The sequence below is a fragment of the Paraburkholderia fynbosensis genome (genome assembly GCF_902859935.1).
GTDB lineage: Bacteria > Pseudomonadota > Gammaproteobacteria > Burkholderiales > Burkholderiaceae > Paraburkholderia > Paraburkholderia fynbosensis.
Genome location: NZ_CADIKI010000001.1, coordinates 229,732 through 460,417, shown reverse-complemented (window position 1 = coordinate 460,417; position 230,686 = coordinate 229,732). Strand labels below are relative to the sequence as shown.

The following is a 230,686-nucleotide window of genomic DNA, read 5'->3' as shown; positions in this document are numbered from 1 at the left end:
CAACGTCGCGCTGCGCGTGAAGGAAACCGGCGACGAAACCACCTTCGAAGTGGCGGGCCGCGGTGAACTGCACCTGACCATTCTCGTTGAAAACATGCGTCGCGAAGGCTACGAGCTGGCCGTGTCGCGTCCGCGCGTGGTGATGCAGGAAATCGACGGCGTGAAGCACGAGCCGTACGAAAACCTGACCGTCGACATGGAAGACGGCCACCAGGGCGGCGTGATGGAAGAGTTGGGTCGCCGCAAGGGTGAAATGCTCGACATGGCGTCGGACGGCCGCGGCCGTACGCGTCTCGAGTACCGTATTTCGGCGCGTGGCCTGATCGGCTTCCAGTCGGAGTTCCTGACGCTCACGCGCGGCACGGGCCTGATGAGCCACACGTTCGACTCGTACCAGCCGGTCAAGGAAGGCGCGGTGGGCGAGCGCCGCAACGGCGTGCTGATTTCGCAGGACGACGGCGCGGCAGTCGCGTACGCACTGTGGAAGCTGCAGGATCGCGGCCGTATGTTCGTGTCGCCGGGCGAGCCGTTGTATGAAGGCATGATCATCGGCATCCACAGCCGCGACAACGACCTGGTCGTGAACCCGATCAAGGGCAAGCAGTTGACCAACGTGCGTTCGTCGGGTACCGACGAAGCAGTGCGCCTCGTGCCGCCGATCCAGATGTCGCTGGAATACGCGGTCGAATTCATCGACGACGACGAACTGGTCGAAGTCACGCCGCAATCGATCCGACTGCGCAAGCGCTATCTGAAGGAACACGAGCGCCGTAGCGCAAGCCGCAAGGGCGCGGTGGACTAAACAGGCCTCGGCCTGTGCCGGTTCGCAGCGATTCTTTGCTGCGCGGCGTTGAAGACGAAAGCCACCTTCGGGTGGCTTTCGTCATTTTCGCGCTTGGGAACAAGGCGTGTTGCATGCGGTTGTTGCAGCTCATCGACTATTCGTCCCCGTTTCCGCAGAACACTATTGCGCGCTGCGAAATGAGTCCTGCGATCGGTCGTGAAAGCCCGCCGCGGCGGGCTTGGGCGACAATCCGTCTGCTATCTGCGCCATTCGTTCTGTGATATGCTCCCCGGGTGCAAAGTTTTAGGTCCTTCCAAGCAAGACTTGATTCGCGCAATCCGCTAAACGGTCAGGCCGTGTCGCGGAAGGTTCTGTAACCCGCTATTTCTCGAGAAACTCGAAGAAAGGTGAGCGTAAAAATGATGAAGCAATTCCAGTCGAACTCTTATCTGTTCGGCGGCAATGCTCCGTACGTAGAAGAAATGTACGAAGCGTATCTCGATAATCCGGCGTCAGTGCCCGAGAACTGGCGCAGCTATTTCGACGCGTTGCAGAACGTTCCTGCATCGGATGGCAGCAATGCCAACGACGTGGCCCATGGCCCGATCGTCGAATCGTTTGCTCAACGGGCCAAGGCCAATGCCTTCATCCCTCGCACGGCTGCTGGCGGCGAAGATCTCGCAACCGCCCGCAAGCAGGTTTATGTACAGTCCCTCATCGGCGCATATCGCTTCCTCGGCTCGCAATGGGCCAATCTCGATCCTCTGAAGCGCCGCGAACGTCCCGCTATTCCCGAACTTGAACCCGCGTTCTACGACTTCACCGAAGCCGACATGGACCAGGAGTTCAGCGCAACGAATCTGTATTTCGGATTCGAGCGTGCGTCGCTGCGCGAGATCGTCAAGGCATTGCGCGATACGTACTGCGGCACGATCGGCGCCGAGTACATGTACATCAGCGATCCGGAACAGAAGCGCTGGTGGAAGGAGAAGCTCGAGTCGATCCGTTCGACACCGAACTTCACCAAAGAAAAGAAGAAGCACATCCTGAATCGCCTGACGGCCGCTGAAGGCCTCGAGCGGTTCCTGCACACGAAGTATGTCGGCCAGAAGCGCTTCTCGCTCGAAGGCGGCGAAAGCTTCATCGCGTCGATGGACGAAGTCGTGCGTCACGGCGGCGCCAACGGCGTTCAGGAAATCGTCATCGGCATGGCTCACCGTGGCCGTCTGAACGTGCTGGTCAATACGCTCGGCAAGATGCCGGCCGACCTGTTTGCCGAATTCGAAGGCAAGCACGTCGACGACCTGCCGGCCGGCGACGTGAAGTACCACAAGGGTTTCTCGTCGGACGTTTCGACCGAAGGCGGGCCGGTTCACCTGTCGCTCGCGTTCAACCCGTCGCATCTCGAAATCGTCAACCCGGTGGTCGAAGGTTCGGCGAAGGCCCGTATGGACCGTCGCGGTGACGACAGCGGGCTGCAAGTGCTGCCGGTGCAGATCCACGGCGACGCGGCTTTCGCGGGCCAAGGCGTCGTGATGGAAACGCTGAACCTCGCGCAAACGCGCGGTTACGGCACGCACGGCACGCTGCACATCGTCATCAACAACCAGATCGGCTTCACGACGTCGGACCCGCGCGACTCGCGCTCCACGTTGTACTGCTCGGACGTCGTCAAGATGATCGAAGCGCCGGTGCTGCACGTGAACGGCGACGATCCTGAAGCGGTCGTTCTGGCGACGCAACTGGCGATCGACTTCCGGATGCAGTTCCACAAGGACGTCGTCGTCGACATCGTCTGCTTCCGCAAGCTGGGTCACAACGAGCAGGACACGCCGGCGGTCACGCAGCCGCTGATGTACAAGACGATTGCGAAGCACCCGGGCACGCGCGCGCTGTACGCTGAAAAGCTGGTGCAACAGGGCGTGATCACCGCGGAAGAAGGCGACGAGTTCGTCAAGGCTTACCGCAAGGCGATGGACGAAGGCCATCACACCATCGACCCGGTGCTCTCGAACTACAAGAGCAAGTACGCGGTCGACTGGGTGCCGTTCCTGAACCGCAAGTGGACCGATGCAGCCGACACGGCCGTGCCGCTCGCCGAACTGAAGCGCCTCGCTGAGCGCGTCACCACGATCCCGGAAAACTTCAAGGTTCACCCGCTGGTCGAGCGCGTCATCAACGACCGTCGCGCGATGGGCCGTGGCGAAGCGAAGCTCGACTGGGGCATGGGCGAACACCTGGCATTCGCGTCGCTGGTCGCATCGGGCTATGCAGTGCGGCTGACCGGTCAGGACTCGGGCCGCGGCACGTTCACGCACCGTCACGCGGTGCTGCACGATCAGAACCGCGAACGTTGGAATGACGGTACCTATGTGCCGCTGCAGAACATCGCCGAAGGTCAGGCGAAGTTCACGGTGATCGACTCGGTGCTGTCCGAAGAAGCGGTGCTGGGCTTCGAATACGGCTACTCGACCGCTGAACCGAATACGTTCGTCGCATGGGAGGCGCAGTTCGGCGACTTCGTGAACGGCGCGCAAGTCGTGATCGACCAGTTCATCTCGTCGGGCGAAGTGAAGTGGGGCCGCGTGTCGGGTCTCACGATGCTGCTGCCGCACGGCTACGAAGGCCAGGGTCCGGAGCACTCGTCGGCGCGTATCGAGCGTTTCCTGCAACTGTGCGCAGACCACAACATGCAGGTCGTTCAGCCGACCACGCCGGCGCAGATTTTCCACCTGCTGCGCCGTCAGATGATCCGCCTGTTCCGCAAGCCGCTGATCGTCGCGACGCCGAAGTCGCTGCTGCGTCACAAGGAAGCCGTGTCGGATCTGTCGGAACTGGCGAAGGGTTCGTTCCAGCCGGTGCTCGGCGAAACCGACGAGACCATCGACGCGAAGAAGGTCAAGCGCGTGATCGTCTGCTCGGGCCGCGTGTACTACGACCTGCTCGCGCATCGCCGCGAATCGAAGTCGAACGACGCCGCGATCGTCCGTATCGAACAGCTCTATCCGTTCGCGCATAAGCAGTTCGAAGCGGAAATCAAGAAGTACGACAACGCGACCGAAGTGGTCTGGGTGCAGGACGAGCCGCAGAATCAGGGCCCGTGGTTCTACATCGAGCACCACCTGAAGGAAGGCATGAAGGAAGGGCAGAAGCTGGCGTACAGCGGCCGTCCGGCTTCGGCCTCGCCGGCAGTCGGCTACTACGCGAAGCACTACGAGCAGCAGAAGGCGCTGGTGGAAGGTGCTTTCGGCCGCCTCAAGAGCGCGTCGATCGCTAAATAAGAGAACAGACGAACCGGGAAGGCGCGCTGCGCTTTCCCGTACCGCGTCTGGTGATCCAGTGAAGGTTCATCCGCGGTCATGGTTCGCAGGCGGTCGTCGTTCCCCGCGCCGTCACCCGATACGTATTCAGGATATTCATAATGGCTATTGTTGAAGTCAAGGTTCCCCAGCTTTCCGAGTCGGTCTCGGAAGCCACGATGCTGCAGTGGAAGAAGAAGCCCGGCGAGGCTGTTGCTGTCGACGAAATTCTCATCGAAATCGAGACCGACAAGGTCGTGCTCGAAGTGCCGGCACCCTCGGCCGGCGTGCTCGCGCAAATCATCTCGAACGACGGCGACATTGTCGTCGCCGATCAGGTGATCGCGAAGATCGACACGGAAGGCACCGCAAGCGCCGCAGCTGTCGAAGCAGAAGTCAAACCGGCTCCGGTTGCCGCTGCGGCCGCCGCACCGGCGCCGGCTGCGCAAGCCGCTGCCGCCGCGGGTTCGAACACCGCTGCTTCGCCGGCTGCCGGTAAGCTGATGGCGGAGAAGGGCCTGTCGTCGGGCGACGTCGCCGGCACCGGCCGCGATGGCCGCATCACCAAGGGCGACGTGTTGACTGCGGGCGCCCCGGCTGCCAAGGCAGCACCCGCACCGGCTGCCGCACCGAAGGCTGCGAAGCCGTCGCTGCCGGACGTCAAGGCGCCGGCATCGGGCGACCAGTGGCTGAAGGACCGCCCGGAACAACGCGTGCCGATGTCGCGTCTGCGCGCGCGTATCGCCGAGCGTCTGCTCGAGTCGCAGCAAACCAACGCCATCCTGACCACGTTCAACGAAGTGAACATGGCACCGGTGATGGACCTGCGCAACAAGTACAAGGACAAGTTCGAGAAGGAACATGGCGTGAAGCTCGGCTTCATGTCGTTCTTCGTGAAGGCGGCGGTTCACGCGCTGAAGAAGTTCCCGCTGGTGAACGCGTCGATCGACGGTAACGACATCGTCTATCACGGCTACTTCGACATCGGTATCGCTGTCGGATCGCCGCGTGGTCTGGTGGTGCCGATCCTGCGCAACGCGGATCAACTGAGCCTTGCCGACATCGAGAAGAAGATCGCCGAATTCGGCCAGAAGGCCAAGGACGGCAAGCTGTCGATCGAAGAAATGACCGGCGGTACGTTCTCGATCTCGAACGGCGGTGTGTTCGGCTCGATGCTGTCGACCCCGATCATCAACCCGCCGCAATCCGCCATTCTGGGCGTGCACGCGACGAAGGAACGCGCTGTGGTCGAAAACGGCCAGATCGTGATCCGCCCGATGAACTACCTGGCGCTGTCGTACGACCACCGCATCATCGACGGCCGCGAAGCGGTGCTGTCGCTGGTCGCGATGAAGGACGCGCTGGAAGATCCGGCCCGCCTGCTGCTCGACCTGTAATCGCCGTCCCGGCGTTGCCGGCTTGTTCGCCTGGGTTGATATCGGGCAAGCCGGCGCCATCTGAGCAGTACGTCTTTAGCATTCCGCAGTACAGGAACGGCACGCGCCACGAAACGTGGCCGCGCGCCGTTCCGTTATCGAAAGGATTGTCATGTCCAAAGAATTTGACGTCGTCGTGATCGGCGCAGGCCCTGGCGGTTATATCGCCGCCATCCGCGCAGCGCAGCTCGGCAAGACCGTCGCATGTATCGAAAAGTGGAAGAACCCGGCTGGCGCGTTGAAGCTCGGCGGCACTTGCCTGAACGTGGGTTGCATTCCGTCGAAGGCGCTGCTTGCGTCGTCGGAAGAGTTTGAAAACGCATCGCATCACCTCGCGGACCACGGCATTTCCGTGGAAAACGTCAAGGTCGATATCTCGAAGATGATGGCCCGCAAGGACGGCATCGTCGAGAAGATGACCAAGGGCATCGAATTCCTGTTCCGCAAGAACAAGATCACGTGGCTCAAGGGCCACGGCAAGTTCACCGGCAAGACGGACGCCGGTGTGCAGATCGAAGTGAGCGGCGAAGGCGAAACCGAAGTGGTCACGGCGAAGAACGTGATCATCGCGACGGGTTCGAAGGCGCGCCATCTGCCGAACATTCCGGTCGACAACAAGATCGTCTCCGACAACGAAGGCGCACTGGCTTTCGACACGGCTCCCAAGAAGCTGGCCGTGATCGGCGCCGGCGTGATCGGTCTGGAACTGGGTTCGGTGTGGCGCCGTCTGGGCGCGGAAGTGACCGTGCTCGAAGCGCTGCCGGAATTCCTCGGCGCGGCTGACCAGGCGCTCGCGAAAGAAGCGGCCAAGCAGTTCAAGAAGCAGGGTCTCGACATCCAGGTCGGCGTGAAGGTCGGCGAAGTGACGACGACCGACAAGAGCGTGTCGATCGCCTACACGGACAAGGACGGCAACGCGAAGACGCTCGAAGCGGACCGCCTGATCGTGTCGATCGGCCGCGTGCCGAACACCGACAACCTCGGTCTCGAAGCGATCGGCCTGAAGGCCAACGAGCGCGGCTTCATCGACGTCGACGACCACTGCGCGACGGCGGTGCCGAACGTGTACGCGATCGGCGACGTGGTGCGTGGTCCGATGCTCGCGCACAAGGCCGAAGATGAAGGCGTGCTGGTCGCCGAGATCATCGACGGTCAGAAGCCGCACATCGACTACAACTGCATTCCGTGGGTGATCTACACCGAACCGGAAATCGCGTGGGTCGGCAAGACGGAGCAGCAACTGAAGGCGGAAGGCCGCGAAGTCAAGACGGGCCAGTTCCCGTTCATGGCGAACGGCCGCGCACTGGGCATCAACAAGGCGGATGGTTTCGTCAAGATGATCGCCGATGCGAAGACCGACGAACTGCTCGGCGTGCACATCATCTCGGCAAACGCATCGGACCTGATCGCGGAAGCCGTGGTGGCGATGGAATTCAAGGCGGCGTCGGAAGATCTCGGCCGCATTTGCCATCCGCACCCGTCGCTGTCGGAAGTCATGCGCGAAGCGGCGCTGGCCGTCGACAAGCGCGCGCTGAACATGTAATCACGCGCACGCCTGACTGAACGCACTCTGGCATCACCACAAAGGCGGGCGGGTTCAATCCCTCCCGCCTTTCTTTTTGCAGCAACACCATGAACGTCACCGAATACTACGAAAAAGAACTGCAGACGCGCGGATATCAATCGGACCCGGCGCAACGCGCGGCGGTCGACCGGCTGCAGCGGTGTTATGAAGAGTGGGTCGAGTACAAATCGCGCCGCTCGAATGCGTTCAAGAAACTGATCAATCGTCCTGACCTGCCGCGCGGCGTGTACATGTGGGGCGGCGTCGGGCGTGGCAAGAGCTTCCTGATGGACAGCTTCTACATGATCGTGCCGCTGCATCGCAAAACACGTCTGCATTTCCACGAGTTCATGCGCGAAGTGCATCGCGAGCTGGAAGATCTGAAGGGCATGGCCGATCCGCTCGACGAACTCGCGCGCCGGATCGCCAAGCGCTACCGCCTGATCTGCTTCGACGAATTCCACGTGTCGGACATCGCCGACGCGATGATCCTGTACCGTCTGCTCGACAAGCTGTTCGAGAACGGCGTGCAGTTCGTGATGACGTCCAACTACGATCCGGACACGCTGTATCCGGACGGCCTGCATCGCGATCGCATGCTGCCGGCCATCGAGCTGATCAAGGAAAAACTCGACGTGATCAACGTCGATGCGGGTATCGACTATAGGCAGCGCACGCTGGCGCAGGTGGAGGTGTATCACTCGCCGCTCGGCGCCACTGCCGACAAGGCGTTGCGCGACGCGTTCGCGCGCCTCGCCGCGGTGCCCGACGAAAGCCCGCTTCTGCACATCGAGAAGCGCGAGTTGAAGGCGTTGCGCCGCGCGGACGGCGTCGTGTGGTTCGACTTCTCGACGCTATGCGGCGGCCCGCGCTCGCAGAACGATTACCTCGAACTGGCGAGCCGCTTTCACGCGGTGATCCTCTCCGGCGTACCGCAGATGTCAGCGCGCATGGCCTCGGAAGCACGCCGCTTCACGTGGCTGATCGACGTGTTTTACGACCACAAGGTCAAGCTGTTGATGTCGGCGGCGGTGCCGCCCGAGCAACTGTATGTCGATGGCCCGATGGCCAACGAATTCACGCGCACGGTGTCGCGGATTGTCGAGATGCAGTCGAAGGAGTACCTTGATACACCGAGACGGATCGTCGATACGTCGCTGACCTGAGTTGATCCTGGCCGGGCGGTCGCGCGAAGCAGGGGGGCGGTCAAGTTAAGGCGTGAGCAATATAAATCGGCCTGCTCACACGTTGTGTTTTCAAGATTCAGATTGATCCGATGTTGCCCGTGCGAGCAATTGGTTATCTTTTGTTGCTGGTCTGATAAAGGAGAAGCCATGAATCCGCACCACGATATCACTGATGAAGAATGGCAACGTGTCGCGCCGTTGCTGCCGGAACTGCGTCCGCGCTCAGAGTTGCGTGGACGGCCGCTTGCCAATACCCGCTCCGTGCTCAACGGGGTACTGTGGGTCATGTACAGCGGCGCGACCTGGTCGGCCATGCCGCGCCGCTACCCTTCGTATCAAACGTGTCATCGCCGCTTCAAGATCTGGTACGAATCCGGCGTGCTCAAGCGCGTGACGGATCAACTGCTCGGCACGGCGAGCGAAGAACTCTGCAATCTGATGGAATCGCGTATGCGCAGGCACGTGAGCGCGGCAGACAAGCACGCCGTAGGGGCCGACGCGGCTGCCGTAGCTGCCGCCGCGCCGGCCGTGTACAACCCGGCGCGAGGCAACCCGCTGCCGTCGTCGCCGTTCGCCTACACATCGCCTTTCAAACATGCCGCATGACGGCTTCCACCGGTTCCACGCAATAGAAAGAAACGGCCGCGCGATGGCACTCGCCGGCCGCTTCTTTTGCCCGCTTCTTTTGCATTCAGCCAGACGAGCGTACGAGCCAAAGTTCATCTAGCTGAAAACTCGGGCCAATTCTCCAAAACCCGGCACCCTATTGCTGACGAACCCATGTTTGGGAGCGGCCCAGCAGCGCCACGCCAATATAGCCGCGCACCACTAGTTTGTTGCCACCATCTTCCAGGTGCATCTTGCACTTGTAGAGCTTGCCGTTTTCCGGGTCGAGAATCTGTCCGTGGTCCCAGCCGTCGCCGTCCTTCTTCATGTCGCTAATGATGGTCATGCCGAGAATCGGTTGATCCTTGCGCGCGTCGGTACATGCCGTGCAGCGGCGGTCGGGCTGATCGTTCGCATTGAGACCTTTGATCACCTTGCCGCTCAACTGACCGCTGCCATCGTCGGTGATCTGCACGAGCGCTTTAGGCTGCCCGGTGTGATCGTCGATGGTCTTCCACGTGCCCACCGCCGTGTCGGTCTGCGCCATGGCCGTTGCGGCCCCGGCAAGCAGCAGCACACTGGCGAGCGCAGCGTGTCTGGCCATGCGAAGCGCGATGGCGCGAGCGCGTGGAGCGAATTGCGTCATTGTTTCCTCCTTGATAAAAGACGGCGCGATCATGGTCGCGCGGCGTTATTGGCATCTCGGGCGGTTTCGGGTGATGTCTGCCGTAATGCGTCGTCATGCCTCTCAGGTCTGACTTCGACCCGGGCGGCGATCGGCAACTCGAGGCCTGCCTGCTGGCAGGTCGCCGGCCGCATCGTCCGCGCAGAATACGTGAAAGCGGGCGCGCCGTTTGATAGGGGAGCCTCTAAACAGCGCGCGCCGCTTGCGCGGAGCGTCAATTCAACTGGTAGGAGGAGGTCGCGTTGATGCGCGGGCGGTGCGAGGCGCTTTCGACCGGCGCGTCGCCGACCGCCTTCGCCACCGACAGATCGAGGCTGTAGTACTTCGCGTCCGAAATGCGCAAGCCGAACGCAATCGACGAGAGCTTCGGCGGCGACGGTATGTCCGCGCGCAGATAGACGCGCGCCATATCGAACGAAATGTACGGCGCGAAGGTGCGCAGATAGGTGAAGCCGAGCGCGAACGCGAGATTGACTTCGAACATGGCGCCCCAGCCCGAATCGCCCGATGCTTCGCCCCGTTGATAACCTTGCGCGAACCGCTGCGCGCAGAACGAGATCTGCTCCGGGGTCGGCAGCGAAACGGCGCTGGACTGCCCGATGACCGGCACCGCTTGCCGATTTTCAGCGGCCATTCGTTGGTCTGCGAGAAGCCCGCCCGGTCTTCACGCAATTGATCGACGCCGGATTGGTGACGCTCGCGCCGGGCACGTTCGAGTCGCCCGATTTCGACGCGCCCAGAACGTCGAAGGGCTTCGACACGCTGATGCTGGCCTGGCGCATCTGCCCCTCTTACACGCGGTCAGCCGGTGCCGGCGCAGAGTGCGGCCGAGTCGTTGGTGGACCGCAGCAAATGGAATTTGGCGGAACGCAACCGCGTGCTGGCTTCCCTCGATGCGAACAGTCGCCGCCGCCAGGACACGGCGCCCTACCTGGGTATCAGCCGCAAGGTTCTGTGGGAGAAGATGCGCAAGTACCAAATTTTTGAGCAAGAGCCCGAAACGCGCAAAAGTGGGTAATAATCAGACGTTGCACTAAAACAAAAACTGTTCAAGCAGGAAATACATGGACCGAAAGTCGAAGGTACGGCAGATTGCCCTCGCCGCATTCATCGCATGGGGAGCCGCGCAAGGGGCTCAGGCTCAGGCTCAGGCAGTTGAGACCAATGGTGGGAGCGCTGCTGTCGTTCCCGAGCCGGACACGACCACCGCGTTACCGGCCACTGTGCCGGGCGGACAGGCGGAGACCACAGCACTGACCCCGGACGAAAACCGGCAGTCCGCTGCAGGCAATGTGGCAGAATTGCAGCAGATGATCCATGGGTCGGAACTCAGCGAATTGCGCACCACCTACAACGGCAGTTATGGCGCGAGCATGCTGTTTTACGGCAAGGAGATGACGTACTACATCGCGCTGTTCCAGCAGAAAAATTTCTGGCGCGTGATCAAGACACAGGACGCCGCGCGTGCCGACATGATTTACAAGGATTTCGTGCGTCAGACGGTGCAACTGTCGGACGTCGAGATTCGCCGCACACAACTCGAGGCGCAGAAGGCGTTCACGCAGCGGATGATCGCGTTGTCGCAAGACCGTGCGAGCCGCTTGCAGGCCGACCTCGAGATCGCGCGCCAGCAACAGAGCATCGTCGCGACGCAGCAGGAACAGAAGCGTGCCGAAACCACCGCGCTCGCTCAGCAGAAGCTTGCCGCGCAAGACCAGTTGCGCGCCGCGCAGCGCCAGGTGCGCGAGCTTCAGCGTCAACTGGAGAGCGGGCTGCCTTCGCATTGAGGATCGTCGGATGGGAAGGGCGGGGTGGTGATGAAGCGCCGCCTGACTCACCGGCGGGGGCGCTGACTTCGCGGTATTGATGCGGTGGGGTATTTGTCACCTGTCAGCGCCTCTTGGCGTCCTTTCCTGGTCATGCTCACGGTGTTCGTTGCACGCGCGGCGTCTGACCTTCTGAAGTAGGCGTTCCCTACGCTATCTTTGGCGAGCTTGCTGCGCGCCTCACACCTTCCTCTCCGATCATCACCGGCTTCTAATGCCGCCTCTTGCCCGTTTCCGGCGGCACCGCCTCGACCGGCGCGTGATGCGGATCTGTCAAATCGACGGCAATCGGGTCGCTCGCCGGAAAGCTTTCCTCCAGCGCTTCATCAAGACGGCGATCGGCCGACTGAGCCGACTGTGGCGTTTCCATCGGCTGAGAAATCACCTGTGATGCAATATGCTTCTTGCTGGTCATGACATGCTCCGTTGGAATAGAGTCAACTATTCAGCATAGCGCAAGCATGCACTCGACACAGAGCAGCATGGGCGTATAAACATCATTTGAAACCGCCCGGCATCGATTCGTTTTCCGCGTGTCGCCAGACAGACACCGAAGCGGCAAAACAGCAGCATCAGCCGGCCGCATGGGCCGCCATGGCAGGCATGCATCATACGAACCGGCAGCGCCCCGCTCAAGAGGGAGCAGACAGGCTCAGCCAACCACAAGGCAGCGAACGAACATGGACGGGAAAAACCTTTGCGCGCGCGGCGCCTGAGCGCCTCACGCGTCGTGGAAGCGGAGCTGGACCATCTGGATTGGGCAACGAAACAACCGGCGCTGCGCATGCTGGACGCTGTGTACTGGCGCCGTCGCGTGCGGGCGGTCAAATGCAGACTCGAGCTGACGGTGGAGCGGGTGATGCAACTGGAAAAGATTTTGCAGCGGCTCGGCTAGCTGACGTCGTAGCCGAGCGCCGCGGCGGCGGTTTATTCGTTGCCGCCGTTGTTGCCGCCGACATTGCCGGAGCTGCCGCTGCCGCCATGATTGCCGCCGCCGTGGTTGCCGCCGTCGCCACCCGTGCCGAACAGACGCCGGCGGCGTGTCACGACCACCGGAGCGTCGGCGTTGCCGCTGTTGCGATCGGACGAAGGGCGATCCGACGATGCGCCGTACGACTCGCGCGGTTCACGTGGCTCCCGATGATCGCGGGGCTCACGCGAGCCATGCGGGCCGCGCGTGGTGTGTTCGCCATGCGAGGGACGCCCCGCGCGCGGCGCCGGACGCGTGCCGGTGTCGAGCTGGATTGTCGAGATCGCGCGCTTGTAGATGCCTTGCAGGCCGACAGGCGTGCGCAGCATCACCAGGTACTGATCGAACGACTCGATGCACCCGGTCAGCCGAATGCCGTTGACAAGGTAAATCTCGACGCGCTTTCGTTCTTTGCGCGCAGCGTTCATGAAGTCGTTTTGCGGGTGCGATTCTGCGGAAGCCATGGACAATTCAGGTTAGAAAGACGGTGGTTCGCCGCAATTCTACCCTGTGTGGGGGCAGAACGCGCTGGGTGGGCGAGCTGTGTCCACTATAACGGCTTGTGCGTGCGGAAGCATGCGATAACTATTGACTGTAACGTTGAGTTACGAATCCGCTGAGCAATGGCGGAAAAAGAGGGGTGGACCGCGCCCACGGGGAATAAATCATGGGGCGCGTGCGTTTAGTTCATACATGGCAGCGTTGCATTCCGCGCGCGGCCGGCCGGCTTCCGGCAACCTTTAAAGCCGGACGCTCCTCAGGAGACTCACCATGAAGGCATCCCGCATTGTGTCCGCGTTCCTCGTGTTGCTGGCGCTGGCATTCGGTTCGCTCGCGACGAGCGGCTGCACCTCCGCGACCGACAGCAGCGCGTCGGGCAGCAGCGGCAACAGCAGCGGCGGCGGCTACTGAGCTTCGTCGCCGGGTGAATTTCGAAGCGGAAGTGATCGCGTGGCTCCCGCAGTTGCGCCGCTATGCGCGCGCGCTGACGGGCGACCGCGCCTGGGCCGACGATCTCGTTCAGGATACGGCGGAGCGAGCGCTTGCGCGCTGGTCGGCGTTCCGGCCCAACAGCAACTTGCGCGCATGGCTGCTGACCATCCTGCGGCATCTTTATATCGATCAGTTGCGCGGCCGCCGCGAAATCGCCGTCGACGACGAAAGCGCGCCGTGGCGCAATCTCGAAGCGCCGCAAGGCGAGGTCGACGGTCTGGTGCTGCGCGATCTGCAGCGCGCGCTGTATTGCCTGCCGGTCGAGCAGCGCGAAGTGCTGCTGCTGGTTTGCGTCGAAGAGCTGTCTTATCAGGAGGCGTCGAGCGCGCTCGGCGTGCCGATCGGCACGGTGATGTCGCGGCTCTCGCGCGCGCGTGAGCACCTGCGCGTGCTGTTGACGGAAGGTCCGGCTGAAGGGGCGGACAAGGGTCCGGCACGCAAGACCGTGCCGTTCAAAGTGGTGAGAAATCCGTCATGAATAACGACGACTACGATTCCGGCCTGCCCGAAGGGCTCGATCTGCGAGCGCTGTCGGCGTTAGTCGACGGCGAATTGCCGGGCGCGCAGCGCGCCGAGATCGAGGCGCAGCTGGAGCGGCATCCGCAGGCCGCCGCGCGGGTGGCCGCGTGGCGCGCGCAGAAAGCCGCGTTGCGCGCGCTGTGCGGGGCGCCGCAGCGCAGCGGCCCCAGCGAACCGCAGGCGCGCCATGAGCGGCATGAGCGCACCGGGCTTGCCGACGCCGACGAGCCTGCCTTCATCGTGGTGCGCCGCACGTCGCCGTGGTGGCAACGCGTGGGCATCGCGGCATGCTGGCTCGCGGCCGGCGCGGGGCTCGCGCTCGCGTTGGGACCGCTTGCGCCGCGCCTGACGGGCGGCGCGTGGGGCGGCCTGGGCGGGCAGCCGCCGAGCTTCGCGCAGCGTGCCGACATCGCGTACGCGGTGTACACGCCGGAGCGGCGTCATCCGGTGGAAGTCGCCGCGAGCGAAGAGGAGCATCTGATCAGCTGGCTGTCCAAACGGCTGAACCGGCCGCTGGCGGTGCCGTCGTTGCAGGAGTACGGTTACTCGCTAGTGGGCGGTCGATTGTTGCCCGGCGAAGCGGGCCCGGCCGCGCAGTTCATGTACGAGAACGGCAGCGGCGCGCGCCTCACGCTATACGTGACCGGCACCGCGCGCGACGAAACCGCGTTCCGCCTGTTGCGCGACGGCAACCGCCGCACCTTCTACTGGATCAATGACGGCATGGGCTATGCGTTGTCCGGGCAGATCGCGGAAGGCAAGCTGCGCTCGATTGCGATCGACGTGTGCAGCGCGCTCGGCGGCAAGCCGGAGGCCTGGCAGTAGCGGCCGGCACGACCGACTGCGAGAAGCGGGCGAGCGCACAACCGGCCCGCCCGCGAAAAAGACCAACCCCCGCGTCCCTCATCCGCTGGAGAAAACGCTTTGCCGCCGACTCTGCCACCGAACGTTTCCGCCGCGCAGTTCGATCGCGCGCTGGCCGGCTGGCGTGCAATCGTCGGCGATGCGCGGGTGGTGACGTCCGCAGCGGGGCTCGCCGCGTATCTCGATCCCTTCGCGCCCGGCGAGCGCGCGGCGTTCTCGGCGAGCGCCGCGCTGCTGCCCGCTTCGGTCGACGAGATTCGCGCGGTGCTGCGCATCGCCAATCAATATCGCATTCCGTTGTGGACAGTTTCGACCGGCCGCAACTTCGCCTACGGCGGCGCGGCGCCGCGTCTCGCGGGATCGGTCGTGCTCGATCTGCAGCGCCTGAACCGCATCGTCGAAGTGAACGAGACGCTCGCGTACGCGCTGGTCGAGCCGGGCGTGAGCTACTTCGATCTGTATGCGCATCTGCGCGACAAAGGCTACAGGCTGTGGGTCGACCCGCCCGCGGCCGGTTGGGGCAGCGTGGTCGGCAATACGCTCGAGCGCGGCTTCGGCTACACCGATTACGGCGACCACGCCGCGACGCAGTGTGGCATGGAAGTGGTGCTCGCCAACGGCGACGTGCTGCGCACCGGCATGGGTGGGATCGACATCGGCACAGCATGGCAGCTGTACCAGCCGGGTTACGGACCCTCGTTCGATGCAATGTTCATGCAGTCGAACTACGGCATCGTCACCAAGCTCGGGGTCTGGCTGATGCCCGCGCCGCCCGCGTATCTGCTCGGCGAAATCCAGTTTCGTCGGGAGGCCGATCTCGAAGCGATCGTGGAGATTCTGCGGCCCTTGCGGCTCGATGAAACGATCCGCAACCACGTGGTGATCGAAGGCGGCTTGCGCCGCGCGGCGAGTTTGTCGGCGCGCGCGCAGTGGTACGAAGGCGAGGGCGCGATGCCCGAGAGCGCGGTGGCCGCGATGCTCGACAAGCTGAACGTCGGCCGCTGGAATCTGCATTTCGCGCTGTACGGCACGCCCGAGCTGATCGATGCGCGCTATGCCATCGTGCAGCGCGCCTTCGCGCGCGTGCCGCAGGCGAAGTTCTTTGCCGCGCGTTATGCGGGCGACGCGCAGCCCACCGGCGGCGGCGAGCGCAACCTCGCGGGCATTCCCGCGATGACCGCCTTCCGCATGCTCGACTGGCGCGGCGGCGCGGGCGCGCACGTGGACTTTGCGCCGGTGTGTCCGGCGACCGGGCGCGACGCGTTGCGTCAATATACGATGGTCAAGGCGCGCGCCGCGGAATACGGCTTCGATTACTACGGCGGCTTCACAGCGGGCGTTCGGCATCTGCATCACATCTTCGCGGCGATCTTCGACCGCGACGACGCGAACCAGGTCGAGCAGGCCGGCGCGCTGCTGCGCTCGCTGATGAGCGATACGCGGGCGGCGGGCTATGGCCAGTACCGCGCGCATCTCGCGTACATGGATTTCGCCGCGGCCCAATACAGCTTTAACGATGGCGCGCTGCTGCGGCTGTCGGAAACGATCAAGGACGCGCTCGACCCGAACGGCATTCTCGCGCCGGGCAAGCAGGGCATCTGGCCGCAAGCATGGCGCGGGCGGCGCGGCTATACCTGACCGAGGGCGAGCGCATCTGCGCGAGCCGCCATACACACAGCGGCTGGACTCCGATATGGACCGACGCACTTTCATGATGACCGGCGCATGGTTGTCGAGCATGGCAGGCGGCGCATGGCCGTGGCTCGCGAGCGCGGCTGCGCAAAGCGGCACGCTGGCGATCGTCGACTCGACGCTCGCTTGCGGCCCGTTGTTCGCGCGATACGCGGCGCACATGAAGCTGCCGCTTTTCGACACCGGCGAGGACATCGGCGCGCTCTGGTACACGACGCTCGCGCCGCTTCTCGAGCAGAATCCGATGGGCGCGCGGCGCGCGTTGATCGGCGTGACACGCGCCTGCGACTACTTCGTGCTCAAGGAACTCGCCATCCGATCAGCGCATCTGGCCGAACCCGGTCACGCGCAGCGCGGCGGAGCGGCCACGCGGCACGCGCACGTCGCGTTCGCATTCACGCCGCGCAGCGCGCGCCGAAGTGGCACTTAGAACTTGTACGCCTTGTTCTTCGGATCGAAAGTCGCGTCGTCGAAGCTCTTCGGTGTGATCGTTTCGAAGACGATCCGCTCGAACAGGTTGCCGTCGTTGTCGTAGGACTCGACGGTGCGGAAGTACGGATGCCGAAGGTCGAGCCCGAGCGTTTCCTTCTTTGCGTAGAACTGCGGCTGGCCGGTGGGCGTTTCGAACGTGAAGGCCACCACGCGCACGCCGTCGAGCGTTTTGACTTCCACCTGGGTCGAGCGCGGCAAGCCGGCCTCGATGTATTTCTTGCCTTCGGCCAGGTATTGGCCGGCGATGTACTCGGTGCCGAGATCGCGCAACCGATGGTTCGATTGCGAGCGCGCGAGCGCGCCGTCCAGCGAGGTCCACAGCGGCATCACGTTCATGATGCCGCCGAGGTGCCCGTACATTTCGTCGCTGCGTTTGGACTCGTCGTAAAGTATTTCCTGACCAGCATGGGCGCCGTCGGGCAGCCACTTCGCGTAGATCCGCAGCGGGTCGCGCGTGAGCCGCACGAGCATGTGATCGGGCTTGTCGGGCCACTGGCCGCGAATGCGTTCCGAGCGCGACATGGTGAACTCGTACGACGGGTAGCCGTTCGGCCCTTCCTTGATATAGCGCGGCAGCGCGAGCGGATCGAGCGATTGGAACAGCGCGACCAGTTGCGCATCGTCGAGCTTCTCCAGCGCACCGCTCCGCTGGGCGGCGCGCAGCCATTTGACCTGCTGATCCAGCGTGAGCTTGCCGACCTGCGACGACGGCGTGGCAGGCGCCTTGACGGCGCTGGCGATATCGAGCGGGGGCGGCGTGTCGTCGTTCTGCGCGAACGCTGCCGGCGCCGGGGCGAGCACCGCAGCGAGCGTGACGGCCGCAATCGCCGCGCGTGTCACAAACTTGCGCGACTGCACCGCACACGAAGACGCGGCGCTGCACCGCGCAAGCGTCGCCATCCTCCCGAGGCGCGTGAAGGCCGAAGGGCGGCATGAGCGTGCGGGCAGGCGGTGCGTCATGAATCTCTCCGTAATGTCGCGCGAGGCTCACGCAAGGCCCGCGCGAGGCCACCCAAGCGCGCGCCGGTCGCGCGAAAGCGCATTGCCTGTCAGGCAGGCGTTTGCTTCGCGAGTTCCTCATCGCGCAGCGCGCGACGCAGAATCTTGCCGACGTTGGTTTGCGGCAGCTCGTCGCGGAATTCGACCAGCTTCGGCACCTTGTAGCCGGTCAGATTCTTGCGGCAATGCGCGATCACCTGTTCGGCGGTCAGCGACGGATTGCGCCTGACGACGAACACCTTCACCCGTTCACCCTGCGCCGCGTCGGGCACGCCGATTGCGGCCACATCGCGCACATCCGGAAGCGCGGCGATCACGTCTTCGACTTCGTTCGGATAGACGTTGAAGCCGGACACCAGGATCATGTCCTTCTTGCGGTCGATCAGACGGATGAAGCCGCGCGAGTCCATCACCCCGATGTCGCCGGTGGCGAGCCAGCCGTCGTCGTCGATCGCCCTGGCGGTTTCTTCGGGGCGGTTCCAGTAGCCTTTCATCACCTGCGGTCCCTTCACGCACAGCTCGCCCGCTTCGCCGATGCTGGCCCAGCTGCCGTCGTCCTTTCTGAAGCGCACGTGCGTGGACGGCGCGGGCAAGCCGATCGAGCCTTCGAAGTCGCGCATGTTGTTCAGATCGACCGGATTCATCGTCACGATCGGCGAGCACTCGGTGAGCCCGTAGCCTTCGATGATCGGTTTGCCGGTCACGGCCTTGAAGCGGTCGGCCACCGCTTTTTGCGTGGCCATGCCGCCCGCCATCGCGAGCTTGAGGTTCGAGAAGTCGCGCTTGCGGAATTCTTCGTTGTCGAGGAACGCGTTGTAGAGCGTGTTGACGGCGGTCATGCCCGTGAATGTCTCGTGACGGATGATCATCATCACGCGCTTCATGTCGCGCGGATTGGCGATCAGGATGTTGCGCCCGCCGAGTCCCATGAAAATCAGCGCATTCACGGTCAGCGAGTAGATGTGATAGAGCGGCAGCAGCGTGAGCACCGTTTCGATGGCGCCGTTCAACTGATGCTCGGACCACGCCTTCGCCTGCAACAGATTGGCGATCATATTCCTGTGCGTGAGCATCGCGCCTTTCGCGACCCCGGTGGTGCCGCCGGTGTACTGCAGGAACGCGATGTCCTCGTGCGTGGCGCGCACCGGCGTCAACGGCCGCGAGTAGCCGCTCGAGAGCGCATCGAGCAGCGGCACCGCCTGCGGCAGGCGGTATGCGGGCACCATCTTCTTCACGTGCCGCAACATGAAGTTGAGCAGACGCCCCTTCAGATTCAGGCCGTCGGCGAGCAGGTCGCCGAGACCCGTCACGATCACGTTCTTCACCTTGGTGCCGGGCAGCGCGTCTTCGACGGTCTTCGCGAAGTTCTCGAACACGATGATGGTTTGCGCGCCACTGTCCTTCAGCTGATGCGCGAGTTCGCGCACCGTGTAGAGCGGATTCACGTTGACCACCACCGCGCCGGCCTTCAGCACGCCGAACAACGACACCGGGTACTGGAACGTGTTCGGCAGCATGATCGCGACGCGCTCGCCGGGCTTCACGCCGATACTTTGCAGATACGCGGCGAACGCGGTGGCCTTGCGGCCCAGTTCGCCGTACGTCAGATTCGCGCCGACGCTTACGTACGCGACCCGCTCGCGGAACCGCGCGATGCATTCGTCGAAGAACTGCACGAGCGACGCATATTGCGTGACGTCGATGTCGTGCGGCACTTCCGCCGGATAGGACGCGTACCAGATGCCGTCGGTGTTGGGCGCGGCGTGCGCGGCGGCGTTCGGCGTCACATCCGGCGTGTGCGCGGCCGATGCCGATGCGGATGCTTCGCCCGCGGCGTGCGCCGCTGCCGCGGGCCCGGCGGCGGACGGAAGAGCGGCTTGAGTAGGCTGGGTCATGGGTCGTCTCCTGAAGCCGTAGCTTCATCTGTTTGTGTGCTGGTTTCGTGGCCAGTCATCGAAGCAAGCTAAACACGCGGTCGGCAGCGAGTGAAGCGGAATGCGCCGTAAATCAATGCAGAAACGTCCGCATGGTTCAGCGTTCGAGAATCGCGACCACCCCTTGGCCGCCCGCCGCGCAGATCGAGATCAGCCCGCGCGCGGTGCCGGCCGGTTTGTCGAGCTGCGCAAGCAGCTTCGCGAGGCCGGCGACGATGCGCCCGCCCGTCGCCGCGAACGGATGACCGGTGGCGAGCGAGCTGCCGTTCACGTTCAGTTTCGTCCGGTCGAGCGCGCCGAGCGGGCCGGTGAGGCCCAACTGCGTGCGGCAATACTCGTCATCCTGCCACGCCGCGAGCGTGCATAACACCTGCGCGGCGAAAGCTTCGTGGATTTCGTAGAAATCGAAGTCCTGCAGCGTGAGACCCGCGCGCGCCAGCATGCGCGGCACCGCATAGACGGGCGCCATCAGCAGGCCTTCTTTATTGTCGAAAAAATCGACGGCAGCCGTCTCCGACCAGCTCAGATACGCGAGTACCGGCAGCCCGCGGCGAGCCGCCCAGTCCTCGCTCGCGAGCAGCACGGCGGAGGCGCCGTCGGTGAGCGGTGTCGAGTTGCCGGCGGTCAGCGTGCCGGCGTCGCGATCGAACGCGGGCTTCATGCTCGCGAGCTTTTCGAGCGTCAGATCGGCGCGCAGGTTGTTGTCGCGCGCGAGGCCGCGGTACGGCGTCATGAGATCGTTGACGAAGCCGCACGCGTACGCTTCGCCGAGCTTGCGATGGCTCTCGTAGGCAAGCACGTCCTGCGCTTCGCGCGAAATGTTCCAGCGTTTGGCCATCAGTTCGCAGTGCTCGCCCATCGACAGTCCCGTGCGTGGCTCGCCGTTGCGCGGCAGCAGCGGCTTGAAGAACATGCCGGGGCGCAACTTCGCCAACGCGCCTACGCGCTGGCCTGCGCTCCTGCCGCGGTTCGCTTCGAGCAGGATCTTGCGCATTTTTTCGTTGACGCCGATCGGCGCATCGGACGTCGTGTCGACGCCGCCCGCGATGCCCGCGTCGATCTGCCCGAGCGCGATCTTGTTGGCGACGAGAATCGCCGCTTCGAGGCCGGTGCCGCAAGCCTGCTGCACGTCGTAAGCGGGCGTTTCCTTCGCGAGTGTCGTGGACAGCACCGCTTCGCGCGTCAGATTGAAGTCGCGCGAATGCTTGATCACCGCGCCCGCCACGACTTCGCCCAGACGCTCACCGTGCAGTTCGTAGCGGTCGATCAGCCCTTGCAGCGTGAAGGTCAGCATGTCCTGATTCGACGCGGTCGCGTACGCGGTATTCGAGCGGGCAAACGGAATCCGGTTGCCCCCGACGATGGCGACGCGGCGCACGGCGGCTAGCGGGTTGGACATGCTCGGCTCCTTCGGGTCGTGTTCTGGTTATCGAGTAATGCGAACGGTGCTGCCGATGTCGGCGTGAAGCCGAGCGGCGATCGCGACCTCCTGATACAACAACGAATGTCGGCGACTTAAATTCCACTGCGCGTCCGCGCAAAAACAGGCTCGTGCATCATTGCAGCCGCCACTGCATACGGCCGCGCAAATGCGGCTTTTCTCCGGCAATGTCGCGCACCTCGATATCGCGTTCGATCAGCGACGGCGACGCGCTCCACAACGATGCTTCTCCGGGCAGCAGCAGCGGCAGCTTGAATTCGGCGCTGAGCGTGGCTTCGGCGAGCGGCTTCGGTGGTTGCAGCGCGGAGGCGGCGCGCGCGAGCGTCCACATCCCGTGCGCGATCGCGCGCGGAAAGCCGAACGCCTTCGCCGACAGCGCGGTGAGGTGGATCGGGTTGTAGTCGCCGGACACGCTCGCGTAGTCGCGGCCCAGTTGCGGCGCGAGCTGCCAGCGCGACACGCGTTGCAGCGCCTGCGGGCCGAATTCGAGCGGATCGAGCGGATTGCCGCTCGCCGGCACCGCGCGTTTCAGATAGACGCTGTCGCCGTCCCACACAGCTTCGCCGCGCCGGTACATGCGGGTGTGCAGCACGAACGCCTGACCCTTGTCGTGACGCAGCAGCGCGCCGAATTCCACCTCGACGCGCAGGAGGTCCTTGTACGTGAGCGGGCGGCGCAGCCGCACGTGGTTGGCCAGATGCACGATCCCGAGCGCGGGCCACGGAAACGCCGGATCGGTCAGCATCAGCAGGTGCAGCGGAAACGCGAGCAGATGCGGATAGGTGAGCGGCACGCCATGCTCGGGAATGAAGCCGCACACGCGCGCATAACGCCAGACCGGCCCCGGATCGAGCACGACGGCGGGGCGCACGAGGCGCAGCGGCGGCAATTGCGGGGCGTGCGTTGAGCGCCTACGCTTGACGATGCCCGACAACGCGCGCGCATAGAGCTTCGCCGGCGCGGGCAAGGTGTCGACGACGACGGTTTTGGGCCGCACCGCATCAGGCCGCGTGGCGCCCGAGTTAAAACCGTCTCCGAACGGGTCGCCCGGTTCACGCATGGTCACGCTCCAATCAGGCTTTGTCCGCACACGCGCACGATCTGTCCAGTGACGCCGGCCGACCCCGGATGCGCGAGCCAAGCGATGGTCTGCGCGACGTCGACCGGCTGGCCGCCCTGGCTCAGCGAGTTCATGCGGCGGCCCGCTTCGCGGATCGTCCACGGAATCTTCGCGGTCATCTGTGTTTCGATGAAGCCGGGCGCGACCGCGTTGATCGTGATGCCGCGCGCACGCAGTCGCGGCGCCATGCTTTGCACCCGGCCGATCACGCCCGCCTTCGAGGTCGCGTAATTGGTCTGGCCGGAATTGCCCGCAATTCCGCTGATCGACGACACGCCGACGATCCGGCCGCCGTCGCGCAGGATGCCGGCGGCGAGCAGTGCGTCGTCGATGCGTTCCTGCGCGCCCAGATTGATGTCGATGACGCTTTGCCACGTCGCCTCGGTCATCTTCGCGATGGTCTTGTCCTTGGTGATGCCGGCGTTGTGCACGACGATGTCGACGCCCTGTTCGTCGAGCGCGGCGGCGATCTGAGCGGCGGCTTCCGGCGCGGCGATGTCGAACGCGAGGGCGGTGCCGTTCAACTGGCGCAGGGTCGCGTCGAGCGCATCGCGCGCCGACGGGATGTCGATGCCGATCACGTGCGCGCCTTCTGCCGCGAGCACGCTCGCAATCGACGCGCCGATGCCGCGCGCGGCACCGGTCACGACCGCGCGCCGGCCCGCGAGCGGCTGCGACCAGTCGAAGGCGGGCACGGTCGAGGCGCTTGCGGCGTCGGCTGGGCGGCCTGGAGCGCCTGCGTCGATGCGCACGACCTGGCCCGATACGTAGGCCGAACGCGGCGACAGCAAAAAGCGCAGCGTCGCTTCGGCGCTCCCCTCGGCGCCTTGCGCGACATACACGAGATTCGCCGTGATGCCGCGCCGGGCCTCCTTGCCGAGCGAACGCGTGAGGCCTTCCAGCGCGCGCTGCGCGGTCCACTGACGCGGGCTCTCGCAGGTTTCCGGCGGCCGCCCGAGCACGACGATCCGTGCGCACTTGCCGAGCGAGCGCAGCGTGTCGTGGAAGAACCCGTGCAGCGGCGCCAGATGACTGCTGTCTTCGATACCGCTCGCGTCGAACAGCAGCGCGGCGAGCTTGCCTTGAGCGCCGGCTTCGGCGGATTCGAAGCGCCCGGTCATGAGGCCATGGCGATGCGCGAGCGGCACCCACAGGCCGGCGCTTTCATGCGCAACGCTCGTCACGCCGATGCTCGCGACCAGGTTCGCGAGCGCGTCGAGCAGCCGTGGCTCACGGCCCGCGCCGATGGCGACCAGACCGTCGAACTCGGGCCGGTCCGCGCGATAGCGGCGCAGCACCTCGGGCTTCGGCAAGCCGAGCGAGCGCGCGAGGCGCGCGCCGAACGGCGAGTTGACGAACTTCAGATACGAGTCGTTCATGTTTTTTGTTGCTCCGCTGGAGGCGCCCCCGGGAAGTCCCCCGAGGGTATGCCCCGACGACCGAAGGAAGCCCCTGTGGCATCGGACCTGTGTCAGTGTGCACTGAGTTGGGCGTATCCGGTGGGGCTTCCCACGATGTTTTTCACGCGCCAGGGCTTGCATTCGGGCACTCAGGCCGCGTGTTCAAGCGCCTTGTCGAGCGTCTCCTTGCGTTTTTGCAAATTGGCGAGCATGTCGAAGTCGGCCGGGAAGTCGTCGACCTTCACGACCTGCGCGCCATAGTGGGCGTAGTCGTCGAGCACGCGCCGCTCGTCGGCGTCGATCAGCCCTTGCTGCCCGGCCGCCTCGGTCCAGGCCGCGAGGTGCGCGAGGCTTTGCGGCATCGGTGCGAGCAGGCCTTGCTTGACTGCGTCGCGCAGCTTCTGGTCGATTTGCGTGAAGCGCGGGTTCAGCTCGAACGCCAGCTCGCCGTAGCCGAGCGCGTCGACGTCCGGATGCGGCACGTACGAGTCGGACACGAGCCGCTCGCGCGCTGCGCCCGGCGTTTGCATCAGTTCGGCGATTTCGCCGCCAAGCCGGTCCGACGGCTCGCGATACGGCAGGCCGAAGGGGAACGCGAGCACCCGCACGAGGCCCGCGGCGAAGCGGTTCGGGTAGTTCGCGAGCACGCCGTCGAGCGCCTGCTGCGCCTTGTACAGCGAATCCTCGACACCCCAGCGCACCAGCGGCAGATCGTCCTGCTGACGGCCTTCGTCTTCGAAACGCTTGAGCGTGGCGGAGATCAGGTACAGCTGCGAGAGCACGTCGCCGAGTCTCCCGGAGAGGCGCTCACGGCGTTTCAGATCGCCGCCGAGCACGAACATCGAGACATCGGCGAGCAGCGCGAAGGCGGTCGAGATGCGGGTGGCCGCGCGGTAATACCCGTGCAGGGGCGCGTGAGCGGCACGCGGCTTGACGATGAACGCGCCGCCGGTGACGCCGTACACGAAGCTGCGCACCACGTTCGACAGCGTGAAGCTGAGGTGGCCGAAGAACGCCGTGTCGAAATCGCGCAGCGCCTTCGGGTGATCCGTTTCGCGCGTCGCGGCCATTTCCTTCAGCACGTACGGATGACAGCGGATCGCACCCTGGCCGAAGATGATCAGGCAGCGCGTGAGAATGTTCGCGCCTTCCACGGTGATCGAGATCGGCACCTGCTGATAGGCGCGCGCGAGAAAGTTCGACGGCCCCATGCAGATGCCCTTGCCGGCGACGACATCCATGCCGTCGTTGATGACCATGCGGGCGCGCTCGGTGATGTGATACTTGGCGATCGCCGAAATCACCGATGGCTTTTCGCCGAGGTCCACCGCCTGCGCGGACAGGCGGCGCGCGGCGTCCATCACGTACAGGTTGCCGCCCATGCGGCCGAGCGCTTCCTGCACGCCTTCGAACTTGCCGACGGCGGTGCGGAACTGGCGGCGAACCGCGGCATACGCGCCGGTGCCGCGCACGGCGATCTTCGCCATCCCGACATTCGACGACGGCAGCGAAATCGCGCGGCCCGCCGCGAGACATTCCATCAGCATGCGCCAGCCGTTGCCGACCTGCGCGCGTCCGCCTATCACCCAGTCGAGCGGAATGAACACGTCGCGGCCGGAGTTCGGGCCGTTCTGGAACACCGCGTTCAACGGCCAATGACGCCGGCCGATGTTCACGCCGGGATGAGCGGTCGGAATCAGTGCGCAGGTAATGCCGGGTTCTTCGGCGCCGCCAAGCAGGCGGTCGGGATCGAGCGCACGGAACGCGAGACCGAGCACGGTCGCGATCGGCCCGAGCGTGATGTAGCGCTTGTCCCACGTGAGGCGAAAGCCCAGCGTTTCGCGGCCTTCGAACACGCCCTTGCAGACGATGCCGACATCCGGAATCGCGGCGGCGTCGGAGCCCGCATAAGGACTCGTCAACGCGAAGCAGGGGATTTCTTCGCCGCGCGCGAGGCGCGGCAGGTAGTGGTTTTTCTGCTCTTCGGTGCCGTAGTGCATCAGCAGTTCAGCTGGGCCGAGCGAGTTCGGCACCATCACCGACACGGCCGCGGCCGAGCAGCGTGTGGCAAGCTTCATGATGACCTGCGAATGCGCGTACGCGGAGAACTGCTTGCCGCCGTATTGCTTCGGAATGATCATGCCGAGAAAGCCGCGCTCCTTGATGAACTGCCAGGTTTTCGGCGACAGGTCCTGCCAGACCATCGTGGTTTCCCAGTCGTTCGCGAGGTCGCACAACTGCTCGCATTCAACGTCGAGGAACGCTTGCTCTTCGGCCGTGAGCTTGGCCGGGCCGTAGCCGAGCAGCGTGTCCCAATGCGGGCGTCCCGAGAACAGTTCGGCGTCCCACCAGACCGTGCCGGCTTCGATCGCGTCGCGCTCGGTCGGCGACATCTCCGGCAGGATCTTGCGGAACACGCCGAGCACCGGCTTGGTCAGCCACGCGCGGCGCAGCGGCTTGAGCGCGAGCGCGAGAGCAGGGAGGACGAACACGATCGCGAAGAGCGTCGTGAGAGCGGGACCCGCCGCCCCGCTAAGGTGCGCGGCCGCCACCCAGACGATCATGACGGCCAGCCACCATGCGGCGCGCGCCTGAAAGTAGACGAGCGCGAGAGCGGCGATGACGAGCACCAGGATGAACCACGGCATGACGTTACCTCCTGTTTCGATGGTGTGGGCGAACGCGTCCACGAGGCGCGGACGGCTCGCGTTTCTGTTGGTCTTGCGCGTCTTCTATGTGTTCTACGCCTCCCACGTGCGGCGGCGCGGTGGCTTCGCCGTGCGTCCGGGTGTTTTCGAGTTCTTATCGTGTCGTCAGCGAATGGCGTTCCTGACGCTGCCGCTGTTGCTATCCGCCTGGCTGTCTGCGTTCTGTTGCCGGTTCTAACGCGGGGCGTCGTTCAGAAGCGGGGCCTCGATGCGCTGTTCGTATCTGCTGGATTCATTGTGTCCGGCTGCTTGATGCGCCGATGGGTTACCGACTGCTTGCCGCGCATCTGTTGTGTGTTATCGCGGATTCGATGCCGGCTTGCCGGATCTCGGCTGCTGCTTTGAAAATTCGGCATGCCTGCTTTTTCTGCGTGGCGCTCACGCCTTGGTGCAACGTGCTCTACCCGTCGCTCGCTCGCAGGCGGCTTCACGCAGGCGGCCCGACGGCGCCGTCTGTATCGCCGCGTGCTTCAGCTTCATGCGGTGCCGTCGTCTTTCCCTGGTGCGCGATGCGTCATTTCGCGCGTAAATAAAAAAGGCCGTTCCGATGCAAATCGGAACGGCCTCGTATTGCTCGTATCGATCATGTGGATCGACTTACCGCTGGTTTGGCCGTGCTCGCATTGCGTGACGCGTATTTCCCGCCGCGGAGGTTCGCACCGCCTTTGCGGCTATTTGTGCCTGAGAACGCCGCGGCAAAATAGCGGTTTGGTTCGGACGCTTAAAGCTGTCCTGCAACGTGGCCCGGCGTGGCGCCCCCGGTAATCTCCTTGGCCGACTGCGTCATGTCGATGCCGCGGCGCTCGCGGCTGAACGGAATCAACACGGCAATCACGACGGCGACAATGCCGATCACCACCGCCATCACGAGCGCGTAGTTGTTGCCCATCTGCTCGGCAAGCTTCGCCTGCAGCGGGCCGTTCACCGATGCGATCAGATTGCCGAGCTGATACACGAGACCGGGAAAGGTCGCGCGAATTTCATCGGGTGAGATTTCGTTCAGGTGCACCGGAATCACACCCCATGCGCCTTGCACCGAGATCTGCATCAGGAACGCGCCGGCCGCGAGCAGCACCGGCGTGCTCGAGAAAGCCCACAGCGGCAGCACCGGCAACGCAATCAGCGCGGCGATGAAGATCGCGCGCTTGCGGCCGATCTTTTCCGAGGCCCAGCCGAAGAACAGGCCGCCGATGATTGCGCCGACGTTCAGCACGATCGTGATCCACGACACTGTGTGTGCGTCAAACTGATGCTGAACGCGCAGGAAGGTCGGATACAGATCCTGTGAGCCGTGCGAGAAGAAGTTGAACGCGGTCATCAGCACGATCGCGTAAATGGACAGCCCGACGTTCTGCTTGAGCGTGGCGACCAGACCGGGCCGTGTTTTCTTTTCGAGCGTTTTGAACGCCGGCGATTCCGGCACGTGCGCGCGCACGTAGAGCACGAGCAGCGCGGGCAGCACGCCGACGAAGAACATGCCGCGCCAGCCGATGTATTGATAGAACACGCCGAACACGATCGACGCGAGCAGGTAGCCGCTCGGATAGCCCGCCTGCAGCAGACCCGAGACAATGCCGCGCGACTTGGGCGGCACGGTTTCCATCGTCAATGCGCCGCCGACGCCCCATTCGCCGCCCATCGCGATGCCGAACAGCGCGCGCAGCACCAGCAGCGTCATCAGGTTCGGCGACAGGCCGGACAGCAATTCCAGCAGCGAGAAACACGCGATGTTGAGCATCAGCGTGGGACGGCGGCCGTATTTGTCGGCGAGCCAGCCGAAAATCAATGCGCCGACCGGCCGCATCATCAGGGTCAACATAATCGCGACGGCCACTGCCGGAATCGTTGTATTGAATTCCGACGCGATATCTTTCAAAACAAACACCATTAGAAAGAAATCGAATGCGTCTAGCGTCCAGCCGAGATAGGCGGCGATCGTGACGTTTCTCTGTTCCCGAGTCCAACTCATTGATTGTGCTCCCTCAGTCTCCAATAACCCGTGTTTCACGACGGGTGGCTCTAGCCCCGTGCGCCCCATGCACTAAGCGCTTGCGGCGAGTGTACGCCGACTGTTAAACGCTCGCATGGTTGAAGCGGATTTTATCCGTATTAATACCTGGTGGGAAATCCTTGCTGAATCCATAATGCATGCATAGTGTCGGGTTAACGTAATTATTGTATTGAGAGCGTCGGATGCAATGTTTGTTTTTTGTAATGTGAGCTTGAGCGGGTTAGTTTCCATTCGCGTAATTCGGTGCGGCGTTTTCTAACCGGAAGGGTGCTCGCCGGATTCAGTTTGGCGAGGCCGAAGCGCGCGGGTATAACTGCGGCTCGCGGCTTCGCGGCGCGAAAACAAGCAGACCAATGAAGGACGGGACATGCGGCATTCGCCTATATGCGCGTTCCGCATTAATGAATCCGAAAAATCAATTTGATTCATGTTGCGGCGCGGAATAACATGGCCGCCGTCCCTTCCATTCCCCGAGTCCGCGCGTCATGTCAGTCAAATCCATCGCTTGCAGCCCCGTGCGCCACGAACGCAGTCTGTTTGCGGCGGTCGCCGCCGTCACGCTGCTCACCGGCGTGGGCGCGGGTCTGAGCGGCATGCTGCTCGCATTGCTGTTGCACGGCATTCAGCACCTTGCCTACGGATACAGCGTCGACCACCTGATCAGCGCGGAGAGTTTTCTACAAGGTGTGACGGGCGCGTCGCCCGAGCGTCGCGTGCTGGTCCTGACAATTTGTGGACTGGTGGCGGGGCTCGGCTGGTGGGCGCTGTATCGTCTCGGCCGGCCGCTCGTGAGCATTCGCCAAGCCGTTAAATCCGGCGATCCGCAGATGCCTTTGACGAGCACGACGGTCCACGCGCTGCTGCAGATCATCACCGTGGCGCTGGGTTCGCCGCTCGGCCGCGAGGTCGCGCCGCGCGAGATCGGTTCGGCGCTGGCGGGATGGCTGTCGCGCCGCGCGGGTCTGCCGGTCGCGCAGAGCCGGATCATGGTGGCCTGCGGCGCGGGCGCCGGGCTTGCCGCGGTCTATAACGTGCCGCTCGGCGGCGCGGTGTTCGTGCTCGAAGTCTTGCTGGGCACTTTCGGATGGCCGGCGTTGGTGCCGGCCATCGTGACCGCGTCGATCGCGGCGCGCGTCGCTCAGCTGGGGCTGGGCAATGAGCATCAATACCTCGTCCCGGCGATGTCGGTGAGCGCGCCGCTGGTCGCGTGGGCCATCGTATGCGGACCGGTCTTCGGCGCAACGGCGTGGTGTTTTACGGAGTTGATGAAGCGCTCGCGCGCCGCTGCGCCGAAGGACTGGCGCCTGCCGGTGCTGTCGCTGTTGAACTTCGCGATCATCGGCGTGCTGGCGATGCATTTCCCGCAATTGCTCGGCAATGGCAAAGGCACGGCGGGCCTCGCATTCGACGGGGGCCTGACGATCAGTCTCGCCGCGATGCTGCTGGTGCTGAAGGTCGTGATCACTGCCAGCAGTTTGCGCGCGGGCGCCGAGGGCGGCTTGCTGACGCCGGGCCTTGCCAATGGCGCATTGCTCGCGATCGTGCTGGGTGGATTGTGGAGCGTGTTCTGGCCGGGGGCTTCGCTGGGCGCATTCGCGGTGGTCGGCGCGACCGCGTTTCTCGCTGCTTCGATGCAGATGCCGATTACCGCGGTGGTGCTGGTCTTCGAATTTACTCGCGTGAGCCAGGACTTTTTGATTCCTGTTCTGTTGGCAGTGGCCGGCTCGCTACTGGCTTTTCAGGCTTGCGTGAAATGGGTGCCTGCGTTGCAGCCTGGTTTCGGTTTCGACTGGAGTGGTGCGAGCGAGGTGCGCTAAGGTGAATGCCGCGCTTGCGGCATCGCGGTGCCGTCGCGAGAAGAAAGGCGAGAAGGGCGAAGGGTGGCGACTGCCGAGGCGACGATAAAAGCCACACAAAGGCTTGACGGGGTGTTTCGTTTCACTTGAAGGTGGGTGGTGCTCAGGAGAGAACTCAAATAGAACGAGTGAGCCCTGAAAATCGCAAGAAAATTACTGTCGATCGCAGCGGCATACGCGCTTGTATCCGCAAAAAACTAAGAACTCCGCGGCGCATTATCGCTTCCATGGAACGATTTCCGATATCTTGCTTCGGACGACGCCACCCGCAGTTTCCCGAAGACTGAATCGCTAAGCGAGCGAGTAGCCTTATCGAAGTTAGGTCGCGGCGGCTTTCGGCCTCCAGGTAGTGCGATCTGAGTCTCCGCCACGTTGCTCGTAATAGGCCTGACTGCTCCGAGAAGCTGTAGCGAGCGTCCGGATGATGCTGGGTCATGAAAGTCAGGGGTAGCGAAATCGGAGACGGCTATGCCATCAATCGTGCACGCGTCGGCTTCACATGGATCGCAGGCGTCGACCAGATACTCGAATGGTCCCGTGCCACGCGGTGTACGACGAGGGCGACAAGTCAGCTTGACGCGCGACCAATTCTGGCAAGGCTTTTTCGCACATCGCAAGCTTAAAGCCACTCGCAATTATCTCCACGATCTCTATGAACCCTGTATGACGGCAGATCGTCGTTTGGCGTTCCCTATGGAGGAACGGCTTTCCTAATAAGCAACACCCCTTAGGTAAAAACCCGTATAATGGGTCCCATGGGGTGCCTTGGTGCGCCAACCGCCAACCACGAACCGCTACTGAAATCTCATATGAAATCGCTCATCCGTATGGCCTTCGCAGTTGCCCTTATCGCTCCGGCGCTATCGCATGCTGCCGAGTCGCTCACGCACGCGCAGGTACGCGCGGAATTAATTCAACTGGAAGAAGCAGGCTACAACCCTGCCGATGACAACGACTACCCGCACAACCTGAAGCACGCCCAGACTATCGTGGCGCAACAGAACGAAGCTCGCACCGCGTACGGTTCGGATGCTGCCGGTGTGTCGCAATCCAGCAACAAGACGCAATCGGGCGAAAAGTGAAAAAGCTGCCCTGAATCAGGGCAGCTTTTTTATTTCAGGAATGCGAACTCGAGCCCAGAAACAGGTGGTTAAAGAGGTCATTCCATTTATTGCGCTCGGCGGCTGACATCGCAGGATCGACAGGCGTTATCTGGCTGGTCTGAAAAGGTGACGGGATATTCCGATGCGTCGGAACATAGTCCATGTTCGCCAGAATCTTTTGCGCGTCCATCGAGAGCATGTAATCGTAGAGCAACATGCCCGCGGCCGGATGCGGTGCATGTTTGAACAGAGCAATGCCATTCGCTCGCGCTACCGCGGGCTGCAACAGGAACCAGTCGATAGGAGCATTTTTTCGCTTCGCCTGCATAGGCATATAGTTGTACGTCTCAAGCGCAAGCGGTACTTCGCCTGATGCAACCATATTGTTCAGCAATGAGTTACCGTTGCGGACAGACACACCATTAGTGGCAATCAATTCCTTGAAGAAGGCGATGCCTTTTTCGGTACTCATCTGCTGACAAATGGTTGCAAACCAATCGGAGCTTTTCGACTCGAGGCCGAGTTTGCCCTTCCATTTTGGCAATAGCAGATCGTTAAAGGAGGAGGGCAGTTCTTCTTTCTTTATGGCATTCGTATTGTAAGACTGAACCCAGACAGACAGCATGGTAGACGCCCACATGCGATGTTCCGGCACCGATCCTGGAATCAGGTCTGCGAACATGGGCGATGCGACAGGCTGTAACAGGTTCTCTTGTCGCAGATTATCGAGGAATGAAGAGCCAACATGCACGTTATCGGGCATATAACGACCGGCTCGCGCTTCTGAAACGGCGCGTTGCACGACTTGCTCATCCCCAGCGCGCCAGATGTTGACCTTGACGCTGTATTTTTTCTCAAACGGACTGAATAACGGTTCGAGATCCGATTTCGCGATCGTGGTGTAAAAATTCACTTGCCCTTCTTTTGTCGCTGCGGCGAGAATCCGGGCTGCGCGATCCGATCCGGTATAGTCGGCCAGTGCAAGATTCGGCGAAATTGCCTCGGCCGATCTGGCATGGACCGGCACCAATGCCGCGCTCGACGCGAGGCCCAAACTGGCTTTCAATATGGTACGTCGGGTAATCATCCTGTCTCCATGCTTGAAATAAGACGCCCCGAATGTGGCAGATTCAGGACTGTAGTTTGCGTATGCGCGTATATCACCAATTCAAACAAATTATGCTCGGTCATGCGCCAGATTTGATAAACGTATCCGATGAATTTCTGCGTACGCCTGATCGAAGATGGACGCGGAAACGCCAGCAATGATCGTTTGCGTGCATCGCCATCCGGATGCCCACTGCGGCATGACTTTCCACCTACCGAAAGTCAGAAACGACGTATTTCGATTGCTTTAATCATTCGCCCATTTCCTCAAGTCCTCCTGTCTGACAACGCAAATTCCTTCCCCCATGTTGGAAACGGTCCCGCGTCAAGTTGCACTTCACAACTCCCACTATGTGTAAATTAGTAATTTCCCCATGACCGCGTATAATGTTTGTAGACTGATCTGAGAAATCCGACGTTCACACCTCAGAGGTAGGACCATGAAACTCCTGTTCAATGCTTTTTGCGCTGCTTTCATCCTCGTTCCAATGGTGTCGCATGCAGCCGACTCCATCACGCGCGCCCAGGTGATCACGGAACTCGAACAACTCGAAGCGGCGGGCTACAACCCCGGTGTGGCTGACGACAGCTATCCGGAGAATCTGGAGCAAGCGAAGGCGGTCCTCGAACGGCAAAAGAACGAGCAGAGCTGACCATGTAGGAAGCGGTTACGCTATTGGTTTGAGTGACGCCGCGCGGCTTGGTCATACGAAACACCGACGTCGTACCATGGCGTTTGTACATCGCCATCACCGCGCTATTGGACCGATATTGACCACGACAGGCGCGCATGCCGGTCTATTCATGAAGCGCAGCAATCGCGGCCAGAATCAGGGCGGCCAGTGAGAGGAGTCGCACAGGCAGCAGCACACCTTCGTCATGCAGCGCTTCTATTTCAATTCGCCGATTGGCGATTAAGTCTGTGCTATAGCGCTTCACGCGAGATTGCTGATAGGGGGCAGGTAGAGCACATCTAGTTTCATATAGTTCGTATGTCGAATTAGTTTTGTTGTGTGAAAGCGCGAGATTCTGAGCCTCAAACACAACCTGGACATCGAGCCATGTCCACTCATACATGCGGGCATGGCAAGACGCAAAATCAGCAACGAAATGGGCGATACTTGTACCGTTGATTCCGGAATTTGCGCCGTCGCCGCAAAGGTGGTCGCCAGCTTTTAGCGGTCGACAGTGCAGCGTGGAACGGCATTCTGTATCTCTTGCACGCACCTGCTCCTTGGGAACACCTGCCACAGAAACCCAGTTTCGGTAGGGACCTGACATGCTGGGCGTCAGCAAATCAGGCTGAGGCGCTCGCCACGAGTGCGGCACGCTTCGGGTCACGTTGTTCCGGATACACGTATGGCCCGAGACGCATGATCGAGACCACGGCGATCGAAACAAAGCCCGAAAACGTCCAGAGGGCGATCCGGTAGGAGTGTGTGAGGTCGAACGATAGCCCGGATGCGAAGATCATGATACCGGCACCCCATCCCCACGCCATCCACATCGCCCCGCTGACGCGGCCAAACAGGCGCAGGTCAAAGTAGCGGCTTACGATGAACGTAATGATGTCTGCTTCCGCGCCGATCGAAATGCCGATCAGCCCCGCAGCAATCATTGCGGTGTAAGAGGTTGCACCCGATGCGAGAATGAGCACACCGATAAGCGTCAGCGCGAACGACATCGCAGCACAATACGGTGCGTGAACGCGATCCATCAACCAGCCAGCGAACAGACGGCCCACCGCTGATGTAGAACCGGCGATCGACAGCATCGTTGCAGCAGCCGTTACCGTCTCGCCTCGATCGGTCATCATCGGTACAAACTGCGAAAGCAACGCAAGCAGCACACCGGACACACAGAAGATCGAAAGTCCCAGCAGACGGAACGTACGATCGTTGAAAAAAAGTGCCCAGAGCGATGGTAGTTCGCTTCTCGCTTCACGCGTTTTACGCACGAGCTCTTCGTCGACGCCTGGCGGCATTTTGACGAGAAAGTAGAGTGCGGGAACGGAAAAAACGGCCATCGACGCAGCGACGCCAAAATAACCGGCACGCCATCCGAAGTGCATCAGCAGGTAACCCGCATAGTGCGGCATGAACATCGCGCCCACTGCCGTACCGCCGACCATCAAACCCAGCGCAAGACCGCGCTGACGATCGAAGCGGGCACAGATTACCTTCGCATAGGGCAGCGCGTTCGTGCTCGGCGCGAACAGACCGACCGCAAGGAATGCCAGTGCGAATACCCATGGAGACGCAGGCAACACGCCCACAAGCGCTGTGGACGCCGCAAACAGGATCAGAAATAGCAGAGTAGGACGACGCACACCCATTTTGTCGATGAGCGATCCGAGAAGGATCGTTCCCGGTCCCATCGAAAACTCGAAGACAGTCAAGCCGAGCGAAACCTGTGCGCGGCTCCAGTGATTCTCCGCAGCGATCGCCTTGATAAACATGCCGAACATGAATGCCGACAACACACCTGCACCGACGGAAAGACAGACCGCACCGCCGAATACCGTCCACCATCGATTAATATCGCGTTTCAAAATATTCTCCTTGCTACGCGCCGAGTGCAGAAAGCAGATCGTCCAGATAACCGGCGTTCGTCGAAAGAACCATCATCGTACTGTAAGGACGCAGCGTCTCGGCCGTGCTGCCAGATTTCTTCTCGGAGGGGCTGATCACGACGGACACGGTGACACCATTCATGCGATATGTCTTCGCTGCGACCGCAACCGCTTGAGCATCGTCACCTTCACGGCCCGAAATCACGACGGTATCAGGCGTACCCAGCCACCCGTTTAGCGCATCAGGGTTTGGGCCGGCGTCCGCATCCGGGCACTGCAAAAGTGCGGCGAATTCGCTCGCCATCGAAAATTCCACATTGGCATAGGCGCGGCACGTTGCGACTTCTGGATCGTTATCCGTCAGCGCGATCACGCGAACGCGCCGCGGCGAGGAATTCGGAGTCTGAATTCTGTAACGCACTTCGGATGGGGTGTGGTAATCAGGCATAGCTTACTTCCGCGGATTGATCTCATGTGAATTGCACCGTTGACACCTTCGCCCTGCAAGGGGCAAGGCGAAGTCCGTTTCATCGACAGCGAATGTGTGCGTACCCATTTGCGTAACGTTGTGACGGTTCGCGGCGACAACATAGGACAAACCCTGTTGTTCTGCACCCTGGATCACAACCGCCTGATCCGTAACTGCACCGCCTCACAGATAAGCCCATTCGATGCCGTTGCCCGGAGGCACGGCAAGTTAGCGGATCGATCGAACGTCTGGAATTCCGTGCGAGACGGTCCAACTGCAACCGCAGCCTTGAAGGTGCCTGGCTGAAGAGTTCCGTTCATCAGATTTTGTTAAAAAGGCGGGGTTCGCTCTTGATGCGAACCCTCGCGCCGCTGCTTAGAATCGATGTCGCAGCAGGAGTTTTACTGCGATCTGGGTCGGTGTGGTCGAGGCACCGAGAGATCCGATTGTGGCGACCGCCGCCTTGCCGGTCGAATCGATACCTGTAGCGTGCTGCCAGATCCCGCTAAGCTGGATATCAGTGGCCTTGGAAAGGAAGTAATCTGGACCGAAATTGACCTGGCTGTAGTGTGCCGCCCTGCCGGGCGCACGCACTGTCGTATAGTCGTAGGCAGCAGCGACCATCAACGTCGGCACGATGCGATAACGAATGTTGCCTTCATAGCTGCTGAGCGTAGCCGACCCGGTGTTAGGAGTCGTAGAGGTCCTCAGCATGTCACTGAAGACCGTGCGTGTGTAGACTAAACTGACCTGACCGCCAGTGCCGAACCGGTAGCCAATACCTGCCCCGAAAATCGCCTGGTTATTTGCGGACTGAAAGCCACTGAATGAAGGCGATTTGCCCGGTGACTTGAAAGTCCGATCAGTGGGGCCTACCGCGCTATCGTAGACCGACACAGCAGGGTCGTTGATATTCTCGTACGCAATCGCGCCGAGGATAGGACCCGAATCGTAGCTCATAGCCAGTTGGTAGCGGCGATTCGTGGCAAAGTTACCCGGCGCCCCGCCCGGCGCGAACACCCCATCGAATTTGAAACCCGCGAACATAGGCGAGATATAGCGAATCGAATTGTCCCACCGGAAATTCGCGTTCAGGTTATCGAAATCGCCCTGGTGGCTCCCGACCCACGCCCAGATGCCCGTTGCTGCCAGGCGCTCGCCTATATCATCATGCATCGCGTCGTATTGTCGGCCCATCGTGAGGCGGCCATACTGCGTTTGCAGCCCCATCCATGCGGATCGACCGAAGAGGCGTCCACCTTGCGAAAGCGTGCCCGCCGATGCGTCGAACCCGTTCTCCAGATCGAATATCGCCTTCATGCCGCCGCCAAGGTCCTCGGTGCCACGCAGACCCCAACGACTACCGTTGGTTTGGCCTTTGACCATCCCGATGACCGAGCCGCCACTCTGATTGTTGATGTAGTTGATCCCTTCGTTGATGATGCCGTATAGCGTCACGGAGCTTTGAGCGTGTGCAACGCTGGCGAGGGCAGGGAAAATTATCAGCGGAAGTAATTTTGTTTTCATGTGTCTCCAATCCTGACTTTAAATGACAACCGATCTATATCCGGCTGTTCCTTGCATGCAAACACGCCGCAGTCTGTCGAACAAATCGCACAACTAATAAAGAAATGCTATTTGTACCGGCACCGGAATGACTACGGCACTGCATTCGATATGTAACGAGGCGTTGACCGGATGCCGGTCTGGACTCCAAAGCGCTAACGTGTCGCCTCAAAAGAACTGCGGTATTTTGAGGCGAGGATCAGACAGGCGGCGACACTTCCCGCCCGGCATTCTTTATTACGTGCCGTTGAACACGGTATCGAACAACGCCTGGCTTTTCGCCTGGTTGTCGATGATGTCCTTGTTCGAAATGATTTGCATCGCCACGTCCGGCAGCTTGCGCTTGACCGTCGTGTTCGTCACAGCCATATCGTGTGCCGCGTACATGACCTGACCATCGGTGAGGAGGAAGTCATAGAACAGGATCGCTGCATTCGGATGCCTGAGCATGTGCGCGACGCCAACGCCGTTCGGCTGGGTGATAGCCGGTCCGATCGAAAACCAGTCGATAGGTGCACCGGCTTCCTTCATGGACTGGACCTTGTAGTTGTAGATGCCGAAAGCCATCGGCACGTCGCCCGAGGCGACAAGATTCGCTATGAGCGTATGGCCGCGACGCACCGACACGCCGTTTTTGGCAACGATCTGCTTGAACAGGTCGATACCCGGTTGACCGCCGAGATTGTGCACCGTTTCGGCGAACCATGGCAGCGAGTCCTGGCCTTCTACGCCGAGCTTGCCTTTCCACTTCGGATCGAGCAGCTCCTTGTAGGTCTTAGGAAGATCGGCCTTTTTGATCAGATTCGTGTTGTACGCGACGGTGAACACGTTCAGGCGCGTCGCGGTCCACGCGTTGTTGTCCTGAATTGCGGCGGGAATCAGCGATTTCAGAACCGGCGAGCTGACCGGCTGCAACAGCTTCTCGCGATACATCGCTTCAAGCTGCGGGCCGTTGGTTTCGAACACGTCGGCTTCGTGGCGGCCGGCACGCCCTTCCGAAATGGCGCGTTGCAGAATGCCGGAAGCGCTTGCGCGCCAAACAGTCACGTGTACGCCGTATTTCTGCTCGAACGCCCTGATGACCGGATCGAAATCATCAGGCGGCAGGGACGAGTACACCGTCAGTTTGCCTTCCTCCTTGGCCCCCGCGATCAGTTTTTGCATGCGATCTGCGCCGCTGTATTGTGCGACAGGCTCGCTCGAGACATAACCAGCCGCGAAAGCTGGACTAGAACCCATGAACGTCAGCGTCGCACTGAGCAGTCCGGCGGTTGCTGCAAGGCGGAAAATCTTGTTCATCACCTCTCTCCGAAGTGTTTGTTATAGCCGGGCACGTCAAATGACATACCCAGCCTTTCAGCCGTGCGGATTTAACCGTTCAACGGCAGAGATTCACCAATCGGGTTGGCGAGCCCCGGCAGCGTTTCCAGCTCCTTCGCGTACGCGCCATCCATCTGCATGGCGAGCCCGATCTTTTCCAGTTCCGACGAGAACGTCGAACGGATGACCGGACTTTCGTCCGCGTAGTCGATCTGGCAGCCGCCAATGCGACGCGAAATCCACGCCTTTGGCACGCCTTGCGAATTGCGCTGCGATACGACTTCGTGTTTGAGGGCGAGGTAACGTGACGGATTTGGGTTCGTGTTGAAGTGCTGGTGAAACTCGCCGTTGGCCGGCGTGATCAGCGAACCGGCTTGCCAGTCGTAACGCTTCGGTTCTTCGCCTTCACGCCACATCATCGAGTAGCCCGAACCGCTCATGATGATGACGTGCGCGCCAGGACCGTGCGAGTGCGCTTTCTTGTACGTCGAGGTAGGGAACTGTGAAATGTGGCTGTTCTGCGAACCGCGCGCCATGTTGAAGCGGATATGACCGCCGCCGGCACCACGTTCAGCGGCGCTGACCAGCGGCAGGTTTACCGCGTCAGCGACGAAATTCGTGTCCATCAGCAGACCCTTCTGTTCGCCGCCGTTAGCGAAATAGTCGGGCTCGCCGTTGAAACGGTTCTTGAAATCGTACGCGGTGCCGAAAATGAAATCGATGTCTTCGAGCGCGTTGATCGTAGGAGGGCCGTTCGTGACCGCGACGAAACGTGCGGCGTCCTTGCCAGACGTGTTGTAGTGCGTGTGCCAGCAGTTCAGCGGGATGGCGAAGAGGGCACCGGCTTGCCACTCGAATGTGACTTCCGCGCCTGCTTCGTTGCTAACAGTCGTCGATCCCCGGCCGCTCAGGACATAGATCATTTCTTCGAACAACTGCCGCTGCGGTGCGAGCGATTTGCCCGGCGGGATTTCACAGACGTAGCAGTCGTTCGACGTGCGCGACGCTTCGTGATTGATGTAGACGCCCTTGCCGCCACGACGCGCCCAATCCTTCAGATCGACCGTACGCAGGTCCTGGATGTAGTGACCGTCGATGATGTCCAGCCCTTGCTGGGCGATCCAGCGCGTATACGCCGTTTCCTTCTCGGTAGCGAATTTCTTCGCCATGTCCTCGGAAACAACTGCGTTCTTGCTCATTTACTTCTCCATTCAATGCTTGTTTCGTACACCCAAAGATAGCCCGCTGACCTGCGAGCTAACTGATTCAGGCATTCCTCAGACGGTTGCCGCGTTCTTCAGGTACTCGCGAATCTTCTCGGCCGTGAGCGTCAAGGTCGGATCGTATTCCGGCGCGTCTTCGAGTTGCTGCAGATCGTTGAGGCCGCTCTTCCAGAAAATGCGGTTGATCGCAGAAATCAGGCGCACGGGGCGATCCGGATCTGCGTTGAAGTGCTGGTGTGCGGTACCGGGCGGAATGTAGATCACGTCGCCAGCCTCCCAGTCGAAGCGCTTGACTTCCCCGACCGGCTTCCACGCGTACTGATCGACGATTTCGACATCGTAGTCCTGGTGCAGGTCATAGCCGCGACCTTCGAGCACGTACAGGCACTCTTCTGCCAGGTGCCGGTGCTTACCCGACTTGCTGCCCGGCGGAATGATCTGCATGTAGGCGTCGACCGTCTCCATGCGCGTGTTCATGCCTTCGTTCAGCAGGTGCTTGAGCAGGCCTTGACGAGACATTTCCCACGGCATGTTCTCGGGTCGCACGATCTTTGCGCGCTTGGCGTTACGCTCCGAGGCCTGTTCAGCGTTTTCCAGCAGGTCCTTGTAAAGCGCGCGATTTTCTTCGCCTGCAAGCCAGTTTCCGGATTCGGTCCATGCCATGATTAGTAGCCTCCTTCCGGATGATTGAAATCAGTTTCTTCCATACGTGCGACGAACCCAGCACCGGTCGGCGACGGCTCGTCAGGCCGAGGCTCGACGGTCTTTTGGAACAGCATGTTCATGAACATGAACATCGGCTTCGTCTTGATGACGAGCGCACGTGCAGGCTTGTCCAGGCTGCGGTTGAAGTGCTGGTGCACGCAATTGTTGTGCACAATCGCGATGTCGCCGGCTTCCCAGTCGTAGCGGATGCCGTCGTGCACTTCGTAACCGATGCCGTCGAGGATGTAGAACGCCGCTTCGTTCACATGGCCATGCTTCTGCGAATGACCGCCCGGCGCATATTCTTCGAGATGGATGTGGAACGTCTGCGTGATTCCGTTCTTCGGCTGCACATAGTGGCGGCTGAAGGTCTGGGGTCCCTTGCTGAACTTGACTTCTTTACCTTTACGTACGCGCGGAACGGAACGCAGACGCTCCAGTTCTGTATTCAGGTTGTACGCGCCTTCGATGCCACGCACGAATACACGGTTCTTCACATTACCGGCGGCGCTGTGATGCGACTCTTCAGCGCGCTGATCTTCCTCATACATCGCGTTCGTGTCGATGTTTGTTTCAGCCATAGTGCCTCCTTGTTGATACAGCGAATTTACTGAGGGTTCAACGCGATACAGCGGGCTGGATCAATCGTGACCCAAATCTTCGCGCCAACCGGCTCGCGATGCGACGGATGCGCACGGGCGAGCAAAATCTGTTCACCGACTTTGACCTGCAAATCAAGCGTTTCGCCAAGGAATACTTTGGAATAGACGGTACCCTCGAACACATTGTTGTGCTCGATCGTCGGTTTGCTATCGAAGATTTCCAGGTTCTCCGGGCGCAACGACACTACCGCTTTTGCACCAACGTTCATGCCCTCACTGTGGTCCACCGTGATCGGACCGATGGCCGAATCAATGGTCAACTTCTGACCATCCGTGTTTCGGACAGTGCCATCGACAAAGCTCGTCGTGCCGATGAAATCCGCCACAAACCGGTTGGCCGGCTGTTCGTAGATGTCGCGAGGGCGCGCCTTCTGGACGATGTGGCCGTCCTTCATGATGGCGATTTCGTGCGACATCGCGAGCGCTTCTTCCTGGTCGTGCGTCACGTAGATCGTCGTGACTTTCAGCTCACGTTGCAGACGCTTGAGTTCGAAACGCATCTTGTCGCGCAGCTTTGCGTCGAGATTCGACAGCGGCTCATCGAGCAATAGCAGTTTCGGCTCCATCACGATCGCGCGGGCGAGTGCCAGGCGCTGCTGTTGACCGCCGGACATCTTGGTTGCATCACGGTCTGCTGCATGATCGAGGCCGACTGCGGTGAGCGCGCGCATTACCTTGTCGGCAATCTGCTGCTTCGTGAATTTCTTCGTGCCGACTTCAAGCGGAAAGCTGCAATTCTTGAACACGGTCATGTGCGGCCAGATGGCGTACGACTGAAATACCATGCCAAACTGACGTTTGTTCGGCGGCACGAAGGTCTTGCGATCAGCATCGAAGACGGTCACGCCATTCGCCGTGATTTTGCCGCCGTCGGGTTTTTCAAGACCCGCGATCGAGCGCAGGGTAGTGGATTTACCGCAACCGCTCGGGCCGAGCAGCGTGAATAGTTTGCCTTCAGGAACCTCGAAACTCACATTTTCAATGCCCGCGACTTTCACGCCCTGACTGTCGAGATACACGGTGTTCAGATTCTGAATATTCAGCATTGTCGTCTCAATAATTTCTGGAATGGCGAATTCAGACCGCTTTCACGCCGAATTTGCTGCCCACCCACTGCGCGAACGATACGAGCGCGAGCAGACCAATCACGAACATGACGCTCAATGCCGACAGTTCGACGTATTGCCCGTTTTGCCATAGTTCCCACACCACGACGGAAATCGTTTCGCTACCGGGGCTGTACAGCAGGATCGAAGCGGACAGTTCACGGATCGATACGATGAACACGTAAATCCAGCCGCCCATCAAACCCGGCTTGATCAGCGGCAAAACGATACGAAAGAACGTCGTGCCCCAGCCAGAACCACACATTTCCGCCGATTCTTCCAGTTCCTTTGACAGCTGAACCATCGAGGTTTGTGTATAACGCATCCCGTAGGGCATGAATCGTGTGACGTATGCGATCAGGAGAATCCACAACGTGCCGTAGATTCCGATGTTCACATTCAGGAAGAAGATCATGAATGCCAGACCCAGCACCAGACCCGGAAACACCATCGGAAGCGACGCAAGGTTATCAAGCAGCCAACGGCCCCGAATCTTCGTTTTGATCACGATCCAGCACACGATTGCGGAAAGCAGCATCACACCCGTTGCGCACGAAAACCCGAGAAGCAAACTGTTACCGACGGCTTCCTTGAGCTCCGGATAGCGGAAGATGTAGCGGTACGAATCAAGCGTCAGATGACGCAAAGCTTCCATGGACGGCGGCGCATAAAACTTCTGGAAAGATGACCACAGCAGTACAAGCAGAGGCAGCACCACAATCACAAGCGCATACAGCACAAAGATTGCCGCAGTGAGATAGCGCCATGGTCCGAGGTCGATTGCGCGTGCACGAAACGCTTTGCCGGTGACCGTCGTGAATCTGCCGCCTTTGGCAAGCAAGCGGCTCTGGATAAAGATACCGACCGAAGTGATGAGCAGCAGGATGGTTGAATACGAAGCGGCCAGTCCAGTCGGCGTCGGATATTGCTGCAATGCTTCGTAAATCGATGACGTGAGCACCTGAATTTTTACCGGCAGGCCGATCAGCGCAGGCACCTCGAACGATTCGACGGCCCGCACGAAGAGGATCAGCACCGTCGAGACGATTGCAGGCACTGCAAGGCGAAATGTGATGCTGAACGTCGTCCTGAGCACGCCTGCGCCGCTCATGATGGCGGACTCTTCGAGCGACGGGTCCATGCCACGAAACGCTGCCGACATCAGCAGGAAAGCCATGGGGGAATATTGCAATCCGTCGATCCAGATCATTCCGCCCATGCTGTAGATGTTGAACGGCGGATGCGAGAGACCAAACCAGTGCATCAGCGAAACGTTCAGCACGCCGATTTTGGGGCTGGCAAGCAGAATCCAGGCAATCGTGAAGAGGATCGCCGGATTGATGAGCGGAACGACCGTCACGACCGAAAAGAATTGGCGTAAAGGTGTATTGGTACGCTCGTTGATCCAGGCAAGACCCGAACCGATAACGAACGAAACGAGTGCGGCACCAATGGCGAATTCCACCGAATTGGCGAAAGCCGACCAGGAGTCGGCGCTACCGAATGCAATCCGATAATTGTCGAGGGTAAATACCGAAGGCGTATCTGCACCCTGCGGCGTCATGAAACTCTGCCAAAGCAGGAAGCAAAGCGGGATCAGCGCCAGTACCGCGACGATGAGAATTGCGGTGCCGACCACCAGCCATTTTGAATCGTGCCGCTTCCAGAATCGGGGCGGCGTATTGGTGACATCAAGTTGAAGCTCCACCAACTCTCTCCTCACGTAACTTCATTTCGTGTGTTCCTTTATACAGAACGGCGTTTCTATATGCAGGTCAGCAGACGTATTGGGCGCGCCTGGTTCATTTTTGTCAAGGCATAGAGGGGGCGGGTTAGCCCTAGGATGGACAGTTTTATTGGCTCCGGTCGCTTTCATTCTTGTGCAACCAAAGAGAGACGGCAGTATTTCAAAGGGAGCGATTCTTATATGTGGATGACCGTTCCATTTTTGAACTACTATCGTTGCTTGAGCTACGGTATGATCGCTGCACATACGCAATACAAACCGGAGACGCCTGATGCCGAACGATGCAACCGTTCATTCGCTTGACGATCACCTATACGGTTACGATCCCGACCATGAGCACGGTGACGATGCTGATCATGATCACGACCACGATTTTCCAGAGTCCGAAACGAATCAGGAAGCCGTGTGGCTGCTCGATAACGTCGTTCTCAACAGCGTAGGCATCGACATCGGTTCGTCGGGTACGCAGCTTGTCTTCTCGCGCATCCACATGCGGCGCATCGCTGAGGAGCTCTCAAGCCGTTACATCATCGTGGGGCGCGAGCCGATCTACCAGAGCCCGATTTCGCTCACACCGTATCTGAGCGAAACGCAGATGGATACTCAAGGGCTCGAACGCATCGTTGCTGCGGCCTACAAGGAAGCCAATCTCGGTCCGGACGACATCGATACGGGTGCGGTGATCCTGACCGGTGAAGCGCTACGTCGCGAGAACAGTGAAGGCATTGCAGATATGCTCGCGGAACAGGGCGGCGAATTCGTCTGCGCGACTGCCGGGCATCACATGGAAGCAATGCTGGCCGTGTATGGTTCGGGCGCAGCAAAATATTCGCATGAGCATAAAAAGCGCGTGCTCAATGTCGATATCGGCGGCGGCACGACCAAGCTGGGTCTGGTGGATTGCGGCAACGTGATCGGCACGGCTGCAGTTCACCTGGGTGGCCGTTTAATCGTGACTGACCAGGGAGGGCGCATCACGCGCCTCGACCCGGCAGGCAAGGAACACGCACGGGCAGCAGGATTCGCTTGGGAAATCGGCAGCCAGACGACGCGCGAGCAGCTCGAACAGGTTGCCGACTGGATGGCACAGACGCTTGTACGTGTACTGAGCGAGCGCTTCACCGCGGACGATCTGAATTCACTGTTCCTGACCGATCCGATTGCTGATTTGGGCAAGCTGGATGGTCTAATCTTCTCGGGCGGTGTGGGCGAATATGTGTATGAGCGCGAATCGCGCGACTTCCTCGACCTCGGGAAATTTTTCGGGTCTGCGGTGCGTCGACGCTTGCTCGCAAATCAAGTGGCCTGGCCGCTGCTGCCTGCCATCGAGTGCATTCGCGCGACCGTTCTCGGCGCTTCCGAATACAGCATCCAGTTGAGCGGTAACACCACTTTCATTTCGAATCCGCGCAATCTGCTGCCGCGCAAGAATATGCAGGTCGTGCCGATCGAAGAACGCATGCCCGAAGTGATCGACCGGGCTGCGGTCGTTGAGTCGCTGCGCAAGAGCTTTCAGCGCTACGACCTGAAAGAGGGTGAGCAGGACGTGGCAATCGTGGTGCGCTGGGCGGGGCCGCCGGAATATTCGCGTCTGGCTGCACTCGCGCGCGGGCTGATTGACGGAAATCCGTTGACCATCGCTGCCGGCAAGCCGCTATACGTCATTGCTGATGGTGACATCGCCAATTCGCTCGGCAACTTGCTGCGCGAAACACTGGACGGAAATGACCTTTTCGTGATCGATGGCGTTTCGCTGCGAGGGCTCGATTACGTCGATCTGGGCCGCATCCGTATGCCGTCACGCACCGTTCCTGTCACGGTCAAATCGCTGGTGTTCAGCGAAGACCCGAGCCTGCACGGTAAATCCGATACGTCCGAATGGCATACGCACGAGGATGGCACCGTACATCGTCATCATCACCACGTAACCGCAGGCAAGCATCAACATCACGATCATGCACACGCACACGGCCATCACCATCATCACGATCATGACCATAGTCACGGTGCTGATCACGGGCATCACCACCATGCGGATCACACGCATGGCCACTCGAGCAGCCAAGACTAACTGCTAAAGCTACAAACGCCGTCACACGTGCAAATGCTCGTGCGGCGGCGCACTCTCTTTCATCAGCGGCATCAGATGCAGATTGCTATTGCGCACGCCACGCTGTGACGCAAGCGACCATGCGAACTGCTGAATCGTATCCACTTCGCCACGTAGCACGAGCGCTTCCAGGCAATTGTCGTGGTCGAGATAGATGCGACTACTGCTAACGATCAGTGCGTGCTGTTCGTGATACGCATCCGACAGGCGCTGCGCGAGTTCGCGTACGCCGTGCTCGAACACTATCGTCAACGTGCCGACACATTGCGCGTGAGCGTCAGCCAACAATTCCTTTGAACGATGGGCGCGCAGGATGTCACGCAGCGCCTCTGAGCGGCTGCTGTAGGCGCGCCGCTTCATCGTGTCATCAAGCGTCGCGAGCAGGAAATCGTCAATCGTAATCGTGATGCGTTGCATGTCGCCTATCCGTTTCGCGGGAATTGCGTCTTGACACCACCATAGCATAGCCCTCATTATTCCCTCAATGCGTTCCATATAAAGATTTAACGTTCTCCTATATGGAATGAAAGGCATGGTCGATAGTGTGAGGAAATTCTAAATAAGTATGAGCGATGCGGGATCTGCGCATGGCGATCTTTCGGTGGAGACATGAATGATTCAATTCCTGAAGTTCCTGTTCAACGATGCCGGCCCGAATATTCGAGGCCGTATTGCTGCGATGTACGCGCTCCTGGCCGTGTTCAATATCGGGGCATGGGCGTGGGCGTTCATCACGTTTCACGGCCAGCCGGTGCTGCTCGGTACCGCCTTTCTTGCCTACAGCTTTGGTCTGCGTCACGCGGTTGACGCCGACCATATCGCCGCCATTGACAACGCGACGCGCAAGCTTATGCAGGAGGGGCAGCGGCCGGTGACGGTGGGTTTCATGTTCTCGCTGGGTCATTCGACCATCGTGATCGCTGCAACCGCTGCGATTGCAGCTACCGCCTTAACGTTGCAACATCGCTTCGAGGCGTTTCAGCAAATCGGCGGTGTGATCGGCACGCTGGTATCGGCCGGTTTCCTGTTCGTGATCGCCGCAATCAATCTCATCGTGCTGAAATCTGTGGTCGCTACGTTCAAGCGCGTGCGCCGCGGCGAGCGTTACGATGAGGAGGGCTTCAATCTGCTGCTTGCCAATCGCGGCCTGCTCGCGCGCATTTTCAAACCGATGTTCCGATTGATCACGCGCAGCTGGCATATGTACCCGCTCGGGGTGTTATTCGGACTCGGCTTTGATACGGCATCCGAAATCGGCTTGCTCGGTGTTTCGGCTACTCAGGCGTCACACGGCGTGCCTGTCTGGTCGATCATGGTATTTCCCGCACTGTTCACGGCAGGAATGTCGCTCGTTGATGCGACCGACAGCATCCTCATGCTGGGCGCGTACGGCTGGGCGTTCATGAAGCCGATCCGCAAGCTCTACTACAACATGACCATTACGTTGGTGTCGGCGGTTGTCGCAATCGGCGTTGGTGGGGTAGAAGCACTCGGGCTGATCGCAGACAAGTTGCATCTGAACGGCGCGTTCTGGGATGAAATCGGTGCGATCGGAGATAACTTCGGGATGGTTGGCTATGCGATTATCGGATTGTGCGCGTTCATCTGGCTGGCCTCTACAATCGTGTACAAGTGGCGGCGTTTCGATGAAGTAGAAGTGTAATCGCGATGGCGAAACGGAACGATAAGTGCCTTCCTCGTGGAGTCGCCCGTTTTGGCCTGATGGTAGTACTTGCCGCGTTCGATTCGAACGCGCTGGCTCAAAGCAGCGTGTCCCTGTACGGCGAAATCGATGCTAGCGCCGTTTGGGCAAACAATGTCCATGGCGGGCATCAATTTCAGTTGGCATCAGGTCTGATCGATGGCAGTTTCTGGGGCATGCAAGGTTCTGAAGACTTGGGCGGCGGTAGTCACGCAACCTTTCGTCTCGAGCGTGGTTTCAGCGTCGCAACAGGCACTGATCAGAACGACCATCCGTATTACGTAGGCCTCGCGAATGACAAATATGGAGCGCTAACGCTTGGGCACCAATACGATTCTATCCACGACTACCTGGCGCCGTTCACGCTGACCGGAGGCAATGGCGGCACGGCGTTCGCGCATCCATTCGACAATGACAACGCGAATAATTCGTGGCTCGCGCGCAACTCAATCAAATACACCAGTTCATCGTTTGACGGGCTGAGTGTTGGTGGGATGTATGCGTTCTCGAATGCAGCGGGGCAGTTTGCCGACAATCGGGCCTACAGCATTGGGGCGAATTACGGCAACGGCGATTTCAGCGCAGGTGCGGCGTGGCTACATACGGACGGGCGGGGCAGCACGGAAGGCGGCGCTTACGATGCAGTAACGTTGCCGGGCACGACTCGCAATACGTTCGATGCTTCAGTTCAGACACAAAACACGTTCGGTATCGGTGCGAGCCAGGTGTTTGGTCCGTTCACATTGGCGGCATCCTGGACGCGCTCGATTTATGGCGGTATAACCGACACGGAAACGGGTCTGCCTGCTCGAGCTGTCGCCTTCGATAACTACGAAATTAATGGGACGTGGCAAGCGGGCGCTTCGCTGTCGCTTAGCGGTATGTACACGTACACGAAGGGTACGTACGCGCATTGGAATCAGGGCGCAGTGCAAGCCGGTTACACGCTCACGAAGCGCACTGATACCTACATTGAAGCAATCTATCAGTGTGCTTCGGCTGGAGCACCCGCCGTTATCAATTCGATCATGGCTTCGAGCAGGAGCAGTCAATTGTTGTTCGCGGCGGGCATTCGCCATCGCTTCTGAAATCTCAAACGCAGAAGCGGGCAGCAGCCGCTGCCCGTTTCGCTCTATCAGAGCGGCACGTAGAACGCGGCCACGAAAACTAGCGCTACGGCTGACATCAGAATGTACGGATTGAGCTTGGTGAAGTAGATGACGCCAGCGGCAGTAGCCGTTGTTGCCCATGCGAGCGCAGTCGCGTGCATGGATTGCATCACGGCGACAGCCCCGGCGAAAATCAGACCAACCGCGACAGGTGCCAGCCCGCGCTCGATGGCGCGACGCCAACGCGTTCCTTCGCTCTTGTGCCAGAACAACGTCACGGTCACGAATACCGTTGACGACGGGATGTACATAGCGAGCGTCGCAACGATCGCGCCTACAAAGCCTTCCAGATGCCAGCCGATCAGCGCGGAAATGAGGGTAGTCGGCCCAGGGGATACTCGGGAGATCGCAAACAGGTCCGCGAATTCCTGACCCGAAAGCCAGTGGTAGACCGACACACTTTGAATCTGGATATCGGCAATGATGGTCTGGCCGCCGCCGAACGACAATGCGGAAAGCGGCGCGAACAGAAAAATAATTCTCAGCAGGACGTTATCCATTTAGTTTTCCATAGCAGCGCAAAGGATACTGAGTGGAGCGAGTACGAGCACGACAGGCACGGTAGGCCAATGCAGCACCCCGACCGCGACAAACGCGATGATGGCAAACACGTAGCGGAGCAGCTTGCGCTCGATGCGCACCGCAACCTTGGCGCCCATCGAGAACGTCGCACCAACACCGGCAGCGGCAATGCCGAGCAGCAGGAAGTGCGTGAGCGGATAGCCCGAGAGATGCGTATAGATCACTGCCAAGACGAGCACGACGACAAGGGCAGGCGAAATCATGCCGAGCGCGCCAATAAGCGCGCCGAGTGGCCCACGCAGACGCTGGCCGACATACAGCGAGACATTGACCGGATTTGCACCGGGCATGACTTGCGAGAGGGTCATACCAGCGACGAAGGCATCGTTATCCAGCCATTTGCGTTCCTCCACGACGGCGCGATAGGACCATGCGGCAGTGCTACCGCCGAACGACATCACGCTGATGCGCACGAAGGTTGTGAATATGTCCCATAACGCAATTTTTTGAGCTGCAGGCGTGGCAGTAGATTCTTCGATGGTGGACATGGCACGAAGTGGACAAGGGTTAAAGTATGTTCCATATGAGGGAACCGCGTTCTGATATGATCTGTATATTTAGCACGCTGTTCAGATGCCGGGCAATCAGGTTTTACGCGATGTATGCGCTCGTTGTGCTACGCAAGATAAAAAAAGCGCTGTGCCTGCCGGGACACAGCGCCTTGAGGGTATATGTACTTTTTCGTCCACTTTTTTGCGACTTATACAAAAAAACACTTTGGGTTCAATGAGTCGAAGATCTCTCAAGTCGCCAAAGTCGCTGTCGTTGCGAGCTTGCTACGAGAGGCTTCTCACGCCGTTACCGCCAGATTTTGCACGGGTCGAACGAGTACCCCCGTAACAGCGCGTATTGTTCGAAAAGATGTATAGAGAGTACGGAGCAATTGCGGCGCCATCGGTGGAGCGTCGAGCATACGCATGCATGGTTCGCCGGTTTCGGCGCCGCGCCGATCGGAATGCCGATCTCGCCTCACGCGTTTTACGCACAAGCTCTTCGTCGACGCCTGTCGGCATTTTGACGAGGAAGTAGAGCGCAGGAACGGAAAAAACGGCTATCGACGCAGCGACGCCAAAATAACCGGCACGTCATCCGAAGTGCGAATATCCATGGAGACGCCGGTAACACGCCCACGAGTGCTGTGGACGCCGCAAACAGGATCAGAAATAGCAGAGTAGGACGCACCGCGGCGGGCCTTCGCGCTGCAAGGTGCGCAGGGCGAAGTCCGTTTCATCGAGAGCGAATGGGTGCGTACTCATCTGCGTAACGTTGTGACGGTTCGTGGAACAGTTGCCGCTCCGCGCGATGCACAGTCAATCACGGGGGTATTCGCGCTCTTCGTTCATTTTCTGGCGAGAGCGGCGCGTCACGCCGTTATCGCCAGATCCTGCATGAATCGAATTAGTACCGCATGTCCTAATTGGCTAGCTCAAGGGTGATAGCCAAGAGTTGCAGAAATGCCATCAGCGGCGGCGATCAAATGCGGCACTGCCGCTCGCAGCGCCTTCTTCGTGAGACGTTGTGCAGGTCCGCCGAAACCGATCGCCGCGACCACATTGCCCGTAGTGTCACGCACGGGCGCAGCAATGCCGCGCATGCCTACTTCCGATTCCTCATCATCGATCGCATAGCCGTCGCGACGCACTTCCTCAAGCGCTTTCCGAAACACTTGCGTATCCGTGTTCGTCTTGGGTGTTTGCGCAACGAGTCCCTGCCTGATCGCGCGTGAAACGACATCCGGCGTGCTGAACGCGAGGAGTACGTGCCCTTCTGCTGTATAGCAGGCAGATTTGCGCACACCGATATACGAGCGCATGCGGATCGCCTGTTCGCTTTCAAGGTTGAACATGTAGACGACGCTCGTATCATCCAGAATCGCAAGGTGTACGGTTTCGTCTGTCTGTTTGCGCAACACGTGCAAGAACGGCAGCGCCTGTTTTGTCACGTCGAAACGTCGGCGCACGAGGCCGCCAAGGGTGAACAATTGGACGCCGAGGCGATAACGGCCGTTATCCGGGTTCTGTTCCAGCATTCCCTCAGCGAGCAACGCAGCGCACAGGCGATGCACTGTGCTCTTTGCGAGGCTCATGCGCTTTGACAGTACGCTAATGCCCAGTTCGGGCTCCTCTTCCGAAAACAATTTGAGTAGTCGCAACGCCGCCGTCACCGACGACAGCCTGCGCGGCCCATCCTGTTCCGCTTCATTGTTCAGCATGGTTTTTGCGTCCAATTTACCAATCCTCGTTAAATCTAGCGCTCCATAGTCACGGACCGCAATCTTCTATTTATAAGCGCAACCGGATGTATTCCGCCAGCGTTCTCTCTCAATACATGCGGACTAACCCTAGCCCCTTTGCGTTTGCCTTGACTTTTGCATCGGATAAAAGGGAAACTCATTCCGTTCCATTATAACATATACAGTTCCACATATAGGAACATTTTTTGTTGGCGCGGCAGTTAAGGGTAGCATCACTTGTGTCGAATCCCAAAACCGATGTAGTGCACCCGATAGCCACGAAGATCCAGTAAAGGAGACAGGCAGTGAAAGGCATCAGGATTGTGGGCGCGGCGCTGGCCATGTGTTTCATGCTGAACTCGGCCGCAGCGGTCGCTACAGGCTTGCAGACCGTTCACGTGGGTATTGCGGATGCAAGCAGTGATGTCGTGTTCTTCATTGCCGACAAGAAGGGCTACTTCCGGGCCGAAGGCATCGACGCGAAATTCATTCCGTTCGACTCCGGCGCGAAAATGGTTGCGCCGCTCGGTTCCGGGCAACTGGAGGTCGCGGGCGGTTCTCCGTCCGCAGGGCTCTACAACGCCGTGATGCGTGGCATCGGTATCAAGATCGTCGCGGACAAGGGATCGACGCCGCCGGGCTATGGTTATCAGCCGTTGCTCGTGCGCACGGATCTCGTCAAGAGTGGTCGTTACAAGACGCTCGCAGACCTGAGGGGCATGAAGATTGCCGGTAGCGCGACCGGCAGCGCTTCTACGTCCACGATGAACGAAGCGCTCAAAAAAGCAGGCCTTAAACCGAGTGATGTCGAGCGCGTCTATCTCGGCTTTCCGCAGCACGTGATGGCACTCCAAAACAAGGCCGTGGACGCATCTCTGACAACTGAGCCTTCCGCCACTCAGGCGGTTCGCAGTGGCGCGGCAATCCGTGTGATGGGCGATGATCAGATTTACCCGAATCATCAGCTTGCCGTCCTGCTCTATTCGGACACATTCATCCACGATCATCCGGACACCGCCAAGGCGTTCATGCGCGCATATCTGCGCGCGGCGCGCGATTACAACGATGCGCTCAAGGACGGGAAGATCGCGGGCGCGAACGCGGAGGAGGTGATTTCGATCCTGACTCAGTACACGTCAATCAAGGATGCCTCGCTCTATCGCAACATTGTTCCTCAAGGCACGAATCCCGATGGCAAGCTCAACGTCGCGAGTCTTGAAAATGACCTGTCGTACTTCAAGAGTCACGGCGACGTGAAAGGTAGCGTCACGGTTTCCGAACTCGTCGATCCGTCTTTTGCGCAAGCGGCAGACGCAGCGCTTGGCCCGTACCAGCGGCGTACGAAATGACAGGAAAGTGTTTTATGGCAACGATTGATTCAGGCACGATGCAAGACGTGTCCGTGAAGATCCGGCTCAGTAATCTCACGAAATCGTTCCAGACGGGAGGCGGCACGGTGACGGCGCTCGACAATGTTTCGCTCGACATCCCCACCGGCTGTTTTTTCATGATCGTTGGGCCATCCGGTTGCGGCAAAACTACGCTGCTGCGTATCCTTGCGAATCTCGAATCTCCTACGAGCGGAACCGTCGAAATCACGTCGCCGGCGCAGAATCGGCCCGGGAATTCGATGGTTTTTCAAGGCGATTCGCTGTTTCCGTGGATGACGGTGTTTAACAATGCAGCTTATGGACTGACGCTTCGCGGTGTGCCAAAGGCGCAAATTCGCGAGACGGTTGACTACTACCTTGATCGCACAGGCCTGACCCGGTTTGCGAAGGCCTATCCTCATCAACTCTCGGGCGGTATGCGACAACGCGTTTCCATCGTCCGTGCGTTCGCAAACGATCCAGACATCCTTTTGATGGATGAGCCGTTCTCGGCGCTCGATGAACAGAACAAGGTTCTGTTGCAGGAGGAATTGCTTCGCATCTGGGATGAAACGCGCAAGACGGTGCTGTTCATCACACACAGCGTTGACGAAGCGGCGACGTTAGGCGATCGCATCATGATCATGACAGCGCAGCCTGGTCGTGCCAAACGCATCATTGACGTTCCGTTCCAGCGTCCACGCTCGGTGCTCGAACTGCGTGCCCAACCGGAATACGGCGAATTTGTTTATTCAATCTGGGCAGAATTGCGCGAGGAAGTCGAGCGCGTGCGTTCGCGCGACCTTGGTGAGAGAGCATGAGTACTATATTGAGCACTACGCCGTCGAAACGACGCAAAATAAGTAAGGGGCAACGTGATCGAATGATCAGCATTGCATCGCCCATTTTGTTACTGCTGCTATGGCAGGCCGCAGCGCAGATGGGTCTCATTGACGTACGCTTCTTCCCTGCGCCCGCGCAGATCTTCACCACCTTTATCGCGCTCGTCAAGGACGGCTCGCTATGGGAGAACACCTCGGCGACGCTTTTGCGTCTCTTGTGGGGTGGATTGATTGGCGGCATTCCTGCACTAATGCTAGGTGTTGCAACCGGTCTTTCTAAGCCGCTGCGCGCCGTATTCGAGCCTCTGATTGCTGCAACCTATCCGGTTCCGAAGAGCGCGATTTTTCCCCTTTTGATGCTGATTTGCGGTCTCGGTGAAGCGTCGAAAATAGCGATGGTCGCTATTGGCGTCTTTTATCCGCTGCTCATCAATACGACTACGGGCGTGCTCGAAATCAACAAGATCTATCTGGACGTGGGCCGCAATTTTCGCGCGAATCCGTGGCAGGTATTTCGTACTATCGCACTGCCCGGTGCCGTGCCGCATATCATGAGCGGTATCAAGCTGGGTTTCGGGCTCGGCCTGATGCTGATCGCCATTGCCGAAATGATCGGCTCGAAGAGCGGTCTTGGCTACATGATCTGGAATGCCTGGGAATTGCTCTCGGTCGAACAGATGTATGTCGGCCTGATTGTTATTGCCATCCTTGGCTACGGCATCTCGCTGCTGCTGAACGAAATTGAACGCAAGCTGATTCCATGGAAGTGAACATGATGAGTGGGTATATGCAGCAGAAAAAAGAGCTCGTCGACGCAATCCTGATGCTCGAACGCGCCGAAGTGATCGACTTCAACGGTCACTTTAGCTGGCGTTTTCCAGGTCAGGACCACATGCTGATCAATTCTGGCGCATCGGTGCGTAGCGCGCTTACCGTGGATGACATCGTGACGATCGATTTCGACGGCAATCTGATTGAAGGCGATGTAGCCCCGCCGATGGAATTCCACATTCACTCGGAAATCTATCGTAAACGTCCTGACGTCAATTCGGTCGTGCATACGCACCCTACCTGGTCCACCCTCTTCAGCATGACAGGTAATGCGGTGAAACCGGTGATCATGCAGGCGTCAGTGCTCGGTGAGATTCAACGGTTCCCGAAGACTGTTTCGATCAACACAAGGCCTCTCGGTGAAGAACTGGCGGAATGTCTCGGCGCGCACCGCGTCGCAATGCTCAAATCGCACGGCGCGGTGATTGCGGCCGAAGGTATTCTTGAAGCGTTCGTGCTCGCGTTTTATCTCGAAGAGAATGCGCATCGTCAGTACCTTGCACAACAAATCGGCGAGCCGATGGTTCTGTCGCCGGAACAGATCGAAACGATCAGTCGTAACCTGTGGAAACCGAAATTGCTGCAAAAAGTGTGGGCCTATCATGCTGGGAAGATCCGCGCATAGCTGCATCCGGCGCCAAACATCCATCGCGAGCGCATACCAATCTATGTGATGACGGGCTTTCTCGGCAGCGGTAAGTCTGTGCTGCTCGCACGCCGGATGAAGGAAGTACCCTTTTCGAACGCGGCGTAATAGTGCAATTCGTATTCCGCGACAGGTTCGCGCAGATTGCGAGGCGACATCAGCTATGGCAGCTGCGAAAAGCGGTCTGACCTTGATCGTGAAGAGAAAGCAGAGGTCTTAACTAACAAGCTATCGCACGCAGCGAGGGAAGCACGCGCCAGGCATCTTTTGAATATGCCTGGCGCATCCATTTCATTCGCCGTCCGTTTCGATCACAACCACGCCATCTTCAACGTGCGTCTTGTACGTCTTGAGGGGAATCATGCATGGCGGCGCGACAACTTCACCGGTCTTGATATTAAACGAACCGTTGTGAAAATCGCATTCCACTGTCTCGCCATCGATATAGCCTTCTGACAACGAGCCCGGACCATGCGTGCAGGTGTCATTCGTTACGAAATATTCGCCCTGGAGGTTGAATACGGCGAGCGTCAGGCCGTTCTTTTCGACCTTGATCGCTTTTCCTTCAGCTACGTCTGCTGCATGGCAGAGGTGAGCAAATGCGCAAGCGTGACTCATAGGGAATCTCCATCGTTGACATGTTGTGGGCCCAATGATAACTTTGTTCTCGTGTTAAGAACAGCGTTCGCTATATAGGAACAGGCGGTCAGAGGATCGCAAACGCCACTAAACTGCGTCGCGCGACAACAGCGACCTTGAGGGACATACCATGTTGAGAAAAGAACAAAACGATCTCGTCACACAAACCGGTCCCGGAACGCCGATGGGCGAACTGTTCCGTCGTTACTGGCTCCCGGCGCTTCTGTCGGAAGAACTGGCGGAAGCTGGCGGCGAACCGGTTCGCCTGCAACTGCTCTCGGAACGCATGCTTGCGTTCCGGGATTCAGAAGGCAAGCTGGGCCTGATCGATGAATTCTGCGCACATCGTGGCGTGTCACTATGGTTCGGCCGTAATGAGGAAGGCGGCATTCGCTGCCCGTACCACGGCTGGAAATACGACGTGACCGGTCGGTGTACCGAGGTGCCATCCGAAGCGAAGGAAAGCGGCTACGCGGAAAGAATCAAGCTGAAATCGTATCCGCTCGTTGAACAGGGCGGCGTCATTTGGGTCTACATGGGCCCGGCCGATCAGCAGCCGCCTCTGCCCGCATGGGAATTCTCGACCGTGCCGACATCCCAGTCGTTCATGAGCAAACGGGTTCAGGAATGTAACTGGTTGCAGGCACTCGAAGGAGGCATCGATTCGAGTCACGTTTCGTTCCTGCACAGCGGCAGCCTCGATTCCGATCCGCTGTTCAAGGGTGCGAAGGGCAACCAGTACAACTTGAGCGACCTCGCTCCGGTGTTTGAGGTTCTCGAAGCGCCGGGCGGTCTGGCAATCGGCGTGCGACGCAATGCGGAGAACGATCAGTATTACTGGCGTATCACACCTTGGGTCATGCCTTGCTTCACGATGGTTCCTCCGCGCGGCGATCACCCGGTGCACGGCCACTTCTGGGTGCCGATCGATGATCACAACTGCTGGGCTTGGAGCTTCGATTACCATCCCACGCGCGATTTGACGCAAGGCGAAGTGCAGGCAATGAAGGACGGCAAGGGCATCCACGTGCGCTATGTGCCGGGCAGCAACTATGTTCCCGAGCAGAACAAGACGAACAACTATCTGATGGATCGAGCAGCACAGAGAGCAGGCACGACGTATAGCGGTGTCGAAGGCATCGCCATGCAGGATGCCTCCCTTCAGGAAAGCATGGGGCCGATCCAGGATCGTACGAGAGAGAACCTGGTTGGTACCGACAACGGCATCATCATGATGCGCAGCCGGATCATGAAGGCTGCGCGTGCACTCGCCGAAAACGGCACGCTGCCACCTGGCCGTGATCCGGAGTCGCAGATGGTTCGCTCGGTCGCCATTCTGCTGAAGCGTGAAACGCCATTCAGCGAAGGCGCACGCGATGCGATGATCGCGGAAGAAGGCAAGAAGCACCAAACGATCTGAGCATGCAGCCAGGCTGTTCAAATGGATATTCGTGCGATCCGTACGAATCTGGCGGTGACGGCGTGAGAAGCCGCTTGTAGCAAGACTTCGCGGCCCTCACAGTCGTTGCCGACTTAACAGATCTTCAGCTCATTGAAATAAAAGTGATTCTTCGTGCAAGCCGCCGGAAATGGGCGAAAAGTAGGGATGCCCCGACATGAATGAGACTCTTGTGAATAGCCAGAAACATCGCATCACGCTCGCCGGCACCGCTCAGTCGTTCGAATGTGATAACGATGACGTGCTGTTGCGATCGGCACTTCGTAACAACATCGCATTTCCCTACGAGTGCAACGCAGGTGCATGCGGTAATTGCAAATTCGAACTGATCCAAGGTGGCGTTGAGGTCAAATGGCCTGAGGCGCCTGGTTGGACAGCAAAGGATCGAGAGCGCCGTCGTTATCTAGGCTGTCAGAGCATGCCGCGAGGCGATTGCACGATCAAGATGCATTCGAATCAGCGCTACGCGCCCATACACGAACCGAAGCGCGTAACGGGTACGCTCACATCGCGTCGCCCCGTTACGCACGATATCGGTGAATTCCGTTTCGAGCTCTCGGATGGCATGCGATTTGAACCCGGACAATACGCACTACTGGCGCTCCCCGGTGTTAGCGGTCAGCGAGCCTATTCGATGAGCAATATCGTTCAAGGCTCGGATGCAAAGGTGCTCGATTTCCAGGTGCGTCGTGTACCGAATGGTGAGGGCAGTCATGCGCTGTTCGACAAACTGGCGGCGGGCGAGCAGATCGAGATCGATGGCCCCTACGGTATGGCTTATCTGCGTCGGGACGTAAAGCGTGACATTCTGTGTCTCGCCGGCGGTTCGGGCCTTGCCCCGATGATTTCGATCGCACGCGGCGTTGCCGCAGACCGGGAAATGCAGGGCGTCAACGTGCACTTCTTATACGGTGGCCGTACACCGCGCGATGTGTGCGGACGGGACATGCTCGAAGCGCTCGAGAATTTCGGCAAGCGTTTTCATTTTAACGCGGCCGTTTCGGATGCGCGTGGTGATCAATGGGACGGTCACACTGGCTATGTGCACGAACTGGCCGAGTCGATGTTCGGTGACGGCCTGCGCGACATGGAAATCTATTTTGCTGGTCCTCCTGCGATGGGCCAGGCTATTCAGAAGATGCTGCTGGGCCGCGAGGTATCGTTCGAACAGGTGCACTTCGACCAGTTCTATTGATATTTCTTCACTCATTAAAGGAGACAGTGTGAGCAAGTTGCAGCTTTCAGTGGCGGTCGGCCCATATGACCGTATGCGCCCGCTGGTCGATGGTGAGGTACAAATCGAGGGCGTCGATCCGACGTTCCTGTTGCAGGAACCGGAAGAGATCTTTTTTCGCGCGCTGCGTCATGCGGATTACGACATCTGTGAACTGTCGCTGAGCAGCTATTCGGTCAAGACCGCCGCGGGTACGTCGGCTTACGTTGCCATTCCGGTATTTCCGTCCCGAGCGTTCCGCCACACGTCGGTGTATGTGAACGTGAACGCGGGTATCAAGAAACCGGAAGATCTGAAGGGCAAACGCATCGGCGTACCCGAATACCAGTTGACGGCAAACGTGTGGGTGCGCCTGTTCCTCGAAGAGGAGTACGGCATCAAGGCATCGGATGTCACGTGGGTGCGCGGCGGTTACGAAGACCCGACACGCGTCGAAAAAGTCAGCCTGAATCTGCCAAAAGACGTGGAACTGGTGAATGCACCCCAAGGCGAAACGATTTCCGGCATGCTCGAAGCCGGCGAAATCGATGCGCTGATCGGCCCGCGCGCACCGTCGTGTTTCGATCGCGGCTCCCCGAACGTGAAGTATCTGTTCGATGATCCGCAGGCAGAAGCGGTGGCCTGGTATCGCAAAACGAAGCTGTTCCCGATCATGCACACGCTCGGCATCCGGCGCACGCTCGTTGAACAGCATCCGTGGCTGCCGATGTCGGTGATGAAGGCCTTCGAGAAATCTAAAGCGATCGCACTGCGCCGTCTGACCGATACCTCGGCTACGAAGGTGACACTGCCGTTTATCGAGACTCAGCTTCGTGCCACTCGTGAATTGATGGGCGACGATTTCTGGTCATACGGTTTCGCCGCGAATCAACATACCCTCAACCGATTCCTGACGCAGCATTACGCGGAAGGACTGTCGAGCCGCCTGCTGAAAGCGGCGGATCTCTTCCATCCGGCGAGCCTCGAAAGCTTCAGCATTTAGTCGGTTATCAAGAAAGCCGGGGAGATCCCCGGCGTTTTTGTTTTCGATCGAGCAAAACTATCACCATGCAACAGATAGCAATAGAGCAGCGGGGTGCTGAAACAAGAGAAGCTGGGCTGACAGGCCCCATTATTTCTGTTTCATGGTCAATGGCGTTGCTTTGAGAGAAATTGATGAACGCAAAAGATTTTACACACACACCCGCAACGGCAGACATCGAAGTACCGGTGCGGAAAAGTGACACTAGCGTGATCTGGTCAGATGCACGGCTGCTAGGTTTCAGCCCGATGGATGATGTACACGAAGAATTCTACGAGGTAGTACTACGGCTCGTGACCTGTACCGATACAAATGCCCTGGCCGCGATCGAGGCATTTGAGCAACACGCTGTCAGCCATTTCGAGCAGGAAGACGAATGGATGCGCACGACGAATTTCCCGCCGCGAGATTGCCACATCGAAGAGCATGCTGCTGTTCTGAAATCGGTGTGCGACGTCAAGGCGGCAGTCGAAGCGGGGCAGATCAACGCGGAGGCTGTGCACGATTTTGGTATGCATCTGTTTGGCTGGTTTCCCGGCCATGCCGACTACCTGGATTCCGCGTTGGCAGCGTGGATGACGAAACAGACAATGGGTGGAAAGCCTGTTGTGCTGCGACGGACTAAATAGCCCGCTCGGTCGAAGAAATGAAACGGACGGCGTAGCGATTGACTGATATGAAGAGCGGACACCGCAATCATGCGTTGCATGCGCAACCGGTGCTGATCCGCCATGGGAATTGGAGTGGAATGGGCAGGTCGTTGGGACAATTCGGTGATGGCAAGATTCTTCCTGAACCTTGGGCAAGCGGCGAAGCTCCATTACTCGGTCCGAAACGTCGGTCGGATAGGGGCTGCGTTTGATCATCTCACTGCCTGACAGGTTTGATGGGAAGTTCCAAGCACGCTCTTGGTGGTGAAGTCTCGGCGCAAAGAGAAGCGCGTCGCGCGGGCGAGCAATGTGATTGTTGGTCGGTGAGCCTGAAACAAGATGGAGAATGTAATGGAAAGTGTAGGGCGATCGTTGAGAGCAATGGTTCACGATTGGTTGTCGCCAGACCCTGAGCGAGCGTTCAGAGTCAGCCACTATGGACGATCCAGGGTTGGGCGCTACGTTTGCGTCGTTGCAAACAATGGAGCCGGCTCGAAGGAGTTGTTCTTCTATCGTCACCGAGATGGGAAATGGTGTGTTTTTCCGCCCGAGCCTGAAAGGCCGGCTATGCTGGTCAGGAGATGATGCGGATATAGAAGCAAACTGCACCAATTTGCTGGCGGAAGTGTGACCCGGCTCTGTATGGTGTCGATCAGCGTACGTGTCGTACGAAGGGCGATGGCCAAACCGAGTCGTGACGACATCTCGTAGCCACAATCCAACTGTCTTCGCCGCTGCCAAGACGGCGGTTGATGCCCTTTGGGCGTTGCCGGCCGCCGCGCAATGCCGGGCGTCTTTGCCGTCTGTAGACGAACAGTCTCGGGCTGCGGCGTCCCCACACGTTCATCATGATCCTGCTGGCCACGCCGCTTGCGATCATCAAGACCTCTATCGGCGTCCTGCCTTCGATCCAGATTCCCGTGGCCAGCGTGATCTGGAACTGCGCGGGCATGCCAGCTCGTTTCTGCGTAGCCGTGCACGACGGCTTGAACCGGAAGCGGAATCACCGTGACGCTGGCGTCCTCGCGTGCCTTGACTAGCAGAAGACTCGGGTTACAAGCCCGTGGAGAGGCTCCATCTTAGGTCAATTGACACTTTAGACCCGAAAAGACAGCACCAAACAACATTGTCACTGTTGCTCCGTCCCCGTCACGAAGGCTTGGACATTGGCGTGGAGTAGGAAAAGCTAACAGCCCTGATTTTCCACTCCGTGTTTCATTGACGCTGCGAGTCCTAAGTGATATGGTTGAATCTATATACAGAACAACGTTCCGTATAAGAGAACGCGCACTATTCGATACAGATTCGCGATTCAACTTGCAGGACCTGTGATGCTGGGAAATATCGGGAAGCCCGATCCTCTATCGCTGTCCCACGCGGACCGCATTCGTGAAGCAGTGCGCGCGAACTTTGAACTCGGGACCGAGATAGTGATCATGGTTTCGGAGGTCGAGTGTCAGTCGCCCGGGTGTCCTCCGCTGGAGACCGTGGTTGCGTTCTGGACCGACGAGGGCCGCCATCGCTTTAAGGTCTTTAAACCGATGTCGGAATTCGAGGACGACGACTTGCCTTGGAAATGGTTGAGGCGCTCGCTAACCGTCCCTGAAGATTATGTTGATGGTTGTTGCTAACCGCCGTTGATAGGAGACTTTTTGAATGGCAACTCTGAAGACATGCATCCAGACCCTTGGGCATACTGAGGCCCTGAAAACCGGTAAGGTTGACAGTGGTCCATGGCGGCTGGAATTCGAAGAAGTGCCGGCAATCATCCAGGCGTTTCGACGGATGGTTCGTGGTACTGAGTTCGATGTCTCCGAGATGGCTATTACGACCTATCTGTGTGCGCGGGCACACGGTAAGCTGCTTACGGCGCTTCCTGTTTTTATCGTTCGCGCGTTTCACCATGGCGGCATCCTGGTGAATCGCAATCTCGACATCGAGCACCCGCGCCAGCTGGAAGGCCGCAAGGTCGGTGTCAATCGTGGCTATACGGTTACGGCGGGTGTGTGGGCCCGTGCGGTGCTTCAACATCAATACGGTGTGGACCTTTCGAAGATCACTTGGGTTCTCTCGGGCGATGAGCACGTGGCAGAGTACAAGGCACCGAGCAATGTAGTGCCCGTGGAGGCGGGTCAAAAGGTCGAAGATCTGTTGATCTCGGGTGAAGTGGCGGCGGCCGTGGGTCTCAAGGTCGAAAACCCGAATCTGGTACCCCTGATCCCCGATGCTCAGAACGTGGCTTTCTCGGCCATGCGCGAATCGGGTTACTACCCGATCAACCATACGGTCGTAGTTCGTAACGAACTACTTGAACAGAATCCGGATCTGGCGCCCACACTCTTCAAGGCATTCGTGGATTCGAAGCGTCAGTGGCTCGAACGCCTCCAGCAAACGCAGGCCCATGAACGTCAACGCGGTGACGAGTTCTATGGCCGCGTCATGGACACGCTTGGGGGTGATCCGCTCCCGTATGGTATCGAGCCCAATCGTCAGGCACTCCAAAGTGTTATCGGTTTTGCGTCGGAGCAGGGCATCTTGACCCAGCAATACGCGCTCGAAGATCTCTTTGCCGCCGGTACGCTGGACCTCGTGGGCTGAGCCCCAGGGCTACGGATCCAGAATCGAAATCGAGAATCAAATCAGATATGCAAGCTAACGATAAACAAATCACGATCCCGGCGCTTCAACAGATGAAGCGCGATGGACAGAAGATCATGGGCGTTGTTGCCTGGGATGTGCAGATGGCTCGCATTGCCGAACGTGCGGGCGTCGATATGCTCATCGTCGGTGACTCGGTGGGCGTCAACGTTTGGGGCCACGAGAACCCGCTCGAAATCACGTTGGACGAAATGATTATCGTAGCCAGGGCGGTGCGCCGTGGCGCGAGGCGTGTACTGGTTTGTGCCGACTTGCCTTTCGGTTCGCTCCAGCGTGGTGTGCAGTCGGCGGTGGAAGCCGGTATCCGTCTGGTGAAGGAAGCAGGGGCCGACATGATCAAACTGGACGGCGCCGCAGACTATCCGGAAGCCGTTGCCGCCCTGGTCAAGGCCGGTATCCCGGTGATGGCCCAGTTCGGCATCACGCCGCAAACGGCACTGAAATATGGCATTCAATACGGCAAGGCAAACGGCGCGCTCGTCTCCGATGCGATGGTTGCCCAACTGGTCAAGGATGCAAAGATCATGGAAGCGGCTGGCGCCTCGATGATCGACTTTACGAACTCGGGCCCCGTTGCCGGCGAGGCAGTGTGCAAGGTCGTGGATATCCCTGTCATTGGCGGTTTCGGCGGCGGTCCCTGGCTCGATGGTCGTGTGCGCATGGCCCATGCTGCAATCGGCTACAGCGCGGGCAACATTGACTCCGAACTGGAGCAATACGCAAACGTGGCGCGTACGACCCTGGACGCATTCACCGAACTGTTTGCCGATGTCCGCGCCGGTAGGCAGATCAAGGGCACCCCGAAAGCCAAAGCCGCAGTCTGATCCTCAGGGAGCCAAACATGCCTTTCGTTACTGTCGATGGAATTTCCACGCGATACGATGTGATCGGTGACGGGCCCGCGCTTCTGATGTACAGCCCGGGCGGTTTCAACGCCACTATCGAAACGTGGACCACGCTCGGTATTTATGCCCGGGTCAATCCTCTCGACTATCTGAGCAAGCGCTTTAAGTGCATTGTCTTTGACCGTCGCGAAACCGGTCAGTCGGGCGGCCGTATCGAGCGCGTGACCTGGCGAGACATGGTTGCCCAAGGTCGTGGCCTCCTCGATCACCAGGGTATCGACCGCGCATTCCTGATGGGCGGTTGCATGGGTGTTTCGCCGGTCATCGCATTCGCGGTTCAACACCCGGAACGCGTTTTGGGTCAAGTTCTCTACTGGCCTGTCGGCGGGGCCCGTTACCGGATGAGCAGTCATCAGCGCTTCTTCGAGCACCTGGCCTATGTGAGCCAAAACGGCATGGCCGCGGTGGTGGAACTCGCGTTGGCGACCGGCAAACCGTTCGGTGCAGATCCCCGTGGCGGCCCTTGGGCTTCTGTGATCCAAAAGAGCACGCAATTCGCAAAGGAATTTGCATCGTTCGACGTCGCGAAGTACCGAGCAATCGTGACCGGCATGGGTTGGACCCTGTTTGACCGCGATACCGCACCGGGAGCGCAGCCCGAAGACCTGTTGGGGCTTAACGTCCCCACGCTGATCATTCCTGGGCAAGACGCATCGCATGCGACTTCGGCCGCAATGTACCTGCACGAGTGCATTCCGAATTCGGAGTATTGGGCGGTGAACGCGGTCGATCAGCAATCGGCCAATACGGCGGAACGTCTGGATGCGTTCTTCGAGTCCGCATTCGAAAAGCAGGGCTTGGTTCGGGCCTGATACACCGAGACGGAAAAACGAATTGACATACGGCGGTCCCCCACCATGATTATTGATACTCACTGCCATTACACGACGGAACCGCTGGCATTGCATGTCTTCCGCGACAAGCAGCTTGCGGGGTTGTTGGACCCGGCACGCAAGCCCAAGAGCGCGGACCTTGGTGTCAGCGATGAGGAGATCATCGCCAGTGTTCAGCCGCAACTGAAACTCCAACGCGAACGCGGTTCCGATCTCACGATCTTCAGCCCCCGTGCCGCTGGTATGGCGCACCACATCGGCAACGAAGCAACGTCGGTCGAATGGACGCGTCTGTCCAACGATCTCATTCACCGGATTGCAACGCTGCTGCCCAACAACTTTGTTGGTGTCGCGCAACTACCGCAGAATCCCGGTGTCAGCCCTGCGAATTGCATTCCGGAACTCGAGCGCGCGGTTAAGGAACTCGGTTTCGTGGGCGTGAACCTGAATCCGGATCCGAGCGGTGGTAACTGGAGCGGGCCTCCGATGACCGACCGCCACTGGTACCCGATTTACGAAAAGTTGGTAGAACTCGACGTGCCGGCAATGATCCACGTCAGTTCGTGTTGCAATCCGAACTTCCACCATACGGGTGCCCACTACATCAACGCGGATACGGCCGTGTTTATGCAGTTGATTCAGGGCAACCTGTTCAAGGATTTCCCGACCCTGCGTTTCGTGATCCCGCACGGCGGCGGCGCCGTTCCCTATCACTGGGGCCGTTACCGTGGCATGAGCCTGGCAATGCAAAAGCGCCAACTCGTTGAACACGTGATGCAGAACGTGTTCTTTGATACGTGCGTCTACCACCTCCCGGGGATCGAGCTCCTGACCCGTGTTGTGCCAGAAGACAACATCCTGTTTGCATCGGAAATGCTGGGCGCAGTGCCCGGTATCGATCCGGAAACCGGCTACGCATTCGACGATACCAAGCGCTATATCGACCAGGTTCAAGGCCTGAGTGAAGAGACGAAGTTCAAGATCTTCGAAGGCAACGCCCGCCGCGTCTACCCGCGCCTCGATGCGCTGTTGAAGGACCGTGAAGCCCGGGCGCAGGTCGTGGCCGCGAAGTAGCAACGAGGGGAGTCCGTGGGACACCCGATCAACAACAAAAGGTGAAGACATGTCGCGTCTTAATGGTGTTATCCGCGCTCTCGAAACGGGCGGCCACGCATTCTCCCTTTTCGCACCGTGCGAAATCGAAACCGCAACCGAACTCCAGACATCACCCTATGATTCGGTGGTCTTCGAAGGGGAGCACCGTGGCTGGGATATCAAGAGCCTGCGCAACAGCCTGCAATACCTGATGAACCGTGGCCAAATTGCAAAGGACGGCCTTGCCCCGGCGGTGACCCCATTGGCCCGCGTTCCGGCTAACGGTTGCGAGATGAATCAGTTCCTGGCGAAACAGGCTCTGGATATCGGTTGCTACGGCATTGTGTTCCCGCACATCTCGACCGTCGAAGAAGCATACAACGCGATTGCCGCATGCCGTTACCCACGCCTGAAGGGCAAGCCTCTTTATGAACCGGCGGGCATCCGTGGCGATGGCCCGATGCAGGCTGCGCGTTACTGGGGTCTGTCGATGGCCGAATACTACGCTAAAGCCGACGTATGGCCACTGGCTGCCGAAGGCGAGATCTTCGCCGTTCTTCAGATCGAAGACATCGCAGGGGTTACGAACCTTCCGGATATGCTGAAGAACGTCCCCGGGATCGGTGCCGTCCTGATCGGAGAGGGCGACCTGAGTCAGGAATTGGGCGTTCCGCGTCAGACCGAGCACCCGGAAGTCGTGGCAGCAATGGCGCAAGTCGTTGCCACGTGCAAGGAACACAACGTGATCGTTGGCCATCCTCACGTTACGAAGGCCAACGCACAACGTGTGATCGATGAGGGCTATCGTTTCCTGATGGCAGCGGCACCGCGTAGTTTCGATACCGTGAATACCGTTCGCGCCCAGGTAGGCGGTTAAGCCGTTGGTCGGTTAATCGTTTGATCCATCAGGCGCCAAATTGCTCAAATACTTAGGCGCCGGACGGCAAACCGAATTGCTGCTGGTCAAACTTTTCTAAGGAGTATTAGAGATGGTGGATAAGGTTCTTGCACAGGTTCGTGTTGGCCCGAGCGAACTGGAATTGCGCGAATTCGACATGCCGGACGTGGCGGACGATTGCGCGCTGATGCGCGTTGAGGTCGCCGGCATCTGCGGTACCGACGTCAAGATGTACAAGGAGCAACTGAAGGGCGCGCCGATCATCATGGGTCACGAAAACATCGGTATCCTCGAAAAGGCCGGCTCCGAGTTCCTGAAGCGCACGGGCCTCAAAATCGGTGATCGCATTTTCCCGGAACACTACACCTCGTGCGGCCAGTGCGAACACTGTCACTCGGGCCAATACCGTCACTGCATCGGCACCGACTGGCGTTTCAACCCGAAGGGCATCCGCCTCGGTTACACGGCAATCGACAATGATCACTCGCCGCTGCTGGGTGGTCTGTCGCAATACATCTACCTGCCCGCAAATGCAGTCGTCCACAAGGTTCCGGACGGTCTGGATCCGGAACTCGCAGGCGTCGTGACCCCGATGGCAAACGGCATCGAATGGGCACTGTTCGATTGTAATGTTGGCTATGACACGTCGGTCCTGATCCAGGGCCCGGGCCAGCAAGGGCTGTCGCAAGTCGTTGCTTGCAAGCAGGCGGGTGCCTCCATGATCATCGTCACCGGCACGGCAAAGGACTCGAGGCGCCTCGAAATCGCGAAGGAACTCGGCGCCGACGTCGTTATCGACGTGACCGCGGAAGACCCGCTGGAAAAGATCTTGGAAGCAACCAACGGCCGTGGTGTTGACGTCGCTCTGGACTGCACGGCAGGCGCGGGCACGAAGGCAATTCTGCTCGGAATCGAAGCACTGAAGCGCAAGTGCGGTACGCTGCTGATTCAAGGCGAGATGGCCGACTTTCCGAACTTCCCGGTTGGCAAGGTTACCGTCAAGGCCATCACGATCAAGTCGGCTCGCGGCCACTCGTACAAGGCGTGCGAACTCGCATTGAAGCAATTGGCTTCGAAGCGCTTCCCGCTCGAAAAGATCACCACGCACCGTTTTGCCCTTAAGGACGCAGATGTGGCTATCAAGGCCGTCGGCGGCGCAGAAGACGCGATCCATGTGTCGATCATGCCTTGGATGTAAATCAAAAGCGAATCCGGGTCCCAAGGCCCTGAGGTTGTAATGTTTTAGGCCCCGGGGCGGGCTGGGTCCGGGGGCGTTGGAGAGACAGGAATGAAAAAACCTATTCCGGTAACGGTTCTCACGGGTTATTTGGGGGCGGGTAAAACTACGCTGCTTAACCGTATTCTGTCGGAAGATCATGGCAAAAAATACGCCGTGATCGTCAACGAGTTCGGTGAGATCGGTATCGACAATGATCTGGTTGTGTCATCGGATGATGAGTTGTTCGAAATGAACAACGGATGCATCTGTTGCACGGTCAGGGGCGATTTGATCCAGGTGCTTTATAAGCTTCTGGCCCAGGCTCAGACCTTTGACGCGGTGATTATCGAGACTACCGGTTTGGCGGCCCCAGGGCCCGTGATCCAGACGTTCCTGGTCGATCCACATTTGCAGGCTCACCTAAAACTGGATTCGATTATCACTTTGGTGGATGCCGTGCACATCCACCAGAGACTTGGAGATAGTCAGGAAGCCGTGGAACAAGTCGCGTTCGCGGATCAACTGATTATCAATAAGATCGAACACGTAGAGGAAAAGCGGTTGCATCGCATCGAGACCGCACTTCGGGTGCTCAACCCGTTTGCACGGATTTACAAGACATCACGTTGTCAGGTTCAGCTCGATACGGTGATCGGCCATGGATCATTTGACCTGTCCCGCGTTGAGGGCCTGGCCATGATGGCGCAGGCTCCGGCTCCAGAGCACGTCCACGATGAGCATTGCTGTCACGGTCATGACCATCACGGTCACGAGCATGCCCACGCGCACGGCGAAGGTAACCACATCGAGTCCGATGGTATCGGTAGCGTCTCGTTGACAACGGACAAGGCCTTGGATCTGACCAGGCTTGAAGAATGGCTCGGGAACCTGGTGACCGTGGGGGGCGCCGATATCTTGCGCTCCAAGGGGATTTTCTACATCTTGGGATGCGCACGTCGTTACGTATTCCAATCGGTCCACATGCTCATGGAGGGCGACTTGCAAGGCTCGTGGTCAGAAGGGGAGGCCCGCTATAGCCGGTACGTGTTGATCGGCCGAAACCTGGATCGGGAGGCCTTGAGAGCCGGTTTCGAGGCCTGTATCCACGACTGACGCGAGACCACGGACAACGAATAGAGAAGTGGAAAACCCAATCACGCTCACGCCCGCCCCACTCGGATCCCAGACAAAACTGGTGCTACTGCGACACGGCGAATCCGAATGGAATGCCAGTTCCAGGTTCACCGGATGGGCGGATATCGATCTGACGCCGCAGGGCATGATTCAGGCCCAGATAGCGGCCAAGATGTTAAGGCATGCGCAATGGACTTTTGATTGTGGGTTTTCCTCGATCTTGACCCGGGCCCTGCGTACCTATTGGGTAGTGGCCAGGCACCTCCATCCGGACCGGGAGCGGCCGCCGGTCACCGATTGGCGCCTCAATGAACGGCATTACGGTATTTTGACCGGCATGACCAAAGCGGAGGTTTCGGCCGAGTACGGCCCCCTTCAGTTGACGAATTTCCGCTTCAACGCGGATGCCCGTCCGGAGCCCGTGCCCCTAAAGCATCAATACAGTCCGGAGTCGGATCCCCGGTATTCGCGATTCGCTCCCCAGTCATTGCCCCGTGGTGAATCTATTGGCGATGCGGCAATCCGCGTGCGTGCCGCATGGTCGGACCTGATACTGCCGCGCGTGCTGGCAGGCAACCGCGTATTGGTATGCGGCCACGGGACAACCTTGCGATCTCTCATACAGATCATTGAAGGCCTTCCGGATGAGGTGGTGACGCGAATGAAAATCCCCAACGCCGAACCCGTGGCCTACGGCTAATGATTTGTTCGGAAGACCAACAGGGGCAGTGGTGGCCGCCGTTATTGGATGATGGCGGTCAGCATTGGGGACCGGGATGTCCAGCCCGCGGCTCGCGGCTGGCCGCGCCGCTGACCCAGGGCGTCGAATTGATGCACAGCGCGCGCAGGTCAGCGCGCGGAATCTAGCCTGAACTTGCCCAGGCAACAGATTCTTCACAATCAACGGGGCTCCGAACAAAGTCATGGGGAACTGCCGAAGTCCGCTGTTACGTCTTCGGGAAGCGATGCCGCGCCGCGCGTGAGAGCCAAATCGTGGCCAGGCAGCCGATGATAGACATGATTGCCGGCGCCCAAAAAATCTGTGCCATGTGCACGTGCATGCGGATCAGTTGACCGCCGGTCAAGGGGCCTGCCATTGCGCCAAAGCGTCCCAGACCGTGTGCCCAACCCGTACCCGAGGCGCGGATCTGAGTGGGGTAGCAAACGGCCATCAGAGCATTCGTACCCGACTGCGTACCCAGGATGAAGAGGCCGATAGCGAACACGCCAAGGGCTAGCGTCACGGAGTGCGTTTGCTGCCCCAGGAACAGGGCCGCCACGGCTCCGAGCGCCATATACAGAGGCACGACCCAAAGACGCCCGCGATCAAGCATCAACGACATCAGAAGGCCCCCGAGAACGCCACCCAGGTAGTACATGGAGGCAGCGTGTTCGGCTTGGTGCGGGTTCATGCCCAACGAATGCAGAAGGGTCGGCATCCAGCTGTTCATGAAGAAGTTCGCGAACAGGTTCGTGATGGACATCACCCAAATGAGTGGCGTGATGATGCGCAGATTGCCTTCAAAGAGTTGGCCGACGTGGAATTTCTTTTCGGCAAGGTGATGGATCTGAAACCTCGGATCGACCGGTATGTTCAACTCCGGACGGATCCGGCGCGCAAGCTTCACGATCTGCGGATCGTGCGGGTTACGCACGACCAGGAACTTGATCGACTCAGGCAAGAAGAAGTACGCCAAGAATGCGGTCGCAAGCGGAGCCAGGCCACCGATGGTGAAAATCAGGCGCCATTGCGCAGGGTGAATGACGCTTCCGAGTTGGCCCGGCAGAGCACCGCCGAAAGTCATGCCCACGAACATCATCGTGATCAACAACGAGCGCTTACGCTGCGGTGCGTATTCGGCTGTCAGAGCGACTGTATTTGCAGGCAGGCCCCCGAGAGCAATGCCGGTAAAGAAGCGGAAGACCATCAGTGTAAAAAAGGATTCGGCAGTCGCGCTAAGCAGGGTGAACGCACTGCAAAGCAGTGCCGCAGAGAGGACGGCCACACGCCGGCCCCAACGGTCACCGATATAGCCGAAACCCAGGGCGCCAAACAGCATACCGAAGAGGCCGACACTGAACAGAGGGGCCAAGGCGTGTCTCTCGATCCCGAACTCGTTGGCGATACCAATTGCCGCAAATGCAGCGGCCGAAAGATCATAGCCGTCACAGAGTTGGCATAGGAAACCAATGAATACGACTGTCCAGATGAATCGGCCAATCTTCTGTTCGTCGACAAACTCCGTGATGCGAATCGTTTGTGAATTTACTTCGTAATTCATTGTCGCTAATCTCCAGAGGCTGCCCGCGCAGCGCACACAGGTGACGGAGTATCGGATGTCAAAGATACTTTAGGAATCGGGAGTTTACATACCACCTATTTCAAACTCATCAACTCACCTGAGCTGCGGACAATGCAATCTATCATTCCAGGATGGTCACTGCTTACATGGGTTCCACCATCAATAGAGTGAAACACTGAATTTTTCCATGCCTGAATTAAAGGGTATACGCCTATAGGAGTAACCTCGTCGCGTGAACCGTGAATTAGCGTTCCAGCAATGTCGTGCAATTGTCTTGCATTACTGACTATCTGGTGAGGTGATAGAAATCCTTCATTCAGGAAGTAGTGCACGGAGATGCGAGCCATCGCCAATTCACGTGCCCTGGTTTGTGGGTCCGTGTCGCGTTCTTGGTCTCGCAATCCGGCCAAATGATTTTCCCAGGTGCACCACTGATAAGCCGCTTCGTATTCCTCTTCGGGGATGCCGCAATTCAATGCCTCTCCGTAGGCCTGTAGAAGACCTTGACGCCCTGCGGCCGTGGTCCAGCCGCAGAACCGCGCCCAAGCCTCGGGATGCAGGCGGCCCGCGACCCCTCCATAAAGCCACTCAAGTTCGCTTTCGGTGCAAAGAAAAACGCCACGCAGGAGCAGGGCACGGACTCTTTGTCGGTGGGTTTGCGCATAGGCCAAGGCCAGGGTGGTCCCCCAGGATGCGCCGGAAACAATCCAACGTCCAATATCAAGCAGGGTACGTAGTTGCTCGATATCGGAGATCTGATCGTCCATCGTGTTGTGTTCTACGCTGGCCGCAGGCGTAGAACGGCCGGCCCCGCGTGGATGAATCAGCACGATTCGATAACCCATAGGGTTAAAGAATCGCGGATCCTGGCGGCTAGGGGAACCGCCAGGGCCCCCGCATAGATGCAGCAAGGGACTACCCATGGGGTTGCCATGGGCCTCCCAGAAGACGCGATGACCTCCACTGACATCCATCCAGCCGGATTCGCGTGCAGTGCTCGGGGGATAAAGTTCGCGCAGATAGGTCATCGCTAGTCCCTTAATCGTTTGCGGCTTCGCTTGCGATTTCAGGCACGGGTTCAAATGCGGTTAGGCCCAAGCCGCTTGACGTCGGGAATACCAAGGATTTGATCACCACGGGTGCCGCGGAGGCTGTGGGAAGAAGTTCACCGATGTCAACGAAATCGAATTCCTTGAGCGAGATCCCGTCAATGGAAACGATAGGCACCGGGAGACCGCGTTCCCGCTTAAAGTGGATGCCGATCAGGCCGCCGACATCCCCCTCACCGATCAGGACGATAGGTTGCCCGGCTTCGATCCGCATGCGCATGGCGTTCATGACACCGACGACAAACGCATCCATGCGGCGATAGAATGCCGTCCCGGCAAACCGGTAGAAGAGGGCAACGCCTTTCGTGTCCTCCTGCAGGTCCATCCGCTCAAGCGCTGTCGTCACTGCCTTTTCGATGTCCTTGGGGTCGAGTTGGTCCGGCTCAAGATCGAAATCGAGGACCGCCACCGGCAGATTGCGCAGGGGAAGAACCGACTGCGGTTCAACGTAAACCGTGCTGCCACTCACTTGAACCGTGTATTGCGAGGCGCCGACGACCGTGGCCCGGATACCCTCATCCGTTTCCTTGATTTCGGCTCCCGAGGCTTCGATGCGCTTGCGAACGGCGGCAGCCAACATCAGACCCAGGTCACCGAACGCCCGCGTTTCACGGCCGTAAATGTATTCCGAAACACCACCGGAGAATGTGACGAGATCGGGGACCCGCACGCCTTCCAGTGGTGTGAGACGCAGCAACGAAGCAGTTACCGGATCGAGTTCCGTGCCGTTCTTCATCGACGCATCACACAAGTGCTCGGCCATGCGGTCAACGATGGCCTCCAGTACACCGGGAAGCGGGGCATAACCCACGGTAAGTGTGGCGCCCACCTCCTGGGCAAAACGTTCGCCGGCGGCTTCGACACGGGCAACGCGGCCTTCCTCGTCAAGGGTAATGATGCGGGCGCCGATGTCGATAGCGGTAACGCTTTTGACCTCGCCTTCTTCACAGATAGCGATCTTCGTGGTCCCGCCGCCGATATCCAGGTGGAGGAGACGGGTACCTTGACGCGGTGCGCGCAAGACGGCGCCGGAACCGAATGCTGCAAGCATGGATTCGAGGCCATCACCGGCCGAGACCGAAACGAATTTGCCCGCCTGCGCTGCAAACAGATCCGCGATTGCGCGCGCGTTACGACGGCGAACCGCCAAACCGGTGAGGATCAGGGCACCGGTATCAATTTGTTCGGGCGTGACTCCCGCCTTTTGGTACTGCTCATCAATGAACGCAGCGAGCCGGGCCTCGTCGATCGTCAGATCGTCGGTGTAGGGAGTAAGCAAGATATCCGATTCGTGAAGAATCGTACGTTCTGCAACGATGTAACGCGTGGTCGTGCGTTCGAGAACGATGCGCGAAACGACCATGTGGGAAGTGGAAGACCCGACGTCGATGCCCACGCTGATCAGTTGGATTTCGTCTTCTTCCTCCAGGCTCCGGCCGGTATCGGTAAAGAAGATGCGACCTTCTTGCGGCTCACTGCTCATTGTTGTCTCCAGCACATAAAAGACAGGGCCGTGTCCCCAAAAAGAACACAGCCCTATGGACTAACTAGGCGAACGCGTTAGACCACCGAGTCAGCGACATTCTTTGCCGGCTTGACGTACCACGACGAATCCATACGGCTTTGGACGCCGTTCTTAGCCAGACGTGCTTCATACTCTTGACGGATGTACGGATCTTCCATCCAGTAGGGGATAGCCGTGCCGCCAGAACCGACGTCCTGAGCCGTGTAGTCGTTGTGCTTCGAACCCGGGGCACCCGGATCTCGACCCGGGTTGTGCGGGCCAAACCATGCCGTCAGACGGAACGGGTCCTTGGACGTGCTGAAATGCTGGTGGTACCAACGTGCGCCGCCCGGCGCTGCGGTAACCATGCCGCCGTAACCGTAATCGAGGCGACGAACCTTGTCCGCGTGACCATCGGCCCACGGGTTTTCGCCGCATTCTTCCGGCCACGTGTACGTATAGCCTTCACCCTTCAGGCAGATGAGAACTGCTGCGGACGTGTGAGCGTGGGCCTTCGAGTAGCGGCCTTGCTCGTGCTGGCCGATCCAGAAGTAGAAGCAGTTTTCCGTCATGAACGGCTCAACGCGGCGATAGCCCGGCGAACGACGGTTGTCCAGCGGCAGATCGCAGTTGACGGCATCGGTGATCAGGTTGGTACGACGACGGGCAAGACCGCGAACCGGATCCGTTTCGATCTCATCGCGCGGCTTGTAGAAATCTTCGTCTGCGCTGAAGCGATCACGGAACACGAACGGGTTGTTAAACACCGCTTCGACGTTGTTGATCTGGTTCATCACGTTCGGTGCCGTATTGCCTGCGAGCAGGATCGCGCCCGAGTTCGAGCCGTCAACGATACGGAACCATGCGTTCATCGGAATCGAGAACATCGACCCAGCTTGCCATTCGAAGACGTGCTTGCGGCCTTCGCCTTCAAGCCAAACTTCGGTGGTGCCACGGCCTTCGACCACCCAGTAGATTTCTTCGAACAGGTGCTTTTCGGCATTCAGCGCGCCGCCCGCGGGCACTTCAACCACATAGCAACCCCACTTCGTTTCCGTGCCCAGGAGCTGGATGTAGTGGCCGCGGCCGCCCTTACGCTTCCAGTCCACCATCGGCAGATTGCGCACGTCCTTGATACCGATGTCACGGAAGACCGGAACGCCTTCGCTTTCCATGAAAAGGTCATAGGGCGTCGGTTGCTTCTTGAATTCGCCAAAACCAGCTTTCTTGTGGCCGGCGGGTTCGTGCCAGTGGGCAAGGTCTTTTTCATGCGGCATCGCTATCTCTCCTTGTATGGGCCGGATCTTTCAGGCAAAGACTGTCTCAAGCGTTCTTATATGAGGAACATAGTGCGCTTATATGGAACGACCTGATTGAATCACGATACCGTAATAGGTGTCAATGAAGGATTGACTTACAGATTTTTCATCGGGGCTTTTCTATACGCCGCGCGCGTGGCCGCTCTCGACGTCACGCGCGTAAATGAGGCCATCGCATACCGCTGGCATCCCTGAGGCCCGCCGAAAAAAAATGGACGCCAACATTCCGTGGAACTAAGGAATGGAGGCATACATGAACCGAATCCAAAGCCTTCTAGACGAAGGGATTCCGTGAAGAGGCGGTGAAGCCTGCAATGACCGGGGGCGTTGGTGTATCGGAGGCTGCGCGTCGGCTGTCGATATCGGTGAAGACGGCTGCAAAGTGGGTGCGTGCTGCGATGGCTGGCAAGCCGGAGCGGGTAGGTCAGCATCAAAAAGCTGCTGACGGAAATCGAAGCTGAACTCGAGCGAGTCAAGCGCACGCATATCAGGATCTCGTCGGCCAGTTCTGCATGCACGCTTCGATGAGTCGACGAAGAAACTGCTTTAACAACGCGCCGATCGAATCGTTTTGGGGCACGCTAAAAAAGCGAGCAGCGCTATCATCGACGCTTCGCCTCGCGCGATGAAGCCGGGCGATCAATCAGCGAATACATCGAGATGCTTTGTAACCGGCAGTGCAGGCAGGCTCGTCTCGATTACCTGCCACCTGTAGCATTCACGCAGCGATGTTTCTGAATCAGGTCGCGGCTTAACCCGTTGGCATCCGCGCGTCTCGACCGAGCTCGCGGCAGGCGACATGACATTCGAACGGACGAAGTTCGAGGGCACGATCTCGCACGGGCAAGTGAGTTGGGGTGTGAGGTTTCATGTCATGGCGGGCGCGGATTGTCGTTTCCCGATCGAGTTTGAGGCGCTCCTCAGATTGTCGCCGTGCGACAGCGGGAGATGAACGGGTGAGGTCGGATCTACGCAAAAAAGTCTGCTGCTCGTGGCTAGACGTTCAGTTGAGAACTCAGCGGGGATACCAATCGGGCGCTGGGTACCCGAAGGGATGACGAAGATGCTTGCAGTGTCGACCGATCCCGATTGGAAGAAGTATTGCGGCGAATCTCCGCAGCTAATCTGGGTGGGCGAACGCGCCGACGCGTTGAGCGGGTTGCTTCGTAGGCAGGAAAGACATCAATGGGATCGACAAGAATGACCCCCTCGACTCGGCGCAGGTGGCTGGAGGGGATGCCCAGGCTTCGGCCATTTCGGTGGCGAACGCCTCCGGCTGCGATCGCGAGCACTGCGAGAGCCGGGCCTCTATGCTCGATCAAGGTTCGGGATGACGAGATCGGTAGGGCAGCGCGATTTGGGTGTTGCGGCACCCGATCTACCGGCTGGTATGCCGCTCAGATCCGCTTACTTTGGGTTCCACGCGTTTGGGCATGGCTTGGCACCACGATTCCGCGTGTACGCAGAAATCGTCGATGTCAGTGGAACGCAAGGGAACTGTAGACAACAAAAAACCCCGTAAGACATTGATCTTAAGGGGTTTCTCGGACTTCTTTGGCTTACGCCGGAACAACTATTGGTGCCCAGGAGAGGACTCGAACCTCCACGGTGTTGCCACCGCTAGGACCTGAACCTAGTGCGTCTACCAATTCCGCCACCTGGGCACGTCTTCAAGCTAGACCGCTATTTTAGCAAGCTGATTCAGCGTGTCAATCCCTGCTTCAGACAAACATCGCCTTATCAACTGCCCGGTTAAGTCGTGCAACGAAGCAATGCTTCGCTACCCAACTCCGTCCTGCCAACTACGCAAACCGATCGCTCAAACGAGTGAATTGGACCACGTAGCTTCCTACAAAAATTAAAGCCACCCGCAGGCGGCTCTAATTTTGAATCTGGTGCCCAAGAGAGGACTCGAACCTCCACAGTGTTGCCACCGCTAGGACCTGAACCTAGTGCGTCTACCAATTTCGCCACCTGGGCAGGTGATGAACAGCAAAGACCGCCATTATAGCGACAGATTGGGACCTGTCAAGCGTTTCTCCAAAGTCGCTTAAACATCTCGCCGACGAGGCCGCCCGTGCCCGCCGGCAACCATTGACGGGCCGCGTGGTGCGCAAGACGGGTGTTAGAATGCCTCGCAGTAGTTCGTTGGTACGGTGCACACACGCCCGTCGACTCAGCCTTGAACGAGCCGGACCCGAGCAGTCTTTTTTGTGCATTTGCAGGTGCAATTCAAGCGCAACGCAAACGCTTCTTCAGCCGAGCTACATCGCCGACCGCCGTCCATGCAACGAGAAAAAATCATCGATAAGCCCTTGAGCAAATTTCCGTATCCGATTCCAAGCCGCGAAGAAATTCTGGGCGTCCTGCGCACGAGTGAAACGCCGCTTGCCGCGAACGACATCGCCGAAGCGCTGTCGATCAAGCGCCAGGAGCGCGAAGGATTTTTCAAGCGCTTAGGCGCGATGGAGCGCGACGGCCAGATCCGGCTCGACCAGCGCAATCTCTATCAGTTGACGCATCCCTCGAACTTCGTCGCGGGCCGTGTGCAAGGTCATCGCGACGGCTTCGGCTTCCTGATCCGCGACGACGGTCAGGACGATCTGTTCCTGCCCACCGGCGAGATGCAGAAGGTCATGCACAACGACCGCGTGCTCGCGCGCATCGTCGGTTATGACCGGCGCGGCCGCCCGGAAGGGCATATCGTCGAAGTGACGGATCGCGCCAACAAGCGCGTGATCGGCCGCCTGCTCAACGAGAACGGCGCGCTGATCGTCGCACCCGAAGACAAGCGCATCGGCCACGACATCCTGATCACGCAGAACACCAAAAAGGCCAAGGTCGGCCAGGTGGTGGTGGTCGAGCTGACCGATTTCCCGAGCCGTCATTCGCAGCCGCTCGGCCGCGTGGTGGAAGTGCTCGGCGATATCGACGACCCCGGCATGGAAATCGAAATCGCGGTGCGCAAGTACGGCGTGCCGCACGAGTTCAGCCCGGATGCGCTCGACGAAGCCTCGAAGCTGCCCGACGAAGTCCGTCCGGTCGACGCGCGTCACCGCATCGATCTGCGCGACGTGCCGCTCGTCACGATCGACGGCGAAGACGCCCGCGACTTCGACGACGCCGTGTATTGCGAACCGGTGCAGGTCGGCCGTGGCGAGGGCTTCCGTCTGATCGTCGCGATCGCGGACGTGTCGCACTACGTGCTGCCGAAGAGCGGGCTCGATGCCGACGCGATCGAGCGCAGCACGTCGGTGTATTTCCCGCGCCGCGTGATTCCGATGCTGCCGGAGAAACTGTCGAACGGCTTGTGCTCGCTGAACCCGCACGTCGACCGTTGCGTGCTCGTGTGCGACATGATCGTCACCGCGCGCGGCGAAGTGAAGGCGTATCAGTTCTATCCCGGTGTGATGCATTCGGCCGCGCGTCTGACCTATACGGAAGTCGCCGCGGTGCTGAAAAACACCAAGGGTCCGGAGGCTGCGCGGCGCGCCGCATTGCTGCCGCAATTGCAGAATCTGTATGGCGTCTACAAGTCGCTGTTCGCGGCGCGCCAGAAACGCGGCGCGATCGACTTCGATACGACCGAGACGTACATCGTCTGCAACGCGCAGGGCAAGATCGAGCAGATCGTGCCGCGCACCCGCAACGACGCGCACAAGCTGATCGAGGAATGCATGCTGGCCGCGAACGTCTGCGCGGCCGACTTCCTCAAGCGCAACAAGCATCCGGGTCTGTTCCGCGTGCACGCCGGGCCGACCGCTGAAAAGCTCGAGAATCTGCGCACCTTCCTGCGCGGCATGGGCTTGACGCTCGCCGGCGGCGACACGCCGCACGCGAGCGATTACGCCGCGCTGATGGCGCAGATCCGCGAGCGGCCCGATGCGCAGATGCTGCAAACCATGCTGCTGCGCTCGATGCAGCAGGCGGTCTACAGCCCGGAGAACATCGGCCACTTCGGTCTCGCGTACGAGGCGTATGCGCACTTCACGAGCCCGATTCGCCGCTATCCCGATCTGCTCACGCACCGCGCGATCTACGCGATCCTGCAGGGCCGCAAGTATCAGCCGGAGCCGCCGCAAGGTGTCGAGCTGAATACCGCGCTGTCGCCGCGCGCCCGTGCGATGCAACAGGCCGACGACGAAAAGCGCGGCCGCCAGCGCGGCAACAACGTCGCGATTTGGGAAGAACTCGGACTGCATTGCTCGGCTAACGAGCGCCGCGCCGACGAAGCATCGCGTGACGTCGAAGCATGGCTGAAGTGCTATTTCATGCGCGACAAGCTCGGCGAAGAGTACGGCGGCATGGTGAACGGCGTGACGTCGTTCGGCATCTTCGTGCAGCTCGATTCGCTCTTTATCGAAGGCCTCGTGCACGTGACCGAACTCGGCTCCGACTACTTCCAGTACGACGAGATCAAGAACGAGCTGCGCGGCGAGCGCACCGGCATTCGTTATCGTCTGTCGGATCGGGTGCGGGTGCAGGTGAGCCGCGTCGATCTCGACGCCCGCAAGATCGATTTCCGGCTCGTGCGCGACACGCCGATCAAGCCGCCCGCAGCGCGTGGGGCGCTGGCCGACAAGGGCGCCGGTGACAGCGGCGGCGCGCGCGTGCGTTCGCTGCCGCCGGCCGAAGCCGGTGCGTCGGCGCCGGGCGGCGCGCGGCGCAAGAAGGCCGCGCCCGCGCAAACCGTGGCGGTCAAGGAAGCGCGCGCAGCGCGTGGTGCGGCGAAGAAGCATGGCGCCGCGGCCAATGCAGCGTCGAAACCGCAGGCACGCAAGAAACGCTGAAGCGGTTTCACCGCCTGAACCGCGCGCATCGGGTACGTTCACACGTGCCGGTTGCGCGCGGTCTGCGTTTTATCGTGGCACGCAGGTCAGCGCACGAGCGCGGCAGGCATGCAAAGTATTCACGCGAAGTACTCAGACTCGTATTCATCACAGCAGCGCGCGTTGCAGTCGCGCTCAATCAAAGGTTGTTCAGTCATGGCACGTCTCAAGGTTTTATACGGTTTTCACGCAGTGACCGCGCGTATCCGGCACGATGCGTCGACGGTCGAGGATGTTTATTACGACGCGACGCGCAAAGACCGTCGCATGACCGAATTCCTGCACTCGGCGAAGGAAGCCGGCGTGCGTCTGATCGCCGCCGACGAAACGCGTCTGTGGGGCCTCGCGCACACCGAGCGTCACCAGGGCGTGGTGGCCCGCGCGGGCGACATGCCGCTCGCGCAGAATCTGGCCGAACTGCTCGACGGCATCAACGGTTCGCCGCTGATCCTGGTGCTCGACGGCGTGACCGATCCGCACAATCTCGGCGCCTGCCTGCGCGTGGCCGATGCCGCGGGCGCACATGCGGTGATCGCGCCGCGTGATCGCGCGGTCGGTTTGAACGCGACCGCTGCGAAGGTCGCGAGCGGCGCGGCCGACACCGTGCCTTACATCACGGTGACGAATCTGGCGCGTGCACTGCGCGAATTGAAGGATGCGGGCGTATGGGTGGTCGGCACAGCCGGCGAGGCTACCAAGAGTCTTTACGACACCGAGCTCGACGGTCCGGTGGCGCTCGTGATGGGCGCCGAAGGCGAGGGTATGCGCCGTCTCACGCGCGACACCTGTGACGTAGTCATGCAGATTCCGATGGCGGGCACGGTCGAAAGCCTGAACGTTTCCGTGGCGTCGGGCGTCTGTCTGTTCGAAGCGGTGCGGCAGCGGGCGGTGAAGAAGTAATCGCCCGGCACTCGCGCATCACTCCGGTAAACTAGCGGTTTTATCGCTTCAACTGCTCGCGAGCCTCTCTCCCATGACTCAAGACGAACTCAAACAACTGGTCGGCCAGGCCGCCGCCGACTATGTGAACGCCAACGTGCCTGAAGGCGCGGTGATCGGCGTCGGCACCGGCTCGACCGCGAACTGTTTCATCGACGCGCTGGCCGCCAACAAGGCGCGCTATCGCGGTGCTGTGTCGAGTTCGCTCGCCACCACCGCGCGTCTGCAATCGCACGGCTTCAAGGTGCTCGACCTGAACGAAATCGATTCGCTGCCGGTGTACGTGGACGGCGCCGACGAGATCGACCGCAGCGGCGCCATGATCAAGGGCGGCGGCGGCGCGCTGACGCGCGAAAAGATCGTGGCGTCGGTGTCGGACGTATTTGTGTGCATCGCGGATGCCAGCAAACTGGTCGACACGCTCGGCAACTTCCCGCTGCCGATCGAAGTGGTGCCGATGGCGCGCACTGCGATCGGCCGCCGCGTCACCGCGCTCGGCGGCGTGCCGGTGGTGCGCGTGACGAAAGAGGGCGTGCCGTTCATCACCGACAACGGCAACGAGATCATCGACGTCAAGGGTCTGCGCATCAGCGACCCGCGCACGCTGGAAACGCACATCAATGCGTGGCCGGGTGTGGTGACCGTGGGCCTGTTCGCGGGCCGTGGCGCGAACCTGTGCCTGCTCGGCACGGACACCGGCGTCGAGACGATCGAGTACAGCAAGGGCTGACCGGCGGTCGTTCTGAAATCGCGCGTGAACCTGCAATGTGCGGGTTTGCGCGCGATTTGCTTTTGTATGAATCGTTTGCGCGGGCGCGCGGCTTGCCCGATTGCCGTGCCGTGCGCTGCCAACATCGAGTTGCCGCGGACCTAGGTCGCATATCGTTTCGCGCGTCGCTCCGTGAGACGCTGTGTGAGTGTGCGGTCGGTGCGCAATGTCCTGATCATTGCGGCGAGTACAACGCCTCTGTCTCACCTCATCGCTTCGGCGATCACTGCCCCGAACCGCTCTGTCAAGTCGGCGTACGCAGGCGCAGCCCTCATCCTTGATCCGCGCGAACCGATGGCACGAAGGCGAGCAAAGCCTTGCGCCACCGCATGCGCAATCCACGGTTTCGCATAGCCATACGAGCATCCGGCCAATTATTCGCGCACTGTCGCGCGTCGAATGTGGGCACCCGCACGCACAGCAATTAATGCGGCACATACACTCGTTGCTAGGCCCAAGAGGTGCGTTTTTCCCGACAGCTAGGAGAGGTCATGAAAGTGGCGATCGTGCACGACTGGCTCGTCGCATCCGGCAGTGCGGAGAAAGTGCTCGAGCAGATCATCGAGTGCTTTCCCGACGCCGACCTCTTCAGCCTGGTCGATTTTCTCGATGATCGCCGGCTGCTGCGCGGCAAGTCCGTCACGACGTCGTTCATTCAGCACCTGCCGTTCGCGCGGCGCCGCTATCGCGCGTATTTGCCGTTGATGCTGCGTGCCATCGGGCAGTTCGATCTCGCGGATTACGACCTGATTATCACGAGTTCGCGCATGCTCGCCAAGGGTGTGCCGGTGGGCCCGGATCAGACACATGTGAGTTACGTGCATTCACCGATGAGCGAGGCGTGGGATCTGCAGCACCAATATCTGCGTGAAACGAGGCTCACGCACGGGCCGAAGTCGTGGGCAGCCCGCGCGTGGCTGCATTATCTGCGCAGTTGGGATACCCGTTCGACGAGCGGTGTCGACAGCCTGATTGCGAACTCGCATTGCGCGGCGCGCCGCATGATGAAGACTTACCGGCGCGAGGCAGCCGTGATTCCGCCGCCCGTCGACGTGCATGAGTTCGAAGTGCGCGCGCAAAAGGACGACTTCTATCTGAGCGTGTCGCGCATGGCGTCGGACAAGCGCCTCGATCTGATCGTCGAGACCTTCAACGCGACGCCGCAGCGCAAGCTGGTCGTCATCGGCGACGGGCCGCAGATGGCGGCGCTGCGCGCGAGAGCCGGGCCGAACGTGACGATCCTCGGGCATCAGCCGCCCGAGGTTCTGAAGGATTATCTGCAACGCGCGCGGGCCTTCGTGTTCGCAGCCGAGGAAGATTTCGGCATCGCTCCGCTCGAAGCGCAGGCGTGCGGCACGCCGGTGATTGCCTTCGGCAAGGGCGACGCGCTGGACAGGTTGACGCCGCTTGGCGACGCGCATCCCACCGGCATATATTTCGCATCCCAAACGGTCGTGTCGATGCGCGAGGCGATCGAACGCTTCGAACGGCTGCGTGAACGCATCACGCCTGCAGCTTGCCGCGCGAATGCCGAACGTTTTTCGGCAGCGGTGTTCCGGCGCGCATTCATGGCCGAGGTCACCCGGACGATCGCCGCCGCCGGCATGCGTCAGCGCGTTGGAACGGTGGAGGTGGGAGAGCACGATCTGGAGACCGAGGACCTTGCATGGTCGGACAAGCCCGCATCCAGGAGCAATTTGGGACCGTGATGTGCTTGCGCCGGATGGTAGCGGGTGACTCGGCATGGCCCGCAGTTGGCTCGGGGTACCTATTTATTCGCATATTGAGAAATGAACAGTATGCGAATAAATGGACTTTCGTCGCACCGCAGTAGGCCGCACATGGCCGTCCGGACTATGCCAGTCCGACCGGCTATCGCAGTCGATCCGCCCCGTTTAGCCTTGCACGTACTCGCGCATCTTCGATGCGCGAGTACGTGCGGACGAAGACGACGCGGGTCATGTCAAAGAAGGCGTTGCAGGACTTTATAAAGAGACATCCGGGGTGCGCGCAGTGCGCTATTGACGTGGCAGTAGCGCAGGCTTGCCTCGCGTATGGCCATAACGACCTGAAGCAGACGTTCGCCAGTGTGGACTATGTGCCGCCGCAATACATCGTTTTTCGATGCGGGCGACAACTGGTTCAGGATCGTCGTGGCGATTCACTACAACAGGCTGTCGTCATTCGTTCGTCATGTATGACGCATGCGGAGTACGACCTTTGGACGAGGAAGAACTTAAACTCATGAACGCCGATCGCCTTCCGGGACCTTTTCCCGACGTTGCCCAAACCTGGGTCGCGCTGCAAAACCAGTTGCCGATTACGCCTATTCGTACCGAAGAGGATTACCAGCAGATGGTGCGGGTCGCCAACTCGCTCGCCGATCAGCTGAACGGCAACAACGAAGATCCTCTGGCCGACCTGCTCGCGATCGTCACGGAACTCGTCGCAAACTGGGAAGCGCACAACGTGACGATTCCCAAAGCGGAGCCGCGCGAAGTATTGCGGCATCTGCTGGAAACACACGGACTCAAGCAGAAGGACCTGATAGGTATCGCGTCGCCCACCGTGGTAAGCGATATTCTCGCGGGGCGGCGCGCCATCAGCAAGAAAGTGGCGAAGGCGCTTGCCTTGCGTTTTCATATCGACGTCAGCGCGTTTCTGTGAAGATCGGCGCAATGCCGGCTTCGTGCCGCGCGCGGCGTGGAGCGTTAGCAGGCCGGCTCGCACTTCGACCCGTTCCATCCGCGCGGGCGCTGGCGGCTTGCGATTCCACTTTTGGCGTCGGCGCAACAGCATGGACGCGGTGACCGTTTGAGAGTGCGCAGGAGCGCGCCGTGGCCCACGCCGGCACGGCCGCTTGTGTCGCGTATGCCGACTCACGTGACGGAACGGGTCCGTGGCGGCGCGGCGGCCATGCTGGCGCAACCGGCCCGGATTGAAGGCGATGGGTGGGTGCCACGCGCGAGGCGGCTGCTTTGCACAGTCAGCGTATTGCTTCCTGCCACGCGCCGCGCATTGCCCGCAGGCCCACTCGCCATTTACGCAGCGCAAGCGCCACGCCGCCGCGTGCGAATGCCAGCGACAATGCGCGCAGAAACCCCGGGTCAGCGCGCTCGCCAATCAGCGTGGAGTAAGCGACGAACGCCCATCGGCCGTGCGGGCTCAGGTATTCCCACATGATGAGGCGCAGATTGAATGACGCGTTGTAGAAAGCTGCGTCGTTGAAAGCGAAGCGCGGGTCTTCGTCGCTGCGCTGCACAGGGAAGTGCTCGACCAGCAGCGAAGGGTCATAGATCAGAGCCCAGCCGCGCCGTTGCACGTCCAGACTGAATGCCATCTCGCAGTGAGCTTGCGCGCCGTGGCCGCGCAAGCGCGAGTCGAACCGCAGCGCGCCGATCGCTTCGCGGCGGAACGCCATGTTGACGCCTTTGAGCACGTGCACCCGGCGCGCTTCGCCATGGCCGATATGGTGGTTGCCGATGATCCGTCCATACCAGCGCACGAGCCCCACCCGCGGCGTGTGGCCCTGCAGGATGCCGTGCCGTTCATGCACGATGTCGCGGCCGCCCAGGCCGCCGAGCGTGGGATCGTCGTTGAACGCGCGAGCGATGCGCGCGATCCAGTCGCTATGCGGCGCGGCGTCGTCCTCGGTGAAGCAGAGCACATCGCCGCTCGCGCTTTCGATGCCGAGGTTGTAAGCGGCAACCATACCCGGCTTGCGCATCAGCACCACGAAGCGGCGCGGATCGGGCCGGTTCGCTTCGCGTGTGCGCAGCCAGTCGAGTGTGGCGTAGTCGTCGTGGCGCGCAACCACGATCACTTCGTCGGCGCGACGCTCCTGCGCGTCGAGTGCCGCGAGACAGCGGGCCAGGTCGGCCGTGCGCCGGTGCGTCGGCACGATCACCGACACTTTCACGAACGGTTGCCGCACTGGCATGGTCAGAACGCGTTGCGGCCGACGAAGCCCTTGAAGATGGTGATGAACACGATCTTCATGTCGAACCAGAACGACCAGTTCTGAATGTAGAAGAGGTCGAACTTGACGCGCGCTTCCATCTTTTCCACCTTGGTGGTGGCGCCGCGATAGCCGTTCACCTGAGCCCAGCCGGTGATGCCGGGCTTGATCCGGTAGCGGTGCATGTAGCCATACACCTGATCCTTGTAGAGATCGTCGTGTTCGACCGCGTGCGGGCGCGGGCCGACCACCGACATCTGGCCGAGCAGCACGTTCAGGAACTGCGGCAGCTCGTCGAGACTGGTGCGGCGCATGAAGCCGCCGAGTTTCGTCACGCGCGTATCGTTGCGCGAAGCCTGGGTGACCTGGCCGTGCGTTTCCTGATGAACGGTCATCGAGCGGAACTTGTAGATCGCGAACGGCTCGCCGTCGACACCCTTGCGTGTCTGGCGAAAGAACACGGGCCCGGGCGAGCTGAGCTTGATGCCGATCGCGAGCACGATGAACACCGGCGCGAGCACGAGCAGCGCGAGCGCAGCGAACAGACGGTCGAACATCAGCTTGGGCCACATCTGCGGCGGCGAGAAGGGCGTCGCGCTCAGATTGAGCGTGGGTAACCCGACGACGTCGACCAGCGCGTGGGTGAACAGCGAGAGGCTGCGTACATCGGGGACGAAGCGCAGATTCACGAAGTCGTGTCTGAAGATATGCGTGAAGCGATAGATCGTATGTTCTTCGGAAAGCGGCAGCGCAAGCCACACTTCGCTTACGCGCTCGTTGCGCACCTTGTTGACGAACGCATCGAGATCGGTCAGCACCGGCAGGCGCTTCAGGCGCGTGCCATAGTTGGCGGCGCCTTCGATGCTGGTGTCGAAGACGCACACCGGTTTGAAGCCGGCTTGCGGCGCATGTTCGAGATGCGCGAGCAGCGTACGCGAGAAGCCTGGCGCGCCGACGATCGCGACGGTGCGGACATTCATCCCGCGTCGCCGCACGCTGCGCAGCACGACGTGCGTGATGCAGCGGGTGGCGATGATCATCGCGCCGGAGATCAGCGTCGAGTAACCGAACCACAGCCGCGACACCGCGTCCATACGATGCAGCGTGAACACCAGCACGAGGCCGGTGACGGACACCACCAGCCACGCCGCCGTGATTCTCGCCAGCACCGGCGCCAACGCCTTGCCGCGCCACGTTTCATACACGCCGAAGCCCGGAAACAACAGCAACACGAGCAGACAGTTGAACGCGATCAGAAGACGCTCGGTGTCTGACAACGCGATCGGCGTCGAGAAGCGCAGCCAATGTCCGAGCAGGCTTCCGGCAATCACGAAAAGCGCATCGAGAACCCGCGTAGTATTCCTGAACATATTTTTCTTTATTCTGGTGGTCGGGCGGCACCTTGCTTATTCGACGGTTTCGGCCTGGCGCAGACGCGGCAGAAGACGGTCGAATTCGCGTTTGACGAGGCCGTAGCATTCGCATGCACGCGCTTCGAGGCCCTTGCGATCGAGCACCTTGATGTGGCCGCGGCTGTGATGAATCAGGCCTTCATCGTGCAGCTTGCCGGCGGCTTCGGTAATGCCTTCGCGGCGCACGCCGAGCATGTCGGCGATCAGTTGCTGGGTTACCGTCAGATCATTCGACGCGACGCGGTCCACTTCGATCAGCAGCCAGCGGCACAGCTGCTTGTTCAGCGCATGGTGACGATTGCAGGCAGCGGTTTGCGCGACTTGCGTGAGCAGGGCGTGCATATACAGCAGCATCAGGCGGCGCAGGAAGTCCGAGCGCGCGAATTGCTGTTTGAGCGCCTGTGCGCTCATCCGGTATGCGAAGCCGGCGCATTGCACCTGCACACGGTTCGGCATGGTTTCGCCGCCGGTGAGCACCGGCACGCCGGTCATGCCTTCGCGGCCGACCGCGGCGATTTCGACCGAGCTGCCGTCTTCCATCGTCGAGAGCATCGAGATGATCGCGGTCGTCGGGAAGTAGACGTGATGAATGCGTTGACCCGAGTCGCACAGCAACTGTTCGGTGCGCAGATGAACCAGTTCGAGATGGGGAGCTAGCGCTTGCCATTCGTGCGACGGCAATGCTCCAAGCAAGTGGTTACCGTGCAGATCGGATTGAAGTGTCAACATGATCGGTCCTCGCGTGAAAGTCGCGTTGAGGGCGGCTTTCTGTTTTTGATCCGATGTCTGCATCCGTGAAGAAATCACAACTGCCTCGCGAGCAGTGAAGGATGGACAGACTCGGCCCCGTATTGGCCTGGTGCGCCGCCGCCGTTTTTGTGGACCCTGCTGCGGTGACGCTGCGTTGCGCTCAGCTATTAGCGAGGAGTGTGCCAACGCTACCTAAAGCGAGCGCTGGTGCGGCGCAGCGAACCAAGCCGTAGCGGCGTGCGAAGCCGGATGTGACTTTTTGTTTCAAATCTGTACAACGCGCCGCATCGAGGTCCGCGTTTCGCGGGCTTGTTTCAAACGACCGGAGCCGTTGATGGTATTGGCCTGGCGCGTGTCAACGGGGTTCACGCAGCGGGTGTCCCGGAGGCGAAATAGCCTTGCCATGGGCGTTGCGATGCGATGTCCGCGATGTGCCGGAATTGATTCAGATGTGTTCAATGCGTTGCGTACGTTGCCGCACGGAGTATCTATTCGACGACCCGGAAGTCGCAAAAAAACCAACAGTGATTCCCTCAGGCAGACACATGGGTTCGCGAAGTGTGAGGTTTTATGCGGCTCGCGCGCGATACCTAGATCAGTGCGACAAGCTAGCGATAAAAGGTGGCGGATATCGCATTGATCGCGCGCACTTCACCCGCGGGTGTCGCGCATGTTGCATCAGCGTTAACCATTGAGCTGGATGCGTGGGCAACGATTCGTTCTTGCGACGCCACTGACGTCAGAGGAATCAGAGGCACGATGACGGGGCGATGTGGAGCGAGATGGAACCAGTCGCGCGCGCCACGATAGTGTGGGTCGATGATATGAACAAAGCGTGCAAAGCGTTTTGTTTCGATGACGAGCTGCCAGCCGTCGCCACGGCGCTGGACGAGGGCAGTCAGACCGATGTCGTGACGCTCGCTCATGCGCCGATCGGGCAGATGAAACGCCTCGCAAACGATTTCTTCGCTTGCCGCCTCGCGCAGTGTCGCCAGCGTGACATCATGCGCGCGCGGGCCGAATCGGTAGGCATGCGTAAAGTCGAAGAACTGGCCGAGGCATGCGGCCGCGCCGACACGTTGCGCGCTGCGCGGCGGCAACTCGACGGGGCAACTCGCGGACACGACCTTCACGCTGCCATCGCGCAGGCAGACCAGTTCGAGTCGTCCGCTAAACGTTTGTGCGCGTTCGTTGATCAGGTGGATATCGAGGCCGTTGAGGCCTTCGTCGGTCAGCGTGATCTGGACGGGTTGCAATGTGTGCGCGAGCCCGTGTAGCGCGCTTTTGGGCCGTCCTGTGGCGTCGATCACACCCCAGCCTGCGCCCGCGCGCAGATCCTGCAATTGCCAGACCAAACCGCCGGCACAGGTCGAGTCCGCGCGCCGCCATTCGGCGAACACGTCGCTCATCACCTCCGCGACCACCGCGCGCGACAGATCCAGATAACGCACGGGGTCTTCATAGCGCAACTGCGCCGGCTCCACGCCGTACAGCGTGCGCAGGTAGTGGTCGCGCACGTCGTCGAAATCCCAACCGGCGCCAGGGTCGCGCGGCACGGCGGCCTTCCAGCGCGGATCGTGCGAATGGATCGTGCCCAGCGCGTCGTGCAAGGTCGCGTCGTCCGGTACGTTGGCGAAGGCGAGGCATTCGGCGGCAAAGCGCACCTGCGCGCGGCGCGCGTCGTCGAGCGGCCGCTGATAGGCGCCTACCCCGTAGTAGTGCGTCACGCCTTTGTCGGTGGAGAACGGCCACGTTCCGCCCGTAGGCGAGTTGGGGACATACGGCACGTCCGGCCGTTCGCGCGCGGCGATCGCGGGTAACAGTTCAGTGAACACGGCTTGTGCGCGCAGCGAAGGCGGCAGGCCGAGCATGGCCGCCTGCTGGTCGGCTTCGCTGCCACCGCACAGTACGGCGAGCGCTGCGAAGCGTCGTGTGCGGGTCAGAAACTGCGCGGCTTCCAGTTCGATCGACGCACGGAAGGCCGCATCGTTCGGGTAGTCGAAATTTGCCAGCGCGAAGTCTTGCCAGACGAGCAGGCCGTATTCGTCGGCGAGCGCATAGAACGCGTCGGACTCGTACACCATCGTGCCGCTCACGCGCAGCATATTCATGCCGGCCGCGCGAGCCAGTTCGAACGTGTGACGCAGTTGCGCTTCGGTGCCGGCGAGCGTCACGAGGTCCGCGCTGGTCCAGCACGCGCCGCGGCAGAACACGGGCACGCCGTTCACGTGGATGGCGAAGCCCATACCGTCGGCGCCGCGTTGCACGTCGATGCTGCGAAAGCCGATCGAGCCTAGAGAGTAAGAATTTGAGCGATCGTCATCGAGTTGCAACGTCAAAGGATATAAAGTCGGCTCGCCGTGCGTGTGGGGCCACCAGCGCTCGGCGTGCGGCACGCGCACGGCGCCGGTCAAGGTATAGGCGTCACGCCATTGCAAAGACGAAATAGCTGCGCCGCATTTGAGCGTCGCGCCGTCAGTCGCGACATCGTGTGGATACGCGAAACGTAGCGTGAGCGAAACAATGCCGTCATCGCCATCGACGCGGCTAGCCAGGTCGACCGTGTCGAATGCATGCGGCGCGTCGCCCAGCAGTTCGACTGGGCGCCATGGACCGACCGCCTGAATCGACGGGCACCAGCCCGGCATATGGCCGAGCAGTGTGGTGCGCACGTTGCGCAGCGTCGGCGGCGAAACGAGGCGCGGCCGCCAGCGCGCGCGCGGGCGTTTTGCCGTCAATGCGGCTGTCAGTGCGCGAAAGCACAGCGCCAGTGTCGCGCTGCCATTCAGTTCGATGTCCAGATCATGTGCGACGAACATCGAATCGGAGTCGAGGCGCCGCACATCGTCGAGCCAGACTTCGGCGAGCGTGGCGAGGCCGTGCAGCCGCAAGCGGCGTTTGCCTATGCCGGTGAGCGTGACGCGATACCAGTGGTCGTCGAACGCGAGGGGCGGAGGGTGAGCGGCGTCCAGCAGACCTGCGGCGCGCCGAGCGCTTGCGACGGTGCCAGGCACCGGCGCAGCGAGCCAGCCATGCGCGGGCAGCGCCGCAGGCGACCCGCATGCGCCCGCCGGCGTGCTGACACACTGCCAGCCGGTGTCGAGCCGCTGCGGCCAGAGTGATGGCGTCGCCGCCTCGTCCGGTGCGGCCACGCATGTGCGCGCCTCCTCGGTTGGGGCGATCCGCGCGGCTTCAGCGAGTGAGGCGGCGATGGTGGTGGTTGCGACAGCATGCGCAATCGAACCATCGCCGCGAGCGTCATCGGCCGCCGCACCGTGCGTCAGTACATCCACTGCGAACCCCCAAAAAACGCTATATGGCGCGAGAAGCGCGCGTCATCGCACCAGCGCGGCGAGCGGTGGCAAGGTCGCTTCATAGGCGCTTTCGAGCACGTCGAAGCAGTCTTCGCACGCATCGCGCCGTCTGCGCGCGATGGCTCGCACGAGCCGGAACTGCATCACCATCGACTCCGACGCGATGCGCTGCGCCGCGGCCGGGATCGACGCGGGCATGTCGAAGCCTTGCGCGGACAGCCACAGCAGATACTTCGACAGAAACTCGAAGTTCGCGCCGAGCTGCCGCATCAGGTTGAACGAGTACGGATGGAAGAACGCCTCGCCGCGTTCGAGCAGCATGTCGAGATGCGCGGGAAACGCGGCACGCCACGACGAAATCGGATTGACGAGCGGCCTTCGCTGCAGATGCGCGCACAGCAATTCCGCCGACGTTTCCGCGAGCGCGGCGCCTTCGAGCGCGGGCCGCGCCTGTTTGGCGAATTCCACATATGGAAACAGCAGATCGGGTTGCTGTGCGAATTGCGGAAGTTTGCGGAACACGCCGTCGTAGTCCTCGCCGTCGAGCAGGTGATAGCCGGTGTTGTGGAAATAGCCGAGGCGGCGCGCGGCGGGATCGATGAAGTCGATGCCCACCGTGGTCTTCGGATGCTCGCGGCGATACGACGTGGCGCGCGTGTTCGGCAAGTAATAGCCGTCCACCTCCACCAGCACCGTATGGCCGCGCGTGGTCTGCGCGAGCACGCGCGCTTCGAGCGAATCGTAGATGGCCAGTTCCTGCACTTGGGTGCCGTACAGTCGCTCGATGTCGTCGAGCGGGAATTTGAAGAACGTGAACTGGTCGCCTTCGAAATCTTGTGTGACGGTAAAGGCGAACGCCGCGCGCGGGTCGAGCCCGAAGCCATGCAACAGTTCGATCCACAGATCGACGTAGCAGTTGGTCTCCTGCCACACGCGCTCGCCCTGATGCAGCGCGTGCGGCACGTGTTCGCGCAGGCGCATGCCGGATCCCGGCGCGGCGGCGCTGTCACGCGCAGACACCTCGACGCGCCGGGGCATCGGCAAAGCGCTGGACGGGCTCATTGGCGTGGATGTCAGAGACGGGTTCATGCGCCACCTCCGGTGTGTGCCGCGCTCGCCTGCAAGCTCTGCAGGCCTTGCGCGACGCGCGCTTCGGTGTCGCCCCACAGCAGCGCGCGCACCTCGTCAGGCCAGCCGTTCACGTCGAGGCCATGATGACGGAACAGCGCAAGTGTGATGCGTTCCATGCCGAAGCCGACGCAGCCCGTATGCGCTACAGCACCGTCTGCGCAGACGATCTTCCAAATCGCGCCGAAGTGCTCCATGTGATAGTTGAACGACAGGCAGGCAGTCTTGCCGCGCGGATCGGCGATGGGAATCAGCAGTTCGAACTTCAGCGCCTGGGCGCGCTGACTGTCGGCGACGATCTTGCCGCCGCGGCCGAAGAAGGGATCGTTGGCGAGATCGATCTCGACCGGCAATTGCAGCAATGCCACCAGCAGCGAGCCGCGATCGATCCACATCTGCCGGAACGCCATCACCTGTTCCGCGCTGCCGAGGCGCACGTATTCGCGCTGCCGGAACATCTGCATGCGGCCCGGATCGAGCGACGGTTCGTGGCGGAAGCAGTACGACAGCACGTCGACCGTGCGGCCTTCAGCGGGCAGTGCGCCGCGCCGCGCCATCACCGGATAGATCGGATAGCAGGCGGCGGGCGTCAGCACCACGCGCGTGGGCTTTTGCTGCGCCATCCATGCGTCGCTGCGCTCGTCGTCGCTGTCGCTGTCGGTCAGCGCGTCGTCGAGCGCGCGCAGCAGGCGGCGGTGACCCAGGTCGTCGCCGCAGAACGAATGGATCGTGCCCGCGAGATTCGGGAAACTCTTCAGGTATTCGCTGTCTTCGAAGTCGGTGCGGCGCATCGCCGGTGGAAAGCGCAGCACTTCCGATTGCTGGTCCGCGCCCAGACGCGTGATCGCCACGTTCAGGCGCTCGAGCACATCCTCGAAAATCTGGCTGCGGCCGTACAGGCCGTTTTCACCGGTATCGATCAGCAGGCCCGCGGCCAGCAGTTCGTCGCGAAAGTCCGGCGCGGTGTTCGCGTCGGCAACGGTGCCGGCGGCAGCAGCGGCCGCGGCGGTATCGGTCATCGTGTTCATTCAGGCTTTCCCCGGTGCGGCAGGACGCTGCGCGAGCAACAGGCTCGCGGTGTTTTGCGCAATGCGGTCGTTATTGATCATGAGCGGCGCGGAGTGCAGGTCGCGCAAATGGCGTCCTACGCTGTACGGCGTGCCGTTCTTGTAGCCCGCCATGCCGCAGATCATCAGCACTTGCTGGACGACTTGCAGCGCGGTGGTCGAGATGCTGGTCTTCAACGTGTTCATGTCGGACGCGAAGCCGAGCAGCGCGGCGAGCGGCGCATCGGCCTGCGGACCGTCGTGCCGCGCCTGATGCGCAGCGCGTGCCGCTTCCAGCGCGACCGACAGGCGCGCCTGCATCATCTGCAGCAGGCCGACCGCTTCGGCAAGGCGCACGCCCGCCGGCGGAATCGAGCCGGGCGTCGCGCGCGCCTGAGCGCGGAAGAACGCCTTTGCGCGATTCACCGCGTCGATCGCGATGCCGGTCCAGACGGAGGCCCACAGCGTGTGCGAGACCGGCAGCATGGTCTGGTCGGCGATCTCGGCGAACGGCGTCGCGAGGATCTGTTCGGCGAGTCCCGTGGCGACCAGCCGGAAGCCCTCGCTGCAGGTCCCGCGCATGCCGAGCGCGTCCCATCCGCCACGCTTTTCGAGTTGCGTGTCATCGCGCAACGCGACGATCAGCACCTGGTCGGCGGCCGCCGACTCCGCGGTGCGGCGCGCGGTGACGAGAATGCCGTCGGCGTGCGCGCCGTAGGAGATCGTCGGTGCGAGCTTTTCGATCCGCAAACGCGGACCGTCGAGCTCGACCGAGCAGGCGCTCGTGCGCATGTTGCCGCCGATGGTTTCCTCGGAAGTCGCCGACGCCAGCAGCCATTGATGCTCGACCAGTTGCGCGAGCAGGCGCCGATGCCACGCCGATTCGCCACCATGCGCCTCGACGCAGGCGACCTGGATCTGATGCATCGCATAGATCATGGCGGTCGACGCGCAGCCTTGCGCGAGCGTCTCGCAGATCGCGCCGATGTCCGCGAGCGACAATCCCGCGCCGCCGCACGCGCTCGGCACCATCGCCGACAGCAGACGTTCGCGTTTGAGCGCGTCGAATGCTTCGCTGGGAAAGCGGGCGTCGCGGTCGACCGCATCGGCGAACTGCGCGGCTATCGCAGCGCAGCGGTGCGCGGCCGCGCGCCAGCCGGGCTCGGCTTCGACCGTCGTCAACGTGACGGCCGCTTCAGCGCTGTCGTGCGCTGGGGTTGCGGCGCTGGCCGCATCCGGCTGTGGGGCGCTCATGCTGCGGCCTTGCCCTGCTGCAATTCGGTGATCGCAGCGGCCATCGAATCGATGCTCGAGAAGAGCCGGCGTGTCAGCAGGCGGTCCGGGATCTCGACGTCGAATTCATCTTCGATGGCCAGCATCAGATGCACGGTCGCCAGCGACGACAAGCCCGCGGCGTAGAGATCGGCGTCGTCCGCGAGGCTGTCGACCGGCACGTCGAGACGGGCGGATTCGGAAATGATGCGTCGCAATGCAGTCTTCATGGTGCGGTGCCCCCTTGATGGTCCAACGGTCCTGAAATGATGTAGACGGAAAACGCGTGAGACGTGTGCGCTTTCCGCGTTTATCTGCCCGACCGAGATCGTTGCCGGGCTCCGGAACATATTTAAGGATTGAGAAAGCGGAGCGTCAGTGCGATGGCGCACGGAAACACGAGTTTCGCGGACGTACCGTGTGGACATGACAACGAGCCGGCATGTCGAGCCAGGCCGTCGAAGGTGGTGGACACCGTCACCCTCGTTGAACTTTCTGACCGGTGGGGAATGTGATGAATTGGAAGACGCTGGAGTTCGATCAGCTTTCGGCCCGCGAGTTGTATCTGATCCTGCGGGCGCGTAGCGCGGTGTTCGTCGTCGAGCAATCGCATGTCTGCCTCGATGCGGACGGTCGGGATGAAAATGCGCTGCACGTGTTCGCGGTGGAGGATATGGGAAGGCCGATGCCGATCCTCGCTTACGCTCGTGTGCAACCCGGCGACGCGGAAGATCCGGAAATCACCATCGACAAGGTGCTCACGAGTCCGCTGCGGCGCGGCGACGGCACCGCGGAGCTGCTGCTCGACCGTGTGCTGGAAGCGATCGCCGAACGTTGGCCCGGACACGCCGCGCGCGTGAGTGCGCCGCTCAATCTGCGCGGCTTCTATGAGCAATTCGGTTTTCGCAAGACGGAAGGGCCGTTTCTCGAACATGGTGTGCCGTTCATCGGTCTCACGCGCCAGGTTCGCAGCAGTCAGCCGCGCTTTGGCGCGCGGCGCCGTGCACGTGACGGTGAATCACTCGTCGATACATTCGAGCTACTGTAACGGGGCATTGCAGGATCACGAATCGGACCAGACCTGACATCGACGGGAACCGTTCATGAATCGTATCGTAGTACCAGGCAATTCATTCGCTCCGCGCGTGGGCGTCTCCGAAACAACGGCGCGCTTTTCCGTGCAGCCGGCGATTCTCGCAGGCGGGCCCGGCACGCGGCTTTGGCCGTTGTCGCGCGAGCGCAATCCCAAGCAGCTGATCGATCTGATCGGCGACGAATCGCTGCTCGAAGCCACGCTGCGCCGCCTCGACGAGGCGTTCGTGGTGGCCGCGCACGACATATCGTCCGTCGCCGCGCTCGCGACGGCCACGCCGCTGGTGCTCTGCTGCGAGGCGTTGCACCAGCAAACGCGCGAGCGCCTCGAACACTGCGGCCAGCGGGTGCGCATGGTGCTCGAGCCGGTGCCGCGTGATACCGCGCCCGCGCTGACCGTCGCCGCGCTCGCCGCGCGCGCGGCGGCGGCTGGCGATGATCCGATCATCGTTGCGCTGCCCGCGGACCATCTGATCGCCGATCACGCCGCGTTCGGCGTGGCGCTCGCCGAAGCGCTCGCGCACGCGGCGCGCGGTGCGATCGTCACGCTCGGCGTGCCGCCGCGGCACGCGGCAACCGGGTACGGCTATATCCGCACGGGTATGGCGCTCGGCACGCACGGCGCGCGCGCGATCGAACGCTTCGTCGAGAAGCCCGATGGCGAAGAACTCGCCGAACGTTATGTCGCCTCCGGCGAGTACTGGTGGAACAGCGGCATGTTCGTGGTGCGTGCGTCGGTGTGGCTGGCGGCTGTCGAGCTGTGTGCGCCCGTGATCGCGGCGGCGTGCGCGGACGCTTTCCAGCAGGCCAGCGTCGACGACGACGGTGCCCTGCATCTCGGGCGCGACGCGTTCGCCGCGTGTCCGTGCGATTCGATCGACTACGCGGTGATGGAGCGCGTCGCCACCGATGCGCGGTTCGTCGGCGTCACGGTGCCGCTGGTGGCGGGATGGTCGGACGTGGGTGCGTGGGACTCGGTGTGGGACGCGTCGGCCAAGGATGGCGCGGGCAACGTCGCACGCGGCCGCGTGATGTTCGACGGCTCGACCGACAGCTTCGCGCATTCGGAAGGGCGCCTCGTCGCGTGTGTCGGCGTGAGCGGCGTGGTGGTGGTCGAAACCGCCGACGCGGTGCTGGTCGCCGCGAAGGATCGCGTGCAGGACGTCAAGGCGATCGTCGGCAGGCTGAAGGCGGAGCGCAGCGGCGAAGCGCAGGAGCATCGCAAGGCCGGGCGGCCGTGGGGCTTTTCTGATTCGCTCGACCGCGGCGAACGCTTTCAGGTGAAGCGCATCGTCGTCAAACCGGGAGGGCGCCTTTCGTTGCAGATGCATCATCATCGCGCCGAACACTGGATCGTCGTGCGTGGCACGGCGTTCGTCACGCGCGGCGAGGAACGCTTCCTGCTCTCGGAAAATCAGTCGACCTATATCCCGCCCGGCGTCGCGCACCAGCTCGAAAATCCGGGTAAGACATCGCTCGAAATGATCGAGGTGCAATCGGGCGGCTATCTCGGCGAGGACGACATCGTGCGCTTCGACGATCCATACGGCCGCGATCAGGCCGGCACCGAGGCGGGTGAGGGCGCGTCGTTTTGACGTGTACGGCGGGCGTATCCGGCCGTGCGGTGCCGTCGGGTCCGATGAGCGTGCCGCTGCAACCTGGCGCGCGCACGTGGCCTTCGTTTGCGAATGGCTTGAGCGCCTGCGATCACGCAAGCCGACGTCCCCGGACCGCGCGTCTCTCTTCAACCGCCGCCACCACGGAGCCGACCGTAAGTTCTCCCAAATCAGACAATTCGCGCCGCTACGTGCGTATTCGCACTATGAACATTTTTCAACACAGGCACGCTTGAGGCACAAGCTTATGGCCGATCGAAACGTTTTGCGTTACACGAACGAAACAATTCATCAGAGGGATAACCCTGTCAGGAAGTGTCCCAACTGGCGCAGATGTTTTGAAGCTAGCAACGTATCGTCAAGAACTGCTGCACCTATAAAAAACGATACGCCAGGGCCGCTCAATTCAACAGGCTACGCGGGGTGAACACCGCTTCGGGGAGAGTGCCATGGAACAGGCAAACAAAGATCGATCGCTGGTCAGCAAGGTGATGGACGGACTCGTCACCGGCATCGTCGAAGAGAAGTACGGCGCGATCCTGCCACCGCAGGATGTGCTGTCGAAAGAGTTCGACGTCAGCCGCACCGTCATGCGCGAGGCGCTGTCGATGCTGCTCGCGCGCGACATGCTGGACGTGCGGCCGAAAATCGGCACGCGCATCCGGCCAATGAGCGACTGGCGCATGATCGACGAGGACGTCGTGAACTGGCGTTTTCGCGCGAAGCCCGATCCGCTGTTTCTGCGTGACGTGATCGAGTTTCGCATCCTGATCGAACCGCGCGCGTCGGCGCAGGCGGCCGCGCGGGGCAGCGCCGCGGACATCGCGGGCATTCGCGAGGCGTTCGAGGCGTTTCGCGTGATCCGCCCGGGCGAGGCCAGCTATCAGGAAGCCGACGAACTGTTCCATACCCGCATCGTGGTGGCGAGCGGCAATCAGTTCTTCAAGCAGATGGCGGCGATCGTGCGCGGCGCGCTCTCGACGGTGAACCCGATCGTCACCGACAAGGACGGCCTGTGGGAGGGCGCGGTGAGTTCGCATCAACGCGTGCTCGAAGCGATCGAGCGGCGCGATCCGAACGAAGCCGAAATTGCGTCGCTGGCCTTGATCGACTTTACGGCCGGCGAAGTCGGCGGCAAATTTTCAACGGAGCCACCCACGCGCGTCTGAGCGCGGATACGGTGGCCTGGTTTTACTGCGAGCTCTCCTGCGGGATACAGCGGATCACGGCAGACGCCATCGGATCTCCACGCGTGCACGTTCGGCATGCGCGACAATAGCGCCTGTTCCGAACCGCATGGACCCGAAGAAACGATGACGATTGCAACGCAGGAAAAGCCCTCGAACCGCGTGATTCGCTGGGGGATTGTCGGCACGGGCCGGATTGCCCGGCGCTTTGCGCAGAGCCTCGCGCATGTGCCGCATGCGCGGATCGGCGCGCTGTGGTCGCGTCGCGCGCAACCGGCGCAGGCTTTTGCCGAAGAATTCGGCGGCGAGGCGTGCGCGAGTTTCGACGCGCTGCTCGCGAGTGGGATCGACGCGGTCTATATCGCCACCGTCCAGGACAGTCACGCCGACTATGCGATCGCCGCGCTGCAAGCCGGCCTGCACGTGTTGTGCGAAAAACCCGCCGCCATCAACCGGCCGCAACTCGAGCGCGTGCTCGATGCCGCGCGCGCCGCGCAACGGCTCTTCATGGAAGCGATGAAGCCGCCGTTCTACCCGCTCTACAGACAATTGCGCGAGCATCTCGCGGCCGAACCGATCGGTGACATCGGGCTCGTGCGTGCGGGCTGTTCGGTGCCGGGCGTGCCGGACGATCATCCGTCGCTGTCGTTCGAGCATGCGGGCGGCGCGCTGCTCGATATCGGCGTCTACGAAATGTTTCTCGCGGTGGACTGGCTCGGCGCGCCGCACGAAGTGCAGACGCTCGGGCGGCTCGGCGCGACCGGCGTCGATACGTTCGCGAGTCTGAATAGCCGGCACGAGCGCGGCATCGCGCAGCTTTTCTGCGGGCTCGATCTGCATGGCAAGGGCGATGCGCTGCTGATGGCCCCCAGCGGCCACGTGACGATTCACGAGCCGTGGTGGAATCCGTCGCGCGCGACGATCCGCTACGCCGACGGCCGCGTGGTCGAACTGGACGCGCCGTTCGAAGGCGGCGGTCTGAACTACGAGACCGCGCACTTCTGCAAGCTGATCCGCGCAGGGCTGCTTGAGAGCCCGGTGATGCCGCACGCCAGATCGTTGCAGATGATCGCGATGGCCGACGCGGCGCGTGCGACGCTGGGGCTGAAGTTCGCCGGGGAGTGAGTGCAGCGGGGGCGGCGCCGAAGACGCGCCGCCGCGCGCTGCGATGGTACGATGCCCGCGGGTGCGCCGCTGCGCCACGCTGCGTGTGCGCACGCCGCTTTCGAATTTCTTCCACTGGAGCCTCGCCATGCGCATGCTCGGCAAGCTGTGGCGCGAGAGCAGGAGCCTCGTCGCGTTTGTTTTCCTGATGGTGCTGTTTCGCAGCGCCGTGGCCGACTGGAATGTCGTGCCGAGCGGCTCGATGCTGCCGACGATCCGCATCGGCGACCGGATCTTCGTCGACAAGATGGCCTACGATCTGCGCGTGCCGCTCACGCATATCGCGCTCCTGCATCTGCACGATCCGCAGCGCGGCGACATCGTCACGATCGATTCGTCGGCCGCCCACGAGCTGATGGTCAAACGCCTGATCGGCTTGCCCGGCGACAGCGTCGCGATGCGTGAGAACGTGCTGTATGTGAATGGCGTGCGCGCCGATTACCAGCCGCTGAAACTCGCGCCGCTGTCGGGCGATGCCGTGTCTCACGGCGATTATCTGACCGAGCGTTTCGACGGCGTCGCCCATGCGGTGCGGCTCGCGCCCGACGCGCCGAGCCCGCGTGATTCGTTCGGTCCGGTCATTGTGCCGCCGGGCAAGTATCTGATGCTCGGCGACAATCGCGACGACAGCGCCGACTCGCGGTACTTCGGCTTTTTCCCGCGCACGGAACTGATGGGCCGCACGCGGCGCGTCGCGTTCTCGCTCGATCCGGAGCACTACTACGAGCCGCGCTTCGGGCGCTTCGGCGCGCCGCTGGACGCGGCGTCACCGCTCGCCGGCCGCTAGAGCGGCCGAGCGCGAGGGGGGCGCTCAGTGGCGCGACGGCAGCGCAAGGCGCCGTTCGTACCAGCGCTGCGCCCATTCGAGCACCTGGCACAGCACCCAGTACACCGCGGCGGCGGCGAGATAGAGCGGCAGCGGCTGATAGGTCGACGCGATCATTTCCTGCGCGCTGCGCAGCAGTTCGGTCACGGTGATCACCGACACGAGCGAGGTGTCCTTGATCAGGCTGATCAGACTGTTCGACAGGCTCGGCACCGCAATGCGCAACGCTTGCGGCGCGATCACGTAGCGCAGCGTCTGGCGGCGCGAGAGTCCGAGGCTATAGGCGGCCAGCCATTGGCCGCTGGGAATCCCGAGAATCGCGCCGCGCATGCTCTCCGACAGATACGCCGCCACGTTCGCCGACAGTGCGATCACGCCAGCCGGCGTCGGATCGAGCGAAATGCCGAAGCTCGGCAGGCCGTAGTAGATCACGAAGATCTGCACCAGCAGCGGCGTGCCGCGCATGATGCTCACGTAGATGCGCGCGATCCAGTTCAGCAGCCGGTTGTGGCTGATGCCCATCAACGCGAGCATGGCGCCGGCAATCAGGCCGAAGATCATCGACAGAACCGCGAACTTGACCGTCAGGACGGCGCCCTGTGCGAGCACAGGAAGCGATTGGACGAGCAGGGAGGTGGTGGACATGAGCGGTGGTCTGGTTGGCGCACAAAGCGCACATCATAAACTTTGGCGGGCGTTAAGGCGCGCTTGCCGTGGGGATTGAATGCGTGGGGGGGGCGCGCGTATCGATAGAGACGGGGGCGGCGCGATCGGGAAGCGGCTTTCCATACGCCGTCGGTGTGGCGCTGCGCGGCTTGCGTCATGCGCTGCGAGGCGTCTCGCCACGCAGCAGTCTGCGGGCAACGCGCCGGTCCAGCGGCGCTTACGCGCGGGCGAGGCGGGCTCACGCAGCATGCATGGGCGCCATGCCGCAAAAACGCGAAGGGCGGCATCGCCGACGATGCCGCCCTTCGTTTTACACCGCGTGTCTTACTTGATCGGCTTGCTGACGTCGATACCGAACCACTTGTCCGAGATCTTCGCGAACGTGCCGTCCGCTTCGAGCTGGGTCATCGCATCGGCGATCGCCTTGGCGAACTTCGGGTTGCCCTTCCTGAACGGAATGCCCGACGGGTTGCCCGCGCCGACGTTCGCGCCAGTGCGCAGCGGCAGCTGCGAGTTCTTCAGCAGGTACGCAAGCATCAGACGGTCGTTGAGCGCCGCATCCAGCCGCCCGGCGGCCAGATCGCGCAGATACTCGGGCGCGCCCGGATACGTCTTCACGTCGATGCCCGGCACCGACTTCGCCATGTCCATGTAGTTCGTGCCCAGACCGACGCCGAGCTTCTTGCCCTTCAGGTCTTCGAGCGTCTTGAACTCACGCGTGTCGTCTTTACGCTGGATCAGCTGCGCGGCCGAGTACGTGTAAGCCGGCGAGAAGTCGAGAGCCTGCTTGCGCGCGTCGGTGATGCCGACCTGGTTGACGATCACATCGAACTTGCCCGCCTGCAGACCGGCGATGATGCCGCTCCATTCGGTCGTGACGAATTCCGGCTTCACGCCGAGCTTCGCGGCGACCGCCTTGGCGATGTCGACGTCGTAGCCGACCAGTTCACCCGACGGCGCCTTCGAGTTGAAGGGGGGGAAGGTGCCTTCCAGACCGATGCGCAGCGTGCCGCGCTGCTTGACCTGGTCGAGCAGGTCTTCCGCGTGCGCGGCGGCGGTGAACGACGCGCCGATCAGACCGGCGACCAGAAGCTTTTTAAGCAGGCCAAATTTCATCGTGTTCCTTTTTGTACGTCTGGCGTTTTAACGGACGAGAGCTTAACTAAAAGGCTATCGAAAACCAAAATATCGTTTGCTTATGTCTATATTGCCCGGTGGGTCGAAGCCTCAAGCTGGCCCGGGCCATGACCGATCGCGACTCAGCGCAGCGCCTGCGCGCATTCTGCCACCAGCGCGGGACCGCGATAGATGAAGCCGGTATAGAGCTGCACCAGCGACGCGCCGGCCGCCAGCTTCGCGCGTGCATCCTCGCCCGAGAAAATCCCGCCGACGCCAATGATCGGCACCGTCTCGCCCACCTCGGCGCGCAGCTTGCGGATCACTTCGTTCGAGGCGTCGAACACCGGCCTGCCCGACAGGCCGCCGGCTTCGTCGCCGTGCTGCATGCCAGCGACGGCGGTGCGCGACAGCGTGGTATTGGTCGCGATCACGCCTTCGAAACGGTGGCGCAAGAGCGTGTCGGCGATCGACTTGACCTGTTCGTCGTCGAGGTCCGGCGCGATTTTCAGCGCGAGCGGCACTAGCTTGCCGTGCATGTCGGCAAGGCGCTGCTGTTTGTCCTTTAGCGCTGCGAGCAGCGCGTCGAGTTCGCCCGCGCCTTGCAACTGGCGCAGGTTCTTCGTATTCGGCGACGAGATGTTGACCGTCACGTAGCTCGCGAACGGGTACACGCGCTCGAGGCAGTACAGGTAGTCTTCGGCGGCGCGCTCGATCGGCGTGTCGGCGTTCTTGCCGATGTTCAGCCCGAGAATGCCGCGGTAGCGCGCGGCCTGCACGTTCTTCACGAACTGGTCGACGCCTGCGTTGTTAAAGCCCATCCGGTTGATGACCGCGTTCGCCTGCGGCAGGCGGAACATGCGCGGGCGCGGATTACCCGGCTGCGCGCGCGGCGTCACGGTGCCGACTTCGATGAAGCCGAAGCCAAGCGCGGCCAGTCCGTCGATGCACGCGCCGTCCTTGTCGAGACCCGCCGCGAGCCCGACCGGATTGCGGAACGTAAGCCCCATCACGGTACGCGGCGCGTCCGGCACATGCGGCGCGAGCACGCCGGCAAGGCCGGCGCGGCCGGCGGCGCCGAGCATGCGCAAAGTCAGGTGGTGAGCGTCTTCCGCGTCCATGCGAAAGAGTTGGGCGCGAATAAGCGGGTAGAGGGGACTGAACACAGGACGAAGCCGGGCGGCCGGAAAATGAGAACCCGTCATTTTACCGGTTTTGCGTTTTAATGAGACCGATTCACAGAATCGGCGGCGCCGCTGGCGCGCGACGCCGGCGTTGAATCAGCAGCGAGGCGAACGGCGCGCCGTGTTAAGGCCTGAGCGGTCCGCGCTTGCCGTGAATCGCCAGATCGACCGGCGGCAGATCGATGCTTGCGGGATCGAGCACGCGCCACGCGCCGTCGATCAACCCTTCGAGCGGGCGGAAATTCGCCTTGTACGCCATCTTCGGGCTCTCGCGGATCCAGTAGCCGAGATACACGTACGGCAGCTTCAGGCTACGCGCCTGTTCGATCTGCCAGTAGATGTTGTAGGTGCCGAAGCTGGTTCGCGTGAGCCCCGGCTCGAAGAACGTGTACACGGACGAGAGCCCGTCGCCGAGAATGTCGATCATGCTGATCATGCGCAGGATGCCGGCCGCCTCCGGCCGGTCCGGCAGCGGCTCGCGGAATTCGACGAGGCGCGAATTGATCCGGCTCTGCAACAGGAACTGCTCGTACTGGTCGCGGCTGTCACGGTCCATGCCGCCGCCCGCATGCCTTGCCGACTGGTAGCGCATGTACAGCGCGTAGTGTTCTTCGTCGTAATGGAGCGGCGCGACGGTGGCGACCATCTCGCCGTGCTTCTTCCACACGCGCCGCTGCGTGCGGTTCGGCTCGAACTGTTCGACCGGCACGCGCACTGGCACGCAGGCGCGGCAGCCGTCGCAATACGGCCTGTACGTGAAGACGCCCGAGCGCCGGAAACCCGCCTTGACGAGATCGGTATAGACGTCGGAGTTGATCAGGTGACTGGGTGTGGCGACTTGCGAGCGCGCGATGCGGCCGTCCAGATAGCTGCAGGGATAGGGCGCCGTTGCATAAAACTGCAACGCTGAAAGCGGAGAAAGAGGCAGCTCGTTGGGATGAGTCACGTTGGCAGCTCGCGAAGCGTCTCTGGTAATGCGAACCCGGCACCCTGCAGTTTTGTCACCCGCGGCTCGGTGGACGGCGGGTCCGGATTCGGCCTGATTCTTCCTTCCTACGCCGCCCGCGTGACGATCTCGAGTAACGCGGTCTTGTCGAAGCGCCAGGGAATGGGCGCTGCGTCGACAGACGCGCGAACATGCGCGATGAACGCCTTGCGCGCTATCTCGCGACCGCCCAGCGATGCCAGATGCGACGTGTTCTGCTGGCAGTCTATCATTTCTATTTCGTGACGGCGCAAGTGGCCGACCAGTGCGGCCAGCGCGATTTTCGACGCGTCGGTGGCCTGCGCGAACATCGATTCGCCGAAGAACATCTTGCCGAACGACACGCCATACAGGCCGCCCACGCGCTTGCCTTCGAACCAGCTTTCGATGCTATGCGCATCGCCCATCCGGTGCAGCGACGAATAGGCTTCGACCACGTCGGCGGTGATCCACGTCCCGCGCTGTCCGCGTCGCAGCGCTTGTGCGCAGGCGCGCATCACGGCGGCGAAGTCATCGTCGACGCGGATTTCCCACGCGTCGTCGCGCAGCACCCGCCTGAGCGTCTTGCGTAGCGACGGCGACAGTTTGAATTCGGCGGGACGCAGGATCATGCGCGGGTCGGGGCTCCACCACAACACCGGCTGGCCGTCCGAATACCACGGGAAGATGCCGCGCCGATAGGCGTCGATCAGCCGTGAGGGCAACAGATCGCCGCTCGCCGCGAGCAGGCCGGGCGCGCCGCTCGTCGCGCCCAGTGCACGCTCGACGGACGGGAACGGATCGTCAGTTCCGAGCCAAGGGACCATGCGCGCCGCTCAACCTTCGCGCAGCGAGCGGAAGATATCGCCCGTGTGCAGGCCAAAGCTGCCGGTGGCGCGGTCGGCGAAAAAGAACCGTAGCGTCTGGCCGACAGTGGGGAAGGCGATCTCGTCCCACGGAATTTCGTGTTCCTCGAAGAGTTTGACTTCGAGACTTTCCTCACCAGCGGCGATTTCTAGATCGAGCAGGCGCGCCATGTAGAACAGATGCACCTGATGCACGTGCGGCACGTTCAGCAGGGAGAACAGGCTTTGCACTTCGACGCGCGCGCCGGCTTCCTCCAGCGTTTCGCGCGAAGCCGCCTCGGCGGTCGTTTCACCCATCTCCATGAAGCCCGCGGGCAGCGTCCAGTAGCCGTAGCGCGGTTCGATCGCGCGGCGGCACAGCAGCACCTTGTCGTCCCAGACCGGGACGGTGCCGACCACGTTACGCGGATTCTGGTAATGCACCGTGCCGCAACTGCCGCAGACGAAGCGCTCGCGGTTATCGCCCGGCGGGATGCTCAGACTGACGCCGTGGCCGCAGACAGAACAGAATTTCATAGGAAGGAGACGAGAAGGAGTGATGGGAGTTTATCACCGGGGCGGAGGGTTAATTGGGACGAAGGCCCGTGGCGGAGCAAGCGTCGGAATCGCCCGTGAGGCGTGGACCTGATCGCTTCGGAGTCCGGATGGACGGGCGGCGTGACGAGATGGCCGTGGCCGGCGTCACGCGTATCGTGCGGAAATCTGATGCGTAGTAGCGCGTGGAGGATCTGGAGCAGATCGCGCAAAGACAAAGAGTCACGCGGGGGGAACGTGCGGGATGCACAGCGCAAGAGCCCGCCGGCAGCGCAAAACAAAAAAGGCCTGCCGGTTTGGCAAGCCTTCAATGTTTTTCGACGATTTCAACCGGTTGATGCTCTTGGTTGCGGGGGTAGGATTTGAACCTACGACCTTCGGGTTATGAGCCCGACGAGCTGCCAGACTGCTCCACCCCGCGTCCGTCGAAGAAAAGATTATAGGGCAAAGCTTACGCTAGTGCAACAGCTATTTAAGAATCGCCTTCACTTCGCGCGTGGCGCGGAGCACTGCACGATACGCCGCTTGCGCGGATCCGACGTCGCCGCACGTATCGGCCACGTCGCATGCGGCAAAGACCGTCATGAACGCTGCGCTAGAATCAGGTTCTCTTTGCGCGGCTCGCTGGGCGTTCACGCCGGACCACGAACAACGGCGAGCGCCTCAACTCCTACCTTGCTCTGAACCCCATGGATATCGCTCACGATCTGCAGGTGATTGCCGCTCAGGAACACGCCCTGGTGTTCCCTCAATTCGATGCCGACCGCGCATGGCAAATTGGCGCCTATCTGCACGAGGTCGCGAAGGCGCGCGGCATCGCCGCTGCGATCGATGTGCGCACCTTCGGCCAGCCGCTGTTCTTCAGCCTGCTCGGCGGCGCGACGCCGGACAACGTGGATTGGGCACGCCGCAAGGGCAACACGGTCGCGCATTTTCGCCGCAGTTCGTATGCGATCGGCCTGAAGATGCAACTGGCGGGCAGCACGCTCGCCGACAAGCACGGCTTGCCGAACACGGAATACGCCGCCCACGGCGGCGCGTTTCCGTTGACGGTGGCGGGCGCGGGGGTGATCGGTTCGATCACCGTGTCCGGTTTGCCGCAGCGTGCCGATCACGAACTGGTGGTGGAGGCGCTGTGCGCGCATCTAGGCCACGACTACAGCAAGCTCGCGCTTGCCAAGGTCTGATGCAATGCGGGTGCCGCCCTACGCATTGCTGGGCATCGCGATCGTCGCCGAGGTGGTTGCGACTTCCGCGATGCGAGCCTCGGAAGGCTTCTCGCGGCTCCTGCCGTCGGCGATCGTCGTGCTCGGCTACGGCGTGGCGTTCTATTGCCTGTCGCTGACGCTGCGCAGCATTCCCGTCGGCATCGTCTACGCGGTGTGGTCGGGCGCGGGCATCGTGCTGATCACGCTGGTCGCGCTGCTGCTGTACCGCCAGGTGCCCGACGTGCCGGCGATCATCGGGCTCGGACTGATCGTCGCCGGCGTCGCCGTGTTGAACATCTTCTCGAAGATGCAGGCGCATTGATCCAGCGAAGCGACGCAGCGTCCGCCGGTGATCAGGATCTCGTGCGCCGCATTGCCATGGTCTAAGTTGAGCGTGACGTCGGTGCCCGCCGTTCAGTGGCGCCAACGTTGGGGATGGCGCTTACTTGCAGCGCACGATCATCGAACGGTTTTTCACGTTGGCCGATACGACGTTGGTGATGCTGCCGCCCGCGGTGCCGCCTTCGTCGTTATCTTTCGACACGATCTCGTAGCCGGTCGCGCCGCATGCGTTGCCGGCCTGCACGTAGCAGGAGGCCCAACTGGAAGCGGCGTCGGCGCCGCTGCAATTCACCGCGAAACCGGTCTGGCCGTTCGGCAGGTTGATCAACGAGGTCGTGTTCGACGATGCGCAACCGGCGAGACCCGTGCCCAGCAGCACGGCGGCGGGCAGGGCGGCCGACAGCGCAACCCGGCGGAGCAGCGCGAGCGCGGTAGTGGATCGGAAGCGGCCGGCGCGGCGCGGTTGAGTCCGCAGTTGCGTCATAAAATGCATCGTGATGATTTCCTTTCTGGTGGTCGGGTGGTTCGTGGGCTCGACGCCGCCACGCGACGTGCGCGCCGACAGCTAGGGCGTCTCGATCGTGATGCCCGCTGCGCTGACCAGCCGGCGGCTTTCAGCGCCGCTTTCGGTGGCCGCGTCTTCCCAGATGCTGATGGCTTTCGGAATGTCGATGCCGTGGCTTTCGGCATACGCAAACCACTTGTTCGCCGCATCCGGCTCGGGCAGTTCCTGGTTCTGTAGAAAATATTTTCCCATATTGCGCTCGTCGCCCTCGAAAATCGCGTCTTGCGGCAGCACGGATCGTGCCGATGTCGAAGTTCGACCCGCACGACCCGAACAAGTGCAATGCGCAGCGACGGCCGATACGCTTCCGGTAGAACTTATCGGTGCGCGAGGCGCCTTACTTACTGGCTGTTTGCCAGAAGCGCATGCGTGCGACGGCATCTGCGGACCTGCGGCGAAGCGCAGGCCGACGCGCTGCGCGCCGCGCGCTCCATCAATCGCAACGAGGAGGAAGACTATGGCTGAACGGGTCAGCGGACCTTATCGCGGCTATTACATCAGCGCCGCCGCGCGCTTCGTGCCGGCCACCGATGCGCCGGAGGCGGGCGGCACCTACGTCGGTTCGGTGAGTCTCGCCGAACACGGTCCGGACGATCCGCGCCGGATGGAAACGCTGCTGGATCTCGGCGGAGAGCAACGCTTCGGCAGCGAGGCGGACGCGCTGGTTTTCGTTGAACAGGCGGCGCGCGACTATGTCGACCGTCTATTGGGTGGACACTGATGCCAGCACGGAATACGGGCAAACTCGCCGCTGCAGGCCCACAAAAAAACGCACCCGAAATCGCGCCCGATAACTCAGAAGAAAGCTCCGCAGCCCGCTGGACCGCGCTCGGGCCGCACGAGTACCATAGCGGGGTTGGCGGCGCGCGGCCAGTTCTGGCCGGCGCCGCCTTCGTGCCGGAACCTTCTGATGAGGCGACCATGGAAATTCGGTTTCCCGCGGACGCGCCTGCCTACCGCGGCTCCAATCTGACCGTAGTCTTTCCCGCGCTGGTGGACGGCGAGCCGGTTCCGTGCGCGATTTCGGTCGAAGCGCTCGAAGACCACTTCGGCGCCTACACGGAGGACCGCGAAGGCTGGCTGCGCGCGTTCGATGCCGGCCGTCCGCGCATCGAGGCCGTGGCGCGCGAGCACTTGCAGATCAGCAACGGCACGCCTGTGCTGCTCAGGAGCGGCCATTTCCCACCCGGTAAGCTGGCGGACTAGTCCGGCTCTTGCCCGCCTCATACGTGCGACACATTCGTGCGAACGCGCGGTAACGATAAAGTCCGATCGACCCGCGCCGGTTTCGCTGGCATGCGCGGCCCCAGCGCGGGCTGCGCCATTCAAACCGTTTTCGTGGCGCTTCGCTGCGTCGTGCCGTGAGCCGATGCCGCGTCGCGCGCGGCCTCGACGCAGCGCCGGATCCCTTCCTCGTACGGCGTTTTGACGATCGACCCGATCAGCCTCGTCAGCGCGGAATCGTCGAGCACGACCGGCTCGGTCATCAGGTAGTTCATCTCCACCAACTCGCGCATCAGCGGATTGACGAGGCCGAGCACGCGCAGCAGGGTCTTGCCGGCCACCATCAGCTTCGGTGCCCGGCCCGTCAGCGCGTAAGCCTGCCGCGCCACTTCGCGCTGCGTGAGCGTGCCAGCGCCGGCGAGGTGCCACCAGCGTCCATAGGCGTCGGGCGTGCGGGTGAGCGTCTCGACCACGGGCCCGATGTCCGGCAGGTAAATGAATTCGTGCGGCACGTCCAGCGGGCCGATCATCTGTGCACGTTTGCCGGCGGCAGCGCCCTCGAACACGCCGTTCAGCAGGCTGCGCTCGATGCAGGGACCGTAGAAGTCGGGCAGACGCAGCACCAGCGTCGAGAGGCCGTGCCGGCCATGCGCCGCCAGCACGAGATTTTCCTGCGCGAGCCGCATCCGGCCTTTGAATGTGTGAGGCTCGCGCGGATGATCCTCGTTGATCGGATTGCTGCGCGCGCGGCCGTACGGGTACACCGTGCCGATCAGGATGAAGCGCTCCACGCCCGCGGCCACGACGCCGGCGAGCGTTTTTTCCATCAGCGGCGGATGGGCGGCGAACTGGTCGTACGGCACACCGACCAGGTAGATCACGGTCTGCAAGCCGGCGGCCGCCGCGCGAATCGACGCGGCGTCGTCGGGATTCCACGTGACGATTTCGGCGCGCGGGTCGTGGCCGAACGCCGCTTCGAGCGGCTCGCGCGAGCGGCCGACGACGCGGTAGTCACGACCCGCCGCGCTCAAAGCCGCCGCGATGATTCGACCGGCCGCGCCCGCAGCGCCGAACAAACCCACTTTCCCTGACTCTTCCATGACGACTCCTCGCAGGCGGCGCCGAATCGCGCTCGCACATTCAGATGACGATTGAAAATTTACTAAACACTGTTCAGTAAACGGTGTTCAGTTTAAATTGACTTTTCAGTTTGTCAATCTGAAAATGTCCGGCATGGGAATCACCGAACGAAAAAGCCGCCAGAAACAGGCGCTGCGCGAACGCATCCTCGATGCTGCGCGGCGCATCGTCATGCGTGAAGGTTTCGCCGCGCTCTCGATGCGCAAGATCGCCGACGCCATCGAATATTCACCCGCCACGCTGTATTTGCATTTCGCTAGCCGCGACGAGATTGCGCGTGCCTTGTGCGCGGAGGGCTATGCGCAATTGCTGGAGACCTTCATGCCGCTCGCGGGGATCGTCGATCCGGCTGAGCGGTTGAAGGCGCTCGGGCGCGCTTATGTTGCGTTCGGCGTCACCCATAGGGAGACGTATCGACTGATCTTCATGGAGGATCAGAGTTATATGGGGGCGGCGCTGGCCGGCGCGGGAGCTTCGGTTGCAGATAAGGCCAAGGCGCTCACCGCGACGAACGCAATGGCACCGGCGACGCCGCCGGCTAGCGAGGTGAGCGACGACGCAGCCGCCACCACCGCCGACGCCGACCCCGGCGCGACTGCATTGCACTTGATGATTGCGGCGCTTGAAGCACTCAAAGCGGCGGGGCGCCTGCCGGTTTCGACGGATACCGCTGTGTGGGCCGAGGCATTCTGGGCGACCCTGCACGGCATCGTCGCGCTGAACCTCACGTGTCCGGTGTTTCCAACCGCACCGCTCGATACGGTGGTGGACATCGCACTCGACGCCTGGCTCGGCACATCACAAGCGGGCGCCTCGCCATCGCGCCGCGTCGCGAGGACGGCCGGTGCGGGGAGGAAACCACCCGCAGACATGCAGACCACATCGCCCGCCGATCGCGGCAGTGCCCCGTCGTCGCCGGGCTCGGGCGGCAAGCCGGGCAAAGCGCCGCGAGGCAAGACCCACAGTCCGGCCACGAAGCGCAAAACCACGGGCGCGTGATAACGTTCAGTTCCACTTCACTCAGCGCCGCTGCGCCTCGTACGCCATGTCCATCTCCGCCTCGCCCGCCGTCAGCGACGAAGTCGCGACTTACATAGCCAACCGCATCGGCTTCATCGAACTGGAAAGGCCGAAGGCGCTGAACGCACTGTCGAGCGGCATGATTCGCGCGATCCACGCGGCGCTCGATCAGTGGCGCGACAATCCCGACGTGCTCGCCGTCGTCGTGCGCAGCCCGCACCCCCGCGCGTTCTGCGCGGGCGGCGATATCCGGTTTCTGTACGAGTCGGCGCAGCGCGGCGAGCATGACACGCGCGACGTGTTCTTCACCGGGGAATATCGTCTCAATCACGCGATCTTCACTTATCCGAAGCCGTACATCGCGTTGATGAATGGCGTCGTGATGGGCGGCGGCATGGGCATCTCGCAAGGCGCGCATCGCACCGGCGGCCTGCGCGTGGTCACCGGCTCGACGAAGATGGCGATGCCGGAAACGCGCATCGGGCTCTTTCCCGATGTCGGCGCGAGCTGGTTTCTGGCGCGCACGCCGGGCGCGATCGGCCGCTACCTGGCGGTGACCGGCGAGACGATCGGCGCGGCCGATGCGCTCTACGCGGGTCTCGCCGATGTGTATTTCGACGATGCGGCATTGCCCGCGCTGCTCGACACGTTGCGCAGCGAACCGTTCGAGCGCGGCGCGGACGTGGTTGCATGCATCGAGCGGGCGGCGCTCGCCCAGCATGTCGTGCCAGCGCCGGAGGCTTCGTCGCTGGCCGGCGCGCGTGTGTTGATCGACCGGCATTTCGCGTTGCCCGATGTCGCGCGGATCCTTGCGTCGCTCGAACAGGAGCGCGCCCATGAGGGCGAGGCAGCGGAGTGGGCCGAACAGATGATCGGCGTGTTGCGTGAGCGCTCACCGCTGTCGATGGCGGTGTCGCTGGAAGTGGTGACGCGCGGGGAGGGGTCGATGGCCGACGTGCTGCGCCGCGATCTCGATCTGACGCGCTCGAGCTTTCTCGTGGGCGACACGCTCGAAGGCATTCGGGCGCGCATCATCGATAAGGACAACGCGCCGCGCTGGCGCTTTGCGCGCATTGAAGACGTGAGCGCGGCCGACGTGGAGAAAATGTTCGAGAGCCCGTGGCTGGCGGACGAACATCCGTTGCGTGACTTGCGCGGTTAAAGAGAGGAGTGAAGTGAACGGGTTTATGCGGGCATGGTTGCGGGCATCAACCTGCAAGTGCGCTGGCGTGAAACCCGCAAAGCCCGCAACACTACAAGTCGACCCTTCAGCGTGTCAGCGCGTATCGCCGCAGTCGACTCTCCGCCAGGCCCCTCACTCTTCGTCTTCGCTCGCCATAAACGCGCGCATGAACACCAGCGCGCCCCAGCCCCACATGGCGTTCGCCGCGAACCCCACCGCGAGGCGCGGCAGCATGTTGCCGCTCGGCCAGATGCCGCGCAGCGGGTCGATCACGAACACGCTCGCCGCGGTCAACACGACGCCGCCGAACACGAAGGCCGGTACCCACGGCGCGCGCCGGTGCGGTGCGACGCGCAGCAGCCATGCCATCAGCACGGCCCAGAACGCGCTCCAGATTGCATTCGCGATGAACTCAGGCAGTTCCAGCGGTAAGAACGGCGCTGTCGAAAAACCGGTGGGATCGATCATGCCCGCTGCGTGCATCAGCGCCAGCGTCGATTCGTGAAAGAACAGGGATGCCAGAAAACCGGCGACGAACGGCAGGATGAGTTTTTGCATGCATTGCACCGCCAGGGTACAGGCGGCGTCATTCGCGTGGCCTGCACCGGATTATTGGAAAATGTGCGCCATTATATATAGGGGTACCCCGTTTCCCGCGTGCATAAAGCGCAACACCCCGTATGCTTTAGCGTCGGGCTAATCACGAAAGTGGAAAACCTAAGCTAAAAAAAATCGTTCAAAAGGCGCCCGCCGATCCATAGACTGCTTCTTCATGCAGACGGCGTTTGGCGCCGTCGTCCGTTAATCGAGCGTGTCATGTGCACGTCTGGTCGAGGGAAGCCGTCGCGATGTCCTGCCTGATGCCGATCTTCACCCGCCGCATGGCGCAAGCGCGCCGGCGCTGTCGCGCGTAGCCCGCGGCCACCACGCTCCATTTCTCACTCTTTCTCGTTGCACCCTCCGGTCGCGTGCCGGACGGATGCGCGCGGCCGGCGTGTGCGCGGACCCTTCCCGCATCGTCGCCGTTCAACCCGGTTTCGAACACGCAGGAGCAGCAAAATGAAGGTGTTCTGGTTCATTCCGACTCACGGCGACAGCCGCTATCTCGGTACGTCCCAAGGCGCACGCGCAGCGGACTACGACTACTTCCAGCAGATCGCCGTCGCCGCCGATACGCTCGGCTATGAAGGCGTGCTGCTGCCCACGGGCCGTTCGTGCGAAGACGCCTGGGTCGTCGCCTCGAGCCTGATCGCCGCGACCAAACGGTTGAAGTTCCTGGTGGCGATCCGTCCGGGTCTTTCGTCGCCGGGGCTTGCCGCGCGTATGGCGGCGACCTTCGACCGTCTGTCGAACGGCCGTCTGCTGATCAACGTCGTGACCGGTGGCGATGCGGCCGAACTGGAAGGCGACGGCGTGTTCGTCGATCACGACACGCGCTATGAAATCACCGATGAGTTCCTGCACATCTGGCGCAAGCTGCTCAGCGCGTCGCACACCAACGACGCGATCGACTTCGAAGGCAAGCATCTGCGTTCGAAGGGCGGCAAGGCGCTATATCCGCCGGTGCAGAACCCGCATCCGCCGCTGTGGTTCGGCGGTTCGTCCCCGGCCGCGCACGACATGGCGGGCCAGCATATCGACACCTATCTGACGTGGGGCGAGCCGCCCGAGGCGGTGGCGAAGAAGATCGCCGACATTCGCGCGCGCGCCGCGGTGCATGGCCGCGAGATCAGGTTCGGCATTCGCCTGCACGTGATCGTGCGCGAGACCGAAGAAGAAGCGTGGGCCGCCGCCGACAAGCTGATCAGCAAGCTCGACGACAACACCATCGCCCGCGCGCAGGCCTCGTTCTCGAAGATGGACTCCGAAGGTCAGCGCCGCATGGCCGCGCTGCACGGCGGCAAGCGCGGCGGGCGCGCCGAACTCGAGGTCTATCCGAATCTGTGGGCGGGCGTGGGCCTCGTGCGGGGCGGCGCCGGCACCGCGCTGGTCGGCAATCCGGAGCAGGTCGCCGCGCGCATGAAGGAGTATGCCGAGCTCGGCATCGACACTTTCATCCTGTCGGGCTATCCGCATCTGGAAGAGTCGTATCGCTTCGCCGAACTGGTGTTCCCGCTGTTGCCGAACCGCCGCAACAAGGTTTCGAATGGTCCGCTGTCGGGGCCGTTCGGCGAAATCGTCGGCAACAACTATCTGCCGAAGGCGGCGAGCGCGAGCTGAGCGCACGGGTGCCTCCGGCACGGACGAGCTTCGACAAGCAATGAGGAAAACCATCATGACTCAAGTCACTCTGGGGGCGGCTCGCGGCGATGCGAACCCAAACGGGGGGGCGGACGCCAACGCGAACGCAAGCGCCGACGCGGGCGCGCTGCGCCGCATCGGCGCGCATCTGGCGCCATGGATCGCGCCGCTCGTAATTCTGCTCGCGTGGGAATTCGCCGCGCGCAGCGGCGTCCTGTCGACGCGCGTGCTGCCCGAACCGCTCGCGGTCGTGAAGGCGGCGTGGTCGCTGATCCAGTCCGGCGAAATGTGGGCGGACGTGAAGGTCAGCACGTGGCGCGCGGTGTCGGGATTCGCGATCGGCGGCGGCATCGGTCTCGTGCTCGGACTCGCGACGGGACTGTTCAAGCCCGCCGAAGTCGCGCTCGATTCGACCGTGCAGATGATCCGCAACATCCCCGCGCTCGCGATGATCCCGCTCGTGATCCTGTGGTTCGGCATCGAGGAGCAGGCGAAGGTGTTTCTCGTCGCGCTCGGCGTGTTTTTCCCGGTCTACGTGAACACGTTTCATGGTATCCGATCGGTCGACGCCAACCTGATCGAAATGGCGCGCAGTTATGGCGTGAGAGGTTTCGCGCTATACCGCCACGTGATTTTGCCGGGCGCGTTGCCGTCGATTCTCGTCGGCGTGCGTTTCGCGTTGGGGCTGATGTGGGTCACGCTGATCGTCGCCGAGACCATTTCCGCGCAATCGGGTATTGGCTACATGACGATGAATGCGCGCGAATTCCTGCAAACGGACGTGGTGGTGGTCGGCATTCTGTTGTACGCGGCGCTCGGCAAACTCGCCGACGTGCTTGCGAAGAGCCTGGAGCGGGTGTCGCTGCGCTGGCATCCGGCCTATCAACGAGGAGCGAAAGCATGAACGCAACGACATTGTCGGCATCGTTCGGTGCGATTGCGGGCAGCGATCTCGAAGCCGAAATCGCGCAGCCGCGGATCGCCGATCACGACGCGGACCAAGCCGCGGGCTTCGAGCATGCCGATTCGACCCACGGCAAGCCGCGAGCGACGACGCGGGGCGACGCGCTAAAAACCGACGGCACGCTCGCGCGCAACGGCGCACCCGGCGCGTCCCGTTCGTCGTCCGATTACTCGGTGCAGTTGCGTGGCGTCGGCAAGCAGTACGGCGGGCGCAAGGTGTTGTCCGATTTCGATCTGTCGATCGAGCGCGGCAGTTTCGTCGCGATCGTCGGCCGCAGCGGTTGCGGCAAGTCGACCTTGCTGCGGCTCGTCGCGGGCCTCGAAAAGACCAGCGCGGGCGTGCTCGAAAAGCGCGCCGAAAACGGCGGCCCGCTGGACACCCGCATCATGTTCCAGGACGCGCGACTGCTGCCGTGGAAGAGCGTGCTGCACAACGTGATGCTAGGTCTCGGCCGCAGCGCGCGTGAAGATGCGCGCGCCGTGCTCGCCGAAGTCGGCCTGCTCGAACGCGCCAACGATTGGCCGGCACAGCTTTCCGGCGGCCAGCGCCAGCGCGTGGCGCTGGCGCGGGCACTCGTGCATCGTCCGCAATTGCTGTTGCTCGATGAGCCGCTCGGCGCGCTCGACGCGCTGACGCGGATCGAAATGCACGCGTTGATCGAACGCCTGTGGCGCGAGCATCGATTCACCGCGCTGCTCGTCACGCACGACGTGCATGAAGCCGTGGCGCTCGGCGACCGGATTCTGCTGATCGAAGAAGGGCGCATCGCACTCGATCAGCCGGTTGCGCTCGATCGTCCGCGGGCGCGCGCGTCGGCCGGTTTCGCCGCGCTCGAAGACCACGTGTTGCAACGCGTGCTGAAGAACGCGCCGAACGACGACGCGCTCTCCGATCGCCCGTACGACGCGCGTGACGCTGGCCGTCTCACGCGGCCGACAGACGTCCGCTGGGCCATCTGAGTTTGCTGGCCTGATCTGTTTTAACCGCATCTCTGGAGTCACTCGATATGAGCATTTCCGCAATCAACGTACGCAATCAGTTCAAAGGCAAGGTCAAGGAAATCATCCGCGGCTCGGTGGTGTCCGAGGTCGACGTGGAGACGCCGTTCGGCATTGTCACATCGGTGATCACCACGCGCTCGGTCGACGAACTCGAACTGAAGGTCGGCTCCGAAGTGGTCGCGCTGGTGAAGTCGACGGAGGTGTCAATCGCCCGCCTGTAGCGTCTAAAGCCGCCGCTATTTCGCGTTCGCGCCGCTGGCGGGCGGCTCGTGCATCATCCGGTCGTTGGTCGGCTGGCGCGGACGTTTGATCGGCATGTTGTCGGGATTGCTCGAGCCGCCGGAGCCGGACGCGGCTTCGGGCGGTTTTGCCATCGACGCGCTACTGTCCGCTGGCGCTGTTTTCGCGGTTTGTGCGAATGCGGCAGGGGTGATGCTGATTGCGGTGGCCGCTGCGAGCGCGATGCCGGCGCCCAGCGTTGTCCATCTACTTCGCTTCATTTGATCCTCCGCTGCGATGAGGTTGCCTAGTGGTTATGCCCCGGCGCCAATTGTGGCGATGGACCCGGTGCAGACGCCGGCGGCGCGTGCCGTCCTCCCATTCCGCTCTTCGGCGCCCATCGCTCTGATACGCCGACATTCGCTCCCGCGCGGCCCGCAATGCTTACGGGGGAAGCGTTTCTATGAAGACTTCCCGCGTGCCGGCGGCTCGCGTGATGCGCGCTTGCCGGGACCGGTATGGTAGAGGCTGCCAGCAGGGCATCGGTCATGAAGGTGAGTAGGCAGCAGCAGGCGAGCAAGCTCCATACCTCTATCCAAAGTCCGCCGCGCAACGTCTATGCGTTGACGCGCACCTCCATACGTCTGCGAAAGTTGCTAGGATGAATTGAACATTCCGACCGGAGACGGCCATGTCGAAATCATTGAGTCCCGAAGCGGTTGAAGCGTTGCGGCGTCTGAACGACGTCGGCGTCGGTCAACCGGCGCCGCAGCTCGCGCAGTCAGTCACCGCGGAATTGCTGGCGGGTGGCCTAGTTGCCGAAACGGGCGGGGAAGTCCAGATCACCTGTAGCGGGCGGCAGTATCTTTCCGGCGATTGCGATTGATCGTCGGACAGCAAGGGCAGTCCGCAAAGGCGCCGCTGGGTGCCGCGGACCGGTGCGCGCGCTCGCCGGACGCCGGGGGTCCCGCCGCCGACATTTCACGGGCGGCATACGGGCACTCATACAGCACTCATGGAGGTGGATATGGAGCCGAAGGGCCTCGACATGGGGGACTACGAGGAGCGCTATCAGGACTACGACATCGAGGTGGCAGTCGAGCAGGTGCTGACGGGCGTCAAGGCGCATTTTCGGGTGCTGCGCGAGGGCACCGTGGTGGTCGACTGGCAGCTCGTGCATATCGACAGCTTGTGGTCGACCGAACGTGCCGCCGCCGAGGCCGGCTTTCACGCGGCGCGGGAATTGATCGATGCGGGCCTGGCGAAATAGTGGCGGGGATACCGCGAACTCGGATGTTCGGCTTTTGCCGCCGAGCCATGCTTGCTGAAGCGGGCGGCGCGCTGTGGACCTGACGGGCGCCGCGTTCATCGCTATTGCAGAGCGCGATCGTTTCGATGAATCATCGGCCCGGCTTTTACGAGCGGGTGTTTGACGCGCAGACGCGTGGCGCCTCGCACGCTGGGCCGTAAACGCCACTGGGCGCCGGCATCAGTCCTGCATGCGCGGCGCCCAGCCAGGCCGCTGCCCTTGCAGGCAGCGGGTTCGACGGCGAGTGTTTAGTGGCCGAAGAAAACCGATTGCGGGCCGGAAACCGGCTCACGCGTACCCGATTGCGACGACACGTTCTTCACGCCGCCGTAGGCATTCGCTTCGTTATTGGCGCGTTCAGCCGCGACGGTTTGCGCGTTCTGACCTTGCTGCGAAGCCGGTGCGCCGACCGACGGACGATAGAACGGTGCCGGGCCGTAGCCGCTAGCAAAAGCGGGGGCGGCGATCGAGGCAGAAGCGGCAACCAGCAGGGCGGCGATGAGCTTGGTCTTCATGGTGTGACTCCGATAACGTTTCGACTTCATTTCAGGAGGGCGTCGCAGGCCGGTGAGGTGTAGCTGCAACGTCGATGGAATGCAGTGTATACCCCTACTATCGAAAATTTGTGCCGATAAACTGAAATTACTATTCCTGATTTCGGAATAATTCATCTGAGGCCTGCGGCACAAGCCTCGGCGGCGATCCGGCCCTGATGACCAAGCGGTTTTGGAGTCCAAAGGCTTGTTCGCAGGCGGGTTATTGGGTTGGGCGAGGCGGCGGCCTTGGCGACCCCAGCGAAGCCGGGAAGCCAGGGAACATGAGCACTCAACAGCCAGTTATCCGCCCCGACCAGGCGCTTTCCCGCGTTGCGGTAAAATTGGCGTTTTGATTCACGCCATCTGGCTGCCCCATGTCTTCACCTCGAATCCCCAGCCCGCGCCGCGTCTCAGTGGCGCCGATGATGGACTGGACTGATCGCCACTGTCGCTCGCTGCATCGCGTCATCTCGCGCCATACGTGGCTTTACACGGAGATGGTGACGACCGGCGCGCTGCTGCATGGCGACGTGCCGCGCCATCTTGCGTTCGCTCCCGAGGAAGCGCCCGTCGCGCTGCAACTCGGCGGTAGCGAACCCGACGACCTCGCCCGTTCGGCGAAACTCGGCGAGCAGTGGGGTTACGACGAAATCAATCTGAACTGCGGGTGCCCGTCGGAGCGCGTGCAACGCGGCGCGTTCGGCGCGTGCCTGATGAACGAGCCGCAACTCGTGGCCGCCTGCGTGAAGGCGATGCGCGACGCGGTCTCGGTGCCGGTGACGGTCAAGCACCGCATCGGCGTCGATGCGGTCGAGGAATACGGCTTCGTGCGCGATTTCGTCGGCACGATTGCAGACGCCGGCTGCAACGTGTTCGTCGTGCACGCGCGCAACGCCATCCTGAAGGGCCTGAGTCCGAAGGAAAATCGCGAGATTCCGCCGCTCAAGTACGACTACGCGTACCAGTTGAAGCGCGACTTCCCGGAGTTGGAGATCATCATCAACGGCGGCATCAAGACGCTTGATGAAGTCGAGTTCCATCTTCAACACGTCGATGGTGTGATGCTCGGGCGCGAGGCTTATCACAACCCGTATCTGCTCGCCGAGGTCGACGCGCGCTTCTACGGTTCGACGCAAACGCCGCTGACGCGCGAGCAGGTCGAAGCGAAGCTGATCGACTATTGCGCCGCTGAAATGGCGCGCGGCACATATCTTGGCGCGATCACGCGCCATGCGCTCGGTCTTTATCGCGGCGAGGTAGGGGCGCGTGGCTGGCGGCGCGTTTTGTCCGATAGCAAACGCCTGGCCGCGCGCGATCTGAGCATCTTCGACGAGGCAAGACAGCATCTGCGTGAGCCGAACGAAATTTTTGAATAAAGGACTAGGCAAACGGAAATCTTGTTCGTATAATCTCGTTTCTTCATCGACGAGCCAGATTTTTCCGGCAAGTCAAGCAGATGTCAGTGGTGGCTGTAGCTCAGTTGGTAGAGTCCAGGATTGTGATTCCTGTTGTCGTGGGTTCGAGCCCCATCAGCCACCCCAAAGAATTCGAGCGGTAGAGTTTTGCAAACGGCGTTGTGAGAAATCACAACGCCGTTTTTGTTTTGGCGTTCGTTTGGTGACCTCGCTCCAGCCGCGTCAATCAACCACTGCACCGCCCCTCAATGGCCATGTCCCCCATGCCCACTGCCGCCACCACCGCGGCTCCATGTGCCACCGCCGTGCGATCCGCCATACCCGCCGCCGTGCCAGCCCCCGCCACCGCCATGCCAACCACCGCGCCCATGCCAATGGCCACCGTGATAACAGCACGGGCCTCCACCCCAGCCTCCCCAGATACCTACCGTTCCATAAGCCGGTACATACGGTGGCCCGTACGCATATCCGTAGCCAGGGTAATAGGGCTGCGCGTAGCCATAATCATATCCGGGTGCAACCGCGCATCCGGTCAGACCTGCCGCCAGCGCTGACAGCGCGATCGATGCAACTAGCCTGCTCACGATTTTCTCCCTCGTTTAAGCATGAGAAAAATCGCCTGCGAGGGAGTTCAGAAGCATTTGTGTCCACACATTACGATGCGTCACGAGCGAACTCGCGTCCGTGAGTCACCTATTGGCGATCGAATCAATGGCGGCCAGCCATCGCGGTAGTCTTCCATCACCTTACCAATGCGCATGCCGGTAACAGTTGGTTAATTATTCGCAAACCAACTGTAGGGGACGCCTGCTAATTTCCGCTCACACAATCGTCTCCGAATCCCCACCCCATGCACGCGTCGAATCTCACGCGCTGGCGATGGATCGCGATCCATCGCCGATTGCCGCGTCAGCAAAACGCGTCGAAGGCGCGACGTGCATCGCGCGTGGCGAACTCCACGCCGCGCTGTCCTGCTTTGAAGCCGCGTGCCGCGCTCGATCCCTCCGATGCCGTCAATTACGAACGGCTCGCCGCGACACTGGCTGCGTTGCAGCGCTTTCCGGACGCCGTCGACCGTTATCGCGACGCGCTCGCGCGCAATCCGTCCAACGTGGATTTGCATCACGGACTCGGCCGGCCGCTCGAGCACATGCATCGGCTCGAACAGGCCGTGGACGCGTACCGCGCAGCGGTGCAACTGAACCCGGGCGCCGACGGCTCGAACGACAACATGGGCAACTGTCTGCAGGCGCTCGGCCAGTTTGACGAGGCGCATGAGGCATACCATCGCGCGATCGACGGCGCCCCGCGCGTGCCGCTCTATTATCGCAACTTCGTGCAGACGAGCCGTCTCGCTGCAGACGATCCCGTGTTCGCATCGCTCGAACAGCTAGCCGGCGACGCCGCTTCGCTGAGCCCGGCCGATCAGGCGGAGCTTCACTTCGCATATGGCGAGGCATTGTCCGGCGTAGGCCGCCACGACGCGTCGTTCGATCACATCCTGAAGTCAACGCGTTGCATCGCGCCGGCGTGCGTTATATCGAAGCCGAAACGCTCGGCCTGTTCGCTCAGTTGCCGCAGATGCACAGCGCGGACGCGCTCGCGGCGGCGCGCGTCTTGGCGATCCGTCGGCCGCGCCGATTTTTATCGTCGGCATGCCGTGCCCCGGGCTCGACCTTGATCGAGCAGATCCTGGTGAGCCATCCGCAGGTGGTCGGGGCGGGCGAGCGCACGGAATTCGGCGTAGCGCTGACGCAGTGCCTGCGCCGGGACGCCGACAATCCGCTGAGGATCGACATCGCGGCACTGCATGGCGTGGGCGCGCCGCACTTGCGCATGCTCGGGGCCGACTATCTGGAACTCATGCGCCGCGCGCTGCCTGAATGCCAGAGCGATAGGGAGAATGCGGCGCGAGATCGCATGCATGGTTCGCTGGACAACGACGCACAACGTACAGCGCCACATCCCTGCCGTTTTACCGACAAATGCCCGTTCAATTTCATCAATGTCGGGCTGATCCATCTGGCGCTGCCGAACGCGCGCTTCATCCATAGCCGCCGTTCGCCATTGCAAACCTGTCTGTCGATTTTCCCCGGCTCTTTCACGACGTGCCATTCGGTTACGACCTCGGCGCACTCGGCCGCTACTGTCGTGCGTACGATGCGTTGATGGCGCATTGGCGAAGCGCGCTGCCCGAAGGCGTAATGATCGAGGTCCAGTACGAGCAGATGATCGACGATTTCGAAGCGACCGTGCAGCGGATGCTCGCGCATTGCGGGCTAGACTGGGACGATCGCTGTCTTGCGTTTCATCAAACGGCGCGTCAGGTCAACACGGCGAGTTCGGCGCAGGTGCGGCGTCCGCTTTACCGGAGCTCGGTGCGTCGCTGCCAGCCGCGGCGGACGTTACTCGAACCACTGTTAGAGGGGCTTGGACCGGATTTGATGGCGGCTGATGCTTTGGATGAGCTAGCCTCTGAGTATGAGTACCGACGCACGACGTCTTCCGGGCCAGTCACGCCGACGTGTCGGTGCGAGCGCATCGATCGCGCGAAGCCCGCAATGCCAGGCACGCTAATGCGGCACCAGCCCCGAATGATGCAGCGCAGGGTACACACCGATGATGAACGCCGCATAGATAGCAGCCATCGTCACGCCGGCGGCCGTGCCCCAGATGTCGCGCGACGCAGCGCCCCGGCGAAAATGCAAGGGCAGTCCGACCACCAGATAGCCGATCAGAAAAAAGACGATGACGGCACGCACGGGCGAGAGGTCGTGACCGATAAATTCCAGCAGGGCGGGCAGACTGAATTCGGGCATGGACGGACGGGTAAGCGGGATCGGATGCGAAGCTTCAAGCGGGCCATCGGACCATCCGCGACGACGCGATGGCTTATGCTGATTTAAGTCCACGCGAGTGCGCGGCGCAAGAAAAGACTGTATAGATTTGTACCGCCTGCATGGCTTGCACGTAGCCTGCGCCGATCCTTTCATCCGGCTTCGCTTTAATCGAACCGGCTCGCATCGCGCGGCTATCAGCGCTTGCGCAAGGGTTCGAGCAGCGGCTTCAAACCGTTGTGATCGATCTCCTGCATCAGGGCGAGCAGGCGGCCGATTTCGCCCGGTGGAAAGCCCTGGCTCGCGAACCAGTTTAGATAATGGCCGGGCAGGTCGGCAATCACACGGCCTTTATATTTTCCGTAGGGCATCACGCGTGTGACCAGCAGTTCGAGGTGTTCGGGATTCATCGCGGAAGGATCGAAGCGTGGCCTGTTGAGTGCGAAAAAGTGGGCGATGCCCGCCCGGTTCGCATTCTAGCCTCGATGCAGGCATTGCGTCGGCGTGGTAACGTCAGCGCTTTCCGTTCACCTATTCAACAGGACAAGATAGATGGAACACCGCAGACTCGGCGACTCCGATGTGCAGGTTAGCCTGATCGGTCTCGGCACCATGACGTGGGGCGAGCAGAACACCGAGCAGCAAGCGCATGCGCAGATCGATTACGCGCTCGATCATGGCGTCAACCTGATCGACACGGCCGAAATGTACCCGGTGCCGCCGCGCGCCGAAACGCAGGGTTCGACGGAACGCTATATCGGCACCTGGCTCGCGCAGCATCGCAGCGCTCGCGAGAAAATCGTGCTCGCCACCAAGATCGCCGGACCGGCGCGTCAGCCGCACAACCCGCGCCATATTCGCGGCGAGGGCAATCAGTTCGATCGCAAGAACCTCACCGAAGCGCTCGACGGCAGCCTGCAGCGCCTGCAAACGGACTATGTCGATCTGTATCAACTGCACTGGCCGGATCGCAGCACGATGACGTTTGGCCGTCCCGCTTATCCGTGGGTCGACGACGCGTACACCGTGCCGATCGAAGAAACGCTGTCGGTGCTCGCCGAGTTCGTCAAGGCGGGCAAGGTGCGCCACATCGGCGTGTCGAATGAAACGCCGTGGGGTGTCGCGCAGTTCCTGCGCGCGGCCGAAAAGCTCGGCTTGCCGCGCATCGTCAGCGTCCAGAATCCGTATAGCCTGCTGAACCGCACGTACGAAGCGGGTCTGTCCGAGTACGCGCATCGCGACAACATCGGCTTGCTTGCCTATTCGCCGCTCGCGTTCGGCTGGCTGTCGGGCAAGTATGAAGGCGGCGCGCGTCCGGCCGGCGCCCGCATCTCGCTGTTCGAGCGCTTCGCGCGTTACAGCAAGCCGCAAGCGGTTCAGGCGACCACGCGCTATGTGGAACTCGCGAAACGTCATGGCCTGTCGCCCGCGCAGTTCGCGCTCGCGTTCGTCAATAGCCGGCCGTTCGTGACCAGCAATCTGATCGGCGCGACCTCGCTCGATCAGTTGAAGGAAAACATCGCCAGCGCCGAGGTGAAGCTTTCGCCGGAAGTGCTTGCGGAGATCGACGCGCAGCATGAATTGCAGCCGAACCCGGCGCCTTGATGGGGTCGTCGAGCGTGGGTCGACAAGCCTGGTTCGAAGTGGTTTCGAGCGAGGCATGAACCCACGTGGCAGCTCGCTCCGGCGTGGTCGCAGAGCGGCTGCGATGTCGTTTGCCTCGCTTCGCCCACACCGCCGCTTGAAGCGCGTGCCAACTTCCCGCCCTCCGCATAGAACAAACATCCTGAACACACCGGGCGCGAACGCGATGAGCGCTTGCATCGAGCAGCCGGATCGCCACGAGCGACGCCAACGCTTGCGCTAGTCATCGCCACACCGGTAGGGGGCGGTGACCGGCGCAGCGGTCGCGCGTGCTCACATGTGAAAAGACCGCGTTCGCCAGCTGGCAGGCAAATGTCCCTCCAGGAACCCGATTCACGACCTAAACTGAGGTGGACGGAGGCGACCGGGAGGAACCGGACCGCGGGTACTGCAATGCTGCAGCGCACGCCCGAAGGAAGTCCCCCTGAGGGGCACCAGTGGTAGGATTCAGCCCGAAAAATCGAGCGCGGCAGGCCACCGACGTGCCCGCCGCACACAACAGAGCGATAGGACTCAGGACATCGAATGGCGCAACAAAAAACAAACCCAAAACTCGAGCAGGCGCTCACGCGCGGGGATCTGGCAATCCGTCAGGCGAATTCGGCACGGGCGACAGCCTTGCTGCGCGCGCTGGGCAAGATGATCGTCGACGCTTCGGCGACCATCGGTGTGGAAGCGTTCACGCTGATTCCCGATGGCGACAAGATTTACGATCCCGCCGATGGACTGTGGCCGCAGGAACTGCAGGTTTCGCTCGATGGTCCGGTCGAGGAAGCCGATCCCGATGAGGTTCGGACCGTGCGCCTGATTGCCGACGATCCGGGCACGGTGTTCCGGGTCGAATGGCAGCGCGCAGATGGCAAGATCGGGCGCCAGGATGGCGGCCCGTTCGCGACGGTGGCGTTCATCTCCGACGTCGACATTCCGTGGACGGACGAAGAGGACTGAAGGCAATTGTTTTTCAGGCGCGCGCGGATGCGGGCACCGACGCGCCTCGGGTTGCCGCAGGTCCATCAGGCCGCACGCCACGTGCGGCTATTGAAATCATTCGTCGTATTCAATGTATTCGACAGGCGGGGGCTATTTCATCATCCGCCGTCGAAACAGAATCGCCGACACGACAAACCCGCCCACCGCATAAGCCGCCAGCACGGTCAGATGCAAAAGCGTGTTGTCGAGGGGCCGCCCGAGCATCGCCGGGCGCATCAGATCGACCGCATGCGCGAGCGGCAGCACGCCGGTCACCGCTCGCGCGGCCGCGGGCAGTTGCGATGCGGGAAAGAACACGCCGGAGAGCAGGAGCATCGGCGTCAATACCAGCGTCTGATAGAACATAAAAAAGTCGTACGACGGCGCGAGCGCCGTCACCACCATCGCGATGCTCGCGAACGCGAGCCCGGTCAGCACGATCACCGGCAACGCCAGCAGCATCGACGGGAAATTTGCGTAGCCGAGCGCGCCCGCCACCAGCATAATCGCCGCACCTGACAGCATCGACTTGCTGGCCGCCCAGATCACCTCGCCCAGCACGATGTCACCGAGTGTGAGCGGCGTATGCATGATCGCCTCCCACGTGCGCTGCACGTGCATGCGCGAGAAGCCCGAATACATCGACTCGAAACTCGCCGACATCATCACGCTCGACGCCACCGTGCCCGCCGCCAGAAACGCGATGTACGACACGCCGTCGACGTGTCCGACCATCAGCCCCAGTCCGAAGCCGAGGCCAAACAAATAAATCATCGGATCGGCGAGATTGCCGAACATCGACGCGAGCGCGAGCTTCTTCCAGACCAGATAGTTGCGGCGCCATACCGAAATCCAGTTGACGGCGTTGGCCGGAAAGGCGGCGAAGGGCTCCTGTTTCGACGGCGTGTCGCCAGGGGTTTCGTAAGTGCGTGCGTCCATTGCGTGTCTCGTGCGGTGTCGTGATGGCTTCGGCGGCGGCGGTGTCTTCAATCCTGCATCTCGCGGCCCGTGAGCCGCAGGAACACGTCCTCCAGATTCGCCGGCCGGTGCAGATAGCGCAGATCGGCGCGCTGCTTGAGCCGCGCATGCACCGGCTGCGCGTCGTTCACGTAGCAGAACAGCGTCTCGCCGCTGACCTCGGTTCGTTCGACGAGCGGCGCCAGTTCATCGCGCAATGCAAGCGGATCGGGACCGAAGATCTCGATCACGTCGCAGCCGATCTCGGATGCGATCAGCTCGCTCGGCGCGCCTTCGGCAATCTTGCGGCCTTCTTCGATCACACATAGCCGGTGACAGAGGCGCTCGGCTTCCTCCATGAAGTGCGTGGTCAGCAGGATCGTCTTGCCGCGCGTGAGCAGCGAGCGCAGCCGTTCCCAGATCAGATGACGCGCCTGCGGATCGAGGCCGGTGGTCGGCTCGTCCATGATCAGCACGTCGGGGTCGTTGACGAGCGCGCGTGCCAGCGTCAGACGCCGTTTCATGCCACCCGACAGTTCGCTCACGCGCGCATCGGCCTTGCTTTCGAGCCGCGCGAATTCGAGCAGCGACGGCACCATCGCGCGGCACTGCGCGGCGCTCAGGCCGAAGTAACGGCCGAACACCAGCAGGTTTTCGCGCACGGTGAAGTCGGGATCGAGATTGTCGAATTGCGGCACCACGCCGACACGCGCCCGCGCGACCCGCGCGCGGCCGGGGATCGGCTCGCCGCATAGGCGGATCGCGCCGGCGTCGGGTGCCGCGATGCCGAGCAGCATGCGCAAGGTGGTCGTCTTGCCCGCGCCGTTCGGGCCGAGCAGGCCGAAGCATTCTCCGGCGTTGACATGAAACGACAGTCCATCGACGACCGTTTTCTCGCCGTAGCTTTTCTTGACCTGGTGGAATTCAATGGCGGCTTCAGGCATAACTCGATCGAGGCTCCGGGAAACGCGAATGGCCGGGAAGGCCGCCTATTCTAGGGCATCGGCAGGTTGACGTCGGCAGGCAGATAGCGATTCGGAGGCCGGGTTTTGCACTGCCGCATCCGTTTGCCAAACCACTGCTAAGCCCGGACAAGCCCGCGCGCACCGGTTTAGGGCGCACGGCCCGCGCACTTAGCGTTTTCCATCCCTTGCAACCTGAATTGCGGCGCACCATGATTCATTCAGACCGCGCTTCCCGCGCGAAGGGAGAAAACCATGGCGAGCTACCAAAAAATTCTGCTGTGTTACGACGGCTCGCGCGAAGGCCGCAAAGCGCTGCGTTGCGGCGCCGACCTCGCGTTGGACCTGAAGGCCGAAACGCATCTGCTGTCCGTGGTGGACATGCGCTCCAGCATTGCGCAAAGCGCGGGTCTGCTGACCGATGTGGCCTGCGGCAGCTTCGAAAAAACCGCGCGCGACATCCTGCAGGAAGGGGTGGACTGGCTCACCGAACGCGGTGTGAACGCGCAAGGGCATTTCGCGTTCGGTCATCCCATCGACGAGATTGCGAACCTCGCCAATGACCTGCATGTCGATCTCGTGGTGGTAGGACATCGCTGCCGCACCGGCTTGTCGCGATGGTGGATGGGGGCAGGCAACACGCCGCTGCTCGATCGCGTGTCATGCAGCATTCTGGTGGCGTGTTCTTCCGCGCAGGAGCAGCAGCAAGCCGCGGCTTGATGCGGCTCGCTGCGTAGGGACGCGCGTATGGAGCGAGTGGCTGGCCGTGACGGCCGGCCGGTCATTCGTTCAGATTGATCGCGGCGAGCTTCCACGTGAACAAACCTTCGCGCCGGAAGACCGCCGAGTAGTGCGCGTTGGCTTCGCCGCGCCGGTAAGTGACGACGAACTCATTGAGGCCGCGATAGCCTGCCGTGGTTTGCCGAGATGCCGGGGCCGTTGCGGGGGTGGGGGTGTCGCCAGCGGCGGGAGAGGCAGGCGTTTGCGTGGCTGCGGCAGGCGGATGTTCGCCAGGATCGCCGCGCGGCGGCATGCCATTCAGTAAGGCTGCGACGCCGTCTGGTGTCGCATAGGAATCCACCAGCGGACCGATCAGCGTCACGCCGATCATCGCGCCGATGGTGGCCATTTTGCTGTCGTTATCCGCGTCCAGCCGGCGCGTCAGCATGCCTGCGATCTGCTCCTTCAGGCTGTCGCGCAACGCGGGAAAATCCACGTATTGATTGACGGTTTGCGCGTCGCGCGCATCTGCCGCGCTTTTGAGATTATTCAGCGCGATATAGGGTGACGCGTAAACAAACCCGAGTGCCGCAATCACTACGACTACAACCAGCGTGATGAGCAGCGGCCGGGTGGCGGCGCCCTTGGTTCGTGTCGGACCTGTCATCGAATGGAACTCCCGATCAGATTGGATTTAACGTGGACTACGGCCCCGCAAAAACAATCCCATTCTATGCAAATATCCGAACAGCAGGTCTGAAAAGCGAGCACGACAACCGCGATGCGTGAGGCACGGTGCGGCCTATTTCCTGCGCATGACACACACGCTCACGATTCGAAGACCGCACCATGCACATTGGCTTCATCGGCAATGCAACGGTCGATCATGCGGCACACCGCGTCGACCGTGCCCACCATGATCAGTCGCGACGGTCCATGATAGACGCGCACCGGCGCGCGCCGTGCAGGCTCCGCCGTATTCAACCCGGAGTTCAACGACACACGGGCAAACGCCGGCAACGACGACGGCAGGCTCGCTGTATCAGCGGGCGCGTCGAACAGCGACGCGCAGTCCTGAGCCGGTGCTTCGATCAATGAGCAAGGCACCAGATTGCGCAAATGGCGCAAACGGCCGAACTGGCGAAAGGGCAGCAGGCGGGCAAGGCGTTCCATGAGTCTCTCCAGGCGATGCAGTGTTGATGCGGCGTGGGATTAAGCGAACAGGCGCGGTGGCTTAGAACTCGCCAGGGCGGATCAGCCCCACGGCGATGCCCTCCAGCGCGAATTCCGCACTGCCGGTTTCAACGAAAATGTTCTCGTAATCGGGGTTCTCCGCGATCAGCTCGAGGCCGTTCGGCCGACGCTTCAGGCGCTTGACCGTGACGTCGTCGCCAAGCCGGGCGATGATGATCTGACCGTCTTTCGCCTCGCTCTTCTTTTGCACCGCGAGCAGATCGCCGTCGAAGATGCCCGCGTCGCGCATGGACAGCCCGCGCACCTTCAACAGGTAGTCGGGCTTGCTCGAGAACAGCGCCGGATCGCACGCGAAGTGCTGCGAGATATGTTCCTGCGCGAGGATCGGGCTGCCGGCAGCCACCCGGCCGATCAGCGGCAGCGATAGCTGCATGATGCTCGAGTGCGGCAGCGTGAACTGATGCGGTGAATCTTCCGGGCCCGCCAACAGGCGAATACCGCGTGACGCGCCGGCGGCGAGTTCGATCACACCCTTGCGAGCGAGCGCGCGCAAATGTTCTTCTGCCGAGTTGGCCGAGCTGAAGCCCAGCTCGGCGGCAATTTCCGCTCGGGTGGGCGGGAAGCCGGTGCGTTCGATCGCCCGGCGAATCAGATCGAAAACCTGCTGCTGTCGTGCGGTGAGTTTTGTCATGGCCACTGTATGTATGAACAGGTGACTGTATTTTTATACAGTATTCGGCGCAATTCAAGCTTTACTTTAAGTTCGTGACCCTGGGTGCCGCCGCGGCGCTCGTGATCGGCGTTAAAGCACCCGTTTTCCTGCCGCAACGCCTTATCCAGCTGTCATTACCACTTTTGCGTATTAAAGAATGAAGAAACATTATTTTTAATGATGAAAGGGCTTCGATAGACTGCCTTCCAGTTGCCGCTCATGTGCACGTGACCGCGACGCAGAACAACACCACGCTGGTTTCAGCGCACCACACGCGGAGAAAGACATGAATCATCGACACACGGGGCTGGCTCGCAAAACGAAGCAATTCATCGCGGCGCTCGCGTTCGGCGCGGCCGGCGCGATGACACCGGCGCATGCGGCCGACACCACGCTGCTGAACGTTTCCTACGACCCGACGCGCGAGCTGTATCAGGAGGTCAACCAGGCGTTCGGCAAGGAATGGAAAACGAAGACCGGCGAGACGATCACCTTCAAGCAGTCGCACGGCGGTTCCGGCGCGCAGGCGCGCTCGGTGCTCGACGGCCTGCAGGCGGACGTCGTCACCCTCGCGCTCGCCTACGACATCGATGCGCTCGCCGGCAAGGGGCTGCTCGACAAGGGCTGGCAAAAGCGCTTGCCGGACAACGCGTCGCCGTACACGTCGACGATCGTGTTCCTCGTGCGCAAGGGCAACCCGAAGCACATCAAGGACTGGGACGATCTGACCAAGCCGGGTGTGTCGATCGTCACGCCGAATCCGAAGACCTCGGGCGGCGCGCGCTGGAACTACCTCGCGGCGTGGGCGTACGCGGAACATCAGCCGGGCGGCAATGCCCAGAAAGCGAAGGAATTCGTCGGCAAGCTGTATAAGAACGCCGGTGTGCTGGACTCGGGCGCGCGTGGCGCGACTACCAGCTTCGTGCAGCGTGGCATCGGCGACGTGCTGATCGCGTGGGAAAACGAAGCGTTCCTGTCGCTGAAGGAGTTCGGTCCGGACAAGTTTGAAATCGTCGTGCCGTCGGTGAGCATTCTGGCCGAGCCGCCGGTGGCGGTGGTGGACAAGGTCGTCGACAAGCGCGGCACGCGCAAGCTGGCCGAGGCGTATCTGAACTTCCTGTATAGCGAGGAAGGCCAGGAGATCGCCGCGCGCAACTTCTACCGTCCGCGTTCGAACAAGGTGCCGGCCGACCTGACCGCGAAGTTTCCGAAGCTGAAGCTATACACGGTGGACGATTCGTTCGGCGGCTGGGCCAATGCGCAGAAGACGCACTTTGCCGACGGCGGTGTGTTCGACTCGATCTACCAGCCTCAATAACCTGTCGATGCCCTAACCGGCATCGATGCACCGGCGCGGCGGCGCGCCACTTCCCGGGCGCGCCCAGTGGGCGCGCATCTGGCCAACCGGAATCCGGACCCGTTGGCCGAAGATCAAACGCCAGCATCAACCTGAACGAGTATCCAGCATGACGACGTTGACCTTCCGAAAGCCGAGCGCATTGCCCGGCTTTGGCCTGACACTCGGCATCACGGTGGCTTATCTGAGCCTCGTGGTGCTGATTCCGCTTGCGGCGACCTTTCTCAAGACCGCGACGCTCGACTGGGACCAGTTCGTGCGCGCGGTCACGTCGCCGCGGGTGCTCGCGTCGTACCGGCTGACGTTCTTCTCGGCGCTCGGCGGCGCGCTGATCAACGCGGTGTTCGGCTTTCTGGTGGCGTGGGTGCTGGTGCGTTACACGTTCCCCTTCAAGCGCATCGTCGACGCGGTGGTCGATCTGCCGTTCGCGCTGCCCACGTCGGTCGCCGGCATTTCGCTCGCGGCGGTGTACTCGGGCAACGGCTGGATCGGGCAGTTTCTCGAACCGCTCGGCATCAAGATCGCCTTCACGCCGGCGGGTGTGCTGGTCGCGCTGACCTTCATCGGCTTGCCGTTCGTCGTGCGCACGGTGCAACCGGTGCTCGAAGAGTTCGAGCGCGAGCAGGAAGAGGCCGCCGCGTGCCTCGGCGCGACGCGCTGGCTGACGTTTCGCCGTGTCGTGCTGCCGGCGGTGTTCCCGGCGCTCCTGACGGGTTTCGCGCTCGCGTTCGCGCGTGCGCTCGGCGAATACGGCTCGGTGATCTTCATCGCCGGCAACGTGCCGATGAAATCGGAAATCACCTCGCTTCTGATCATCACCAAGCTCGAGCAGTACGACTACGCCGGCGCGACCGCGCTGGCGGTGGTGATGCTGGTGGTGTCGTTCCTGATGCTGCTGTTCGTCAATACCTTGCAATGGTACTTGCAGCGCCGCACGAGCCGCGGCAGCGCGGGCCCGGCGCCCGGCACGGCAACCGGCGTGGCGGCGATCGGCGGAGGTGCGCAATGAGCCGCCGTCCCGAGCATGACGTGAACCGTGCGGCGCAGAGCGTGACCGCGGCCGTGGCCGCGCATGCGCCGCTGAACGTCGCGCGCCGGCCCGATCCGGTGACCGAGCGGCCCGTGGTGCGCTGGCTGCTGACCGGCATCGCGCTGCTGTTTCTCGCACTGTTCCTGGTCGTGCCGCTGGTGGCCGTGTTCTACCAGGCGTTGAACAAGGGTCTCGCGTTCTATTTCGAAGCGCTCGCCGATCCCGATGCGCTCGCGGCCATCAAGCTGACCGTGATGACCGCCGCGATCGCAGTGCCGTTGAATCTCGTGTTCGGTCTGGTGGCCTCGTGGTGTATCGCGAAGTTCGAATTCCGCGGCAAGGCGCTGCTGACCACGCTGATCGATCTGCCGTTCTCGGTGTCGCCGGTGATTTCGGGTTTGATCTACGTGCTGATGTTCGGCGCACAAGGCTGGTTCGGTCCGTGGCTGCAGGCGCATGACGTGCAGATCATCTTCGCGGTGCCGGGCATCGTGATGGCGACTATCTTCGTCACGTTCCCGTTCGTCGCGCGCGAGCTGATCCCGCTGATGCAGGCGCAAGGCAACGACGAAGAAGAGGCCGCGCACGTGCTGGGCGCCTCGGGCTGGCAGATCTTTCGCCGCGTCACGCTGCCGAACATCAAGTGGGGTCTGCTGTACGGCGTGATTCTGTGTAACGCGCGGGCGATGGGCGAGTTCGGCGCGGTCTCGGTGGTGTCGGGCCACATTCGTGGCCAGACCGACACGATGCCGCTGCACGTCGAGATTCTCTACAACGAATACAACTTCTCGGCGGCGTTCGCCGTGGCGTCGGTGCTGGCCCTGCTCGCACTCGTGACGCTGGGGCTCAAGCTGCTCGCCGAGCGCCATATGTCGGCGGAACTGTCGGCCGCGCGCGATGTGCCTGCCTACGCTGGGCCGCCGACGCCGTCCACCGTCGCCGCATCGGGATCGCACGCCGGGTCGCGTTCCGTTCCGTCTTCTTTCCAGCAGTCCGTCAATACGACGCATGCATCGCAGCAACACCCGCTCAAGCAAGGAGAGCTGTAATGGGTATCACTGTTCGTCACCTGCAAAAGCGCTTCGGCGATTTCGTCGCGCTGGACAACGTCTCGCTCGATTTTCCGCCGGGCGAACTGGTTGCGCTGCTCGGGCCGTCGGGTTGTGGCAAGACCACCTTGCTGCGCGTGATCGCCGGACTCGAATACGCGGACGGCGGCCAGGTCGTTCTGCAAGGGCAGGACGTCGCGACGGTCGGCGCGCGCGAGCGTGAGGTGGGTTTCGTGTTCCAGCATTACGCGCTGTTCCGCCACATGACGGTGTTCGAGAACGTGGCGTTCGGCCTGCGCGTGAAGCCGCGCAAGGAGCGGCCATCCGAAGCGGTGATCCGCGAGAAAGTGCATGAACTGCTCAAGCTCGTGCAACTCGACTGGCTCGCGCAACGCTATCCGTCGGAGCTGTCGGGCGGTCAGCGGCAACGGATCGCATTGGCGCGCGCGCTCGCGGTCGAGCCGAAAGTGCTGCTGCTCGACGAGCCGTTCGGCGCGCTCGACGCCAAGGTGCGCAAGGAGCTGCGCAGCTGGCTGCGGCGTCTGCACGACGATCTGCATATCTCGACGATCTTCGTCACGCACGATCAGGAAGAAGCGCTCGAAGTGGCCGACCGCATCGTCGTGCTCAATCGCGGTCATGTGGAGCAGGTAGGCAGTCCGCAGGACGTGTACGACCATCCGCAGACCTCGTTCGTCTACGAGTTTCTCGGTGCGGCGAACCGTCTGCACGGCAAGGTCGACGCGAGCGGCTTCGTGGTCGACGGCGCCGCGCTGCCGGTCGCGATTACCGCCAGTTTTAGCGGTCCGGCTTTCGCCTACGTGCGTCCGCACGATCTGCAGTTGTATCCGCAGGCGGCGGGTCATCGCGAAGGCATCGTCGTCGACGTGCGGCGCGTGGTGACGCTGGGCGGCTCGGTGCGCGTCGAACTCGCGGGCCGCGAAGGCAATCTGCTGGAAGCCGAACTCGATCGCGAATCGTGGCGTGATCTGCAACTGGCGGTTGGCGACGGGGTGACGGCGGTGCCGCGCGCACTGCGCGTATTTCCGGCGCAGTGAGGCAGGCGCGCAGCGACAGACCGCGCGCATCACACGGCAACACACGGGGCGACGTAAACGGATGCGCAACGTCGACCGGTGTTTCGATACAACTCGAATAACTCAACTCTGGCTGAACCGGAGACATACAAATGAATTTCCAGCAATTGCGCTTCGTGCGCGAGGCTGTGCGTCAGAACATGAATCTGACCGAAGTGGCGAACGTGCTGTACACGTCGCAGTCGGGCGTATCGAAACAGATCAAGGATCTGGAAGACGAACTCGGCGTCGATATTTTCATCCGGCGCGGCAAGCGCCTGACGGGCCTGACCGAGCCGGGCAAGGCGGTGCATCAGCTGATCGAGCGGATGCTGCTCGACGCGGAGAATCTGCGCCGCGTCGCGCGCCAGTTCGCCGATCAGGACAGTGGCCATCTCGTCGTGGCGACGACCCACACGCAGGCACGTTACGCGCTGCCCAAGGTGATTCGCCAGTTCACCGAAGTATTTCCGAAGGTGCATCTGGCGCTGCGCCAGGGCAGTCCGCAGCAGATCGCGCAGATGATCATCAACGGCGAAGCGGATATCGGCATTTCGACCGAAGCGCTCGACCGCTTCCCGGATATCGTCACGTTCCCGTGCTATTCGTGGCATCACGTCGTGGTCGTGCCGAAGGATCACCCGCTGGTGGGCCGCCCGAATCTGACGCTCGACGAGATCGCCGAATTCCCGATCGTCACGTACGACCAGGACTTCACGGGCCGCTCGCACATCGACCAGGCGTTCGCAAAAGCGGGGGCGCTGCCCGACGTCGTGCTGACCGCGATCGACGCCGACGTGATCAAGACCTACGTCGAACTCGGCATGGGCATCGGCGTGGTGGCGGCGATGGCCTACGATCCGAAGCGCGACACCGAACTGGTCGCGCTCGACACGCAGCATCTGTTCGAAGCGAGCACGACGCGTGTCGGTCTGCGTAAGGGCGCGTTCCTGCGCGCCTACGCCTACCGGCTGATCGAAATGTTCGCGCCGCAGCTGAACGAAGCGGACATCGCCGCGCAGTTGCGCGAAGCGGTTTGAGGAGGGCGCCGGGCCGTCGAGGTCCGGTGCGGGTTTGGCGCGTGACTCGATGCGCGCCTGTCACGCGTCGCCTGGCGCGAACGTCGGGCCGGGCCGAAACGAACGGGCATCCGTTTAATCCCGCGTGGCGGCGCGCGGCGCATCGCTTACAATCGCCGCCATGAATACTTTGACATCCTCTTGCGCGCTGCCTCGCATCGCCGTGCTGGCGACCGGCGGCACGATCGCCGGGGCGGCCGCGGACGAGACCAATACGTCCGGCTACCAGGCGGGCGTCGTCGGCGTCGATCAATTGCTGGCCGTGGTGCCGGCCCTGTCGACGGTGGCGCGGATCGCGCCCGAACAGATTGCCAGCGTCGACAGCAAAGACATGGCAATGTCGCTCTGGACCACGCTCGCGCAACGCATCAATACGCTGCTCGCCACCGACGACGTCGATGGCGTAGTGGTCACGCATGGCACCGACACGCTCGAAGAAACTGCGTATCTGCTGCATCTGACCGTCAAGTCCGACAAGCCGGTGGTGCTCACCGCGGCGATGCGCCCGGCCTCCGCACTGTCAGCCGATGGTCCGCTGAATCTGCTGAATGCGGTGACCGTTGCCGCACATGCGGGCTCGCGCGGGCAGGGCGTGCTGGTCGCGTTCAACAACCGCATTCACAGCGCACGAGACGTGGTCAAGACGAGCACGTACGCGGTGGATGCGTTCCAGTCGCCGGAGATCGGCGCGCTCGGCTGGGTGCAGGACGGCCGCGTGGAATTCCAGCGCGCCGTGGTGCGCGCGCATACGCTCGCCACGGGGTTCGTGATCGGCTCGAACTGGCCGCATGTGGAGATCGTCACGAGCTATGCGGGCGTGTCGCGCATCGCCGTCGATGCACTGGTGGCCGCCGGGGTGCGCGGTATCGTCGTCGCCGGCACGGGCAATGGCTCGATTCACCTGTCGATGCTGCAGGCGCTCGCCGATGCCGCGTCGCAAGGCGTGGCGATAGTGCGTGCGTCGCGCGTGGGTTCGGGACACGTGATGCACAACGGCGCCGCCGCCGACGATGCGCTCGGTTTCATCAGCGCGGGTTCGCTGAATCCGTACAAGGCGCGGGTGCTGCTGATGCTGGCGCTGGCCGCGGGTGGCACGGGGCCGGTTGCATTGCAGAAGGTGTTCGACACCTACTGACGAGGCTGCGCTAGCTCTGCCGACTGGCGGCTCGCGCCGGTGCTGCATATTGTGAACGCTCGATAAAAAACGCGGCGCTCGGGCCGATGACCCGAGCGCCGCGTTGTCGTTTTCCGCGTGCGTCTTTACGCCGATACGGAAGGGCGTGTCACGCCGGCCTTATCACTGCGGCGGAATCACCAGCACCTGGCCCGGGTAAATCTTGTCCGGGCTCTTCAGCATCGGCGTGTTCGCCTGGAAGATCACATCATTCTTCGCGCCGCTGCCGTAGTACTTCTCCGCAATCTTCCACAGATTGTCGCCGGATACGACCGTATGGAACTGCGTCGGCGCGGCGGCCGGCGTCGTAACAGTTAGTTGATCGTCGACCTTGTCGACGTTTTGCACGTTGCCGGCGGCGACGAGAATCTTGTCTTTGGTCGGCTGATCTGCCGCCTCACCGGCGACGGTGACGGTATGGCTCGTGCCGTCGTACGTGACCTGAAGATTGGTCGCGTCGAGGCCCTGGCTGCGGATATAAGTGGCGATCGCGTCGCCCGCGGTTTTATTCAGGGCGGCCAGATCGGGCGCGGCGGGTGCGGCTTGGGCGGGCGTAGAGGCGGCGCCGAACAGCTTTTCGCCGGCTTCCTTGATGAAACTGAGAATACCCATCGATCACTCTCCTGACGTGGTGGCGCAAAAAAATTACGCACGGGTTAGGCACTGGTTGAGAAATCAGGCAAACGCTAAGGACGACACGCGCTGCGACAGGCAGGACGCCATGCCCAGGCGCCATCACCAGAAACAACTCAGGGCGCGTGGTGTCCGTCACGCGTGCAGCCGGACTCAACGAGTGTAGGAGAAAAGCGCGCGACGATGTGTCAAAAAAGGTTCGGGGGAAGGCGGGGAGTTGCAAGCAAATGCAAACGGACGTGCAAGCGGGCGCGAGCCGTGATTGCTATTGGTGCGCGTGACTGCCGCGGCGACTGGTGCGTGGCGGAAAAAGCATGATGATGAATCCGACAGCCGGACACCCGACGACGACGTCTGACCGACCAAGGCTTCCCCGGCATCGCCGGGCGCCGCTGCGGACCCCACTTGCCGCTCTCAGCCCAGAGCGGCACGATTTGCCCGTTGCGCCGCGCATGCTGCGCGACGAACGGGCGCCCCACCTGTGATTGCCGTGAAAGCGACGATGCGCAGATCATGGCAATCGGTATGACGCTTTGATGTATTTTTTTGTACGTGTGCGTCACCGGTCTTGCTGATGACGCTTGCGGCATGCCTCCCCGATTGGCCTGTCGCTTCATTGCATGACTGGTTGCGCGTCAAGCCGCCTTGGCTTCGCTGCCCGGCGCCTGTGCGACTTCGTAGTTCGCCATGATTTCCAGCGCGCGCACCATCGCCGAGTGATCCCAGGCCTTGCCGCCGTTCGCCGCGCACACGCTGAACAACTGCTGCGCGCTCGCGGTATGCGGCAGCGCGATGCCGAGCTTGCGTGCGCCATCGAGCGCGAGGTTCAGATCCTTCTGATGCAGCTCGATGCGAAAGCCCGGATCGAACGTGCGTTTGGTCATGCGCTCGCCGTGCACTTCGAGAATTCGCGACGACGCAAAGCCGCCCATTAGCGCCTTGCGCACCCGCTCCGGATCGGCGCCCGAACGCGACGCGAACAGGAGCGCTTCGGCCACCGCCTCGATGTTCAGCGCGACGATGATCTGGTTCGCCACCTTGCAGGTCTGGCCCGCGCCGTTCTCGCCGATCAGCGAGATGTTCTTGCCCATCAGTTCGAACAGCGGCTTTGCCTGCGCGAAGGCTTTTTCCGGGCCGCCCACCATGATCGTCAGCGATGCTTCGCGCGCGCCGACTTCGCCGCCCGACACCGGCGCGTCGAGATAGTCGACGCCCAGTGCGTTGATCTTTTTCGCGAAGGCTTGCGTGTCGAGCGGGGAGATCGAACTCATGTCGATCACGAGCTTGCCCTTCGTAAGACCGGCGGCGACGCCATCGTCGGCGAACAGCACGTTGGCGACGTCAGGCGTGTCCGGCACCATGATGACGACGATGTCGGCGGCCTGCGCGACGGCGGTCGAATTGGCGACCACGCTGGTCGTCCTGGCGAGGTCTTCCGGCACCGGATAGGCGCCGTTCACGAACAGCGAGTGACCGCCCTTGATGAGGTTGCGCGCCATGTGCGCGCCCATGATGCCGAGGCCGATGAAACCGATCTTTGCCATGTGTCTGAATCTCCAGGGTTGTTTGGTGTGCCTGGGGGCACTTCCTTCGGGGCGTGAAGCGCCCGACTTGCCGCTCAGGCCGCCACGTGCGCCGCGCCGCGCGTTTGCCCGGCCACGCTCTGCACCCAGCAAAGGCCGGCGGCGGTGGTCGTGCGCGGCTTGTACTCGCAGCCGACGTAGCCGTCATAGCCAATCGAATCGAGCAGCGAGAACAGATAGGGGTAGTTGATTTCGCCGGTACCCGGTTCGTTGCGGCCCGGGTTGTCGGCGAGCTGGATGTGTGCGATCTGCGCCAGGTTCTTCCTGATGGTCGCTGCGAGTTCGCCTTCCATCCGTTGCATGTGATAGATGTCGTATTGCAGGAACAGATTGTCCGAGCCGACCGCGCGAATCACGTCGAGGCCCTCGCTCGAACGGTTCAGCGCGAAGCCGGGAATGTCGTAGGCGTTGCACGGCTCGACCAGCAGTTTGATACCGGCCTTCTTCAGTTCGTCCGCGGCGAAACGCAGGTTCTCGACGATCGTCGTGCGCGCCTTGTCCGCATCGACACCCGCCGTCGGAATGCCGACGAGGCAATTCAGTTGCGGCACCTTCAGCGCGCTCGCGTATTCGATCGCGCGTCCCACGCCTTCCTGAAACTCGCCCACGCGATCCGGCAGACACGCGATGCCGCGTTCGCCCGCTTCCCAGTTGCCCGCCGGCAGGTTGTGCAGCACCAGCTTCAAACGGTTCTGCTGCAGGCGCTCGCTCAACTCGGCGATCTGATACGGATACGGAAACAGGAATTCGACGGCGTGAAAGCCCGCGTCCGCCGCCGCCGCGAAGCGGTCGAGGAACGGGACTTCGTTGAACAGCATGGTGAGATTCGCTGCAAATTTCGGCATGGTGCGTGTGTCTCTCTGGTCGGTCGGTGGAATGAGTCTTGAGGCTTCTGGCGAAAGCGAAGGGCAGTTCGGCATGGCGACGCTGCCCGTCGCATTCATCGCGCAGTGCTGCGCAACCGGTGACGCTCAGTCGAGCATGCTGATCGCGGTCGGCGCATCTTCGCGCGTCGCTGCGAGTTCCTCGAACTCGTTGATCGCGTCGATCTCGGTGCCCATCGAGATGTTGGTCACGCGCTCGAGTATCACTTCGACGATCACCGGCACGTTGAACTCGGCAAGCATCGACTGCGCTCTTTGCAACGCGGGCTTCAGTTCTTCCGGCTTGAACACGCGGATCGCCTTGCAACCCAGACCTTCGGCCACCGCGACGTGATCCACGCCATAACCGTTGGTCTGCGGCGAGTTGATGTTCTCGAAGCCGAGCTGCACGCAGAAATCCATCTCGAACGCGCGCTGCGCCTGGCGGATCAGGCCGAGGTACGAGTTGTTCACCACCACATGCACGTACGGCAGCTTGAATTGCGCACCGGCCGCGAGTTCCTCGATCATGAACTGGAAGTCGTAGTCGCCCGAGAGCGCGACGATCGGCCGTTGCGGATCGGCTGCGCGCACGCCGAGCGCCGCGGGAATCGTCCAGCCGAGCGGGCCGGCCTGGCCGCAGTTGATCCAGTTGCGCGCCTTGTACACATGCAGGAATTGCGCGCCGGCGATCTGCGACAAACCGATTGTGCTCACATAGCACGTGTCGCGGCCGAACACCTGGTTCATCTCTTCGTAGACGCGCTGTGGCTTCATCGGCACGTTGTCGAAGTGCGTCTTGCGCAGCATGGTGCGCTTGCGTTGCTGGCAATCGGCGACCCATGCGCTGCGGTCTTTGAGCTTGCCCGCGGCCTTCCATTCCTGAGCCACTTCGACGAACAGTTCGAGCGCGGCTTTCGCGTCCGACACGATGCCGAGATCCGGGCCGAACACGCGGCCGATCTGCGTCGGTTCGATGTCCACGTGCACGAATTTGCGGCCCTTCGTGTAGACGTCGATGCTGCCCGTGTGACGGTTCGCCCAGCGGTTGCCGATGCCGAGCACGAAGTCGGATGCGAGCATCGTCGCGTTGCCGTAGCGGTGCGAAGTTTGCAGGCCCACCATGCCGGCCATCAGCGGATGATCGTCGGGAATCGCGCCCCACGACATCAGCGTCGGGATCACCGGTACGCCGAGCGTTTCGGCGAACGTCACCAGCAGGTCTTCAGCGACTGCGTTCAGCACGCCGCCACCGGAGACGATCAACGGCTTGTCGGCATCGTTGAGCATGGTCAGCGCGGCTTCGATCTGCTTGCGCGTCGCCTTCGGCTTGTAGACCGGCAGCGGTTCATACGTGTCGATGTCGAATTCGATTTCCGCGAGCTGCACGTCGATCGGCAGGTCGACCAGCACCGGACCCGGACGGCCCGAGCGCATCAGATGGAACGCCTGCTGGAACACGCGCGGCACCAGCGCCGGCTCGCGCACCGTCACGGCCCACTTGGTGACGGGCTTGGCGATCGATTCGATGTCCACGGCCTGGAAGTCTTCCTTGTACAGACGCGCGCGCGGCGCCTGACCCGTGATGGCGAGAATAGGGATCGAGTCGGCCTGCGCGGAGTACAAACCGGTGATCATGTCGGTGCCGGCGGGGCCCGAGGTGCCGATGCACACGCCGATGTTGCCCGGTTGCGCGCGCGTATAGCCTTCGGCCATGTGCGACGCGCCTTCGACGTGGCGCGCCAGCACGTGGCTGATGTTGCCGGCCTTGCGCATCGCCGAGTAGAACGGGTTGATCGCGGCGCCCGGCACGCCGAACGCGGTGTCGATGCCTTCTTTTTCGAGCACCAGCACGGCTGCGTCGACGGCTCTCATCTTGGCCATGAATGTCTCCTGAATGTCTGGGATTGGGGCGAATTCAAGCGTGTTGAGGCCACTGTAGGCCCGACCTAAAGGTTTGATAAGATCAGTGCGGGTCGCTTATTCCGAAACAAAAAGTATTGAATGGGCGCCAGGCCCGGCGTGAGCCCGGGCAGTGACCGGTTCTGCAGGGGAGGAGACAGCGATGGACCGCTTCAAACAGATCGAAACCTTCGTGCGGGTCGCGGACGCGGGCAGCCTCGCGGCTGCCGCGCTGGAGGAGGGCGTGTCGCCGGTGATTCTCGGCCGCCGCATCGACGCGCTCGAAAAGCGCCTCGGCGTGAAGCTGATGTACCGCTCGACGCGGCGCCTGGTGGTCAGCGAAGAGGGCGCCGCATTTCTGGAGCGCTGCCGCGGCCTGCTGACCGAGTGGGATCAGGCAGAAAACGAACTGAGCGCCGGACGCCGCGCGGTGAACGGCCATCTGATCGTATCGGCGCCGGCCGCGTTCGGGCGTAAGCACGTTGCGCCGCTCGCGCCGGCGTTTCTTGCCGACAAGCCGGAGTTGCAGGTGTCGTTCAATCTGACCGACCGGGTCGTGGATCTGGTGCGCGAGGGCTATGACCTGTCGATCCGCATCGGCGGCGCGGTCGATCCGAACTTCGTCGCCGTGAAGCTGGCGTCGAACCGGCGCGTGGTGTGCGGCACGCCCGACTACTTCCGCCGGCACGGCAAGCCGAAAACGCTCGAAGATCTGCCGCGCCACAACTGTCTCGCGTTCAATCTGCAAGGCGGGCAGAACCGTGGCTGGTATTTTCGCCGCAACGGCAAGCTGGCGACCGTGCGCGTGGGCGGCAGGCTCGACTGCAACGACGGCGAACTGCTGCATCGTTGGGTGTCCGAAGGACTTGGGCTCGGCTGGCGCTCCACGTGGGAAATCCAGCAGCAGCTGGCGCGCGGCGAACTCGAAACCGTGCTCGACGAATTCGCGCTGCCCGACTACGACATTCTCGCGGTCTACCCGCAGCAGCGCTATGTGCCGGCCAGGGTGCGCTATTTCATCGATTATCTGAAAGAGATGTACGCAAGCGAGGATTACTGGAACCGGCCGGCTTATTAACAAAAGAGGCGCGGGCGGCGAGGGCCATGAGCAGGGCGCGGAGTGCACGCGCCGATCTTTTGGCGGATTGGCGGCGGTGGCGGGAATAAACTCGGCGTGTGGCCGGTTATGCGATAAGAGGAACCTGACGACGAGCCGCACAGCCTAGCCGCAATGCCCTGGAGGGCCGAGGTGGTCCAGACCGAAACCGATGCCGATGCCTGCGGGCGAGGCGAAACCGATGCAGCGAGGAGCCGCCGTTTCCAGCAGCTCGCGCTGCCGCACCTCGACGCCGCGTACAACCTCGCGCGCTGGCTGTGCGGCAACGCCAGCGACGCGGAGGACGTGGTTCAGGAAGCCTTCATGCGTGCGTTCCGCTTCTTCGATACGTTTCGCGGCGATTCCGCGCGGCCGTGGCTGCTGGCGATCGTGCGCCGCACCTGGTACACCGAGTGGCGCCGCCGCGCGTCGCCACACGACATGCTCGAATTCGACGAGACCATGGACGAGGCCACTTTCGACGGCTGGAGCGTGGGCGGCGCCGATCCGCAGGCGCTCCTGATCCGTGACGAGGATACGAGGCGGGTGCACGAGGCACTGGCGCTGCTGCCGGTCGAGTATCGGGAGGTGCTGATTCTGCGGGAACTCGAAGAGATGGGTTATCGGGAGATCGCCGCGGTGGCCGATGTGCCGATCGGCACGGTCATGTCGCGGCTCGCGCGCGGGCGTCGCAAGCTGGCCGCGCTGCTGGTGGACACGCAGGGCGTGGCGGGCGGTGGCGGGACGGTGGGTGGTGCGTCGGCGGGGGGCACGGCTGACGCGCGTAACGGTGCGCCGTCTTCCGGGCATTTGCGATCCGCCGCTTCTGCGCCGCCTTCGCGGGCGGATTGCGCCGATCCGCGTGAGAGCGGTCGCGCGCCTGGCACACGCGCTGCCGAATCGGGCGGCGGCAACGACGCTCGCGCTGCCATACCCGTCGCCGGCAAGCCCCCTGGCGCGACGGTCATGCCACTCCGGGCGTCTGCGAACGGCCGGCCTCTGAACCTCCCCGGCGGCAACGCCGCCGGCCCCGCCAAGGAGACGCCGGATGGACTGTAACGAAGCACGGCCGCTCCTCGATGCGAATGCCGATCACGAATTGCCCGCGCCGGATGCACGGCGCGTCCAGCAGCATATCGAGAGCTGCGAGGCCTGCCGGCGTGAAAGCGAACACCTGCGGGCGCTGGGCGACGCGCTGCGCGCAGCACCTTATCATCGCGCGCCGCAGTCACTGCGGGCGCGGATCGTCGCCGGATTGCCGCAAGTGGATCAGGCGCTGGTGGAGTCTGCGGCGTCCGGGAGGTCTGCGGCTGCGGGGGCTGCGGCGATGCCGGACGCCTCGACGGAGGACGAGAAGCCTCCGCGCCAGTCCGCATGGCCGCAGCGGCTTGGCGGCTGGCTGAAGCACTGGTTTCAGGGGCCGGCACGCGCTCCGGGCGGGGGCAAGCCGGGCGGCTGGGGCGGCTCGCCCGGCGGCGCTGGGCAGCCGCTCGCCGCGGGCGGCGCGCAGCGCCTCTTCGCGCCGGGATGGATGGCGGCGCTCGCAGTCGCGCTGTGCGCGGTGGCCGTGGTCGTCACGCTGAATTGGCGGCGCCCGGCCGATTTCACGCCGTTTGCAGACGAACTCGTGGAAAGTCATGTGCGGGCGCAGGTCTCGGGACGCGACATCGACGTGATTTCGACGGACCGGCATACGGTCAAGCCATGGTTCAACGGCCGGCTCGACTATTCGCCGCCCGTCGAGGATCTCGCGGCCAGCGGCTTCGCGCTGGAGGGCGGCCGGCTCGACTACATCGCGCATCAGCGGGTGGCCGTACTGGTGTATCGCTATCGCAAGCACGTGATCGACGTATATGTGTTCCCGCAGGCTGGCGCGGGGGCAGGCCGTGGCGCGGATGGCGCGGCGCCTGCGGCACTCGGCCACGAAGGCTATTCGATCGCCCACTGGGACGCGCAAGGCATGACCTGGTGGGCGATCACCGACGCCGCGCCGGACGCGTTGAGCGGTCTCGAAGCGGCGCTCAGGGCGCGCTTGCAAGGCGGCAGTGAGCGAAGCGAAGGCGGTTGAAGGTTTGGGGGAGCGGGTGCCAAGTGCCGATGCGCGGTAACGGAGAGGGGCGAGCGCAGCAGGGCAGAAAGCTGGTCTGCGGGCTCGCCCGGTGGGCGGACAGTGCCCTGACGCAACAGGCAGGCACAAGTGTCAAAAGCCACTCCAGCTTTTCTCACTCCATCTGCCCGTGCGCCCCTAAACCTTTGAAAACACACCCGATTCGTGCGCCGCGCTAACGAGATATCTTGCAGCCCGGCCCCATTCGAGTTACACTCTTTGGCTTCTCACTTGCCGCACCGGTTCCGACGCCCGGGTGGCTTTAATCCACAAGGAGTGAATATGCGTCATTACGAAATCGTATTTATCGTGCACCCGGATCAGAGCGAGCAAGTGCCCGCCATGATCGAGCGTTACAAGTCCACGATCACCTCGCACGGTGGCCAGATCCACCGTATCGAAGACTGGGGCCGTCGCCAACTGGCCTACATGATCGAGAAACTCGCGAAGGCTCACTACGTCTGCATGAACATCGAATGCGACCAAACCACGCTCGACGAGCTGGAACACGCATTCAAGTTCAACGACGCTGTTCTGCGTCACCTGATCGTCAAGATGAAGAAGGCCGAAACCGGCCCGTCGCCGATGATGAAGGAAGTGCAGCGCGAAGAAGCCAAGAAGTCGGCTGCTACGCAACCGTCCGAAGCGCAGGCTTAAGACACACTATTTAAGCTACCAGACCCAAGCGTCGCTTTCGCCAAAGGCTTCATGAACCGGCTGCAACTCACGGCCAGCGTCGTCGAACGCGAACCGGTGCGGTACACCCCCGCCGGCGTTCCGATCGCAGGATGCACGTTGCAGCATCGCACGGAAGTCGTCGAAGCGGGTATTGCCCGCCAGGTCGAACTGACCATGCAGGCAGTCGCAGCAGGCGAAGCGAGCGGCAGGCTGGAAAGCTGTCCGATGGGCGTGGAAACGCTCTTCACAGGCTTTCTGGCAAAAAAGCACCGCAACGCAAGAACTCTGGTATTTCACATCACAGCATTGCAGGACATTGGAAAGGACTGAACATGCCCCGCCCGACTGGTAAGAAATTCGACAAGCGTCGTCAGCAACAAAATCCGCTCTTCAAGCGCAAGAAGTTCTGCCGTTTCACGGCCGCTGGCGTCGATCACATCGACTACAAGGACCTCGAAACGCTGAAGGACTTCATCGGCGAAAACGGCAAGATCACGCCGGCGCGTCTCACGGGTACGAAGTCGCACTATCAACGCCAGCTGGATACGGCAATCAAGCGCGCACGTTTCCTCGCGCTGGTGCCGTACACCGACCAGCACAAGGCCTAACCCGACGACGCGATAAGGAGCATCCGAATGCAAATCATTCTTCTGGAAAAAGTCGTCAATCTGGGCAACCTGGGCGATATCGTGAAGGTCAAGGACGGCTACGCTCGTAACTTCCTGATCCCGAACAAGCAAGCTCGCCGTGCAACGAAGGAAGCCCTGGCTGAATTCGAAGTGCGTCGTGCAGAACTCGAAAAGGTCGCTGCTGAAAAGCTGGCGGCCGCTTCGGCTCAAGGCGAAAAGCTGGCAGGTTCGACGGTTCAGATCGGCCAGAAGGCTGGCGTCGACGGCCGTCTGTTCGGCTCGGTGACGAACGCCGACATCGCTGACGCACTGGTCAAGCAAGGCTTCGCAGTGGAAAAGGCGCAAGTGCGTCTGCCGGAAGGCCCGCTGAAGACGGTCGGCGACCACGCAGTTCAAGTTTCGCTGCACACCGACGTTCTGGTCGATGTGACGGTGGCTGTGATCGGCGAACACGTCTAAGCATCAGCTAGTACCTGCCAGGATGGTGCTGGCGAAGGGCAGGGGCCGGGTAACCGGCCCCTGCTTTTTTTGTGCCCGTTTTTTTCGTTTTTGCGCTCGCCCCGGCCGCCCGATTACCCGATAATTCCACTCCATGAACGCACCGTCCAAAGATCCCCAACTCGAGTCGCTGAAAGTCCCGCCGCATTCGATCGAGGCCGAGCAATCGGTGCTGGGCGGCCTGCTGCTCGACAACGCGGCATGGGACCGCATCGCCGACTTCCTCTCGCAGAGCGATTTTTACCGCTACGACCACCGCATCATCTTCGAGCACATCGGCAAGCTGATCGCGGCGACGCGTCCGGCCGACGTGATCACCGTGTACGAGGCGCTCGGCACCTCGGGCAAGGCGGAAGAGGTCGGCGGTCTCGCCTACCTGAACGCACTGGCGCAGAACACGCCGAGCGCGGCCAATATTCGCCGCTACGCCGAAATCGTGCGCGATCGCGCGGTGTTGCGCCGGCTGGTGTCGGTCGCCGACGAAATCTCGGCCGATGCATTCAATCCGCAAGGCAAGGAAGTCCGGCAATTGCTGGACGAAGCCGAATCGAAGGTGTTTTCGATCGCTGAAGACGGCGCGCGCGGGACCCAGGGCTTCCTGGAAATCGGGCCGCTGCTGACCGAAGTGGTCGAGCGCATCGACACGCTGTATCACACCGCGAACCCGAGCGATGTGACCGGCACGCCGACCGGCTTCGTCGATCTGGATCGCATGACGTCAGGCATGCACGGCGGCGAGCTGATCATCGTCGCCGGGCGTCCGTCGATGGGTAAAACGGCGTTTTCGATGAACATCGGCGAATATGTGGCGGTCGAGTATGGTCTGCCGGTCGCCGTGTTCTCGATGGAAATGCCGGGCTCGCAGCTCACGATGCGTATGCTCGGCTCCGTCGGCCGGCTGGATCAGCACCGTATGCGAACCGGCCGTCTGACCGACGAGGATTGGCCCAAGCTCACGCACGCGGTGCAGAAAATGAGCGAAGCGCAAATCTTCATCGACGAAACCGGCGGGTTGAACCCCATGGAATTGCGCTCGCGCGCACGCCGACTGTCGCGCCAGTGCGGCAAGCTGGGTCTGATCATCATCGACTACCTGCAGCTGATGAGCGGGTCGTCGTCCGGCGAAAACCGCGCGACTGAAATTTCGGAAATCTCCCGTTCGCTAAAGAGTCTCGCCAAAGAACTCGACGTGCCGGTGATCGCGTTGTCGCAGCTCAACCGAGGTCTGGAACAACGCCCCAACAAGCGACCCATCATGTCCGACCTGCGTGAATCCGGCGCTATCGAGCAGGACGCGGACGTGATCTTGTTCATTTACCGCGACGAAGTCTATAACCCGGACAGCCCGGACAAGGGCACCGCCGAAATCATCATCGGTAAACAGCGGAATGGCCCGATTGGCCCCGTACGGCTGACGTTCCATGGCCAATTTACGAAGTTCGACAATTTTGCCGGTGCGCAGAATTTCTACAGCGAGTAAAGCTACAAACAGGCGCCTGTTGTAACGGCGCTTTCAAAGTGCGACACAAGCCCCGCAACGGTACAATATGGCGGTTTTATGTCAGCCATTACGTGACCAATTTTCGGGATCCCAATGTTCGGTCGATTCATGCCCACCGAGGGCAAGTTCTTTGAAATTTTCAATGCACACGCAGCATGTATCGTCTCGGCGAGCCGCGAACTCGAACTGCTGATTGACAATCTGCAAGAGGCGGAAACCCATAAGCAAAACGTGCAAAAAGCCGAGAAGGCCGCTGACAAGCTCACGCACGAAACCATCGACCTGCTGCACAAGACCTTCATCACGCCGCTCGACCGCGATGAGATCCACAAGCTGATCACCACGATGGACGACATCCTCGATCTGATGGAGGACGTCGCCACCGCTATCTCGCTGTACGACGTGCAGGCGGTGACCTCGGAAGCCAGCCAGCTCGCGCACATCTGCACGGCAACGTCGGAGCGCGTGCAGTTCGCAGTCAGCCTGCTGTCGGACATGAAGCAGGCTAGCCAGATTCTCAAGGCGTGCGAGGAAATCGACCGTCTGGAATCGGAAGCCGACCGTGTGCTGCGCTCGGCAATGTCCAAGCTCTTCCGCGAGGAAGACAACGTCAAGACCCTGATCAAGCTGAAAGCAATCTACGAATTGCTCGAGACGATCACGGACAAATGTGAAGATGTAGCGAACATCATCGAAGGCATTGTGCTGGAAAACGCATAATGCAATCGATACAACTCGCCATCTGGGTCGTTGCCGGCCTGGTCGCCGTCGCGCTGATTTTCGACTTCATGAACGGTTTCCACGACGCGGCGAATTCGATCGCCACGGTCGTTTCCACTGGCGTGCTGAAGCCGCAGCAGGCGGTGGCCTTCGCGGCGGCGTTCAACGTCATCGCGTATTTCGTGTTTCACCTGAAAGTGGCCGCGACCGTCGGCCGAGGCACGATCGATCCCAACATCGTCGACCACTACGTGATCTTCGGCGCGCTGGTCGGCGCGATCGGCTGGAACGTCATCACCTGGATTTACGGCATCCCGTCCAGTTCGTCGCATGCGCTGATCGGCGGGCTGGTGGGCGCCGCGCTCGCCAAGTCGGGCTGGGGCTCGCTCAACATGGACGGCCTGCTCAAGACGGTGGCGTTCATTTTCATCTCGCCGCTGCTGGGCTTCGTGCTCGGCTCGTTCTTTATGCTGGCGGTGTCGTGGATGTATTTCCGCACGCCGCCAAGCAAGGTCGACCGTCGTTTCCGGCGTCTGCAACTGGTGTCCGCAGGTTTATATAGCCTCGGCCACGGCGGCAACGATGCGCAGAAAACCATCGGCATTATCTGGATGCTGCTGATCGCGACCGGCATCGCGTCGGCGTCCGCGGACGCGCCACCGCTATGGGTAATCGGCGGCTGTTATCTGTCGATGGGCCTCGGCACGCTGTTCGGCGGGTGGCGGATCGTCCGCACGATGGGCCAGAAAATTACTAAGCTCAAGCCGGTCGGCGGTTTTTGCGCGGAGTCGGGCGGGGCGATCACGCTGTTTACTGCGTCGTGGCTCGGCATTCCGGTGTCCACCACGCATACGATTACCGGCGCGATCGTCGGTGTGGGCGCAACGCAGAAGCTCAGCGCGGTGCGTTGGGGTGTGGCCGGCAACATCGTCTGGGCGTGGATTCTGACGATTCCGGCCTCGGCAGTGCTGTCCGCGGCGGCCTGGTGGTTTGGCCACCATTTTCTGTAATTCCTTGAGCGGCTGCGGCGCGCGGGCCTGTGCGTGGCGTGGTGCGTGCACCGCTGACGACGCGTGGGGCGCTCGCCGCGGCTCTAAAGCACGAACGACGCTCGCACCCTCGGTACGCAGTCGTCGCCCATACGTTGTAACGTGCAGCGCGCCGCTCAAATGAGCGGCGCGCTGCCCCCGTCCATCGGGACAATCGCGCCCGTTACATAGCTCGCGCGGCGGCTCGCCAGAAACAGCGCGACGTCGGCAATCTCCTCCGGTTTTGCATAGCGTCCGAGCGGCACCCGGGCCTGTCCGCGCGCCAGCGCGTCCGCGTTCTCGATGCCTTGTTGCGCCGCTTCCAGTTTGACCGCTTCCTCGACGCGCTCGGTCAGCGTCGCTCCCGGGTTGATCGCGTTGATGCGGATGCCGTAGCGCGCGTAGTAGTGGGCGAGGCCGACAGTAGCGAGCATCAGCGCTGCATTCGCGGCGCCGCCGGCGATATGGATGTCGCTCGCCATCTTGCCGCCCATGCCGATGATGTTGACGATCGTGCCCGGCTCCGCGCCGCCGCCGGTCTTCGCGCGCTCGGCCATGCGGCGCAGCACTTCCTGCTGCGGATAGATGTACGGAAAATACTTGGCTTCCATCGTCGCCCTGAACGCGTCGGCATCGAGCGTTTCCGGGTCATAGCGACGCGCCGCGCCGGCGCTGTTGATCAGGACGTCGATCGGGCCCACCGCGGTGCTGACTTCTTCGACGATATCGGCGGCGCTGTGCGGTTCGTGCAGATCGGCGCGAGTCCGGTGCACGTGCAAGCCTTCCTGCTTCAATTGCTCGTAGGCGCGCGCGAGATTGGCGGGGTCGCGCGACACGATCGCGACTTTGGCGCCTTCCTGAGCGAATGCTCGGGCGCAGGCGAAGCCGATTCCCTTACTGCCGCCCGTGATCAACACCACCTTGTCTTTCAGCCCGAGATCCATCGTCACCACCCGCTGTCGGAAGAATATCGATGACGATAGCAGATCGGCGGCGTTGCTGTGCCCCCTCGGCTCTGCGATACCGCGGGACCGCTCGATGGTGCGGCTACAACTGCGCGTCAGAAGTTGCCGTTGGCGAAGCGGGCGATCGGATCGTCGTTGGTCTGGTTGGGGGCCGGTACGCTACGCGAGGACGTGGACGCGCGCATGATCTGCACGCTGCCATTGGCATCGGCTTGCTGTGCCTGCCGGGCCTGACGCGTGGCCACCGCCGCGGGGGGCGGAGGCTCGAACGCATCGGCGGCGGCGTCGATGGCGTCCGGCGCGTGAGCGGCCGTGGTTCGTGGGACCGTTTGCGAGGCTGTCGCTGGTTGAACCGGTGGGCCGACCGGGGCATCATACGCGCTCGCCTGGGCAGCCGGGATGGCTGTCGGTGCCACGGCGCCCGCCGCGCGGGCCTGGATTTGCGCCGCGCTCATGCCCGGCGGCGGTGGCTCGAATGGGTCGGCTTGCACGGTGGCCGTTCCGGCCGAGGCGGTCGTCACGACCGGCTGAGCCGCCGCTGTCGACGGCGCGGCCGGCGTCGCGGCAACGCGGGCCGTTTGCTGCGGCCGGCCCGCCGATTGCGTCACCGGCGACGCGGCAACATAGCCCGAATTCGCAACCGCGGCTCCGGCTCCGACTCCGACTCCTGGCGCGGTTGCCGTCGTCGAGCCGGCATACGCTGGCGTGGCCCGCGTCACCGGCGCGCCACTTTCCGGCTGCGGCGCCGCAGCCTGATAATTCGGCGTATCGAACGGCACGGGTGCCGCTGCCGGGGCGGCCACCCGGCGAATGCCGTCGAAACGCTTGGCCCAATAAGGATTGGTCAGATAGTCGAGTCGCACCGTGCCACCAGTCGACGGTGCATTGACGAAGCGCAGCTTCCCTACATAAATGCCGACATGCGAATGGGCGCGGCCGGTCGTGTTGAAGAAGATCAGATCTCCGGGCGCGATCTCGTCGGGTTCGATCGATTCGCCGCGTCCGCTCATGTCCGCCGTGGTGCGCGGCAGATTCACCGACGCGGCACGCAGCACCACATAGCGAACCAGCCCGCTGCAATCGAAGCCGCTATCGGGCGTATTGCCGCCCCAGCGGTAGGGCACGCCCACCAGACTCATCGCCTGAATCGAGATTTCTTCGCGGCCGATGCTGTGATCGACGAAATGCGGAAAGCCGGGCGGCGGCGCATGATACGCGCCGTTCGCCACCACGACCGAGCTGCCCGACCCGCGCGACGTCTTCTGCGGCGCGTCGGCACAGGCGGCGAGCAGCAGGAGGGACAGCAGCGAAAAGGCGAGACGGCGCATGGCAAACAAGGCGAGCGTTAAACACTCGTTGACTGAACGACGATGTCCGGATGGTAGCCCGCCGCACATGGCGCGGGCAAGAATTGTTGATAAATTACTTGAACATCGTGCGCTAAGTGTTGCCCGTTCAGTACGAGGACGTAAAAAAGCCGCGTCCGGAATCTTCCGGACGCGGCTTCGAGGTATAGCTAACTAACTGAAATTTAGAGGATTTCGGACGCGTAGTCGGCGAGGCGCGAGCGCTCGCCGCGCGCCAGCGTCACGTGCCCGCTGTGCGCCCAACCCTTGAAGCGATCGACCACGTACGTCAGCCCCGAACTGCCTTCGGTGAGGTAAGGCGTATCGATCTGCGCGATATTGCCCAGACAGATGATCTTCGTGCCCGGACCCGCGCGCGTGACCAGCGTCTTCATCTGCTTCGGCGTCAGGTTCTGTGCCTCGTCGATGATCAGATACTTGTCCACGAACGTACGGCCGCGCATGAAGTTCATGCTCTTGACCTTCAGGCGCGAGCGGATTAGCTCCTGCGTCGCGGCGCGGCCCCATTCGCCAGCGGCGTCGTCGGTTTTCTGCAGGACTTCGAGGTTGTCATCGAATGCGCCCATCCACGGCTGCATCTTTTCCTCTTCCGTACCCGGCAGGAAGCCGATGTCTTCGCCGACCGGCACCGTCGCGCGCGTCACGATGATCTCGTTGTAGCGCTTGTCGTCGAGCACCTGCGCAAGGCCGGCCGCGAGCGCGACCAGCGTCTTGCCGGTGCCCGCCTGGCCGAGCAGCGTGACGAAGTCGATTTCCGGATTCATCAGCAGGTTCAGCGCGAAATTCTGCTCGCGATTGCGCGCCGTGATGCCCCACACATTGTTCTTGTGGTGGCCGTAGTCACGCAGCGTTTGCAGCAGTGCCGTCTTGCCGTTCAACTCGCGCACCAGCGCATGGAACGCCGGTTCGCCGTTTTGCGGCTCCAGATAGACGAACTCGTTGACCAGCATCGACGCGCACAGCGGACCCGTCACCCTGTAATACGTGGTACCGGTCTTGGTGTCCTGCCAGCTCTCCATGCCCTTCGCGTGCTTCGTCCAGAAATCCTGTGGCAGCGCGCGGATGCCCGAGTACAGCAGGTCGCTGTCTTCGAGCACCTGGTCGTTGAAATAGTCTTCGGCCGGCAGTCCGAGCGCATGCGCCTTGATGCGCATGTTGATGTCTTTCGACACCAGCACGACCTGGCGATCCGCGCGATCGCGCTGCAGCGCGCGCACCACGCCGAGAATCTGGTTGTCGGCCTTGCCTTCCGGCAGACCTTCGACCCGCTCGATCGCGGTGAGCTTGGTCTGGAAGTACAGGCGCCCGGACGCCTCGCGGCTGCCCAGACGGGCGAGCGAAATGCCGTCGGACATGTTGCCGGCGTTCGCCACCAGCGCGTCCAGCGTGCGGCTCACCTGGCGAGCGTTGCGCGCGACTTCCGACATGCCCTTCTTGTGATTGTCGAGTTCTTCCAACGTCATCATCGGCAGATAGACGTCGTGTTCCTCGAAACGGAACAGGCAGCTCGGATCGTGCATCAGCACGTTAGTGTCGAGCACGAAGAGTTTCTGGACTTCGAGCGCTTCGGCGCCCGCGCCGCGTTTCTTGCTAGTGCCACGCGTGCTTGGCGCCGCAACCGGCGTGTCGGCTGCGGGCTGCTTCGCGCTCGGCGCACGCGCGACCACCGGCTGCGGATGAGCCGCGGGCGTGGCCGGTTCGGCTTGCGGACGGGCGGCCGGCACCGGCTGCAACAGCGCAGCGGTCTGCTTCGATCTGCGGCTGCGCGCCGGCGCTGCGGCTTCGGCCGCGGCAGGCGACGCGGATGCTACGGGCACAGGCCGCAGTGTCGTTGCGGCGTTCGCCGCCTGCGCCATCGGTGCGGCGACGTTCGCGCGGCCGTAATCGGCCGACTCTGCGGCTTCCCCGGCGCCAGCCTGTTTCTTCGCGGCGGAGCGCGCCGGCGCGGCGGCTTTGGCCTTGTATTCGTCAGGCGGCAGGAGATTGCCGAGCTTGCTGGGGGGAGTAGGCAAAGGCATGGTTTCCCTCGAATTAATCGGGTCGCATATCGTGCGCCGCCTGTCGCATTCTGCCGGTGCCAGTGGATGCGCACGCAGTTTGCGTCCGGAGGCGCGCATTCGGTCTAGAGATGCCGGTTCGCCTGGTCTTCGATCGGCTCCTTGATGCAAGCGCGCGGCCGAGTGAACGAACGGTTGCGCGCAATTAAAAAAGCCGCCGCCCCGGAGTACGGGGCAAGCGGCTCGCCTAGGGTGCTCGCGTTGCGCCTCACGACTCCCACGGTCCCGGTGGAGGGGCCGTCAAGTCGGGTGCAGCGGAGGAAAATGTGGGGTGGACAGGCACTCATTGCAACCCAATATAACGCGCCTCAAAGCGCTTGTACAGCCACCAGAATATCGTCGACATGGCCGGGCACTTTCACGCCGCGCCACTCCTCGCGCAGCACCCCTTCAGCGTCGATGAGGAACGTGGAGCGCTCGATTCCCCGTACTTCTTTGCCATACATTTTCTTCATTTTGATGACATTGAAGAGTGCGCACAGGTTTTCTTCCGGATCGGAGATCAGCGGGAAGGGCAGTTCGAGCTTGGCCTTGAAATTGTCATGCGAGCGCAGGCTGTCGCGCGACACGCCGATGATTTCCGCGCCGGCCTTCCTGAACTTCGGATACAGATCGCGGAATTGCAGACTTTCCGTCGTGCAGCCCGGCGTGTTGTCCTTCGGGTAAAAATACAGCACCGCCTTCTTGCCCCGCAGCTTGGACAGCGTGATCTCGCCACCGGTAGCGGGGGCGGTGAAGTCGGGGACGGGTTGGTCGACTGCGATGGACACGAGGTTCTCCGGTTTGTTATGGCCGGCGCCGTTTTAGTGCGGTGGCGTCGGCCTGGCATCGAGGCTTATGGGGAGGTGGGCGCCTGCGCGCGGCGGTGGCGATTCCGGTTGTGGTTCCGTCCGGGTGGTCAGGCTTGGCCGCCGATCCGTCGCTCAGGGCTGGACGATCAGTTCGCCGGAACGCCCTGGAATTTCGCCCCACGTAACAGGGTACGATGGCAGCGTGCTGCGGTCTAGCGCGGCGTAGTAATCACCCATCGTCGCGAAGGTATGGCCTTGCGCGCGCCAGCCTTCCAGCAGCTGTTCGAAAATCGGCGCGAGCTTTTGCCCTTCGAGTTCCGCGTGCAACGTGAACACCTGGTCGTGCGGATTACTGGCCGTATGCTTGAGCATCCATTGCGCGACGTTGTGTTCATCGACCCCGTCCACGCCAAGCACTTCGTCGAGCGTGGGCAGCGTGGTCGGCATCTGCACGTGGCTGAGCGTCCTGCCGCCGACCACCGGCAGATACGGCGAGTGGCCACGCCCGTCGGACGCATACCGCATGCCCCAAGCGTCGATCTGCTCGAACGCATGGCCGTTCATCTGCCAGCCCGCCGCGCCGTGCGTGGCCGGCGAACCGCCGAACACCTCGACGAAACGGTCATGGCTTTTCTGCATCTGCGCGCTGGTCCACGCGCGGTCTTTCGAGCGCACGTTGTCCTGCCAGTACACATGATCCCACGTGTGGATGCCGCATTCGAAACCGGCTTCGTGGATCGCGCGCATCTCGGCGGCTGCCTTGGCCCCAATGTCCGGACCGGGCAGCAGCACGCCGTACATCAATTGCTTGACACCGTAGTGTTCGACCACCGAAGTGCGTGACACCTTCTTCAGAAAGCCCGGCCGCAACACGCGGCGCATCGCCCAACCGGTGTGGTCGGGACCGAGGCTGAAGAGGAAGGTGGCGCGCGCCTTGAAACGATCAAAGATGCGCGCGAGATTCGGCACGCCTTCGCGGGTGCCGCGCAGCGTGTCAACGTCGATCTTCAGGACGATACGAGCCAAGGCGATCCGCCCTTATTGCTGTTCGACGAGCGCGCGGGCTTCGCCGACATGGCCGCGATACGCTTCGAAAATCTTGCGCAGCGCTTCGTCGAAGGTCGACTTGGGCGCCCAGCCGAGTTCCTGCATCGTGTTGTCGATTTTCGGCACGCGGTTCTGCACGTCCTGGTAGCCGGCGCCGTAGTACGCGCCCGACGACGTTTCGATCAGTTGCACCTGTCTGGCCGTGTCCGCGTATTCGGGGAATTCGGCGGCGAGCGTCAGCATCTTGTGCGCGAGTTCGCGCACCGAGAAATTGTTGATCGGGTTGCCGATGTTGTAGATCTTGCCGGTGGCGACGCCGTCCTTGTTCTCGATGATCTTCATCAGCGCGCCGATGCCGTCGTCGATATCCGTGAACGCGCGCTTTTGCGCACCGCCGTCGACGAGGCTGATGTTCTCGCCGCGCACGATGTGTCCGAGGAACTGCGTGACCACGCGCGAGCTGCCTTCCTTCGGCGTGTAGATCGAGTCGAGGCCCGGGCCGATCCAGTTGAACGGACGGAACAGCGTGAAGTTCAGGCCTTCCATGCCGTAACCCCAGATCACGCGGTCCATCAACTGCTTCGAGCACGCGTAGATCCAGCGCGGCTTGTTGATCGGGCCGTACGACAGTTGCGATTCTTCCGGATCGAACTGCTCGTCCGTGCACATGCCATAGACCTCGGAGGTCGACGGAAACACGAGGTGCTTGCCGTACTTGACGGCCGAACGCACGATCGGCAGGTTCGCCTCGAAGTCCAGCTCGAACACGCGCAACGGCTGCTTCACGTAGGTGGCGGGCGTGGCGATCGCGACCAGCGGCAGGATCACATCGCACTTCTTGATGTGATACTCGACCCACTCCTTGTTGATCGTGATGTCGCCTTCGAAGAAGTGCATCCGCTCGTGATTGATGAGGTCGCCCAGACGTTCGGTCTGCATGTCCATCCCGAAGACTTCCCAATCGGTCGTTTCGAGAATGCGTTTGGACAGGTGATGGCCGATGAAGCCGTTCACACCCAGAATCAGGACTTTTTTCATGAAGGTCGGGGAGTTTGGATGAGCTGGGCGAATGCCGCCGGGCTGACGACAGTTTCGCCGCCGTCGTGCTGGTGCCGCAATTCGTGGATGATGATCGAGCGGCCGTCGCCGCAGATCGCAAAAAAGGCATTATCGCTTACGTGCAGGCCCGGCGGCAAATCCGGACGGAGCGCGCCGGGCGCGGCCAGCCGTGCGCGGGCGACGATGAAGCGGTGTCCGTCGAGATCGGTGAACGCGCCGGGATAGGGCGGCGCGACCGCGCGAATCAGGTTGTAGACCTGCTGCGCGGGCTGGCTCCAGTCGATTCGGCCGTCTTCCGGTTTGCGTCCGCCGTGATAGCTGCCGTGCGCGAGGTCGTTCGGCAAATGCGGCGCTTCGCCCGCCAGCAGTGCCGGCAGCACGCGCCACAGGGTTTGCTCGGCGGCGACCGTGACCTTGTCGAACACCTGCGCGGCGGTGTCGTCGGGCAGGATCGGCACCGGCGTCTGCGCGATGATCGCGCCCGCGTCGGGCTTGGCGGCCATTTCGTGCAGCGTCGCGCCGGTTTCGGTCTCGCCGTGGATCACCGCCCAGTTGGTCGGCACGCGGCCGCGGTATTTCGGCAGCAGCGAGCCATGCATGTTGTAAGCGCCCCGTGCGGCGAGCGCGAGCAGGTCGACCGGCAACATGTGGCGGTAATAGAACGAAAAGATGAAGTCCGGGCGCGCGGCGCTGAGCGCGGCGCGCAACTCCGCGCTCTTCGGATCGGCCGGCGTAATGACCGGAATGCCGTGCTCGGCCGCGACCGAGGCCACGCTGCCGAACCAGATGTTTTCGCTCGGGTTGTCTTCGTGGGTGACGACCAGCGCCACGTCCACACCGCGCGCGAGCAGCACCTGCAGGCAGCGCACGCCGACGTTGTGATAGGCGAATACGACGGCGCGCGGGTTCATGGCGTCGGCCCCTGATCGATCAGCGGCGCGGCTTGCACCGCCTGCACGACGGCCTGGCGCGGCACTTCGGCGACGGCCGCGCCGTCGCGCTGCTCAAGTATGGTTTGCACCAGATAGCGCGGCCGCGCGCGTACCTGCTGGTAGATCCGGCCGATGTACTCGCCGAGCAGGCCGAGCGCGAAGATGATCACGCCGAGCAGGAAGAAGGTGATAGCGAACAGCGTGAACACACCTTGCACTTCCGCGCCGATGATGAAGCGGCGAATCAGCAGCAGCACGAACAGCGCGGCGGAGCCAAGCGACAGGATCACGCCGATGAACGACAGCCATTGCAGCGGCACCACCGAGAAGCCGGTGACGAGGTCGAAATTCAAGCGGATCAGCGAGTACAGCGAATACTTCGATTCGCCGGCAAAGCGCTCTTCGTGCGCGACTTCGATTTCGACCGGATTCTGCGCGAACGTGTACGCGAGCGCCGGAATGAAGGTGTTGATTTCGCCGCAGCGATTGATCGTGTCGATGATGTGCCGGCTGTACGCGCGCAGCATGCAGCCCTGGTCGGTCATCTTGATGCGGGTGATGCGCTCGCGCAACCGGTTCATCGCGCGCGACGCCTTGCGGCGCCACAGGCTGTCCTGGCGTTGCAGACGGATCGTGCCGACGTAATCGAAGCCTTCGCGCATCTTCGACACCAGCTTGCCGATTTCCTCCGGCGGGTTCTGCAGGTCGGCGTCGAGCGTGATGACGATCTCGCCGCGCGACTGTTCGAAGCCCGCAAGAATCGCCATGTGCTGGCCGTAATTGCCGTTCAGCAGAATCACGCGGGTGGTGTCGGGCCGCGCGCGGAATTGCTCGGCGAGCAGGGCGGCGGATTTGTCGCGGCTGCCGTCGTTGATGAAGATCACTTCGTAACGGGTGCCGAGCGCGTCGAGCGCCGGATAGAGGCGCGCGAACAGCGCGGCCAGCCCCGCTTCCTCGTTGTACACCGGGATGATGATCGACACTTCCGGTGCGGCGGCGCGATGTTCCGAATAAATCATTTCCGCTTATTTTCCGTATTGTTCGCAAATTTCATTGACCGCGCGGCAGACGCGCGCCACGTCGCTTTCGTTCATCAACGTGAAGAGCGGCAGCGTGACGGTGCTCGCGCCGAAGCGCTCCGCATGCGGGAACATGCCTTCCTTGAAGCCGAGTGCACGATACAGCGTGAACAGATGGATCGCCGGGTAATGCATGCCCGACCCGATGCCGCGTTCCTTCAGTTGCGCCATGAAGCCGGCGCGGTCCAGCGAGAGTTTTTCCAGCGGCAGCGTGATCTGGAACATGTGCCAGTTGCTGTTGCCGAAGTCGGCAAACGGCAGGCCGACGCCCAGTTTCACCGCCGCGCCGCCTTCGAAGCCCGCGAAATACGCACGCACGAGTTTTTTGCGCTGTTCGAGAAAGCGCTCGAGATGCGGCAGCTGGCCGAGGCCGACGCGCGCGGCGACGTCCGTCAGATTGTATTTGCCGCCGAGCACGTCGCAGTCCATGCCGTCGAAGCCCGTGCGGGTGATGCCTTGCAGCCGGTATTTCTGGGCCAGCACGGCTTCCTCCTCGTTGTTCAGCACCAGCGCGCCGCCTTCGATCGAGGTCAGGTTCTTGTTCGCGTGGAAGCTGAACGACACGATGTCGCCGAGCTTGCCGATGCGCTCGCCGTTCCACGTCGAACCGAAGGCCTGCGCGGCATCTTCGATGACGCGCAGCTTGTGCGCGCGGGCGATCGCGTAGAGGCGGTCCATGTCGACCGGCAGGCCGGACAGAAACACCGGCAGCAGTGCCTTCGTGCGCGGGGTGATGGCTTTTTCGAGCAGGCCGAGGTCGATGTTGCGCGTCACCGGATCGATGTCGACGAACACCGGCGTAGCACCGGTTTCGAGGATCACGTTGCTGGTCGAGACCCAGGAGGCGGGCGTCGTGATGACTTCGTCTCCCGCGCCCACGCCGGCAATGCGCAGCCCGATCTCCAGCGTCGCCGTGCCGGAGTTGAACGTGCGCACCGGACGGCCGCCGCAGAACTCGGACAGCGCCGCCTCGAACTTCTGGTTCTGTGGACCGGTGGTGATCCAGCCGGAGCGCAGCACGTCGGCGACGCCCTGAATCGTTTCTTCATCGATTTCAGGTTTGACAAACGGCAAAAACGGGACTGTTGACTGGCTCATGAATGCTTCGCTCGATTGAAAGGGGCGCTACCCGAAGGGCGCGAAGTAAACCACAAACTACGCGCAAACCCAAGGCGGCGGCGAAAAATGCGCAACCGCACAGCATACTGCGATCAACCTTAGGTCATGCTTGGTCCGTCCGCAGGCTGCGCTGACGGTATCTTGCTCAGGCCGGCCCGCGCCAGTCCGGCGCGGACGATAAACGGCAAAAAACGTTTTCGCCAGCACGCAGCGGCGGCGTTCGCGTCTAGCTGCGCGCGACGATGACTACGCCGAGCAGGATGATGCCGATCCCGACCAGCTTCTGCACCGACAACACTTCGCCGAACAGGTACCACGCCGCGAACGCGTTTACCACATAGCCGAGCGACAGCATCGGATAGGCGATCGACACGTCCACTCGCGACAGCCCTACCACCCAGACCACCAGGCTCACCACATAGCACGCGAGCCCCGCGATGAGCGGCGGCTGGGTTGCGAGCCGCCAGCCGATGGGCAGGATGTTCGCACGGGTGAATTCGAAGTGTCCAACGGCATTCGTGCCGGCTTTGAGCAGCAACTGCGCGGCGGCGTTCAATGTCACGCCGGCGAGGATGCAAAAGAGGGAAATCGGGTTCATCGAACGATTGAATCCTGAGATGGGGTCATTGTTGTGGTTTTTCCACGGCCGCCGGCGCGTCGGCCGCCGCGAGCGGTTTCATCACCACCACGCGGCGCGAATCGCGCGCGATCACCTGCATCGGCAGGCCTTCCTTGACGAGGCGCTCGTAGGTCGGCGGCGGGATCAGCGCGAGCGCGTAGCGCTCTGCCTTCCAGCGTTCGATCCATGCGTCGATGGACGGCACCCACTTCTGCGGTTCGACGGACACGCCGAACGCCAGTTCGTCGGGATGCTCGACCATGATCATCGTGTGGTCGATATAGAACGGCAGGGTGTGGTCGAGCACGCCGACCGAATAGAACGGCGTATCCGCGGGCAGCTTCGCGAGCTGGGCCTTGATCGCGGGGGCGAGCGGCGCGCCGGAGCTAAGGCGGCCGAACACGTCGTGACCGGTGCCGGCGATCGTCCCGAGCAGGAGCCACGCCGCGCCGAAGCAGGCGATCGCACCGAGGCTGCCGGCCCGGCTGCGGCGGTTCAGCCACAGCGCGCCGAGCGTGAGCGCGAACGCGACGCCGAGCGCGCCGAGCACCCAGCCACGGTACTCGGCGTACAGCTCGGCCGGGTTGCGCGCGCTGCCCAGACGCGTCATGAACAGCGCGGCAAACGCGGCGACGACGAGAAACAGCGCGTAGCCCGCCAGATGCCGGCGCCACTGGTCGCGCGTGACGAGCGGCAGATACATGCCGATCAGGAGCGCGATCGGTGGGGCGATCGGCAGCGTATAGGAGAGCAGCTTCGAATGCGAGGCGCTGAAGAACAGGAAGATGAAAGCGATCCACACGAGCATCAGCGTGACCGGCGCGAAGCCGTTCGGCTGGCGCGGCGTGCGCCAGGCGTGGCGCACGCTTTGCAGCGTCACCGACAGCCACGGCAGAAAGCCCACCAGCAGCACCGGCACGAAGTAGTAGAACGCGCCGGGGCGGTTCTGCTCGGGCGTCAGATAGCGCTTGAACTGCTGGACGATGAAGAAGAAGTTCAGGAATTCCGGATTGCGCTGCTGCACCAGCACGAACCACGGCGTGACGATGACGAAGAATACGATCAGGCCGCCGATCACATGCAGGCGTTTCCACAATGCCCAGTCGCGCGCGATCAGCGTGTAGAGCACCAGCACGGCGCCCGGCAGGATCACGCCGACGAGCCCCTTGGACAACACCGCCAGCGCCATCGACGCCCAGCACACCCACATCCAGCCGCGCACCCACGAGCTCGGCAGGTTGGGACGTTGCGCGAGCATCAGCGCACAGAGCGTCAGCGCCATCCAGAACGACAGGCCCATGTCGAGCGTGTTGAAGTGGCCCATCAGATTCCAGTACGGCGAGCACGCCAGCACGATCGCGGCGAATACGCCGGTCGCCGCGTTGAACACGCGCGCGCCGGTGAAGCCGATCAGCAGCACGCCGGCGAAGCCCGTCAGCGCGGTGTACAGGCGCGCCTGCCACTCGCCGATGCCGAACCAGGCGAACGTGAGCGCGTTCGCCCAGGTTTGCAGCGGCGGCTTCTCGAAGTACTTGTAGCCGTTGTAGCGCGGCGTGATCCAGTCGCCGGTGACGAACATCTCGCGCGCCATTTCGGCATAGCGGCCTTCGTCGCTCGGCAGCAGATGGCGCCAGCCGAGCGGCACGAACCAGATCACGGCGAGAGCCAGCACCAGCAGCAGGATCGTGGTGCGGTTGAGCGGTAGCCTCGACGGCGTATCGTTCATGAATTTCAACCTTTATGGCGACGCCGCGTGGGCGGCGACGCGATGTTATCTGGAAACGGCGAACGGTCGTTCGCGGGGCGGCCATTCGCGGAGCACTGCGTGCGGAGCTGCGGCGTCGCGCCCGCCGCAGTCGGCTTCGGCGGTGGGCGCGCGGGCGTCGGCTGCCGGGTCCGACGCGGTAAGATGCTACGCATGACCAGGCGCGATTTGCCGGCACCACACCGATGGCGCGCAGTGTACGTGATCGGCCGTGATGCGGCGAGAGCGCAAGGGCGGCGCGGCACCCCTGGGAAGCGGGGCTGGACGACGCCACGGCTATGCCGCGCCCGTACCGCCGCGCAACCCCGCTCCGGTGCTACGCCTCGATCAGCAACGCGGCGGCAACTTTGCGGCCCTCGGCCATCAGAATGTTGTAGGTGCGGCAGGCGGCCTTGAAGTCCATCGTTTCGACGCCGATGCGCTTCGCGGTGAGCGCGGCCGTCAGGCGCGGGTGCGGAAAGCGCAGCCGCTCGCCGCTGCCGAATATGACCACTTCGGGTGCGGCATCGATCAGCATCGCAAAGTGCTCGGCGCTCAGCTGGTCGAAAGAAGAGACGGGCCAGGGGATGACGGGCGCCTCCGGCAGCACGAGGAGGCTGCCCGAATGGCGGACCGCATTGATTTCGACATAGTCGGCGCCATAGCCGGTGACGGTGTTGAGGGCGCCGCTGGAATCCTGATGTAATTTCAAATTGGTTTTCCGAAGTCGTCGTGAGACATCATGCGTGTTGGCGGCCTGGTGGGACGGAGCCAGCAGGGCGGTTCCACGCGATTGGACACAAGGGGCCAAAAAGAAGAAGGGGCCGAAAAGGCTTGCCGATGCGGTTGGTGCATTGCGGAAGTCGGCCAAAATCCGCTAAATTATAACTTTTTAGCCGCCTTGCGGCGCCCCCTCGCTCATGTGCCGCCATAAGCCGCGCTGAGCTCGCTGGCGCGGCCCACCGGCTACCTGCCCCTGGTTTTGCCCGCTATCGCCGGTTTTCTTTCCGTTTTTGGCTGTTTTGCCCGCTTTTCGTCCGATTTTTGTTCGTTTCGCGGCTGTGCCGGCGCAATCTGCCCTAGGCGCGACCAGCGGGCGCAGGTGAAACCGCAGTCGAACACCGCAAAACGGCACGCAGGTGTGCTCAAGAAAGCACGCCGGCTGTGGCGCGCAACGGCGGCTCGACAGAGCGGCCGGATCCGCGTTCGGCGGCCGTCGCCGACCTGCGCGTTCCATATTCCCCGTACGGCGAACTTGCCCGGCCTGGTCTTTTTAGCCCGTGTCTGTCCGCCAAGCTTATCAACCAGGATGAAGTGCCCGCCGTGAAACCGATTCTCAAATCCAACAAGTTGCTGAATGTTTGCTATGACATTCGCGGGCCCGTCCTCGAACACGCGAAGCGGCTCGAAGAAGAGGGCCACCGCATCATCAAGCTGAACATTGGCAATCTCGCGCCGTTCGGCTTCGAAGCGCCCGACGAAATCATTCAGGACATGATTCTGAATCTGCCGGGCTCGTCCGGCTATTCGGACTCCAAGGGTGTGTTCGCCGCGCGCAAGGCGATCATGCATTACACGCAGCAAAAGGGCGTGCACGGCGTCGAGCTGGATGACATCTACATCGGCAACGGCGCGTCCGAGCTGATCGTGATGGCACTGCAGGGCCTGCTGAACGACGGCGACGAAGTGCTGCTGCCCGCGCCCGACTACCCGCTGTGGACGGCTGGCGTGAGCCTCGCGGGCGGCACGCCGGTGCACTATATCTGCGACGAGTCGAACCGCTGGATGCCCGACCTCGACGACATCCGCGCGAAAATCACGCCGAACACGCGCGCGCTCGTCGTCATCAACCCGAACAACCCGACCGGTGCGCTGTACTCGGACGAACTGCTGCTCGGTCTCATCGAAATCGCCCGCCAGCACGGCCTCGTGATCTTCGCCGACGAGGTCTACGACAAGATCGTCTACGACGGCAAGACGCACACGTCGATGGCCGCGCTTTCCGAAGACGTGCTCACGGTCACGTTCAACAGCCTGTCGAAGAGCTACCGCTCGTGCGGCTACCGCGCCGGCTGGATGTTCATCTCGGGCCTGACCGGCGAGAACCGCCGCCACGGCAAGGATTATTTCGAGGGTCTCGGCATCCTCGCGTCGATGCGGCTGTGCCCGAACGTGCCCGGCCAGTACGCGATCCAGACCGCGCTCGGCGGCTATCAGAGCATCAACGACCTGATCGTGCCGAGCGGGCGTCTGTACAAGCAGCGTGAACTCGCGTATGACATGCTGACGGCTATCCCCGGCGTGAGCTGCGTGAAGCCCGAAGCGGCGCTGTACATGTTCCCGCGCCTCGATCCGAAGGTGTATCCGATCAAGGACGACCAGCAGTTCATCCTCGATCTGCTGCTCGAAGAGCGCGTGCTGCTCGTGCAGGGCACCGGATTCAACTGGAAGACGCCGGATCACTTCCGCGTCGTGTTCCTGCCGAACGTGGACGACCTCGCGGATTCGATCAACCGGATCGCGCGTTTCCTCGACGGCTACCGCAAACGTCACACGGCCTAACGCACAATGGGGCGCACGGCGCGGCAAGCACTGCTCCGCGCGCCACCGAGACTCGTCTCTTTTTAATCACCTACTCGAAAACACACGCTGCATGGAACCGATCAAAGTTGGACTGCTGGGCTTCGGCACGGTAGGCAGCGGCACCTTTACGGTACTGCGTCGCAATCAGGAAGAAATCAAACGCCGCGCGGGGCGCGGCATCGAGATTGCGCGCATCGCCGTGCGCAATCCCGCCAAGGCGACGGCGGCGCTCGGCACGCAAGCCGGCACCGTGGCGCTGACCGATGACTTCAACGCGGTGGTCGACGATCCGTCGATCGATATCGTGGCCGAAATGATCGGCGGCACCGGCGTGGCGCGTGAGCTCGTGCTGCGCGCGATCAAGAACGGCAAGCACGTGGTCACCGCCAACAAGGCGCTGCTCGCGGTGCACGGCACCGAAATTTTCGAAGCGGCGCGCGCCAACGGCGTGATGGTGTCGTTCGAAGCGGCGGTGGCGGGCGGCATTCCGATCATCAAGGCGCTGCGCGAAGGGCTGACGGCCAATCGCATCCAGTACATCGCGGGCATCATCAACGGCACCACGAACTACATCCTTTCGGAGATGCGCGACCGCGGGCTCGACTTCGCGACCGCGCTGAAGGCCGCGCAGGAACTGGGTTATGCCGAAGCCGATCCGACCTTCGACATCGAAGGCGTGGACGCCGCCCACAAGGCAACGATCATGAGCGCGATCGCGTTCGGCGTGCCGGTGCAGTTCGACCGCGCGTACGTCGAAGGCATCAGCAAGCTCGCCGCGATCGACATCAAGTACGCCGAGGAACTCGGCTACCGCATCAAGCTGCTGGGCATCGCGCGCCGCGCCGCGAAGGGCATCGAACTGCGCGTGCACCCCACGCTGATTCCGGAAAAGCGCCTGCTCGCGAACGTGGAAGGCGCGATGAACGCGGTCGTCGTGCATGGCGACGCGGTCGGCACGACGCTGTATTACGGCAAGGGTGCGGGCGCGGAGCCGACGGCCTCGGCCGTGGTGGCCGATCTGGTCGACGTGACGCGCCTGCATACGGCTGACCCGGAGCATCGCGTGCCGCATCTCGCGTTCCAGCCGGACAGCCTGTCGAACACGCCGATCCTGCCGATCGACGAAGTGACGAGCGGCTACTACCTGCGTCTGCGGGTGGCGGACGTGACCGGCGTGCTGGCCGACATCACGCGCATTCTGGCCGACACCGGCATCTCGATCGACGCGCTGCTGCAAAAGGAATCGGAGCAGGTCGACGCGAACGGCAAGGGCGAAACCGACATCATCCTGATCACGCACGAAACGGTCGAAAAGCATGTCAACGCCGCGATCAAAACGATCGAAGCGCTGAAGACCGTCGTCTCGCAAGTCACGAAGCTGCGCATGGAAGCGCTGAACTAGGCCCACTATGAACTACCTCTCCACGCGCGGCGCCGGAGCCGGCGAGCGCCACACCTTTTCGGACATCCTGCTGGGCGGTCTCGCGAAAGACGGCGGCCTGTACCTGCCGGCCGAATACCCGCGCGTCAGCGCCGACGAACTGACGCGCTGGCGCACGCTGCCTTACGCGGACCTCGCCTTCGAGATCCTGTCGAAATTCAGCGACGACATTCCCGCCGAAGATCTGCGCGCGCTCACGCGCAAGACCTACACGGCCGCGACGTACTGCAACGTGCGCGACGACGAGAGCGCCGCGCAGATCACGCCGCTCAAAACTCTGGGCGTCGAGAACGGCGCGCCGCTGTCGCTGCTGGAACTGTCGAACGGTCCGACGCTCGCGTTCAAGGACATGGCGATGCAGCTGATCGGCAACCTGTTCGAGTACGCGCTGGCCAAGCACGGCGAGACGCTGAACATTCTCGGCGCGACCTCGGGCGACACCGGCAGCGCCGCCGAATACGCGATGCGCGGCAAGAAGGGCATTCGCGTGTTCATGCTGTCGCCGCACAAGAAGATGAGCGCGTTCCAGACCGCGCAGATGTACAGCCTGCAAGACCCGAACATCTTCAATATCGCCGTTGAAGGCGTGTTCGACGACGCGCAGGACATCGTCAAGGCGGTGTCGAACGATCACGAGTTCAAGGCGAAGTACAAGATCGGCACGGTCAATTCGATCAACTGGGCGCGTGTCGTCGCGCAGGTCGTCTATTACTTCAAGGGCTACTTCGCGGCGACGAAGTCGAACGACGAGCGCGTGTCGTTCACGGTGCCGTCGGGCAATTTCGGCAATGTGTGCGCGGGTCACATCGCGCGCATGATGGGTCTGCCGATCGAGAAGCTGGTTGTCGCAACCAACGAAAACGACGTGCTCGACGAGTTCTTCCGCACCGGCATCTATCGCGTGCGCAAGGCGGCCGAGACGTATCACACGAGCAGCCCGAGCATGGACATTTCGAAGGCGTCGAACTTCGAGCGCTTCGTGTTCGATCTGCTGGGCCGCGATCCGGCTCGCGTGCTGCAACTATTCCGCGACGTCGAGGAGAAGGGCGGTTTCGACCTCGCGGCGAGCGGCGATTTCGTGCGCGTGAACGAGTTCGGTTTCGTGTCGGGCCGCAGCAGCCACGATTCCCGCGTGGAGACGATCCGCGACGTGTTCGAGCGTTACGACACGATGATCGACACGCACACGGCCGACGGTCTGAAAGTGGCGCGCGAGCATTTGCAGCCGGGCATTCCGATGATCGTGCTGGAGACCGCGCAACCGATCAAGTTCGGCGAGACGATCCGTGAAGCGCTGCTGCGCGAACCGGAGCGGCCGGCTGCGTTCTCGGGGCTCGAATCGTTGCCGCAGCGCTTCGAAGTGCTGCCGGCCGATGTGCGGCGCGTGAAGGACTTCGTCGTGGCGAACACGGGCGAGTAACCCGGGTGGTTGTCGCGCTGCGTGCGTCCGGGGGGCTCGCGCAGCGCACACGCCGCACCGCACAGCGCCGCATCGCACCAAGCCGAACCCGCGCCTCACGCCCGGCCGCCCAGGCCGACGGCATCGACCGCTACAATGTTCTTTTAATCTGCGGCTTCGACACCAGAGATGTCCACACCAACGCCCCGCGCTGCCATGCTCGCCACCGCCGAAGCGTTGGCGACCCTGCTTGGCGCCGCGCGCCCGATCGACGGCACTGAATCCATTCCCACGCTCGAGGCGCTGAACCGCGTGCTGTCGGCCGACGTCACGTCGCCGCTCGACGTGCCGCCGATGAACACCAGCGCGATGGACGGCTACGCGATCCGTGCCGCGGACCTCGCACGCGAGGGCGCGAGCCGCCTGCCGGTGTCGCAACGCATTCCCGCGGGCCACGCGCCCACGCCATTGCAGCCCGGCACCGCGGCGCGCATCTTCACCGGCGCGACGGTGCCGCCCGGCGCGGACGCGGTCGTGATGCAGGAGCAAACCGAAGCCGCCGGCGATCAGGTCACAATTCTCCACACCCCGCAAGCCGGCGAATGGATCACGGCGCAGGGCGCGGACATCCGCAGCGGCTCGGTCATTCTGCCGGCCGGCACGCGGCTCTCGCCGCAGGCGCTGGGGCTGGCGGCGTCGGTCGGCTGCGCGCAGCTCGAGGTGCGGCGGCGCGTCAAGGTCGCCGTGTTTTTCACCGGTGATGAGCTGACCATGCCGGGCGAGCCGCTCGAGCCCGGTGCGATCTACAACTCGAATCGCTTCACCCTGCGAGGTCTGCTGGCGAAGCTCGGCTGCGAGATAACCGACTATGGCATCGTCGCCGACAAGCTCGACGCGACCCGCGCGACGCTGCGCGAGGCCGCCGAGGCTCACGATCTGATCCTGACCTGCGGCGGCGTCTCGGTGGGCGAGGAAGATCATGTGAAGCCGGCTGTGGAGGCGGAAGGGCGTCTGTCGATGTGGCAGATCGCAATGAAGCCGGGTAAGCCGCTCGCCTTCGGCGCGGTGCGCCGTGCCGCATCGCGCGCGAGTGCGGGGGCATCGGCACCGGCGTCGGCGGAAACCTTCTTCATCGGCCTGCCGGGCAATCCGGTGTCCAGCTTCGCCACCTTCCTGCTGTTCGTGCGTCCGTTCGTGCTAAGCCTTGCCGGTGCGCGAACCGTGGCGCCGCGTGCGCTGTCGCTGCGCGCGGACTTCACGCAGAGCAAGGCCGACCGCCGCAACGAATTCCTGCGTGCGCGGATCAACGAAACCGGTGGCCTCGATCTGTTTCCGAATCAGAGCTCGGCCGTGCTGACTTCGACGGTCTGGGGCGACGGCCTGATCGACAATCCGCCAAATCACGCGATCAGCGCTGGCGAGAGCGTGCGCTTCATTCCCTTTTCCGAATTGCTGAACTGAGGCCGACCATGCATCGCAGACCGGTGACATTCCGATGAAAATTGAACTCCGCTATTTTGCGAGCGTGCGCGAAGCGCTCAACCTGGCCGACGAAACCGTCGATCTGCCCGACGGCATCGCGACCGTCGGCGACGTGCGCGCCTGGCTGCGCGTGCGCGGCGGCATCTGGGCCGAGACGCTCGCCGAAGGCCGCGCGCTGCGCATGGCCTGCAACCATGTGATGACGGGCGCTGGCACCCGCGTCACGGACGGCTGCGAAGTCGCTTTCTTCCCGCCCGTTACCGGCGGCTAGGCGAGACGCCGCTCACCTGTCCTCAACCCGCCCAGGAGCCGCCGATGCCCGTTCGCGTCCAGACCGAAGACTTCGACCTCAGCGCCGAGGTGGCCGCGTTGCGCGCGCGCAATCCGAAGGTCGGCGCGGTTGCGTGTTTCGTCGGCACCGTACGTGATCTGAACGACGGCAGCACGGTCGAGACCATGGAGCTCGAACATTACCCCGGCATGACGGAGAAGTCGCTGGAGGCGATCGTCGTGAATGCGCGCGAGCGCTGGCCGGGCATCGAGGTGCTGATCGTGCATCGGGTCGGCAAGCTATATCCGCTCGACCAGATCGTGCTGGTGGCGACGACGGCCGCGCATCGCGGCGACGCGTTCGCGTCGTGTGAATTCGTGATGGATTATCTGAAGACCCAGGCGCCGTTCTGGAAGAAAGAGAGGACGGGGAGTGGCGAGCGCTGGGTAGACGCTCGCGTCGCCGACGACGCCGCGCTGGCGCGGTGGGGTATCGACTCGGGGAATCAATCGCAGGAGTAGCCGCGCCGGAGCACGGATGGGCTGGGTGAGCCACGGTCCCAGCACGCGCTCAATGTGCACCGGGTGTGCCGAGCACACACGACGCCCCTTGTCATTTACTCGTCGCGCGGTTGACCGATAATCCGCGTTGGAAACGGCTCGCCCGCCGGACGTGCGGCATGGGCGGCGTCGTCATGCGGAGGACGCTTCGGCGCCACGCGTTCGAGCAGCGCCTGCTGTTCCGCCGGAATCTTGTAATCCCAACCGAAGCGGCTCAACTGCAGGCTCTGCGCGATACGCAGCGCCGGTTCCATGAAGCGCACTGCCGCAGCCGGCTGATAGCGGGACTCGACCGTATCCAGAAACAGATACAGCCAGCGGCTGAAGTGCTGCGGTTCGACCCCGTCAAGCGGCTGATGCGCCTGCTGCACGTTGCCGCGGTACTGCTTCGCACCCAGCACGAGACTGCCCCAGAACGTACACATCTTCGGCAGATGATCGTCCCAACGGCCTGCCAGCGTGGCGTCGAACACGGGACCGAGCAGCGGATCGGCGCGCACGCGATCGTAAAAGCCGTACACGAGTTCGCGGATGTTCGCTTCGGTCGGCTCGGCGGCGCGCTCGACCGCGGGCGCGGCGGGAAAAGACGGATTCATGCTGATTCCAGAAAAAGGCGGCTGCAGATGGTGGCGCGTCACACGGGCGCCACGGGCGACCAGGCGTGGCGTGAAACCGTTCGCGAAGAAAGGAAGAGGGCGGCGAATACCCTGCTTTTCTTACGAATGACCGAGGCGGGAAACGTTACCATTACTACCGGCACATCAACGCCGCCTGTCGAGGCAAAATCACCAAACATGCTTATTGCCTGCATCTTAGGGTGAAGCGGCGGCCACCGGCAACCCTTGCATCGACGCGGTTATCTCCAGGATCGCGGCTTGCGCCCTTCGTGACCTGTCCTATGCGACTGACCGATTATACGGATTACTCACTACGCGTCCTGCTGTACCTCGCCGTCCAGGGGAATGCGTTGTCGACGATTCAGGATATTTCGCAAGCCTACGGGATATCCCGCAACCATCTGATGAAGGTCGTGCAGCAACTCGCGGAACGCGGCTGGGTCGAGACCGTGCGAGGGCGCAACGGCGGTCTGCGGTTTGTCGAACATATCCGTGATTTGACCGTCGGCGAGGTGGTGCGCGCGACCGAAAGTGACTTCGCGTTGGTCGCCTGCATGCCCGACCAGCGTGGCGAGCACCGGCCCTGTGTGATTTCGCCGCAATGCCGTCTGCGCGCGGCGCTTCAGGCGGCGCGCGATGCTTTTCTCGCCGAGCTCGACCGGCATACGATCGGCGAAATCACGCAGCCGCAAGGCGCACTGGCCGCGCTGCTCGGCATGAACGGTGCGATCCCGATCTTACCGGTCGCGTCGGCGCCGATGCCGGCGTCAGCGCCGGCCGACGGCGGTGCGTAGGCGGCCTCAAACGGGGCGCGGACAGTTGTTTCGCTCAAATGTTAAATAGTTGCCGCTGGACGCGAAAAAGTGCTTGAAACCTGAATAAAACGCCTCATTTTGGTGGTAATCGAAATTGGAGGTCTCTTGATGAGAATCGACAAACTCACCACTAAATTCCAGGAAGCGCTCGCGGATGCGCAGAGTCTGGCCGTCGGCCATGACAATCAATACATCGAACCGGTTCATGTGCTCTCGGCGCTCGTCGCCCAGCAGGACGGCTCGGCGCGCTCGCTGCTCTCGCGTGCCGGCGTGCACGTGCAGGCGCTGCAAACGGCGCTCGGCGACGCGATGACGCGTCTGCCGCAGGTGCAGGGCACCGACGGCAACGTGCAGATCGGCCGCGAACTGACCGGCTTGCTGAATCAGGCGGACAAGGAAGCGCAGAAGCTCAACGACACGTTCATCGCGAGCGAGATGTTCCTGCTCGCGATCGCGGACGACAAAGGTGAAGCAGGCCGCCTCGCGCGTCAGCATGGCCTGTCGCGCAAGTCGCTGGAAAGTGCAATCGCGGCGGTGCGCGGCGGCTCGCAGGTGCATAGCCAGGACGCCGAAAGCCAGCGTGAAGCACTGAAGAAATACACGGTCGACCTGACCGAGCGCGCGCGGGCCGGCAAGCTCGACCCGGTGATCGGCCGCGACGACGAAATCCGTCGCTCGATCCAGATCCTGCAACGCCGTACCAAGAACAATCCGGTGCTGATCGGCGAACCGGGCGTGGGTAAGACCGCGATCGTCGAAGGGCTCGCGCAGCGCATCGTCAACGGCGAAGTGCCGGAGACGCTCAAGGGCAAGCGCGTGCTGTCGCTCGACATGGCAGCGTTGCTGGCCGGCGCGAAGTATCGCGGCGAGTTCGAAGAGCGGCTGAAGGCCGTGCTCAGCGACATCGCGAAAGACGAAGGCCAGACCATCGTCTTCATCGACGAAATCCACACGATGGTCGGCGCGGGCAAGGCCGAAGGCGCAATGGACGCGGGCAACATGCTCAAGCCGGCGCTCTCGCGCGGCGAACTGCATTGCGTCGGCGCCACCACGCTCGACGAATACCGCAAGTACATCGAGAAGGATGCCGCGCTCGAACGCCGCTTCCAGAAGGTGCTGGTCGACGAGCCGTCGGTGGAGGCGACCATCGCGATCCTGCGTGGCTTGCAGGAGAAGTACGAACTGCATCATGGCGTCGACATCACCGACCCGGCGATCGTCGCGGCAGCGGAACTGTCGCATCGCTACATCACGGATCGTTTCTTGCCGGACAAGGCGATCGATCTGATCGACGAAGCCGCGTCGAAGATCAAGATGGAAATCGACTCCAAGCCGGAAGAGATGGACCGGCTCGACCGTCGTTTGATCCAGTTGAAGATCGAACGCGAAGCCGTGAAGAAGGAGAAGGACGAAGCGTCGCAAAAACGTCTTCAATTGATCGAAGAAGAAATCGAGCGTTTGAATCGCGAATACTCGGACCTCGACGAAATCTGGACCGCGGAAAAAGCCGCGGTGCAGGGCAGTGCGCAACTGAAGGAAGAGATCGAGAAAACGCGTGCGGAAATCACGCGTCTGCAGCGCGAAGGCAAGCTCGAGAAAGTCGCCGAGTTGCAGTACGGCAAGCTGCCGGGGCTCGAAGCGCAACTGAAGGAAGTGACGCGGGCCGAGGCGGAAGAGCAGAACAGCCCGCAGCGTCGGCGGCTGTTGCGCACGCAGGTCGGCGCGGAAGAAATCGCGGAAGTCGTGTCGCGTTCCACCGGCATTCCAGTCTCGCGCATGATGCAGGGCGAGCGCGAAAAGCTGCTGCAGATCGAGGCAAAACTGCACGACCGCGTGGTCGGCCAGGACGAGGCGATCAATGCGGTGGCCGATGCGATCCGCCGCTCGCGCGCGGGTCTGTCAGACCCGAATCGTCCGTATGGTTCGTTCCTGTTCCTCGGGCCGACCGGTGTGGGCAAGACCGAACTGTGCAAGGCGCTGGCTTCGTTCCTGTTCGATTCCGAAGATCATCTGATCCGGATCGACATGAGCGAATTCATGGAGAAGCACAGCGTCGCGCGTTTGATCGGCGCGCCGCCGGGCTACGTCGGTTACGAAGAAGGCGGTTATCTGACCGAAGCCGTGCGCCGCAAGCCGTATAGCGTCATCCTGCTCGACGAAATCGAGAAGGCGCATCCGGACGTGTTCAACGTGCTGCTGCAAGTGCTCGACGACGGCCGCATGACCGATGGCCAGGGCCGCACCGTGGACTTCAAGAACACGGTGATCGTGATGACCTCGAACCTCGGTTCGCAGGTGATCCAGGCGATGGTCGGCGAGCCGCAGGAAGCGGTCAAGGACGCCGTGTGGGAAGAGGTGAAGCTGCACTTCCGGCCCGAGTTCCTGAACCGGATCGACGACGTCGTGGTGTTCCATGCGCTCGACCGCTCGAACATCCAGTCGATCGCACGTATCCAGCTCCAGCGTCTGCATGAGCGGCTTGCCAAACTCGACATGCAGCTCGTGGTGTCCGACGAGGCGCTCGAACACGTCGGCAAGGTTGGCTACGATCCGTTGTTCGGCGCGCGGCCGTTAAAGCGTGCGATCCAGCAGGAGATCGAGAACCCGGTTGCCAAGCTGATTCTGGCTGGCAAGTTCGGTCCGAAGGATGTGATTCCGGTCGAACTGGAAGACGGCAAACTGGTGTTCGAGCGCGTCGTGCATTAAGCGGTGAAGCGCGGTTGCGGCGGTGATCGAGCCGCACCGCCAGTATGCAAAAGCGGCAACGAAGGTGACTTCGTTGCCGCTTTTTTTTGTCTGATCGACGAGCCGCTCAGGCGAGGCTGCCCGCCTGTGCGGGCGTGATTTTATGCGTTCTTGTTGCCGAACAGCGCCGACAGCCCGCCGAGCGCGCCGAGCACCGTGGTCGCATTGAGCTTGCCCTCGGCCGGCACTTCGCCTTCGGGTGTTGCCGCATTGACGACGTGCGGCAGGATTTGCGAGAGCAGGCCCGAGACCTGATCCGGTTCCACGCCGGCTTTCGCCGCGAGGTTGGTCACGGTGTCCGAGCCGAGCACGCTGTGCAGCGCATCGGGGGCGATCGGCTGATTCTCGCCGTTGCTGACCCACGACGACACGACGTCGCCGAGACCTTTTTCCTTGAAGCGTTCGATCAGCCCATTCAGGCCGCCCGGCTGGTTATTGACGAATTCGAGTGCGGCTGCGATCAGCGCTTGCTGGCCACCGCCGCCTTCGGGGGATTTGCCAAGCAGGGAACCGATAGTGTCGAGTAGGCTCATGACGGTCTCTCTTGAATGCCGACACGTGCGTGACGGGTCAGCGGGTGAAAACGCCGCGCGGTTGCGCGGCGCAGTGGAAAAGATGGGCGGTCGGCAGCGGGACGGTTTCGGTGCGCGCATGACACAGGGATCATGCGGATCATGCGCGTACCGGGGAGCCCTCGCGATGCCGGCGCCTACCTCTTTGCGCGTCGTTATGTTACGCGCCAGAGGCCGCCGCGGCCGAGGCGGCCTTGCTCTTCTTTGCCTTCTTCTTCGAGGCCTTGGGGCCGGACGCGTCGGCCGGCGCGGTGGCCGCAGGTGCGGCGGCCGGTGCGGAAGCCGCTGCTGCTTCGGATGCCGCGGCCTTGCTCTTTTTCTTCGACTTCGATGCCTTCGCGCCCGACGCTTCCGCGGGAGCCGCCGGCGCTGCGGTGGTGGCCGGTGCTGGGGTGGTCGCTACGGGTGCTGCTGCCGGTGCCGCCTTGGTGCTGCTGGTCGACTTCGTCGCGGGCTTGGCGCCGGTCGGCGGCGCGCCCGAGCCGTTGATCGTCAGGCCGGCCGCTTCGAGGTTGGTGACGGATTTGGCGCCAATGCCCTTGACGCGGCTGGCGAGATCGTCGGCGTCCTTGAACGGGCCATTTTTGGTGCGTTCGTCGATGATCGCCTTGGCGTGAACGGGGCCGATACCCTTGACCGATTCGAGCGCCGCCTGATCGGCGGAATTCACTTCGACGGCCGCCGCCAATCCGGCCGACAGCGACAAAACCACAGCAACGCAAAGCATTAAAAGCTTCTTCAGCATGGCAAGCACTCCATTGAAGGCAAACAAGTTAGCCGGGAACGGACGACGCATCCTGTCAGCAGGCGCTGCGTTTAAGCATAGAACAAATCGCGCGCCCTTATTTGTGAACGCCGCCGATTTATACCTATCGATTCATGACAAGTAAATCAGGCCGCACAATATTTAAACCTTTTGCTTGGCCATTAGGCTGTGGCGAGTTTATCCATTCAATGCCGTCCGCCATAAAAAAATCACACCGCAGACAAATGACAGCGGCGCGCGCTTGACTTAGAGTGCACTCGAAGTCCTAACCTGAGTCCGTCATGTCGAAAATCTCAACCGCACTGACCATCGGTCAGGTCGCCGAAACGATCGGCGTCTCGACGCATACGCTGCGCTATTACGAACAGGCCGGGCTGATCCGCGAGGTCGGGCGCACGCAGGCGGGGCATCGCCTGTATTCGCCGGCCGATCTCGACTGGCTGCGCTTCGTGATGCGCTTGAAGGCGACCGGCATGCCGATCGCCGGCATGCAGGCATTCGCGGCGCTGCGCGCACAAGGCCAGCCGACGATGGGCGCGCGCCGCGACCAGCTGGTGGCGCACCGGGATGCGGTTTTGGGGCGGATAGCCGAACTGCAGAGCAACCTGGGCGCGATCGTCGACAAGATCGCGTACTACGAGGCAGCTGCGCGCAACGGCGGCGCGGATGAGCCGACACGACAGGGCGATGCAGCCGCATCGCTTTCACATTCGGACAAGGACTCAACATGGACTACGCACAAAACGACCGCTACACCCGGGGCTGGGACAAGCTGAAGGAGATCGACGGCTGGGCCGGCGAACAGGTGATCGCCGCGCTCGCGCCGATCGCGCCGGAGTTCGGGCGGCTGCTGATCGAATTTGGTTTCGGCGATATTTACAGCCGCCCGCAGCTCGATCTGCGGGCGCGTGAAATTGCGACGATTGCGTCGCTCGCGACGCTCGGATGTGCGCAACCACAACTTAAAGTGCATATCGAGGCGGCGTTGAATGTCGGGTGTACACGCGAAGAGATCGTCGAGGTGTTCATGCAGATGGCCCTCTACGCGGGTTTCCCGGCGGCGCTGAATGCGCTGTTCGCCGCGCGTGAGGTTTTCGAGCGCCACGATCGGGTGGACGTGGCGGGGCTGCGGGAGGTGACCGAGGCAGTGGGAGGAGTGGAGTAACCGATATGACGGGCGGTGGGACTAGCGGTGCCTGGCGGCCCGCTTTTCCTGCGGACCAAAAGCAACTAACCGTCTGTTTCTACCAGCCGTTTTCACGGGGCGTGGGCGGCAAACCCGCCAGGCGCCGGTCCGCAAGCCAAGCCGCCAGCCAGACGGCCTTTCAGGCCGCTGAATCCACCACGCCTACCACCTCCGCGCGCAAATACCGCTTGCTCACCACCCGCCAGTACGCCAGCAAACCAAAACCAGCAATCGCAAGACTCGCGGTATTCGCGACCCAGAATCCCCGCGCGCCGGTCAGCCATTCCGGCGTGACGCCGCTCACGTTGAAGCCGAGCAGATATCCGCCACCCAGCCCCACGCCCCACAACGCAACCGCATAGATGACGGTCGGGACGACCGCCACCTTGTACGCGCGCAGTACGAACGCGGTGGTGATCTGCAACGCATCGAACAGGTGGTAGCACACGACGATCAACACCAGCGGCAGCGCCGCGGCCACGACCTGCGCATTCGGCGTATAGCCTTCGATGATGTATGGCCGCAGCACCAGCACGATCGCGCCATAACAGCAGGCGATCGCGACCGCCATCATGATGCCGTGACGCGACAGCGTGCGCGCCGCTTCCGGCCGATGCGCGCCGAGCGCCTGAGCGACCAGGGTCGACGAAGCGATGCCGATCGACAGCGGCGTCATGTACAGCACCGCGCCGATGTTGCCGGCGATCTGATGACCCGCGAGCGTCGTCGTGCCGAAGCGCGCGATGAAGAGCGCCATGAACGTGTAGGACGTGACCTCGATCAGATACGACAGGCCCATCGGAATGCCCAGCCGCAACTGCGCTGTCTGGCGCCGCCACACCGGCCAGCAGAAGTGCGCGAAGATCGCGAACGGCCTGAACACGTCGACGCGCGTGAGCAGCACCATGCCGAGCACCGCCAGGCCCCAGTTGATCGCCGTGCTGGCGAGCGCGCAGCCCGGCCCGCCGAGCGCCGGCACGCCGAACCCGCCGAAGATGAACCAGGTGTTGAGCGGAAACTTGAGCAGCAGGGCGCCGATCTGCAGGATCATCACGAGCCGCGGCTGGCCGACCGCATTGGTGATCGAACTGTAGACGCGAAACGCGAGGCCCGCCGGCAGGCCGAAGGCCAGAATCCGCAGATAGGCGACCGTGCGTTCATGCAGGGCGTCGGGCACGCGCGCCAGATGCAGCACCGGCCCGGGGAAAAACAGAATCAGGAAGCCGATGACGGTCAGCGCGAGCGCGAGCCACAAAGACTGACGCACTTCCTCGCCGATCTCGGCGTAGCGGCGCGCGCCATACAGTTGCGCGGCGATCGGCTGCAACGCGGTCAGAATGCCGGTCAGCCCGATGTAGACGGAGATATAGATCGACGAGCCGAGACCGAGCGCGGCCAGATCGATCGCCGAGTAGCGGCCGACCATCGCCGTATCGATCACGCCGAACGCGATGATCGCCAGTTGGCCGATCAATACGGGCCATGCCAGCGCGGCGATTTTCCGTACGTCGGCGAACATGATCAGTCGAGCTTCTTGTGCCAGTTGCGGCGTTTGACGACCGGCGGCTTCGGCCGGTCGATCCGCACGTACAGGCGGAAGCGTTCGTCGCGGTCGGCCACGCGGCGCCCTTCCCACACCAGTTTCCAGATGTAGTCGGGCAGCGCGCTCGGGTCACCGTATTCCTGCGAGTCCTGGCGCAGGATCACGTCGCAGTCCTGGTCGAACGAGAAATGCATGTCGCCGAAATAGGCGAAAGTCGCGATCTGCGCATTACCGAGCCGCACCGGCGAAATGCAGGTGTAGTCCTCCGGCAGGTGGCTCGCGATCTGTTGCGCGACGTCCTTGTAGGTCCGGCTGTAGTTGACGACCGGCAGCCACAGCGTCATCAGCAGCACCCACATCAGCGTCGTGCCGGCACTCGAGAGTACTACGCTGCGCCACAGGACCTTCGGATGACGCGCGAGACGCCAGCGCACCAGCATGAACCAGCACAAGGTCACGGCGACCGCGCACACGAACGACAGAATCTTGAACTGCGGCGCGAAGCCCGGCGCGAGACGCGCGAGGTTGCGCGCAAGCGGATGCGGGAAACCGGTCAGCCCGGCCACGTACACCAGCCAGACGAAGCTGCCGAGGATCGTGAAGCTGAGCAGCGCGAACCAGTCGATTGCATTGATCGCGCCGCGTTTGAGCGTGGGCAGCGCAAATGTGGCCAATACCGCGAGCGGCGGCAGCAACAGCATGTAGAGCCGGTTCGACTGGTGGCTCTGCAGGATCACCAGCACCAGCAGCGGCCCGATCACCGACAGCGGAATCGCCACGTGCGGCCCGCGCCGCAGGCCCTTCCAGCTGAACCACGACCATACCGCGAGCGGCCACGCCGGCCACGTGAAGAGCGGCAGGTTTTTCAGCGCATACGCGGCGACCGAGCCGGGGGGGCCGGCGAACGAACTCAGACTGACGTGCAGCCACTGATTCAGATACCAGACGGCGTCGTCCGGGAAGGCGGCAAGCGCCGCGATCGGCCACGATACCGCCACCACGAGCGCGATCGGCAAACCGGCCAGCAGCAGCCAGCGGCAGCGCGTTTCGCGCACGATCAGGGTCATCGCCAGTGTGCCGAACAGCAGCGCGCCAACCAGCACTGGGCTGCTTGCCAATGTGACGAGGCCGATTGCGAGGCCCCAGATCGCCGCGCCTTGAATCGGCTTGTCGATCATTCGCACGAGGCCGTACACGAGCATCGCGATACAGACGAACTGCGCGAGTTGCGGCGTGGTTTCGTGGCCGCGTTCGGCGAGCCCGAAGCAGGCGAGCAGGATCAGCAGCGCACCGTCGGCGAGCGTGCGGCCATAGTCGCGGGGTTCCGGCTCGCCGCCAAACGCGTACTTGAACGGCTGCACTTCGGCGCGGCGGCCGAGCAGGTAGGCGGCATACCAGACGAACGCGCAGCCCGCGCAGAACAGCAGGCCGGTGAACACGCGCGAGGCGTTGCTCGCATCGACCCACGGCGAAAGCATGCGGATCGCACTGGCGCCGAGCCAGTAGCCGAGCGGGCCGTCCTCGGTCAGGTATTTGCCGACCAGATTCGGCAGCAGCCAGTCGTGTGCGCCACCGTTCGCCATCGTCCACATGACACCGAAGCCGGCTGCGTCCTCGTTCTTCCACGGATCGCGGCCGAATAGTCCGAACGACGCGTAGACGATACAGATGGCTAGCAGCAGCCAGCGCGGCAGCGCGCTGGTCGCAGAGGCAGTGAGGCGAACGACAGGTCTCATGCGGTGTGTGGAAATTGGATAAGCGGTGCGGCCAGGACCGGACGGCGGGTCCGGCCGGCATGGCCCTTCTGAAGCATCCGGCATTGTAGTCGTGCCGTGCGATGCGCGTCACGGCCGGTAACGGCCCGCAACGTCGTGGCGAATGCTGTAACACGGCGCCGCAGGCAAGTGCCGCAGGGTTGATCCGTGCTCAGGCCAGCGCTGTTGACGCACGAAGCCACCAACGCAGCTTCGCCCTGGAATTCAAACCGGGCGCCGGCCCAATGCATTGGCCGAGGCGACAAAAAAGGGCAGCTCACGCTGCCCTTTTTCGCTGCTTCACTGTCGGCCAAAGCCGACGACGTCGCGGGTATTACTTCGCTACTGCCTTGCCGGTAGCGCGCGTGCCGAACTTCTTGTTGAACTTCTCGACGCGGCCTGCCGTGTCCATGATCTTTTGTTGGCCGGTGTAGAACGGATGCGATTCCGACGACACTTCGATCTTGGCGAGCGGGTAGGTGTTGCCGTTGAATTCGGCGGTTTCACGCGTCTGGATGGTCGAGCGCGTCACGAACTTGAAGTCGTTCGACATATCGACGAACAGGACTTCGCGGTAATTCGGGTGAATGCCTTCTTTCATGATCTTTCCTTTAATCTGGCGGTAGCCAACCCGCGTGCGGGCCGCAATGAGCGGGGAACGCATCTAGGCGCGAGCCACTTGCCTATGGTCGAAAAACGGCGATTATGCCAGAAAATCAGTCGCTTGACGACTTTTCTGCCAGCTTTTTGGCAGCTCGCTGGCCTTGGCCTCGGCCTTAACCGGCGGCGCTGGCAGTCCAGGGCGGGGGCGGTGCGCCGGAGCGCCCGGGGCCGCGCGGTGTCGGCAATTCGGCTCGCAGCGCCTTCGCCCGCGGGTGCCGGGTTCAGCGCCCCCCGCGCGTCTGCTTCAGGCCGGCGCGAAGCTCAACCCAACGCGCGCCGGATCGTGCCGGTAGTAGCGCGCCAGCAGCCGGTATAACTCCGGATACTCCGCCTCGAAGGCGTGCGGCTGCACGAATAGCGCCTCGCTGCACACGGCAAAGAATTCCGATGGATGATCCGCGGCATACGGATCGATCAGCGAATCGCGTTCGAACCGCGCCCAGCGACGCTCCGGTACCGCGTCGACCCGGGCGCAGAAGTGCTCGTACGCATGGTCGAACACGTCGGCCCAGGCTTGCGAATCGAGCGGCGCGTGCCAGCGGCGCACGAGCGGCGGGTGGCCGTCCGCCTCGCCGTTGAGCATGTCGATCTTGTGCGCGAATTCGTGGATCACGACGTTGTAGGCGTCCGGCCCCTCGGTCATCTGCGCGTCTTCCCACGACAGCACCACCGGGCCGCCTTCCCACGCCTCGCCGCTCGCGTCGTGTTCGACCTCGTGCACGACGCCGTCTTCGTCCTCGACCGTCTTGCGGATCACGAATTCGCCCGGGTAGACGATCACGCCGACCCAGCCCCGATACAGGTCGAGACTCAGATTCAGCACCGGCAGACAGGCCTGCGCGGCGATCGCCACGGTCATCGCGTCGGTCAGCTCCAGCTCGTGCGCGGTCGAGAATTCCTTTTGCGCGATGAACAGGCTCGTCAGTTCGCGCAGACGCGCGAGGTCCGGGGCGTCGAGGTGAGCGAGAAACGGCAGGCCGTCGAGCGTGGCTTGCCACAGCGCGTCGTCGATCGCATAGTCGCGCAGCGCGCGGTCGCGGCGGCGCGTGCCCAACCATTGAGTGAGTTTCGAGAGCATGGCCTGATGCAACCTTTAGTCGATCTGTGTTTGCCACGCGGCGAAAAGGCCGCCGCATATCGCTACGCCGATCAGAAAATAGAAGCCGTCCAGCGAAGCCAGAAAGCTCGCCTGCTGCGCGACCGACCGGCTGATCTCGACGATCGCCAGCGAGTGCGCGTCGGACGCGGTGCGGCCCGCGGCGGCGAGGCTATTCGTCAGCGCGGTGAGCGAGTTCTGGAACACTGGATTGTACGGATTCACGAACTCCGCGAGGCGAGTTTGATGCAGCGCCTGCCGATGCTGTTCGACGATGATCACCGAGGCCGTGGCGAACGAGATCGTCAACTGCCGCACGATGTTCTTCAGCCGGTAGCCATGTGTGAATTCTTCGATCGCAAATATTCTGAAGGTGAGGTTGGCGACCGGCAACACGATGAACAGCAGCAACAGTCCGCGCAGCAGCAGCGGCACGATCAGCGCCGCTTCGCCGACACCGGGCGACATGCGCGTCATCCACGCGGCGGCGAATGCGGCCACCGCGAAGCCCGGCACGATGATCCACTTCTTGCGCGGGAGCAGCTTCGCATAACGCAGATAGACGAACAGCGCGCTCGCGGAAATCAGCGACGTCGTGCCGACCAGCCGCCCGGTGTTCTCGACGGGAAAGCCGAGGCCGCTTTCGAGAAAGCGCGAGATCAGATAGCTGAATACCGTTGAGATGTAGTAGTAGAACACGTACAGCACGAGCCCGACCTGGAAGACCTTTTCGCGAAGCGCATGCAGGCGCATCAGCGGCGCGGGATGATGCCACTGCTGATAGATGAACCAGCCGAGCGCGACAAGGCCGGCGACCGTCAGCAGGATCAACCCCGGCGATGCGCTGAACAACTGGAAGCGCACCTGTTGCATCACGATCTGCAGCGCGCCCTGGGCGAACGCGAAAATCAGATACGGCCAGAAATGCGCCGACCCGCGCTCTTCGGGCAGGCGGTTGCCCGAGTCGGGCAATGCGAGCAGGGCCAGCACCGCGAACAGCACACCCACGGGCGCCGTGCACGCGAATAACGCGCGCCAGTCGAAATGCGCGACCAGTTGGCCGCCGATCAATGGCGCGAGCGCGCTGCTCAACACGATCAGCAAAAGAAACGCGCGCGTGGCCGCCGGCCGCTGCTGTGGCGTGAAACTCATCTGGATCAGGATGCGGCAGGTGCCCATCATCGGGCCGATGAAGTACCCTTGAAAGCCACGCGCCAACGCGAGTTCGATCGACGATTCGCAGAGTGCTGCGGCCACCGCGCCGGCGCAATAGAGCAGCATGCAGCCGGCCACGTAGCGCCGGTAGCCGACGCGCTCGACCCACCATTGCTGCTGAAGGATGCCGAGCACTGCGGCGACCGCATAGGCGCTCGAGGCCCACACCAGTTCATCAGGCGACGCGTTGATGCCGCCGGCGATATAGCTGGTGAAAAACGAGAAGATCGAGTTGTCGAAATAGTCGAGGCCGGTCACGACCGCCAGCACCCATGGGAAAAAATCGCCGCGCAGCTTTTCGACGCTGAACAGCGCGACGCGGGATGACGGGGTGTTCATGACGATTCATCCGGCGCCGGCGTGCGTGATTTCCTGATGCGTCTGGCAGGCGATGCGCCGGCCGCTTTGCCCAGCGCGTTGCGCCGTTGCTCGAGCAGCGCGTCGGCGTTCTCGCCGGCGAGGCGTCGTTCGAGATAGTCGAGGTCGGGGCTCAATTCGGCGCGCTGCTTCTGCGCTTCCTTGAGTTCGCGGCGCATGGTCTCGATATGGGCGTCGAGCGCTTCGACCTGCTGTGCGATGGCGTCGCGAATCTGCTGCAGCGATTCGGTCGAAAAGCGATGACCGCCGTCGACCGCTTCAAGCGGTCGCTTGAGCATTTCGGTGATGCCCTGCAGCGAAAAGCCGAGTGAGCGCAGACGGAGGATGCGGCCGAAGCGCTTCAGGTTCTCTTCGTCGTACAGCCGGTAGCGGCCTTCGCTTCGGGTGGGCGAGACGAGGCCGCGTTCCTCGTAGTACTTCAGCGTACGTGGCGTGACGCCGAGGCGTTCGGCTGCGTCGCGCACGGTCAGCAGGGCGGGTGAGTCCTTCGACATGAGCAATGCACAGGTGGGCTGGACTGGCCGCATTGTACTACAACGTGTACGTTCACGTTCATGTTGTGTGTGCGGGGCGCGATCCAGGTGCAAATTCTGCGGACGAAAAAAAAGCCGCTCGTCATCGACGAGCGGCTTTTTCATGCAGGACGGCCGATGCAGCTATGCCGGCGCGACGCCTTAGCTGCCGCCACCGCGACGCATCATGTCGAAGAACTCGGAGTTGCTCTTCGTCTGGCGGATCTTGTCGAGAAGGAATTCCATCGACTCGACTTCGTCCATGTCGTGAATGAACTTGCGCAGCACCCAGATCTTTTGCAGAACTTCGGGCTTGATCAGCAGTTCTTCACGGCGCGTGCCGGACTTGTTCAAGTTGATCGACGGGTAGACGCGCTTCTCGGCGAGACGGCGCTCCAGGTGCACTTCCATGTTGCCGGTGCCCTTGAATTCTTCGTAGATCACGTCGTCCATGCGGCTGCCGGTTTCGATCAGCGCCGTACCGATGATGGTGAGCGAACCGCCTTCCTCGATATTGCGCGCCGCGCCGAAGAAGCGTTTCGGACGTTGCAGCGCGTTGGCGTCGACACCACCCGTCAGCACCTTGCCCGAGGCCGGCACGACGGTGTTGTAGGCGCGCGCGAGACGCGTGATCGAGTCGAGCAGAATCACCACGTCGTTCTTCATTTCGACGAGGCGCTTGGCCTTTTCGATCACCATTTCGGCGACCTGCACGTGACGCGCAGCGGGTTCGTCGAACGTGGAGGCGATCACTTCTCCAGCCACTGAACGCTGCATTTCGGTCACTTCTTCAGGGCGTTCGTCGATCAGCAGTACGAACAGCACGACGTCGGGATGGTTCTGCTTGATCGCGTGGGCGATGTGCTGAAGCATCACGGTCTTGCCTGACTTCGGCGATGCGACCAGCAGGCCGCGCTGGCCTTTGCCGATCGGCGCGATCATGTCGATGATGCGGCCCGTGACGTTTTCCTCGCCGCGCATTTCGCGCTCGAGCAGCAGCACCTTGTTCGGGTGCAGCGGCGTCAGGTTCTCGAACATGATCTTGTGCTTCGAGGCCTCCGGCGGCTGGCCGTTGACCTTGTCTACCTTCACCAGCGCGAAATAGCGTTCGCCGTCTTTCGGCGTACGCACTTCGCCTTCGATCGTGTCGCCCGTATGCAGGTTGAAGCGGCGGATTTGCGACGGGCTGATGTAAATGTCATCCGTGCTGGCGAGGTACGACGTTTCCGGCGAACGCAGGAAGCCGAAGCCGTCCGGCAGCACTTCGAGCGTGCCGTCGCCGAAGATCGTGTCGCCCGTTTTGGCTCGTTTTTTTAGAATGGCGAACATCAGTTCCTGCTTGCGCAGGCGGTTCGCACTTTCGATCTCGAGGCCATTGGCCATCTCGATCAATTCGGACACGTGCAGAGTCTTAAGCTCGGATAAATGCATACGGAGAACCCGCAGGAGAAGGTGCGACGAAATGAAATCTGGGAGGAGAGTGAGCGGAACCGCTCAAGGACTTACACGTCTTTTCGACGTTTTGCGGATTCTAGCATAGCACACGCCAATTTCCGCCAGTGCGGCGTGATGGCATCTTTCTTGTCGAGCGTGTTGCCGGCTGACAACACGCTCATCTCGACGCGCTCGCCCGTCAAGCGGACTGCGGGCGCGCCGCTATGCGCCGCTTGCTTTACAGATTGCCGTCGAGGAACGCGGTGAGTTGCGACTTCGACAATGCGCCGACCTTCTGCGCGGCGACAGCGCCGTTCTTGAACAGGATCAGCGTGGGGATACCGCGCACGCCAAACTTGACCGGCGTCGATTGATGCTCGTCGACATTGATCTTGGCGATTTGCAGGCGATCAGCGTAATCCTTCGCGACTTCGTCGAGGATCGGCGCGATCATCTTGCACGGACCGCACCATTCGGCCCAGAAATCGAGCAGCACGGGTTTGTCGGATTTCACGACGTCCTGTTCGAACGATGCGTCGCTAATATGCTTGATTTGTTCGCTCATTGTATGAATACCTCTATCGGTTCGAGGCCCGCCTGAATTGCTCGCCACGATACGTGAAAACCTAAGGAAACTTCTGTTCGCTTTGCCGCACGCGGAGCCTTGCCGACACGCCAGGAAAAACATGATGCCTTCTCCTAGAATGCGCGGAAGGCACGCGCATGCGGGTCATCCGTACGGCAGTTTAGCTTAATTCGCTATGCGTTGCCGGGGGCGATAGTACTCATCAGGGGCAGTGGGGCCAACGGCTGCCGGTGAAGTGCCACGACGTTCCAGTCACTGCGATGCACTGTATCTGGCGGCTGGCGCGCCGAACTCAAGTGCCTCCGCAGACGCCCACGCCGGGCGACTGCTATATATGGTGCGAAGAGCCTGATTCGCGCATCGAGGTCGCTTTGCTCGTATTAACAGTCGCGCGATGCGCCAAGCGGTGATAGAATGTTTCGTGACGGGCCTCCTCGCATGGAGGGATGGTCAACCTGGTCAGGTCGGGAACGAAGCAGCCACAGCCGTTTTCCACCAGTGCCGAGGGTCGGGCTCGTCACCTTCCTTTTTCTTGCATTGTCTGTTTCTTCTGTTTGTGTCTTCGCGGTTTCTCCGCACCCTCTTCGAACTCGTGATTTACCCTTAGCGTCGCCATTTCAACGTGCGTGCGGTCATGTCGCCGTTGTCTTTTGCGCGCTCCATCTATTTTTTTCTATCAGTCCGGTAGCCGGGTTCAATGAAGCGGCGGGGACGCCCTCATGTGCTGGTTTTGAGCGGCATCGTTACTGATACAATTTCCGGATGACCTATCAAGTTCTCGCACGCAAATGGCGGCCGAAGGATTTCGCGTCGCTCGTCGGACAGGAGCACGTGGTGCGCGCGCTCACGCATGCGCTCGACGGCGGCCGTCTGCACCATGCCTATCTGTTCACCGGCACGCGCGGCGTCGGCAAGACCACGCTGTCGCGTATCTTCGCCAAGGCGCTGAATTGCGAAACCGGTGTGACTTCCACGCCGTGCGGCGTATGCCGTGCATGCCGTGAGATCGACGAGGGGCGCTTTGTCGATTACGTGGAGATGGACGCGGCGAGCAATCGCGGTGTCGACGAAATGGCGGCGCTGCTGGAGCGTGCGGTGTATGCGCCGGTCGACGCGCGCTTCAAGGTCTACATGATCGACGAAGTGCACATGCTCACCAACCACGCCTTCAACGCGATGCTGAAGACGCTGGAAGAGCCGCCGTCACACGTCAAGTTCATTCTCGCCACCACCGATCCGCAGAAAATTCCGGTCACGGTGCTGTCGCGCTGTCTGCAGTTCAACCTCAAGCAGATGCCCGCGGGTCATATCGTCTCGCATCTCGAGCACATTCTCGGCGAGGAGAAAGTGCCGTACGACGCCCAGGCGCTGCGCCTGTTGGCGCGTGCCGCCGATGGTTCGATGCGCGATGCGTTGTCGCTGACCGATCAGGCGATTGCCTACTCCGCCAATCAGGTGAATGAAGAGGCGGTGCGCGGCATGCTCGGCGCGCTCGACCAGAGCTATCTGATCCGCTTGCTCGACGCGCTCGCGGACGGCGACGGCGCGGCGGTGCTGGCGGTCGCCGACGAGATGGCATTACGCAGCCTGTCGTTTTCGACGGCCTTGCAGGATCTGGCGAGCTTGCTGCATCGGATCGCGTGGGCGCAGTTCGCGCCGTCGTCGGTGCTGGACGAGTGGCCCGAGGCCGGCGATCTGCGCCGCTTTGCCGACGCGTTGAGCGCCGAGCAGGTGCAATTGTTCTATCAGATCGCGACCATCGGGCGCAACGAGCTGGGCCTCGCGCCGGACGAGTACGCCGGCTTCACGATGACCCTGCTGCGGATGCTGGCGTTCGAGCCTGCGCCTACCGGTGGCGGTGGTGCGGCAGGTGGGGCGCGCGCGGCTGGCCCGGCGAGTGTGGGCGGTGCCAAACGCACGGGGGCATCGACGGTGTCGGCCTTGCGAGCCTTGTCGGGTTCGCCGGTGGCGGCTGCGCCGATGCCGACGAGTGCGGCAGCGAATGCGCATGAAGCGCCAGGCGCCAGTGCGGCGGTTCGTGGCTCACAGGCTCGAAGCGCGATGGCGGACAACGGCCCGATGTCACGTGCCGCGGCCGAATCCGTGGCGGCCGCAGCGGAGCAAACTACTCATGCAATCAGCGCGCGGTCGGCATCGGAAGATACTGCGCAAGACGCCGCGACGCTGCAATCACCGAATGCCGAAGCGGGAGTCGTCGCCGAGCCTATGAAGGCTGTCGGGGAAGCGGTTCCGTCGTCAAACGCTACGCCCGCAACAACTGTTGCGAGTGCAGCGCCCGCGCTGGCACCATGGGACGACGCGCCGGGCGATACGGATTCCAATGAGGGGTCCGCAAACGCGAACCTCGTTGACGCGGGGGGCAATCCACCCGCCACAGACGCTCGCTTCGACGACGCAAACGCAAACGCAAACGCAGCCGCCGCAGCCAATGTCACCCTCGACCACGCGACCTCAAACGAAGCGCCCGTCGCATCCGCTCTCAACGACCCAACATCGGCCTCTGCGCTCACCGCACCGGCCACTGCGGCGCTCGCACGCACGGAGCAGGCCGCAGCCGCACGGCAAGAGCCCTACGAGCGGGCAGCGCCCGCAGCCGATGCCGCGCCGCGCCGCGCCGGCGGCGCGAGCGCCGCACTCGACGTCTTGCGCAGTGCCGGTCTGAAAGTATCGTCGGACCGTGGCCGTGCCACGTCGGCGGCCGCTGCGCAGCCCGCAGCGCCGGGCACGCCGAAGCCGGCAGCGCCGCGCGTGGTCGTCCCGGTGCCGACGCCTGGTGCGCCGCGCCGCGCGCCGCAGCAGGATGCCGCATCGGCCGCCGGTGCGCCGGCGCCACCGGCTCAGCGCAATGGCGCAGAGCAGAACGGCTCGTCGATGCCGCCGTGGGATGACATGCCGCCCGACGATTACATGCCGATCCCGGCATCGGACGATGGCTATTTTGGGCCGCCCGACGACGACTACATGCCCGTGTTCGACCGCGGTCCCGATGACGTCCGCGTGAACGCGCCGGCCGCCGCCGCGGCAGCGCCGGTGCTCGACTCGCGGCCGCTGCCGGCCGCCGTGCCGCTCGATCCGCTCGGTTTCAACGGCGACTGGCCCGCGCTCGCCGCCGATCTGCCGCTCAAGGGCATTTCGTATCAGCTCGCGTTCAACAGTGAGCTGATGGCGCTCGACGGCAGCACGCTCAAACTGAATGTGCCGGTGCCGCAGTACGCGGAAGCGTCGCAGGTCGCTAAACTGAAGGCTGCGCTGGCGGAAAGGCTCGGCCGGCAGGTCGACGTGCTGGTCGAAGTCGGTGCGGCGCGCCGCACCGCCGCCGCGCACGACGCCGCGATGCGCGCGCAGCGTCAGCAGGAAGCGGAGCGTGAGATCGGCGCCGATCCGTTCGTGCAGTCGCTGATCCGCGAGTTCGGCGCGAGCATCGTGCCCGGCTCGATCCGCCCGATTACACCGGACGCCGCCGGGAACGGCGCGGCACCGGCCCACTGATTCGCCGCGTTTTCCGCTGTAGCGAACCGGATTTCCAGATTTCACGCTATCAAGAAGGAGCATGTCCATGATGAAAGGCCAACTCGCCGGGCTGATGAAGCAAGCCCAGCAGATGCAGGAAAACATGAAGAAGATGCAGGAGCAACTCGCGCTGATCGAAGTCGAGGGGCAGTCGGGCGCGGGTCTCGTGAAGGTGACGATGACCTGCAAGAACGACGTGCGCCGCGTATCGATCGACCCGAGCCTGCTCGCCGACGACAAGGACATGCTGGAAGACCTCGTCGCGGCTGCGTTCAACGACGCCGTGCGCAAGGCCGAAGCCACCGCCCAGGAAAAGATGGGCGGCATGACCTCGGGTCTGCCGCTGCCGCCGGGCTTCAAGCTGCCGTTCTGAACGACACGGTCGCCACGCACGTGAGCGCCGCGGCTGCTGTCGCCGCGTCGCGAACGTAGCAGGTCGACCGCCAGCGCCGAGCGGCACGCGCGAAGGCAAGGTGCGAACCGAACGGCCCGAACGCAGCGCGCGTCCCGTATGCGCCGCCCATTCGCATCGGTGCGCCGGGTCGCTCGAACCGTCCGTCAGATGCGGGGACGCAGGCCTCCTGACCATGACCGCGCCGGCGAACAACGACTGACCGAATTCACCGCATCGCTACCCGCACCTATCACGGGCATCATCCACTTCGACGCCGATCCGCATGAAACAACCTTCCGCCTTGTCGGCGCTCGTCGAAGCGCTGCGCGCGCTGCCCGGAGTCGGGCCGAAGTCCGCGCAACGCATGGCGTATCACCTGATGCAGCACGATCGCGAGGGCGCCGAGAAGCTCGGCCGCTCGTTGCTGTTCGCGACCGAGCATCTGAAGCACTGCGAGAAGTGCAACACCTTTACGGAAGCGCAGATCTGCGAAGTCTGCCTCGATGAGGAGCGCGATCCGACGCTGCTGTGTGTGGTCGAAACGCCTGCCGACCAGATTATGCTCGAGCAGACCATGACCTACCGTGGGCTGTATTTCGTGCTGATGGGGCGGCTGAGTCCGCTCGACGGCATCGGCCCCAAGGAGATTCATTTCGACCGGCTCGTCAGGCGCGCGTCGGATGGGGTCGTCAAGGAAGTCGTGCTCGCGACCAATTTCACCAACGAAGGCGAAGCGACTGCGCACTACCTCGGGCAGACGCTCAAGGCGCGTGGTCTCGCCGTCACGCGTCTCGCGCGCGGTGTGCCGGTGGGCGGCGAGCTGGAGTATGTCGACGCCGGCACGATCGCCCGCGCGATGCTCGACCGGCGTTCGATGTAAAACGACGGTGGCCCGCGCGTCGCGCTGAGCACGCAGCGGGGCGCCGCATCGGGCGCGAGCCGCAGCCGCACCCGGTACCGTGATGACCGCACGCGTTGAAACCGCGCAGCTCAGGACCAGAACGAAGGAGACACATGAGCGCTACCCCCGAAGCAGACCCGAGCGCCACACATGACGGCCAGAATCAGGTACCGCGCGGCCCGCTCGCCGGCGTCAAGGTGCTGGAACTCGGCACGCTGATCGCGGGCCCGTTCGCCGCGCGTTTTCTCGGCGAGTTCGGCGCCGACGTGATCAAGATCGAAGACCCTAGAGGCGGCGATCCGCTGCGCAAATGGCGCAAGCTCTATCCGGAAGTCGGCGGCACCTCGCTGTGGTGGGCCGTGCAGGCGCGCAACAAGAAGTCCGTCACGATCAATCTGAAGGCCGAAGAGGGCAAGGAGATCGTGCGTCGCCTCGCGAAAGAAGCGGACATCGTCGTCGAGAATTTCCGGCCGGGTCTGCTGGAGAAACTCGGACTCGGTTACGACGTGCTGTCCGCGGACAACCCCGGCCTCGTGATGGTGCGTCTGTCCGGCTATGGCCAGACCGGCCCGTATCGTGACCGGCCCGGCTTCGGTGCGATCGCCGAATCGATGGGCGGCTTGCGGCATATCACCGGGTATCCGGATTTGCCGCCGCCGCGCATCGGCATTTCGATCGGCGATTCGATCGCCGCACTGCACGGCGTGATCGGCGCGCTGATGGCGCTGCATCACAAGCAGGTCAACGGCGGCAAAGGGCAGGTCGTCGACGTCGCGCTGTACGAGGCCGTCTTCAACATGATGGAAAGCGTGGTGCCCGAATATGGCGTGTACGGCATGGTGCGCGAGCGTACCGGCGCATCGTTGCCGGGCATCGTGCCGTCGAACACCTATCCGTGCCGCGACGGCAGCATCGTGATCGGCGGTAACAGCGATCCGATCTTCAAGCGTCTGATGGTGGCGATCGAACGCGAGGACCTCGCCAACGATCCGGGGCTCGCGCATAACGACGGGCGCGTGCCACGCACGCGGGAGATCGACGGCGCGATCGCCGGGTGGCTCGCCACGCGCACCATAGACGAAGCGCTCGCGGTGCTGAACGCGGCCGACGTGCCGGTTGGCCGCATCTATAGCGTGGCGGATATGTTCACCGATCCGCAGTTCATGGCACGCCAGATGATCGAGCGCTTCAAGTGGCAGGACGGCAAGGAAATCACGCTGCCGTCGGTCACGCCGAAGCTGTCGGCGACACCGGGCGAGACGCGCTGGCTCGGTCCCGAACTGGGTGAACATACCGATGAAGTCCTGCAATCGCTAGGTTATGATGCTGACGACATCGCAAGGCTGCATGCGCAACAAATAGTGTGAAGCTTGGCGCGACGCAAGCAGTCGCGCGACGCGGGACACGAACGCGGCGCCCAAGAGCGCCGCGCAAGAAAACACGGCAGCGATAAAAACGGCTGCGAAAGTGGCTGCGAAAGCAGGTGAAGGGCAACCGCGAGCAGCCGCGAAAAAAAGCTTCAAAAAAGCCGCACAACAAAAGTTCGGAGACGACAGACCATGCAACGCAGAACCTTCCTCGCCGGTAGTGCCGCGCTCGCGGGCGCGACGCTGGCAGCTTCGCCGCTCGCTTTCGCGCAAGGCAAACCCGAAACCACCAAAGTAGCGATCGCGGTCGGCGGCAAGAACCTGTTCTACTACCTGCCGCTGACGATTGCCGAGCGTCGCAATTACTTCAAGGACGAAGGCCTCGAGGTCGAGATTTCCGATTTCGCCGGCGGCTCGCAAGCATTGAAGGCCGCGGTCGGCGGCAGCGCGGACGTGGTCTCCGGCGCGTTCGAACACACGCTGCTGCTGCAGGCGCAGAAGCAGATGTTCCGCGAATTCGTGCTGCAGGGGCGCGCGCCGCAGATCGTGCTGGCGGTATCGAAGAAGACGATGCCGAACTACAAATCCATTGCCGATCTCAAGGGCAAGAAGATCGGCGTGACGGCGCCGGGTTCCTCGACCTCGATCATGGCGAGCTTCGTGCTCGCGAAGGCCGGGCTGAGCGCGAAGGATGTCGCATTCATCGGCGTGGGGGCGGGCGCCGGGGCGATCGCCGCGCTGCAGTCGGGGCAGATCGATGCGATTGCCAATCTCGATCCGGTCATGACCAAGCTCGAGCGCACCGGCGAGATCCGCGTCGTGTCCGACACGCGCACGCTCGCCGATACGCGCAGCGTGTTCGGCGGCAACATGCCGGCGGGCTGCCTGTACGCGTCGCAGAGCTTCATTACGAAGAATCCGAACACGACGCAGGCGCTTACCAACGCGATGGTGCGCGCGCTCAAGTGGCTGCAGGCATCGACCGGCAGCGAGCTGATCAACACGGTGCCTGAAGGCTATCTGCTTGGTGATCGTGCCGTGTATCTGGACGCGTGGCAGCATGTGAAGGAAGCGATGTCGCCCGACGGCCTGATGCCCGCCGACGGTCCCGCGACGTCGCTGAAGACCTTGCAGGCGTTCGATCCGAATATGCAAGGCAAGCCGATCGATCTGTCGAAGGCCTGGACCAACGACTTCGTGAAAAAAGCGCTGAGCACGGTCAAGGTGTAAAGCTTGCTCGGGCAGGCGCGCGCGAGGCAGGGCAGACGAGGCGTTGGGTGGGTCCGCCTCGTTCGCGCCGCTCCGGGCGCAACGCGATTTGATGTCGCCGCTACGACACCTCCTCTCATCCAAACCGATCTTCGAACAAGCGAGCCGAACGATGACCGTAGCCGCTCTGGCGCTCGACAACATCACCTGCACGTTCGCCGCGCGCGACAACCGCGCGCAGCGCTACACGGCAGTCAAGGACACCACGTTGCGCATCGCGCCGGGCGAGTTCGTCTCGGTGGTCGGTCCGACCGGGTGCGGTAAATCCACGTTGCTGAACGTCGGCGCGGGCTTGCTGACGCCGTCCTCGGGTTCGGTCAGCGTGTTCGGCGAGCCGCTCGACGGCATCAACCGGCGCGCCGGCTACATGTTCCAGGCCGACGCGTTGATGCCGTGGCGGGCGGCAATCGACAACGTGATGGCCGGCCTTTCGTTTCAAGGCGTGCCGGCGCCGCAAGCGCGCGCCAAAGCCGACGAGTGGTTAAAGCGCGTCGGTCTCGGCGGCTTCGGCGACCGTTATCCGCATCAACTCTCGGGCGGCATGCGCAAGCGCGTCGCGATGGCGCAGACGCTGATTCTGGATCCGGACATCATCCTGATGGACGAGCCGTTTTCCGCGCTCGATATCCAGACGCGCCAGTTGATGGAAAACGAACTGCTCGACCTGTGGGCCGCGAAACGCAAGGCGGTGTTGTTCATCACCCACGATCTCGACGAGGCGATTGCGATGTCCGATCGCGTGGTGGTGTTGTCGGCGGGGCCGGGCACGCACCCAATCGGCGAATTTACGATCGATTTGCCGCGTCCGCGCGACGTCGCGGAAATTCGTGCGCATCCGCGTTTCGTCGAGCTCCATGCGCAGATCTGGAGCGTGCTGCGTGATGAGGTGCTCAAGGGGTATCAGCAGCAACTCAGCGCGGTTTAACGCGCGTGTCGTCTGGCGCTGTGCCGCGCGCGTATGCGCGCCTCACCCAGCGTGTTGTTCCAATCGTCCAAGGCAAACCGAGTCATGTGGAAGACGTTACGCCCGAGGCGGGCGAATCTGGTGATCTGGCAATGGCTGCTGCTCGTGCTGTGCTTCGTGCTCTGGTACGTGCTGACCAGCCCGACGCTGCTGCCGGCGTTCTATTTCGACGATCCTGACAAGGCCGCGTTCTTCTTCGGCGAGCCGCAGAAGGTGTTGCAGCGGATCTGGGAGTGGTTTACGGGCGGCGAGATCTATCTGCATCTATGGATCACGCTGGTCGAGACCGTGCTCGCGTTCGTGCTCGGTACCGCGCTCGGACTCGGCGTCGGTCTGTGGCTCGCGCTCGCGCCGCTCGCGAGCGCGTTGTTCGATCCGTACGTGAAAGCCGCCAACTCGATGCCGCGCGTGATTCTCGCGCCGATCTTCGGCGTGTGGTTCGGTTTGGGCATCTGGTCGAAGGTGGCGTTGGGGGTGACGCTGGTGTTTTTTATCGTCTTCTTCAACGTCTACCAGGGCGTGAAGGAAGTCAGCCCGGTCGTGCTCGCGAACGCGCGCATGCTCGGCGCGAACCGCAAGCAGCTGCTGCGCTTCGTCTATTTGCCGAGCGCGATGAGCTGGGTGTTTTCCAGCTTGCATACGTCGGTCGGCCTCGCGTTCGTCGGCTCCGTAGTGGGCGAGTATCTCGGTTCGGCGCGCGGCGTCGGCTATCTGATTCTGCAAGCCGAAGGCACCTTCGATATCAATACTGTGTTCGCAGGGATTCTGGTGTTGACCGCGTTCGCACTGGTGCTCGACGCAATAGTCGGCATAGGCGAGCGGCGCCTGATGAAGTGGCAGCCGAAGACCGGCGACACCGAGAAACTCTAGTCGCTGCCGGCGTGGGCGCCCGATAAAAAACGGCGTGCGGTTTTAAACCGCACGCCGTTTCCGTTTGCCGCTCGCTCGATCAGGCATCGCTTTGCCATCGATCAAACGCGCCCTCACTCAAGGCGTAATCACTACCTTCCCGATCACGCGACGCTCGGCCATATCGCGCAATGCGCGGCCGGTGTCATCGAGCGAATAGCGGGCGGACACGTACGGCTTGAGCTTGCCTTCGCGGATCCAGCCGGTCATCTGCTCGAACGCGGCGTGATTGCGCTGCGGCTCGCGCTTTGCGAAATCACCCCAGAAGACACCAACCACGCTCGCGCCCTTGAGCAGCGTCAGATTGAGCGGCAATTTCGGAATTTCGCCGTTCGCGAAACCGACCACCAGATAGCGCCCGCGCCAGCCTATGCTGCGAAACGCCGGTTCAGCATACACACCGCCGACCGGATCGTAGATCACGTCCGGGCCTTTGCCGTCGGTGAGCGCCTTGATGCGCTCACGCAGATCTTCGGTGCTGTAGTTGATGGTCGCGTCCGCGCCGTGTTTGACGCAGGTGGCGAGCTTCTCGTCGCTCGACGCCGCTGCGATCACGCGCGCGCCGAGCGCCTTGCCGATCTCGACGGCCGCCAACCCGACGCCGCCTGCCGCGCCCAGCACCAGCATCGTTTCGCCGGCCTGCAACGCGCCGCGGTCGACGACCGCGTGATGCGAGGTGCCGTACGCAAGCGTGAACGCCGCGGCCACGTCGAACTCCACGCCCTCCGCGAGCGGCACGCAGCCCGCGGCCGGCGCCAGCGCCTGTTCGGCGAAGCCGCCCGAACCGGTGTACGCGACCACACGCGAGCCGGGCTTGAACTGCGTCACGCCTTCACCGACCGCACGCACGACGCCCGCGACTTCCGAGCCGGGCGTGAAGGGCAAGGGTGGTTTGAACTGGTATTTGTTTTCAATGATCAGCACGTCGGGGAAGTTGACGGCTGCGGCTTTGACGTCGATCACGACGTGGCCGGGTGGCGGCAAGAGGTCCGGCAGGTCGTCGACGACCAGGCTCTCCGGCGGCCCGTATTGATTACAGCGAATCGCGCGCATCGTGTCTCCATTTCGATCAGGGTTCGCAAACATCAGCAAACTTTCGCAAGCAGTCCGAGTGTAAAACAATCAGCACGACCGTGCGTTTTTATCGTGCGGTGCATCGGCGACGAACGCTCCTGGATCATTCGCCGCAAACGTTGCATGCACGCGTCGCAAACGGCGCGCGCGTAGCCGCCGTGTCGTTCGCGTGCCATCTTTCCTCGGTTACAATCGCCGCATGCGAATCCTACTCAGCAATGACGACGGTTACCTGGCGCCGGGCCTTGCCGCGCTTTACGAAGCGCTCAAGCCGATTGCGGACGTCACCGTGATGGCCCCCGAACAGAATTGCAGCGGCGCGTCGAATTCGTTGACGTTGTCGCGGCCGCTCTCGGTCCTGCGCTCGGCCAATGGCTTCTACTACGTGAACGGCACGCCCACCGACTCGGTGCACATCGCGTTGACGGGCATGCTCGACCATACGCCGGATCTGGTGGTGTCGGGCATCAACAACGGCCAGAACATGGGCGAAGACACGCTCTATTCGGGCACGGTCGCGGCCGCCACCGAAGGCATCATGTTCGGCGTGCCGGCCATCGCGTTCTCGCTCGTCGACAAGGACTGGGTGCACCTCGAAGACGCCGCCCGTGTCGCGGCCGACATCGTCAAGCATTATCTCGAGCAACCGCTGCCCGGACATCCATTGCTGAACGTCAACATTCCGAACCTGCCTTACGACCAGCTCGACGGTTGGCGTATCACGCGTCTCGGCAAGCGCCATCCATCGCAGCCGGTGATCCGCCAGACCAACCCGCGCGGCGAGCCGATCTACTGGATCGGTCCGTCGGGCAGTGCGCGTGACGCTAGCGAAGGCACCGATTTCCACGCGGTCGTCAACGGCCGTGTGTCGATCACGCCTCTGCAGCTCGACCTGACCCACACGCAAATGCTGCCCGCGGCGCGCGACTGGGCGCGCGCCGGCAGCGGCGCTTCATGACGAGCGAGCGCGCCAAGCGCTTTCCGCTCGGCCTCGAGGACCTGGTGCGCGAACCGCGCCGGCCCGAAGGGCGCCCGGGCGAAGTGCGCGCCGCCGTGCTCGCCGCGAGCGCGGCGCTGAATGCGCGTCAGCAGCCGGCGAAGCCCCAAGCGAGAACGCCGGGCAAAGCGCCGAGCGCGCTTCAGCCCAAGGCTCAAGCCGTGCCGCAAGCGAGAGCGCCGAGCCAATCGGCAGCCATTACGCAGCCGAAGCCGCAGGCCGCGCCGTCGACATTGCTGTCGTCATCGATCAAACCGTCGGCCAAGCCCGCAATACTGACCACACATGGCAAGGCCGCGCATACGCCGAGCCCGACTGCGCGCACCGCGCTGAAATCCGCACCGCCCGCCAAACCTGCCGCCCGCACCAACGAACGCATGACGGCGCCGAACGTCGCGTTGAGCGGCGCATTGGCGCTGACTTCGGAACGGGTCCGCGAACGGATGGTCGAACGCCTGCGTGCGAACGGCGTGACCGATCAGCGCGTGCTGAACGCGATGTCGGTGGTGCCGCGCCACATGTTCGTCGACCCGGGCCTCGCGGCCCAGGCGTACGAAGATGCGGCGTTGCCGATCGGTCATCACCAGACGATCTCCAAGCCCTCGGTGGTCGCGCGAATGATCGAACTGGCCGCGGCCGGCCGCGCGTTGACCAACGTGCTCGAAATCGGCACGGGCTGCGGTTATCAGGCCGCGGTGCTAAGCCAGGTCGCGCGCGAAGTGTATTCGATCGAACGCATCAAGCCGCTGTCCGAGCGCGCGAAGACGAATCTGCGGCCGTTGCGCATTCCGAACATACGGTTGCATTACGGCGACGGGCGGCTCGGGTTGCCGTCGGCGGCGCCGTTCGATGCGATCGTGATCGCCGCGGCCGGACTCGACGTGCCGCAGGCCTTGCTTGAACAACTCGCGATCGGCGGCCGTCTGGTTGCGCCGGTCGGCTCGCAGGACGGCCAGAACCAGGTGCTGACGCTGGTCGAGCGCCTCGGGCCTGCGCAATGGCGCGAGTCGCGGCTTGATCGCGTTTTCTTTGTACCCTTAAAATCCGGAGTGATTTGACACCGATGAGTATGTTGCGCGCGATGCAAAGAACCAGCCTGAATGCCCCCATGACCGTAACCCAGCGTAGCGTGTGCGTGCTCGCCTTATCCCTGTTGATGACGGCTTGTGCTTCCCGGCTCGATCAGGCGCCTGTCGTCGACCGCTCCGGCGGCGTGCTCGGCACCCAGGCCGCGCAGCCGGCGGTGCCGCTCGGCCCGCCGCCGCCCGGTTACTACCGCGTGAAGCCGGGCGACACGCTGTACCGGATTGCGTTGGAGAACGGCCAGAACTACCGCGATATTTCGACGTGGAACAATCTGACCAACCCGAATCAGATCGAGGTTGATCAACTGTTGCGCGTCGTGCCCCCGGGTGCGAATACGGCCGGGCTGACGCCGGGTGTCGCGACCGCGCCGATCGGCGGCACTGGCGCGGTGCAGAGTGCGCCGCTCGGCGGTGCATCGACGGGCGCCGCAGCCGGCGCCGCCGTGCCGCCGCTGTACGGCGCGACGGCGAACAATCCGGCCGTGAGCCCGCCGGCCAATCCGAACCCGGCCAGCGAGTCGGCCAACGGCGCTTCCGGCAACGTCGCGTTCGCGTGGCCGGTGCGTGGTCCGCTCCTCGGCACGTTCAACGATTCGACCAACAAAGGTGTCAATATCGGTGGTGCCGCAGGCGACCCAGTGAAAGCTTCCGCGGATGGCCGCGTGGTCTATGCCGGAAATGGGCTGCGTGGTTACGGCAATCTCATTATCATCAAGCATGACGCAACTTATCTCACCGCGTATGCACACAACCGCGCTTTGATGGTAAAAGAGGGAGACGCGGTGACGAAGGGGCAGAAGATCGCTGAGATGGGCAATAGCGATTCCGACCGCGTGATGTTGCATTTCGAAGTTCGCCGTCAGGGTAAACCTGTCGACCCACTGAAGTATTTGCCGCCGCAATAAGCGATACGACCATGCCGAAATCGAAGCGCCGCCCGCCGCAAGCCGAGTCTGAAACGATCAGCCAAGCCACGTCTGCTGCGGTGGACGAAAGCGGCGCTTCGGAAGTGGAAGAAGAGATCGCGGAAGAACGCGATCTCGATGAGCGTCAGAGCGGCGCTGACGAAGCAGGCGACGCCCGTGAAGGTGCGAGCGAAGCCGCGCCGGATGCGGACGATTTCCGTGCGCTGCTGCAAGCCGAGCTGACGGCCGACACCATCCAGCATTATCTGAATCGCATCAGCGTGAAGCCGCTTCTCACGGTCGAAGAGGAGCAGAAATATTCGCGTCTTGCCAAGGCGGGCGAGTTCGATGCGCGGCAGGTGATGATCGAGCGTAATCTGCGGCTGGTCGTCAGTATCGCGAAGGGTTATCTGAATCGCGGTGTGCCCTTGCTCGATCTGATCGAAGAGGGCAACCTCGGCCTGATGCACGCGATCGAAAAATTCGATCCGACGCGCGGCTTCCGCTTTTCGACTTATGCGACCTGGTGGATTCGTCAAAGCATCGAGCGCGCGATCATGAACCAGGCGCGCACCGTACGCTTGCCGGTGCACGTGATTCGTGAGCTCAACCAGGTGTTGCGCGCGAAGCGCCATCTGGAAAAAAATTCGATGAATTCCGGGGAAGCCGCCGAGCGCCGCGATGCCAGCATCGACGACATCGCCTATCTGACCGGCAAGACGACCGACGAAGTCACCGACATTCTCGCGCTGAACGAGCACACGGCTTCGCTGGATGCGCCGCTCGATCTCGATCCGGCGAGCAGCCTGCTCGATCTGCTGTCCGACGACCAGAGCCAGTCGCCGGATGCCGAAGTGCAACATCGCGAGCTGGAAACACTCACGCGCGCATGGCTCGCACGCCTGTCGGACAAGCATCGTCATGTGATCGAGCGCCGCTTCGGACTCAATCACATCGAACCCGCCACGCTCGAAGAACTGGCCGACGAAATGGGCCTCACGCGCGAGCGTGTGCGTCAGATCCAACAGGAAGCGCTCGTGCGTCTGAAGCGCTTCTTCGCCTCCAACGGTGTTCGGAAGGACGCCGTTCTATAACCTGATGACTCCGATTCTTGTTTTCGACATCGAGACGATTCCCGATGTCGCCGGCATTCGCCGCCTCGAAGATTTGCCTCCCACCCTGAGCGACGCCGAAGTGGCCGAGCACGCGTTCGCCGCGCGCCGTGAAAAGACCGGTAGCGATTTCCTGCCGCATCATCTGCAGCGGATCGCCGCGATTTCCTGCGTGTTCCGCGACAACAACGGTTTCCGCGTGCGCTCGCTCGGCACGCTGGAAGATGGCGAGGCGGCGCTGATCCAGTCGTTCTATCGCGTGATCGAGAAGTACACGCCACAGCTCGTGTCGTGGAACGGTGGCGGATTCGACCTGCCAGTGCTGAACTATCGGGCATTGGTCAACGGCATTCCCGCCAGCCGCTTCTGGGATCTCGGCGAGGACGACCGCGAGTTCAAGTGGAACAACTACATCAGCCGCTATCACGCGCGTCATACGGATCTGATGGACGTGCTCGCGATGTACCAGGCGCGCGCCAACGCGCCGCTCGACGCGCTAGCCAAGATGTGCGGCTTCCCCGGCAAGATGGGCATGGACGGCAGCCAGGTGTGGCACGCTTATCAGGATGGCCGCGTCGAGGAAATCCGTAATTACTGCGAGACCGACGTCGTCAATACGTATCTGCTGTATTGCCGGTTCCAACTGATCCGCGGCGCGTTTTCGGCGGCGGAGTATGCTGATGAGATCAATCTGGTCAAGAACGCGCTGGCGCTGGAAGTCGCGCCGCAATGGGCCGAGTATCTGGCGGCGTTCGAGCAATAGTGTCGCACTGCCCGGCAGCCAGGACCGGCCGACGCGGCCGCGCCGGTTCGCCGGCCGCCGCCGCGGTTGACGATCCAAAGGTGAATGGCGAGCGTGGCCGGCTACGGCAGCGCTTCGTCTACAATCTCGCCTTTCCCCAAGTCTGTCAGGAAGTCGCAGGTGTCCCGAACTGCTCCCCATCGTCGCTCGCCGAAGCGCGCCTCGAAATACCAGAAGGCGCCGGCGCCAGCGCCCGTCATCACCGGCAATGAACCGGTCATCGAAATCGTTTCGCTCGATATGGAGGCGCGCGGCGTCGGCCGCACCGAGAGCGAAGACGGCACGCCCGGCAAGGTGATTTTCGTCGAAGGCGCTTTGCCCGGCGAACGCGTCAGCTACTCGACGCATCGCAGCAAGCCGAAATTCGAGCAAGCCGAGGTCGTTCAGGTGTTCCGCGAGAGCGTGATCCGCACCAAGCCGAAGTGCACCTACTTCGATGTCTGCGGCGGCTGCTCGATGCAGCATCTGGATATCCGCGCGCAGGTCGCGGTCAAGCAGCGCGTGCTCGAAGATAACCTGCAGCATCTGGCCAAGCTGCGCCCCGAAACGGTGTTCCGGCCGATTCACGGGCCGGCCTGGGGGTATCGCTATCGCGCGCGCCTCGCCGTGCGTTTTCTGCCGGAGAAGGGCGGGATGCGCATCGGCTTCCACGAGAAGAAGAGCAGCTACATCGCCGACATGAAGACCTGCGAAGTGCTGCCGCCGCATGTCTCGGCGATGCTGATGCCGCTGCGTTTCATGGTTCGCAAGCTGTCGATCTATGACCGCATGCCGCAACTCGAACTGGCGGTGGGCTCGTCGGTCACGGCGCTGGTGGTGCGCAACCTCGAACCGATCACCGCCGCCGACGAACAGGTGCTGCGCGATTTCGCCGACGAGCACAAGGTCCAGTTCTGGCTCCAGCCGGGCGGCCCGGACACGGTCACGCCGCTCTATCCGCTCGACGTGCAACTCGACTACACGCTGCCGGAATACGACATCCGCATGCCATTCAAGCCGACCGACTTCACCCAGGTGAATCACGCGATCAACCGCGTGCTGGTCAGCCGGGCCTTGCGTCTGTTGGCGCCGGCGCGCAGCGATCGCGTGCTCGACCTGTTCTGCGGGATCGGCAACTTCACGCTGCCGCTTGCGCGTGTCGCGAAGGAAGTGGTGGGCATCGAGGGCAGCGAAGTATTGACCACGCGGGCGCTCGCCAACGCTGAGCTCAATGGTGTGGCGGGGCATACGTCGTTCGCGTGCCGCAATCTGTTCGAAGTCACCGCCGACGACCTGCGCGCGCTTGGTCATTTCGACAAATTCCTTATCGACCCGCCGCGTGAAGGCGCGCTCGCCGTCGCCAAGGCGCTGGTGGAAATCGCGCAGAGCGGCAACGGGCCACTGCCGAAACGCATCGTCTACGTGTCGTGCGCGCCGGCGACGCTGGCGCGCGATTCGGGCCTGCTCGTGCATGAGGCCGGTTATCGGCTGGTCGGCGCGGGCGTAGTGAATATGTTCCCGCACACGTCGCACGTGGAATCGATCGCGTTGTTCGAGCGGGAGTGAGCGCCGCTTACGGTCACGGCCGTTATCGGCCGCCTGTTCGGAAACGAGGCAGGCGGCTCGCACAAGTAAAAACGCCACGACCGGAGTCGTGGCGTTTTTATTTCCAGCTGGGGTTCAGTGCGTGGCGCGCGTTAGAACTGCCACCACGACTTCTGCGTACCCGGCCGTGCGTGGCCCGTGATGTACGGGCTGTCGGGGAAGGTGCCGGCCAGCACACGTTTGGTATCGTCGGCCAGTTGCGGCTGATTCAGTTTCTGATACGACAGCATCATGATGTGCAGCGCATCTTCGATAGCCGGTGCGTTCTTGTACTCCCGCAGCGCCAGTTGCGCGCGGTTGATCGCTGCGACATACGCGCCACGGCGATAGTAGTAATCCGCCGCGTGAACCTCGTGCGAGGCCAACGCATTCACGATGTAGCGCATGCGTTGCGCGGCATCCGGCGCATACTTGCTGTTCGGGAACCGGTCGACCACCACCTTGAACGCGTCGTACGACTCGCGCAGCGACTTCGGATCGCGCTCGCTCATGTCCTGGCCGGAGAAGCGGCCGAACAGACCGAGGTCGTCGTTGAAGTGGATCATGCCCTTCAGGTAATACGCGTAAGCGATGTCCGGATGATCCGGGTGCAGCTGGATGAAGCGGTCGATCGCCGTGTCGGCGGCGGCGTTTTCGTTGTCTTTCCAGTTGCAGTACGCGACGTTGATCTGCGCCTGCTGGGCGAAATGGCCGAACGGGTCACGGCCTTCGAGCATTTCGAAGTATTTCGCGCACTTGCCGAAATCACCACCGGACAAGGCGTCGTTCGCCTCCGTATATAATTTGTTGTTGTTCCACGTTGCCGTTTCGTCGGTCTTCTCCGGCAGGCCGTGGCAAGCCGCAACGGCGACGACGGCTGCGGCACACGCAATGTATCCGGCCACTTTCCGGGCCGCCTTCTTGATGGCCGCCAAATTGATCGCCGCTTCAGTGATGGTGTTCAAGGCTCGCATTTTCCAGTCTAGCTTTACGTCCAGGTGACCCAGACTCAATGACCCGCTCAAATACTCCAGGCGCCGCAACCGGCGCCGGGAATAGCAACAAAGATTATAGCGTAAGCGCTGACCCCTCCGACGCGTTGGGCGTCGATTCCCTCGACGACGATCTCGGCAGCGACGCGCTCGCGGCAGCGGGCGCGCCGGCCATGGTGCCGACCGTAGCGAGCCGCGTCGCCGACGAGAGCCCGCGCAGCGTCGTCGTGCCCGACGAACTGGCCGGCGAGCGCCTCGACAAGGTGCTTGCGCGGGTGTTTCCCGAATTCTCGCGCAACCGGTTGCAAAGCTGGATCGAAGGGGAGCGCGTGCGCATCGACGGCAAGCCGGCGAAGATCCGTCAGCCGGTGCCGCTCGGCGCGACCATCGAGCTCGTGCCCGATCTGCTGCCCGAGCAGCTGGCCTTCACGCCCGAGCCGGTGCCGCTCGACATCGTCTACGAAGACGACACGCTGGTGGTGATCAACAAGCCGGCCGGCATGGTCGTGCATCCGGCGGCGGGCAACTGGAGCGGCACCATGCTGAACGGTCTGCTGTACCGCTACGGCGACGCCGCCGCTGGCCTGCCGCGCGCGGGCATCGTGCACCGGCTCGACAAGGAGACCTCCGGCCTGATGGTGGTGGCGCGCACGCTCGAAGCGCAGACCGACCTCGTGCGCCAGTTGCAGGCGCGCACGGTGAAGCGCCGCTATCTCGCGCTGGTGTGGGGCAACATGCCGGAAGAGGGCACGATCGACGCGCCGATCGGCCGCGATCCGCGCGAACGCACGCGCATGGCGGTGGTGACGAGCGCGTCGGGCAAGCCCGCACGCACGCATTTCCGCCGGGTCGATTCGGCGATCTGGCAGCGTCAGCCGGTCACCGCGATTCACTGCGACCTCGAAACCGGGCGCACCCATCAGATTCGCGTGCATTGCGCGCACATCGGCCATCCGCTGCTCGGCGATCCGGTGTACGGACGCGCGCGCGGCAAGCGCTCGGTCACGCCGCTACCCGACGGCTTCGCGCGCCAGGCGCTGCATGCCTGGCGGCTCGGGCTGATTCATCCGCAAACCGGCCGCACGATGCAATGGCGCGCCGACGTTCCGGAAGACATGGAGGCGCTGTCGGCGGCGCTCGGGCTGGGGCGCGACGACGCGGGCGAGTTCGACGAGACGTACTATGAGGAGGACGACTACGACGCATCGCTGGATGATGACGAAGACGCCGCCCTCGATCACGACGACGCCGAAGACGCAGACGATCACGACAAGGACGATCACGCATGAGCCCGAATCTGCCGGAGCTGAGCTTTGCCGATGCCGTGCAACCGGCATGGAACGTGTCGCCGCGCGTGCGCGCGCTCGTCACGACGCGCGACGGCGGGGTGAGTCAGCCGCCGTTCGGCCGCTGGCGCAATGGCGCAGACCAGCCCGGCGGCCTCAATCTCGGCACGAAAGCCGGTGACGATCCGGCCGCGGTCGCGCTGAACCGCAAGCGGCTGCTCGATCTCGCGGGCGTGAGCGAGGCCGCTTGGCTCGAACAGATTCACGGCGCTAGCATCGTGCGAGCTGAAGATGTGCTCGCCCAGGCGCGGGCGGACGGCACGCCGACGCGCGCCGATGCGAGCGTCACCGATCGCCCCGGCACCGTGTGCGTGGTGATGGTGGCCGACTGCATGCCGGTGCTGATGTGCGACGCAGCGGGCCGCGCGGTCGGTGCGGCGCATGCGGGTTGGCGCGGGCTCGCGGCGGGTATTGTCGAGCAGACCGCGCAGCGTGTCGCGCAACTCGCCGGTGTCGAAACGCACGCACTGCATGCGTATCTCGGGCCGTCGATCGGTCCCGGCGCGTTCGAAGTCGGCCCCGACGTGCGTGACGCCTTCATGAACGGTGTCGACGGCGCACAGCGCGACGCCACGGCGAACGCATTCGTCGAGCACCCGCGCAATCCGGGCAAATATCTCGCGAATCTCCCGGTGCTGGCGCGCTTGCGTCTGCAGACGCTGGGCGTGACGCGCGTCGTCGGTGGCGATCTCTGCACGGTGACCGAACGTGAGCGCTTCTATTCGTATCGCCGCGATCGGGAGACCGGCCGTATGGCCGCGCTGATCTGGCTGGACGACGAGGCGCAGACCCTCGCGGACTAATGCGGCTTGCGCCGCTCGCGATTCAGACAAATCCACGCCCGCATGGAGACGCTTCGTACACCGATCCGTCGTCATGCGGGTGAGCTGCATTGGCGAGCGCCCGTGGGCTGGGCCACGCGTTTCGCGGACTCGCGTATGCGGGTTTGTGCCGAGCCGCGCGGCGCATTTTTGCTGCGCTGCCGGAATTCGCGCGGGTGGCGTAGATCTGTCGCATAAAGTGTCTGCCTGCGAACGGATAAATGCACATAAGCCCGTGCAATTTGGGAGCTTTTTTCGTTCGCGGCCCTCTCCAATCACCAGACTTCAAAAAGCGCGATCTGCTACACAGGGAAAACGATAATTAAAAAACTATCGCACTGCGGCAAAATCGGGAACAAGCATTGACATGCCTTGCGATGGGGAGCAAGAATGTTCCTCACGAGCTCCTCGTACATGGGACAGGGCGTGACGAGGTCGCGAGCAATCGCTCACGTGCGCACGAACCTGCCTCTCAACCCGTCCGCAAGGACTTACCGGTCAAAAGCAGGTATGGCAGCTTCTCATTCCTCAGCTTCCCCCAGCACGGACTCCTCGACGGAGCAGACGCAGCAGGCCGGTACGAGCGGCGCAGCGCCCGCCGCCGGCATGCAGCAATTATTCGACACGTGGATGAACGCGTGGCGTTCGCTCGGTACGCCACCCGGCGCGGGCGGCCTGCCGTTCTCCGTGCCCCAGATGCCGCAGGTGACCGGCGCCGCGCAAATGGGCTTCCCCCAGATTCCGTCGTTTCCCGGCATGCCCGATTTCAGCAAACTGGCCGCGGGCGCAATGCCGTCCACGCCGTCGTTCGCCGGGCTGAATATCCCGAGCGCCGCGATTCCGACCGAACGTCTGCAGAAACTGCAAGCCGAGTATTCGCGCGAGGCGATGCAGTTGATCCAGCAGGCCGCTTCGTCGGCGGCCAAAGCGCCCGAGCTCAAGGACCGCCGCTTCAGCGCCGAAGCATGGAGCGCGACGCCCGCGTACGCATTCACCGCCGCCTGGTATCTGCTGAACGCGCGCTATCTGCAGGAAATGGTCGACGCGCTCGACATCGAACCGAAGGTGCGCGAGCGCATCCGTTTCGCGGTCCAGCAGTGGACCGCGGCGGCCTCGCCGAGCAACTTCTTCGCGTTGAATCCCGAGGCGCAAAAAACCTTGCTCGACAGCAAGGGCGACAGCCTGCGCCAGGGCGTGATGAACCTGCTCGCCGACATGCGGCGCGGCAAGATTTCACAGACCGACGAATCGCGTTTCGTGGTCGGCGAGAATCTCGCGAACACCGAAGGCTCGGTGGTGTTCGAGAACGACTTGCTGCAGTTGATCCAGTACAAGCCGCGTACGGCTACCGTGCGCGAGCGTCCGCTGCTGATCGTGCCGCCGTGCATCAACAAGTTCTACATTCTCGATCTGCAGCCGGAGAACTCGCTGGTCGCGCACGGTCTCGATTCGGGACACCAGGTGTTTCTGATTTCATGGCGCAATGCGGATCAATCGATCGCGCATAAAACCTGGGACGATTACATCGGCGAGGGCGTGCTCACCGCCATCGAGACAGTCAGCAAGATCAGCGGCCGCGAGCAGATCAACACGCTCGGCTTCTGCGTCGGCGGCACGATGCTCGCCACCGCGCTCGCGGTCGCCGCGGCGCGCGGCGAACGCCCGGCCGCGTCGATGACGCTGCTCACCGCGATGCTCGACTTTTCCGACACGGGCGTGCTCGACGTGTTCGTCGACGAGGCGCACGTGCAGATGCGCGAGCAGACCATCGGCGGCAAGAACGGTGCGCCGGGCTTGATGCGCGGCATCGAGTTCGCCAACACGTTCTCGTTCCTGCGGCCGAACGATCTGGTGTGGAATTATGTCGTCGACAATTACCTGAAGGGACGCACGCCGGTGCCGTTCGATCTGCTGTACTGGAACAGCGATTCGACCAGCCTGCCGGGCCCGATGTACGTCTGGTATCTGCGCAACACGTACCTCGAGAACCGGCTGCGTGAGCCGGGTGCGCTGACCACCTGCGGCGAGCCGATCGACCTGTCGAAGATCGACGTGCCCACCTTCATCTATGGGTCACGCGAAGACCATATCGTGCCGTGGCAAACCGCGTACGCATCGGTGCCGCTACTCACCGGCCCGCTGAAATTCGTGCTCGGCGCGTCGGGGCACATCGCCGGCGTGATCAATCCGCCCGCGAAGAAAAAGCGCAGTTACTGGACCCTCGAAGGCGACGCCAAAACGTTGCCGCAGAGCGCCGACGAATGGCTCGACGCCGCGTCGGAAGTGCCGGGCAGCTGGTGGCCCGAATGGACCACCTGGCTCGATCAGTACGGCGGCAAGAAGGTCAAGCCGCGTGCCACGGCCGGCTCGGCCGAATTTCCGGTCATCGAACCCGCGCCCGGACGTTACGTGCGGCAACGGGAGTAAAGTTAAAACGCGCATCACGGTGCGGTGTTTGGCGGTGTGAATGAGCGTCCGATTGAGCAGGGCCTTAAGAGCAACGAATTTTTAACTTGACGGGCTGCGGCGCAGTTGGCCGGCGTGCCCGGAGGATATGGAAATGACTGATGTTGTGATCGTATCGGCCGCCCGTACGGCAGTAGGCAAATTCGGTGGATCGCTGGCGAAGATCGCCGCGCCCGACCTCGGCGCAGTGGTGATCCGCGCCGTGCTCGAACGCGCCGGTATGAAGCCCGAGCAGGTGAGCGAAGTGATTCTGGGGCAGGTGTTGACGGCCGGTTCAGGCCAGAACCCGGCACGTCAGGCGCTGATCAAGGCGGGGCTGCCCACGGCGGTGCCGGCCATGACGATCAACGTCGTATGCGGCTCGGGTCTGAAGTCGGTCATGCTCGCGGCCAACGCCATCATCGCGGGCGACGCGGACATCGTCGTCGCGGGTGGTCAGGAAAACATGAGCGCTGCGCCGCACGTGCTGCCGGGTTCGCGCGACGGCTTCCGCATGGGCGACGCGAAGCTGATCGACTCGATGATCGTCGACGGCCTGTGGGACGTGTACAACCAGTACCACATGGGCGTGACGGCGGAAAACGTCGCGAAGGAATACGGCATCACGCGCGAACAGCAGGACGCGTTCGCGGCGCTTTCGCAGAATAAGGCGGAAGCCGCGCAGAAGTCGGGCCGTTTCAACGACGAAATCGTGCCGGTCGAGATCCCGCAACGCAAGGGCGAGCCGCTGCGTTTCGCTACCGATGAATTCGTGCGTCACGGCGTGACGGCGGAATCGCTGGGGAGTCTGAAGCCGGCGTTCTCCAAAGAAGGCTCGGTCACGGCGGCCAATGCGTCCGGTCTGAACGACGGTGCGGCGGCGGTGCTGGTGATGTCGGCGAAGAAGGCCGAGGCGCTCGGCCTCACGCCGCTCGCGCGCATCAAGGCTTATGCGACCTCCGGTCTGGATCCGAAGGTGATGGGCATGGGCCCGGTGCCGGCTTCGCGCCGTTGTCTGGAACGCGCGGGCTGGACGCCGGCCGACCTGGACCTGATGGAAATCAACGAAGCATTCGCCGCCCAAGCGTGCGCCGTGAATCAGCAGATGGGCTGGGACACCTCGAAGATCAACGTGAACGGCGGCGCGATCGCCATCGGCCATCCGATCGGCGCGTCCGGCTGCCGGATTCTCGTCACGCTGCTGCACGAAATGCAGAAGCGCGATGCGAAGAAGGGTTTGGCGTCGCTGTGTATCGGCGGCGGCATGGGTGTGGCGCTGGCGCTCGAGCGCGCCTGAGGACGCCGCGCTGACCGGCGCAGCGAGGCGCCGGCCGGCAGGCAGGCATCATCAGGCAAGGTTGCCGCGCGTCACGGCGAAGCAGGTGGCGCGTGGTATCAGCAGTGGCCTCGTCGGCCGGTCGCCCGGCGGCAGTGGAGATGAAGCACCAGACGAGGGAAGAGGTTGCCGGTCGGCGCCTCGAAAAACGATAACGGAGTGTAGTTTATGACACAGCGAATTGCGTACGTAACGGGCGGGATGGGCGGTATCGGCACGAGCATTTGCCAGCGACTGCACAAAGAGGGCTTCAAGGTGATCGCGGGCTGCGGCCCGAATTCGCCGCGCCGCGTGAAGTGGCTCGAGGAGCAGAAAGCGCTGGGCTTCGATTTCATCGCGTCCGAAGGCAATGTCGGCGATTGGGAATCGACCAAGGCCGCGTTCGAGAAGGTCAAGGCCGAAGTCGGCGAGATCGATGTGCTGGTGAACAACGCCGGCATTACGCGCGACGTCGTGTTCCGCAAGATGACGCATGAAGACTGGACGGCGGTGATCGACACCAACCTGACCAGCCTCTTCAACGTCACGAAGCAGGTGATCGACGGCATGGTCGAGCGTGGCTGGGGCCGCGTCATCAACATCTCGTCGGTGAACGGCCAGAAAGGCCAGTTCGGCCAGACCAACTACTCGACCGCGAAGGCCGGTATTCACGGCTTCACGATGTCGCTTGCGCAGGAAGTGGCCACCAAGGGCGTGACGGTCAACACCGTGTCGCCGGGCTACATCGGCACCGACATGGTCAAGTCGATCCGTCCGGACGTGCTGGAAAAGATCGTGGCGACGATTCCGGTGCGCCGCCTGGGTCAGCCGGACGAAATCGGCTCGATCGTCGCGTGGCTCGCGTCGGATGAGTCGGGCTTCTCCACGGGCGCTGATTTTTCGCTGAACGGCGGTTTGCATATGGGCTGAGTCACCGGCGCGCCGCTCGCAAGGCGGTGCGCTCCGGCTCAGATGGTTCCGGCGGCGTCCCGGTTGCGCAATGGCCCGATTGCGCAACCGGCTGACGCCGTTTCCGCGCTCAACTCGCGCTCAAAGGCGTTACATGACCACTACTACAAAGAAAACAGCCGATCGACTGATCAAGAAATATCCGAATCGTCGGCTCTACGATACCGAGACAAGCACGTACATCACGCTCACGGATGTCAAGCAGCTCGTGCTCGATCAGGAGGATTTCAAGGTCATCGATGCGAAGAGCAACGAGGACCTGACGCGCGCCATCCTGTTGCAGATCATCCTCGAAGAGGAGAGCGGCGGCTTGCCTATGTTCTCGTCGTCGATGCTGTCGCAGATCATCCGTTTCTACGGCCATGCGATGCAGGGCATGATGGGCACGTATCTGGAAAAGAACATCCAGGCCTTCATCGACATTCAGGCGAAGCTCGCCGACCAGTCGAAGAATCTGTACGAAGGCAAGGCGATGAATCCGGAAGTCTGGTCGCAGTTCATGAACATGCAGGCTCCGATGATGCAGGGCATGATGACCAGCTATATCGAGCAATCGAAGAACATGTTCGTGCAAATGCAGGAGCAGATGCAGAACCAGGCGAAGTCGATGTTCGCCACCTTCCCGTTCACGCCGGGCGGCGCGGTTAATGCCGGGAGTGGCGGAAACGCGCCGGGCACGCCGCAAACCGATCCGGAACCGCAGAAGAAGTAATAGCGTGGGGTGTTGCGGGTCGCTTCAACGTGACGGCTTCAAGGGGGCTGCAGCTACATGTGGCATGCGGTTGTTTGCGCCGCCGCCTGCGTCACCTTCGCGCTTCTGCCCACGCAAGCACAGGTGCGTAGCCGCCGCGCGGTACAATCAGCGCTTGAGCGCGCAGGTGCTCTTCCATAGGGTAGGGGTCTTCATGACCCTTGAACCCCTTCCTTCACTTCCCATTCTCGCCATCGTCATCGCTCGAACCGGGCCCGCTTTGCTTTATGTCGCAGATCAATTTCCCCATCGCATCGGGCCCTTCGACTCCGAAGGCCGCACCGGTCAGCCTCGCTTGACCGGCGGATCGCATAAGCAGGCCCCCGCGTGAGCCGGCTGTTTCTCGCCCCGATGGAGGGGCTCGCGGACTACGTATTGCGCGACGTGCTGACCGGCACGGGCGGCTTCGACGGCTGCGTGTCGGAGTTTGTCCGCGTGACGGGCTCGTTGCTGCCCGCCCGCGTCTACGAGAGGGAGGCGCCCGAAGTCCTCCACGGAAGCCGCACCGCGAGCGGTACGCCGATGGTGATCCAGCTGCTCGGCAGCGATCCCGGGTGGATGGCCCGCAATGCGGCGCAAGCGGCCGCCTTGTCGCCATACGGGGTCGATCTGAATTTCGGCTGTCCCGCCAAACTCGTCAATCAGCACGGCGGCGGCGCCATGCTGCTGGCCGACCCCGAGCAGTTGCACCGGATCGTCTCGGCCGTTCGCGCGGCAGTGCCGGCCAACGTCGCCGTGACGGCGAAAATGCGCCTCGGCGTGTCCGATACCGCGCGGGCGATCGATTGCGCGCTCGCGCTTGCGGAAGGCGGCGCGGCCTCGCTCGTCGTGCATGCGCGCACGCGCGATCAGGCCTACCGGCCGCCGGCCCACTGGGAATGGATCGCGCGTATCGACACGGCCGTTCGCGTACCGGTCATCGCAAACGGCGAAGTCTGGAGCGTGGCGGACTGGGAGCGATGCCGAACCGTTAGCGGCTGCGCCGACGTGATGCTCGGTCGCGGCGCCGTGTCGGACCCGTTCCTTGCGCTGCGAATCCGCGGACTGATGGACCCGTCCCCATCCGATGTGGAATGGCGGCGCGTGCTTCGCGATATCGCCGGATATCTGAAGAAGTTGCAGGCCCGTGCGACGCATAGCCACGAGCACGGCCGCGTCAAGAAGTGGCTCAGCTACCTCCAGCGGACCTGGCCACAGGCGGCCGAACTGCACGCAGTGATCCGGCGTGTGCAGGATTCCCGCGAAATTCTCGGTGTGATCGAGCAGGCGCTGGCTTCCGGCACATCGCCGCGCCTATCTCGATGCGAATACGCCGAACAGCTCGATGTGGCCGAAGCCGTGACGGGTTGAGAGCGCTAAAATTCAAAGACTTACGAGCGGTGGCCGTGCCGAACCGCTACAATTCAAGGTTTAACGTCTTCATGCGGTCCCCCATGTCTGTCACCCCTACGATTGCCCCGACCGCCGCGCCTGCAGCCGCGCCTAAAGTCGGTTTTGTCTCGCTCGGCTGCCCGAAAGCGCTAGTCGATTCCGAGCAGATCATCACCCAGTTGCGCGCCGAAGGTTACGAAATTTCCGGTACGTACGACGGCGCGGACCTCGTGGTCGTCAACACCTGCGGCTTCATCGACGAAGCGGTGCAGGAAAGCCTCGACGCAATTGGCGAAGCGCTGAACGAGAACGGCAAGGTGATCGTCACCGGTTGCCTCGGCGCGAAGAAGAGCGGCAGCGGCTCGGGGCTGATCGAGGAGGTGCATCCGAAGGTGCTGGCCGTGACTGGCCCGCACGCGGTCGGCGAAGTGATGCAGCACGTGCACAAGCACCTGCCGAAGCCGCACGACCCGTTTGTCGACCTGGTGCCCGCGGCGGGCATCAAGCTCACGCCGCGTCACTATGCGTATCTGAAGATTTCCGAAGGCTGCAACCATCGCTGCACGTTCTGCATCATCCCGTCGATGCGCGGCGACCTCGTGTCGCGCCCCGTCGCCGAAGTGATGCTCGAAGCGGAAAACCTGTTCAAGTCCGGCGTGAAGGAACTGCTGGTGATTTCGCAGGACACGAGCGCCTATGGCGTCGACGTCAAATATCGCACCGGTTTCTGGAACGGCAAGCCGATCAAGACGCGCATGACCGATCTGGTCGGCGCGCTCGGCGAACTCGCCGCGCAATACGGCGCGTGGGTGCGTCTGCATTACGTGTATCCGTATCCGAGCGTCGACGAAGTCATCCCGATGATGGCCGAAGGCCCATACAAGGGTCACGTACTGCCGTATCTCGACGTGCCGTTCCAGCACGCGCATCCCGAAGTGCTCAAGCGCATGAAGCGCCCGGCCAACGCCGAGAAGGTGATGGAGCGCGTCAAGGCATGGCGTGAGATGTGCCCGGATCTGACGATCCGCAGCACGTTCATCGCCGGCTTCCCCGGTGAGACCGAGGAGCAGTTCGAGACGCTGCTCGACTTCATCCGCGAGGCGGAACTGGACCGCGTCGGCTGCTTTGCGTATTCGCCGGTCGAAGGCGCGAGCGCCAACGAACTCGACGGCGCGTTGCCCGACGAAGTGCGTGAAGAGCGTCGCGCGCGCTTCATGGAAGTGGCGGAGGAAGTGTCGGCGAAACGGATCGCGAAGAAGGTCGGCAAGACGCTGAAGGTGCTGGTCGACGAGATCAACGCCGATGGCGGCATTGGCCGCACCGCCGCGGACGCGCCGGAGATCGACGGCGTGGTGTATATCGCGCCGGCTACCAAGGCGTCCAAACGCTACAAGGTTGGCGATTTCGTGTCGGTGAAGATCACCGGCGCGGACGGGCACGACCTGTGGGGCGAGGTCTAAGCGATGACCGCAAGCATTGCCGCAACGCCGCAAAGCCAGCCCGCAGCGGTCCTCGCCCTCGGCGAAGCGATGATCGAATTCAACCAGTCGGCGAAAGACCAGCCGAACTATTTGCAGGGCTTCGGCGGCGACACGTCGAACTTCTGCATCGCGGCGGCGCGCCAGGGCGCGCGCACCGGTTTCGTGTCGGCGGTCGGCGCGGATCATTTCGGGCGTCTGCTGGTCGATCTGTGGGAGCGCGAGCAGGTGGATACGTCGCTCGTGCGCATCGATCCGCACGCGTCCACCGGCGTCTATTTCGTGTCGCACGGTCCGAACGGCCACGCATTCGACTACCTGCGCGCCGGTTCGGCCGCGAGCCGCTATGCGCCGCACGATTTGCCGCGCGACGCGATCGCCGCGGCCAAGGTCGTGCATCTGTCGGGCATCAGCCTCGCGATCAGCCTGAGCGCCTGCGATGCCGCACTGGAAGCGATCGCGCACGCGCGCGCCAACGGTGTGCGCGTGAGTTTCGACACCAACCTGCGCCTGAAGCTGTGGCCGCTCGCGCGGGCCCGCGCGGTGATGCTCGAAGCGATCCGTCAAACCGACATCTGCCTGCCGAGCTGGGACGACGTCACCGACCTGACCGGCTTGACGGGGCGTGACGAGATCGTCGATTTCCTGCTCGGGCAGGGTCCGCGCGTGGTCGCGCTGAAGCTCGGCAAGGAGGGCTCGTATATCGCGACGCCCGACGAGCGGCGCGTCGTGCCGGGCCACGTCGTCGACGCGGTCGATGCGACCGGCGCGGGCGACTGCTTCGGCGGCGCGTTCATCGCGCGCATTGTCGAAGGCGACGATCCTTTTGCGGCGGCGCGTTACGCGAACGTCGCCGCGGCGCTGTCCACGCAAGGCTACGGCGCGGTGGCGCCGATTCCTTCGCGAGCCAGCGTCGAACGAATTCTGGCGGGCTGAACGCAACGCCATGCGCCGCGACGCGCGGCCCGCCAAGGCAAGATCATCTTAGAGACTTTCACAGACTAAAAGAGGAGCGAGCGATGCAACGGGACGTAGTGGTGGTAAGTGGTGTGCGTACGGCAATTGGCGCCTTTGGCGGCAGCCTGAAGGATGTTTCGCCGACCGATCTCGGCGCGCGGGTGGTGCGTGAGGTACTGACGCGCGCCGGCGTGTCGGGCGACGAAGTCGGCCACGTCGTGTTCGGCAACGTCGTGCACACCGAACCAAAAGACATGTATCTGGCGCGCGTCGCCGCGATCAACGGCGGCGTCGCGCAGCACACGCCCGCGTTGACCGTGAACCGCCTGTGCGGCTCGGGCCTGCAGGCGATCGTCTCGGCCGCGCAGAGCATCCTGCTCGGCGACGCCGACATCGCGATCGGCGGCGGTGCGGAAAACATGAGCCGCGCGCCGTATTCGATGCCCGCCGCGCGCTTCGGTCAGCGCATGGGCGACGCGCGCCTCGTCGACATGATGGTGGGCGCGCTGAACGACCCGTTCCAGTCGATCCACATGGGCGTGACCGCCGAAAACGTCGCGCGCAAATACGACATTTCGCGCGAAGCCCAGGACGCGCTCGCGCTCGAATCGCACCGCCGCGCGGCCCACGCGATCACGAGCGGCTACTTCAAGGAGCAGATCCTGCCGATCACGCTGGCGTCGAAGAAGGGCGACACGGTGTTCGACACGGACGAACACACGCGCATGAACGCGTCGGCGGAAGACTTCTCGAAGCTCAAGCCGGTGTTCGCGAAGGAAAACGGCACGGTGACGGCCGGCAACGCGTCCGGCATCAACGACGCCGCCGCGGCGCTCGTGCTGATGGAGCGCGGTGTCGCCGAGCAGCGCGGCGTGAAGCCGCTCGCGCGGCTGGTGTCGTATGCACACGCGGGCGTCGATCCGGCATACATGGGCATCGGTCCGGTGCCGGCTTCCCGCAAGGCGCTCGAACGCTCCGGCCTGACGGTCGCCGATCTCGACGTGATCGAGGCGAACGAAGCCTTCGCCGCGCAGGCCTGCGCGGTCAGCAAGGAGCTCGGCTTCGATCCGACGAAGGTCAATCCGAACGGCTCGGGCATTTCGCTGGGCCATCCGATCGGCGCAACCGGCGCGCTGATCACGGTCAAGGCGCTATACGAACTGCAGCGGATCGGCGGGCGCTATGCGCTTGTCACGATGTGCATCGGCGGCGGGCAGGGTATCGCGGCGATCTTCGAGCGGATTTGACGCTCGCAGTGAACCGGTAGCAAGCAGGTATCAGGTAATGAGGAAGGAACGGATGCGGGAATCGAAAGCGATGAAGGGCGCGGCGAAGGATGCGCTGAAGGGCGCGACGGCACAGCGCAGTTGGGCAATCATGAGCGCGGCCGCGTTGCTGTGCGCCGGCACGGTGGCGTTGACGCCCGCGCAGGCCTGGGCGGAAAGCGATGCGGTCAAGCAGCTGGCGGCGCCTGCGGCGATCCAGTTGCCGCTCAAGCCGAGCCCCGAGTTCGCAAAATTCCCGCGTTACGCCGGCACGCTGGGCTCGCGTCAGATCGTGCTGCGGCTCGGTGCGAAAACCGACGATCCGTCCGGCGTGCACGGCGAATATCAGTACACCGATACCGGCGAGCTGATCCTGATCGCCGGCGACCGTAATGGCGATACGCTCGAAGTCGAGGAGTCGAACGACGGCACCCATATCACCGGTAACTGGGTCGGCACGTTCGCCGCCGACGGCTCGGTGGAGGGCGACCGCATGAACGTCGACGATTCTGATCCGCAGCCGTTCAATCTGAAGCCGCTCGCGGCGGGGCAGGCGGTGCCTGCTGCGGCGGCCAGAGCCGCGCCCGCAGCGGGCGCGGCGCAGCAACCTTCGGCTAGCGGCCGCGCCGCTGCGTCAGATCCGGCAGCGGCTCCAGCAGCCAAGGCCGGCGGCCAACCGGTGGGCGGCGTCAGCAATCTGCAAACCGGCGAGTGAACCCCCGCTAGGCGAGCCGTCGGTCGATCCGACGCAATTTCGCTGCCTCGTCTACGCTTGCATAGGCGGCGCGTGTGCCGAAACCGCGCGCTCGCCGCTTCTGTCTCGCTTCCGTCCGCTTTTATCCGCTTTTATCCGCTTTTATCCGCTTTTATCCGTTTCTCTCAGCTTTCATCGAACTTCGCCATGACCCAATCCAAACTCAAACGCGGTCTGCAAACCCGCACCGTGCGCGCCGAGGACCAATTGACGCCGGGCTTCGAGTCGTTTTCGATGCCGGTCACGCGAGCGTCGACGGTCGTGTTCCCCGATCTCGCGACCATGCGCGCGCTCGACTGGAAAAACGACGCGCAATGGCGCTACGGCCTGCATGCGACGCCGACTTCGCTCGCGCTCGCGCAGCGCCTCGCCGCGATTGAAGGCGGCAAGCATGCGCTGCTGCAGCCGTCGGGGCTGTCGTCGATTTCGAACGTGTACTTCGGCCTCGTGAAAGCGGGCGACGATGTGCTGATTCCCGATAACGTCTACTCGCCGAATCGCGATCATGGCGACTGGCTGGCGCGCGATTTCGGCGTCAGCGTGCGTTATTACGACCCGCTCGTCGGCGCGGGCATCGCCGATCTGATCCAGCCGAATACGCGCCTCATCTGGATCGAAGCGCCGGGCTCGGTGACGATGGAAGTGGCCGACGTGCCCGAGATCACGGCGGCGGCGCGCGCGCGCAACGTCGTCACGGCGATCGACAACACGTGGTCGGCGGGGCTCGCGTTCCGGCCGTTCGAGCACGGCGTGGACATCTCGGTGCAGGCGCTGACCAAGTATCAGTCGGGCGGTGGTGACGTGCTGATGGGCGCAACGATCACGGTCGACCGCGAATTGCATCTGAAGCTGAAGGCGGCGCGCATGCGCATGGGCATCGGCGTCTCGTCGGACGACTGCTCGCTGATTCTGCGCAGCCTGCCTTCGATGCAGCTGCGCTTCGCGCAGCATGACCGCGCGGCGCTCGGTCTGGCGACATGGCTGAAAAGCCGCCCGGAAATTTCCGCGGTGTTACATCCGGCAATCGCCGACTGTCCTGGCCACGAGTTTTACAAGCGCGATTTCACGGGCGCGGGCGGGCTGTTTTCGGTCGTGTTCGACGAGCGTTACAGCGCGGCGCAAATCGATATGTTCTGCGAGTCGCTCGAGCTCTTCTCGCTCGGCTGGAGCTGGGGCGGTGCGCACAGCCTCGCCATGCCGTACGACGTCGCGTCGATGCGTACCGCCGGGCATTGGCCGCATCGCGGGACCTTGGTGCGGTTCTATATTGGCCTCGAAGAAGAGGCTGATTTGCGTGCGGACATCGAGCAGTGCCTGGCTGCGCTGGATTAGACGGCTGAGTGCGTTCGCTGAGGGGACACCCGCGGTGATGCCATAAGTAAGCCCATCGGGACACGTTTGCCGGCGGGTTTTTTTTGCCCCAATAGCCAGTATGCCTAACAATTTTGGCTGAATAGCCGGGACGAAATCCCGACGCTACGATGGTGCACACCCTGACCAATGGTTGCCGCACGACGGCGAGCCTCGATGAATGTTTTTTTCTGGATGTTGCTCGATCCTGGCGTGCCGATTGTCGGACCAGTCTTCACGCTGGCGCTCGTCGCACCCGCGCACGGCTGGCACGTCGCGAAGGCATTGATCGGCGCCTCGGTGAAAAACGGCCAGCTGTTCTGGTGTGCGATTGGACTGTGGCGCTGGAGCGGGGGAACGGTGAACTGTCGTTGCTGGCGTTCAATATCGTGGGATTTTCGATCGTCGTGCTGTTGTGTTCGCTCAGTGTATGCGACGAGCAATGGGACGCGACTGCCAGTGATCGAACGGCAAGGGCGCGCGCAGAATATTGTCGCGCAGCGCGATGAACCGATGAGCTAGTTACTCGTTTCGCTGAGGTCTGAAAAAAATCAGGTGCGCGTTATGACGGGGGCGCCTGTGGTCACCCTCATCGTTTGCGTCAGCGAGATGGCGCTGCTTCTGCCGCCATTCTGATGCGGTAGCGGGACGGTCCGGATAGACGGTCATGGTGTAGCGCTCACTGCGCGGCACCGCGCGGTCTTTCCTTCGGGCATCAGAACAGCCGCAGCAGCCCGTCCAGTCCAACATGGTTGAACGCCACGCTGGCCGCTTCGCGCACCACCGGCTTCGCGCGGAAAGCGACAGACAGACCGGCGGCGGCCATCATCTTCAGATCGTTCGAGCCGTCGCCCATCGCAATCGCACGGGTCGGTTCGATGCCGAGCGTGGCGCACGTTTCGCACAGCGTGCGCGCTTTCACATTGGCGTTGACGATCTCGCCGATCACATTGCCGGTCAGCTTGCCGTCCACGATTTCGAGCGTGTTTGCGCGCGTGAAATCGAGACCCAGGCGTGCTTTCAGTTTTTCGGTGAAGAACGTGAATCCGCCCGACACCAGCAGTGTTTTCAATCCCGCTTCTTTCGCACCGGCCAGCATCCGCTCCGCGCCCGGCGACAGTTGCAGGCGCTCTTCATAAACGCGTTCGAGCGCGCTTGCGTCGAGACCCTCGAGCAGTGCGACGCGGCGCGTCAGGCTTTCGTTGAAGTCCTTGATCTCGCCGCGCATCGAAGCCTCGGTAATCGCCGCCACTTCGGCCTTCAGGCCGCAGAAGTCGGCGATCTCGTCGATGCATTCGATCGTGATCAGCGTCGAATCCATGTCCATCGCGACCAGCCCGAAGTCGCGCAACTGGCGGCCGGCCTCGACGAACGCGTAGTCCAGTTGATGGGCAGCGCAATAGACCTCGACATCGCCGCGCTGCGCGACGCTTGCGTCCGCGATGCGAAGTGAGTTCGCGTCGATGACGGTGGCGTGCGACCCCCGCGCGAGCGCGATGAGCGTGGTGTGGTGATCGGCGGAAAGAGGCGCGGGGCTTTGAATGACGAGGTTCATGGACGACGCAGTGATGCAGGAAAGAGGGCGCGCGGCGCGCGCGGAAAATCCCGCTATTGTATCGGTTCCGCGGAACGCGCCATCGCGAGCGCCCAGGCGGCGGCACAGGGACGGGGTGCCAGAAAAGGATCGGCACGCCGGGCGGTTGATTGCGCTCCGCCGTTGCATGCGTGCATCACGCTCGTGTGTCGAACGTCCCCGCTAAACGCGAGGGGACCCGCCGCCGTTTCTTCAGCAGCGCCACCAGGCCGCGCGTGCGGAGGGTGCGAACGCGCCCCGCGCAGTACGACGATCAAGCCCAATCACCCGGGCCGGTTCGCATGCGAGTCCCGCTGCACGTGCGTCGTGCAATCCCTCCACGCCCGGTTCATACTGTCGCTTCCAACGACGCCCACCGGCCTGTGCCCGTCCCGACCTTGCGCGCCCGTCACCGCCAGCGCACGTCGGAACAAACACACTGGCACAAGCAACAAGGCGCATCCCTACGGAGACAACCGCATGACCCCGGCGACCGCCAGCGACGCATCCTCTCTTGCACGCGACTTCGACCTTCGCCACCTGAGCCCCGCGTTCTACGCCAATCCCTATCCGGTCTACCACGCGCTGCGCAGCCACGAGCCGATCCGGCGCATGCCCGACGGGTCACTGTTTCTGACGCGCTTTCGCGACGTGCAGGCGGTCTACCGCGACCCGAAAACCTTCAGCTCCGACAAGACCGTCGAGTTCAAGCCGAAATACGGCGACTCGCCGCTCTACGCTCATCACACGACCAGCCTCGTCTTCAACGACCCGCCGCGTCACACGCGCGTGCGCAAACTGATCGCAGGCGCGCTCACCGCGCGTGCGATCGCGGCGATGGAGCCGGGCCTGATCCGCCTCGTCGATGGCTTGCTCGATTTGGCGGCCCGGCGCCGCCGCATCGATCTGATCGGCGAGTTCGCATCGGCGATTCCGGTCGAGATCATCGGCAATCTGCTGGACGTTCCGCATGACGAGCGCGAGCCGCTGCGCGACTGGTCGCTCGCGATCCTCGGCGCGCTCGAACCGTCGCTCAGCGACGCGCAGCTCGAACGCGGCAATCGCGCGGTGAGCGAGTTCGTCGACTATCTGCGCGAACTGGTCGCGCGGCGCCGGCGCGAACCGGGCGACCCGCAGCACGACGTGCTGACGCGGCTGATCCAGGGCGAAGCGGGTGGCGAGCAATTGTCGGAAGCGGAGTTGCTGCAAAACTGCATTTTCATTCTGAATGCCGGGCACGAGACCACTACCAACCTGATCGGCAATGGACTCGTCACACTGACCGACTGGCCCGAGCAGCGCGCCGCGTTGCTGCGCGAGCCGTCGCTGATCGAGTCGGCGATCGAGGAATGTCTGCGGTACGAGAGCTCGAACCAGCTCGGCAACCGCATGGCGAGCGTCGACACCGAGATCGGCGGCGTCGAGATCGCGCGCGGCACGCCGGTCACGCTGTGCATCGGCGCGGCCAATCGCGACCCGGAACAGTTTGCGCAGCCGGACCGTTTCGACATCCGCCGCGATCCGAACCGGCATCTCGCGTTCGGCTTCGGCATCCATCAATGCGCCGGGCTGTCGTTGGCGCGGCTCGAGGCGCGCATCGCCATCGGACGTTTCGTGCAGCGTTTTCCGACGTATCGCCTTGCTGGCGAGCCGACGCGTGGCGGACGCGTGCGCTTTCGCGGCTTCGCGGCCGTGCCGGTCGACGTCGCGCCCGAAGCGGGGCCGGCATAGCGCTGCGCACCGTAGCTTTTGCCGTCCTGACGAAAGTCTTACCGCCCGGGTAGCGGGCCGCGCTTCATCCGAAGCGCCGCGGCGCCACGCCTACACCGCGCCCGGCTTCGTCCGCCGAACCGTGGCACGCTTGCTGCTTCGCTTCAAGTCTTAGGCTACGGGAGCGCACGATGGCACACATGATCTGGAAAGGCGCAATCAGTTTCGGGCTCGTCCACGTGCCGGTGCAGTTGTATCCGGCAACGCAGTCGGAGAAGGTCGGCTTCAATCTGCTGGACAAGCGCACGATCGATCCGGTCGGCTACAAGCAGATCAACAAGCGCACGGGCAAGGATGTGAGCCGCGACAACATCGTGCGGGGGTTCGAGTACGAAAAGGACAAGTACGTCGTGCTGTCGGACGACGAAATCCGCGCGGCGAATCCCGAGTCGACGCAGACGGTCGACATCCTCGCGTTCGTCGATGCACCCGATATCTCGTTCCTTTACCTGGACACACCGTACTTCCTGACACCCGACCGCAAGGGCGACAAGGTCTATGCGTTGCTGCGCGAAGCCATGAAGGCGTCGGGCAAGGTCGGCGTCGCGAGCGTCGTGCTGCACAACAAGCAGCATCTGGCGGCGCTGATTCCGGTCGGCCCGGTGCTGGCGCTGAACACGCTGCGTTGGGCCGCCGAGGTGCGCGGCTTCGACGAATTCAAGCTGCCTCCGGAAGGGATGAAGGCCGCGGGTGTGTCGGCGCGGGAACTCGACATGGCGAAGAAGCTGATCGACGACATGAGCGATGCGTGGGACCCGTCGCAGTATCACGACACGTTCCGCGACGACATCATGGCGCTGGTCGATCGCAAGATTCGCGCGGGCAAGACCGAGGAGATCACCGAGGTCGAAGCGCCGCACGAGTCGCGGCAATCGGCCGATATTCTCGACCTGTCCGATCTGCTCAAACGGAGCCTGGGCCGAGGCAAAGGCAAGCCGGCGACAGGCGCTCGCAAGCGCGCGGCAGACGATGACGACGATCAGGACGACGCCGAGGCTGACGGCAAGGCTTCGACGCCGGCGCGAAAGAAGCCTCGCACGTCACGCGCGGCGAGCACGCCACGCAGTCGCGGCAGCCGCAGCGGTGCTGCTGGCACTCGGGCGACGGCCGCCAAAACCGCAGCGGCGCCAGCGGCCCGCAAGCGGCGCGCGGCCGCATGAACGCCCGCCCACCTAGGCGTCGCGCTGACGGTTAGCGCCGCGCCCTATCCACTTTGGACGACGTCATCGCCATGAACGACAGACTCGACCTCTACAACCGCAAGCGTCGCTTCGACGAAACGCCGGAGCCTGCCGGCACCCGGAAGGGCTCGAAGCGTTCCGCCGGCCGCAAAACGGCGGAACGCTCGAACGACCAGACGCTCGCTTACGTGATTCAGGAGCATGACGCGCGGCGGCTTCATTACGACTTCCGGCTCGAACTCAATGGCACGTTACTGTCGTGGGCGGTGCCGAAGGGGCCGAGTCTCGATCCGTCGGTGAAGCGGCTGGCGGTGCACGTCGAAGATCACCCGGTCGAATACGGTTCGTTCGAAGGAGAGATCCCTGCGGGCAACTACGGGGCGGGCAGCGTGCTCGTGTGGGATCGCGGCTCGTGGGAGCCAGTGGGTGGCGCGGCGGAGGCGGCGCGCTCCTATGCGGCGGGCAAGCTCAAGTTCCAGCTTCACGGTGAGAAGCTGCGCGGCGGCTGGGCGCTGGTGCGCAGTCACATGCGCGGCAGCGGCGACAAGGAACAGTGGCTGTTGATCAAGGAGCGCGACGATGAAGCGCGCGACGAGAGCGAGTATGACGTTCTGAAGAAGCGTCCCGGGAGTGTGCTCGGTGGCGGGTCGGCAGCGGGGAGTGGGGCGAACGCGAGAGGTGCTGCGGGCAAAATCGCGAGCAAGGGGAAAGGGAAAACCGCAAGCGGGCGGCCGAGTAAAACTGCGCTCGTCAGCGAAGGCGAAATTGCAAACGAGACTCCCGGCAAAGGCAGGAAACGGAAGGACGCAAGCAGCACGGCAAGCCACACAAGATCCGCATCGTCGAGCCGCGCGGACCCGAAGCGGCCCGACATCGTCTCCACCCGCACCGGGGAGTCTCTGCGCGAGCTCGCCGCGTCGCCGTCGATCGAAGGGGCCGTCAAGGCTCGTTTGCCCGCCACGTTCAAGCCGCAACTGGCGACGCTCGTCGATGCCGCTCCACCTGGCGACGACTGGGCCTACGAAATCAAGTTCGACGGCTATCGCGTGCTGGCGCGCATTGAGCGTTCGGTCAAAGGCGGCGCCGTCAAGGTATTCACGCGCGCGGGCAACGACTGGACCGCGAAGTTCGGCAAGCAGGTTGAGGCGCTCGACCAACTCGGCCTCGAAAGCGCATGGCTCGACGGCGAAGCGGTCGTGCTCGACGAGCAGGGCGTGCCGAGTTTTCAGGCACTGCAAAACGCGTTCGATTCGAACCGTCCGCAAGACATCGTCATCTATCTGTTCGACGTGCCGTTCCTGAACGGCTACGACTTGCGCGGCGTGCCGCTCGAACAGCGCCGCGCGATTCTGCGCGCGCTGCTCGACGAGGTCGACGACAGCGTACTGCGCTTCTCGAACGACTTCGCGTTCAGTGCCGGCGAACTGCTCCGGAGCGCGTGCGACATGGCCCTCGAAGGCATCATCGGCAAGCGGCGCGACAGCGGCTATCTGTCGGGGCGCTCGCAGACGTGGATCAAGTTGAAGTGCCGGCGGCGCCAGGAGTTCGTGATCGGCGGATATTCGGAGCCCAGCGGCAGCCGCGCGGCGTTCGGGGCGCTGCTGCTCGGCGTCTACGACGGCGAGGGGCGGCTGCGCTACGCCGGGCGGGTCGGCACGGGCTTTGACGCCGCGCTGCTGCGCACGGTCAAGAAAGCGCTCGACGCCCACGAGACGAAGCGCATGCCGTTCGCCGCCGCGCCGCGCGAGCGCAGCCGCACGCCGGTGCACTGGGTCGAACCGGTGCTTGTCGCCGAATGCAACTTCGCCGAGTGGACGAGCGACGGCATCGTGCGCCAGGCGTCGTTCGTGAGTCTGCGCGACGACAAGCCGGCGCGGCAGATCGTCAAGGAAACATCCCGCCAAGGAGCCGACGTGCAACAGCAAACCGATAACGGGTCCGATGCCGCGCCGAAGAAGCGGGCGGTGTCGAAGGCGGCCGGGTCAAAGACCTCTGCTTCGCAGACTACCGCCTCAAAGACCGCTGCTTCAAAGACCACGACCGCAAAGACCACGACCGCAAAGACCGCTGCGAAAACAACCACCCGCAGCGAAGTCGCAAGCGTGCGCATCTCCCACCCCGACCGTGTCATCGACAAAAGCACCGGCACGCGCAAGATCGACCTCGTGCGGTACTACGAGTCCGTCGCCGACTGGATGCTGCCGCATCTGCAGGACCGGCCGGTGTCGCTCGTGCGTGCGCCCGAGGACATCGGCGGCGAGCTGTTCTTTCAGAAGCACAGCCAGAAGCTATCGATTCCGAACGTCACGCAGCATCCCGGCCTCGACCCCGACCATCCGCCGCTGATCACCGTCGAGACGATCGAGGCGCTGGTCGGCGCGGCACAAATGGGCACGGTCGAATTTCACACGTGGAATGCGCTCGCCGCGAATATCGAAAAGCCCGATCGCATGGTGTTCGATCTCGACCCCGACGCGGGGCTCGGCTGGGAGCGCATGATCGAAGCCGCGCAACTCACGCGCTCGCTGCTCGACGAACTCGGCCTCAAGTCGTTCTGCAAGACGAGCGGCGGCAAGGGCCTGCATGTCGTCGTGCCGCTCGCGAAGCAAGCCGGCTGGGACGAGGTGAAGGACTTCTCGCAAGCCATCGCGCAACATATGGCGGCGACGCTGCCCAAGCAATTCAGCGCGAAGATGGGCGCGCAAAATCGTAAGCAGAAGATCTTCGTCGACTATCTGCGCAACAACCGCGGCTCCAGCACGGTGGCTGCATTCTCGGCACGCGCGCGGCCGGGGCTGGGCGTGTCGGTGCCGCTTTCATGGGACGAGGTCGCTGCCACCACGGGCGGCGATCAGTGGACCATCGAGAACCTGCACGAGCGTCTCGCCGATCTCGCAAGCGATCCTTGGGCGGATTATGCGAAGACGCGCCAGCGCATTACCGCCGCGATGAAAAAACGCCTGGACGGAGCGCGATGAGCGTTTGCCAGCCGATTTCACTCAATACGGGAAGGAGCACATCATGAAGACCTCACCGCAATCGTCGGACGGCGACAAGCAGGCCGATCCGCATGGGCAAAAGCACCCGCGTTCGTTGCAGGACGCCGCCGCGCCGCTGCCGCATGAAACCGATCAGGAGCCGGAATCGCAGCACGAGGACGAGCCGCGCCATATCGGCAAGCAGGCGCATCGGGATCTCGAACACGGCCTGAAAGACACCGACCGCCGTGGCGGCGACGAGTATCAGCAGCAGACACAGAACGATACGCACACCGATGTGAATTCGGACGGCAAGCAGGGCGATGCGGGGCGGCCAAGCAAGCGCTGATGGAGAGGACGTGGAGCGCCGGTGGACGGGTGGGTGGAATCGGGCGCGGTGTTGCCGCTGGTTCGGCTCAAGCCAGCTCGAACCCAATCTCACTCAGCCTCACCATCCCAATAAGGCGGATCGCCAAAATGCGCTGCCAAAAACTCGATGAACGCGAGCGTCTTCGGTGGCACGAACGCGCGGCTCGGATACACGGCCCAGATCGCCACCTGCTCGGCGAGCGGATAGGCGTCGAGCACGCTGACCAGGGTGCCGCTGCGCAAATAGGGCGCCACGTCCCACGTCGATTTCAGCGCGATGCCGAAACCTGCGAGCAGCGCATCGCGGATCACCTCGCCGTTGTCGGTGACGAGCCGTCCGCTCACGCGCACGTCGAGCGGCCCGGCAGGCGTAACGAAGGCCCAGTCGCGCTGGTCCGACAGAATCATGCATTCGTGCCGCGCGAGATCTGACGGGTGACGCGGTATGCCGTGTGCGGCGAGATAGGCGGGCGCCGCGCACAGCACCCGCCGGTTCACCGCGAGGCGCCGCGCGACCAGCGACGAATCCTTCAGCACGCCAACGCGGATCGCCACGTCGATCCCCGCATCGACGAGATCGACCAGTTGATCGGTGAGCCGCAAATCGACGCTGACGCCGGGATGGCGGCGCAGAAACTCGCTGATCACCGGCGACACGTGCTGCCGCCCAAACGACGACGGCATCGACACCCGCAACCGGCCCTGCGGCTCGGCTTGCGCACGGCCCACCGACGCGCGCGCGGCGGCCGCCGCGTCGAGGAGCGCTTCGGCGCGTGTCATGAACACTTCGCCGTCCTGCGTGAGACTGATGCGGCGAGTCGTCCGGTGCAGCAGGCGCGCGCCGAGGAGCCGTTCCAGTTGGGCGATCCGCGAGCTCGCGACCGCCGCCGACAAACCGAACTCGCGGCCGGCGGCCGACACGTTGGCGAGCAGCGCGGCACGCACGAACAGGGCGACGTCGAGCAGATCGAGCCGCTCCCGTTCGCTGGACGAGGATCGCGCGGTGCGATCGGAAAGAGTCATTATTCGGAAATTAAAAAAGATGTTTAAGGCATTATGCCGGTGTTAGAAGAGTAAGAATCGCCGTAGGATGCCGCCCATGGATCGACGGCAAGGTTCGCCGGTCCTCCATCTCATTGAAACGGACAGAACAGGAGTCTCCATGAAAGCCGTCGGTCTCTACCGTTACTTGCCGATCGATCAAACCGAAGCGCTGGTCGACGTCGATATTCCGACACCCGAAGCCGCCGGGCGCGACCTGCTGGTGAAGGTCGAGGCGATCTCCGTCAATCCGGTCGACACCAAGGTGCGCGCGCCGAAAGACAGCGTCGAAAAGACGCCGCGCGTGCTCGGCTGGGATGCCGCCGGCACGGTCGCCGCAGTCGGCCCGGACGTCACGCTGTTCAAGGTCGGCGATCCGGTGTTCTACGCGGGCAGCATCACGCGGCCGGGCGCGAACAGCGAGTTCCATCTGGTCGACGAACGGATCGTCGGGCGCAAGCCGGCGTCGCTCGATTTCACGCACGCGGCCGCGCTGCCGCTGACCGCGATCACCGCGTGGGAAGCATTGTTCGACCGCCTCGGCGTGTCGCCGCAAGGCGCGGACGAAGGCCGCACGGTGCTGATCTTCGGCGGCGCGGGCGGGGTCGGCTCGATCGGCATTCAACTGGCGAAGCAGTTGGCGAAGCTGAAAGTGATCGCGACCGCGTCGCGTCCCGAATCGGCGAAATGGGCGACCGAACTGGGCGCGGACCATATCGTCGATCACTTCGGCGACATTCCCGCGCAGTTGAAAAAGCTCGGCATCGAGCAGGTCGATTACGTGCTGATGTTCAACGACACCGACAAGAATTTCCCTGCAGCCGCGGAGATCATCAAGCCGCAAGGCGGCATTTGCACGATCGTCGAGAACAGCAGCCCTGTGCCGGTCGAACTGCTGAAGGCGAAAAGCGCCGCGTTCCATTGGGAGTTCATGTTCACCCGTTCGATGTTCGGCACGCCCGACATGATCGAACAGCACAAGCTGCTGACCGAAGTCGCGCGCCTCGTCGACGCGGGTGTGCTGCGCACAACCGTCGGAGAAGAACTCGGGACGATCAACGCGGCGAATCTGCGCCGTGCGCATCGGCTGCTCGAACAAGGGCGCGCGATCGGCAAGCTGGTGCTCACGGGCTTCTAAGGCGCGCAGCGCGCGAATAGTGTGGTCGATAGGGCCGGCGCGGCAGCGATGTGCGCCGGCCATGTTCATTTGCCGCGCATCATGCGAGACAACGCAATGGGATGTGCGGCGGCACGGTGCGGTCGAAGCGGCGGCCCGAACCTCCCACTATCCCGGCGTTTCGCCGATTGCACACGCAGAAAACGCGTCCCTGCAAGCGGGTTAACACCCGAGCCTATGCGGCGCGCGCGGCGCCGCGCTTGGCGTTAGACTGGCGGTGCATCATGCGAAAACAGTTGCGTGTCTCGCGCGCCGGTTCGCCGGACCAACCGCCTCAATCGGCGGTGCAGCACAGACAGTAGCGTTGAAGCGGGGCGCGCAGCGGCACAACAACGAGGTGACAGTATGAGCTCCAGCTTCAAACTCTCCGCCGTTTCAGTTGTCGCTTCTCTCGCTTGCGCGCTCGCGCCCGTCATGCTCGTGCCCGCGGCTCACGCGGCCACGCCGATCACGGTGACGTCCCAGTCCGCGCTCGACGGTCCGATCCGCTACACGGTTCGCGTCACGTCGAAGCAGTTCGGCAACTCACAGGAAACCCGCACGATCCGCTCCGGCGAGACCGACGACTTCACGTGGAAGACCGTGCCGCCGGGCGGCCCGGTGGCCGGCACGGATGCGTGTCCCAACTATGCGTCGCTGCCGGTCGACACCAACGGCGCGATGATCCGCCAGACGCAGATCCGCTTTGCGCCGGTCGTCAGCAGCGACGGCACGGCGAGCGTGCAGATGAACTTCCAGGCGCAGACGCCGCGCGGTGTGAAGACCGTGACGAGCGGCGGAAAAACGCTCAAGTGTCCGAACGATGTGCGCATGAGTCAGATTCTGCGCTTCACGATGCCGGTCAATGGCAGCACGAAAACGCTCACGCTCAGCGACGGCACCGAAGTGGCGGTCAGCGCCAAGCGCTGAACCCGGTTGAAGAGAATCGCGGTGGCGTCGGCGGCGCGCTGCAGGTGTGCCGCTGGGTGGATGAGCGGCCCTTTACGGCGATGTCCTCGGCGCCCCACGTGAACCTCGCGCGCCGCTGCGGCGTCAAGCGAGTTAGCCGGGGCGTATCGAGCGAATCTGAGCATGTCTGCCGCTGC

General features: G+C 62.6%; 211 protein-coding genes, 4 tRNA genes, 1 other RNA gene and 5 pseudogenes (1 of these 221 cut by a window edge). 128 read left to right on the top strand and 93 right to left on the bottom strand.

All coding sequences use genetic code 11. The features are described from left to right. The 6 genes from typA to HV770_RS02050 form a co-directional block, all read left to right on the top strand. A protein-coding gene (gene typA / locus HV770_RS02075; protein ID WP_175157852.1) for a translational GTPase TypA crosses the window boundary here: on the top strand, positions 1–802 show its end. Its footprint begins 1,025 nt before the window's first position; the window shows 802 of its 1,827 coding nt (coding positions 1,026–1,827); its start codon lies beyond the left edge, outside the window; it ends in the stop codon at positions 800–802. A 401-nt stretch (positions 803–1,203) separates the two neighbouring features. Beyond that, complete coding sequence (locus HV770_RS02070) at positions 1,204–4,065, top strand: 2-oxoglutarate dehydrogenase E1 component (protein WP_175157851.1); 2,862 nt, start codon at positions 1,204–1,206, stop codon at positions 4,063–4,065. Positions 4,066–4,205: 140 nt separating this feature from the next. After that, entirely contained in the window at positions 4,206–5,480 is a 1,275-nt protein-coding gene (odhB, locus tag HV770_RS02065) for a 2-oxoglutarate dehydrogenase complex dihydrolipoyllysine-residue succinyltransferase (RefSeq protein ID WP_175157850.1), read from the top strand. A 151-nt stretch (positions 5,481–5,631) separates the two neighbouring features. Continuing rightward, positions 5,632–7,062 carry a dihydrolipoyl dehydrogenase gene (lpdA, locus tag HV770_RS02060; protein WP_175157849.1) on the top strand — a complete coding sequence of 477 codons (1,431 nt, stop codon included), beginning with the start codon at positions 5,632–5,634 and terminating at the stop codon, positions 7,060–7,062. An 89-nt stretch (positions 7,063–7,151) separates the two neighbouring features. After that, positions 7,152–8,249 carry a cell division protein ZapE gene (zapE, locus tag HV770_RS02055; RefSeq protein ID WP_121318601.1) on the top strand — a complete coding sequence of 366 codons (1,098 nt, stop codon included), beginning with the start codon at positions 7,152–7,154 and terminating at the stop codon, positions 8,247–8,249. A gap of 168 nt (positions 8,250–8,417) precedes the next feature. After that, positions 8,418–8,876, top strand: a complete 459-nt coding sequence (locus HV770_RS02050) for a transposase (RefSeq protein ID WP_175157848.1) — start codon at positions 8,418–8,420, stop codon at positions 8,874–8,876. A 157-nt stretch (positions 8,877–9,033) separates the two neighbouring features. Here HV770_RS02050 and HV770_RS02045 read toward each other — a convergent pair whose 3' ends face one another. Then, complete coding sequence (locus HV770_RS02045; protein ID WP_175158028.1) at positions 9,034–9,522, bottom strand: DUF2147 domain-containing protein; 489 nt, start codon at positions 9,520–9,522, stop codon at positions 9,034–9,036. 253 nt (positions 9,523–9,775) lie between these two features. Continuing rightward, positions 9,776–10,346: pseudogene (locus HV770_RS02040) on the bottom strand (ShlB/FhaC/HecB family hemolysin secretion/activation protein); the annotation flags it as partial. A gap of 17 nt (positions 10,347–10,363) precedes the next feature. Here HV770_RS02040 and HV770_RS02035 point away from each other — a divergent pair. Together HV770_RS02035 and HV770_RS02030 are read left to right on the top strand one after the other, a co-directional pair. Continuing rightward, positions 10,364–10,579 (top strand): annotated as a pseudogene (locus tag HV770_RS02035) (helix-turn-helix domain-containing protein); the annotation flags it as partial. A 46-nt stretch (positions 10,580–10,625) separates the two neighbouring features. Continuing rightward, positions 10,626–11,348 carry a DUF2968 domain-containing protein gene (locus HV770_RS02030; RefSeq protein WP_175157847.1) on the top strand — a complete coding sequence of 241 codons (723 nt, stop codon included), beginning with the start codon at positions 10,626–10,628 and terminating at the stop codon, positions 11,346–11,348. Between the two features lie 250 nt (positions 11,349–11,598). Here the strand turns inward: HV770_RS02030 and HV770_RS02025 are convergent, their stop codons facing one another. After that, the gene (locus HV770_RS02025; RefSeq protein ID WP_175157846.1) at positions 11,599–11,802 is read right to left on the bottom strand and encodes a hypothetical protein; all 204 of its coding nucleotides are present in this window, start codon (positions 11,800–11,802) and stop codon (positions 11,599–11,601) included. Between the two features lie 282 nt (positions 11,803–12,084). Between HV770_RS02025 and HV770_RS02020 the strand changes: the two genes are divergently transcribed. Beyond that, the gene (locus tag HV770_RS02020; RefSeq protein ID WP_175157845.1) at positions 12,085–12,282 is read left to right on the top strand and encodes a hypothetical protein; all 198 of its coding nucleotides are present in this window, start codon (positions 12,085–12,087) and stop codon (positions 12,280–12,282) included. A 32-nt stretch (positions 12,283–12,314) separates the two neighbouring features. Here HV770_RS02020 and hfq read toward each other — a convergent pair whose 3' ends face one another. Then, entirely contained in the window at positions 12,315–12,821 is a 507-nt protein-coding gene (hfq, locus tag HV770_RS02015; RefSeq protein WP_175157844.1) for an RNA chaperone Hfq, read from the bottom strand. A 307-nt stretch (positions 12,822–13,128) separates the two neighbouring features. On the opposite strand from hfq, the gene HV770_RS02010 reads away from it, so the two are divergent. The 5 genes from HV770_RS02010 to HV770_RS01990 all read left to right on the top strand — a co-directional run bounded on the left by HV770_RS02010 (position 13,129) and on the right by HV770_RS01990 (position 16,855). Further along, on the top strand, positions 13,129–13,269 hold the full coding sequence (locus tag HV770_RS02010; protein WP_175157843.1) for a hypothetical protein: 141 nt from the start codon (positions 13,129–13,131) through the stop codon (positions 13,267–13,269). Between the two features lie 13 nt (positions 13,270–13,282). Then, positions 13,283–13,828: an RNA polymerase sigma factor gene (locus HV770_RS02005; protein ID WP_175157842.1), complete on the top strand. Its 546-nt coding sequence runs from the start codon at positions 13,283–13,285 to the stop codon at positions 13,826–13,828. Next, a complete protein-coding gene (locus HV770_RS02000) occupies positions 13,825–14,694 on the top strand; it encodes an anti-sigma factor family protein (RefSeq protein ID WP_175157841.1) in 870 nt (289 codons plus the stop codon). Before HV770_RS02005 ends, HV770_RS02000 begins: the two co-directional genes overlap by 4 nt. Positions 14,695–14,793: 99 nt before the next feature. After that, positions 14,794–16,371: an FAD-binding oxidoreductase gene (locus HV770_RS01995; protein WP_175157840.1), complete on the top strand. Its 1,578-nt coding sequence runs from the start codon at positions 14,794–14,796 to the stop codon at positions 16,369–16,371. Positions 16,372–16,426: 55 nt separating this feature from the next. Continuing rightward, the gene (locus HV770_RS01990) at positions 16,427–16,855 is read left to right on the top strand and encodes a hypothetical protein (RefSeq protein ID WP_175157839.1); all 429 of its coding nucleotides are present in this window, start codon (positions 16,427–16,429) and stop codon (positions 16,853–16,855) included. On the opposite strand, the gene HV770_RS01985 is transcribed toward HV770_RS01990, so the two are convergent. The 6 genes from HV770_RS01985 to HV770_RS01960 form a co-directional block, all read right to left on the bottom strand. Further along, positions 16,852–17,877: a DUF1571 domain-containing protein gene (locus tag HV770_RS01985; RefSeq protein ID WP_175157838.1), complete on the bottom strand. Its 1,026-nt coding sequence runs from the start codon at positions 17,875–17,877 to the stop codon at positions 16,852–16,854. The genes HV770_RS01990 and HV770_RS01985 overlap by 4 nt on opposite strands. Before the next feature lie 89 nt (positions 17,878–17,966). Next, positions 17,967–19,811 (bottom strand): AMP-binding protein, encoded by a 1,845-nt coding sequence (locus HV770_RS01980; protein ID WP_175157837.1) that lies wholly within the window; start codon positions 19,809–19,811, stop codon positions 17,967–17,969. A gap of 136 nt (positions 19,812–19,947) precedes the next feature. Then, on the bottom strand, positions 19,948–21,249 hold the full coding sequence (locus HV770_RS01975; protein ID WP_175157836.1) for an acetyl-CoA C-acetyltransferase: 1,302 nt from the start codon (positions 21,247–21,249) through the stop codon (positions 19,948–19,950). Positions 21,250–21,406: 157 nt separating this feature from the next. Beyond that, on the bottom strand, positions 21,407–22,351 hold the full coding sequence (locus HV770_RS01970; RefSeq protein ID WP_175157835.1) for a MaoC/PaaZ C-terminal domain-containing protein: 945 nt from the start codon (positions 22,349–22,351) through the stop codon (positions 21,407–21,409). Positions 22,352–22,353: 2 nt separating this feature from the next. Continuing rightward, positions 22,354–23,790 (bottom strand): 3-oxoacyl-ACP reductase, encoded by a 1,437-nt coding sequence (locus HV770_RS01965; RefSeq protein WP_175157834.1) that lies wholly within the window; start codon positions 23,788–23,790, stop codon positions 22,354–22,356. A gap of 170 nt (positions 23,791–23,960) precedes the next feature. Next, a complete protein-coding gene (locus HV770_RS01960) occupies positions 23,961–26,459 on the bottom strand; it encodes an acyl-CoA dehydrogenase (RefSeq protein WP_175157833.1) in 2,499 nt (832 codons plus the stop codon). Here HV770_RS01960 and HV770_RS01955 point away from each other — a divergent pair. Then, positions 26,446–26,697 carry a hypothetical protein gene (locus HV770_RS01955; protein ID WP_175157832.1) on the top strand — a complete coding sequence of 84 codons (252 nt, stop codon included), beginning with the start codon at positions 26,446–26,448 and terminating at the stop codon, positions 26,695–26,697. The two genes, HV770_RS01960 and HV770_RS01955, sit on opposite strands and share 14 nt — an antisense overlap. A gap of 543 nt (positions 26,698–27,240) precedes the next feature. Here the strand turns inward: HV770_RS01955 and HV770_RS01950 are convergent. Further along, on the bottom strand, positions 27,241–28,488 hold the full coding sequence (locus tag HV770_RS01950) for an MFS transporter (protein ID WP_175157831.1): 1,248 nt from the start codon (positions 28,486–28,488) through the stop codon (positions 27,241–27,243). Positions 28,489–29,015: 527 nt separating this feature from the next. Between HV770_RS01950 and HV770_RS01945 the strand changes: the two genes are divergently transcribed. Next, positions 29,016–30,347: a chloride channel protein gene (locus HV770_RS01945; RefSeq protein ID WP_175157830.1), complete on the top strand. Its 1,332-nt coding sequence runs from the start codon at positions 29,016–29,018 to the stop codon at positions 30,345–30,347. Between the two features lie 848 nt (positions 30,348–31,195). After that, the gene (locus tag HV770_RS01940; RefSeq protein ID WP_175157829.1) at positions 31,196–31,468 is read left to right on the top strand and encodes a DUF4148 domain-containing protein; all 273 of its coding nucleotides are present in this window, start codon (positions 31,196–31,198) and stop codon (positions 31,466–31,468) included. A gap of 34 nt (positions 31,469–31,502) precedes the next feature. Here HV770_RS01940 and HV770_RS01935 read toward each other — a convergent pair whose 3' ends face one another. Continuing rightward, complete coding sequence (locus HV770_RS01935; RefSeq protein WP_175157828.1) at positions 31,503–32,576, bottom strand: ABC transporter substrate-binding protein; 1,074 nt, start codon at positions 32,574–32,576, stop codon at positions 31,503–31,505. Positions 32,577–33,036: 460 nt separating this feature from the next. Here HV770_RS01935 and HV770_RS01930 point away from each other — a divergent pair, with 460 nt between their 5' ends. Continuing rightward, complete coding sequence (locus tag HV770_RS01930) at positions 33,037–33,249, top strand: DUF4148 domain-containing protein (protein ID WP_175157827.1); 213 nt, start codon at positions 33,037–33,039, stop codon at positions 33,247–33,249. 145 nt (positions 33,250–33,394) lie between these two features. Here HV770_RS01930 and HV770_RS01925 read toward each other — a convergent pair whose 3' ends face one another. From HV770_RS01925 to HV770_RS01880, 10 genes are all read right to left on the bottom strand, one after another. Beyond that, a complete protein-coding gene (locus HV770_RS01925) occupies positions 33,395–33,877 on the bottom strand; it encodes a hypothetical protein (RefSeq protein WP_175157826.1) in 483 nt (160 codons plus the stop codon). 16 nt (positions 33,878–33,893) lie between these two features. Further along, positions 33,894–35,147 (bottom strand): MFS transporter, encoded by a 1,254-nt coding sequence (locus tag HV770_RS01920; RefSeq protein ID WP_175157825.1) that lies wholly within the window; start codon positions 35,145–35,147, stop codon positions 33,894–33,896. Positions 35,148–35,160: 13 nt separating this feature from the next. Beyond that, positions 35,161–35,616, bottom strand: coding sequence for a hypothetical protein (locus tag HV770_RS01915; protein WP_175157824.1), 456 nt, complete (start codon positions 35,614–35,616; stop codon positions 35,161–35,163). Positions 35,617–36,012: 396 nt separating this feature from the next. Next, a complete protein-coding gene (locus HV770_RS01910) occupies positions 36,013–37,164 on the bottom strand; it encodes a porin (RefSeq protein WP_175157823.1) in 1,152 nt (383 codons plus the stop codon). A gap of 276 nt (positions 37,165–37,440) precedes the next feature. Beyond that, a complete protein-coding gene (locus HV770_RS01905; protein ID WP_217468564.1) occupies positions 37,441–38,502 on the bottom strand; it encodes an ABC transporter substrate-binding protein in 1,062 nt (353 codons plus the stop codon). Positions 38,503–38,573: 71 nt separating this feature from the next. Next, positions 38,574–39,722: a cupin domain-containing protein gene (locus tag HV770_RS01900; protein WP_175157822.1), complete on the bottom strand. Its 1,149-nt coding sequence runs from the start codon at positions 39,720–39,722 to the stop codon at positions 38,574–38,576. A 78-nt stretch (positions 39,723–39,800) separates the two neighbouring features. Further along, the gene (locus HV770_RS01895; protein WP_175157821.1) at positions 39,801–40,409 is read right to left on the bottom strand and encodes a cupin domain-containing protein; all 609 of its coding nucleotides are present in this window, start codon (positions 40,407–40,409) and stop codon (positions 39,801–39,803) included. A 2-nt stretch (positions 40,410–40,411) separates the two neighbouring features. Continuing rightward, complete coding sequence (locus tag HV770_RS01890; protein WP_246290676.1) at positions 40,412–41,032, bottom strand: cupin domain-containing protein; 621 nt, start codon at positions 41,030–41,032, stop codon at positions 40,412–40,414. Positions 41,033–41,058: 26 nt separating this feature from the next. After that, a complete protein-coding gene (locus tag HV770_RS01885; protein ID WP_175157820.1) occupies positions 41,059–42,159 on the bottom strand; it encodes an ABC transporter ATP-binding protein in 1,101 nt (366 codons plus the stop codon). A 31-nt stretch (positions 42,160–42,190) separates the two neighbouring features. Continuing rightward, on the bottom strand, positions 42,191–43,927 hold the full coding sequence (locus HV770_RS01880) for an ABC transporter permease (protein ID WP_246290675.1): 1,737 nt from the start codon (positions 43,925–43,927) through the stop codon (positions 42,191–42,193). Between the two features lie 310 nt (positions 43,928–44,237). Here HV770_RS01880 and HV770_RS01875 point away from each other — a divergent pair, with 310 nt between their 5' ends. Further along, the gene (locus HV770_RS01875) at positions 44,238–46,037 is read left to right on the top strand and encodes an ethanolamine ammonia-lyase reactivating factor EutA (RefSeq protein ID WP_175157819.1); all 1,800 of its coding nucleotides are present in this window, start codon (positions 44,238–44,240) and stop codon (positions 46,035–46,037) included. Positions 46,038–46,058: 21 nt separating this feature from the next. Here the strand turns inward: HV770_RS01875 and nikR are convergent, their stop codons facing one another. Beyond that, a complete protein-coding gene (gene nikR / locus HV770_RS01870) occupies positions 46,059–46,493 on the bottom strand; it encodes a nickel-responsive transcriptional regulator NikR (protein WP_175157818.1) in 435 nt (144 codons plus the stop codon). Positions 46,494–46,689: 196 nt separating this feature from the next. Here nikR and HV770_RS01865 point away from each other — a divergent pair, with 196 nt between their 5' ends. Both HV770_RS01865 and HV770_RS01860 read left to right on the top strand, forming a co-directional pair. Further along, complete coding sequence (locus HV770_RS01865; RefSeq protein WP_175157817.1) at positions 46,690–47,739, top strand: HoxN/HupN/NixA family nickel/cobalt transporter; 1,050 nt, start codon at positions 46,690–46,692, stop codon at positions 47,737–47,739. A gap of 5 nt (positions 47,740–47,744) precedes the next feature. After that, positions 47,745–48,866 (top strand): porin, encoded by a 1,122-nt coding sequence (locus tag HV770_RS01860; protein WP_246290674.1) that lies wholly within the window; start codon positions 47,745–47,747, stop codon positions 48,864–48,866. A 47-nt stretch (positions 48,867–48,913) separates the two neighbouring features. Here the strand turns inward: HV770_RS01860 and HV770_RS01855 are convergent, their stop codons facing one another. The 3 genes from HV770_RS01855 to HV770_RS01845 form a co-directional block, all read right to left on the bottom strand. Beyond that, on the bottom strand, positions 48,914–49,447 hold the full coding sequence (locus HV770_RS01855) for a chromate transporter (RefSeq protein ID WP_175157816.1): 534 nt from the start codon (positions 49,445–49,447) through the stop codon (positions 48,914–48,916). Then, the gene (locus HV770_RS01850; RefSeq protein WP_175157815.1) at positions 49,448–50,017 is read right to left on the bottom strand and encodes a chromate transporter; all 570 of its coding nucleotides are present in this window, start codon (positions 50,015–50,017) and stop codon (positions 49,448–49,450) included. Between the two features lie 938 nt (positions 50,018–50,955). After that, entirely contained in the window at positions 50,956–51,693 is a 738-nt protein-coding gene (locus HV770_RS01845; RefSeq protein ID WP_246290673.1) for an IclR family transcriptional regulator, read from the bottom strand. Positions 51,694–52,067: 374 nt separating this feature from the next. On the opposite strand from HV770_RS01845, the gene HV770_RS01840 reads away from it, so the two are divergent. The 4 genes from HV770_RS01840 (at position 52,068) to HV770_RS01825 (ending at position 55,430) form a co-directional block, all read left to right on the top strand. Beyond that, positions 52,068–53,111, top strand: coding sequence for an ABC transporter substrate-binding protein (locus HV770_RS01840; protein ID WP_217468563.1), 1,044 nt, complete (start codon positions 52,068–52,070; stop codon positions 53,109–53,111). A gap of 14 nt (positions 53,112–53,125) precedes the next feature. Next, positions 53,126–53,953: an ABC transporter ATP-binding protein gene (locus HV770_RS01835; protein ID WP_217468562.1), complete on the top strand. Its 828-nt coding sequence runs from the start codon at positions 53,126–53,128 to the stop codon at positions 53,951–53,953. A 62-nt stretch (positions 53,954–54,015) separates the two neighbouring features. Beyond that, a complete protein-coding gene (locus HV770_RS01830) occupies positions 54,016–54,744 on the top strand; it encodes an ABC transporter permease (RefSeq protein ID WP_246290672.1) in 729 nt (242 codons plus the stop codon). Next, the gene (locus HV770_RS01825) at positions 54,735–55,430 is read left to right on the top strand and encodes a class II aldolase/adducin family protein (protein WP_246290670.1); all 696 of its coding nucleotides are present in this window, start codon (positions 54,735–54,737) and stop codon (positions 55,428–55,430) included. The genes HV770_RS01830 and HV770_RS01825 overlap by 10 nt, the downstream gene beginning before the upstream one ends. Before the next feature lie 312 nt (positions 55,431–55,742). On the opposite strand, the gene HV770_RS01820 is transcribed toward HV770_RS01825, so the two are convergent. Then, complete coding sequence (locus HV770_RS01820; protein WP_175157813.1) at positions 55,743–56,069, bottom strand: non-heme iron oxygenase ferredoxin subunit; 327 nt, start codon at positions 56,067–56,069, stop codon at positions 55,743–55,745. A gap of 151 nt (positions 56,070–56,220) precedes the next feature. Here HV770_RS01820 and HV770_RS01815 point away from each other — a divergent pair, with 151 nt between their 5' ends. The 14 genes from HV770_RS01815 (at position 56,221) to HV770_RS01750 (ending at position 69,896) form a co-directional block, all read left to right on the top strand. Continuing rightward, a complete protein-coding gene (locus tag HV770_RS01815) occupies positions 56,221–57,510 on the top strand; it encodes an aromatic ring-hydroxylating dioxygenase subunit alpha (RefSeq protein WP_175157812.1) in 1,290 nt (429 codons plus the stop codon). Between the two features lie 196 nt (positions 57,511–57,706). Then, positions 57,707–58,744, top strand: a complete 1,038-nt coding sequence (locus tag HV770_RS01810; RefSeq protein ID WP_246290668.1) for a 2Fe-2S iron-sulfur cluster-binding protein — start codon at positions 57,707–57,709, stop codon at positions 58,742–58,744. A gap of 28 nt (positions 58,745–58,772) precedes the next feature. Continuing rightward, positions 58,773–59,765, top strand: a complete 993-nt coding sequence (locus HV770_RS01805) for an ABC transporter substrate-binding protein (RefSeq protein WP_175157810.1) — start codon at positions 58,773–58,775, stop codon at positions 59,763–59,765. Positions 59,766–59,938: 173 nt separating this feature from the next. After that, entirely contained in the window at positions 59,939–60,433 is a 495-nt protein-coding gene (locus tag HV770_RS01800; RefSeq protein WP_175157809.1) for a bacteriohemerythrin, read from the top strand. 869 nt (positions 60,434–61,302) lie between these two features. Further along, on the top strand, positions 61,303–61,494 hold the full coding sequence (locus HV770_RS01795; RefSeq protein ID WP_175157808.1) for a hypothetical protein: 192 nt from the start codon (positions 61,303–61,305) through the stop codon (positions 61,492–61,494). 291 nt (positions 61,495–61,785) lie between these two features. After that, positions 61,786–62,085 carry a hypothetical protein gene (locus HV770_RS01790; protein ID WP_175157807.1) on the top strand — a complete coding sequence of 100 codons (300 nt, stop codon included), beginning with the start codon at positions 61,786–61,788 and terminating at the stop codon, positions 62,083–62,085. 25 nt (positions 62,086–62,110) lie between these two features. Further along, positions 62,111–63,052, top strand: a complete 942-nt coding sequence (locus HV770_RS01785) for a substrate-binding domain-containing protein (protein WP_175157806.1) — start codon at positions 62,111–62,113, stop codon at positions 63,050–63,052. 47 nt (positions 63,053–63,099) lie between these two features. Then, positions 63,100–63,936, top strand: a complete 837-nt coding sequence (locus HV770_RS01780; RefSeq protein ID WP_175157805.1) for a 3-methyl-2-oxobutanoate hydroxymethyltransferase — start codon at positions 63,100–63,102, stop codon at positions 63,934–63,936. A 17-nt stretch (positions 63,937–63,953) separates the two neighbouring features. Next, positions 63,954–64,829 (top strand): alpha/beta fold hydrolase, encoded by an 876-nt coding sequence (locus HV770_RS01775; RefSeq protein WP_175157804.1) that lies wholly within the window; start codon positions 63,954–63,956, stop codon positions 64,827–64,829. Positions 64,830–64,874: 45 nt separating this feature from the next. Then, positions 64,875–65,924, top strand: coding sequence for an amidohydrolase family protein (locus HV770_RS01770; RefSeq protein WP_175157803.1), 1,050 nt, complete (start codon positions 64,875–64,877; stop codon positions 65,922–65,924). A gap of 49 nt (positions 65,925–65,973) precedes the next feature. Next, complete coding sequence (locus HV770_RS01765) at positions 65,974–66,822, top strand: HpcH/HpaI aldolase family protein (RefSeq protein WP_175157802.1); 849 nt, start codon at positions 65,974–65,976, stop codon at positions 66,820–66,822. A gap of 112 nt (positions 66,823–66,934) precedes the next feature. Further along, positions 66,935–68,041, top strand: a complete 1,107-nt coding sequence (locus tag HV770_RS01760) for a zinc-dependent alcohol dehydrogenase (RefSeq protein ID WP_175157801.1) — start codon at positions 66,935–66,937, stop codon at positions 68,039–68,041. A gap of 90 nt (positions 68,042–68,131) precedes the next feature. Next, a complete protein-coding gene (locus HV770_RS01755) occupies positions 68,132–69,175 on the top strand; it encodes a CobW family GTP-binding protein (protein WP_175157800.1) in 1,044 nt (347 codons plus the stop codon). A gap of 28 nt (positions 69,176–69,203) precedes the next feature. Beyond that, positions 69,204–69,896, top strand: a complete 693-nt coding sequence (locus HV770_RS01750; protein WP_175157799.1) for a 2,3-bisphosphoglycerate-dependent phosphoglycerate mutase — start codon at positions 69,204–69,206, stop codon at positions 69,894–69,896. A gap of 247 nt (positions 69,897–70,143) precedes the next feature. On the opposite strand, the gene HV770_RS01745 is transcribed toward HV770_RS01750, so the two are convergent. The 4 genes from HV770_RS01745 to HV770_RS01730 all read right to left on the bottom strand — a co-directional run bounded on the left by HV770_RS01745 (position 70,144) and on the right by HV770_RS01730 (position 75,389). Beyond that, positions 70,144–71,478, bottom strand: a complete 1,335-nt coding sequence (locus HV770_RS01745) for an MFS transporter (RefSeq protein ID WP_175157798.1) — start codon at positions 71,476–71,478, stop codon at positions 70,144–70,146. Positions 71,479–71,573: 95 nt separating this feature from the next. Continuing rightward, complete coding sequence (locus HV770_RS01740; protein WP_246290697.1) at positions 71,574–72,422, bottom strand: alpha/beta fold hydrolase; 849 nt, start codon at positions 72,420–72,422, stop codon at positions 71,574–71,576. 115 nt (positions 72,423–72,537) lie between these two features. Beyond that, positions 72,538–74,091, bottom strand: coding sequence for an ethanolamine ammonia-lyase reactivating factor EutA (locus HV770_RS01735; protein ID WP_175157796.1), 1,554 nt, complete (start codon positions 74,089–74,091; stop codon positions 72,538–72,540). A 77-nt stretch (positions 74,092–74,168) separates the two neighbouring features. After that, positions 74,169–75,389: a cupin domain-containing protein gene (locus tag HV770_RS01730; protein WP_175157795.1), complete on the bottom strand. Its 1,221-nt coding sequence runs from the start codon at positions 75,387–75,389 to the stop codon at positions 74,169–74,171. A gap of 332 nt (positions 75,390–75,721) precedes the next feature. Between HV770_RS01730 and HV770_RS39625 the strand changes: the two are divergent. Next, positions 75,722–75,892, top strand: a pseudogene (locus HV770_RS39625) (transposase); the annotation flags it as partial. Positions 75,893–75,895: 3 nt separating this feature from the next. Next, positions 75,896–76,186, top strand: a pseudogene (locus HV770_RS38385) (IS3 family transposase); the annotation flags it as partial. Between the two features lie 822 nt (positions 76,187–77,008). Here the strand turns inward: HV770_RS38385 and HV770_RS01720 are convergent. After that, positions 77,009–77,095 (bottom strand) — tRNA-Leu (locus HV770_RS01720). A 229-nt stretch (positions 77,096–77,324) separates the two neighbouring features. Beyond that, positions 77,325–77,411 (bottom strand) — tRNA-Leu (locus HV770_RS01715). A gap of 305 nt (positions 77,412–77,716) precedes the next feature. Here HV770_RS01715 and rnr point away from each other — a divergent pair. From rnr to HV770_RS01685, 5 genes are all read left to right on the top strand, one after another. Further along, on the top strand, positions 77,717–80,221 hold the full coding sequence (rnr, locus tag HV770_RS01710; protein ID WP_175157793.1) for a ribonuclease R: 2,505 nt from the start codon (positions 77,717–77,719) through the stop codon (positions 80,219–80,221). A gap of 195 nt (positions 80,222–80,416) precedes the next feature. Next, the gene (gene rlmB / locus HV770_RS01705) at positions 80,417–81,160 is read left to right on the top strand and encodes a 23S rRNA (guanosine(2251)-2'-O)-methyltransferase RlmB (RefSeq protein ID WP_121319478.1); all 744 of its coding nucleotides are present in this window, start codon (positions 80,417–80,419) and stop codon (positions 81,158–81,160) included. A gap of 73 nt (positions 81,161–81,233) precedes the next feature. Then, positions 81,234–81,929 (top strand): ribose-5-phosphate isomerase RpiA, encoded by a 696-nt coding sequence (rpiA, locus tag HV770_RS01700; protein ID WP_175157792.1) that lies wholly within the window; start codon positions 81,234–81,236, stop codon positions 81,927–81,929. Between the two features lie 530 nt (positions 81,930–82,459). Further along, complete coding sequence (locus HV770_RS01695) at positions 82,460–83,677, top strand: glycosyltransferase (RefSeq protein ID WP_175157791.1); 1,218 nt, start codon at positions 82,460–82,462, stop codon at positions 83,675–83,677. 535 nt (positions 83,678–84,212) lie between these two features. Continuing rightward, positions 84,213–84,635, top strand: a complete 423-nt coding sequence (locus HV770_RS01685; protein WP_175157790.1) for a helix-turn-helix domain-containing protein — start codon at positions 84,213–84,215, stop codon at positions 84,633–84,635. A gap of 319 nt (positions 84,636–84,954) precedes the next feature. Here the strand turns inward: HV770_RS01685 and HV770_RS01680 are convergent, their stop codons facing one another. The 8 genes from HV770_RS01680 to HV770_RS01645 form a co-directional block, all read right to left on the bottom strand. Then, positions 84,955–85,908, bottom strand: coding sequence for a glycosyltransferase family 2 protein (locus HV770_RS01680; protein ID WP_175157789.1), 954 nt, complete (start codon positions 85,906–85,908; stop codon positions 84,955–84,957). A 2-nt stretch (positions 85,909–85,910) separates the two neighbouring features. Beyond that, complete coding sequence (locus HV770_RS01675; protein WP_175157788.1) at positions 85,911–87,296, bottom strand: undecaprenyl-phosphate glucose phosphotransferase; 1,386 nt, start codon at positions 87,294–87,296, stop codon at positions 85,911–85,913. Between the two features lie 36 nt (positions 87,297–87,332). Next, positions 87,333–88,067, bottom strand: coding sequence for a Crp/Fnr family transcriptional regulator (locus HV770_RS01670; protein WP_006048767.1), 735 nt, complete (start codon positions 88,065–88,067; stop codon positions 87,333–87,335). 629 nt (positions 88,068–88,696) lie between these two features. Further along, a complete protein-coding gene (locus HV770_RS01665) occupies positions 88,697–91,240 on the bottom strand; it encodes a glycosyl hydrolase 2 galactose-binding domain-containing protein (protein ID WP_175158020.1) in 2,544 nt (847 codons plus the stop codon). A 183-nt stretch (positions 91,241–91,423) separates the two neighbouring features. After that, positions 91,424–92,383, bottom strand: a complete 960-nt coding sequence (locus HV770_RS01660) for a DUF1839 family protein (RefSeq protein WP_425497362.1) — start codon at positions 92,381–92,383, stop codon at positions 91,424–91,426. Between the two features lie 104 nt (positions 92,384–92,487). Further along, on the bottom strand, positions 92,488–93,558 hold the full coding sequence (locus HV770_RS01655; RefSeq protein WP_175157786.1) for an amino acid--[acyl-carrier-protein] ligase: 1,071 nt from the start codon (positions 93,556–93,558) through the stop codon (positions 92,488–92,490). Beyond that, positions 93,559–94,830, bottom strand: a complete 1,272-nt coding sequence (locus tag HV770_RS01650; RefSeq protein WP_175157785.1) for an acyl-CoA dehydrogenase family protein — start codon at positions 94,828–94,830, stop codon at positions 93,559–93,561. It lies immediately after the preceding gene. Further along, positions 94,827–95,078 (bottom strand): acyl carrier protein, encoded by a 252-nt coding sequence (locus HV770_RS01645; protein WP_121318550.1) that lies wholly within the window; start codon positions 95,076–95,078, stop codon positions 94,827–94,829. The genes HV770_RS01650 and HV770_RS01645 overlap by 4 nt, the downstream gene beginning before the upstream one ends. A gap of 284 nt (positions 95,079–95,362) precedes the next feature. Between HV770_RS01645 and HV770_RS01640 the strand changes: the two genes are divergently transcribed. The 5 genes from HV770_RS01640 (at position 95,363) to lepB (ending at position 100,694) form a co-directional block, all read left to right on the top strand. Then, positions 95,363–95,896 carry a GNAT family N-acetyltransferase gene (locus HV770_RS01640; protein WP_175157784.1) on the top strand — a complete coding sequence of 178 codons (534 nt, stop codon included), beginning with the start codon at positions 95,363–95,365 and terminating at the stop codon, positions 95,894–95,896. Positions 95,897–95,951: 55 nt separating this feature from the next. Continuing rightward, positions 95,952–97,535 (top strand): mannose-1-phosphate guanylyltransferase/mannose-6-phosphate isomerase, encoded by a 1,584-nt coding sequence (locus tag HV770_RS01635; RefSeq protein WP_175157783.1) that lies wholly within the window; start codon positions 95,952–95,954, stop codon positions 97,533–97,535. Between the two features lie 470 nt (positions 97,536–98,005). Further along, a complete protein-coding gene (locus tag HV770_RS01630; RefSeq protein WP_175157782.1) occupies positions 98,006–98,725 on the top strand; it encodes a FadR/GntR family transcriptional regulator in 720 nt (239 codons plus the stop codon). 144 nt (positions 98,726–98,869) lie between these two features. After that, positions 98,870–99,868, top strand: a complete 999-nt coding sequence (locus HV770_RS01625; protein WP_246290667.1) for a Gfo/Idh/MocA family protein — start codon at positions 98,870–98,872, stop codon at positions 99,866–99,868. A 127-nt stretch (positions 99,869–99,995) separates the two neighbouring features. Further along, complete coding sequence (lepB, locus tag HV770_RS01620; protein WP_175158019.1) at positions 99,996–100,694, top strand: signal peptidase I; 699 nt, start codon at positions 99,996–99,998, stop codon at positions 100,692–100,694. Between the two features lie 24 nt (positions 100,695–100,718). Here the strand turns inward: lepB and HV770_RS01615 are convergent, their stop codons facing one another. The 7 genes from HV770_RS01615 to HV770_RS01585 form a co-directional block, all read right to left on the bottom strand. Then, positions 100,719–101,378, bottom strand: a complete 660-nt coding sequence (locus tag HV770_RS01615; protein ID WP_175157780.1) for an amino acid ABC transporter permease — start codon at positions 101,376–101,378, stop codon at positions 100,719–100,721. 345 nt (positions 101,379–101,723) lie between these two features. After that, positions 101,724–102,515 (bottom strand): cystine ABC transporter substrate-binding protein, encoded by a 792-nt coding sequence (locus tag HV770_RS01610; protein WP_121318536.1) that lies wholly within the window; start codon positions 102,513–102,515, stop codon positions 101,724–101,726. Positions 102,516–102,658: 143 nt separating this feature from the next. Beyond that, positions 102,659–103,720: a quinone-dependent dihydroorotate dehydrogenase gene (locus HV770_RS01605; protein WP_175157779.1), complete on the bottom strand. Its 1,062-nt coding sequence runs from the start codon at positions 103,718–103,720 to the stop codon at positions 102,659–102,661. 103 nt (positions 103,721–103,823) lie between these two features. Next, positions 103,824–104,645, bottom strand: a complete 822-nt coding sequence (locus HV770_RS01600) for an arginyltransferase (protein ID WP_175157778.1) — start codon at positions 104,643–104,645, stop codon at positions 103,824–103,826. A gap of 107 nt (positions 104,646–104,752) precedes the next feature. Continuing rightward, entirely contained in the window at positions 104,753–105,490 is a 738-nt protein-coding gene (gene aat / locus HV770_RS01595; RefSeq protein WP_175157777.1) for a leucyl/phenylalanyl-tRNA--protein transferase, read from the bottom strand. Positions 105,491–105,499: 9 nt separating this feature from the next. Continuing rightward, a complete protein-coding gene (locus HV770_RS01590) occupies positions 105,500–106,045 on the bottom strand; it encodes an NUDIX hydrolase (RefSeq protein ID WP_175157776.1) in 546 nt (181 codons plus the stop codon). A 362-nt stretch (positions 106,046–106,407) separates the two neighbouring features. Further along, positions 106,408–106,484, bottom strand: a tRNA-Met gene (locus HV770_RS01585). Between the two features lie 268 nt (positions 106,485–106,752). Between HV770_RS01585 and HV770_RS01580 the strand changes: the two genes are divergently transcribed. Next, on the top strand, positions 106,753–107,250 hold the full coding sequence (locus HV770_RS01580; RefSeq protein ID WP_175157775.1) for a heme-degrading domain-containing protein: 498 nt from the start codon (positions 106,753–106,755) through the stop codon (positions 107,248–107,250). A gap of 10 nt (positions 107,251–107,260) precedes the next feature. Beyond that, on the top strand, positions 107,261–107,593 hold the full coding sequence (locus HV770_RS01575) for a DMT family transporter (RefSeq protein ID WP_425497361.1): 333 nt from the start codon (positions 107,261–107,263) through the stop codon (positions 107,591–107,593). A 120-nt stretch (positions 107,594–107,713) separates the two neighbouring features. Here HV770_RS01575 and HV770_RS01570 read toward each other — a convergent pair whose 3' ends face one another. Continuing rightward, positions 107,714–108,106: a hypothetical protein gene (locus HV770_RS01570; protein WP_175157774.1), complete on the bottom strand. Its 393-nt coding sequence runs from the start codon at positions 108,104–108,106 to the stop codon at positions 107,714–107,716. 72 nt (positions 108,107–108,178) lie between these two features. Beyond that, entirely contained in the window at positions 108,179–108,370 is a 192-nt protein-coding gene (locus HV770_RS01565) for a hypothetical protein (protein ID WP_121319474.1), read from the bottom strand. A 265-nt stretch (positions 108,371–108,635) separates the two neighbouring features. On the opposite strand from HV770_RS01565, the gene HV770_RS01560 reads away from it, so the two are divergent. Beyond that, positions 108,636–108,899: a hypothetical protein gene (locus HV770_RS01560; RefSeq protein WP_175157773.1), complete on the top strand. Its 264-nt coding sequence runs from the start codon at positions 108,636–108,638 to the stop codon at positions 108,897–108,899. Between the two features lie 200 nt (positions 108,900–109,099). Further along, positions 109,100–109,384 carry a DUF1488 family protein gene (locus HV770_RS01555; RefSeq protein WP_175157772.1) on the top strand — a complete coding sequence of 95 codons (285 nt, stop codon included), beginning with the start codon at positions 109,100–109,102 and terminating at the stop codon, positions 109,382–109,384. Between the two features lie 119 nt (positions 109,385–109,503). Here HV770_RS01555 and HV770_RS01550 read toward each other — a convergent pair whose 3' ends face one another. Further along, positions 109,504–110,502 (bottom strand): NAD-dependent epimerase/dehydratase family protein, encoded by a 999-nt coding sequence (locus tag HV770_RS01550; RefSeq protein ID WP_175157771.1) that lies wholly within the window; start codon positions 110,500–110,502, stop codon positions 109,504–109,506. A gap of 133 nt (positions 110,503–110,635) precedes the next feature. On the opposite strand from HV770_RS01550, the gene HV770_RS01545 reads away from it, so the two are divergent. Beyond that, a complete protein-coding gene (locus tag HV770_RS01545; RefSeq protein WP_175157770.1) occupies positions 110,636–111,541 on the top strand; it encodes a TetR/AcrR family transcriptional regulator in 906 nt (301 codons plus the stop codon). 46 nt (positions 111,542–111,587) lie between these two features. Next, positions 111,588–112,724, top strand: coding sequence for an enoyl-CoA hydratase/isomerase family protein (locus HV770_RS01540; RefSeq protein WP_175157769.1), 1,137 nt, complete (start codon positions 111,588–111,590; stop codon positions 112,722–112,724). Positions 112,725–112,877: 153 nt separating this feature from the next. Here HV770_RS01540 and HV770_RS01535 read toward each other — a convergent pair whose 3' ends face one another. Further along, positions 112,878–113,303 (bottom strand): hypothetical protein, encoded by a 426-nt coding sequence (locus tag HV770_RS01535; protein WP_121318511.1) that lies wholly within the window; start codon positions 113,301–113,303, stop codon positions 112,878–112,880. Between the two features lie 501 nt (positions 113,304–113,804). On the opposite strand from HV770_RS01535, the gene ssuD reads away from it, so the two are divergent. From ssuD to HV770_RS01515, 4 genes are read left to right on the top strand one after another with little or no spacing between them, the layout of a single operon-like run. Continuing rightward, positions 113,805–114,965, top strand: a complete 1,161-nt coding sequence (ssuD, locus tag HV770_RS01530; protein WP_175157768.1) for an FMNH2-dependent alkanesulfonate monooxygenase — start codon at positions 113,805–113,807, stop codon at positions 114,963–114,965. A gap of 55 nt (positions 114,966–115,020) precedes the next feature. After that, positions 115,021–115,890: an aliphatic sulfonate ABC transporter permease SsuC gene (ssuC, locus tag HV770_RS01525; RefSeq protein ID WP_175157767.1), complete on the top strand. Its 870-nt coding sequence runs from the start codon at positions 115,021–115,023 to the stop codon at positions 115,888–115,890. Further along, positions 115,887–116,909, top strand: a complete 1,023-nt coding sequence (locus tag HV770_RS01520) for an ATP-binding cassette domain-containing protein (RefSeq protein ID WP_175157766.1) — start codon at positions 115,887–115,889, stop codon at positions 116,907–116,909. Before ssuC ends, HV770_RS01520 begins: the two co-directional genes overlap by 4 nt. A 47-nt stretch (positions 116,910–116,956) precedes the next feature. Then, a complete protein-coding gene (locus HV770_RS01515) occupies positions 116,957–117,172 on the top strand; it encodes a TOBE domain-containing protein (RefSeq protein ID WP_008922916.1) in 216 nt (71 codons plus the stop codon). Between the two features lie 15 nt (positions 117,173–117,187). On the opposite strand, the gene HV770_RS01510 is transcribed toward HV770_RS01515, so the two are convergent. Continuing rightward, positions 117,188–117,451, bottom strand: a complete 264-nt coding sequence (locus HV770_RS01510) for a hypothetical protein (RefSeq protein ID WP_175157765.1) — start codon at positions 117,449–117,451, stop codon at positions 117,188–117,190. Positions 117,452–117,861: 410 nt separating this feature from the next. Between HV770_RS01510 and HV770_RS01505 the strand changes: the two genes are divergently transcribed. After that, entirely contained in the window at positions 117,862–118,056 is a 195-nt protein-coding gene (locus tag HV770_RS01505; protein ID WP_175157764.1) for a hypothetical protein, read from the top strand. Positions 118,057–118,197: 141 nt separating this feature from the next. Then, complete coding sequence (locus tag HV770_RS01500; protein WP_175157763.1) at positions 118,198–118,440, top strand: DUF6566 family protein; 243 nt, start codon at positions 118,198–118,200, stop codon at positions 118,438–118,440. A gap of 287 nt (positions 118,441–118,727) precedes the next feature. Here the strand turns inward: HV770_RS01500 and HV770_RS01495 are convergent, their stop codons facing one another. Then, positions 118,728–118,994 carry a hypothetical protein gene (locus HV770_RS01495; RefSeq protein WP_175157762.1) on the bottom strand — a complete coding sequence of 89 codons (267 nt, stop codon included), beginning with the start codon at positions 118,992–118,994 and terminating at the stop codon, positions 118,728–118,730. A gap of 395 nt (positions 118,995–119,389) precedes the next feature. Here HV770_RS01495 and dusA point away from each other — a divergent pair, with 395 nt between their 5' ends. Next, positions 119,390–120,391 (top strand): tRNA dihydrouridine(20/20a) synthase DusA, encoded by a 1,002-nt coding sequence (gene dusA, locus HV770_RS01490; protein ID WP_175157761.1) that lies wholly within the window; start codon positions 119,390–119,392, stop codon positions 120,389–120,391. Between the two features lie 89 nt (positions 120,392–120,480). Next, positions 120,481–120,556, top strand: a tRNA-His gene (locus HV770_RS01485). Between the two features lie 119 nt (positions 120,557–120,675). On the opposite strand, the gene HV770_RS38375 is transcribed toward HV770_RS01485, so the two are convergent. Continuing rightward, positions 120,676–121,014 (bottom strand): hypothetical protein, encoded by a 339-nt coding sequence (locus HV770_RS38375; RefSeq protein WP_246290665.1) that lies wholly within the window; start codon positions 121,012–121,014, stop codon positions 120,676–120,678. A 295-nt stretch (positions 121,015–121,309) separates the two neighbouring features. Here HV770_RS38375 and HV770_RS38370 point away from each other — a divergent pair. Further along, positions 121,310–122,877: pseudogene (locus HV770_RS38370) on the top strand (sulfotransferase family protein); the annotation flags it as partial. A 126-nt stretch (positions 122,878–123,003) separates the two neighbouring features. Here the strand turns inward: HV770_RS38370 and HV770_RS01475 are convergent. Both HV770_RS01475 and HV770_RS01470 read right to left on the bottom strand, forming a co-directional pair. Then, positions 123,004–123,249, bottom strand: coding sequence for a hypothetical protein (locus tag HV770_RS01475; protein ID WP_175158018.1), 246 nt, complete (start codon positions 123,247–123,249; stop codon positions 123,004–123,006). A gap of 215 nt (positions 123,250–123,464) precedes the next feature. Continuing rightward, positions 123,465–123,677, bottom strand: a complete 213-nt coding sequence (locus HV770_RS01470; protein ID WP_042323893.1) for a DUF3820 family protein — start codon at positions 123,675–123,677, stop codon at positions 123,465–123,467. A gap of 142 nt (positions 123,678–123,819) precedes the next feature. Here HV770_RS01470 and HV770_RS01465 point away from each other — a divergent pair, with 142 nt between their 5' ends. Together HV770_RS01465 and HV770_RS01460 are read left to right on the top strand one after the other, a co-directional pair. Next, the gene (locus HV770_RS01465; RefSeq protein WP_175157760.1) at positions 123,820–124,872 is read left to right on the top strand and encodes an NADP(H)-dependent aldo-keto reductase; all 1,053 of its coding nucleotides are present in this window, start codon (positions 123,820–123,822) and stop codon (positions 124,870–124,872) included. Between the two features lie 564 nt (positions 124,873–125,436). Next, positions 125,437–125,859, top strand: a complete 423-nt coding sequence (locus tag HV770_RS01460; protein WP_121318486.1) for a hypothetical protein — start codon at positions 125,437–125,439, stop codon at positions 125,857–125,859. 132 nt (positions 125,860–125,991) lie between these two features. Here the strand turns inward: HV770_RS01460 and HV770_RS01455 are convergent, their stop codons facing one another. Together HV770_RS01455 and nodI are read right to left on the bottom strand one after the other, a co-directional pair. Beyond that, on the bottom strand, positions 125,992–126,819 hold the full coding sequence (locus HV770_RS01455) for an ABC transporter permease (protein WP_175157759.1): 828 nt from the start codon (positions 126,817–126,819) through the stop codon (positions 125,992–125,994). Between the two features lie 47 nt (positions 126,820–126,866). Further along, on the bottom strand, positions 126,867–127,781 hold the full coding sequence (gene nodI, locus HV770_RS01450; protein WP_175157758.1) for a nodulation factor ABC transporter ATP-binding protein NodI: 915 nt from the start codon (positions 127,779–127,781) through the stop codon (positions 126,867–126,869). A gap of 273 nt (positions 127,782–128,054) precedes the next feature. Here nodI and HV770_RS01445 point away from each other — a divergent pair, with 273 nt between their 5' ends. Beyond that, positions 128,055–128,519: a universal stress protein gene (locus tag HV770_RS01445; protein WP_168665134.1), complete on the top strand. Its 465-nt coding sequence runs from the start codon at positions 128,055–128,057 to the stop codon at positions 128,517–128,519. A 61-nt stretch (positions 128,520–128,580) separates the two neighbouring features. Here HV770_RS01445 and HV770_RS01440 read toward each other — a convergent pair whose 3' ends face one another. The 3 genes from HV770_RS01440 to lexA all read right to left on the bottom strand — a co-directional run bounded on the left by HV770_RS01440 (position 128,581) and on the right by lexA (position 130,404). Beyond that, positions 128,581–129,186 (bottom strand): DUF2939 domain-containing protein, encoded by a 606-nt coding sequence (locus HV770_RS01440; protein WP_175157757.1) that lies wholly within the window; start codon positions 129,184–129,186, stop codon positions 128,581–128,583. A gap of 161 nt (positions 129,187–129,347) precedes the next feature. Next, the gene (locus tag HV770_RS01435; protein WP_175157756.1) at positions 129,348–129,692 is read right to left on the bottom strand and encodes a hypothetical protein; all 345 of its coding nucleotides are present in this window, start codon (positions 129,690–129,692) and stop codon (positions 129,348–129,350) included. Positions 129,693–129,753: 61 nt separating this feature from the next. Next, on the bottom strand, positions 129,754–130,404 hold the full coding sequence (gene lexA, locus HV770_RS01430; protein ID WP_121318467.1) for a transcriptional repressor LexA: 651 nt from the start codon (positions 130,402–130,404) through the stop codon (positions 129,754–129,756). 307 nt (positions 130,405–130,711) lie between these two features. Between lexA and HV770_RS01425 the strand changes: the two genes are divergently transcribed. From HV770_RS01425 to HV770_RS01400, 6 genes are all read left to right on the top strand, one after another. Then, on the top strand, positions 130,712–131,743 hold the full coding sequence (locus tag HV770_RS01425; RefSeq protein WP_175157755.1) for a sulfate ABC transporter substrate-binding protein: 1,032 nt from the start codon (positions 130,712–130,714) through the stop codon (positions 131,741–131,743). Between the two features lie 148 nt (positions 131,744–131,891). Further along, positions 131,892–132,791 (top strand): sulfate ABC transporter permease subunit CysT, encoded by a 900-nt coding sequence (cysT, locus tag HV770_RS01420; RefSeq protein ID WP_175157754.1) that lies wholly within the window; start codon positions 131,892–131,894, stop codon positions 132,789–132,791. After that, positions 132,788–133,861 (top strand): sulfate ABC transporter permease subunit CysW, encoded by a 1,074-nt coding sequence (gene cysW / locus HV770_RS01415; protein ID WP_246290664.1) that lies wholly within the window; start codon positions 132,788–132,790, stop codon positions 133,859–133,861. Before cysT ends, cysW begins: the two co-directional genes overlap by 4 nt. After that, on the top strand, positions 133,861–134,919 hold the full coding sequence (locus HV770_RS01410) for a sulfate/molybdate ABC transporter ATP-binding protein (RefSeq protein ID WP_175157753.1): 1,059 nt from the start codon (positions 133,861–133,863) through the stop codon (positions 134,917–134,919). Before cysW ends, HV770_RS01410 begins: the two co-directional genes overlap by 1 nt. A 131-nt stretch (positions 134,920–135,050) precedes the next feature. Beyond that, positions 135,051–135,977, top strand: a complete 927-nt coding sequence (locus HV770_RS01405) for a CysB family HTH-type transcriptional regulator (RefSeq protein ID WP_042323869.1) — start codon at positions 135,051–135,053, stop codon at positions 135,975–135,977. 160 nt (positions 135,978–136,137) lie between these two features. Then, the gene (locus HV770_RS01400; RefSeq protein ID WP_175157752.1) at positions 136,138–137,151 is read left to right on the top strand and encodes an asparaginase; all 1,014 of its coding nucleotides are present in this window, start codon (positions 136,138–136,140) and stop codon (positions 137,149–137,151) included. 162 nt (positions 137,152–137,313) lie between these two features. Here HV770_RS01400 and lysM read toward each other — a convergent pair whose 3' ends face one another. The 4 genes from lysM to gcl all read right to left on the bottom strand — a co-directional run bounded on the left by lysM (position 137,314) and on the right by gcl (position 142,153). Continuing rightward, positions 137,314–137,802 (bottom strand): peptidoglycan-binding protein LysM, encoded by a 489-nt coding sequence (gene lysM / locus HV770_RS01395; protein ID WP_175157751.1) that lies wholly within the window; start codon positions 137,800–137,802, stop codon positions 137,314–137,316. Between the two features lie 656 nt (positions 137,803–138,458). Continuing rightward, positions 138,459–139,367 carry a 2-hydroxy-3-oxopropionate reductase gene (locus HV770_RS01390; protein WP_175157750.1) on the bottom strand — a complete coding sequence of 303 codons (909 nt, stop codon included), beginning with the start codon at positions 139,365–139,367 and terminating at the stop codon, positions 138,459–138,461. A 74-nt stretch (positions 139,368–139,441) separates the two neighbouring features. Continuing rightward, a complete protein-coding gene (gene hyi / locus HV770_RS01385) occupies positions 139,442–140,251 on the bottom strand; it encodes a hydroxypyruvate isomerase (RefSeq protein WP_175157749.1) in 810 nt (269 codons plus the stop codon). Positions 140,252–140,377: 126 nt separating this feature from the next. After that, positions 140,378–142,153, bottom strand: a complete 1,776-nt coding sequence (gcl, locus tag HV770_RS01380) for a glyoxylate carboligase (RefSeq protein WP_175157748.1) — start codon at positions 142,151–142,153, stop codon at positions 140,378–140,380. Between the two features lie 181 nt (positions 142,154–142,334). On the opposite strand from gcl, the gene HV770_RS01375 reads away from it, so the two are divergent. The 10 genes from HV770_RS01375 to HV770_RS01330 all read left to right on the top strand — a co-directional run bounded on the left by HV770_RS01375 (position 142,335) and on the right by HV770_RS01330 (position 150,410). Beyond that, positions 142,335–143,249 (top strand): LysR family transcriptional regulator, encoded by a 915-nt coding sequence (locus HV770_RS01375; RefSeq protein WP_175157747.1) that lies wholly within the window; start codon positions 142,335–142,337, stop codon positions 143,247–143,249. A 171-nt stretch (positions 143,250–143,420) separates the two neighbouring features. After that, positions 143,421–144,326: an RNA polymerase sigma factor gene (locus HV770_RS01370; RefSeq protein ID WP_175157746.1), complete on the top strand. Its 906-nt coding sequence runs from the start codon at positions 143,421–143,423 to the stop codon at positions 144,324–144,326. Beyond that, positions 144,316–145,335, top strand: a complete 1,020-nt coding sequence (locus HV770_RS01365; RefSeq protein WP_175157745.1) for an anti-sigma factor family protein — start codon at positions 144,316–144,318, stop codon at positions 145,333–145,335. Before HV770_RS01370 ends, HV770_RS01365 begins: the two co-directional genes overlap by 11 nt. A gap of 321 nt (positions 145,336–145,656) precedes the next feature. Next, positions 145,657–146,031, top strand: a complete 375-nt coding sequence (gene rpsF / locus HV770_RS01360; RefSeq protein ID WP_006048823.1) for a 30S ribosomal protein S6 — start codon at positions 145,657–145,659, stop codon at positions 146,029–146,031. Positions 146,032–146,082: 51 nt separating this feature from the next. Next, positions 146,083–146,382, top strand: a complete 300-nt coding sequence (priB, locus tag HV770_RS01355) for a primosomal replication protein N (RefSeq protein ID WP_121318445.1) — start codon at positions 146,083–146,085, stop codon at positions 146,380–146,382. Between the two features lie 2 nt (positions 146,383–146,384). Beyond that, positions 146,385–146,660 carry a 30S ribosomal protein S18 gene (gene rpsR, locus HV770_RS01350; RefSeq protein WP_007182109.1) on the top strand — a complete coding sequence of 92 codons (276 nt, stop codon included), beginning with the start codon at positions 146,385–146,387 and terminating at the stop codon, positions 146,658–146,660. Between the two features lie 27 nt (positions 146,661–146,687). Beyond that, complete coding sequence (gene rplI, locus HV770_RS01345) at positions 146,688–147,140, top strand: 50S ribosomal protein L9 (RefSeq protein WP_121318443.1); 453 nt, start codon at positions 146,688–146,690, stop codon at positions 147,138–147,140. 133 nt (positions 147,141–147,273) lie between these two features. Further along, complete coding sequence (locus HV770_RS01340) at positions 147,274–148,659, top strand: replicative DNA helicase (protein WP_168665202.1); 1,386 nt, start codon at positions 147,274–147,276, stop codon at positions 148,657–148,659. Between the two features lie 114 nt (positions 148,660–148,773). Then, positions 148,774–149,400: a DUF47 domain-containing protein gene (locus HV770_RS01335; RefSeq protein WP_175157744.1), complete on the top strand. Its 627-nt coding sequence runs from the start codon at positions 148,774–148,776 to the stop codon at positions 149,398–149,400. Beyond that, complete coding sequence (locus tag HV770_RS01330) at positions 149,400–150,410, top strand: inorganic phosphate transporter (RefSeq protein ID WP_168665200.1); 1,011 nt, start codon at positions 149,400–149,402, stop codon at positions 150,408–150,410. Before HV770_RS01335 ends, HV770_RS01330 begins: the two co-directional genes overlap by 1 nt. 155 nt (positions 150,411–150,565) lie before the next feature. Here the strand turns inward: HV770_RS01330 and HV770_RS01325 are convergent, their stop codons facing one another. The 12 genes from HV770_RS01325 to HV770_RS01270 all read right to left on the bottom strand — a co-directional run bounded on the left by HV770_RS01325 (position 150,566) and on the right by HV770_RS01270 (position 163,919). Next, the gene (locus HV770_RS01325; protein WP_175158016.1) at positions 150,566–151,372 is read right to left on the bottom strand and encodes an SDR family oxidoreductase; all 807 of its coding nucleotides are present in this window, start codon (positions 151,370–151,372) and stop codon (positions 150,566–150,568) included. Positions 151,373–151,488: 116 nt separating this feature from the next. Next, entirely contained in the window at positions 151,489–152,721 is a 1,233-nt protein-coding gene (locus HV770_RS01320; RefSeq protein WP_175157743.1) for a C40 family peptidase, read from the bottom strand. A 203-nt stretch (positions 152,722–152,924) separates the two neighbouring features. Then, positions 152,925–154,778 (bottom strand): PhoH family protein, encoded by a 1,854-nt coding sequence (locus HV770_RS01315; RefSeq protein WP_175157742.1) that lies wholly within the window; start codon positions 154,776–154,778, stop codon positions 152,925–152,927. A gap of 347 nt (positions 154,779–155,125) precedes the next feature. Then, complete coding sequence (locus HV770_RS01310; RefSeq protein WP_175157741.1) at positions 155,126–155,587, bottom strand: peroxiredoxin; 462 nt, start codon at positions 155,585–155,587, stop codon at positions 155,126–155,128. A gap of 153 nt (positions 155,588–155,740) precedes the next feature. Beyond that, a complete protein-coding gene (locus HV770_RS01305; RefSeq protein ID WP_175157740.1) occupies positions 155,741–156,634 on the bottom strand; it encodes a polysaccharide deacetylase family protein in 894 nt (297 codons plus the stop codon). Positions 156,635–156,646: 12 nt separating this feature from the next. Beyond that, on the bottom strand, positions 156,647–157,693 hold the full coding sequence (locus HV770_RS01300; RefSeq protein ID WP_175157739.1) for a bifunctional UDP-4-keto-pentose/UDP-xylose synthase: 1,047 nt from the start codon (positions 157,691–157,693) through the stop codon (positions 156,647–156,649). Beyond that, complete coding sequence (locus HV770_RS01295) at positions 157,690–158,625, bottom strand: formyltransferase (protein WP_175157738.1); 936 nt, start codon at positions 158,623–158,625, stop codon at positions 157,690–157,692. Before HV770_RS01295 ends, HV770_RS01300 begins: the two co-directional genes overlap by 4 nt. Continuing rightward, positions 158,622–159,665, bottom strand: coding sequence for a glycosyltransferase (locus HV770_RS01290; RefSeq protein WP_175157737.1), 1,044 nt, complete (start codon positions 159,663–159,665; stop codon positions 158,622–158,624). Before HV770_RS01290 ends, HV770_RS01295 begins: the two co-directional genes overlap by 4 nt. A 6-nt stretch (positions 159,666–159,671) precedes the next feature. Then, complete coding sequence (locus HV770_RS01285) at positions 159,672–160,823, bottom strand: DegT/DnrJ/EryC1/StrS family aminotransferase (RefSeq protein ID WP_175157736.1); 1,152 nt, start codon at positions 160,821–160,823, stop codon at positions 159,672–159,674. 247 nt (positions 160,824–161,070) lie between these two features. Then, positions 161,071–161,442 carry an SMR family transporter gene (locus HV770_RS01280; protein WP_168665191.1) on the bottom strand — a complete coding sequence of 124 codons (372 nt, stop codon included), beginning with the start codon at positions 161,440–161,442 and terminating at the stop codon, positions 161,071–161,073. A gap of 25 nt (positions 161,443–161,467) precedes the next feature. Next, positions 161,468–163,189, bottom strand: coding sequence for an ArnT family glycosyltransferase (locus tag HV770_RS01275; RefSeq protein ID WP_175157735.1), 1,722 nt, complete (start codon positions 163,187–163,189; stop codon positions 161,468–161,470). A gap of 355 nt (positions 163,190–163,544) precedes the next feature. Next, positions 163,545–163,919, bottom strand: a complete 375-nt coding sequence (locus HV770_RS01270; protein WP_175158015.1) for an Mth938-like domain-containing protein — start codon at positions 163,917–163,919, stop codon at positions 163,545–163,547. A gap of 602 nt (positions 163,920–164,521) precedes the next feature. Between HV770_RS01270 and HV770_RS01265 the strand changes: the two genes are divergently transcribed. The 6 genes from HV770_RS01265 to moaE all read left to right on the top strand — a co-directional run bounded on the left by HV770_RS01265 (position 164,522) and on the right by moaE (position 170,904). Next, positions 164,522–165,769: a pyridoxal phosphate-dependent aminotransferase gene (locus tag HV770_RS01265; protein WP_281366189.1), complete on the top strand. Its 1,248-nt coding sequence runs from the start codon at positions 164,522–164,524 to the stop codon at positions 165,767–165,769. Positions 165,770–165,860: 91 nt separating this feature from the next. After that, on the top strand, positions 165,861–167,192 hold the full coding sequence (locus HV770_RS01260; protein ID WP_121318409.1) for a homoserine dehydrogenase: 1,332 nt from the start codon (positions 165,861–165,863) through the stop codon (positions 167,190–167,192). 7 nt (positions 167,193–167,199) lie between these two features. Beyond that, positions 167,200–168,651 carry a threonine synthase gene (gene thrC / locus HV770_RS01255; protein WP_175157733.1) on the top strand — a complete coding sequence of 484 codons (1,452 nt, stop codon included), beginning with the start codon at positions 167,200–167,202 and terminating at the stop codon, positions 168,649–168,651. A 195-nt stretch (positions 168,652–168,846) separates the two neighbouring features. Next, complete coding sequence (locus HV770_RS01250) at positions 168,847–170,091, top strand: molybdopterin molybdotransferase MoeA (protein ID WP_175158014.1); 1,245 nt, start codon at positions 168,847–168,849, stop codon at positions 170,089–170,091. A gap of 34 nt (positions 170,092–170,125) precedes the next feature. Continuing rightward, complete coding sequence (gene moaD, locus HV770_RS01245; RefSeq protein WP_175157732.1) at positions 170,126–170,383, top strand: molybdopterin converting factor subunit 1; 258 nt, start codon at positions 170,126–170,128, stop codon at positions 170,381–170,383. Between the two features lie 44 nt (positions 170,384–170,427). Continuing rightward, entirely contained in the window at positions 170,428–170,904 is a 477-nt protein-coding gene (gene moaE / locus HV770_RS01240) for a molybdopterin synthase catalytic subunit MoaE (RefSeq protein WP_175157731.1), read from the top strand. Between the two features lie 95 nt (positions 170,905–170,999). Here the strand turns inward: moaE and HV770_RS01235 are convergent, their stop codons facing one another. After that, positions 171,000–171,539 carry a group III truncated hemoglobin gene (locus HV770_RS01235; protein ID WP_175157730.1) on the bottom strand — a complete coding sequence of 180 codons (540 nt, stop codon included), beginning with the start codon at positions 171,537–171,539 and terminating at the stop codon, positions 171,000–171,002. Between the two features lie 302 nt (positions 171,540–171,841). On the opposite strand from HV770_RS01235, the gene HV770_RS01230 reads away from it, so the two are divergent. Together HV770_RS01230 and clpB are read left to right on the top strand one after the other, a co-directional pair. Beyond that, the gene (locus HV770_RS01230; protein ID WP_175157729.1) at positions 171,842–172,354 is read left to right on the top strand and encodes an Rrf2 family transcriptional regulator; all 513 of its coding nucleotides are present in this window, start codon (positions 171,842–171,844) and stop codon (positions 172,352–172,354) included. 129 nt (positions 172,355–172,483) lie between these two features. Continuing rightward, the gene (gene clpB / locus HV770_RS01225) at positions 172,484–175,081 is read left to right on the top strand and encodes an ATP-dependent chaperone ClpB (RefSeq protein ID WP_175157728.1); all 2,598 of its coding nucleotides are present in this window, start codon (positions 172,484–172,486) and stop codon (positions 175,079–175,081) included. 140 nt (positions 175,082–175,221) lie between these two features. Here clpB and HV770_RS01220 read toward each other — a convergent pair whose 3' ends face one another. Next, entirely contained in the window at positions 175,222–175,773 is a 552-nt protein-coding gene (locus tag HV770_RS01220) for a YidB family protein (protein WP_425497349.1), read from the bottom strand. Between the two features lie 79 nt (positions 175,774–175,852). After that, complete coding sequence (locus HV770_RS01215) at positions 175,853–176,437, bottom strand: ComEA family DNA-binding protein (RefSeq protein ID WP_175158013.1); 585 nt, start codon at positions 176,435–176,437, stop codon at positions 175,853–175,855. Between the two features lie 302 nt (positions 176,438–176,739). Here HV770_RS01215 and HV770_RS01210 point away from each other — a divergent pair, with 302 nt between their 5' ends. Further along, positions 176,740–177,234, top strand: a complete 495-nt coding sequence (locus HV770_RS01210) for a MerR family transcriptional regulator (RefSeq protein ID WP_175157726.1) — start codon at positions 176,740–176,742, stop codon at positions 177,232–177,234. Then, complete coding sequence (locus HV770_RS01205; RefSeq protein ID WP_175157725.1) at positions 177,186–177,623, top strand: carboxymuconolactone decarboxylase family protein; 438 nt, start codon at positions 177,186–177,188, stop codon at positions 177,621–177,623. Before HV770_RS01210 ends, HV770_RS01205 begins: the two co-directional genes overlap by 49 nt. Positions 177,624–177,783: 160 nt before the next feature. On the opposite strand, the gene HV770_RS01200 is transcribed toward HV770_RS01205, so the two are convergent. The 8 genes from HV770_RS01200 to trxA form a co-directional block, all read right to left on the bottom strand. Further along, positions 177,784–179,163, bottom strand: coding sequence for an MATE family efflux transporter (locus tag HV770_RS01200; protein WP_175157724.1), 1,380 nt, complete (start codon positions 179,161–179,163; stop codon positions 177,784–177,786). A 2-nt stretch (positions 179,164–179,165) separates the two neighbouring features. Then, on the bottom strand, positions 179,166–180,923 hold the full coding sequence (locus tag HV770_RS01195) for an ArnT family glycosyltransferase (protein WP_175157723.1): 1,758 nt from the start codon (positions 180,921–180,923) through the stop codon (positions 179,166–179,168). A 352-nt stretch (positions 180,924–181,275) separates the two neighbouring features. After that, positions 181,276–181,542: a type B 50S ribosomal protein L31 gene (locus HV770_RS01190; RefSeq protein WP_121319461.1), complete on the bottom strand. Its 267-nt coding sequence runs from the start codon at positions 181,540–181,542 to the stop codon at positions 181,276–181,278. Positions 181,543–181,848: 306 nt separating this feature from the next. Then, positions 181,849–182,682 carry a M90 family metallopeptidase gene (locus HV770_RS01185; protein WP_175157722.1) on the bottom strand — a complete coding sequence of 278 codons (834 nt, stop codon included), beginning with the start codon at positions 182,680–182,682 and terminating at the stop codon, positions 181,849–181,851. A 15-nt stretch (positions 182,683–182,697) separates the two neighbouring features. Then, positions 182,698–184,254: an MFS transporter gene (locus HV770_RS01180; protein WP_175157721.1), complete on the bottom strand. Its 1,557-nt coding sequence runs from the start codon at positions 184,252–184,254 to the stop codon at positions 182,698–182,700. After that, positions 184,251–184,787: a MerR family transcriptional regulator gene (locus HV770_RS01175; protein ID WP_175157720.1), complete on the bottom strand. Its 537-nt coding sequence runs from the start codon at positions 184,785–184,787 to the stop codon at positions 184,251–184,253. The genes HV770_RS01180 and HV770_RS01175 overlap by 4 nt, the downstream gene beginning before the upstream one ends. Positions 184,788–184,967: 180 nt before the next feature. After that, positions 184,968–186,236 (bottom strand): transcription termination factor Rho, encoded by a 1,269-nt coding sequence (rho, locus tag HV770_RS01170; protein WP_006048863.1) that lies wholly within the window; start codon positions 186,234–186,236, stop codon positions 184,968–184,970. 241 nt (positions 186,237–186,477) lie between these two features. Beyond that, a complete protein-coding gene (gene trxA / locus HV770_RS01165) occupies positions 186,478–186,804 on the bottom strand; it encodes a thioredoxin TrxA (protein WP_006048864.1) in 327 nt (108 codons plus the stop codon). Positions 186,805–187,248: 444 nt separating this feature from the next. Here trxA and ffs point away from each other — a divergent pair. From ffs to HV770_RS01125, 8 genes are all read left to right on the top strand, one after another. Further along, positions 187,249–187,347, top strand: an RNA gene (ffs, locus tag HV770_RS01160) — signal recognition particle sRNA small type. A 240-nt stretch (positions 187,348–187,587) separates the two neighbouring features. After that, positions 187,588–190,335 carry a DNA polymerase III subunit gamma/tau gene (gene dnaX / locus HV770_RS01155; protein WP_175157719.1) on the top strand — a complete coding sequence of 916 codons (2,748 nt, stop codon included), beginning with the start codon at positions 187,588–187,590 and terminating at the stop codon, positions 190,333–190,335. Positions 190,336–190,402: 67 nt separating this feature from the next. Beyond that, a complete protein-coding gene (locus HV770_RS01150; protein WP_007182071.1) occupies positions 190,403–190,729 on the top strand; it encodes a YbaB/EbfC family nucleoid-associated protein in 327 nt (108 codons plus the stop codon). A gap of 304 nt (positions 190,730–191,033) precedes the next feature. Next, positions 191,034–191,630 carry a recombination mediator RecR gene (gene recR / locus HV770_RS01145; RefSeq protein WP_121318375.1) on the top strand — a complete coding sequence of 199 codons (597 nt, stop codon included), beginning with the start codon at positions 191,034–191,036 and terminating at the stop codon, positions 191,628–191,630. 134 nt (positions 191,631–191,764) lie between these two features. Next, entirely contained in the window at positions 191,765–193,018 is a 1,254-nt protein-coding gene (locus tag HV770_RS01140) for a CaiB/BaiF CoA transferase family protein (protein ID WP_175157718.1), read from the top strand. A gap of 192 nt (positions 193,019–193,210) precedes the next feature. Continuing rightward, on the top strand, positions 193,211–194,248 hold the full coding sequence (locus tag HV770_RS01135; RefSeq protein ID WP_175157717.1) for an ABC transporter substrate-binding protein: 1,038 nt from the start codon (positions 193,211–193,213) through the stop codon (positions 194,246–194,248). A gap of 151 nt (positions 194,249–194,399) precedes the next feature. After that, positions 194,400–195,212: an ABC transporter ATP-binding protein gene (locus tag HV770_RS01130; RefSeq protein WP_175157716.1), complete on the top strand. Its 813-nt coding sequence runs from the start codon at positions 194,400–194,402 to the stop codon at positions 195,210–195,212. 84 nt (positions 195,213–195,296) lie between these two features. Then, complete coding sequence (locus HV770_RS01125) at positions 195,297–196,121, top strand: ABC transporter permease (RefSeq protein ID WP_175157715.1); 825 nt, start codon at positions 195,297–195,299, stop codon at positions 196,119–196,121. Between the two features lie 117 nt (positions 196,122–196,238). On the opposite strand, the gene HV770_RS01120 is transcribed toward HV770_RS01125, so the two are convergent. Next, a complete protein-coding gene (locus HV770_RS01120) occupies positions 196,239–197,213 on the bottom strand; it encodes an NADPH:quinone oxidoreductase family protein (protein ID WP_175157714.1) in 975 nt (324 codons plus the stop codon). A gap of 220 nt (positions 197,214–197,433) precedes the next feature. On the opposite strand from HV770_RS01120, the gene surE reads away from it, so the two are divergent. From surE to rlmD, 6 genes are all read left to right on the top strand, one after another. After that, complete coding sequence (surE, locus tag HV770_RS01115; RefSeq protein ID WP_121319457.1) at positions 197,434–198,192, top strand: 5'/3'-nucleotidase SurE; 759 nt, start codon at positions 197,434–197,436, stop codon at positions 198,190–198,192. After that, the gene (locus HV770_RS01110) at positions 198,189–199,289 is read left to right on the top strand and encodes a protein-L-isoaspartate(D-aspartate) O-methyltransferase (RefSeq protein WP_175157713.1); all 1,101 of its coding nucleotides are present in this window, start codon (positions 198,189–198,191) and stop codon (positions 199,287–199,289) included. The genes surE and HV770_RS01110 overlap by 4 nt, the downstream gene beginning before the upstream one ends. A 5-nt stretch (positions 199,290–199,294) precedes the next feature. Continuing rightward, on the top strand, positions 199,295–200,221 hold the full coding sequence (locus HV770_RS01105) for a peptidoglycan DD-metalloendopeptidase family protein (protein WP_175157712.1): 927 nt from the start codon (positions 199,295–199,297) through the stop codon (positions 200,219–200,221). 11 nt (positions 200,222–200,232) lie between these two features. Further along, a complete protein-coding gene (gene rpoS / locus HV770_RS01100; RefSeq protein ID WP_168668478.1) occupies positions 200,233–201,315 on the top strand; it encodes an RNA polymerase sigma factor RpoS in 1,083 nt (360 codons plus the stop codon). A 4-nt stretch (positions 201,316–201,319) separates the two neighbouring features. Continuing rightward, positions 201,320–202,096 (top strand): 3'-5' exonuclease, encoded by a 777-nt coding sequence (locus tag HV770_RS01095; RefSeq protein ID WP_121318359.1) that lies wholly within the window; start codon positions 201,320–201,322, stop codon positions 202,094–202,096. A gap of 159 nt (positions 202,097–202,255) precedes the next feature. Further along, positions 202,256–203,680, top strand: a complete 1,425-nt coding sequence (gene rlmD / locus HV770_RS01090; RefSeq protein WP_175157711.1) for a 23S rRNA (uracil(1939)-C(5))-methyltransferase RlmD — start codon at positions 202,256–202,258, stop codon at positions 203,678–203,680. A 131-nt stretch (positions 203,681–203,811) separates the two neighbouring features. Here rlmD and HV770_RS01085 read toward each other — a convergent pair whose 3' ends face one another. Next, positions 203,812–204,672, bottom strand: a complete 861-nt coding sequence (locus HV770_RS01085; protein WP_168668490.1) for an outer membrane protein assembly factor BamD — start codon at positions 204,670–204,672, stop codon at positions 203,812–203,814. A gap of 38 nt (positions 204,673–204,710) precedes the next feature. On the opposite strand from HV770_RS01085, the gene HV770_RS01080 reads away from it, so the two are divergent. From HV770_RS01080 to HV770_RS01020, 13 genes are all read left to right on the top strand, one after another. Beyond that, complete coding sequence (locus tag HV770_RS01080; RefSeq protein ID WP_175157710.1) at positions 204,711–205,979, top strand: RluA family pseudouridine synthase; 1,269 nt, start codon at positions 204,711–204,713, stop codon at positions 205,977–205,979. Beyond that, positions 205,976–206,839: a peptidoglycan editing factor PgeF gene (gene pgeF / locus HV770_RS01075; RefSeq protein WP_175157709.1), complete on the top strand. Its 864-nt coding sequence runs from the start codon at positions 205,976–205,978 to the stop codon at positions 206,837–206,839. The genes HV770_RS01080 and pgeF overlap by 4 nt, the downstream gene beginning before the upstream one ends. Before the next feature lie 624 nt (positions 206,840–207,463). Further along, positions 207,464–209,284, top strand: coding sequence for a class I poly(R)-hydroxyalkanoic acid synthase (gene phaC / locus HV770_RS01070; protein ID WP_175158012.1), 1,821 nt, complete (start codon positions 207,464–207,466; stop codon positions 209,282–209,284). A 133-nt stretch (positions 209,285–209,417) separates the two neighbouring features. After that, positions 209,418–210,599 (top strand): acetyl-CoA C-acetyltransferase, encoded by a 1,182-nt coding sequence (locus HV770_RS01065; RefSeq protein WP_175157708.1) that lies wholly within the window; start codon positions 209,418–209,420, stop codon positions 210,597–210,599. Between the two features lie 207 nt (positions 210,600–210,806). Beyond that, positions 210,807–211,547 carry a 3-ketoacyl-ACP reductase gene (locus HV770_RS01060; RefSeq protein ID WP_168668498.1) on the top strand — a complete coding sequence of 247 codons (741 nt, stop codon included), beginning with the start codon at positions 210,807–210,809 and terminating at the stop codon, positions 211,545–211,547. Positions 211,548–211,680: 133 nt separating this feature from the next. Beyond that, positions 211,681–212,298 carry a polyhydroxyalkanoate synthesis repressor PhaR gene (gene phaR, locus HV770_RS01055; RefSeq protein ID WP_175157707.1) on the top strand — a complete coding sequence of 206 codons (618 nt, stop codon included), beginning with the start codon at positions 211,681–211,683 and terminating at the stop codon, positions 212,296–212,298. A gap of 366 nt (positions 212,299–212,664) precedes the next feature. After that, on the top strand, positions 212,665–213,687 hold the full coding sequence (locus tag HV770_RS01050; protein ID WP_175157706.1) for a tRNA dihydrouridine synthase: 1,023 nt from the start codon (positions 212,665–212,667) through the stop codon (positions 213,685–213,687). A gap of 83 nt (positions 213,688–213,770) precedes the next feature. Beyond that, entirely contained in the window at positions 213,771–215,168 is a 1,398-nt protein-coding gene (gene rimO, locus HV770_RS01045; protein WP_175157705.1) for a 30S ribosomal protein S12 methylthiotransferase RimO, read from the top strand. Between the two features lie 3 nt (positions 215,169–215,171). Then, on the top strand, positions 215,172–216,122 hold the full coding sequence (locus HV770_RS01040) for a sugar kinase (RefSeq protein ID WP_175157704.1): 951 nt from the start codon (positions 215,172–215,174) through the stop codon (positions 216,120–216,122). A gap of 83 nt (positions 216,123–216,205) precedes the next feature. Next, the gene (gene bktB / locus HV770_RS01035) at positions 216,206–217,390 is read left to right on the top strand and encodes a beta-ketothiolase BktB (protein ID WP_175157703.1); all 1,185 of its coding nucleotides are present in this window, start codon (positions 216,206–216,208) and stop codon (positions 217,388–217,390) included. 52 nt (positions 217,391–217,442) lie between these two features. Then, entirely contained in the window at positions 217,443–218,123 is a 681-nt protein-coding gene (locus tag HV770_RS01030; RefSeq protein ID WP_175157702.1) for a hypothetical protein, read from the top strand. A 186-nt stretch (positions 218,124–218,309) separates the two neighbouring features. Beyond that, a complete protein-coding gene (locus tag HV770_RS01025; protein WP_175157701.1) occupies positions 218,310–219,494 on the top strand; it encodes a cystathionine beta-lyase in 1,185 nt (394 codons plus the stop codon). A 149-nt stretch (positions 219,495–219,643) separates the two neighbouring features. After that, a complete protein-coding gene (locus tag HV770_RS01020) occupies positions 219,644–220,021 on the top strand; it encodes a hypothetical protein (RefSeq protein ID WP_175157700.1) in 378 nt (125 codons plus the stop codon). Between the two features lie 206 nt (positions 220,022–220,227). Here HV770_RS01020 and serB read toward each other — a convergent pair whose 3' ends face one another. Next, entirely contained in the window at positions 220,228–221,067 is an 840-nt protein-coding gene (serB, locus tag HV770_RS01015) for a phosphoserine phosphatase SerB (protein ID WP_175157699.1), read from the bottom strand. A gap of 498 nt (positions 221,068–221,565) precedes the next feature. On the opposite strand from serB, the gene HV770_RS01010 reads away from it, so the two are divergent. The 4 genes from HV770_RS01010 to HV770_RS00995 all read left to right on the top strand — a co-directional run bounded on the left by HV770_RS01010 (position 221,566) and on the right by HV770_RS00995 (position 227,363). Beyond that, the gene (locus HV770_RS01010) at positions 221,566–222,816 is read left to right on the top strand and encodes a cytochrome P450 (protein ID WP_175157698.1); all 1,251 of its coding nucleotides are present in this window, start codon (positions 221,566–221,568) and stop codon (positions 222,814–222,816) included. A gap of 170 nt (positions 222,817–222,986) precedes the next feature. Next, the gene (gene ku / locus HV770_RS01005; protein WP_175157697.1) at positions 222,987–224,015 is read left to right on the top strand and encodes a non-homologous end joining protein Ku; all 1,029 of its coding nucleotides are present in this window, start codon (positions 222,987–222,989) and stop codon (positions 224,013–224,015) included. 71 nt (positions 224,016–224,086) lie between these two features. Then, on the top strand, positions 224,087–227,014 hold the full coding sequence (ligD, locus tag HV770_RS01000; RefSeq protein ID WP_175157696.1) for a DNA ligase D: 2,928 nt from the start codon (positions 224,087–224,089) through the stop codon (positions 227,012–227,014). 43 nt (positions 227,015–227,057) lie between these two features. Next, a complete protein-coding gene (locus HV770_RS00995; protein ID WP_175157695.1) occupies positions 227,058–227,363 on the top strand; it encodes a hypothetical protein in 306 nt (101 codons plus the stop codon). 89 nt (positions 227,364–227,452) lie between these two features. On the opposite strand, the gene HV770_RS00990 is transcribed toward HV770_RS00995, so the two are convergent. Continuing rightward, positions 227,453–228,406, bottom strand: coding sequence for a LysR family transcriptional regulator (locus tag HV770_RS00990; RefSeq protein WP_175157694.1), 954 nt, complete (start codon positions 228,404–228,406; stop codon positions 227,453–227,455). 139 nt (positions 228,407–228,545) lie between these two features. Here HV770_RS00990 and HV770_RS00985 point away from each other — a divergent pair, with 139 nt between their 5' ends. Both HV770_RS00985 and HV770_RS00980 read left to right on the top strand, forming a co-directional pair. Beyond that, positions 228,546–229,562 (top strand): zinc-binding alcohol dehydrogenase family protein, encoded by a 1,017-nt coding sequence (locus tag HV770_RS00985; protein WP_175157693.1) that lies wholly within the window; start codon positions 228,546–228,548, stop codon positions 229,560–229,562. A 384-nt stretch (positions 229,563–229,946) separates the two neighbouring features. Continuing rightward, positions 229,947–230,510, top strand: a complete 564-nt coding sequence (locus HV770_RS00980; RefSeq protein WP_175157692.1) for a DUF6013 family protein — start codon at positions 229,947–229,949, stop codon at positions 230,508–230,510. Positions 230,511–230,686: the final 176 nt, after the last annotated feature.

Coding starts and splice junctions, on each gene's coding strand:
- HV770_RS02070 (WP_175157851.1), top strand. CDS start 1,204: ATGATGAAGCAATTCCAGTCGAACTCTTATCTGTTCGGCGGCAATGCT.
- odhB (WP_175157850.1), top strand. CDS start 4,206: ATGGCTATTGTTGAAGTCAAGGTTCCCCAGCTTTCCGAGTCGGTCTCG.
- lpdA (WP_175157849.1), top strand. CDS start 5,632: ATGTCCAAAGAATTTGACGTCGTCGTGATCGGCGCAGGCCCTGGCGGT.
- zapE (WP_121318601.1), top strand. CDS start 7,152: ATGAACGTCACCGAATACTACGAAAAAGAACTGCAGACGCGCGGATAT.
- HV770_RS02050 (WP_175157848.1), top strand. CDS start 8,418: ATGAATCCGCACCACGATATCACTGATGAAGAATGGCAACGTGTCGCG.
- HV770_RS02045 (WP_175158028.1), bottom strand. CDS start 9,522: ATGACGCAATTCGCTCCACGCGCTCGCGCCATCGCGCTTCGCATGGCC.
- HV770_RS02030 (WP_175157847.1), top strand. CDS start 10,626: ATGGACCGAAAGTCGAAGGTACGGCAGATTGCCCTCGCCGCATTCATC.
- HV770_RS02025 (WP_175157846.1), bottom strand. CDS start 11,802: ATGACCAGCAAGAAGCATATTGCATCACAGGTGATTTCTCAGCCGATG.
- hfq (WP_175157844.1), bottom strand. CDS start 12,821: ATGGCTTCCGCAGAATCGCACCCGCAAAACGACTTCATGAACGCTGCG.
- HV770_RS02010 (WP_175157843.1), top strand. CDS start 13,129: ATGAAGGCATCCCGCATTGTGTCCGCGTTCCTCGTGTTGCTGGCGCTG.
- HV770_RS02000 (WP_175157841.1), top strand. CDS start 13,825: ATGAATAACGACGACTACGATTCCGGCCTGCCCGAAGGGCTCGATCTG.
- HV770_RS01990 (WP_175157839.1), top strand. CDS start 16,427: ATGGACCGACGCACTTTCATGATGACCGGCGCATGGTTGTCGAGCATG.
- HV770_RS01985 (WP_175157838.1), bottom strand. CDS start 17,877: ATGACGCACCGCCTGCCCGCACGCTCATGCCGCCCTTCGGCCTTCACG.
- HV770_RS01980 (WP_175157837.1), bottom strand. CDS start 19,811: ATGACCCAGCCTACTCAAGCCGCTCTTCCGTCCGCCGCCGGGCCCGCG.
- HV770_RS01975 (WP_175157836.1), bottom strand. CDS start 21,249: ATGTCCAACCCGCTAGCCGCCGTGCGCCGCGTCGCCATCGTCGGGGGC.
- HV770_RS01970 (WP_175157835.1), bottom strand. CDS start 22,351: ATGCGTGAACCGGGCGACCCGTTCGGAGACGGTTTTAACTCGGGCGCC.
- HV770_RS01965 (WP_175157834.1), bottom strand. CDS start 23,790: ATGAACGACTCGTATCTGAAGTTCGTCAACTCGCCGTTCGGCGCGCGC.
- HV770_RS01955 (WP_175157832.1), top strand. CDS start 26,446: ATGAACCACGGCATGACGTTACCTCCTGTTTCGATGGTGTGGGCGAAC.
- HV770_RS01960 (WP_175157833.1), bottom strand. CDS start 26,459: ATGCCGTGGTTCATCCTGGTGCTCGTCATCGCCGCTCTCGCGCTCGTC.
- HV770_RS01950 (WP_175157831.1), bottom strand. CDS start 28,488: ATGAGTTGGACTCGGGAACAGAGAAACGTCACGATCGCCGCCTATCTC.
- HV770_RS01945 (WP_175157830.1), top strand. CDS start 29,016: ATGTCAGTCAAATCCATCGCTTGCAGCCCCGTGCGCCACGAACGCAGT.
- HV770_RS01940 (WP_175157829.1), top strand. CDS start 31,196: ATGAAATCGCTCATCCGTATGGCCTTCGCAGTTGCCCTTATCGCTCCG.
- HV770_RS01935 (WP_175157828.1), bottom strand. CDS start 32,576: ATGATTACCCGACGTACCATATTGAAAGCCAGTTTGGGCCTCGCGTCG.
- HV770_RS01930 (WP_175157827.1), top strand. CDS start 33,037: ATGAAACTCCTGTTCAATGCTTTTTGCGCTGCTTTCATCCTCGTTCCA.
- HV770_RS01925 (WP_175157826.1), bottom strand. CDS start 33,877: ATGTCAGGTCCCTACCGAAACTGGGTTTCTGTGGCAGGTGTTCCCAAG.
- HV770_RS01915 (WP_175157824.1), bottom strand. CDS start 35,616: ATGCCTGATTACCACACCCCATCCGAAGTGCGTTACAGAATTCAGACT.
- HV770_RS01910 (WP_175157823.1), bottom strand. CDS start 37,164: ATGAAAACAAAATTACTTCCGCTGATAATTTTCCCTGCCCTCGCCAGC.
- HV770_RS01905 (WP_217468564.1), bottom strand. CDS start 38,502: ATGAACAAGATTTTCCGCCTTGCAGCAACCGCCGGACTGCTCAGTGCG.
- HV770_RS01900 (WP_175157822.1), bottom strand. CDS start 39,722: ATGAGCAAGAACGCAGTTGTTTCCGAGGACATGGCGAAGAAATTCGCT.
- HV770_RS01895 (WP_175157821.1), bottom strand. CDS start 40,409: ATGGCATGGACCGAATCCGGAAACTGGCTTGCAGGCGAAGAAAATCGC.
- HV770_RS01890 (WP_246290676.1), bottom strand. CDS start 41,032: ATGGCTGAAACAAACATCGACACGAACGCGATGTATGAGGAAGATCAG.
- HV770_RS01885 (WP_175157820.1), bottom strand. CDS start 42,159: ATGCTGAATATTCAGAATCTGAACACCGTGTATCTCGACAGTCAGGGC.
- HV770_RS01875 (WP_175157819.1), top strand. CDS start 44,238: ATGCCGAACGATGCAACCGTTCATTCGCTTGACGATCACCTATACGGT.
- nikR (WP_175157818.1), bottom strand. CDS start 46,493: ATGCAACGCATCACGATTACGATTGACGATTTCCTGCTCGCGACGCTT.
- HV770_RS01865 (WP_175157817.1), top strand. CDS start 46,690: ATGATTCAATTCCTGAAGTTCCTGTTCAACGATGCCGGCCCGAATATT.
- HV770_RS01860 (WP_246290674.1), top strand. CDS start 47,745: ATGGCGAAACGGAACGATAAGTGCCTTCCTCGTGGAGTCGCCCGTTTT.
- HV770_RS01855 (WP_175157816.1), bottom strand. CDS start 49,447: ATGGATAACGTCCTGCTGAGAATTATTTTTCTGTTCGCGCCGCTTTCC.
- HV770_RS01850 (WP_175157815.1), bottom strand. CDS start 50,017: ATGTCCACCATCGAAGAATCTACTGCCACGCCTGCAGCTCAAAAAATT.
- HV770_RS01835 (WP_217468562.1), top strand. CDS start 53,126: ATGGCAACGATTGATTCAGGCACGATGCAAGACGTGTCCGTGAAGATC.
- HV770_RS01830 (WP_246290672.1), top strand. CDS start 54,016: ATGATCAGCATTGCATCGCCCATTTTGTTACTGCTGCTATGGCAGGCC.
- HV770_RS01825 (WP_246290670.1), top strand. CDS start 54,735: ATGGAAGTGAACATGATGAGTGGGTATATGCAGCAGAAAAAAGAGCTC.
- HV770_RS01820 (WP_175157813.1), bottom strand. CDS start 56,069: ATGAGTCACGCTTGCGCATTTGCTCACCTCTGCCATGCAGCAGACGTA.
- HV770_RS01815 (WP_175157812.1), top strand. CDS start 56,221: ATGTTGAGAAAAGAACAAAACGATCTCGTCACACAAACCGGTCCCGGA.
- HV770_RS01810 (WP_246290668.1), top strand. CDS start 57,707: ATGAATGAGACTCTTGTGAATAGCCAGAAACATCGCATCACGCTCGCC.
- HV770_RS01800 (WP_175157809.1), top strand. CDS start 59,939: ATGAACGCAAAAGATTTTACACACACACCCGCAACGGCAGACATCGAA.
- HV770_RS01795 (WP_175157808.1), top strand. CDS start 61,303: ATGATCCTGCTGGCCACGCCGCTTGCGATCATCAAGACCTCTATCGGC.
- HV770_RS01790 (WP_175157807.1), top strand. CDS start 61,786: ATGCTGGGAAATATCGGGAAGCCCGATCCTCTATCGCTGTCCCACGCG.
- HV770_RS01785 (WP_175157806.1), top strand. CDS start 62,111: ATGGCAACTCTGAAGACATGCATCCAGACCCTTGGGCATACTGAGGCC.
- HV770_RS01780 (WP_175157805.1), top strand. CDS start 63,100: ATGCAAGCTAACGATAAACAAATCACGATCCCGGCGCTTCAACAGATG.
- HV770_RS01775 (WP_175157804.1), top strand. CDS start 63,954: ATGCCTTTCGTTACTGTCGATGGAATTTCCACGCGATACGATGTGATC.
- HV770_RS01770 (WP_175157803.1), top strand. CDS start 64,875: ATGATTATTGATACTCACTGCCATTACACGACGGAACCGCTGGCATTG.
- HV770_RS01765 (WP_175157802.1), top strand. CDS start 65,974: ATGTCGCGTCTTAATGGTGTTATCCGCGCTCTCGAAACGGGCGGCCAC.
- HV770_RS01760 (WP_175157801.1), top strand. CDS start 66,935: ATGGTGGATAAGGTTCTTGCACAGGTTCGTGTTGGCCCGAGCGAACTG.
- HV770_RS01755 (WP_175157800.1), top strand. CDS start 68,132: ATGAAAAAACCTATTCCGGTAACGGTTCTCACGGGTTATTTGGGGGCG.
- HV770_RS01745 (WP_175157798.1), bottom strand. CDS start 71,478: ATGAATTACGAAGTAAATTCACAAACGATTCGCATCACGGAGTTTGTC.
- HV770_RS01740 (WP_246290697.1), bottom strand. CDS start 72,422: ATGGGTAGTCCCTTGCTGCATCTATGCGGGGGCCCTGGCGGTTCCCCT.
- HV770_RS01735 (WP_175157796.1), bottom strand. CDS start 74,091: ATGAGCAGTGAGCCGCAAGAAGGTCGCATCTTCTTTACCGATACCGGC.
- HV770_RS01730 (WP_175157795.1), bottom strand. CDS start 75,389: ATGCCGCATGAAAAAGACCTTGCCCACTGGCACGAACCCGCCGGCCAC.
- rnr (WP_175157793.1), top strand. CDS start 77,717: ATGCAACGAGAAAAAATCATCGATAAGCCCTTGAGCAAATTTCCGTAT.
- rlmB (WP_121319478.1), top strand. CDS start 80,417: ATGGCACGTCTCAAGGTTTTATACGGTTTTCACGCAGTGACCGCGCGT.
- rpiA (WP_175157792.1), top strand. CDS start 81,234: ATGACTCAAGACGAACTCAAACAACTGGTCGGCCAGGCCGCCGCCGAC.
- HV770_RS01695 (WP_175157791.1), top strand. CDS start 82,460: ATGAAAGTGGCGATCGTGCACGACTGGCTCGTCGCATCCGGCAGTGCG.
- HV770_RS01685 (WP_175157790.1), top strand. CDS start 84,213: ATGAACGCCGATCGCCTTCCGGGACCTTTTCCCGACGTTGCCCAAACC.
- HV770_RS01680 (WP_175157789.1), bottom strand. CDS start 85,908: ATGCCAGTGCGGCAACCGTTCGTGAAAGTGTCGGTGATCGTGCCGACG.
- HV770_RS01675 (WP_175157788.1), bottom strand. CDS start 87,296: ATGTTCAGGAATACTACGCGGGTTCTCGATGCGCTTTTCGTGATTGCC.
- HV770_RS01670 (WP_006048767.1), bottom strand. CDS start 88,067: ATGTTGACACTTCAATCCGATCTGCACGGTAACCACTTGCTTGGAGCA.
- HV770_RS01660 (WP_425497362.1), bottom strand. CDS start 92,383: ATGCGCCTGCGCGAACACGTGCCGCACGCGCTGCATCAGGGCGAGCGC.
- HV770_RS01655 (WP_175157786.1), bottom strand. CDS start 93,558: ATGAACACGATGACCGATACCGCCGCGGCCGCTGCTGCCGCCGGCACC.
- HV770_RS01650 (WP_175157785.1), bottom strand. CDS start 94,830: ATGAGCGCCCCACAGCCGGATGCGGCCAGCGCCGCAACCCCAGCGCAC.
- HV770_RS01645 (WP_121318550.1), bottom strand. CDS start 95,078: ATGAAGACTGCATTGCGACGCATCATTTCCGAATCCGCCCGTCTCGAC.
- HV770_RS01640 (WP_175157784.1), top strand. CDS start 95,363: ATGAATTGGAAGACGCTGGAGTTCGATCAGCTTTCGGCCCGCGAGTTG.
- HV770_RS01635 (WP_175157783.1), top strand. CDS start 95,952: ATGAATCGTATCGTAGTACCAGGCAATTCATTCGCTCCGCGCGTGGGC.
- HV770_RS01630 (WP_175157782.1), top strand. CDS start 98,006: ATGGAACAGGCAAACAAAGATCGATCGCTGGTCAGCAAGGTGATGGAC.
- HV770_RS01625 (WP_246290667.1), top strand. CDS start 98,870: ATGACGATTGCAACGCAGGAAAAGCCCTCGAACCGCGTGATTCGCTGG.
- lepB (WP_175158019.1), top strand. CDS start 99,996: ATGCGCATGCTCGGCAAGCTGTGGCGCGAGAGCAGGAGCCTCGTCGCG.
- HV770_RS01615 (WP_175157780.1), bottom strand. CDS start 101,378: ATGTCCACCACCTCCCTGCTCGTCCAATCGCTTCCTGTGCTCGCACAG.
- HV770_RS01610 (WP_121318536.1), bottom strand. CDS start 102,515: ATGAAATTTGGCCTGCTTAAAAAGCTTCTGGTCGCCGGTCTGATCGGC.
- HV770_RS01605 (WP_175157779.1), bottom strand. CDS start 103,720: ATGACGGGTTCTCATTTTCCGGCCGCCCGGCTTCGTCCTGTGTTCAGT.
- aat (WP_175157777.1), bottom strand. CDS start 105,490: ATGGTCCCTTGGCTCGGAACTGACGATCCGTTCCCGTCCGTCGAGCGT.
- HV770_RS01590 (WP_175157776.1), bottom strand. CDS start 106,045: ATGAAATTCTGTTCTGTCTGCGGCCACGGCGTCAGTCTGAGCATCCCG.
- HV770_RS01580 (WP_175157775.1), top strand. CDS start 106,753: ATGGATATCGCTCACGATCTGCAGGTGATTGCCGCTCAGGAACACGCC.
- HV770_RS01570 (WP_175157774.1), bottom strand. CDS start 108,106: ATGCATTTTATGACGCAACTGCGGACTCAACCGCGCCGCGCCGGCCGC.
- HV770_RS01565 (WP_121319474.1), bottom strand. CDS start 108,370: ATGGGAAAATATTTTCTACAGAACCAGGAACTGCCCGAGCCGGATGCG.
- HV770_RS01560 (WP_175157773.1), top strand. CDS start 108,636: ATGGCTGAACGGGTCAGCGGACCTTATCGCGGCTATTACATCAGCGCC.
- HV770_RS01555 (WP_175157772.1), top strand. CDS start 109,100: ATGGAAATTCGGTTTCCCGCGGACGCGCCTGCCTACCGCGGCTCCAAT.
- HV770_RS01550 (WP_175157771.1), bottom strand. CDS start 110,502: ATGGAAGAGTCAGGGAAAGTGGGTTTGTTCGGCGCTGCGGGCGCGGCC.
- HV770_RS01545 (WP_175157770.1), top strand. CDS start 110,636: ATGGGAATCACCGAACGAAAAAGCCGCCAGAAACAGGCGCTGCGCGAA.
- HV770_RS01540 (WP_175157769.1), top strand. CDS start 111,588: ATGTCCATCTCCGCCTCGCCCGCCGTCAGCGACGAAGTCGCGACTTAC.
- HV770_RS01535 (WP_121318511.1), bottom strand. CDS start 113,303: ATGCAAAAACTCATCCTGCCGTTCGTCGCCGGTTTTCTGGCATCCCTG.
- ssuD (WP_175157768.1), top strand. CDS start 113,805: ATGAAGGTGTTCTGGTTCATTCCGACTCACGGCGACAGCCGCTATCTC.
- ssuC (WP_175157767.1), top strand. CDS start 115,021: ATGACTCAAGTCACTCTGGGGGCGGCTCGCGGCGATGCGAACCCAAAC.
- HV770_RS01520 (WP_175157766.1), top strand. CDS start 115,887: ATGAACGCAACGACATTGTCGGCATCGTTCGGTGCGATTGCGGGCAGC.
- HV770_RS01515 (WP_008922916.1), top strand. CDS start 116,957: ATGAGCATTTCCGCAATCAACGTACGCAATCAGTTCAAAGGCAAGGTC.
- HV770_RS01510 (WP_175157765.1), bottom strand. CDS start 117,451: ATGAAGCGAAGTAGATGGACAACGCTGGGCGCCGGCATCGCGCTCGCA.
- HV770_RS01505 (WP_175157764.1), top strand. CDS start 117,862: ATGTCGAAATCATTGAGTCCCGAAGCGGTTGAAGCGTTGCGGCGTCTG.
- HV770_RS01500 (WP_175157763.1), top strand. CDS start 118,198: ATGGAGCCGAAGGGCCTCGACATGGGGGACTACGAGGAGCGCTATCAG.
- HV770_RS01495 (WP_175157762.1), bottom strand. CDS start 118,994: ATGAAGACCAAGCTCATCGCCGCCCTGCTGGTTGCCGCTTCTGCCTCG.
- dusA (WP_175157761.1), top strand. CDS start 119,390: ATGTCTTCACCTCGAATCCCCAGCCCGCGCCGCGTCTCAGTGGCGCCG.
- HV770_RS01475 (WP_175158018.1), bottom strand. CDS start 123,249: ATGCCCGAATTCAGTCTGCCCGCCCTGCTGGAATTTATCGGTCACGAC.
- HV770_RS01470 (WP_042323893.1), bottom strand. CDS start 123,677: ATGAATCCCGAACACCTCGAACTGCTGGTCACACGCGTGATGCCCTAC.
- HV770_RS01465 (WP_175157760.1), top strand. CDS start 123,820: ATGGAACACCGCAGACTCGGCGACTCCGATGTGCAGGTTAGCCTGATC.
- HV770_RS01460 (WP_121318486.1), top strand. CDS start 125,437: ATGGCGCAACAAAAAACAAACCCAAAACTCGAGCAGGCGCTCACGCGC.
- HV770_RS01455 (WP_175157759.1), bottom strand. CDS start 126,819: ATGGACGCACGCACTTACGAAACCCCTGGCGACACGCCGTCGAAACAG.
- nodI (WP_175157758.1), bottom strand. CDS start 127,781: ATGCCTGAAGCCGCCATTGAATTCCACCAGGTCAAGAAAAGCTACGGC.
- HV770_RS01445 (WP_168665134.1), top strand. CDS start 128,055: ATGGCGAGCTACCAAAAAATTCTGCTGTGTTACGACGGCTCGCGCGAA.
- HV770_RS01440 (WP_175157757.1), bottom strand. CDS start 129,186: ATGACAGGTCCGACACGAACCAAGGGCGCCGCCACCCGGCCGCTGCTC.
- HV770_RS01435 (WP_175157756.1), bottom strand. CDS start 129,692: ATGGAACGCCTTGCCCGCCTGCTGCCCTTTCGCCAGTTCGGCCGTTTG.
- lexA (WP_121318467.1), bottom strand. CDS start 130,404: ATGACAAAACTCACCGCACGACAGCAGCAGGTTTTCGATCTGATTCGC.
- HV770_RS01425 (WP_175157755.1), top strand. CDS start 130,712: ATGAATCATCGACACACGGGGCTGGCTCGCAAAACGAAGCAATTCATC.
- cysT (WP_175157754.1), top strand. CDS start 131,892: ATGACGACGTTGACCTTCCGAAAGCCGAGCGCATTGCCCGGCTTTGGC.
- cysW (WP_246290664.1), top strand. CDS start 132,788: ATGAGCCGCCGTCCCGAGCATGACGTGAACCGTGCGGCGCAGAGCGTG.
- HV770_RS01410 (WP_175157753.1), top strand. CDS start 133,861: ATGGGTATCACTGTTCGTCACCTGCAAAAGCGCTTCGGCGATTTCGTC.
- HV770_RS01405 (WP_042323869.1), top strand. CDS start 135,051: ATGAATTTCCAGCAATTGCGCTTCGTGCGCGAGGCTGTGCGTCAGAAC.
- HV770_RS01400 (WP_175157752.1), top strand. CDS start 136,138: ATGAATACTTTGACATCCTCTTGCGCGCTGCCTCGCATCGCCGTGCTG.
- lysM (WP_175157751.1), bottom strand. CDS start 137,802: ATGGGTATTCTCAGTTTCATCAAGGAAGCCGGCGAAAAGCTGTTCGGC.
- HV770_RS01390 (WP_175157750.1), bottom strand. CDS start 139,367: ATGGCAAAGATCGGTTTCATCGGCCTCGGCATCATGGGCGCGCACATG.
- hyi (WP_175157749.1), bottom strand. CDS start 140,251: ATGCCGAAATTTGCAGCGAATCTCACCATGCTGTTCAACGAAGTCCCG.
- gcl (WP_175157748.1), bottom strand. CDS start 142,153: ATGGCCAAGATGAGAGCCGTCGACGCAGCCGTGCTGGTGCTCGAAAAA.
- HV770_RS01375 (WP_175157747.1), top strand. CDS start 142,335: ATGGACCGCTTCAAACAGATCGAAACCTTCGTGCGGGTCGCGGACGCG.
- HV770_RS01365 (WP_175157745.1), top strand. CDS start 144,316: ATGGACTGTAACGAAGCACGGCCGCTCCTCGATGCGAATGCCGATCAC.
- rpsF (WP_006048823.1), top strand. CDS start 145,657: ATGCGTCATTACGAAATCGTATTTATCGTGCACCCGGATCAGAGCGAG.
- priB (WP_121318445.1), top strand. CDS start 146,083: ATGAACCGGCTGCAACTCACGGCCAGCGTCGTCGAACGCGAACCGGTG.
- rpsR (WP_007182109.1), top strand. CDS start 146,385: ATGCCCCGCCCGACTGGTAAGAAATTCGACAAGCGTCGTCAGCAACAA.
- rplI (WP_121318443.1), top strand. CDS start 146,688: ATGCAAATCATTCTTCTGGAAAAAGTCGTCAATCTGGGCAACCTGGGC.
- HV770_RS01340 (WP_168665202.1), top strand. CDS start 147,274: ATGAACGCACCGTCCAAAGATCCCCAACTCGAGTCGCTGAAAGTCCCG.
- HV770_RS01335 (WP_175157744.1), top strand. CDS start 148,774: ATGTTCGGTCGATTCATGCCCACCGAGGGCAAGTTCTTTGAAATTTTC.
- HV770_RS01330 (WP_168665200.1), top strand. CDS start 149,400: ATGCAATCGATACAACTCGCCATCTGGGTCGTTGCCGGCCTGGTCGCC.
- HV770_RS01325 (WP_175158016.1), bottom strand. CDS start 151,372: ATGGATCTCGGGCTGAAAGACAAGGTGGTGTTGATCACGGGCGGCAGT.
- HV770_RS01320 (WP_175157743.1), bottom strand. CDS start 152,721: ATGCGCCGTCTCGCCTTTTCGCTGCTGTCCCTCCTGCTGCTCGCCGCC.
- HV770_RS01315 (WP_175157742.1), bottom strand. CDS start 154,778: ATGCCTTTGCCTACTCCCCCCAGCAAGCTCGGCAATCTCCTGCCGCCT.
- HV770_RS01300 (WP_175157739.1), bottom strand. CDS start 157,693: ATGAAAAAAGTCCTGATTCTGGGTGTGAACGGCTTCATCGGCCATCAC.
- HV770_RS01295 (WP_175157738.1), bottom strand. CDS start 158,625: ATGAACCCGCGCGCCGTCGTATTCGCCTATCACAACGTCGGCGTGCGC.
- HV770_RS01290 (WP_175157737.1), bottom strand. CDS start 159,665: ATGATTTATTCGGAACATCGCGCCGCCGCACCGGAAGTGTCGATCATC.
- HV770_RS01285 (WP_175157736.1), bottom strand. CDS start 160,823: ATGAGCCAGTCAACAGTCCCGTTTTTGCCGTTTGTCAAACCTGAAATC.
- HV770_RS01280 (WP_168665191.1), bottom strand. CDS start 161,442: ATGAACCCGATTTCCCTCTTTTGCATCCTCGCCGGCGTGACATTGAAC.
- HV770_RS01275 (WP_175157735.1), bottom strand. CDS start 163,189: ATGAACGATACGCCGTCGAGGCTACCGCTCAACCGCACCACGATCCTG.
- HV770_RS01260 (WP_121318409.1), top strand. CDS start 165,861: ATGGAACCGATCAAAGTTGGACTGCTGGGCTTCGGCACGGTAGGCAGC.
- thrC (WP_175157733.1), top strand. CDS start 167,200: ATGAACTACCTCTCCACGCGCGGCGCCGGAGCCGGCGAGCGCCACACC.
- HV770_RS01250 (WP_175158014.1), top strand. CDS start 168,847: ATGCTCGCCACCGCCGAAGCGTTGGCGACCCTGCTTGGCGCCGCGCGC.
- moaD (WP_175157732.1), top strand. CDS start 170,126: ATGAAAATTGAACTCCGCTATTTTGCGAGCGTGCGCGAAGCGCTCAAC.
- moaE (WP_175157731.1), top strand. CDS start 170,428: ATGCCCGTTCGCGTCCAGACCGAAGACTTCGACCTCAGCGCCGAGGTG.
- HV770_RS01235 (WP_175157730.1), bottom strand. CDS start 171,539: ATGAATCCGTCTTTTCCCGCCGCGCCCGCGGTCGAGCGCGCCGCCGAG.
- HV770_RS01230 (WP_175157729.1), top strand. CDS start 171,842: ATGCGACTGACCGATTATACGGATTACTCACTACGCGTCCTGCTGTAC.
- clpB (WP_175157728.1), top strand. CDS start 172,484: ATGAGAATCGACAAACTCACCACTAAATTCCAGGAAGCGCTCGCGGAT.
- HV770_RS01220 (WP_425497349.1), bottom strand. CDS start 175,773: ATGCGCGCACCGAAACCGTCCCGCTGCCGACCGCCCATCTTTTCCACT.
- HV770_RS01215 (WP_175158013.1), bottom strand. CDS start 176,437: ATGCTGAAGAAGCTTTTAATGCTTTGCGTTGCTGTGGTTTTGTCGCTG.
- HV770_RS01210 (WP_175157726.1), top strand. CDS start 176,740: ATGTCGAAAATCTCAACCGCACTGACCATCGGTCAGGTCGCCGAAACG.
- HV770_RS01205 (WP_175157725.1), top strand. CDS start 177,186: ATGGACTACGCACAAAACGACCGCTACACCCGGGGCTGGGACAAGCTG.
- HV770_RS01200 (WP_175157724.1), bottom strand. CDS start 179,163: ATGTTCGCCGACGTACGGAAAATCGCCGCGCTGGCATGGCCCGTATTG.
- HV770_RS01195 (WP_175157723.1), bottom strand. CDS start 180,923: ATGAGACCTGTCGTTCGCCTCACTGCCTCTGCGACCAGCGCGCTGCCG.
- HV770_RS01190 (WP_121319461.1), bottom strand. CDS start 181,542: ATGAAAGAAGGCATTCACCCGAATTACCGCGAAGTCCTGTTCGTCGAT.
- HV770_RS01185 (WP_175157722.1), bottom strand. CDS start 182,682: ATGCTCTCGAAACTCACTCAATGGTTGGGCACGCGCCGCCGCGACCGC.
- HV770_RS01180 (WP_175157721.1), bottom strand. CDS start 184,254: ATGAACACCCCGTCATCCCGCGTCGCGCTGTTCAGCGTCGAAAAGCTG.
- HV770_RS01175 (WP_175157720.1), bottom strand. CDS start 184,787: ATGTCGAAGGACTCACCCGCCCTGCTGACCGTGCGCGACGCAGCCGAA.
- rho (WP_006048863.1), bottom strand. CDS start 186,236: ATGCATTTATCCGAGCTTAAGACTCTGCACGTGTCCGAATTGATCGAG.
- trxA (WP_006048864.1), bottom strand. CDS start 186,804: ATGAGCGAACAAATCAAGCATATTAGCGACGCATCGTTCGAACAGGAC.
- dnaX (WP_175157719.1), top strand. CDS start 187,588: ATGACCTATCAAGTTCTCGCACGCAAATGGCGGCCGAAGGATTTCGCG.
- HV770_RS01150 (WP_007182071.1), top strand. CDS start 190,403: ATGATGAAAGGCCAACTCGCCGGGCTGATGAAGCAAGCCCAGCAGATG.
- recR (WP_121318375.1), top strand. CDS start 191,034: ATGAAACAACCTTCCGCCTTGTCGGCGCTCGTCGAAGCGCTGCGCGCG.
- HV770_RS01140 (WP_175157718.1), top strand. CDS start 191,765: ATGAGCGCTACCCCCGAAGCAGACCCGAGCGCCACACATGACGGCCAG.
- HV770_RS01135 (WP_175157717.1), top strand. CDS start 193,211: ATGCAACGCAGAACCTTCCTCGCCGGTAGTGCCGCGCTCGCGGGCGCG.
- HV770_RS01130 (WP_175157716.1), top strand. CDS start 194,400: ATGACCGTAGCCGCTCTGGCGCTCGACAACATCACCTGCACGTTCGCC.
- HV770_RS01125 (WP_175157715.1), top strand. CDS start 195,297: ATGTGGAAGACGTTACGCCCGAGGCGGGCGAATCTGGTGATCTGGCAA.
- HV770_RS01120 (WP_175157714.1), bottom strand. CDS start 197,213: ATGCGCGCGATTCGCTGTAATCAATACGGGCCGCCGGAGAGCCTGGTC.
- surE (WP_121319457.1), top strand. CDS start 197,434: ATGCGAATCCTACTCAGCAATGACGACGGTTACCTGGCGCCGGGCCTT.
- HV770_RS01110 (WP_175157713.1), top strand. CDS start 198,189: ATGACGAGCGAGCGCGCCAAGCGCTTTCCGCTCGGCCTCGAGGACCTG.
- HV770_RS01105 (WP_175157712.1), top strand. CDS start 199,295: ATGAGTATGTTGCGCGCGATGCAAAGAACCAGCCTGAATGCCCCCATG.
- rpoS (WP_168668478.1), top strand. CDS start 200,233: ATGCCGAAATCGAAGCGCCGCCCGCCGCAAGCCGAGTCTGAAACGATC.
- HV770_RS01095 (WP_121318359.1), top strand. CDS start 201,320: ATGACTCCGATTCTTGTTTTCGACATCGAGACGATTCCCGATGTCGCC.
- HV770_RS01085 (WP_168668490.1), bottom strand. CDS start 204,672: ATGCGAGCCTTGAACACCATCACTGAAGCGGCGATCAATTTGGCGGCC.
- HV770_RS01080 (WP_175157710.1), top strand. CDS start 204,711: ATGACCCGCTCAAATACTCCAGGCGCCGCAACCGGCGCCGGGAATAGC.
- pgeF (WP_175157709.1), top strand. CDS start 205,976: ATGAGCCCGAATCTGCCGGAGCTGAGCTTTGCCGATGCCGTGCAACCG.
- phaC (WP_175158012.1), top strand. CDS start 207,464: ATGCAGCAATTATTCGACACGTGGATGAACGCGTGGCGTTCGCTCGGT.
- HV770_RS01065 (WP_175157708.1), top strand. CDS start 209,418: ATGACTGATGTTGTGATCGTATCGGCCGCCCGTACGGCAGTAGGCAAA.
- HV770_RS01060 (WP_168668498.1), top strand. CDS start 210,807: ATGACACAGCGAATTGCGTACGTAACGGGCGGGATGGGCGGTATCGGC.
- phaR (WP_175157707.1), top strand. CDS start 211,681: ATGACCACTACTACAAAGAAAACAGCCGATCGACTGATCAAGAAATAT.
- rimO (WP_175157705.1), top strand. CDS start 213,771: ATGTCTGTCACCCCTACGATTGCCCCGACCGCCGCGCCTGCAGCCGCG.
- HV770_RS01040 (WP_175157704.1), top strand. CDS start 215,172: ATGACCGCAAGCATTGCCGCAACGCCGCAAAGCCAGCCCGCAGCGGTC.
- bktB (WP_175157703.1), top strand. CDS start 216,206: ATGCAACGGGACGTAGTGGTGGTAAGTGGTGTGCGTACGGCAATTGGC.
- HV770_RS01030 (WP_175157702.1), top strand. CDS start 217,443: ATGCGGGAATCGAAAGCGATGAAGGGCGCGGCGAAGGATGCGCTGAAG.
- HV770_RS01025 (WP_175157701.1), top strand. CDS start 218,310: ATGACCCAATCCAAACTCAAACGCGGTCTGCAAACCCGCACCGTGCGC.
- HV770_RS01020 (WP_175157700.1), top strand. CDS start 219,644: ATGGTGCACACCCTGACCAATGGTTGCCGCACGACGGCGAGCCTCGAT.
- serB (WP_175157699.1), bottom strand. CDS start 221,067: ATGAACCTCGTCATTCAAAGCCCCGCGCCTCTTTCCGCCGATCACCAC.
- HV770_RS01010 (WP_175157698.1), top strand. CDS start 221,566: ATGACCCCGGCGACCGCCAGCGACGCATCCTCTCTTGCACGCGACTTC.
- ku (WP_175157697.1), top strand. CDS start 222,987: ATGGCACACATGATCTGGAAAGGCGCAATCAGTTTCGGGCTCGTCCAC.
- ligD (WP_175157696.1), top strand. CDS start 224,087: ATGAACGACAGACTCGACCTCTACAACCGCAAGCGTCGCTTCGACGAA.
- HV770_RS00995 (WP_175157695.1), top strand. CDS start 227,058: ATGAAGACCTCACCGCAATCGTCGGACGGCGACAAGCAGGCCGATCCG.
- HV770_RS00990 (WP_175157694.1), bottom strand. CDS start 228,406: ATGACTCTTTCCGATCGCACCGCGCGATCCTCGTCCAGCGAACGGGAG.
- HV770_RS00985 (WP_175157693.1), top strand. CDS start 228,546: ATGAAAGCCGTCGGTCTCTACCGTTACTTGCCGATCGATCAAACCGAA.
- HV770_RS00980 (WP_175157692.1), top strand. CDS start 229,947: ATGAGCTCCAGCTTCAAACTCTCCGCCGTTTCAGTTGTCGCTTCTCTC.